Raw genomic sequence first — 226,941 nt, forward strand, 5'->3', positions numbered from 1 at the left:
CGGACGCCGGCGAGGGCCATCACGTACGAGGAGAAGACGCTGTAGTTCGCGGTGTGCGTCCCCCCGTACCAGGACATGTTGTACGCCGATCCCGGGTGGCGCGCGGTGAACCCGGACCAGGCGAACTGCGCGGCGAGGTCACCGCCGCCGGTGGCCAGGACAGCCGCCCACACGGCGTACAGCGGCAGCACGGCCGCTACGGAGACCAGCGGGACACGGTGGACCCGCCACCACGGCTCGCGCTCCGACTCGCCCGCCCCCGCCCGTACTTCTTCACTGAGCACCACCCGCCAAACCCTAGAGGCTGACAGGGCCCTCGGCGTCCCGAAACTTTCGAAATGACCGCCATTCGCTTCGAATGAAGCTCGCGCCGCAGCCCGCATTTCTCCCGTACTGCCGGCGCGATGAAGGGCATTGAGCTGCGCAGATCCTCAACTCGCTTGCTGGCGGGGGGAATCGAAGCTTTCGCAACTCGTGCCGAAAGTATTGACACCCCCAGGGGCCGGTCCAACACTGAGCGCCGTCGGCAGGCCCCCCGCCGACGCCCACCTGCTCACGGGACGAGGAGGACATCCCCCATGCACGCAACCCCCGCACATCCGACGAGCCGCCCCAGACCCGTCAACGGCCTACGGCTGTTCATCCGCAGCGCCTTCGCCCTGGTGATCGCCGTCGTCGCGGCGATCGCCCTGCCCGGCACGGCCACCGCCGACACGACCGTCACCTCCAATCAGACGGGCACCAACAACGGCTACTACTACTCGTTCTGGACGGACAGCCCCGGCACCGTCTCCATGAACCTCGGCTCCGGCGGCAGTTACGGCACGTCCTGGAGCAACACCGGCAACTTCGTCGCGGGCAAGGGCTGGAGCACGGGCGGCCGCCGCAGCGTGACGTACTCCGGCTCCTTCAACCCGTCGGGCAACGCCTACCTGGCCCTCTACGGCTGGTCGCAGAACCCCCTGGTGGAGTACTACATCGTGGACAACTGGGGCACGTACCGCCCCACCGGGACCTTCAAGGGCACGGTCACGAGCGACGGCGGCACGTACGACATCTACGAGACGACCCGGACCAACGCCCCCTCGATCGAGGGCAACAAGACGTTCAAGCAGTACTGGAGCGTCCGCCAGTCCAAGCGGACCGGGGGCACCATCACCACCGGAAACCACTTCGACGCCTGGGCCCAGCACGGAATGAACCTCGGCAGCTTCAACTACATGATCATGGCCACCGAGGGCTACCAGAGCAGCGGCAACTCCAGCATCACGCTCGGCAGCACGTCCGGCGGCGGTGACAACGGGGGCGGCAACACCGGCGGCGGAAGCAACGGCTGCACCGCCACCCTCTCCGCGGGCGAGAAGTGGGGCGACCGCTACAACCTCAACGTCGCGGTCTCGGGCTCCAGCAACTGGACCGTGACGATGAACGTCCCGTCCCCGGAGAAGATCCTCTCCACCTGGAACATCAGCGCCAGTTACCCCAGCGCCCAGGTGCTGACCGCCAAACCCAACGGCAGCGGCAACAACTTCGGCGTCACCATCCAGACCAACGGCAACTGGACCTGGCCCACGGTCTCCTGCAGCGCGGGCTGACGGCACGGTGTGCTCCGGGGCGGCGGCGGCCACCCCGGAGCACACCGCACGGTTCCGGTCACAGCACCGGCGGCCTGCCCAGGCGGGTCATCCGCCACACCGTCCGCCAGCTCATCGGCGCCCGCTCCCCGGCCGGTGTCCTGACCCCCTCGGCGAACCCGCCCCACCACGCCCTCAGCCCCGTCAGCGAACGCATCCGCAGCATGGCCAGCGTGATCCACACCCCGAGGTAGACCGGGATCAGCGGTGCCGGGAGCCGCCTGCGCGCGAGCCACACCCGGTTCCGCGCGGTGAAGCGGTAGTAGACGGCATGCCGGGCGGGCGACGTCCGGGGATGCTGGAGGACCAGCGTCGGCACGTAACGGATCTCCCAGCCTCCGTCCAGCGCCCGCCACGCGAGGTCCGACTCCTCGTGACCGAAGAAGAACTCCCCCGGCCACAGCCCGATCTGCCGGAGCATCGGCATCGAGAACGCGTGCCCGCCACCCAGGAACGCCGTCACCGGCCCCCCACGCATCGGATCGCCCGCCCGCAGCCTCGGAACCCATCGCCGCTCGGTCCGACCGTGCTCGTCGGCGACCCGGAACCCGATGATCCCCAGCCCCGGATCCTCCGCGAACCGCCGCCGCACCTCGCGGAACACGTCCGTCGCGATGAGCAGCCCGTCGTCGTCCAACTCGACCACGACATCGACCTCGTCGGCGTCACGCAGCAGCCCAAGCCCCACGTTCCGGCCTCCGGGGCACCCCAGGTTCTCCGCGAGCGGCACCTTGGTCACCTCGGTCGCGCCGGGCGTGCCCGCCACGCCGAGCACATCGGTCGAGACGTCGTCCAGCGAGGTCGCGTTGCCCACCAGCACCACGCGGGCGGCCGGCACGTCCTGCTTCGCCACGGACGCGAGCAGCGCCTCAAGCTCCGCGGGGCGGGTCCCCATGGTCACGATGACAACCCCGATACGCGGCAAGGGCACGGCGGCTCACCTCACTGATCGACAGGGCCCCGATGGTAGAGGCTCCGGGGACGTCACACATCCCTCACTTATGGAGGCCCCGCCTCCCCTTGCGTCGGAGCGCACGGATACCGTCATGCCTCCACTGATCGGACCTTGGGGGGACGAATGAACTGGAACAACAGCACCCGACAACCCTGGGGCCCGGCCCCGGACAAGCCGTCCGCAGCGGCCGCGGGCCTGCCGGCCTGGGCGCGCAAGCGCGTCCTCGTCCCGGCGGCGATCGGCCTCTTCCTCGCCGGAGCCGTCGCGGGGAGCGCCGGCGCCGACGGCAGCGGCGGCTCCACGGCCGACGTCGGCAGTGCCGCGCCCGCGCCCGTCGCGACGGTCACCGTGACGGCGTCGCCGAAGGCCGGAGCCCCGGAAGGCGCCGAGCCGCCCGCACCGAAGGGCACGACCCGGCCGGCGGACGACGGGACCGACGCGAAGGTCTCCGTACCCGACTTCGTCGGCATGGGCCTCCAGTCCGCGCAGGACGCGGCCCAGGCCAAGGGGTTCTCCACCCTGACCTCGCACGACAGCGCGGGCCGGGACCGCATGCAGCTGCTCGACCGGAACTGGAAGGTCTGCTCCCAGAACGTCCGGGCGGGCAAGTCGGTCGCCACGACCACCGAGTTGGACTTCGGTGCCGTGAAGACCGAGGAGAGCTGCCCGGCCAAGGACAAGGAACCCCCGAAGGCGGTGGGCGGCCGGATGCCCGACCTCGCGGGCAAGTCGGTCAACACCGCGCGCGCCGCGCTCGACTCAGGGACCTCCCTCACGGTGAAGGACGCCGCGCAGGACCGGATGGTGCTGCTGGAGAGCAACTGGAAGGTCTGCACCCAGGTGCCGGCGGCAGGCGCCGAGCTGAACGGGCAGCCGGTCGAGATCACGGTGGTGAAGTTCGAGGAGAGCTGCCCGTAGGGCCTGTCTTCAAGCCGCCGCGGCGCCCGCGGTTCGCGCGCCGGTCCGTCAGGCGGACGGCATCTTCGTGACCAGGTCGATCCACGTCCTGGCCTCGGCCGCGAAGTCGACCCGCCCGAGGTCGTGATGGGCCGCGACCCAGCTCCCGGCCGGGGGTTTGTCCTCCCAGTCGTCCTGGGCGGGCGCGGCCCGGCGCAGGTAGATCTCGCAGCCGACCCGGTTGGTGACGAAGCTCAGTTCCAGCCGGGGCGGCCGGCCCCCGGTCCCGACCCGGTCGGTGAGCAGGAAGGTCTGCGTCAGGTACAGCCCGTACTCCACCGTCGGAATGCGGTCGTCCGTGACCTCGCACGCGTCGCACAGGTACCCCTCGGCGGCGAACGCGTCGAAGACCGCCTCGTGCAGGGGAAGCGCGGCGACATGGACGAGGTCGTGGTCGCCGACGGCCTCGTCCTCCTCGACCCGCACCTTCGTGCTGAGCCCGAGGACCGCGCCGACGGCCTGGCCCGACACCTCGGTCACCGGGACGTCCCAGGGGAGCCGGTGCTGGAAGGGCACCCGCCGCTCCTCGCCCTTGGCGAGCGTGAAATAGGCGTCGGCGCTGGGCCAGCAGATGGTCTCCCGGGTCTCGCCTCCCTCGTAGGAGGGCCTCACCTCGGCGAACAGCTTCAGCTCGACGCCACGTAGGTCGGCATGGCGATCGAGGGCGCGCAGGAGGACTTCGCCTTCCAGCAGCCCACCGGGCCGTACGAAACCGGCCGCCACCTGTGTGTCGACCTCCAGCGGCACAGAGCCGCCCCCTCCTAGGCGCCGCAGGCGCTTGAAGACCATGACCGTAGGCTAAACGCGCCGGGTGATCATGACCAGATATGAATAAGGCTGTTCTGTACGAGACATGAGGGGGCGTCAGTCGCGCGCCTCCAGCGCGTCGGCCCGCTCCACCAGCCCGGCGGCCACGTCGTCCCAGTCCGGGCCGTGCAGCCACAGGTTCTGAGCCGCCTCCCGCAGCAGCGCCGGTTCGTCCGGCCGCTGCAACAGCACCAGCCGGTAGCCCAGGTTGCGTACCCATACGGGCAGACGGCCGTCCACGAGGTTGGGGGCCAGTTCACGCAGCATGGCGAGGATGGCGCCCGCGTCGGCGAACGTCAGCTCCTCGACGAAGTAGTGCTCGCGGTGCTCCAGCCCGCACACGGGGGTGGGCCCGTACTCGTCCCCGTACAGGCATCGCGCGTGTGCCGTCAGGCTGCTGTGCATGGACGCGAGACTACGGTCTGGCCCCGGCTTCAGTCTCCGCCGCCGTCGCCGCCGAAGAGCCCGCTCAGCGGATTCCGGCCCGAGCCCTCGGCCGGCGGCTCGCTGCCGGGCCGGCCTCGTCGTACGAACGACGCCAGGCCCCCCTGAGCCGCTACGGACAACCCCCTCCATGCCCGCACGCGCGTCACGGTGCGTGGCCGGGCTCGCGCGGCGAGCACGAGCACCGCGCGCCCCGTGGCGTCAGCCGGTCAGGCCGGTGAGGGCGTCCCCGATGTACTTCACGCCCAGCACGAGGAAGAGGACGATCATGATGGCGGCATTGTGGCGCGCCATCCACGCCTTCCAGCCGCCGAGGATGCGTGCCGCCTCGCCGCCCCCGGTCAGGTAGACGCCGAGCGGGAGCAGCGCGCAGAGCGAGGCGATGAGCACCATGAGGACCGCGGCGACGGCCTTGCCGCCCGCGCCGGCCGTCGACCCGGCGATGGAGACGGCGCCGCCGACGGCCAGGACGAGGTTCTTGGGGTTGGCGACGACGAGCGCGGCGGCGAGACCGGCGGCCTTGCCGGGGCCGAAGGTGTCGATGGCCTTCATCCACCCGGGCGCCGGTGCCTCCTGGCCCTCACGGGGCCGGTCCCGCCACTGCTTCGCGCCCAGGGCCAGGAACAGCAGCCCCAGGCCGAGCTTGAGCCACAGCGTCCAGGTGGCGGGCCCGTCGCCTCCCGAGGCATCGGCCCCGGACCCGGCGAGGACCACGACCGTGACGACGAGGCCGAGGGCGACGACCCACCCACCGGTGAACGCGATGCCGTTCACCCGCCCCTTGGGGGTGGCGAGCATGAGAATGACCGCGATCAGCGGTACCGGGCTGATCGCGATACCGACGGCGGACGTCAGCATCTGACCGACGGCGTCACCCACGGGCCGGCTCCATGCGCGTCTCCTCACCGAAGGGATCGAGTTCCGCACCGGACGCCCCCGCCGACGCACCCTCGGTCCGGTCCCGCCATCCTCAGCCGCCGCGGGCTCCCCGGTGCACCGGGAGTAGGCCGAACGGGTGCCCGGGTGCCCGTGTGGCTACGGCCGGCTGCGGCGATCCGCGGACGCGCACGCGCTCGGTGGCTCCTCCGGGACCGCCCGCGCAGTCGTGCGCGGCGGGCGGACACCACCTCAGTCCGAGGCGGGCGGTTCTGCCGATTCGGCGGCGCGCCGGTACTCGGCGTTGATGCGCTGCGCCTCTTCCAGCTGGTCCTCCAGCACGACGATGCGGCAGGCGGCCTCGATGGGCGTGCCCTGGTCGACCAGTTCGCGGGCGCGGGCGGCGATGCGCAATTGGTAACGGGAGTAGCGGCGGTGGCCGCCTTCCGAACGCAGCGGCGTGATCAGACGGGCCTCACCGATGGCGCGGAGGAAGCCCTGGCTCGTGCCGAGCATCTCGGCGGCCCGGCCCATCGTGTAGGCGGGGTAGTCGTCGTCGTCAAGACGGCCGTACGAGTCGTCTGCTGTCACTTGCACCTCTCTTGTGGAACGCGTGAAGGGGCCTTGGTGCCAGACAGCACCAAGGCCCCGAAGGAACTACTACACCACCTGCCGGTCCCGATACGGCACCGGCCTTCTGTATCCGCACCGGCCTGGCTGCTGCCGGGAGTGCGGGGATCGCGGTTGCTTGACCGGAGACCACCTCACTATCGATGTCCTGCGGTACCCGGGTGAGCAAGGCTCTCCGCCCGGGCGATCCTGATGGCGCGGGCTCCTCCGTTCTTCTCGCGGTGATTACCTGCTTCCTCACGGATACCGCCCCTGTCGTGCTGACGGTCCCGCTCCGGCGGCCCCTCGCTGCGGGCCACCCGGTGCGGCCGTCAGTCCCGTCGCCGTCCTGCAGCAAACCTGGCTTCGAAACTCCACAGCCGCACCGTCCTGCGACTCAATCCATCACCGGCAGTCCGTCTCTGCCGGGTATCACTGTCTCTCGGGTACAGGAGAAACACTACCCGGACCGCTGCGAAATTTCTACTCTTGCCGACATAGATTTTCGGGTGTCCCGTGGAGAGGTAATCGGGCGCACCGGCAGTGGCAGCCGTCCGGAGGCAGCCGGAGACCGGCTGGTACGGCCGCGGTCGTCCACCGGAGCCCCGGGGAAGAGGCGTTCCGGTCCCACGTGAGGGGGACCGCCCGGAGCCACCGCGCGCGATCCGTGCATAAGATCGGCTCTCATGTCGAAGCCTGACGAGCTGCTCGTTGACATCGCCACGCTGGTGGAGTCCGGGCACAGCAACCAGATGTCCCTGACCGTGGTTGCCGGTGGTGCCGTCATCACCGGTCGGCTGGCACCCGAAGCCATGTGGAGGCAACGGGTGTCGGAAGTCCTGACGGATTCGGCCCGGCTGGCCGAGTTCTCCGCCACGTTCACGTCGGCCCCGCGGAAGGACGGGCCGCCCGAGCACCTGCACTTCCACATGGCGCGGATCCTCCAGGGCACGGTGGGCATCCCGGAGACGGGCGGGATGTACCGCGTCTCGATCGCCGATGTCACCGCCTGGACCGTGGGCGACTTCACCTACTCGGAGCACTGACGCCGGGAGGGACCCACGGGTACGCGTGAGGGCCCGGCCGGCACATGCCGGTCGGGCCCTCACGCTGTTCGTTCGGATGCCGGCTCACTCCCCGTCCGCCGGGGCGGGGTGAAGCCGGGTTCGGCCCCGAGGTGGGTTGTTGTTCCGCGGGGCGACGGTTCAGAGGGCCGGGGCGAGGGCGTCCGGGACGCCGTCCCTCTCGTTCGCGGTGAATCGGGTGACGGGCCGGTGGTCCGTGGTCCCCTCCGCCGCGGCGGAGGACCAACGCGGCCCGCGGTCGCCGAGGACGTCACGCAGTCGGAGCCGGTCCGAGTAGCCGGGGCTGTCGCGGACGAGGATGAGCTGGGCCCGGGTGACGAGTCCGGTGCGCAGGTCGTCGGTGTCGCAGAGTCCCAGGTGCACGGTCCTGGCACTGGCCATGACGGACAGGGCCACCTCCACGGTCATGTCGTCGCAGACCTGCGGCCCGGCCGTGTCCACGGCGTCGGACGCCGCCGGGGCGACGGGGCCGGCGTTCGCCGGATCGTGCTCGTTCTGGACCGGTGTCACCACATGCCTCCTGGGGGAATGGGCCGGAATCGGGAAAGCGCGTGGTGCTCAGGCCGCCGCGTTGGACACGGAGTGCCGCCGGCGCCGGGCAACCGCACCCGGGGCGCGACCACGGCTGGCGGACGTGCCGCGCGTGGGCCGTCCGGGAGCCGGCGCGGCGATCGTCACGGGGACGCCGGACGGGGTCCGGGCGCCGGTGATCCGGCTGAGTGCCGCCTCGCCGGAGCGGACTTCGGTGGTACGGGGCACGATGCCGGCGGCCGCCATGAGGCGGGTCATGTCGCGGCGCTGACCGCTGGTGACCAGGGTGACGACACTGCCGGACTCGCCGGCCCGCGCGGTGCGGCCGCCCCGGTGGAGGTAGCCCTTGTGGTCGCTCGGCGGATCCACGTTGACGACGAGGTCGAGATGGTCGACGTGGATCCCGCGCGCCGCGACGTTCGTCGCCACCAGGACCGTGACCTGCCCCGTCTTGAACAGGGCGAGGGTGCGGGTGCGCTGCGGCTGCGACTTGCCGCCGTGCAGGGCGGCCGCACGGACCCCGCTGGCCAGCAGGTGCTGGGTGAGGCGGTCCACCGCGTGCTTGGTGTCCAGGAACATGATCACCCGGCCCTCGCGCGCCGCGATCTCCGTCGTCAGCCGGTGCTTGTCGGCCCCGTGCACGTGCAGGACGTGGTGCTCCATGGTGGTGACAGCGCCCTGCGCGGGGTCCACGGAGTGGACGACGGGGTCGGTGAGGTACCGCCGGACCAGGAGGTCGACGTTACGGTCCAGGGTCGCGGAGAACAGCAGCCGCTGGCCCCCGGGGCGGACCTGGTCCAGGAGCGCGGTGACCTGCGGCATGAACCCCATGTCGGCCATCTGGTCGGCCTCGTCCAGGACCGTGATCGCGACCCGGTCCAGCCGGCAGTCACCGCGCTCGATCAGGTCCTTGAGGCGGCCGGGGGTGGCCACGACGACCTCGGTGCCGCCTCGCAGTGCGTTCGCCTGACGGCCGATCGACATCCCGCCGACGACGGTGGCGAGCCGCAGCTTCGCGGCCCGGGCGTACGGGGTGAGGGCATCGGTGACCTGCTGAGCGAGCTCCCGGGTGGGTACGAGGACCAGGGCGAGCGGCTGACGGGGCTCGGCACGCTGACCGGCGGTGCGGGCCAGCAGGGCCAGGCCGAAGGCGAGCGTCTTGCCGGAGCCGGTCCGGCCGCGGCCCAGGACGTCACGGCCTGCCAGGGAGTTCGGCAGCGTCGCCCCCTGGATGGGGAACGGCGTGGTCACGCCGTGCGCGGTGAGCGCGGTCAGCAGGCTCCTCGGCAGGTCGAGGCCGCTGAACGCCTCGACCGCGGGCAGTCCCGGGGTGACCGTTTTGGGCAGGGCGAATTCTCCCCGCATCGGGACGGGCCGCCGGCCTGTTGAACGGCTCGGGGCGGATGAGCCGGAGCGACGGCCTCGAACCGGACCGGACCGGCTGTTCGTGCGTGTGGGGTTCATGCTGAACCTTCCTTGATACGGCACGCATCAAGGAATTCCGCAGCGTAAGAGCGGCGCGGGGAAATCACAGGCACGGACCGAAATGAAATGCGAACGCGGCCGACAGAAGTTCCGTGGCGGCGTGGGCGGAAAAGAAAGAAGCCGGGGCCCGCACCCCGAGGGATGCGGGCCCCAGCTACAGATGTGCTCAGGCGTCAGACGGTGACGATGTTCTCGGCCGTCGGGCCCTTCTGGCCCTGCGCGATGTCGAAGGAAACCTTCTGCCCCTCCTGGAGCTCGCGGAAGCCCTGGGCGGCGATGTTCGAGAAGTGGGCGAACACGTCAGCGCCGCCACCGTCCTGCTCGATGAAGCCGAAACCCTTTTCCGCGTTGAACCACTTCACGGTGCCAGTAGCCATGTCAATCTCCTTTGGGCAGTACACCGGAATCCGCACTTTGCGGACCCCGTGTCGCCGCGATGATGCCCTGCCCGGAAATGACCGGAAATACGAAGCGCCCCTCTTCGGCCAATGGCCGGCCTGAGGCGCCTGAAGTTTTTTGGGTACCAAAACTGCAACTGCCTACGAAGGTAGCACGCCAAGAGGGTTTTTGTGCGTCCATGATTTTCCCGCACACGCCGCAGTAAAAACCCTCCGAGCGTGGACCGCTAAATTCTGAGGCGGCCGGCGGAGATATTCGGTTCCCCCGGAGGGAGCGCGTCCGCTCGGAGGAACCGATACGTCCCGGACGCGTCGCTCGTGGGCGCCCGCCGCCGGCGTCGGACGCCCGGCCGGCCAAAGCCGTGGCGTGCGGGCCCGACAGGACCGGGTAACGTCTTCGGCATGTTCTTCCAGGCGCCGGTTCACGGCTGAGAGCCTGGCGGGCCCCGCTGACGACTTCGTCAGTGCCCCGGCCCACCGTGAATCCGTAGATCCCTTCACCACACCACCGGGAGAACCCGTGACCGACAGCAAGAACATCAACAACCCCGTGGGCCAGGGCGGCGGCCAGCGCAAGCGGCAGTCCCGCGCCGAACGGCAGAACAACGGTCCGCACCGCAACTTCGACCGCCGGAGCGCCGCCGACCGCAAGGCGGAGCTGGTGCGCAAGATGCGCGAGAAGACGCAGACGGCCGGGAGCGCCGGGCAGACGGACGACGACGCCCGAAGCTGACGCACGACGGCCCGGAGCCGACGCACCACGCCCGAAGCCGACGCACGACGCCCGGACGGGCACGGCCCCGCGGCCGCCCGTCCCCGGCGGTGCGCCGGCTCTCACGCTGCCTTCCCCGGCCGGGGACGGCAGCGGTTTCGTTTCAGGCGGATTCGAGGATCGGGCGGATCTCGACGGTCTCCGGGGTGGGGAGGCTCCTGGCCAGTTCGACGGCCTCCTCGCGGTCGGCCACGTCGACGACGAACCAGCCGCCGAGGGTCTCCCCACCGGTGTGCGCGGGGCCGTCGGTGACCGTCGTCGTCCCGTCGGCGGCCGTGCGGACTGTCGCGGGGAGAACGTGATCGGTCTCCAGGGCGTCGCCGCCCACGAGCTTCCCGGCCGCTGCCAGCGTGCCGATCCAGCCTTCGTACTCCTTGCGGTAAGCGACCCGGTCGGCCTGGATCCGGCGGCGTGACTCGTCCGTCTCGAAGATCACGAGTGCGTATTTCATGGTGGTTCCCTTCCGGCCTGCGGGCATGCGGCCAGTACTGATGCTGGTCGAGGGCTGTCTGACGGGCCTGGGGCACAGGCACCGGCCGAGGACCGCACCCCGCACGGGGGCGCGGTCCTCCGTACGGGCGGTTACGAGGTCCAGCCGCCGTACGGCACGGTGATGAGCTCCATGGCGTGACCCGCCGGGTCCATGAAGTACACGCCGCGGCCACCGTCGTTGTGATTGACCGTGCCCGGCTGCTTCCGCTGGGGGTCGGCGTAGTGCTCGATGCCGCGCTCTCTGATCTGCGCGTACGCCGCGTCGAACTCTTCCTCGGAGATCAGGAAGGCGTAGTGCTGCGGCGTGATGCTGTCCACCGGGACGGTGGCGAAGTCCAGTGTGACGCCGTTACCCAGACCGACCGCGATGAACGGGCCCCACTCGGCGGTGATCTCAAGGTTGAGCAGGTTCGTGAAGAACTCTGCGGATTCCCGGTTGTTCCGGGCGTGGACGATCGTGTGATTCAACTCGACTGACAAGGAATGCCTCCGAAGGCATGTCCCGACACCTCCATGCCTCACCCAGCCGGTGACCGACACGCGATGTTGCCGTAGATCATATCCCTATCTGCCCGGTGGATCAAGGAAGTTGGGGGAAGCCGCGGCAGGGCCGGCGAAGGCGGGGGCCCCGCGCGCCGAGGCAGATCACGGGACCGGTCAGGAATCGAGAAGCCCCCGCTGCGGCACGACTCCTAGCGTGAGGGGCATGGCAAACACCGCTTCCACCGCAGCCGTCACGTCGCTCACGTCCGTCACCCTTGAGGTGGCCGACCTCGATGCCGCCCGCCACTTCTACAGCGCCTTCGGCGTGGACACGTACATCGCCCTGAGGGCGTCCGAGGCCCACTCCACCGGATTCCGCGGCTTCACCCTGGCGCTCACGGTGCCCCGCCCGGCCGTCGTCGACGGCTTCGTCGGCGCCGCCGTCGCCGCCGGTGCCACCGTCCTGAAGCCCGCCGCGAAGTCGTTGTGGGGCTACGGCGGCGTCGTCCAGGCCCCCGACGGGACGATCTGGAAGATCGCGACCTCGGAGAAGAAGGACACCGGCCCTGACACCCGCGAGATCGACGAGGTCGTCCTGCTGATCGGCGTCGAGGACGTGAAGGCCACCAAGCAGTTCTACGTCGACCGGGGCCTGACCGTGGCCAGGAGCTTCGGCGGCAAGTACGCCGAGTTCGCCGCCGGTCCGGCCTGCCCGGTCAAGCTCGCGCTGTACAAGCGCCGCGCCCTGGCGAAGGACCTCGGCGTTCCCGTCGACGGCACCGGCTCGCACCGCGTCGCCCTCGGCAGCGCCACCGACGCCTTCACCGACCTGGACGGCTTCGCCTGGGAGCGCGCCGCGTAGCGCCGTCTCCTGCCCGGCCGCCGCCCGGGACGGCGTGGCGCGTGGCGGAAACGTCCAGGACAGGGCGATGGTCCCGGTGCGGGGAGAGCAAGCGGCCCACCAGACCACAGGAGGAGCACCATGAAGTTCCGTGCACACGTCGAGCCACCTGAGCCCATGCGCGGCCTGGAGGTCCCGCCCGAGGTGGTGGCGGCACTGGACGGGGGCGCGCGACCGCCGGTGACCATCACGGTCAACGGGCATTCCTGGAAGAGCCGGGTCGCCCTCCTGCGCGGCCGTCACCTGCTCGGCCTCAGCAACGCCAACCGCCGGGCCGCCGGTGTCGAGATCGGCGAGGAGGTGGAGGTCGAGCTGGACCTCGACACCGAGCCACGCGTCGTCGTGGAGCCCGCCGACTTCGCCCGAGCCCTGGACGCCGACCCCGCCGCCCGAGAGGCGTACGACCACCTCTCCCACAGCCGCAAGCGCGAACACGTGCGCGCCATCGAGAACGCGAAAAAACCCGAGACCCGCCAACGCCGCATCGAAAAGGCCATCACCACCCTGCGCGGCTGACCCGAGGCTTTTGTCCGGAGCGGTGACGAGAACCGAACTCGCCCTCTGCGCTTGGGAATCGATGGTTCTCGGGCAGCCAAAGTGGATCCGGCCCGCTTATTTGTACGGGCCGGCGAGGCCGGTGTGGTCTCTGGGTGCCTCACGTGACCACTGTTGTCCGCTCCGAAGCGCACGGATGGGGGTACGGACGCGGGGGTTGAGTAGTCGGGCAGGGAGCCGGACATCACGCGGCACTCCGACCACTACGACGCCCAAGCTCGGGCGTCGTTGCGCGTGCCGCGCGACCGGCGATTGCTAGGCGTCGCGGCGTAGCGTGAACCAGAAGGTCGGCACCGAGTTGGTGCCCGGTGTGACGTCGACCAGTTCCCAGCCGGGGAACCTGGCGCGGAGCTCGTCGGCAGTGACGCCCGCCGCCCACGACGTGATCTCGGTGGCCGAGCTGCCGAGCGGCTCGGGGCCGTACCCGAACATCAGTAGACGGGCTCCGGGAGCGGCGCGGTGGGTGAGCCCGGCGGCGTAGGCGTCGCGGCGGTGCAGCGGGACCCCGCAGTAGCAGCTCAGGTCGAAGAACAGGTCGAAGGGGCCCGGCACGTCCAGCTCGTCGAGGCGGGTGGCGTCTCCGTGCAGCAGCCGCACCGCTACCCCTGCCTCCGCAGCCTTCTTCCTGGCCCGGTCGACGGCGCGATCGATCAGGTCGACGGCTGCCACCTCCCAGCCGTGCCGTGCGAGGTAGATGGCGTTGGTCCCCGTGCCGCAGCCGAGTTCGAGAGCGCGGCCGGCAGCCGGCGCGCCGTGCTCCTCCACCAGGGCGACCAGCTCGGGCGGCGTCACGCCGGTGTCCCACGGCGCCTTGCCGGCGCGGTAGTAGCCGTCCAGTGCCCGGTGGACGGACTCCTCCTCCGCGTCCTGCTGAGTTGAGGTCAGGTCCGGTGTCGGCCCCTGAGTGGCGTTGGACAGGTCCATCGTCTCCTCCAAGAAATTAGAGTTGGACTCTAGTGACGTACTCTAGAGATAGACTCGCACCATGGATGATGTCAAGCGACCGGACAAGCGGGCCGAGCGCTCACGCCGCACGCGTGAAAAGGTCGTCGAGGCGGCTCGCGAGCTGTTCCTTGCACAGGGATACGGGGCGACGAGCCTGCAGGAGGTCGCGGACCGGGCGGGCGTGGCCGTTCAGACGGTCTACTTCGTCTTTCGCAACAAGCGCACGCTCTTCAAGGAGGTGGTCGACACGTCCATTGCTGGGGACGCCGAGCCGGTCGCGACCATGGATCGTGAGTGGTTTCGCGCCGCGTGCGCCGAGCCCACCGCAGCCGGCCAGTTGCGCGCGCACGTCCACGGCACCCGCGAGATCCTCGGCCGGGTCGCCCCGATCATGCCGCTGATCGAGACCGCCGCGGCCACCGACCCTGAGATCGCTGCGCAGTGGCCGGACGGCCCCGACCCGCGTTACACCGTGCAGTACGCGGCGGCCGAAGCCCTGGCCGGCAAGCCCGACGCCCGTCCTGGCCTCACCACCGAGACGGCGGCGGACCTGCTGTTCGGCCTGCTCAGCCCGCAGCTCTACCTGATCTTCGTCCGCGACCGAGAGTGGTCACCGGACAGGTGGGAAGAGTGGGCCCGTGCAGCCTTGACCTCACAACTCTGCGCCGACCCCGGCTGAGCGGAACGCTCTGCGGGTCGACCCGGCGGCACGCCTGTGAGGCCGTACACCGGTGACCACGACATTGACCGGGTGGTCGACCTGCCTCTTCCGGGGAGCGGGGTGCAGAAGGTGCCGTTCGAGGTGAGGAGTTCCTCTTAGGTATCGGCAAAGGATAAGGAGACATGCGCCTTCACCTGAGTGTTACCGAAACCGGGCTCAGCGAGCAGGTCCTGCCTCCGCCGACCACGCCGTGGATTTCTGGAGCGTGGGGCCGTCGACCCGGACCGCGCCGGCCACGTACGCGGCCCAGAGGAGTTCCTGACAGCCGAAGAAGGATTCTCCCCAACTGTCCACCCAGATGTGGATGCGGGACGGTCCGACCGGTGTGGCGTCCCACCACTCCCAGCCCCGGGAGTCCTCGTCGGGGTCGAAGCGGTACAGCCAGTCCTGCGTCTCCCACGGCCGGCCGCCCCTCGTGTGCGCCACGTATCCCTCGCGGCCGGCCCTGGCGAACTGCGGGACGCGCTCCTCGTGACCGGAACCAACAGCGGCGAACCAGGACGGAACGTCGTTGACCGGCAGGCTCTCCTGCTCGAAATCCGCAGTGGCCCCCAAGCGAACGGCAGGCGAAAGGATCGAACGCAGACGCTGCTCGTACTCCGTGGCGTCGCCGGTGACCTCGACGGCGAAGAGAGAGAGGACGGGCGGCGCGGATCCGGCATCCGGGCGAACCTGAAGTCGCTGGAATTCTGCCGCCAGGCTGTCGCTGTTGTGCATCATTTTGGGATGTTCACCCTTCTCGAACCACGCGCCCGGATCCGGGAATAATGGCATCCCTCAATCCGTCGAGCATTTTATCGGGAATACCGTAGAGGTGTGGACCCTTTGTTGGGTCCGAGATCTCGGGATACTCCTTGAGGAGCGCTTTCCATTCCTGACGGGTGAACGCGGAGCCGTCGGGGTGATCGGCCTTGTTTTGTGGAAGTGCATTCTCGTGAATGGAATCCCGATAGGACTTCGGGATGTCGTACGAAACGATCTGCCCGCTGTCGGAGCGAAACTCTACTGTGTGTTTCATGTCGCCGCTCATATTAAGGTATAGCTTGCCGTGACCGGTGATCGTCACCTCTCCGTTCTCGCCGATATGAACGCGCTGGCTCAGTGGATGGTCCGTTTGCTTGCGGTAGACCGTCACCGTTTCGTCCGGGCAATCGACAGGAGCGAGCCCGAGGGGGTCGGAGGCCGTGTGCGGGTTGTTGACGTAGGTCGCGGGATTCGGGGCGGGTGCGAGCCCTAGAGGGTCCGGCGTCAGATAACGGGCGGTCTCGGGGTCGTAATGGCGGAAATAGTTGTAGTGCAGACCGGTTTCCGGATCGAAGTACTGACCCGGGAAGCGCAACGGTGTGTAAGCGGTGGAGGTGCGTGACCAAGTGGTGGTGCCCCACAGTGTGGTGCGGGTGTGCCAAGCAATACTGCCGGACTCGTCGATGAGTTCGGTGGGCGTGCCGACGAGGTCGGTGACGATGGCGAAGAAGCGCTGGTCGACTTCCTCTTGAGAGGTGTCGGATGCGGTGATGCGTTCGGTCTGCGCCAACGGGCGTATCCCGGAGTGGTCCCAGGTGAGGATGACCGCGTTCGGGAGGTCGGTGGAGGTGGTGGTCTCTTCGCAGAGAGTGCTGCCGTCCCACGTGAAGCTCACCCGCTCGGCCAGAGTGACACCGTCTGGAGCGATCCGCTGCTTCGCGGTTCGGCGGCCGAGCGGATCGTAGAGGTAGCGCCACCGGGAGCCGTCCGGGGTGGTGACGGCGGTAAGGCGGTCCTCGGCGTCCCAGGTGAAGGTCCAGGTGTCGGGCTTGCGGGAGAGCCTGGTCTTCTGGCGCAGGGTGATGCGGCCGGCGGCGTCGTGCTCGTAACGGACGTTACCCGCGCGGGATATGCGGGTCCCCGCGTATGTGCGCGGACCGATTGCCTCCTGACCGGGCATGGACGCGGGCCACGAGGCCGCCGTCTGGTTGCCCGCCTCGTCGTAGGCATACGTCTCGGTCCAGTTGGTCGCGTGGACCCCGGTGACGCGACCGGCCGGGTCGAGATCGAATCGCCGGGACCCGGAGAGTTCGTCATCGATACCGGTCAGCATTCCGTCGGAGCGATATCTGTACGTGCGGTGATTGAGGCTGCGTCCGCCGGACGAGGTCTCCTGTCCGGCGACGCGTCCGGCAGTGTCCCACTCGGTCGTGAACGTGAGCATCTCGCCGAACCTGCGCGTCAGCTCACGGCCGTTGGCGTCGCGGTCGAAGGTCACATCCTGCCCGCCACTGGTCTGCCGTACGAGGTTCCCGGCTGCGTCGTAGGTGTAGTCGGTGACCTGCCCGGTGGGGGTCACCCGGCGGGTGCGGCGGCCCAAGGCGTCGTAGGCGTACGTGGTGGCCCGTCCGTCGACCAGCTCCGTCTTGATCCGCCCGACACGGTCGTACTGATAGCTGAGTTCCCCGTCTGGACCGGACGCGTGCAGGAGTTGGCCGCCAGAGGTGTACGCGTAGCTGGTGGTCCGACCCGACGCGGTCTTGCGGGTCACCCGTCCACCGATGTCGCGTTCGTAGTGGATGGTCTCGCCCGTCGGCGTGATGCGGCGGATCACTTGGCCGACGGGGTCGAGCCCGTAGCGGAGCGTGCGCCCGTCGAAGTCGGTCTCGGCGATCACCCGGCCCGCGGAATCGTACTCGTAACTCCAGTTCAGACCCTGGGGGTTGGTCACCCGTGTCAGGCGCAGCTCGGCGTCGTGGCCGAATGTGTAGCGACACCCGTCCGGCCCGGATCGCGCCGTGAGAAGGTCGAAGTGGCTGTACTCGTAGTGGCTGGTGCGGCCCGAGAGATCGCTGTGGGTGAGGCAGTTGCCCTCGCCGTCCCAGGTCCACGATTCGGTGGCGCCGTCGGGTGCGGTCCGTCGGGAGAGCAGACCGTCGGCGTTCCACTCGTAGCCGGTGACCGCTCCCAGGGCGTCCGTCACGCTCAAGAGGCGCCCGTAGAGGTCACGCTGGTAGCGGGTGGTGCCGCCGAGCGGGTCGGTCATTTCCACTGGCAGGCCGGCCGGGTCGCAGCGCACGGTCGTCACCTCGCCGACGGCGTCGATAACGGTGTTGGGGCGGCCGTGGGCATCGTAGGTGTAGCGCGTGGTCTGCCCCGCGGGGTCGGTGAGGGAGGTTCGGTTGCCGCGGTCGTCGAACGTCTGCTGCCATCGGGTACCGCCGGGTGCGATGATTTCCGTCGCCTGGCCCGAGGAGTCGCGCTCGGCGCGGATGGTGCTTCCGTCGGGGCGGGTGAGAGTGGAGAGCCGGCCGTCCTCGTCGTAGGAGAAGAGGGTCGTCCGCCCGAGCGCGTCCGTGCGGCTGAGCCGGTTTCCTCGGGTGTCGTAGGTGAAGCGGGTGGTGTGGCCGAGCGGGTCGGTGGTCGCGAGGACGCGGCTGCCCGGGCCGATGACGTGACGGGTGGTGCGGCCCTCGGCGGTGGTCAGGGTGGTGGTGCGGTGGCCCGTCGCCGGGTCGGGTTCGCCGTAGCCGAGGGTGACCTGGAAATGCCCGGCCTCACCGCCCTCCGCGGTTACCCGATGTTGTTCGTCGTACGTGTAGGCGTAGCCGCAACCGTTGGAGTCGACCCATCCGGTCACCCTGCGGTGGTTGTCATACGTGAAGGTGAGGGTGGCGCCGGAGGGCTTGGTGACCTCGGCGAGATTGCCATCCGTGTAGCCGTAGACCATGACGGGCCGGACCGGTCGTCCGTCCGCCCCATCGTCCGGCCCGGTGAGCGTCAGAGCGGTGACGCGGCGGTCGGCCGTCGTCAGGGACAGGTGGTAGCCGGCCGAGTGGACCAGTGCCAGGGGCGTGCCGTCGTCCGTGCGGTCCAGGGTGATGGTGTTGTTGTTGCTGTCGGCGATCTCGACGAGCCAGGCGTTTCCGTCGTCACCGGGTTCTGTTCCGGGAGGGCCGGCGAAGAGCTTGGTCTGCCGGTTCTCGGGGTCGGAGATCGTGTAGTCACCGTTCTCGTCACGGCTCAGGACGTCGCGTGAGGTGCCGGATTCCGGGCGGGTCGGGAGGCCGGGGACGGGGTGGGGGTAGGTGATCAGCAGGCCGTCGTCGGTGACGTGGATGACGCCGGTGGCGTCGATTTCCAGGTGCTCGTCGACGGTGGAGGACCAGGAAGGACCGAAGAAGCGGCCTGCGGTGTAGCCGGATTCGCAGCGGCGGGTGAAGGCGAGCGGAAGAACTCCGGGCAGGACCACATCGGTCTGAGGCAGGAACATGCGGCCGGAGGCGAGGTCGACCGGGTCGGTGCCCGTGGTGGTGCGCTCCTCGGGGGTGCGGTTGTGGGTGCCTTCGGGGGCGTCGTCGACCAGTCGGCGGGCCTTGTTCGCGTCCTGGGCGAGGTCCGCGAGTTCCTTCGCGGTCCGGGCCCCCTTGACCGCGGCTCCGCCGCCACCGGTCGCAGCGGTGAGGACCAGGTCGGGGACGAGGCGGCCGAGCCCTTCGGCGGGGTCCTTCATGAACTCGGTGACCATCTGCTTGCCGGTGCCCCAGGGGTCGTTGGCGACCTGGACGAGTCCGGCGGCGGTGTTGTTCAGCGCGAGTCCGTACTCGGCGGGGTGCGTGACGTTGTACGGGTCCATCGGGTTGACGGTGCGCACGAAGTTGAGGAGCCCGGCCGTGCCCTTGGCGATCCCGCCGACGAAGTGCGTGTGCATCAACTGGGTCTCGGCGAACCCGTCGGCGACCTGATCGGCGTACTTCGGCTTCTTCGGCGCGGCGTCACGGGCAGCGGCGACGGCGGTGCGGGCGTTCTCGGCCGCGGTGTTGCGCTGCGTACGCGCCTCGGCGAGGAGTTGCTGGGCCTCCTCCATGCGCGCCTTGCCGGGATCGGTGAACTCCCCGGGCCTGGGCGGAAGCGTGGACGGGTCGCGTTTGTCGGCGGGCAGGGCGTTGTACGTGTCGACGGCCTTGTTGAAGGTGTCGCACTTCTCCTTGTGGGCGTCCATCGCCTCTCCGGAGGCCCTGGTGCCCGCCTTCCACTTGTCTATCGCCAACTGGGCCTGCCCCTGGGCCCACTCGACCGTGCCGGCGAACGACTCCAGCGCGCCCGAGGCCTTCTCGAATGCGTCGGCGGCCTTGAACCACTGGGGCGGCTCCACGGAGACCGACTCCCGGAACGCGTCCGCCGTCTTCCCCTTGAGCTCGGAGGCGTCCAGTCCTTTGAGCCCGTCGCCGACCTTGTCGAGCGAGCTCTGCAGGTTCTTCAGGTGGGTGGCGGTCGAGCGGATCTCGGACGGGCTCCCATAGATCAGCTTCTTCTTGTCCTCGGTCTGACCGAGGTCCATCTCCTCGGCTTCGGCGCCCATCCGGTTCGCCACCGAACGCGACTGTTCGCGCACCCAGTCCGCGCCCGAGTCCCAGCCCACGTCCTCCAGCCGGTCAGCGGTCCAGTCCCCGGCGTCCTCGACCCGGTCACCGACCCACTTCTTACCGCCGTCGACGGCATCCTCGATGAAGTCCGGCGTCAGATCGCCGACAAGGTCCCCCAGCCCCATCGATTCAGCTCCCCCCGCTGCCCTGCTGCTGTTGCCGGGCCCGCTCCTCGGGCGAGGGTCCGAACGCTTCGTCCACGCCCCGGTCGAAGGTCTCCTGGTCGCGGCCGAGCAGGTTGTTCACCACGTCGTTGTTCAGGCCCCCGACGCCATCGGTCATCAGCGCCCGGCCGGTGTCCTTCCAGGTCTGCCCGGCTTCGTTCCCGGCCCGCTCGAACGACTCCACGCTGTAGTCCGGGCTCAGGTAGTCCGGGGTGAGGACCTCGCCCCACCCCTGGTTGACGATGTCGTCCTCGGACGCGTTCGGATTGCCCACGCCCGCGTTGACCACGATCTTCAGCGTGCCCTCGATGTACTGCTCCTCCTCCCACAGCACACCCGCGGACAGACCCAGCTTCGCCGCGATGGCGTTGGCGTCCTGGACCAGTGCCCGGACCCCCCACTCCCATCGCTCGCAGAAGTCCTCGAAGGTCACCGACAACCCGTAATGGCCGGCCTCCATCCCGGTCATCGACAGCCCCGACACACCCTTGCCCAGCGCCGCCCCGGTGCCAGAACCGATCTCCCCCAGCTCGTCCACCGCCGCGCGCAGCCCACTGGTGATCTTCTGGACACTCCCAGGATCAACGTGCAGATCCCCCGTACCGCCGCCGCTCACAGCCCACGCCCCCCGTCGCTTCCTCGTGGGGGCACCGCGTTCTCACCGTCTACCGCCACCGTGTCCGGCACGATTCCCGTCACCGGCGGGAAGAACATGGCCCCCTCGGGATCAGCGATGTCTACTGCGACCCCCGCCGGCACTCCCATCGCCGGTACGACCTCGTCCAGCAGCCGCGCTCCCCGCAGCCTCGCGAACTCCCAAGAGCGCCAAGCCGCCCCGGCGTCATGAACAGAACCCCGGCCCTGCGCGAACCGCGCCATTGCTGCCTCGTCCGTGAACCCGCACACCCAGCGCACCCCGCCGAACTCTGCGGTCCACAACCCTCCACCGGCCCACGGCACCAGTACCAAAGCCCGCCGGAACTCCCCCAGCAGCGCCCGGGGATCACCCACCCCGGCCCGCTGTTCGGCTATTCGATCCGCCAGCGTTGTCCCCTCAGCCATGGAACCCCCGTTCGCATTCGCTATCGGCCCCAAACACCGTAGGGCACCACACCCGGCACTATCAGCGGTTCCAGGACCGTGGCTGCTTCCGATCGGTGCGGTGTGCGGGGCGGCAGGGGCGCAGCGGCTCGGGGGAGGTTCGCCAGTGCCCTGGCGGTCGCCGAAGTGCTCTCCGGCTTCGGACCGAGCAAACAAGAAGAGGCCCCGGTCATTGACCAGGGCCTTGATTCAAAGAGCGGGTGACGAGAATCGAACTCGCGCTCTGAGCCTGGGAATCAACGGTTCTTGGGCCCGTTGAAGGGCTCTGACCTGCATTTTTTCGCCAGGCGGGGTGTATGGCTACGGCCCCTGGGAACCGCGCGCCTGACCGCCGTTGCCCGCTCTGCAGGGCACGGACCGGGTACGGGAGTCGCTACGGAGACCGTGCCCCAGCGTCTGAGCTGTTACGGCTGAGGCTTGTACAACCAACCGACCCTCCTGTCCGTCTTGTTCCAAGACGTCTGTCCGACATCGGCCGCCGAACAGGACTGAAGGACTTGATGAACCCAGCCAGACGCACGACCGCCACCGCCTTGGTTCTGGCCACGGCAGGCGGAGTGCTCTACGCCACCGCCGTACCTGCTTCTGCGGCGGTGAACTGCACTTCCCCCGTCTTCAAGCGGCAGTTCTTCGCGAACACGACGTTCTCGGGCACGCCGAAGAAGACGGACTGCGATTCCGTGATCGACCAGAACTGGGGCAAGGGGGCACCCGTCCCCGGCGTGCCGTCCAACAACTTCGGCGTGCGCTGGTCGGTGACGCGCGACTTCGGCTCCGGTGGTCCCTTCACGTTCACGGCCTCCGCCCAGGACGGAATGCGCGTCTACCTCGATGGCGTCCGGAAAATCGTCGTGTGGAAGAACGTCCCCACCACCGTCAAGAAGACGGTCAACGTGACGATCCCCGCAGGCAAGCACACGATCCGCTTCGACTTCGTCAACTGGACGGGTTCCGCGAACGTCAGGTTCGCCTATACGCCACGCACCTCCGCCGCCTACGACAAGGTCAAGCCGCTCATCCCGACTGGCACGGCCGTCTCGTACAACTCCGCCACCGGCGCCGCCAAGCTCACCTGGACCAGGAGCAAGGAGATGGACCTGGCGAACTACCGGGTCTACCGGCGGCTGAAGGGCGCGCCGTACGGCAAGCAACTCGCGACGACCACCGCCACGTCGTACACCGACAGCGCGCTGCCGAAGACCGGAGCGGCCTACTACTACGAGGTGCGGGCCGTCGACAAGGCGGGCAATGTCTCCGGCGGCAGCCCCGACAAGCTCGTCACCACCGTCGACAGGACGCCGCCCGCCGCGCCCTTCGTCGAATGGGATGCCTGCCCGGCCGACCAGCCCTTCGCGGCACCGGAGCTGGTCACCACCGCGAAGAACGCCGCTGACATCGCCCGGTACGAGATGCAGCGGCTCGACGCGACCACGAAGAGCTGGAGCACCGTCTACTCCGGCACCAAGGGTGCGATCTGCGACACCGGCTACCGGGCCGACGGCAGCAAGGTCACCTACCGAGGGCGGGCCCGGGACGCCGCCGGGAACTGGTCGGCGTACTCGGCCGCCACGACGTTCACCACCCCCGACCTGACTCCGCCCGCCGCTGTCACGGGGCTCCGAGCCGAGTACCGGTCGGGCGTTCCGCATTTGGTGTGGTTGCCCGTCACCGGGGCCGCCTCGTACCAGGTCCTCCAGTACGAACCGGCGACGGGTGGTTACGTCGACGTTCTTGCCGAGGGCAGCCCCAGCACCGGGACCGACGTGGTGCCGCACCAGTCGGCCGCCGTCGCCGACAGCTACCGGTACGCGGTGCGCTCGCTGGACGCCAAGGGCAACCCTGCCGCGCCGGTGGAGATCACTCTGGAGTTGGCCGATCGTCCGGAGGCAATCCCCGCGTTCAAGACCACTGCCAGCAAGTTCGACGAGGGTGTGATGGTCGAGTGGAGCAGCGTCGACCCATGGACCGTCGATGAGCAGCCTCTTCCCACGTACAAGATCATCCGGACCGACACCGCGACCGGCGAGACCGACATCGTGGACCAGTGCAAGCCGAACCGCTCGGTGGACCTGCCGCTTGATGACCCGGACACGTACTGGACCTGGGCGGACGACGATGCTCCTCTGTCCGCCCGCAAACAGGTCAACGGCAGCTGCTGGGACGTCCAGGGCAAGTCGGAGACGACGTACGAGTACCGAGTCGTGACGACCGACCGGTACGGACATGTGTCGCAGCCCGGCCCGCCCGCCACGGAGACCACCCCGGACACCCAGCGTCCCGCCGCGGTCCAGGACCTGACCGCGGAACGAGTCCCGCTCGGCGTCCGGCTGACCTGGACGCCGCCCACCGACACCGATGTCTCCGGCTACCGCGCGTGGCAGGGCGTCACCGACCCGGACAGCGGTGAGACGGTCTGGAAGGACAACTGCTGGACCGGAAGCTCCCTGACCAGGACCGAAATCCTCTGCCCGACAGTGCCGGACGGCGCCACCCACGTTTACAAGGTGGCCGCGATGGACGATTACCGCGACGATCCACTCGATGTCCTCCACCCCGCCGAGGTCTCGGTCACCCTGCCCGACACCCAGCCGCCGGGCTGGACGGAGACCGAGGTCCGTGAGGGCCAGTACCCGGATCTTTACGTCGGCTGCTCTGAAAGCTCCGGACTCGGGGACTGTTCCCGGTTCGCGAGCTACCGCGTGGAGCGCTGGGACCCCGTCACTGCCGCTTACGTCGTCCTGGCGGAGGGCGCGACGGGTGACGCCGCGTTCTACATGGACACCACGGTGCACGAGGACCGGCTCGGCCTGTACTACTACCGCGTCGTACGGCTCGACGCCTCGGGCGTCGAAGCCGTGACCCGATCGACGGCGTACGGCATCTGGGACTCCTGGCTCTGACCGGACGTGGGAGGGGACCGAAGGGTTCTTCGGTCCCCTCCCCATGCCGGGCGACGAGCGGTTCGACCGGCCGCAGGACTTCGCAGCGGGCGCGTGATCCGGGCGGGCCGACTGGTCAGAGGGGGATGATGCGGACTTGGTTGCCGCAGAGCTTGGTCATGTCATCGCTGTCGGACGTCAGCAGGGTGACGGGTTTCGGCTGACGGAGCGCGACCTCGGCGACCGTGGCGTCGATGGCGTACTTGTGCCCGTGCAGCCCGGCGGCTTTGAGGAGACCAGCCGCCGCTTTCGCCGCCTGCTCGGTGACGGGCTCCACCTTGATGCGGGACAGGGCCCAGTTCAGGCGGGGCATGTTGGTACGGGAGTGGGTGGCTTCCACGATGGTGTTGGCCCCGATCACGAGGTCGGCTCCCATGTCGTGGAAGACCTGAAACATCGCGAGGAGCTTGCGGTCCTGCGCGATCCAGGCGGAGAGCCCTTCCGAGTCCAGGACGACGGTTTCGATGCGCTCGCTCACGCGGCGTCCGCGCCCCTGGCGGAAACGTTGCCGCCGAAGATTTTCGCGTGCGCCTCGGCGAGCTCCTCGTCGCTGAATGCTCCGTGCTCCTCCTTATGGCGGCGGAGGTCCTCGCTCAGGAGTTGGTGCCGGATCTGGCGGGCTACGGCTTCCGCTACGTAGCCCGAGACGTTGTCCGTGAGTTTGCGGAGCTCCGCCACCTGATCGCTGGGGAGCGTGACGGTGATGCGAGTCGTTGAGGACATAATGCAAGCATACCGGAGTATGCAACGGGTGGCTCGCGGTGCCCCGGCTGCTTGCGGCGGAGTGGGATCATTGGCGCCTTGGTGAGCGACCAAAGGCTCTGCCGTCGGGCTTCTTCGACTTGTTCAGGTTAGGTGCCCCTAAAGGTCTTACCGTCGCTACAGGGAAGTTGTGGCCCGGTCGGACGACGGCGTCGTCGCCGTCAGGTACGGACGCTCACGCGAGGATCTGGATGTCAGTCCCTCCCTGCCGGTTCGGGGACGCGCCAGATTATTCGGACCTGTTCGTCGAGGGGGAGCGAGGGGCCGCCCACGTAGATACTCTGGATGAGATACAGGATGGCGAGCCGGTAGGCCTCCGGTTCGATGTCGTCCACCGATTCCACCGTTGCCCGGCTGAGCTTGTGCACCTGTCGGACGATGCCTGGCTCGGTTTCGAGGGAGCCGAGTTCGGCCAAGATGTTCGGTTCCAGCTCGATTTCCTCCCGCATCGCTCGGATCGAGCGCTGCACGAGGTCGGGCTCGGAATCGATGCGGTCGAGTATGAGCTCGAGTACGTACGTATGGATGACGTCCGCTGCAATACTGCCGTGTTCCGGGGGCTCCTCCCCGGTGCAACTCGGGCATCCCTCGCACTCGACGAGTTCGCCCTCCGGGCCTTCGTCGGCCTGCCGGGTGGAGGCGAAGCACGCGGCCACCCACATCAGTTCGGTTCGGTCCAGCCCCAGGTCTTCGGCGGTCAACAGATCGATGTCCGGGGTCCCGAGGTCCTCCGGGGGCTCGGGCAGCTGAAGCTCGGACCGCATCAGCGACTCCAGAGTGACCCAGGCCGGTTCCCATTCCTGGGTGCTGAGCAGCAGTGTCGCCACTGTGTCGCCCGGGCGCTTCCAGAAGATGAGGTCTTCGTCGTCACCGTTGACGAAGTGCAGAACGTGATCGGCAGGGTCGAATTCCGCTCCGGACATCTCCTCAAGGTGAGTAAGAACGGCCTGCCGGCCGCGATAGCGCCCGACGTAGCGGCGTGCCTGGGCGACGAAGGAGCCCATGGTGGTGTCGTTCAGCACCGCATTGGGGCTGATCCCGATGAAGCGCGGCTCATGGAAGGGACCGGAGCGGCGGAGCTGCTGGGTGGCGTTGGCCCAGTACAGCTCCTTGGTGTCCGGGTCGTACACCACGCAGTAGACCGGGATGTTGCCCTCCGACCAGGTATCGCGATGCCGGTCGACGGGCACGACATAGCCGTTGCCCCGACGCCAGCTGTCGCCTCCCTTGACCTGGACCTTGATCGTGTCGCTGGTGACATCGTCGTCGTCGGTGAAGGTGACGTAGAAATCTTCACCGAAGTCGTTCTGCCCGGATATCTCCTGCACGATGTGGTCGTGCTGCTCCAGCAGTGTGCGCAGCGCGTTCACCGCGGCCTGGCCCACCCGCCGCCCTTTGGGGATCTTCGGCATGTCACTTTCTCCACAGGTTTCTCGTCCACCCCGGGCGAACCGCGACAGCCCCGCCCCCGGCTACCTTGCCCCATGCGTCTGACATAGCGTCCGGGAGTGCTCCGATGGCCAGGGGCCGGCTCGATAACCTGGCCTTTGACGCGGAGCGGGTGACAACGGGCGGGCGCCCAGTAGGAGAGTTAGGCATCGGCTTCGGTACGGTCCCTCGCCTACGCGGAGCGCACCGCGAAACTGCCCAGCGAAGGGCTGTCCCGTACCTCCGGAGCCGCTTGCCGATGTCCGGTTCGACCTGCTTGGCCGGGATCGTATTGAGGCCGGTAGTCGGGGCGCAACCGGACAAGCCGGTCCGTCTGTGGCGACCCACGGGCCTCTGCCCCGAGTTACGGGACACCGCTTAGCGGGCCCGTTTCCAAGTCCGGTGCGGCAGCTGAAAGCCCGTGGCGGTGCAGCAGCGGGTCCGGCATCATCCCCATGTGATGGTGATGCAACCCGTTCTGCAAATCCTCGCCACCGACGACTTCGCGCTCTGGCCGGTTGACGAGCACGAGTTATACGGCTACCTCGTGCTGAACGGGGAGCGCTCTCCTGCGGAGGTGGGTACGGCGGTGATGCGTATCGCCGCCTGGAACGACGTCGAGCCGGACGAGAAGCACGGCTGTGCCCGACCGACCCGCTCAGCGCCTTCGTCGAGCCGGGCTCCTGCAACGGCCCGGTCATGCATGCCCTCTCCCAGCTCCGGTAAGGGAGGAACACTTGGACAAGTCCAGACAACAAACAAGGCCCGAGTCGATGACCTGGGCCTTAGTTATGGAGCGGGTGACGAGAATCGAACTCGCGCTCTGAGCTTGGGAAGCTCATGTTCTACCATTAAACTACACCCGCGAAAATGCGCGGCGCTGTATTCAGCGGCGCATCCTCGGACACTGTACCCCATCACGATCCCCTCGCGGCGACGTCCCGGACCGGCCGTGTGTGTGGCGGGAGTTGGGGGCGTAGCGTGGGTGTCGGAGTGCCGCGTGGAGGGGGGTCCCGTTCATCCCCTAATGTGGCGGTCTCGTCCACGGCTTGATGGGGAAGGGACTTGATGGACTCCATGGAGCGCACCGTCGTCCGCTGTGCCGAAGGGCACGTTTTCGCTACCAGCTCGTTTCCGATGCAGCAGCTCGGGGCAGGGCGGATCGGGCCCGGGCGGCTCATCCGGTGTCCTCGCTGCGCTCGGTTGCGGCATGCCGTGCCCGTGGTCTTCGAGCGGCGGTAGTGGCGGCGGGTGACGGATGACGGAACGCGCGGGCGGCCCGATGAGGGCGGGCCCGCGCGTTCTGCGTATCCTCGGTGGGTGCTTCTCTCAGACAAGGACATCCGCGCCGAGATCGACGCCGGACGCGTACGCATTGATCCATTCGACGCGTCGATGGTGCAGCCGTCGAGCATCGACGTGCGGCTCGACCGCTATTTCCGGGTGTTCGAGAACCACCGCTACCCGCACATCGACCCCGCCGTCGAGCAGGTGGACCTGACCCGCACCGTCGAACCGGAAGGGGATGACGCGTTCATCCTGCATCCCGGGGAGTTCGTGCTGGCGTCGACGTACGAGGTCATCTCGCTGCCCGACGATCTCGCGTCGCGGCTGGAGGGCAAGAGCTCGCTCGGGCGGCTCGGGCTGGTCACGCATTCCACGGCGGGCTTCATCGACCCGGGCTTCTCCGGGCACGTGACCCTGGAGCTGTCGAATCTCGCGACGCTGCCGATAAAGCTCTGGCCCGGTATGAAGATCGGCCAGCTGTGCATGTTCCGGCTGAGTTCTCCGTCCGAGTTCCCTTACGGCTCCGAGCGGTACGGGTCGCGATACCAGGGGCAGCGCGGTCCCACCGCGTCGCGTTCCTTCATGAATTTCCACCGGACGCAGGTGTGAGGGCCCGATGACCGACGAGGTACGCGAGAACCTGACGTACGACGGCTTCGGGCACGCCGTACGGGAGCTGGCGCAGGCCGTCGCCGACGACGGGTACGAGCCGGACGTGGTGCTGAGCATCGCGCGCGGCGGGGTGTTCGTCGCGGGCGGGCTGGCGTACGCGCTGGACTGCAAGAACATCCACCTGGTGAACGTGGAGTTCTACACGGGCGTGGGCACCACCCTGGAGATGCCGGTCATGCTGGCGCCGGTGCCCAACGTCATCGACTTCTCGGACAAGAAGGTCCTGATCGCCGACGACGTCGCCGACACCGGCAAGACGCTGAAGCTGGTGCGCGACTTCTGCATCGACCACGTCGCCGAGGTGCGGTCCGCGGTGATCTACGAGAAGTCCCACTCGCTCGTGAAATGCGAGTACGTGTGGAAGAAGACCGACCGCTGGATCAACTTCCCGTGGAGCGTGGAGAAGCCCGTCGTGCGGCGCAGCGGGCAGGTTCTCGACGCCTAGTGGCAGCCGCGCAGCGCGAAAAAGGGCCCCGGTCACCCGGGGCCCTTTCGCGTGAGCGCGGCGCGGTCGTCAGATCGTGCCCAGCTTCAGGATCGAGACCAGAGCCAGCAGCTGGATCGCCGACGCGCCCAGCGCCTTCGGCCACGGCAGGTCGTGCGACTTGCTCACCATCGAGGTGAGGAGCGCCGCGGCGGCCAGCCAGGTGACCCAGCCGAGGATGACGACCAGTGAGTTCTCGCCGCCCAGGAACATCGCGAAGACCAGGCGCGGCACGTCCGTGATCGACATGATCAGCATGGACAGGCCCACCGTCGGCTGCCAGGAGCCGTCGCCGCCGAGCTGGCGGGCCAGCGTGTGGGTGACCGCGCCCAGCACCAGGCCGCCGAGCACGAAGCAGACGCCCGTGAGGATGACGTAGGGCACGGCGTTGGAGACCGGGGCGTGGATCGCGTCGTCGCGGGCCTGGTCGAAGCCGAAGAGGGCCAGGAGGCCGTAGAGGAACGTCACGGTCAGGGCGGGGCCCCAGACCGCGTAGTCGCGCATCTGCCAGAACGTCGGGCCGGGGCGCGTCACGATGCCGCTCAGCAGCTGCTTCCAGTGCAGCCGCGGGCCTATGGGGGCCGCGGGAGCGTGGCCGGCGCGGTAGGCGCTGCCGTCGCTGTACGGCTCCTCGTCCACGCGGAACGCCTGCGTGTGCCCCGGATTGTTCGCGTACGGGTCGCCGTGGTTGGCGCCCTGGGGATGCGGGTACGGCGTGGGGTCGGTGAAGTACTCGGGCTCGTCCGGCCCGGCGCCGGTGTAGCCGCCGCCCGCGGGGTACGCGCCGCCGCCGTGGTAGCCCGGTGCGGCGTGGTGCGGGGCGCCGTGTCCTCCCGACGGCGGCCATTGCTGCTGCCCGTACGGCGGCGGTGCCTGATTGCCGTACCGCTGCTGCCGCGGTTGCTGTTGCCCTTGCTGCGGGGTGCGGTTGTCCCGGCCGCGTCCGATCCTGAATCCAGCCACGTCATCGAACGTACCCGGTCCGCCGGTTACGGGGGCCCGGGGCCGGGGAAGTACCGGCCTTTGACGCCCAGCTGTGACATCCCCTAAGGGAACCCCGGAGGGCTTTCCCCAGCCTCCCGGAAGGGAAACCCGGAGGCGGAACGCGGAAGCGGCCGGTCCTGCCCCCGAGGCAGGTCCGACCGCTTCGCCGCGCCGTGACGCCGGTCCGGCTACTTCGCCGGTTCCGGCTCCGGTTCGTCCGCCGACTCCTGGTCGCCCGCCGGGTCGGCCGGGGTCTTCACGGAGTCGAGCAGCAGCTGGGAGACGTCCACCACCTGGACGGACTCCTTCGCCTTGCCCTCGTTCTTCTTGCCGTTGACCGAGTCGGTCAGCATGACCAGGCAGAACGGGCAGGCCGTCGAGACGATGTCCGGGTTGAGGGAGAGGGCCTCGTCGACGCGCTCGTTGTTGATGCGCTTGCCGATCCGCTCCTCCATCCACATCCGGGCACCACCGGCGCCGCAGCAGAAGCCGCGCTCCTTGTGGCGGTGCATCTCCTCGTTCCGGAGACCCGGCACCTTCGCGATGATCTCGCGCGGGGGCGTGTAGATCTTGTTGTGGCGGCCCAGGTAGCAGGGGTCGTGGTACGTGATCAGGCCCTCGACCGGGGTCACCGGGATCAGCTTGCCCTCGTCGATGAGGTGCTGGAGCAGCTGCGTGTGGTGGATGACCTCGTACTCGCCGCCGAGCTGCGGGTACTCGTTCGCGATCGTGTTGAAGCAGTGCGGGCAGGTCGCGACGATCTTCTTCGCGGCCTTGGCCTTCTTGGTCGAGTCGTCCTCGTCGTCCTCGCCGAAGGCCATGTTCAGCATCGCCACGTTCTCCGCGCCGAGCTGCTGGAACAGCGGCTCGTTGCCGAGACGGCGGGCCGAGTCACCGGTGCACTTCTCGTCGCCGCCCATGATCGCGAACTTGACGCCCGCGATGTGCAGCAGCTCCGCGAAGGCCTTGGTGGTCTTCTTGGCGCGGTCCTCCAGGGCGCCGGCGCAGCCGACCCAGTAGAGGTAGTCGACCTCGGTGAGGTCCTCGACGTCCTTGCCGACGATCGGGACCTCGAAGTCGACCTCCTTGGTCCACTCGACGCGCTGCTTCTTGGCGAGCCCCCAGGGGTTGCCCTTCTTCTCCAGGTTCTTGAGCATGGTCCCCGCCTCGGACGGGAACGCGGACTCGATCATCACCTGGTAGCGGCGCATGTCGACGATGTGGTCGACGTGCTCGATGTCGACCGGGCACTGCTCGACACAGGCGCCGCAGGTGGTGCAGGACCAGAGGACGTCCGGGTCGATGACGCCGTTCTCCTCGACCGTGCCGACCAGCGGGCGCTCGGCCTCCGCGAGGGCGGCCGCGGGAACGTCCTTCAGCTGCTCCTCGGTCGCCTTCTCCTCGCCCTCCATGTCCTTGCCGCCGCCGGCCAGCAGGTACGGGGCCTTGGCGTGCGCGTGGTCGCGCAGGGACATGATCAGGAGCTTCGGCGAGAGCGGCTTGCCGGTGTTCCAGGCGGGGCACTGCGACTGGCAGCGGCCGCACTCGGTGCAGGTGGAGAAGTCGAGGATGCCCTTCCAGGAGAACTGCTCGACCTGGGAGACACCGAACACGGCGTCGTCGGCCGGGTCCTCCCAGTCGATCTCCTTGCCGCCGGTCGTCATCGGCTGCAGGGCCCCCAGCGCGACCGCGCCGTCGGCGTTCCGCTTGAACCAGATGTTCGGGAAGGCCAGGAAGCGGTGCCAGGCGACACCCATGTTGGTGTTGAGCCCGACGGTGATCGCCCAGGTCATGGTGACCCCGAGCTTGATCATGGCGGTGAGGTAGACGAGGTTCTGGAGCGTCCCGAGGCTGAGCCCTTTGAACGCCGCGACCAGCGGATACGAGGCGAAGTAGGCGGCCTCGTAGCCGTCGACGTGGTGCAGTGCGCCCTCAAGGCCGCGGAGCGTCATGATCGCGAGACCGATGACGAGGATGACGGCTTCGACGAAGTACGCCTGGCCCATCTTCGAACCCGCGAAACGCGACTTGCGGCCGGCCCGGGCGGGCAGGTTCAGCTGGCGGATGGCGATGAGGACGACGATGCCCACGGTGGTCGCGAGCGCGATGAACTCCGTGTACACCTCGTACGGCAGCCAGCCACCGAGGACGGGCAGGACCCAGTCGGCCTTGAACAGCTGACCGTACGCCGTGACGATGGTCAGGCCCAGGGTCAGGAAGCCGACGGCGACGAACCAGTGGGCGACGCCGATGACGCCCCATCGGTTCATCCTGGTGTGGCCGACGAACTCCTTGGCCAGGGTGATCGTGCGGTCTTTCACGGAGTCGGTACGGCTGCCGGCCGGGACCGGCTGTCCGAGCGTGACGAACCGGTAGATCTGCGCGACGGCTCGGGCGATGAGCGCAACGCCGACCACGGTCAGCACCAGCGACACGATGATCGCGGCGAGTTGCATTGGGGGCTCCTCGGGCCTGCGAGGTGGGATCGATCCAGCGTCTACTAGCGGGTACTGCGTCTTCCAGTGACCACCGGAACTACGAGTATCGCTACTACTAAGCAGTAACTTAATCAGTCTGTGCCGACACTACCCACTTATTCCGCCGTGCTGTAGCCGGGCAGGCGGTGATCTGTGTCGCTCAGGCGTGCCTTGCCGGGCCGCGGCAGGGTGTGGGCCGCCTCGCGCAGGGGTACGCGTACGGCCTCGGCGAGGATCGCGAGGTCCAGCCGCAGCCCCTGGTGCCCGGCGTAGTGCTGGTCCAGCAGGTCCGCCTCGTCCCACGGCATCGCCGACCGGTGCCGCACCTGGGCCAGGCCGGTCAGCCCGGGCTTCAGTTCCTGACGCCAGCGCCGGGCGCCCCCGGTGCCGTTCCGTACGTCGCCCGGGGCGAGCGGCGCGGGCCCGACGAGGGAGAGCTCGCCGCGCACCACGTGGTGCAGGCGCGAAACCACGTCCAGCTTCAGCCACCGGGTGTCCAGGGAGCGCAGGGCGAAGGGGGCGCCGTGCAGGCCGGTGCGCGGGGAGTGCCGCGTCACGCGGCGGCCCCGTACGGCCAGCGCCAGGGCGGCGGCGGCCAGTAAAGGGGAGGCGAGGAGCAGCAGGGCCGAGCCGAGGAGCAGGTCGAGGGTGCGTTTGGCGGTCGGGCGGGGGAGCCGGGGCGGGCGCCGGAGGGGCGGCCGGGGTCCTCTTCCCCACTGTTTCTGCGTACGCATCGTTCGCACCTGCCTGCAATCGGCGGACTGAATGCCGCTTTTGTGCTGCTCGCGGCATTTTGTGACAGAACGATCCCATGCGGCCATGATGGGGGAGGGCTGTGCGGCGCCTGAGGCGCCAGGTGTCGCCGATGGCGCGCATGGGGAGCACCTAAGTTGAGTCGTGTCGACTCAGGTCTGTTGACTCCGGCAGGGGAGTCGTGCATCCTTGAGTCAGATCCACTCAAGTAGTCAGTTGGAGGAATCGAAATGGCACGTGCGGTCGGCATCGACCTGGGCACGACTAACTCCGTCGTCAGCGTTCTCGAAGGCGGCGAGCCCACCGTCATCACCAACGCAGAGGGCGCCAGGACCACGCCGTCCGTCGTCGCCTTCGCGAAGAACGGCGAGGTGCTGGTCGGCGAGGTCGCCAAGCGCCAGGCAGTGACCAACGTCGACAGGACCATCCGCTCGGTCAAGCGCCACATGGGCACCGACTGGAAGGTCGACCTGGACGGCAAGAGCTTCAACCCGCAGCAGATGAGCGCCTTCATCCTGCAGAAGCTCAAGCGTGACGCCGAGTCGTACCTGGGCGAGAAGGTCACCGACGCGGTGATCACCGTCCCGGCGTACTTCAACGACTCCGAGCGCCAGGCGACGAAGGAGGCCGGCGAGATCGCGGGCCTGAACGTCCTGCGCATCGTCAACGAGCCGACCGCCGCCGCGCTGGCGTACGGGCTCGACAAGGACGACCAGACGATCCTCGTCTTCGACCTCGGTGGCGGCACCTTCGACGTGTCCCTCCTGGAGATCGGCGACGGCGTCGTCGAGGTGAAGGCCACCAACGGTGACAACCAGCTCGGTGGTGACGACTGGGACCAGCGCGTCGTCGACTACCTGGTGAAGCAGTTCGCCAACGGCCACGGCGTGGACCTGTCCAAGGACAAGATGGCTCTCCAGCGTCTCCGCGAGGCCGCGGAGAAGGCGAAGATCGAGCTGTCCTCCTCGACGGAGACCACGATCAACCTGCCGTACATCACGGCGTCCGCCGAGGGCCCGCTGCACCTGGACGAGAAGCTCACGCGCTCGCAGTTCCAGCAGCTCACCGCGGACCTCCTGGACCGCTGCAAGACGCCGTTCCACAACGTCATCAAGGACGCGGGCATCCAGCTCTCCGAGATCGACCACGTCGTTCTCGTCGGTGGCTCGACCCGTATGCCGGCCGTCACCGAGCTCGTCAAAGAGCTGACCGGTGGCCAGGAGGCCAACAAGAGCGTGAACCCGGACGAGGTCGTCGCCATCGGCGCCTCGCTCCAGGCCGGCGTCCTCAAGGGCGAGGTCAAGGACGTCCTGCTCCTCGACGTCACCCCGCTGTCCCTCGGTATCGAGACCAAGGGCGGCATCATGACCAAGCTCATCGAGCGCAACACCACGATCCCGACCAAGCGGTCCGAGATCTTCACGACGGCCGAGGACAACCAGCCGTCCGTGCAGATCCAGGTCTACCAGGGCGAGCGCGAGATCGCGGCGTACAACAAGAAGCTCGGGATGTTCGAGCTGACCGGTCTGCCGCCGGCCCCGCGCGGGGTCCCGCAGATCGAGGTCTCCTTCGACATCGACGCCAACGGCATCATGCACGTGACGGCCAAGGACCTCGGCACCGGCAAGGAGCAGAAGATGACCGTCACCGGCGGCTCCTCGCTGCCGAAGGACGAGGTCAACCGGATGCGTGAGGAGGCCGAGAAGTACGCGGAGGAGGACCACGCCCGCCGCGAGGCCGCCGAGTCGCGCAACCAGGGCGAGCAGCTCGTCTACCAGACCGAGAAGTTCCTCAAGGACAACGAGGACAAGGTCCCGGCCGACGTGAAGACGGAGGTGGAGACCGCGGTCACCGAGCTGAAGGAGAAGCTCAAGGGCGAGGACTCCGCCGAGATCCGCACGGCCACCGAGAAGGTCGCCGCCGTCTCCCAGAAGCTGGGCCAGGCGATGTACGCCAACGCCCAGGCCGAGGGCGGCCCGCAGGCCGACGCGCAGCCGGGTGCCGAGCAGGCCCAGGACGACGTCGTCGACGCCGAGATCGTGGACGACGAGAAGGACTCCAAGGGCGGTGCGGCGTGACCGAGGAGACTCCGGGCTTCGAGGAGGAGCCCGACGTCCCCTCCGGCGCCACCTCTGACGACGCCGAGCCGAAGGCCGCCACCCCCTCCGAGGAGGAGGCGGCGGCCCCGGCCGGGGACGCGAACGAGACCACGGCCCTGACCGCGCAGCTGGACCAGGCCCGCACGGCGCTCAACGAGCGCACCGGTGACCTCCAGCGGCTTCAGGCCGAATACCAGAACTACCGCCGCCGTGTGGAGCGGGACCGGGTCACGGTCAAGGAGATCGCCGTCGCGAACCTCCTGTCCGAGCTGCTGCCCGTCCTGGACGACGTCGGCCGGGCCCGGGAGCACGGCGAGCTCGTGGGCGGGTTCAAGTCGGTGGCTGAATCGCTGGAGACGGTCGTCGCGAAGCTGGGCCTCCAGCAGTTCGGCAAGGAGGGCGAGCCCTTCGACCCGACGGTCCACGAGGCCCTGATGCACAGCTACGCGCCGGACGTCGAGGAGACGACCTGCGTGGCGATCCTGCAGCCCGGTTACCGGATCGGCGAGCGCACCATCCGCCCCGCGCGGGTGGCCGTCGCCGAACCCCAGCCGGGGGCGGCCCCCGCGGCCGCGAAGGAAGAGAAGGCAGACGACGAGGAGAGCGGTGGCGGCGAGGAGGTCTGACATTCCGTCCGATCACCTGGCAGCACACCGCCCGGCCACCCGGGCCTCCCGTCCGGTCGGTGCCGGGGCCTGCGGGCCCGGCGCCGCCCGGACGGGGGGCTCCCGGCCGGTCGTCCGGAAGGAGGGACGTCGATGAGTACGAAGGACTTCGTCGAGAAGGACTACTACAAGGTTCTCGGCGTCCCCAAGGACGCCACCGACGCCGAGATCAAGAAGGCGTACCGGAAGCTCGCCCGCGAGTTCCACCCGGACGCCAACAAGGGCGACGACAAGGCGGAGGAGCGCTTCAAGGAGATCTCCGAGGCGAATGACGTCCTCGGCGACACCAAGAGGCGCAAGGAGTACGACGAGGCGCGCGCCCTCTTCGGCAACGGCGGCTTCCGCGCCGGGCCGGGCGGTGCCCAGGGCAACTTCAACTTCGACCTGGGGGACCTCTTCGGAGGCGCCCAGGGCGGGGGCCAGGGGGGCGCCGGCGGTTTCGGCGGCGGCGGCCTCGGCGACGTGTTCGGCGGCCTCTTCAACCGCGGCGGCGGCGCCGGTACGAGGGTGCAGCCGCGGCGCGGCCAGGACATCGAGTCCGAGGTGACCCTCAGCTTCACCGAGGCGGTCGACGGGGCCACGGTCCCGCTCCGGATGTCCAGCCAGGCCCCCTGCAAGGCGTGCTCCGGCACCGGCGACAAGAACGGCACCCCCAGGGTCTGCCCGACCTGTGTCGGCACCGGTCAGGTCTCGCGCGGCAGCGGTGGCGGCTTCTCGCTGACCGACCCGTGCGTGGACTGCAAGGGCCGCGGCCTCATCGCCCAGGACCCGTGCGACGTCTGCAAGGGCAGCGGCCGGGCCCGCTCCTCGAACACCATGCAGGTGCGGATCCCGCCGGGCGTCTCGGACGGCCAGCGCATCCGGCTGCGCGGCAAGGGCGCCCCGGGCGAGCGCGGCGGACCGGCGGGCGATCTGTACGTCGTGGTCCACGTCGACGCCCACCCGGTCTTCGGCCGCAAGGGCGACAACCTCACCGTCACGGTGCCCGTCACCTTCACGGAGGCGGCGCTCGGCGGCGAGGTGAAGGTGCCGACGCTCGGCGGCCCGTCCGTGACCCTCAAGCTACCGGCCGGTACGCCGAATGGGCGTACGATGCGGGCCCGTGGCAAGGGCGCGGTCCGCAAGGACGGCACCCGGGGAGACCTCCTGGTCACCGTCGAGGTGACCGTGCCCACCGACCTCGGTACCGAGGCCAGGGACGCGCTGGAGGCATACCGCAAGGCGACCGCGGGGCATGACCCCAGGGCGGAGCTGTTCCAGGCGGCGAAGGGAGCTTGAGGTGGACGGCCGACGGCGTAATCCTTACGAACTGACCGACGAGTCCCCGGTGTACGTGATCTCGATCGCGGCCCAGCTGTCGGGCCTGCATCCGCAGACACTGCGCCAGTACGACCGCCTCGGCCTGGTCTCGCCCGACCGTACGGCCGGACGTGGCCGGCGCTACTCGGCCCGCGACATCGAGCTGTTGCGCACGGTGCAGCAGCTGTCGCAGGACGAGGGCATCAACCTCGCCGGCATCAAGCGCATCATCGAACTGGAGAACCAGGTCGCGGCGCTCCAGCAGCGCGTCGCCGAACTCTCGGCGGCCGTGGACGGAGCCGCGGCGGCCATGCAGCAGCGCGAGGCCCAGGTCCACGCGTCGTACCGGCGCGACCTGGTCCCGTACCAGGACGTGCAGCAGACCAGCGCCCTGGTGGTCTGGCGCCCCAAGCGCCCCAAGGACTGACCCCGCGCCAGGCGGCCCGTCACCCCGGACTTCCGGGTGTGGCGGGCCGTTTCGCGTATACGGGGCCGGCCGGGGCCTCCACGAGGCCGGAGCGGACGAGGAGGGCGCCGAGGTGGGTGCGGCTGGTGGCGTTGAGGGTGTGCATGAGTTTGGCGATGTGGGCGCGGCAGGTGCGGACGCTGATGCCGAGCTCTTCCGCTGCGGCCTGGTCGGTGCAGCCGTCGGCCAGGAGGCGGGCGATGCTCTGCTGGACGGCGGTGACGGGGGCGCCGGGGAGGGCGGTGGGGAGGTGCTGGGTGAAGGGCGTGGCGAGGGCCCAGAGGGTTTCGTAGACGGCGGCCAGGTAGCGCACGAGGGCGGGGTGGCGGATCTCCAGGGCGGTGTTGCCGTCGGGGGATGCGGGGAGGTAGGCGACGGCCCGGTCGAAGATGATGAGGCGGTCGATGGCCCGTTCCAGGGTGCGGACCTTCAGGAGCCCGCTGGGCAGCTGGGCCAGGTACTCCTTGAGCGGGGGGCTGTAGCGCGCGGAGTGCTGGTAGATGTGCCGGACGCGGACGCCCCGCGCGACCGTGGGCAGCGTCCCTGACAGCGCGATCCGGAGCTGTTCCGGTGTACGGGTGCTGCCGGGCTGGATGGTCAGGATCTCGTCTCTGGCACCGTCCGCGGAGCCGTTGATGGACGCCTGGATGGCCGACCGACCGTGGAGCGTGACGAGCGGGACGGGTTCTCGGTTCGCCGACGCGAGGGGGACGAGGGACTTGGCCAGCCGGTCGATCGCGCGTACCTGGTCGAAGACCTGGCGGGCGAGCGGATGCAGCAGGTGCGCCAGCCCGGCGGTGGGCGGTACGGGGCGCAGCCGGAGGCTGTCGTGGGGGTCGGGAAGGAGCAGGGCGCCGTCGGCGACGCAGGGCACGTGCGCGGCGGCGGACCGGGCGATGCTGCCCTGGGTGAGCGCCTGCGTATAGAGGCTGATGGCCTCCTCGCAGAGTTCGCTTCCGCCGTGGCGGTGTTCGGGCGGCAGGGTCATCGGGTGGGCTCCGCGAGGCCGGACTGGACGAGGAGGGCGCCGAGGTGGGTGCGGCTGGTGGCGTTGAGGGTGTGCATGAGTTTGGCGATGTGGGCGCGGCAGGTGCGGACGCTGATGCCGAGCCTTTCCGCTGCGGCCTGGTCGGTGCAGCCGTCGGCCAGGAGGCGGGCGATGCTCTGCTGGACGGCGGTGACGGGGGCGCCGGGAAGCGCGGTGGGAAGGGGATCGCCGAAGGGGGTGGCGAGGGCCCAGAGCGTTTCGTAGACGGCGGTCAGATAGCGCACGAGGGCGGGGTGGCGGATCTCCAGGGCGGTGTTGCCGTCGGGGTCGGCGGGGAGGTAGGCGACGGCCCGGTCGAAGACGAGCATGCGGCCCACGCTCTGCTCCATGGTGCGGATCTGCAGGCGGTCGGCCGGGATCTCCGCCAGGTACTCCTTGAGCCGGGGGCTGTAGCGCGCCGAGTGCTGGTAGAGGTGTCTGAGCCGCCCGCCCGCCGCGAGGACGAACTCCGCGTTCGTCCGGCCCTGGCGCATGTTGTGGGCCAGGCGGTTGCCGCCGGGCTGGGCGGTCAGGACTTCCTCCCGGGCGGACCGCGAGGCGTTGTGCAGCGCCGCGCGTATCCGGTCGGCCCCTTCGATCACGGTGACCGGACGAGTGGGGTTCCCGTCGGTTTCCGTCTCCGCGAGCAGCGGCAGCAGGGACCGGGTCAGCTCGGTCGTCAGCCGGACCCGTGCGTCGATCTCGCGGCTGAGAGGGCTGAGCAGTTGCCCCAGCACCGCGGACGGCGGCACGGGGCGCAGCCACGCCCCGTCCCGCGGGTCGGGGAGGAGCAGTCCGAGTGCGGTGAGGCAGGGGGCGGGCTCCGCGGCGCTGCGGGCGATGCGGCCGGCGGCGAGGGCGTCCCCGTAGACGGCGAGGGCGGCTTCGCAGAGCTCCCGTTCGCTGTGGGGGTGCGTCGCCGGCACGGTCATTCCCCGGCGCCTTCCCCGGAGCCCTGTCCGGCACCCTCCACGAGGCCGGACTGGACGAGGAGGGCGCCGAGGTGGGTGCGGCTGGTGGCGTTGAGGGTGTGCATGAGTTTGGCGATGTGGGCGCGGCAGGTGCGGACGCTGATGGCCAGCTTGCGGGCCACGACCTGATCGGTGTTCCCCTCGACGAGGAGGCGGGCGACGCTCAGCTGGGCGGCGGTGATCGGGGTGTCGTGCGCGGGCGCCTGGAGGGGGGAGGTCAGCGGCTTGGCCTGGGCCCACAGCACCTCGTACACCTGGATCAGGTAGCGGACGAGTGCGGGGTGGCGGATCTCCAGTGCGACATCGCGTTCGGGGCTGGCCGGGATGAAGGCGACGGTGCCGTCGAAGACGAATAGACGCTCGACCGTCTGCTCGATGGTGCGCACCTGGATGGAGGCCGGCGGCATGTCGTCCAGATAGGCCTTGATGGCCGGGCTGTAGCGGGCGGGGTGCTGGTAGATGTGGCGCAGCGTCACGCCGCGCTCGGTCATGGCCAGCCCCCGGCCCAGTGCCTTCTTGAGCTGGTCCACCGGTCGGTTGCCGCTGGGCTGCAGGGTCAGGACCTCGTCCCGTGCGCCGTCCGTGGCGTTCTGGATGGCCGCCTCGATCAGCGGGATGCCCTCCAGGACGGTGATGGCGAGGTTGGGGTCGGTGCTGGCGATGGAGGCCAGCGGCGCCAGGGAGTCGGCCAGGGCGGCGGAGAGCCTGATGCGTTCGTGGATCTCCCGCGTGACGGGCTGCAGCAGGTGGGCGAGAGCCGAGGACGGTGGCACCGGCCGGATCCAGCCATCCTCCTGAGGGTCGGGGTGGACAAGGGCCAACTCGGTGAGGCAAGGAGCGGCTTCGAGCGCGGAGCGGGGGAGCCGGCCCGCTCTGAGCGCTTCGGTGTACGTCCCGACGCCGGCTTCGCACAGTTCCAGATCGCCGTGCGGCTGATGCGGTATGTCCTCGTCCCTGCCCATTCGGGACCCCCCACTTTTGGCAGTGCAGCAAGATGACGGTGGTGCCAGCCTAGTTCCCGGGCCAGTGTGGAGCTGTCGGGGGAGCCGGGAACTCCCCCGGCTGATCAAGGGCGCGGCCATGCTCTCCCCCATTGCGTGGCCCGCCCGCCCGGCCCGGGGGGTGGGGATCTTTGGGGCCGGCTGCCGGTCAGGAATCCTGGTCCAGGATTCCTGACCGGGCGATCAGGTAGCCGAGTTGGGCGCGGCTGGTGCTGCCGAGAACGGCGGACAGTTTTGCCACGTGGGCCCGGCAGGTACGCACGTTCATGCCGAGGCGGCGGGCTATGGCTTCGTCCACGTGCCCCTCCACGAGGAGTTGGGCGATGGAGCGTTGAACACCCGTGATGCCGTCGCGTGCCGGATTGTAGGGCGCGGCCTCGTTCAGCGGGACGGCCCTGCTCCAGAGCTGTTCGAATACCTTCGTCAGGTACGCGACCAGGCCGGGGTGCCGCAGCTCCAGCGCGATGGGCGGGTCGTCCCTGGCCGGAATGAACGCCACAGTGTCGTCGCAGATGATGAGGCGCTCGATGAGTTCCTCCAGCGTCCGGATCTCCATGCGGGCGCCGGCCATGAGGTCCACGTACGCGTAGGTGCGCTGGCTGTGCCTGACGGTGTGCTGGTAGAGCGTGCGGACGCTGATCCCGGAATCGATGAGAGGCTTGCTGCGCGCCAGGGCCTCGCTCAGCACCTCCTCGCTGCGCTTGCCTCCCGGCTGGACGGTCAGCACCTCTTGCCGGCTCTCGGAAATGGCCAGATCCAGCGCCCCGTTGATCCGGTCGATGCCCTCCAGCACTGTGATCGCGTGCGTGGCGGCGGGCCGCTGCGCACTGATCGCCATGAAAGGTTCGAACGCGTTGGTCAGTTCCACCGACGTGCGCCTGCGGTCCTGGATCTCGCGTTCCAGGGGATGGAGCCGCTGTGCGAGCGCGGCGGACGGCGGAACCGGGCGGAGCCAGGAATCGTCGTCGGGGTCGGGCAGCAGAAGGCCGAATTCGATCAGGCAGGGAGCCGGTTGCACCTCGGTTCGGGCGATGCGCCCGACGCCCAGCGCGGCCGAGTACAGCCTGACCCCGTCGGCACATAGATCCGCCACCGAATGAGTATGTGCCGGTTTGGCATCGATTGCGGGCAAAGCTCCACCCCCCAGGGTCCTGAACATTCAGGAACATGATGCATCGGTTCTGTGGCTTTGACGTGTCCGAATGAGCCATCGTCTTCTAGTGGAGCGGGGGAGACGATTCCATCAAGTGAGGACGAAGCCGGCTATGTTCAAGAGATTGCTTCGCTCAGTGCTTGGCACTGTAGTTGCGGCTGCTGCGCTGCTGCTCATGGCGCAGGTCTCTCCGCCAGACCTCGGATCGGGCAGCGACTCCGTAGCCATCGGTACTCTGCCGCAGGGCGACGTGGGGTGGGGTTACTCGATTCCTCAGGACCGGCCTTGACCACCCCTCCGGACGACCGGACCTTCCGGCGTGAGATGGCGACCGCCTACCGGTCAGGGTGGCATTTCATCGACCTCGTCACGGCGCTGCCCCACCGTGGTGACTCGTTGATGGTCACCCTGTTCGGCGACCCGGTCGTCGTCGCCCGCGAGGACGACGGCGAGGTCCGCGCCTACCGGTGCCTGCGCAAGCCGCGGGGCGCGCCGCAACCGGTGCGCTGTGCCATTCGGTACGACATGATCTTCGTGAATCTCGCGCAGCGTGACCATCAGCTGTTCGAGCCAGAAACCATTGCCGCCACCCCCCACAGTGCCTGAGCGATCCCCCGTCGTTCCACGTCGCTCAGTCACTTCCCCCACACAACGGCGCCACCGTGACCTGAACACGGTGGCGCCGTTGTGCTTTGCCCGCGGGCCGCACGCTCAGCCGCGGCCGAGCGCCCGGTCCAGGGTGATCTCGATGACGACCCGGTCCGGGTTGGGCGACGGCACCCGGTCGTAGCGCTCCGTGTGGCGACGTACGGCCTCCGCGACGCGCTCCGGGTCCGTGCTGATCCGGGCCACGCCCTCCAGGGTCGCCCAGCGGCGGCGGTGCACCTGGCACGCGGCGACCCGGGCGCCGTCCGGACCCGCGGCCAGGATGTTGGCCACCTTGCGGCTGTGCTTGTTGGTGATGACCCGGGCGAGGCCGGCCTCGGGGTCGTACGTCACGCACACCGGGACCACGTGCGGGGTGCCGTCGGGGCGGGGTGTGGTGAGGGTGCACACGTGGTTCTCGCGCCAGAACGCGAGGTACTCAGGGCTCGGCTGGTGTACGTCGACTGCCATGGACCCCAGCGTATGCGGGCGGGAACGGCCAGCGGTGGCGGGTGCCCGCAGGGGCCGCTTCACTCGGAGGAAGGGGCGCGGCGCGTTTTCGCCTTGAGTGGAATGCGCTCAACTCTCGGCGCGCGCAGCCTTGAGTGGAATAGACTCAACTTTGTACACGTTGACCGTGTCAGTAAGAGGAACGGACTCGTCATCGCAAGGAGGAGACAGCGCACGTGGACGCCGAGCTGACCAACAGGAGCAGGGACGCCATCAACGCGGCCACCAGCAGGGCCGTGAAGGACGGGCATCCCGATCTGACCCCGGGGCATCTGCTGCTCGCGCTGCTCGCGGGTGAGGACAACGAGAATCTGGTCGATCTGCTGGCCGCCGTCGAGGCCGACCAGATCGCCGTTCGCACCGAGACGGAACGGCTCCTGGCCGCGCAGCCCAGCGTGACCGGGTCGACCGTCGCGCCGCCCCAGCCCAACCGCGAACTGCTCGCCGTCATCGCGGACGCCGCGCAGCGCGCCAAGGAGCTGGGCGACGACTACGTCTCCACCGAGCACCTGCTGATCGGGACCGCCGCAAAGGGCGGCCGTGCCGGTGAGATCCTCGACGGGCAGGGGGCCAGTGCGAAGAAGCTGCTGGACGCGTTCGAGAAGAGCAGGGGAGGGCGCCGGGTGACCACTCCCGACCCGGAGGGCCAGTACAAGGCCCTGGAGAAATTCGGCACGGACTTCACCGCCGCCGCGCGCGAGGGCAAGCTCGACCCGGTCATCGGCCGGGACCAGGAGATCCGCCGCGTCGTCCAGGTGCTCTCGCGGCGCACCAAGAACAACCCGGTGCTCATCGGCGAGCCCGGCGTCGGCAAGACCGCCGTGGTCGAAGGGCTCGCCCAGCGCATCGTGAAGGGCGACGTTCCCGAATCCCTCAAGGACAAGCGGCTCGTCTCGCTCGACCTCGGTGCCATGGTCGCGGGCGCGAAGTACCGCGGCGAGTTCGAGGAGCGCCTGAAGACCGTCCTCTCCGAGATCAAGGAGAGCGACGGCCAGATCATCACGTTCATCGACGAGCTGCACACCGTCGTGGGCGCGGGCGCCGGCGGCGACTCCGCGATGGACGCGGGCAACATGCTCAAGCCGATGCTGGCCCGCGGCGAGCTGCGGATGGTCGGCGCGACCACGCTGGACGAATACCGCGAGCGGATCGAGAAGGACCCCGCCCTGGAGCGCCGCTTCCAGCAGGTGCTGGTCGCCGAGCCGTCCGTGGAGGACACCATCGCGATCCTCCGCGGCCTCAAGGGGCGTTACGAGGCCCACCACAAGGTCCAGATCGCCGACGCGTCCCTGGTCGCCGCCGCGACCCTGTCCGACCGCTACATCACCTCCCGCTTCCTGCCCGACAAGGCCATCGACCTGGTGGACGAGGCGGCCTCGCGGCTGCGCATGGAGATCGACTCCTCGCCCGTCGAGATCGACGAGCTGCAGCGCTCCGTCGACCGTCTGCACATGGAGGAGCTGGCCCTCAGGAACGAGACCGACGCCGCCTCCAAGCAGCGCCTGGAGAAGCTGCGCCGCGACCTCGCCGACAAGGAGGAGGAGCTGCGCGGCCTCAACGCCCGCTGGGAGAAGGAGAAGCAGGGCCTCAACCGGGTCGGTGAGCTGAAGGAACGCCTGGACGACCTGCGCGGCCAGGCCGAACGCGCCCAGCGCGACGGCGACTTCGACACCGCGTCGAAGCTGCTGTACGGGGAGATCCCCGGCCTGGAACGCGAGCTGGCCGAGGCCGACGAGGCCGAGCAGGAGGCCGCCCGCGAGCCCAAGGAGACCCTGGTCAAGGAAGAGGTCGGACCGGACGACATCGCGGACGTCGTGGGCGCCTGGACCGGCATCCCGGCCGGCCGCCTCCTGGAGGGCGAGACGCAGAAGCTGCTGCGCATGGAGTCGGAGCTGGGCAAGCGCCTGATCGGGCAGACCGAGGCCGTGCAGGCCGTCTCGGACGCGGTACGCCGCACCCGCGCCGGCATCGCCGACCCCGACCGCCCGACCGGCTCGTTCCTCTTCCTCGGCCCGACCGGGGTCGGCAAGACCGAGCTGGCGAAGGCCCTCGCGGACTTCCTCTTCGACGACGAGCGGGCCATGGTCCGCATCGACATGAGCGAGTACAGCGAGAAGCACAGCGTCGCCCGGCTGGTCGGCGCCCCGCCCGGTTACGTCGGTTACGAGGAGGGCGGCCAGCTCACGGAGGCGGTCCGCCGCCGCCCGTACAGCGTCGTCCTGCTGGACGAGGTCGAGAAGGCCCATCCCGAGGTCTTCGACATCCTGCTCCAGGTCCTGGACGACGGGCGGCTCACCGACGGACAGGGCCGGACGGTGGACTTCCGGAACACCATCCTGATCCTGACGTCCAACCTCGGCAGCCAGTACCTGACCGACCCCCTGACCAAACCGGAGGAGAAGAAGAGCCAGGTCCTGGAGGTCGTCCGGGCCTCCTTCAAGCCGGAGTTCCTGAACCGGCTGGACGACCTGGTGGTCTTCTCCGCGCTGTCTGGCGACGAGCTGGCGCACATCGCGGGCCTTCAGATCGACCGGCTCGCGAGGCGCCTGGCCGACCGGCGGCTCACGCTGGACGTCACCCCGGAGGCCCTGGCCTGGCTGGCCGAGGAGGGCAACGACCCGGCGTACGGTGCCCGGCCGCTGCGCCGCCTCATCCAGACGGCGATCGGCGACCGGCTCGCCAAGGAGATCCTGGCGGGCGAGATCAGGGACGGCGACACGGTCCGCGTGGACCGCTTCGAGGACGGCCTGATCGTCGGAGCGGCGAGCTGAGAGCCGCCGCGCCGACGCGGTAAGCGGAATCCGTACGGCGTCATCGGAAGGCCCCGGCCCCGTTCCCGCCCGCTGAATATCAGCTTGTGGCGGATCGGGGCCTTCCGGGCTTGCCATGCCCCGCCCGGCATAAGAGAGGATGGCAGCCAACCGCACGAAGGGAAGTAACGGTGAGCATCGATCCGTCCTCGATTCCTAACTTCGGGGCCCAGCCCGAACCGCAGGCGGCAGGACCGGAGGGCCCCGTCGTCCCTGACCAGGACCTCGTCAAGCAGCTGCTCGACCAGATGGAGCTGAAGTACGTCGTTGACGACGAGGGCGACCTCGCCGCTCCGTGGGAGGAATTCCGCACGTACTTCATGTTCCGCGGCGAAGGCGAGCAGCAGGTCTTCTCGGTCCGTACGTTCTACGACCGCCCGCACGCCACGGACCAGCGCCCGGTCCTCCTCGACGCGATCGACGACTGGAACCGCCGCACCCTGTGGCCCAAGGTCTACACGCACACCCACGAGCCCGAGGAGGGCGAGGAGGCCGGCCCGTCGGTCCGCCTGATCGGTGAGGCGCAGATGCTCATCGGCACCGGCGTCTCCCTGGAGCACTTCGTCTCCTCGACGGTCAGCTGGGTGCGCGCCTCCATCGAGTTCGACAAGTGGCTCCTGGAGCGCCTGGGCCTGGCCCCGGCCGAGCAGAAGTCCGAGGACGGCACGGAGCAGTCCGCTCCGGACGCCTGAGTCCTCTCCGCACGCGTGAAGAGGCCCGGCCGGGGGAACCCGCGCCGGGCCTCTTCACGCGTCAGAGCCGCTTCAGCCGGGACACGGCCTCCTGGAGCACGTCCGTCCGTTTGCAGAACGTGAAGCGGACGAAGGGGGCGCCCTGGTCGCGGTGGTCGTAGAAGACGGCGTTGGGGACGGCCACCACTCCGCAGCGCTCCGGCAGTGCCCGGCAGAACGCGATGCCGTCACCGGCCGCGTCGAGCGGGCGGATGTCGGTGGTGACGAAGTAGGTGCCGGCCGGGCGGTAGACCGCGAATCCGGCCTCCGCGAGGCCCGCGCAGAGCAGGTCCCGCTTGGCGCGCAGGTCCGCCCGCAGATCCTCGTAGAAGCTGTCGGGCAGCCGCAGCGCCTCGGCGACGGCGTACTGGAGCGGGCCGCCGGAGACGTACGTCAGGTACTGCTTCGCCGAGCGCACCGCCGTCACCAGCTCGGCACTGCCGGTGACCCAGCCGATCTTCCAGCCGGTGTAGGAGTACGTCTTGCCGGCCGACGAGATGGTGACCGTGCGGTCGCGCATGCCGGGGAAGCCGGCCAGCGGCAGGTGTTCCCCCTCGAAGACCAGGTGCTCGTAGACCTCGTCGGTGACGACGAGGAGGTCGTGCTCGCGGGCCAGCTCGGCGATGGCCTCCAGTTCCTCGCGGCTCAGCACCGTGCCGGTCGGGTTGTGCGGGGTGTTGATCAGCAGCAGCCGGGTACGGCGTGTGACCGCCGCGCGCAGTTCGTCCAGATCCAGCCGGTAGGTGCCGGCGGAGGTGTCGGGGCGCAGCGTGACGGGAACGCGCGTCGCGCCCGCCATCGCGATGCAGGCGGCGTACGAGTCGTAGTAGGGCTCCAGCGCGATGACCTCGTCGCCGGGCTCCAGGAGCGCCAGGAGCGAGGCGGCGATGGCCTCGGTGGCGCCCGCGGTGACCAGCACCTCCGTGTCGGGGTCGAAGGCCAGGCCGTAGCGCCGCTGCTGGTGCCCGCTGATCGCGGTGCGCAGCTCGGGGACGCCGGGGCCGGGCGGGTACTGGTTTCCCTTGCCCTCCCGCACAGCGCGGGCAGCGGCCTCGCGGACCTCCTCGGGGCCGTCGGTGTCGGGGAATCCCTGGCCGAGATTGATGGCTCCGGTGCGGACGGCCAGCGCGGACATCTCCGCGAAGATCGTCGTGCCGAACTCGGCGAGGCGGCGGTTGAGCAGCGGTCGTCCGTGTGTCATGGCCGCCATCCTGCGCGCAAGCTCTGGACTTGCTCAAGTCTGCTTTGGCCGTACGGCGGCGGGGGCATCTCCCCTGCACGCCGGACGGGCGCGGAGCGGGGGGCCTCGCTTCGGGGGAAGGAAGGACGTGAGGTCATGGGCGGTGTGCTGGTCGGTCTGATTCTGGTCGTGCTGGTCGTGGTCCTCGTCGCGATGCTGGCGGGGGCCGGCGGACGGGGGCGTACGCCGGCGCGCAGCAGGCGGCGCGGTACGGCGGGCGGCTCGGCCGCCGGGGGCAGCTGGTGGGCCGGGGACAGCGGCGGCGGCTCGTCCTGCGGCAGCGGAGGCGGGCACTCCGGTGGCGGTGGGCACTCGGGCGGCGGTGGGCACTCGGGCGGCCACTCCTGCGGCGGAGGGTCCTCGTGCGGCGGGGGCTCCTCCTGCGGCGGGGGCAGCTGACACGGGGCAGTTGGTCCGCGAGGGCGTGTCAGCGGACACGCCCCGGGGCCCGGTGGGAGGCGCGGCGCACGCGCCAAGTCCCGCCGGGCTCCTTTTTGTTGGGGTGTCCGGCGGGTCTGCGGTGAACAGGTGAGCGGAAGGCCCCCCGAGTGGGATGGAAACCCCGGCAAGTTGGGCAAAAACGCTGTGAGTGCGGCGTAGTTCGTGATTCCCTCGTTGGAGAGAACATTCAGCCCTCGGACCCCAGTTGGACCTGATCGGGCGCTTCCCACCTCCCACGCGCACGACGCGGGGGCGTCCCCTGTCCATGTGTCCATGCGTGTTTGCGGAGCCGACCCATGCTCACGACCCTCCATACGGCCTATTCCGATACCCGTGCCGCCGATCTGGCCTGGGCGCTGGGGCGCGAACCGCTCCCGGCGCTGGCCGTCCTCGACCTCGAACTCGCCGGTGCCACCCTGCAGTTGCGGCTGCTCGGCGCCTCCCACCAGGTGCTCCTGGAGGAGGAGCAGGGCAGCTGTTCCGAGACCGTCGCCTGTATGCCCGGCAGCAGCACCCCGCTGCCGCTGGGCGTCGCCAAGCGGATCGGTGGCTGGGAGTACGAGTTCGCGGCACGCGTCGAGACGCTGAACGCGGGCTCCTTCGCCGGGCGCGCGCAGGAGTTGCTGGCGCTCGTCGCCGACCACCCGCACGGCCTGGCCGGAACGTTTCCGGGCAGCCCACACGCCTTCACGGCGATGCTCGCCCAGCGGACCGAGGGCCAGGTGCGCTGGCGCACCTGGCACGCGTACCCGCAGGAGGGGCAGCTCGTGGTGACGCGGACCCGGGTGGGCGTGCGTATGCCCGCGGTGGCGCTGTGACGCACGCCCGCCGCGCCCCGGGTGCGCCAGATGCACCCTTGTGGGTGACAAGCGGCGAGCGATCGGTGACGTAGCGTTCGCGGCATGATCGACCAGCAGGTGTCGCTGCGAGGGGGCGCGGCGCGGCTTCCCGTGCGGCCGAGGACCGGTCGGTACCTCGTCCTGGCCGCCGTCTTCGTCTGTGCCGCCTGCGGACTGGTGTACGAGCTCGAACTGGTGGCGCTCGCTTCCTACTTGATCGGTGACTCGGTCACCCAGGCGTCCGTCGTGCTCTCCGTGATGGTGTTCGCGATGGGGATCGGCTCGCTGCTCGCGAAACGTTTACGCGGCCGGGCGGCGGTGGGCTTCGGTCTGATCGAGACGGCGCTCGCCCTCGTGGGCGGCTTCTCGGCGCTGGTGCTCTACGCGTCGTTCGCCTGGTTCGGCGAGTCGAGATACGCGCTGGTCGGGTTCTCGCTGACGATCGGCATCCTGATCGGTGCGGAGATCCCCCTGCTGATGACGCTGATCCAGCGGGTGGACCGGCAGGACGCGGGCGGGGCCGTCGCCGACCTGTTCGCGGCGGACTACGTGGGCGCGCTCGTCGGCGGCCTCGCCTTCCCGTTCCTGCTGCTGCCGATGCTCGGCCAGCTCACCGGCGCGCTGCTGACCGGTGCGGTGAACGCGGCGGCGGGCGGGGCGCTGGTGCTGTGGGTGTTCCGGCGGGACCTGACCCCCGGGGCACGGTGGCTGCTCATCGCCGCCAATGTCACGGTGATCGCGGTGCTGGCCACGGCCGCGCTGCTGGCCGACGACTTCGAGCGCGTGGCGCGGCGCGCGGTGTACGGGGACCAGGTGCGGGTCGCCGTGCAGACCGATGTGCAGGAGGTCGTGCTGACCGGGGCCGGGCGCAGCTCCCTGGACCTCTATCTGGACGGGCGGCTGCGGGTCAGCTCCCGCGACGAGTACCGCTACCACGAGGCACTGGTGCACCCGGCGATGAACGGGACGCGCGCCAGGGTCCTGATCCTGGGCGGCGGGGACGGGCTGGCGGCGCGGGAGGTGCTGCGCTACCCGGACGTGCGGAGCGTGACCCTGGTCGAGCTGGACCCGGCCGTCACCCGACTGGCCCGTACGGACCACGCGCTTTCCGCGCTAAACGCGCACGCGCTGGACGATCCCCGCGTGACGACGGTGACCGGTGACGCGTTCACCTGGCTGCGGACCGCCCGCGGCCGCTACGACGTCGTGATCTCCGACCTCCCCGACCCCGGGATCTCCGCGAGCACGAAGCTCTATTCGGCGGAGTTCTACGGTCTGGTCGCCGAAGCGCTCGCACCGGGCGGGCGGCTCGCGGTGCACGTGGGGCCGCCCGTCTCGCGGCCGCGCACCTACTGGACGGTCGACGCCTCCATGCGGGCGGCAGGGCTGCGTCCGCGCCCCTATCGGATCAGCGGGCGCGAGTCGGGCTCCGCGGCCGGCCCCGACCGGGCCGAGGGCGGCGCGGACGGGGCCGGCGGCTGGGGGTTCCTGCTGGCCGGGAGGGCGTCGACGCCCGCGCTCGGCCTGGACCCGGACGCGCCCGCCCTGCGCTCCCTGAGCGTGCCGGGGCTGCTTGACGCGGGGCGCAGGGCGGAGGCCGGGCGGCTTTCCGGCCTCGCGCCGTCGACGCTGGTGCACCCGCGCTACTGGGAGGAGCGGTGAGGTCGCGGGCATGCGCGGTGCCGGAGGTGCGGGGCGGTCGCGGATGCGGAAGCGCTGACGGGACGGCCGGGGCTGAGTAGGCTCGTTCACCATGGAGCATGAGGTGTTCGTTCCGGTTCCGGTCCCGGCCCTGCGGCGGACGCTGGGCGACCCTGCCCGGGTCGCCCGCTGTGTACCGGGGTTCCAGCAGGACGCCGACGCGGCGGCGGGCCCCCTGGCGGGGCGGCTCAGAATCCGGGCGGGCGGCCACACCATCACCTACCGGGGCACGCTGCGCCTGACACCGTTGCCGGGTGACCCGGACGTGGATTCCGTGCACGCCGTCCTGGTGGAGGGCGAGGGCGTGGAGGCCCGCGGCGGGGGTTCGGCGAAGCTCACGCTCACCCTCCGGCTGGCGGAGGGCGACGAGGGCACGTCGATCACCTTCGAGGGCGGTGCGAGCGGTGACGGCCGCCTGCGCGACCTGGAGCCGGCGGCGGCGCTGTCGACGGCCCACCGCCTGCTGGACCGGTTCGCCCAGCAGCTCGTGACGGAGTCGCTGGCCGCCCGGGGCGAGGGCGCGGCCGACGAGGCGTGGGGCGGCGGGGCGGAGGGCGGCGGAGCTTCCGCCGGTACGCCGGAGACGCCGGGCGCGGCCGAGGTCACCGCCGATGAGCTGGCCGTCGGGGAGGCCGTGGAGAAGGCGCTCGAAGAGGCCGCCGAGGACGCGGACGAGACCGGGCCCGAGCCCTCGGCCGGGTCCCCGCTCAGCGGCTCCGGACCCCTGAGCGGCGCCGACGAGACGCTGCCGACGCACGAGGCCGCCCCCGACGAGGCCCCGGGCGCGGAGCAGCCGGGCGAGCGGGGCGCGCAGCCGGGCGCACAGCAGGACGGGGAACGGGACGGGGAGCCGTCGCAGGGCGCGGAGTCGCTGTTCGACGCACCCGTCCCGCCGTCGTCGCTGGACCCCGTCGCCGGGATCGAGTTCACCGTGCCGGACGGGCCTCCGGCCGAGGCGGCACACGCCAGGCGCACCATGATCGGGCGCAGCGCGGAGGAGGTCGACCACGCGCCGCCGCGCGGCCGGTACGCCCCCGTGCCCTCGCCGGATTCGGGCGGTGCGGGTGCGACGCTGCGCTGGGTCGCCCCGGCGGCGGCCCTGGCCCTCGCCTCCGCGGTGGTCGTCAGCCGGGCGTTGCGGCGGCGGAGGTAGCGGCGCCAGTAGGGTCGTGCCGTGAGCAGTAGCGAGAAGGACGTCCGGCTCTCCGTCGGCGACACAGAGTTGACCGTGAACCCCGCCAACGGCTGCCGGATCAGCAGCCTGCGGATCGGCGGTACCGAACTGCTGCGGCAGGGGGAGCGGTACGGCTGCTTCCCGATGGTGCCGTGGTGCGGCCGGACCGAGAACGGACAGTTCCGCGACGGTGGCGTCCTCCACCAGTTGCCGCTGACCGCGCCGCCGCACGCCATCCATGGCACGGGCCGCGACACGGCGTGGCACACCGCCCTGGAGAGCGGCACCCAGGCGTCGTTCTACTACGACCTGGCCGACCCCTGGCCGTACCCGGGCCGGGTGACCCAGACCTTCGAACTGGCCGAGGACTCCCTCACGTTGGCCTTCGGCATTGAGACGTACGGGGACTCCTTCCCGGCCCAGGCGGGCTGGCACCCGTGGTTCCGGCGTCGCCTCGACACCGGCGAGGAGGCCCGTATCGACTTCGACGCGGCCTGGCAGGAGGAGCGCGGCGAGAACCACCTGCCGACCGGCCGCCGGATTCCGCCCCGGCCCGGCCCGTGGGACGACTGCTTCGGGATGCCGGACGGTGTCGACGTCACGCTCACCTGGCCGGAGCGGCTGGAGCTGACGGTCAAGAGCCGGTCCGAGTGGGTCGTGATCTACGACGAGCAGGACGAGGCGGTCTGCGTGGAGCCGCAGTCGGGCCCGCCCAACGGGCTGAACACCGACCCGCGCTATGTCACCCCGGTCGACCCGCTGGAGATCGCCACCACCTGGAGCTGGCGCCGGCTCTGAGCGCGGGAGGCCCGGCCGTCGGTGGACGGGCTCGTGCCCTCGGCGGGCCGCCGCGGAAAACGCGCGCCTTATCCTCGTAGCCATGACTGACGTACGCGCTGAGCTGCTCCAGCAGATCAAGGACAAGGCCGTGGTTCACGGCAAGGTGACGCTCTCCTCCGGCCTGGAGGCCGACTGGTACATCGATCTGCGCCGCATCACGCTGGACGGCAAGGCCGCCCCGATGGTCGGTCAGGTCATGCTCGACGCGACTGCCGAGCTGGACTACGACTGCGTGGGCGGGCTGACGCTCGGCGCCGACCCGGTCGCCACCTCGATGCTGCACGCCTCCGCGGCCCGTGGCCAGGAGCTGGATGCCTTCGTCGTCCGCAAGGCGCAGAAGGCCCACGGGATGCAGCGCCGGATCGAGGGCACGGACGTGAAGGGCCGTCGCTGCCTCGTCGTCGAGGACACCTCGACCACCGGCGGCTCGCCGCTGACCGCCGTCGAGGCCGTGCGCGAGGCCGGTGGCGAGGTCGTGGCCGTCGCCGTGATCGTGGAGCGCGGTGCCGCTCCGGCCATCGCCGAGGCGGGCCTTCCGTACGTCCACGTCTACTCGGTCCCGGACCTCGACCTGGCGTGACCTGCGGGTTTCTCCGGAGGCGGTCGGTTTCACGTGAAACCGACCGCCTTTGTCGTATCCCTGCGAACGGGTACCCCCGATCCTGGGGGACACCGCCGGGTGGAGCCGGAACCAGAGTCTGGGAAGATGGGGGCGACGATGACGTCGCCCCCAGGTCAGGGACCCAGCAACGCACACCCGCACATCCCAAGGAGCGGACAGATGCCCATCGCAACCCCCGAGGCATACGCCGAGATGCTCGACCGGGCGAAGGCAGGCAAGTTCGCCTACCCGGCCATCAACGTGACGTCGACCCAGACCCTGCACGCCGCCCTGCGCGGCTTCGCGGAGGCCGAGAGCGACGGCATCGTGCAGATCTCGACCGGCGGCGCGGAGTTCCTGGGCGGCCAGTACAACAAGGACATGGTCACGGGCGCCGTCGCCCTCGCCGAGTTCGCGCACATCGTCGCCGCCAAGTACGACGTCACCGTCGCGCTGCACACGGACCACTGCCCCAAGGACAAGCTGGACGGCTACGTCCGTCCGCTGCTCGACATCTCCGCCGAGCGCGTCGCCAAGGGCCTGAACCCGCTGTTCCAGTCGCACATGTGGGACGGCTCCGCCGAGACGCTGGCCGACAACCTGGCCATCGGCCAGGAGCTGCTGGCCAAGGCCGCCGCTGCCAAGATCATCCTTGAGGTCGAGATCACCCCGACCGGTGGCGAGGAGGACGGCGTCACCCACGAGATCAACGACGAGCTCTACACCACGGTGGACGACGCGCTGCGCACCGCCGAGGCGCTGGGTCTGGGCGAGAAGGGCCGCTACCTGCTGGCCGCCTCGTTCGGCAACGTGCACGGCGTCTACAAGCCGGGCAACGTCGTCCTGCGCCCGGAGCTCCTCAAGGACCTCCAGGAGGGTGTCGGCGCCAAGTACGGCAAGACGTCGCCGTTCGACTTCGTCTTCCACGGCGGCTCCGGCTCCACCGCCGAGGAGATCACCACCGCGCTGGAGAACGGCGTCGTGAAGATGAACCTCGACACCGACACCCAGTACGCCTTCACCCGCCCGATCGTGGACCACATGTTCAGCAACTACGACGGTGTGCTGAAGGTCGACGGCGAGGTCGGCAACAAGAAGGTCTACGACCCGCGCAGCTGGGGCAAGTCCGCCGAGGGCGGCATGGCCAAGCGCGTCACGGAGGCGTGCGCCAACCTGCGCTCCACCGGCACCAAGCTGAAGTAATCCGGTACGGATGTGTGGCGTGGGGCCGGCCCCCCCCCGGGGGGCGGGGCCCCCGCCGGGGCGGCCCCCGCCCCCCCCCCCCCGGGGGGCGGCCCGGGGGCCCCCCCCCCCCCCCCCCCCCCCCCGCCCCCCCCCCCGGCGCGGGGGGGGGGGGGGGGGGGGGCGCCCCCCCCCCGGGGGGGGGCCCGCCCCCACGGCATGTCCGGACCCGTCACGCACGACCCGAGGGAACAGCTGTGAGTACGTCCTACGACTTCGACACCGTGATCGACCGCCGCGGAACCTGGTGCGTCCAGTGGGACGGGGTCGCGGACCGCTTCGGGGTGGACGGGCTGCTGCCGTTCACCATCTCCGACATGGACTTCGAGACCGCACCCGAGGTGCTGGCCGCCCTGCGCACCCGGCTCGAACACGGCGTGCTCGGTTACACGGACTGGCGGCTGGGCGACTTCCGGCCGGCCATCGCCCACTGGTACGCGACGCGGTACGACACCGCGATCGACACCGGGAGCCTGGTGTACGGGCCGTCCGTGCTCAGCCAGCTCTCGCAGCTGCTCCAGATGTGGACGTCCGAGGGCGACGGCGTGGTCCTGCACACGCCCACGTACGACGGCTTCCGCAAGGCGGTCCACGGGCTCGGGCGGGAGCTGCGGGGCGTGCCGCTGGGGGACACGGACGCGCTGGAACGGGAGCTCGCGCGCCCGGACAGCAAGGTCCTCCTGGTCTGCTCCCCGCACAACCCGTCCGGTCGGGTGTGGACGGAGACGGAGCTCGCCGGGATGGCGGAGCTCGCCGCGCGCCACGGGGTGGCCGTGATCAGCGATGAGATCCACGCGGACTTCGTGCACGGCGGACGCCCGCACGTGCCGTGGAGCCGGGTGGGCGGCGATGCGCGCTGGGCGGTCATCACCTCGGCCTCGAAGTCGTTCAACTTCCCGGCGCTGACCGGGTCGTACGGCCTCATCGGGCGGCCGGAGGACCGGACCGAGTATCTGCGCCGGATGGAGACGGCGGAGGGCCTCGCCTCACCGGCGGTGCTCTCGCTGACCGCGCACATCGCCGCGTACCGCGAGGGCGGCCCGTGGCTCGACGCGGTACGCGCATACGTCGTGGAGAACCTGGCCCTGGTCGCCGACCGGCTGAACGCCGCGTTCCCCGCCCTGGAGTGGGAGCCGCCGCAGGCCGGATACCTGGCCTGGATCGATCTGCGGCGCGCGGGCGTCCGGGACGACGAGGCGTTGCAGCGCGTACTGATCGAGCGGGAGCGCGTCGCGGTGATGCCCGGCAGCACCTACGGGGCCGAGGGCTTCGTGCGGCTCAACGTGGGATGCGCGCGGAGCAAGGTCGAGACGGGGCTCGATGCGCTGATCCGGGGCATCGAAGCCGTACGGGTCGCCGGCTGAGGGCTCCGGGTGGCCCTTCGGCCTGGTGCCGACGATGCTGAGGCCATGGAGAAGAGCGAGGCGGACGGTCCCGCGATCCGGGTGGCCTCCGCCGCCGGGCGCTGGGTCGTCCTGACGACGGTGCTCGGGTCGAGCATGGCCATGCTCGACTCCACCGTCATCAACGTCGCCCTGCCCCGCATCGGCGACGACCTGGGCACCGACCTGGCCGCGCTCCAGTGGACCGTCAACGCCTACATGCTGACCCTGGCGGGACTGATCCTGCTGGGCGGGGCGCTCGGTGACCGCTACGGCCGGAGGCGGGTCTTCGTGGTCGGCGTCATCTGGTTCGCCGCCGCCTCGCTGGTCTGCGGCCTCGCGCCGAACGCCCCCGTGCTCATCGCCGCCCGCGCCCTCCAAGGGGTCGGCGGTGCGCTGCTGACGCCCGGCTCGCTGGCCCTGATCCAGGCGAGCTTCCATCCCGACGACCGGGCCCGCGCGGTCGGGCTGTGGTCCGGGTTCGGCGGGGTCGGCGCCGCCGTGGGGCCGTTCCTGGGCGGCTGGCTGGTCGACGGACCGGGCTGGCGCTGGGTGTTCCTGCTCAACCTGCCGCTCGCAGCCGTCTGCGTGCCCGTCGCGCTGCGCCACGTACCGGAATCGCGGGACCCGGACGCGCGGGGGCGTTTCGATGTCGCCGGGGCTGCTCTCGGCGCCCTCGCGCTCGCACTGGTGACGTACGCGCTGATCGCCGCGCCGGGGCAGGGCGCTTCCCCGGCCGTGATCGGGTCGGCGGTGGGCGGGGTGCTCCTCGGTGCCGCCTTCGTCCAGCTCGAACGACGGCGGGCACACCCGATGCTGCCGCCCTCGGTGTTCGCCTCCCGGCAGTTCACCGCCGTCAACATCGTCACCCTGTGCGTGTACGCGGCGCTCGGCGGCTACTTCTTCCTCTCCGCGATCCAGCTCCAGGTCGTCGCCGGCTACTCGGCGCTGGGCGCCGGCACCGCGCTGCTGCCGACCACCCTCCTGATGCTGCTGTTCTCGGCCGCCTCGGGCGAGCTGGGCCAGCGCATCGGCCCGCGCATCCCGCTCACCGCCGGGCCGCTGATCGCCGCTGCCGGGATGCTGCTGATGCTGCGCGTGGGGGAGGGCTCCAACTCCTTCACCGGCTACCTGACCGACGTACTGCCCGCCGTGGCCGTGCTGGGCGTCGGGCTCGTCACCGTCGTGGCGCCCCTCACCGCGACCGTCCTGGCCTCCGTGGACACCGGCCGGGCCGGGCTCGCCAGCGGCATCAACAACGCCGCCGCACGCGCCGCCGGCCTGATCGCGGTGGCCGCGCTGCCGCTGCTCGCCGGCATGGGGCCGGAGGCGTACCGGGACGCCGGGGAGTTCGCCGCGACGTTCCGGCGGGCCATGCCGATGTGCGCCGGACTGCTGGTGCTCGGCGCGCTGATCGCCTGGCTGACCGTACGCACGCCCGCCCCCGTGGACGACACCGCGCGGCCGGAGTGCGCGGTGCACTGCGGCGTCACGAGCCCGCCGCTGGAACCCGAACCGGCGGCCGCCCCGCCGGACACCACCGGTTGAGGCGCGCGGAGCACCCGCGGCCGCCGCACGGGCCGGGGCGGGATTCGGCCCCACCCGGTCCTCGGCGGGCCCCGTGCCAGGCACACTGGGAGCATGTCGATCCACGAGAACCTGCTCGGGGGCCCGCCCCCGACCCACCTGCCCGACGACCCGGAGCCGCGCGAACTGCTCGCCGCCGGCACCGCGCCCGCCGACGTCGCCGCGAAGTACCCGACCTCCTCGCTGGCCTGGGCGCAGCTCGCCGACGAGGCGTTCGAGGGCGGCCGGGTCATCGAGTCGTACGCCTACGCCCGCACCGGCTACCACCGCGGCCTCGACGCGCTGCGCCGGGCCGGCTGGAAGGGGCACGGCCCCGTACCGTTCGAGCACGAGCCGAACCGCGGCTTCCTCCGCGCCCTGCACGCCCTCGCGCGGGCCGCGCAGTCGATCGGCGAGCAGGAGGAGTACGAGCGCTGCTCGACGTTCCTGCGCGACTCCTCGCCGACCGCCGCCGAGACCCTCGGCTAGCCGACGCCGTACCGCAGGCCCCGCAATTCCGCATCCGCGACTGCGGGGCCTGCGCGTGTCCGGAGCAGGCGTTTAGTATGCGAACAGGGGACCGGGGCTCCACTTCCGAAGGGAAGGGGCGGACCGCTACCCGGAAGCTCGTGTCGAGGAGACAGCGATGTCGACGATTCACCCCGACCCCGAAGCCACCGGTGCGGCGACCCCGCACCTCGACTTCGCGGGCACGACTCCGTACGAGGACTATGTCCAGGCGGATGTCCTGACCCACCTCCAGCACCTCCGCTCGGACGATCCCGGCGAGATGGTCTTCCTGGTCACCACCCAGGTCATGGAGCTGTGGTTCACCGTCATCGTCCATGAGTGGGAGACCGCCGCGCACGCGATGCGCGAGGACCGCCTGGACGTCGCGCAGGACGCGCTGAAGCGGTCGCTGCGCGAACTGGAGGCCCTGAACGCCTCCTGGACGCCGCTCGCCCAGCTCACTCCCGCCCAGTTCAACTCCTACCGGTCCTCGCTCGGCGAGGGTTCCGGTTTCCAGTCGGCGATGTACCGGCGGATGGAATTCCTGCTCGGCGACAAGTCCGCGTCCATGCTGGTGCCGCACCGGGGCGCGCCCCGCGTCCACGCGGAGCTGGAGAAGGCCCTCGCGGAGCCCGGTCTGTACGACGAGGCCCTCGCCCTGCTCGCCCGGCGCGGGCACGCGATCCCGGAGTCCGTGCTCGGCCGCGACCTGACCCGGAAGTACGAGCCGTCGCCCGAGGTCGAGGCCGTCTGGACGGAGATCTACGCCAACCCGGACCAGAACGACGAGCTGGTCCGCCTCGGCGAGGTACTGACGGACGTCGGCGAGCTGGTGTGGCGATGGCGCAACGACCATCTCCTCGCGACCCGGCGGGCCATGGGCTCCAAGACCGGCACCGGCGGCTCGGCCGGCGTGGCCTGGCTGGAGAAGCGCGCCACGAAGAACGTGTTCCCCGAGCTCTGGACGGCCCGCAGCCATGTCTGACCTGCAGGAGCGCGCACAGGCGCTCGACACCGCGGACACCCTCGCGCCGCTGCGCGAGCTGTTCACCCTGGACGACACGGTCTACCTGGACGGCAACTCGCTCGGCGCGCTGCCGCGCCATGTGCCCGCCCGGGTGCAGGAGGTCCTCACCCGCGAGTGGGGTGAGCTGCGCATCCGGTCCTGGGGCGAGAGCGGCTGGTGGACGGCGCCGGAACGGGTCGGTGACCGCATTGCCCCGATCGTCGGCGCGGCGGCCGGCCAGATCGTCGTCGGGGACTCGACCAGCGTGAACGTCTTCAAGGCCCTCGTCGCCGCGACCCGGCTGGCGCCGGAGGGCCGCGACGAGATCCTGGTCGACGCGCAGACGTTCCCCACGGACGGCTACATCGCCGCTTCGGCGGCGCGGATGACCGGCCACCGGATCGTGCCGGTCGCACCCGCCGACGTGCCGGGCGCGGTCGGTCCGCGGACCGCCGCCGTGCTGCTCAACCACGTCGACTACCGGTCGGGCCGGCTGCACGACCTGCCGGGGCTGACCGCCGCGGTGCGGGCCGCGGGCGCGATCGCCGTCTGGGACCTGTGCCACAGCGCGGGCGCGCTCCCGGTCGGTCTGGACGAGCACGGCGTGGACCTGGCGGTCGGCTGCACGTACAAGTACCTCAACGGCGGCCCCGGTTCGCCCGCCTACCTGTACGTCGCCGAGCGCCACCAGGCGTCCTTCGACTCGCCCCTGCCGGGGTGGACGTCGCATGCCGACCCGTTCGCGATGACGCCCGGCTACACCCCGGCGGACGGTGCGGTCCGGGGCCGGGTCGGCACGCCGGACATCCTGTCCATGCTGGCCCTGGAGGCGTCCCTCGACGTCTGGGACGGGGTCGGGATCGACGCGGTCCGGGCCAAGTCCCTGGCGCTGACGGACTTCTTCCTGGAGTGCGTCGAGGCGTACGCCCCCGAGGGCCGGGTCACTTCCGTCACCCCGGCCGCCCACGCGGAGCGCGGCAGCCAGGTCGCGCTGCGGTGCGACGACGCCGAACCCGTGATGGCCGAGCTGATCGCGCGCGGAGTCGTCGGGGACCTGCGCCGCCCGGATGTGCTGCGCTTCGGTTTCACACCGCTGTACGTGGGGTTCGCGGACGCGGAACGCGCGGCGCGGGTGCTCGCGGAGGTTCTGGGCGCTCCGGCGGCGTAGGCTGCCGCATCCGTCCGGTGACCGGCTCGCCCCGGTCACCGGACGGCGCCGTGCGGGGGCTCGCGCGGGGCGGGGGCGGCGCGGTGCGCGAGGGTGCCGATTCCCGGCGGGCGGGGCGGCCCCCCGTACTGGTACCGTCCCCGCAGGTCAGGCCAGTTGGGCCGGACGACAGGGAGGGTGGGAGCAGGATGTCGGATTCCGCCGCGCGCGAGCGGGACGCCGCCGAGACCGAGTCGGCCTTCTCGCATCCGGCGGTCGCCCCCGACGCGTCCGCCGCCTACGGCAGCCACCCCGACCAGGTCATCGACTTCTACGCCCCGCGCGGGGGCCGCACCGGCGCGCCGGTCGTGGTCGTGCTGCACGGGGGCGCGTGGCGGGCTCCGTACGACCGGACGCATGTGTCGCCGTTCGCGGGCTTCCTGGCCCGGCACGGGTTCGCCGTGGCCAGTGTGGAGTACCGGCGGGGCAGCGAGCTTCCGCAGCAGCGCGGGACCGGCCCGGTCGCGGGGCGCTGGCCGGAGACCTTTGACGACGTCGCCGCGGCGATGGACGCGCTGCCGGAGCTGCTGGCGCGGGAACTGCCGGCGGCGGACGTCCGCCGGATCGTCGTCACGGGCCACTCGGCGGGCGGGCAGCTGGCCCTGTGGGCCGCCGCCCGGCACGTACTGCCGGAGGGGTCGCCGTGGCGGCTCCCGAGGCCGCCCGCGCTGCGGGGTGTGGTGGCGCTGGCGCCGATCGCGGACTTCGGCACGGCGGTCGCGCTCGACGTGTGCTCGGGGGCCATCGGGCAGTTCCTGGGGGCTGCGGAGGACTTCGCCGAGCGGAGCGCGCACGCCGATCCGTCCCGGCTGCTGCCCACGGGCATCGCGACCGCGGTCGTCCAGGGCACGACGGACCTCACGGTTCCGGCGGCCGTCTCCGAGGCGTTCGTGGACGCGGCGGCGAAGGAGGGCGAGACGGTGGGGCTGACGCTGCTGCCGGACGTCGGCCACTTCCCGCTGATCGACCCGGCCGCCGACGCGTGCGCGGTGGTCGCGGAGGAGATCGCCCAGCTCGCCTGGTAGGTGCGTGGGGGCGCGCGTAGTACTTGCGACGGACGGCCGGGAATCCGCAACACTGCTGACGACCCGGCCCGCCGCCCCGCCTACCGTGGATGCGTGACCGAGACCAAGACCAGAAGCCCGGAGCTACGGCTCGCCGCGCGTGTGATGGACGACCTCTGGGAAGACCTCTTCGAGGACGCCTTCGCCTACCGGCCGATGTCACCGATGCGCACGGACGGGGTTCTGACCGGGCGGCTGCCGCGTGGGCTCGCCGCACGGGCCGCGTGGTTCCCGCACGCGGTGGTGCTGGGCGTCGCGCTGATCACCTTCATGGCGGGGTTCACCGTCACTGGCGACGCCGGGGTCCTGCTGTCCGGGCTGCTGCCCGCCGTCTGCGTCGCGATGACGCTGATCAGGCCGGTCGGGGCGTTCTGGATGTCGATGGTCCTGATGCCGGTGAGCGTGGTGGTCGGCGGCTACGAACCGTGGTCGCCGGGCCTCTTCATCTCCCATCTGGTGGTGCTGTTCGTCGTCGCGGCCAGGACCAGGCCGCGCACCGCCGCCTGGATGTGGGTGCTCACGCTGCTGCTGGGCCTCGTCGTGGAGGGTGTCGTCACCGGCGGGGCCGGCGGGCCGAACACCGCGGGCATGGCGGTGGCTTCGGCCTTCGCCCTGCTCGTGGTGAGCATGGTCCAGGTCCGGCGGGAGGCGCAGCGCGAGGTCACCGTGCAGCGCACCGTCACCGCCGTCGAGCGCGACCGGCGCACGCTGCTGGAGGAGCGCACCACGATCGCCCGCGAACTCCACGACGTGGTCGCCCACCACATGTCCGTCGTCGCCATCCAGGCCGAGGCCGCCCCGTACCGGGTGGAGAACCCGCCGCCGGAGCTGGAGCAGGCGTTCGTCACGATCCGGGAGAACGCCGTGGCCGCGCTCACCGAACTGCGCCGGGTTCTCGGCGTCGTCCGGGCCGACGACTACGAGGCACCGGACGCGCCGCAGCCCACCCTCGCCGACCTCGACCGGCTGCTGACCAACGTCGGGGAGGCGGGCCTGGTGACGGAGAAGGCGGTGACCGGCGCGGTGCGCGAACTGCCCCAGGGCGTCGAGCTGTCGGCGTACCGGATCATCCAGGAGGCGCTCAGCAACAGCCTGCGGCACGCCCCGGGCGCCACGGCCAGGGTCGAGATCGGTTACGTACTCGGCGGGCTGGGCCTGCGCGTGGTCAACGGACCGCCGACCGCCCCGGTGAAGCCGTCGCCGGGCGCCGGGCACGGGATCACCGGGATGCGGGAGCGGGTCGCGATGCTGAACGGCGAGATGACCGCCGAGCCCACCGAGGAGGGCGGTTACGAGGTGACGGCCTTCATCCCGGCCCAGCAGACCGTGCCCGGCGTGTCCGGTGCCTTCAAGGAGCAGGCATGACGACGCAGCCGGCCGGTCCGCCGATCCGGGTCCTGATCGTGGACGACCAGATGATGGTCCGCGAGGGCTTCTCGGTCCTGCTCAACGCCATGCCGGGCATCGAGGTCGTCGGCGAGGCGGTGAACGGCCGCGAAGCCGTCTCCCAGGTCGCCGCGCTCCGCCCCGACGTGGTGCTGATGGACATCCGCATGCCGGAGCTCAACGGCATCGAGGCGACCCGCGAGATCGTCGCCGCGGACGCGGACGCGAAGGTCCTCGTGCTCACCACCTTTGACCTGGACGAATACGTCTACCAGGCCCTGCGCGCGGGGGCCTCCGGCTTCCTGCTCAAGGACGCCTCGGCCCGCCAGCTGGCCGACGGGGTGCGTGTGGTCGCCTCCGGAGAGGCGCTGCTGGCCCCCACAGTGACGCGGCGCCTGATCACCGAGTTCTCCCGACTCGCCTCCGCTCCCCGCCCTCCGGCCCTGGCCCGGGTCGGCGACCTCACCGAGCGCGAGACGGAGGTGCTCGTCCTCATCGCCCAGGGCCTGTCGAACGCGGAGATCGCCGGACACCTGGTCGTCGCCGAGTCGACCATCAAGACCCATGTGAGCCGCATCCTGGTCAAACTCGGCCTCCGTGACCGCACCCAGGCCGCCGTCTTCGCCTACGAGGCCCGCCTGGTCACCCCTTCCTGAGCACGGTGGTCTAGCGTCGGCCCATGGAACAGCCCAGCACCTCCCCCGCCCCGTTCGACCCCTGGTCGGCGGCGTTCGTAGCCGACCCGTACCCCGCCTACGCCGAGCTGCGGGCCACCGGCCGGGCGCATTACTTCGAGGCCACCGATCAATGGCTCGTCCCGCACTATGCCGACGTGTCGGCCCTGCTGCGAGACCGGCGGCTGGGGCGCACCTATCTGCACCGGTTCACGCACGAGGAGTTCGGCCGGACACCGCCGCCTCCGGAACACGAGCCGTTCGAGACGCTCAACGGGCAAGGGCTGCTGGACCTCGAACCGCCGGATCACACCCGCATCCGGCGCCTGGTGTCCAAGGCGTTCACCCCGCGCACCGTCGAACAGCTCGTCCCCACCGTCCAGCGGTTGGCCGCCGGACTCGTGGACGACTTCGTCGAGCAGGGCGGGGGCGACCTGCTGGCCGCCGTCGCCGAGCCGCTGCCCGTCGCCGTGATCGCCGAGATGCTCGGTATCCCGGAGTCCGACCGGGCCCCGCTCCGGCCCTGGTCCGCGGCGATCTGCGGGATGTTCGAGCTCAATCCGTCCGAGGACACCGCCCGCGCCGCTGTCCGCGCCTCCCTCGAATTCTCCGCGTACCTCCGCGAGCTGATCGCCGAGCGACGCGCGCACCCGGGCACGGACCTCATTTCCGCCCTGGTCGCCGCCCACGACGAGGGCGAGCGGCTGACCGAGCAGGAGATGGTCTCCACCTGCGTCCTCCTCCTCAATGCCGGGCACGAGGCGACCGTCAACACCACGGTCAACGGCTGGTGGACGCTGCTGCGCCACCCCGAACAGCTGGCCGCCCTCCGTGCCGACCATGGGCTCCTGCCCACGGCGCTGGAAGAACTGATGCGGTACGACACCCCCCTTCAGATGTTCGAGCGTTGGGTCCTGGACGACATCGAGATCGACGGCACCGTCATTCCGCGCGGCTCCGAGGTGGCCCTGCTCTTCGGCTCGGCCAACCGCGACCCCGCCCGCTTCGCGGCCCCGGACACCCTGGACCTCGCCCGGCGGGAGAACCCGCACATCACCTTCGGTGCCGGTATCCACTTCTGCCTGGGCGCCCCGCTCGCCCGGGTCGAACTGGCCGCCTCCTTCGGTGAGCTGCTGCGCAAGGCGCCCGGCCTGCGCCTGGCCGCCGCGCCCGAGTGGAACCCGGGATATGTCATCAGGGGCCTGAAGGAGCTGCGGGTCGAGGTGTGAGGCTGTGGGCGGGCGCCTCCAGCGCCCGCCCCGCCTCAGGTCACGAGATCCCGGCGGCGCAACGCCGCCAAGGCCGCGGCCACCAGAACCGCCGACAGCGCGGTGAGGAGCGTCACCGGCCCCCACTCCATCCCCGCTCCCGGCAGCTTCGGCAGGTGTGTGAACGGCGATGCGTCCAGCACCGGCTGCGGCAGGTCCAGGGCGGGCCCGATCCAGCCGAGCGCCAGGCAGAGCCCCACCACGCCCCAGCTCGCCGGGGCCGCCTTCGGTATCGCCCCGTGGAGCAGGGCCGTGATCCCGCCGAGCAGCCAGACGGCGGGCAGTTGTACCAGGCAGGCGCCGAGCACGGCCGGAAGTGCGTGGCCGTATCCCGCCGCCAGGCCGAGACCGCCGACCACCATGATCAGGGCCGCGCCGCCGAAGGCGATGAGCAGATGGCCGCCCGCCCAGCGGAGCCGGCCGACCCCGCCCGCGAGCACCGTCTCCGCGCGTCCGGCGGTCTCCTCACCGTGCAGCCGGAGCACCGACGCGGCGATGTAGAGAGCGGCGACCGTGCCGAGCACGGAGACCATCGAGGCGAGGAACGCGTCGGTGAGGCCGGACTGCCCGCCCATCCGCTCGAAGATCTCCCGGGCCTTCTCGTTGTCCCCGACCAGGTCCGCCGCCCCGCCGACCAGTCCGCCGAAGACGAAGCCGACCACGGCGAAGGACACCGTCCACCCCAGAAGCGCCCCCCGTTGCAGCCGTATCGCGAGGCCCCAGGCGGTGGACATCCGGCCCCGCGCCGGTCCCGGACGCGCCGCCAGGAAGCTCATGCCGACGTCCCGGCGTTCGGTCAGCACGTACGCCACGACGCACTGCACCGCCACCGCACCGGCGATCAGGAGGAGCACCCACCAGCGCTCGTCCGCGTACGGGCGGACGTTCTCCGCCCAGCCGAGCGGGGAGAGCCAGATGAGCAGCGACGAGCCGTCGTCCGCGGCCGAGTCGCCCGCCGCCTTCAGGACGAACGCGGCACCCACCACCGCCGCCGTGGCCCCCTTGGCGAGGCGGGCGCTCTCGGTGAACTGCGCGGTGATCGCAGCGGTGCAGGCGAACAGCATCCCGACCCCGGCGACCGCCGACGCGAGCGCCACCGCCCCCACGCCCCCCTCGCCCGAGCCGGCCATTCCGGCCATGATCACCAACGCCAGGCCGGCATTGGCGAGCAGGGCCGCGAGCAGTGCGGCGGTGAGCGGAGCGCGGCGCCCGACCACCGCCGAGGAAAGCATCTCCTGACGACCCGTCTCCTCTTCCTCCCGGGTATGGCGCACGACGACGACCAGGCTCATCACCGCTGCCAGCGCCGCGCCGAAGGCGAGCATGCGCCAGCTGACGAGCCCGCCGACGGAGTCACCGAACACGGGCCCGTACATCGCCCGCACGGAGCTGTTGGCGTTCATCGACGCGGCGAGCTCGGCGCGTTGGTCCGGCGTTTCGTAGAGCGACGAGATGGATGTACCGACGGAGGAGAAGGACCCGCCGAGGACGAGGACCCAGACAGGGATGACGATGCGGTCGCGTCGCAGGGCGAGTCGCAGCAGGGCACCGGTCCCGGTGAGCGAGCCGGTGGAGGCACGGCGTCGCACACCCGCCTTCGTGGCGAGGGGCACGACGGTCATCGCGCCACCACCGAAGACTGCCCGGCGTCCGCCGTGTAGTGGCGGAGGAAGAGCTCCTCCAGTGTGGGCGGGGTGCACGTCAGCGAGCGGACGCCGGAAGCGGACAGGGACCTGAGGACCGCGTCCAGCTCGTCCGTGTCCACCTGGAGTGAGACCCGCCGCCCCTCGATGTCGAGGTCATGGACCCCGGGAAGCCGTGTCAGGCCGTCCGGGTCGCGTATCAGCTCGGCGCTGACGTGTATCCGCGTCAGATGACGCATGTCCGCCAGCGAGCCGGTCTCCACCGTCCTGCCCTGGCGGATGATGCTGACCCGGTCGCAGAGCGATTCGACCTCGCTCAGGATGTGGCTGGAGAGCAGTACCGTCCGACCGCGCTCACGCTCCTCGGCCACGCAGCTCTGGAATACCTCCTCCATCAGAGGATCGAGCCCGCTGGTCGGTTCGTCCAGGATCAGCAGATCGACGTCCGACGCGAAGGCGGCCACCAGGGCCACCTTCTGCCGGTTGCCCTTGGAGTACGTCCGCCCCTTCTTGGTCGGGTCGAGCTCGAAGCGGTCGACGAGGTCGGCGCGCCGGGTCGCGTCGAGACCGCCGCGCAGCCGCCCGTACAGGTCGATCACCTCGCCGCCGGAGAGGTTGCGCCACAGCGTCACGTCTCCGGGGACGTACGCCACGCGTCGGTGCAGGTCGACCGCATCGTGCCAGGGGTCGCCGCCGAGCAGCTGGGCCGCACCGGAATCGGCTCTGAGCAGCCCCAGGAGGACCCGGATGGTGGTGGACTTCCCCGACCCGTTCGGACCGAGGAAGCCGTGGACCTCACCGGTCTCGACGGACAGGTCGAGACCGTCCAGCGCCTGCGTCCGGCCGAACGATTTGCACAGCCCGGCCACGGTGATTGCCTTCGTCATGATTTTGAACGTACGCTACTTTCACAAAATTGTGAAGTTAAGGAACCGTATAAACTCGAAGGAGTGACATGCAGTGGCGCACGGAGGAAGAGGAGCGGGATGAGCGGCGAATCCGCGGAGGAGAGCGCGGCCGGGGGCGCGGTCCGGGGCCCCGGGGACCGGGACGCCGAGGCCGTCGCGCGGTTTGTCGAGCGGTTCGCGTCCGAGATGACCGAGGCGGGGATGCAGCGCATGGCCTCGCGCGTCTTCGCCGCCCTGCTCGCGGACGACGACGCCTCGATGACCTCGGCGGAGCTCGCCCTGGCCCTGCAGATCAGCCCCGCCGCCGTATCGGGCGCGATCAACTACCTCACGCAGGTCAGCATGGTCGGCCGCGAGCGCGAACCGGGATCGCGCCGCGACCGGTACCGCCTGCACAACGAGATCTGGTATACCACCTTCGCCAGCCGCGACCACGTCCTCACCCGTTGGGAGCGCACCCTCAAGGAAGGTGCGCGCACGCTCGGCGAGCACACCCCGGCCGGCGCCCGGATCGCCGAGACGGCGGCGTTCTTCGAGTTCCTGCAGTCGGAGCTGGAGGGGCTGATGGGCCGCTGGAAGGAGCACCGCAAGACCCTCGACCTGCCGGTGGGCAGCCCCGGCGCGGGCGCCTGACCGCCGGCGCCCGCTACCCCGCCGGGAGCATCAGCCCCCAGGCCCCCGCCCGTACCGTCCACGTCCGGGTCCGCACCGGCCCCGCCACCTGTATGTCCGCCCGGTAGCGGAAGTCCGCCCCCGAGACCGTGACCGCCTTCGCCTCCGCGGTCACCGGGGCGGTGTCCGGCGCGTCGATCGTCACGGCGGCCAGGCCGTCGTCGCCGCAGCCCGACGTCACCGTCACGGAGGCGACCGGGCGGTCGAGGTCGTTCAGCACGATGCCGTCGGCCTCCACGCGCAGCCGGTGCGTCGGCGGCATGCCGGCCGGTTCCGGAGGCGCGGGCCGTACCAGGGTGCGGACCAGGGAGCGGCAGGCGTCCCAGACGGAGGACACGCCCGGGCGGTCGGCGCCCGCGCCCGGGGCCCCGTTCAGCGCGGGGATGCGCAGCGCGCCCAGGACCACGCCGTCGCTGTCGTCGACGAGCAGGTCGAGGCGGCGCACCGCCCCGTCCAGCGCCGTGCGCGCCGCAGCCACCGCGCCGTTCGGCACGCCGAGCGAGTGGGCGAGTTCCAGAGCGCCCGAGGCGCCGACGGGGACGAGCGACAGCGCGCTCATCGCGGGCTCCCGCTCCCGGTGCAGCAGGGACACGGCGCGCCGCAGCGCCCGGTCGTCGCCGATCACCACCGGCCGCCGGCCGCCCCGGCGGGACAGGGCCCGGGCGAATTCCCCGGGGCTGTCCGGGAGGCAGATCTTGGCGTGCGAGCCGGCGCTCAGCACGTCCTTCGCGATGCGGACGGACTCGCCGTCCGTCCGGCGGGCGACCGGATCGATCACCACCAGCAGGTGGGGCGCACCGTTACCGGGGGGCTGGGCAGCCGACACCTCGGTCCTTCCTCGGGTAGCATCTTGGTGCAAGAGCCCCTTGCGCTATTGCGCCAGGGGTTTCGTCTATTCCGGGGCACCCGGTTCGACGGTTCGGACTGTGCCGTACAACGACGTACGGCATGTACGGCGTTCTCGTACGCCCCCTGACCTTGGACATGCCCCGCCCGGAAGGGGTGTACGCCTGTGCCCGCACTTGTGCTGCTCGGTGCTCAGTGGGGTGACGAGGGCAAGGGAAAGGCCACCGACCTCCTCGGTGGATCCGTGGACTATGTGGTGCGCTACCAGGGCGGCAACAACGCCGGCCACACGGTGGTCGTCGGTGACCAGAAGTACGCACTGCATCTCCTCCCCTCCGGCATCCTGTCACCGGGATGTACCCCGGTCATCGGTAATGGTGTCGTTGTCGACCCGGCGGTCCTGCTCTCCGAGCTGAGTGGGCTGAACGACCGCGGCGTGGACACGTCGAAGCTGCTGATCAGCGGCAACGCTCATTTGATCACCCCGTACAACGTCACCGTCGACAAGGTGACGGAACGGTTCCTCGGGAAGCGCAAGATCGGCACCACCGGTCGCGGCATCGGCCCGACGTACGCCGACAAGATCAACCGGGTCGGCATCCGCGTCCAGGACCTCTACGACGAGTCGATCCTGGAGCAGAAGGTCGAGGCGGCCCTGGAGCAGAAGAACCAGCTCCTGGCCAAGGTCTTCAACCGGCGCGCCATCGAGGCCGGCAAGGTTGTCGAGGACATGCTCCAGTACGCGGAGCAGCTCAAGCCCTACGTGGCCGACACGACGCTCGTCCTGAACAACGCCATCGACGCGGGCAAGGTCGTCCTGTTCGAGGGCGGTCAGGGCACGCTGCTCGACGTCGACCACGGCACGTACCCGTTCGTGACCTCCTCGAACCCGACCGCGGGCGGTGCCTGCACCGGTGCCGGGGTCGGTCCGACCAAGATCAGCCGGGTCATCGGCATCCTCAAGGCGTACACGACCCGTGTCGGCGCCGGACCGTTCCCGACGGAGCTGCACGACGAGGACGGCGAGGCGCTGCGGCGGATCGGCGGCGAGCGCGGTGTCACCACCGGCCGCGACCGCCGGTGCGGCTGGTTCGACGCGGTCATCGCGCGGTACGCGACCCGGGTCAACGGTCTCACCGACTTCTTCCTCACCAAGCTGGACGTGCTGACCGGCTGGGAGCAGATCCCGGTGTGCGTCGCGTACGAGATCGACGGCAAGCGCGTTGAGGAGCTCCCGTACAGCCAGACCGACTTCCACCACGCGAAGCCGGTCTACGAGATGCTTCCGGGCTGGTCCGAGGACATCACCAAGGCGAAGACGTTCGCCGACCTGCCGAAGAACGCGCAGGCGTACGTGAAGGCGCTGGAGGAGATGTCCGGCGCCCCGATCTCCGCGATCGGCGTCGGCCCCGGCCGTACCGAGACGATCGAGATCAACTCGTTCCTGTAGTCGTACGGGAGCACAGGAGGGCCGGGGCGGCGGATGAGCCCCGGCCCTCCGGCGTGTGTGCGCTCGCCGAGACCGTCTGGTCTAGACCTTGACAGGTCCAGACCAGCGACGGTTGGGTGCAGGGATGCCCGCACGGCCCGCCCGCCGAGGGTGCGGCGCACCGTGCCCGTCCTCGTAGAAGGAGTGAGCAGCGCTGAACCGCATCAAGAGCATCCTGACCGTACTGAGCGCGGTCGTCGCAACGGCGGCCTTCCTGCCTGGCGCCGCCATTGCCGCACCGACCGCCCCGGGCACCACGGGCTCCGCTTCGTGCGCACCCCTGTGGAACTCCTCGACCGCCTACACGGCCGGCGGCGCGGTCTCGCACCACGGCCGCAATTGGACGGCGAAGTGGTGGACGCGGAACGAGAACCCGGGCGCCACCACCGTCTGGGCGGACGCGGGCCCCTGCACGGGAGGCGTTTCCGACTTCGTCATCAGTGAGGCGGAGTTCGACGCGATCTTCCCCGAGCGCGACCCGTTCTACACCTACCAGGGCCTGATCGACGCGCTGCACGCGTATCCCCGCTTCGCCAACACCGGGACCGAGGAGACCAGGAGCCGCGAGGCCGCGGCCTTCCTGACGCATGCCGACTTCGAGTCGGTCGGCCTGCGGTACGTGAAGGAGATCAACGAGGCCAACTACTGGATCAAGTGCGACTACAGCCAGCCGTTCGGCTGCCCGGCCGGCCAGTCCGCCTACTACGGCCGCGGTCCGATCATGTTCAGCTGGAACTTCAACTACAAGGCGGCTGGAGACGCGCTCGGTCTCGATCTGCTCAACGACCCGTGGCTGGTGGAGCGTGATCCGTCCGTCGCCTGGCAGACCGCGCTCTGGTACTGGAACACCCAGAACGGCCCCGGAACCATGACCTCCCACGACGCCATGGTCGGTGGGGCCGGCTTCGGTGAGACGATCCGCTCGCTCAACGGCTCGCTGGAGTGCAACGGCGGCAACCCCGAGTCGGTGCGGGCCCGGGCGGCCAAGTACGAGCACATCACCGACGTCATCGGCGTCGCCCCGGGTTCACACCTCACCTGCTGACGCGGACTCAAGCCCCGGGGCCGATGCGTTCCTCGCGTCGTGAGGGGGCCCCGGGGCCCTCGCGGCGCAAGAGGTTCCGTTTTTTGGTCTAGACCTTGACAGGTCCAGACCAACAGCGCTTGAGTGGCGGCAACCCCCCACAGCGGTGCGCCGCGACGATCGGTGCGCCGCGACGAAGGAGTGTGCAGATGTTCCGTCGCATCATGGGCCTGCTCGCCGCGCTGGGCGCGGTCGTCGCAGGGCTCGTCGTACTCCCCGCCACCACCGCGTCGGCAGCCGACTGCGCGGCCGCCTGGAACGCCTCGTCCGTCTACACGGGCGGCGGCACCGCCTCGTACAACGGGCACAACTGGACCGCCAAGTGGTGGACGCAGAACGAGAAGCCGGGCAGCTCGGACGTCTGGGCCGACCAGGGCGCCTGCGGAAGCGGAGGCGGCACGGACCCGGGCTCGTCCTCCGGGTTCGTGGTCAGCGAGGCGCAGTTCAACCAGATGTTCCCCGGCCGCAGTTCCTTCTACACGTACAGCGGGCTGGTCGCCGCGCTGGACGCCTACCCGGGCTTCGCCAACACCGGCAGCGACACCGTCAAGAAGCAGGAGGCCGCGGCCTTCCTCGCCAACGTCAGCCACGAGACCGGCGGGCTGGTGTACATCGTCGAGCAGAACACCGCCAACTACCCGCACTACTGCGACAGCAGCCAGCCCTACGGCTGCCCGGCGGGACAGGCCGCGTACTACGGGCGCGGTCCGATCCAGCTCAGCTGGAACTTCAACTACAAGGCAGCGGGCGACGCGCTCGGCATCGACCTGCTGGGCAACCCCTACCTGGTCGAGCAGAACGCCGCCGTGGCCTGGAAGACGGGCCTCTGGTACTGGAACACCCAGAACGGCCCCGGCACCATGACCGCCCACAACGCCATGGTGAACGGCGCCGGCTTCGGTGAGACGATCCGCTCCATCAACGGCTCGATCGAGTGCAACGGCGGCAACCCCGCCCAGGTGCAGAGCCGCATCGACAGGTACCAGGCGTTCGTGCAGATCCTCGGCACCACACCCGGTTCCAACTTGAGCTGCTGACCAGGGCTTTCGTCCGACAACTTCACTCGTGTGGGGGACGCCTCCGGCCTCGTGGCCGGAGGCGTCCCCCGCTTCGTTGTCAGTGGTCGCCTCTAACGTCGAAAGCGTCTGGACCGCAGGCGGTCGGCGTACGAGGAGAGGTCATCACGATGGAGTTCCGGATCGAACGAGGCGAGCTGACGGACGCCGTCTCCTGGGCCGCCCGAGTTCTCCCCACCAGGTCGCCCGTTCCCGTCCTGGGCGGGTTGCTGCTGGAGGCGGCGGACGACCGACTGAGCATCTCCGGCCTGGACTACGAGGCGTCCGCCCGCATCGAGGTCGGGGCGCGGACCGAAAGCCCGGGGAAGGTCCTGGTCATGGGCCGCCGCCTGCTCGACGTGTGCAAGGTGCTGCCCGAAGGTCCGGTGGCATGCGCGGTCGAGGGCTCACGGTTCACGGTGACGGGCGGCGGCGCCGGATTCGGTCTGTCCGTCCTGCCGCTGGACGACTACCCCGCGCTGCCGCCGCTGCCGGAGATACTCGGTGAGGTGGACGGGCAGGAGTTCGCGGCAGCCGTCGCCGATGTGGCGGTGGCAGCCGGCCGGGACGACACCCTTCCCACGCTCACCGGAATCCGCCTCGCGCTCGACGGCGTGCGGCTGACCTTCGCGGCCACCGACCGCTACCGCTTCGCCGTCCGTACGCTCGACTGGCGGCCGACGGGCCACGGTGTCACGGCCGATGTCGTCGTCTCGGCCCGTCGGCTCAGCGAGATCGCCCGCTCGGTCGGCTCCCGCCCCGGTGCGGTCCGCCTCGCCCTCGACAGCGGTTCGGCGGGCTTCGAACGGGAGGGCATGCGCACCACGGTCCGGCTGCTCGACGGCCGCCTCCCGCGCCACGACAAGCTGTTCGTGCTGAGCGGGCCGGTCAAGGCGGTGACCGAGCGCGAACCGCTGGTCGAGGCGGTGAAGCGGGTCGCGGTCGTGGCCGACGGCGACAGCCCGCTCCAGTTCGCGTTCACCGGGGACTCCGTCCTGCTCCAGGCCGGGTACGAGGACGACGTGGCCTCGCAGCGCCTGCCCGCCGGGCTCCTGGGCGCCGAGGACATCACCGTGGGATTCAACCCCTCCTACCTGATGGACGCGCTGGCCACGTTCGACACCCCGGTGGTCCGGTTCCAGCTCATGGGCCAGGGCCAGCGCGCCATGATCACCGGGCACCAGGACCACGAGGAGGCGGCGGCAGCGGCGGACGGAGCGGGGGACACGGTCCACCAGCACCTGCTCATGTCGCTCCGGCCGCTGGTGCAGTGAGGCCGACGGCGGGGCGGCCGGGCAGGGGGCGGCCGTGCACACGCGTGGGCGGCCCCGTCCGGCCCGGTGGGTCAGCCGGACTTCGTGTACGTGAGCTTCTCACCGCTCGACGTGTTCTCACGGCTCAGGCCGCCGTCGGGGAGCAGGGTGAGCGTCGTCGGGGCCCCTGGAGTGCAGGAGGCCGCCGGTTCGCCCTCCGTCACGGTGGAGGGGCCGATGCTGACGGATTCGCCCTCGGCGGCCTCGGCGGTCAGCGTCGCCTCGAAGACGCAGCGGTAGGTACCGCCGGTGGCGAGGGGGCCCTCGGCGGTCAGGGTGAGGACCGTGTCGCCCACCGCGCCCTGACGGATGACGAGTTCACGGGTGGAGTGTCCGGTGGCGTTGTCGATGCTGCCGGACCAGGAGCCCAGGTAACCCTCGGGGATACCGCCCTCCTCGCCGTTGTTCCCGTCGTCGGGCGAGGGATCCGGGGAGACGTCCGGGGTGGGGGAGTTGTCGATGGCCTGCGACGGGGACGGCCCGGCCGAGCGGGTGGGTTCGGCCGTGGGCGTCCCGCCCTTGTCGTTCATGAGGGCGTAGACGGACCCGCCCGCGCCTATGGCGACGAGGACGGCGACGAGGATCAGCGCGATGGTCGAGCCACTGCTCCTGCGGGCCGGGTCGGGAGCGGGGGCCGGATGCTGGGTGCCCGAGGGGTACCCGGGGCCGTACGGGGGAGTGGCGCCCTGGCCGGGCTGCTGCGGGTAGGCGTATGGGTAGCCGGGGCCCGGGGTCGGCTGCTGGGGGTAGCCGTAGGCATGGCCCTGGCCGGGATGCTGTGGATAGCCGTATCCCTGGCCGGGGTTGGGCTGCTGCGGGTGGTCGTAGCCCTGGACCTGCTGCGGCTGGGCGGCCTGGTGCGGGTAGCCGTAGCCGGGAGGCGGAGTGGCCGGGTCCGGCCCGCCCGGCGGCGTGGCGGCGGCGATGGGGGGCGCCTGGACGGGACCGGGCCCGGGCTGCGCGGGGGACGGGAGCGGGGCGGTCGGACCGGTGGGAGCGTCCAGGACCTCGGTCGCCGGTTCGGCGGGGGGCTCGGCATCCGGGCCGGACGGGGCGTGAGGGACAGCGTCGGACGGCGCGTCGCTCACCGCGTCGGTCGGGGCGCCCGGCTTGGTGAGGGGGACCGAGCCCAGCGGCTTCCCGCCGCCCGGGGCGGGGGAGGTGCTCGGGGTCCGGTCCGGGGCCGGCACCGCGTCCGTCGGTGCCGCGTCATGGGGCCCCGCATCGGCGGCCGCGCCGCCTCCCGGCACCACGGCGTCGGACGGCACCACGCCGCCTCCCGACACCACGGCATCGGACGGCGCCACCGCGTCGGACGGCACCGCGTCCTCGGGGTCCTCCGAGTCGAGCAGTTCCACGGCGTGGCGGCCGAGTTGGGCGAGGAGCGCCCCCGGGAGCCAGGGCTCCGGGCTGCTGTCGCCGTCGGCCAGGAGCGCCAGGATGTCGTCGGTGGACGGCCGGGCCTGCGGGTCCTTGTGGAGGCAGCCGCGGATCAGGTCGTCCAGCCCCGGCGTGACCCCGGTCAGATCCGGGTCCTCCTGCGCGATGCGGAACAGCAGGGCGTGCATCTCGTTGGCCGCGGCCCCGAAGGGGAGCCGGCCGGTCAGGGCGTACGTCAGCACCGACCCCAGGCAGAACACGTCGCTGGCCGCGCTCACCCGTTCGCCCCGCACCTGCTCCGGAGACATGAAGCCGGGCGTGCCGACCAGAGCGCCGGTGCGGGTGAGGCCGCCGTCGGTGACGGTGTCCAGGGCCCTGGCGATTCCGAAGTCGATGACGCGCGGGCCGTCGATCGTGAGCAGGATGTTGGAGGGCTTCAGGTCCCGGTGGATCAGGCCGGCCGTGTGGATGGCCTTCAGAGCGTGTGCCAGGCCGGAGCCGAGAACGCGGACGGACCGCTCCGGCAAAGGGCCGTAGGCGCCGGGGGCCGGGCCGGACGGGGTGCCCGGTCTCCCCGAGACGGTGGCCTGCAGGGAGGGGCCGGCCACATATCCGGTGGCGACCCATGGGACGTCGGCCTCGGTGTCGGCGTCCAGGACGGGCGCGGTCCACGTGGAGCCCACCCGGCGGGCGGCCCGCACCTCCTGGCGGAACCGGTCGCGGAATTCCTGCTGGGCGGCCAGCTCCTCGCGTACGAGCTTGAGCGCCACCGTACGGCCGCGGTCGGACCGGGCCAGATAGACCTGGCCCATACCGCCCACGCCGAGGCGTCCCAGCAGGCGGTAGGCGCCGATGCGCTGTGGATCGGTGGACCCGAGCTTCTCCATGGTGTGCGGCCTCCCCCGTACGACAACACGCCGGACGGGGACGAGAATAGCGGCGTGGATCGTCCGACCGGGCCCCTCCGGCGCTCAGGGCCGGTGCGACCCCGGTCTAAGGTGACCCGGAACCGAATGGGGGAGGGGCGCCATGTGCCCGAGCGGAGCCGTCACCCGCAGCACCCTGCGTCAGCAGATCACGGACGCGCTGCGTGACGAGGTGCTCGCCGGGCGTCTGCTGCCGGGGCGGGAGTTCACCGTCAAGCAGATCGCCGAGCAGTACGGGGTGTCCGCGACGCCTGTCCGCGAGGCGTTGTTCGACCTGTCCGCGCAGGGCCTGCTCGAATCCGACCAGCACCGCGGATTCCGGGTGCACCAGTTCACGGTCGCGGACTACCGGGCGATGGTGGAGGCCCGCGCCCTCGTCATGGACGGGGTCATCCGGGATGTCTTCCACGAGCCGGTTCCGGACCGGCGGGCCGACTACCGGGACGCACTTGTCTCCGTCCGCCGCCGGGCCGAGGAGGCCGCCCGCGCGGCGCGCGGCGGTGACCTGGACATCCTCATCGGCTACGACCTGCGCTTCTGGCGCGAGCTCGGCGGGCTCATCGGCAACGGTTACATCAGCGACTTCCTGCACCGGCTGCGCGTCCAGGCATGGGTGTTCGCCGTGCCGTATCTGCGGGGCGACGCCGATCTGCGGGACTGGCTGTGGAACGGCCACGCCGAACTGGTCGCGGCCATCACGCACCGGGACCGCGAGGCCCTGCGCGCGGTGATAGACGGGTACAACACCCATGCGCTGAGCTGGGCCGACCGCCTGGCCGGGCTGGGGCCCTCCGCGGCGCGGACCGAGGGGCCCGCCTGAGCTCGTGCACCGTGTTCGCCCGTCCGCGCCCTCGGGCCCGCCTGAGCTCGGGCACCGTGTTCGCCCCTCCGCGCCCCGGGCCCGTCGTGAGCGACCACTGTGCGCGCGGAGCCGGTCGCATTACGCTGTCCCGACCACCGCACGCCCCCGTTGGAGAGCGAGACTTCGTGGCCTGTGACCTGTGGCTGGTCCCCCTCGTCGATGTGCTGTGCCACAGCCCCGACAACCCCTTCGCCGAAGAGATCGCCCTCTACGACAAGGCCCTGGGCGAGGCCGGACTGCCGCCCGTCCCCGTCTACGCCTACATGCCGGGACTGACCGGAGACGTCGCCCCGGTCGCGGGCTTCGACTACGACGCCCTGCACTTCCTCCGCCGCGCCTACCTGCTCCAGCTCAGCGGCCTCGCCGTCACACCGGTCGGTGAGCTGGGCGGGGACTACGAGCAGTTGCTGGAGATGTTCGAGTCCACGGCCCGGCAGTCGCACCTGGTGTGGCATTTCGACCACGCGGGGGCGTACGTCCCCCTCGACTTCGCCGCGCCCGTCTCCACCGACGACCTGCTGGCAGCGGGCGGCCCGCTCGGTTCCGCGCACGGGCTGCTGCGGGAGCTGGAGTTCGTCGCCCCGGCCATCGGAATCGACCCGGCGAATCCGCCGGCCGCCCCCCTGCCGCCCGCCGCCCCCACCGACCTGGAGGAACCGGCGACCTCCGTTCCGTACGACGACAATCCCTTCGCCCGGGAGCGCCACGTCTGGCTCGGCCTGCATGCCGCGGCCACCCGCAGCCTCGCCCAGGGATCGATGATCGTCTTCAGCTGACCCGGCCCCGGCGTCCCGCGCCGGAGCCCCGTACCGGCCGGTGAACGGTCAGCGCGGGGACTCCGGCGGGCGCTGCCGGGGCATGTTCGGCCGCATCGACTGGAGCGGGAAGCGTCCGGGGGCCGCGCCCGGCTCCGGGCGCCCGTTCCCGGAGCCGCCGGAGACCAGGGCCTGCATCCCCAGCGGCGCGGGACCGGCCCGGAACTCCACCATCCAGTCGGCGGTCTCCGACCGTACGAGCTCCGTGATGTCCTCGGAGAAGCGCCGCAGGACGCCCAGGCACCGCTCGGTCGCCTCGCTCGCCGTGCCCTCGGTCGGGCCGAGCACCTCCCGTACGCACTCCGACGCCCAGTCGAACCGGAGCACCTGGAGCCGGCGCTGCACGGCCTGCGCGGTCGCGAGGTTCCTTATCCAGCCCGAGGTCAGGCCGAAGTACCGGTCGCACGCCATGCACGCGGCACCGAGCAGCAGCGACAGATAGCCCCACCCCGCCGCGCCGTGCAGCGCGCCCGTCAGGTCGAGCAGCGGCAGGGCGGCGCCCGCGACGGCCCCGGCGGCGGTGCCCATCCGCAGCGCCCTGGCACCGCGCCGCTTCCACAGCCGGTCGTTCAGATACCAGTCGGCGGTGCGCAGCGCGTCCGCCTCCAGCCACCGGTAGAGCTCGTCCAGCCGCTGGGACGGTTCTCCCCAGTCGCCCAGCGGGAACGGCTCCCCGGTCAGGTCACGGGCCCTTCCCGCACGGTCCTCGGAGTCCGTACCGGAGGGAGCGGCCGCACCCGCCGGGCCGGACGTGCCGGACTTGCGGGGCGGCACTTCGGGCTGCATCTCCGGCTGACTCACCGGGGTACTCCTCTGCATGCTGCATAGCGACGCGTGCTCTCGACCGCGTACTCGACGACGGGGCGGATCTCTGCTCTGCTCCCGGTCCCTGGACGCGACGGGCAGTCCCCCATGCGTAACCATGCGTGACGAGGGGTAGGCGCGTGCGTGCCGGGACGCATGCCCTTCCTACCGCCGAATGGTGGGCCGTGGGGTCGAAATCGCGGTATTCCCGGGTGTGCACGGCCTCTGGTCAGGTATAGGAGTCCCGGCATCGTTCCCTCGATCTCACTCGAAAGAGTTGCTCCTCGGCGGGTGGGGCGCGCCGCCCGGGGACAACGTAGGCTCGGCGTACCGAAACATTTGTCGTCGAAATGCCTGGAGTGACCGTGATTCCCGGTGGTGGTCAGCCCAATATGCAGCAGCTGCTGCAGCAGGCCCAGAAGATGCAGCAGGAGCTCGCCCAGGCCCAGGAAGAGCTTGCCAGGACCGAGGTGGACGGTCAGGCCGGCGGTGGCCTGGTCAAGGCGACGGTCAACGGCTCGGGCGAGCTGCGCTCCCTGGTGATCGACCCGAAGGCGGTGGACCCGGAGGACACCGAGACCCTCGCGGACCTCGTCGTCGCGGCGGTCCAGGCGGCCAATGAGAACGCCCAGCAGCTCCAGCAGCAGAAGCTGGGACCGCTGACCCAGGGCCTGGGCGGCGGGATGCCCGGCCTGCCGTTCTGACCGGCCGCATACCCAAGACCGTACGTACCCCCTACGGTACGTACCACGACTCAGCCGACTCAGTCAGGAAGGCGTTCCGTTGTACGAAGGCGTGGTTCAGGACCTCATCGACGAGCTGGGCAGGCTGCCCGGCGTCGGTCCCAAGAGCGCGCAGCGGATCGCCTTCCACGTGCTGCAGGCGGAGCCCACGGACGTGCGGCGCCTGGCCCACGCCCTCCTGGAGGTCAAGGACAAGGTCCGCTTCTGCGCGGTCTGCGGCAATGTGGCCCAGGAGGAGGAGTGCGGGATCTGCCGGGACCAGCGGCGCGACCGGTCGGTCATCTGCGTGGTCGAGGAGCCCAAGGACGTCGTCGCGATCGAGCGGACCCGTGAGTTCCGGGGGCGCTACCACGTGCTGGGCGGCGCCATCAGCCCCATCGAGGGGGTCGGGCCTGACGACCTGCGCATCCGCGAGCTCCTCGCCCGCCTCGCCGACGGCTCCATCACCGAGCTGATCCTGGCGACCGACCCCAACCTGGAGGGCGAGGCCACCGCGACGTATCTGGCGCGGATGGTGAAGCCGATGGGCCTGCGCGTCACGCGGCTCGCCAGCGGCCTTCCGGTGGGCGGCGACCTGGAGTACGCGGACGAGGTCACGCTCGGCCGCGCCTTCGAGGGGAGGCGGCTGCTCGATGTCTGACGGTCGCGTTTCCGCATCTCACGGCAGCTTTACGTGCAGCGCGGTTATCTTCTACTCACCGTCTCCGACCGGTCACACGGGAGGTCTCCTCGATGTCTGACGCCACGTTGAACACCGTCACGCAGGACCCAGGCGATTTCGCGGTCCAGATCGCCGACCAGATCAAGACGTTCATCGTCGCGGTCACCGAGGTGTCCAAGGTCGAGGAGCCGGAAGAGGCTGTTCCGGTCCTGCTTCTCCAGGTCTCCCAGCTCCTGCTGGCCGGCGGCCGGCTCGGCGCGTACGAGGACATCGTCCCCGACGAGCGCTACGAGCCCGACCTCGGCGCCGAACCGGACGCGGACGGCCTGCGCGAGCGCTTCGCGGCCCTCCTGGAGCCGATCGACGTCTACTCCGAGGTCTTCGACCCGTACGAGCCCCGCAAGGCCCCCGTCGCGGCCCGCATCTCCGACGACCTGGCCGACCTCGTCACCGACCTGCGCCACGGACTGGCCCACTACGAGGAGGAGCGCACCACCGAGGCCCTGTGGTGGTGGCAGTTCTCCTACTTCTCCAACTGGGGCTCCACCGCTTCCGCCGCCCTCCGCGCCCTTCAGTCCCTGATCGCCCACATCCGCCTCAACCAGCCCCTCCAGGAGCTGGACGGCCTGGACACCGACCAGGACGCCGGCGACGACAGCCTCGCCGAGGAGGCGGGCCGCGTCATGTTCGAGGAGATCGCGGGCCCGTTGGGCCTGCGCCCGGCGAAGTAGGGGACGCGTGCGACCGGTCCGCGTGTGGGCTGGGCCACAAAGGGGAATGCGTACGTGTTCGGTGGGCAGCAGGGCGGTACGAGCGGCTCGGAGCGACACGCCGATGATCACGTGGTGAGCGGGACATCTCACCATCTGGTATCAGCGGGGCGTTTCCAGGCTGCTCGTTAAACTGAGCCGACCGCAGTAATGGACTGAGCGAGGAGCGCACGTGGGCCTTGTCGTGCAGAAGTACGGAGGCTCCTCCGTAGCCGATGCCGAGGGCATCAAGCGCGTCGCCAAGCGAATCGTCGATGCCAAGAAGAACGGCAACCAGGTGGTTGTCGTGGTGTCCGCGATGGGCGACACGACGGACGAGTTGATCGATCTCGCCGAGCAGGTATCCCCGATACCGGCCGGGCGGGAGTTCGACATGCTGCTGACCGCGGGAGAGCGGATCTCCATGGCGCTGCTGGCCATGGCGATCAAAAACCTGGGCCACGAGGCCCAGTCGTTCACCGGCAGCCAGGCGGGCGTCATCACCGACTCGGTCCACAACAAGGCGCGCATCATCGATGTGACGCCGGGCCGTATCCGTACGGCGCTGGACGAGGGGAACATCGCGATCGTCGCGGGGTTCCAGGGTGTGTCCCAGGACAAGAAGGACATCACCACCCTCGGCCGCGGCGGGTCCGACACCACTGCCGTCGCGCTCGCGGCCGCGCTGGACGCCGAGGTCTGCGAGATCTACACCGACGTGGACGGCGTGTTCACCGCCGACCCGCGGGTCGTCAAGAAGGCCCGTAAGATCGACTGGATCTCTTTCGAGGACATGCTGGAGCTGGCCGCGTCCGGCTCCAAGGTGCTGCTGCACCGCTGCGTCGAGTACGCACGCCGATACAACATCCCGATCCACGTCCGCTCGTCCTTCTCCGGACTGCGCGGCACCTGGGTCAGCAACGAGCCGCAAGGGGACCAGAAGGTGGAGCACGCGATCATCTCCGGAGTCGCCCATGACGTCTCCGAGGCCAAGATCACCGTCGTCGGCGTGCCCGACAAGCCGGGCGAGGCCGCCGCGATCTTCCGTACGATCGCGAACGCCGAGGTCAACATCGACATGGTGGTGCAGAACGTCTCCGCCGCGTCGACCGGTCTGACGGACATCTCGTTCACGCTCCCCAAGGCCGAGGGCCGCAAGGCCATCGACGCCCTGGAGCGTAACCGCGGTGTGATCGGCTTCGACTCGCTGCGCTACGACGACCAGATCGCCAAGATCTCCCTGGTCGGCGCGGGCATGAAGACGAACCCCGGGGTCACCGCGGGCTTCTTCGAGGCGCTGTCCGACGCCGGCGTCAACATCGAGCTGATCTCGACGTCCGAGATCCGTATCTCGGTGGTCACCCGCGCCGACGACGTCAACGAGGCCGTGCGCGCCGTGCACACCGCCTTCGGTCTCGACAGCGACTCCGACGAGGCCGTCGTGTACGGGGGCACCGGCCGATGACCGTACGCCGCCCTTCGCTCGCGGTCGTCGGTGCGACCGGGGCGATCGGTGGCGTCATGCTCCAGATCCTCTCGCAGCACGCGGATGTCTGGGGCGAGGTCAGACTCGCCGCCTCACCGCGTTCGGCCGGCCGCAAGCTGGTCGTACGCGGCGAGGAGTGCGAGGTCCTCGAACTCACCGAGGACGTCTTCGAGGGCATCGACGTGGCGCTGTTCCTGGTGCCCGCCGACGTCTCCGCGCGCTGGGCCCCGCTCGCCGCGTCCAAGGGCTGCGTCGTCATCGACGACTCCGCCGCCTTCCGGGCCGACGACGACGTTCCGCTCGTCGTGCCCGAGATCAACCCGCATGCCGTACGGATGAGACCGCGTGGCATCGTCGCGAACCCGAACTGCACCACGCTGGCGCTGATCGTCGCCATCGGCGCCCTGCACGCCGAGTTCGGTCTGCGCGAGCTCGTCGTCTCCTCCTACCAGGCGGTCAGCGGCGCCGGCCGCGACGGCGTCGCCGCACTCCGCGAACAGCTGTCGATGGTGGCCGGCACCGAACTCGGTACGAAACCGGGTGACGTGCGCCGTGTGGTGGGCGATACGCACGGCGGCCCGTTCGCCGCTCCGGTCGCGCTCAACGTCGTCCCGTGGGCCGGGACGGACGCCGGTGACGGCTGGTCGTCGGAGGAGCTGGCCGTCCGCGAGGAGTGCCGCAAGATCCTCGGCCTGCCGAACCTGAAGGTGTCGGCGACCTGCGTGTACGTACCCGTCGTCGCCACGCACTCGATGTCCGTGCACGCCCGCTTCGAGAACGAGGTCGCGGTCGACCGGGCCCACGAGATCCTGGCGACCGCTCCCGGGGTGGTGCTGTACGACAGCCCTGGAGCCGGCGACTTCCCCACCCCGTCCGACGTGGTCGGCACGGACCCCACCTGGGTCGGCCGGGTCCGGCGCTCGCTGGACGATCCACAGGCGCTGGAGCTCTTCGTCTGCGGCGACAACCTCCGCAAGGGTGCCGCGCTCAACGTCGCGCAGATCGCCGAATCGGTGGCCGCCGAGTTTCCCCGGTCCTGAGCGTTCGTGATCATGAGGTCCGGATCGAACCCCTTTTGTACTTTCTGTGAACGGTCTGTGAGCAACTTGCCGGCCTGAACCTCTTGAGCTGGGCAGTCGCCGTGACCGACGATGACCTTTCGGTTCGTTGCAACCGGGGGTCGGGCGCCAGGCGTCTAAGCGGTCACTTCTTGCGCGGCGGGGCGCATGTGCGGGGCATCTGAAGAAGAGCGGGTACGTATGAAGGCATATCGCAGGGCCTCAAACGCTGTGCCGTATGCGTACAACCCTGACGGGGGGAAGCGTGTCCAACTGGCGTGGCAGAGGTTCTCGATATCACAGTGGTGGGCCCCTTGCGCGGCGCTTCGGTGCGACCGCTCCGACGGGCCCGTGCAGCCGGTGGCATGCCGGTGATCGCGCCCATGCCCGCCGCGCGTCAGACGAGGCTGCCGGCCCAGCGCGAGGGCGCTGAGGAGAGCGTGGCAGCCGGCACAACCGTCGACCATCTCACCGAAACCTACCGCGCCCACTACCGTTCGCTGCTGGGCCTCGCGGCCCTGCTGCTGGACGACACGGCGTCCTGCGAGGACGTGGTGCAGGAGGCGTTCATCCGCGTGCACTCCGCGCGCAGCCGGGTCCGCGAGCCCGAGAAGACCCTCGCGTACCTGCGCCAGACCGTCGTCAACCTCTCCCGCTCGGCGCTGCGCCGCCGCATCCTCGGGCTGAAGCTCCTCTCGAAGCCGATGCCTGACATGGCGAGCGCGGAGGAGGGGGCGTACGACCAGCTGGAGCGGGACGCGCTGATCAAGGCGATGCGAGGCCTGCAGAGGCGCCAGCGCGAGGTGCTGGTCCTGCGCTACTTCGCGGACATGACCGAGGCCCAGGTCGCCGAAACGCTCGGGATATCCCTGGGCTCGGTGAAGGCGTACGGCTCGCGCGGTATCGCGGCCCTGCGCGTGGTGATGGAGGCGCAGGTATGACCCGGCGCGGGGACCACCACGATCACGACCATGAACAGGACCCACGGCCGGGGGGCCGTAACGGGTACCGGCGCGGTGTCTCGCGCGGGTTCCCCCTGGACCGGACTGGGAACGGAACTGTGAACCACGGGCCGGAGAACGCTCCGCACGCGGACCGCGAAGGCGACGCCCCGGGCCTCGCGGCCACGGCCGGCCTGTTCGGCGGAGGCGGCCCGTCCGGCGGGGGCCTCCCCCTCGGCGACGGCGGTGACGACGGTGCCGAGGACGCGCTGCGCCGCATGATGCACGGTGTCGTGCAGGGCTTGGAGCCGAGCGAGGGCAGCCTCGACCGGTTGCAGCGAGCGGTGCCCGCCCGGCGGGCCCGTCGGCGGCAGGCACTGGTCGGCGCGGCGGCGGCGGCGCTGCTCATCGGCACCGCGATCCCCGCCTTCGTGCACGTCGCCAACTCCGACGGCTCCAGCACGGCCAGCCCCGCCATCGCCGGCCACGGCGAGCAGGCCCAGGGCGGCAGCGGCGACGACTCCGGCGCGGACTCCGGCAACGGCGGTGGCGGCGAGAGCGGTGGCGGCCACCCGAACGGCGGCCAGGGGCTTCCGCAGAGCACCACGACCCCGTCCGACAGCAGCGGCAAGGGCCAGGACGGCGACCCGGCCGGCGCGTCCGCCGACCCCGCCAAGACCGCGGTGGACGTCATGCGCCCGTGCGACCCGGGACAGCTCGGCGTGGAGTCGGCCAGGACCGGCGCGGCGGGTGCCGACGGCACGGTGTACGGGGCCTTCCGCATCGCCAACGTGTCCGGCGAGAACTGCGCGGTGCGGAGCAGCGGCACCGTGGGCTTCGAGGCCATGGGCGCGGCCGACCCGGCCCGGATCGAGGTCGTCCGGCACACCGAGGGCGACCCCGCCTCCGGTCTGCCCGATCCCGCCACGGAGGAGGCCGTCGTCGTGCTGAAGCCGGACGCGGTCTACGAGGTGCAGTTCGCCTGGGTCCCCAAGGACACCTGCCCGTCCACCGGTGGTTCGCCCTCCCCGACGCCGACCGAGGGTGCGGCGGGTGCCGGCAGCGGCGGTTCGGCCGGATCCGGGGCGGCCGGCGGCACCGGCGAGAGCGAGACGGGTACGGAGACGCAGTTCGGCGCCGACGGCAACGTCCCCGCCCAGGGCAGCATTTCCGTGCAGCACACCCCCGAACCGGGGGCTCCCGTCGCCGCTGCGAAGATCGACAACGCCTGCGCCGGAACGATCTACCGGACGGGCGTCCTGGAACCGTCGTCGTAGGAGTGGGAGCGGCCCGTACCGCCGGGCCACGCGCTCACGTCCCCGAGCGGACCTCCGCCTCGGGGCCGGGCGAGGAGGCGGGCGAGGAGGCGGCCTCCGCCTCGGGCACCAGGCCGAGCCGCACGTCCCGGGCGGCCTCGGCCTCGCGACGGAGCAGCCGGAACCACATGAAGACCACGAACCCGGCGAAGACGAACCACTCACCCGTGTAGCCGAGGTTCTGGAAGGCCTTGAGGTCGAGCCCGCCGCCCTCCGGCGCGGTGGCAGGCACCGGGCGCAGCGCGGTCGCCTCGGACCTGGCGGCACCGCTCGCCGCGTCCGCCGAGGCGCCCACGGCCTTCTCGGACCCGCCCGCACCGCTCGCCGGGAGCGTCACCCAGGCGTCGTACACCTCGTACGGCACCAGATTGACGAGCGACGCCGCGCTGATCATGCCGACCTGGCCGTCCGGCAGCCCGCCCGTCGCGCCGACCCCCGCGGTGCCCGCGTTCTCCGAAGCCTGCAGGTCGCCGGTCACCGTGACCCGGCCGGACGGCGCGGGCGGCACCCGGGTCTGTCCTGGCTTCCCGGGCAGCCAGCCGCGTACCACCGGCAGGGCCTTGCCGCTGTCGGTCCGCAGCATGTCCAGGACGTAGAAGCCCTTTCGGTCGTCCAGCTCACGGCCGGGCACGAGGAAACGGTCCGCATACCGCCCGGTCGCGGTGGCGGGCCGGCCGGAGGTCTCCGTGTCGACGGGCAGCAGTTCGTCGAGCGGTTCGGCGGCCCGGGTGCCCGGCGCGGGCTGCTTCTCGGCGGCCTCGTGCGTGTGCACGCGGTCCTCGAAGCGGCCGAGCTGCCAGGTGCCCATGAACACGCAGAACGGGATCGCCAGCACGACGAAGAGGTTGATCCCCCACCATCGCGGGGTCAGCAGGAACCGGTACACCCCTCCACGGTACGGTCCCCGCTCCGGCCGGCCGGAGCGGGGGCACCCGGAAAGCGGCCCTTTATCCGTTCCCTACGCGGAAACAGGGGCCCCTCCCGGGCACCAGCCTCAGCCCCCCGGGCGCCAGCCGCAGCCTCCTCCGCGCATCGGGCCCGCACCCGCTACGCGCCGCCGACCGGCACCTCCTCGCCCGGACCGACCGGGTCGCCGGGCCCTGCCGGCGACACCTCGGACAGGTGCCGGCGGGCGAAGTCGAGCTCCAGCCGGACCTGCTTGATCCGCTCCTCCACGACGAGCGAGCCGTGGCCCGCGTCGTACCGGTAGACCTCGTGCACGGCGTCCCGGTTCTTCAGCCGGTCGACGTAGTTCTCCACCTGGCGGATCGGGCAGCGCGGGTCGTTGACCCCGGCGGAAATGTAGACCGGGGCGCGTACGGCGTCGACGTACGTCAGGGGCGACGACGCCTCGAAACGTTCGGGCACTTCCTCCGGCGTCCCGCCCAGCAGCGTGCGGTCCATCGCCTTCAGAGCCTCCATCTCGTCGTGATACGCCGTGACGTAGTCCGCGACGGGGACCGCGGCCAGTCCGAGGGCCCAGTCGCCGGGCTGCGTACCGAGGCCGAGCAGCGTGAGATAGCCGCCCCAGGAGCCGCCGGCCAGGACGAGCTTCGCCGGGTCCGCGAGGCCGGACTTCACCGCCCACTCCCGTACCGCCGCGATGTCCTCCAGCTCGATCAGCCCGACCCGGTGCTTGAGCGCGTCCGTCCATGCCCGTCCATACCCGGTGGAGCCGCGGTAGTTGACCCGTACGACCGCGTAGCCGTGGTCGACCCAGGCCGCGGGACCGGCCGCGAAGGCGTCGCTGTCGTGCCAGGTGGGGCCGCCGTGGATCTCGAAGACCGTCGGGAACGGCCCCTCGGCGGGGGCCGCCGGACGCTGGACGAGCGCGTGGATCCGGCCGCCGGGCCCGTCCACCCACACGTCCTCGACGGGCACCGAGGCCGGGGCCTTGGCGCCCGGCGGATCGAGCACCACGGCGCCGGTCGTGGAGCGGACGACGGGCGGCTCGGCCGCCGACGACCACAGGTATTCCACCGTCCCGTCCGGGCGGGCCGTGGCGCCGGAGACCGTGCCGGTCGGCGTTTCCACCCGGACCAGCTTGCCGTCGGCCGCGGCGGGCTCGTACCGCCAGAGCTCGCTGCGGGCCTCGAAGCCGTGCTCGATGAGGAGCGCGGAGCCGTCCGGGTACCACTCGGCGCCCACATCGCCCGGCAGGTCGATGGCGAGGTCCGTCTCCGTGCCCGCCACCGGGTCCCAGATCATCGGCTCCCAGCGTCCACGCCTCTGGTGTCCGACCAGCAGCCGGGTGTCCCCGGCGACCGGCGCGAAACCGAGGACCGCGAGTCCCAGCTCCTTCGTACCCCCCTCGGTGTCGTCCAGCTCCGCGACCGTCGTCCCGTCCGGCCGGACCACGCGCAGCGCGGAGTGCATCGCGTCCCCGTGCTCGGTGTGCTCCAGCGCGATCAGCGTCCCGTCGTGGCTCAGGTCGCCGACCCCGGCCGACTCGCGGTGCCGGTAGATCTCCACCGGAGCCGCGCCGGGCCGTACGACGTGGACCGTGGTGCCGTCCTCGTCCGTCGAACGGCCGATCACCGCCGTGTTGTCCCGGCCGATCGCGAGCCCGGCCGGATAGGACGGCCCGAGACCGGGGGCGGCCGGGGTGGACTCGGTGTCCACGCCGCCGTGGAACGTGCGGCGCATCCACACCCCGAACTCGTCCCCGTCGGTGTCGTCGAACCACCACACGGCCTCGCCGTCCGGCGTCAGCACGCCGTCCGTCGTCCCGTTCGGCCGGTCGGTCACCTGGCGCTGCTCGCCGGACGCCCGGTCCCACGTGTACAGCTCATAGGTCCCCGTCGCGTTGGAGACGAACAACGCGCGGTCCGGCGCGTCCTCGGCCCAGTCGGGCAGCGACACCCGGGGAGCGCGGAAGCGCTGCTCCCACAGCGGTACGGATGCGGTCGTCGGCGAAGCAGTGGCCTCAGTCATGACCCCATTCTGCGCAGAACCCCCGACAATCCGTTCGCTTCGTCCGCAGCCTGTGGATAACCTCGCGCACATGTCCACCGCTCCGATACCGCCCGACTGGCGCGAGGCCAACCGCAGGATGTGGGATGAACGTGTGCCCATCCACGCAGGCAGTGACTTCTACGACCTGGGCTCCTTCCGCGCGGGGAAGGATGCCCTGCGGCCCTTCGAGCTGGCCGAGGTAGGTGATGTGACTGGCCGGTCGCTGCTGCACCTGCAGTGCCACATCGGACTCGACACGCTCTCCTGGGCGCGGCACGGCGCGGCGCAGGTCGTCGGCCTCGACTTCTCCGAACCTGCCGTCGAGACCGCCCGGGCCCTTGCCGAGGACCTGGGACTCGGCCCCGAGCGTGCGGCCTTCGTCGCGGCCGACGTGTACGACGCGGCCCAGGCGGTGCCGGACTCCTCGTACGACATCGTCTACACGGGCGTAGGCGCCCTGAACTGGCTGCCCGACATCGACCGCTGGGCCGAGACGGCCGCTTCGCTGGTGGCGCCCGGCGGCTTCCTGTACCTCGCGGAGTTCCATCCGCTCACGGACTGCCTGGACGACGAGACGGGTTCGCGGATCGTGCACGACTACTTCAGCCGCGAGGCATGGGTGGACGAGACGCCGGGTACGTACGCGGACTTCGACGCCCCGACCGTCCACAACCGGAGCGTCGAGTGGCAGCACCCGGTGGGCAGTGTGGTGTCGGCGCTGGCTGCCGCCGGCCTGCGGATCGAGTTCCTCCACGAGCACGACGTCTCGCTCTTCGAGCGTTTCCCGGTCCTGAAACGCGGCGGGGACGACTTCTACCGCTTTCCGTCGGACCGCCCGCGCATCCCGCTGATGTACTCCGTCAAGGCGACCCGCCCGGCTGCCTGACGGCGGAGCGGCGCCCCGGCTCTCCGCCGGGGCGCCGCTCCCGTGTCACGCCGCCGAGCGGAACGCCGGCAGGTAGCCGCCGGACTGGCCCTCGGGCTTGGGGTGGTACGAGTTGTAGACGGGGATCGAGACGCTGTGCAGCCACGGGTCTCCGGAGCACAGCTCGTGTCCGGTGAACTCGTCGGCGACCCCGGAGAAGGTGAATCCGGCGTTCGCCGCCTGCTTGGCGATGACCCCGTTCAGCACGTCGGACGCGTTGTTGATGGCCGTACGCGCCTTGTCGGACAGGCCGACGAGACAGCTTCCGCCGATCTTGTAGAAGCGCGGGTAGCCCAGCACCACGACATGGGCCTGTGGGGCCCTGGAGTGGATGGAGGCGTAGAGCGAACTCAGTCCCGAAGGAAGGGTGTTGTTCATCTTTCCGACGGCCGCGTTCACGGCCGAGATGCAGGCGGACTCGCCGGACAGCACGCAGTCCTGCATGACATCGGCGAACCCGACGTCATTGCCGCCCGCGGTGACGCTCACCAGCGAGGTGGACGAGCTGAGCGCCCCGAGCTGACCACTGGCCACGGTGCTCGTGGTGGCGCCCGAACAGGCGACGAAGGTGAACGAGGACGGCGAGTTCGCCGCCGCCCAGAGGTACGGGTAGGCCTTGGTGCTCCGACGGCAGTCACCGCTGTCGGACAGGTAGCTTCCCGCGCCGACACCGGACGAGTACGAATCGCCCAGGGCGACGTACCCGCCGGCGGCGGCCGAGGAGGACGCCGAAGCCGGCTGGGCGATCCCCAGAGCGGCAGCGGCGGCGAGGAGCAGAGTGGATGCGGACGCCCAGAATCTCCGTACTGACATACCTGTCAGCCCTCCGAAGTGTGGGGGGTGGGTGGGGGGTTGAGTGAGCGGTCCCTGTTGTAGCAGCTCCCGGTACCAGTCGGTAATAGCTCTGCGAGAACCCGCCTGAATTGCCCGAATGATCGGTCGGCAGTCGTAGCTCCGCGCGTAGATAAACCCCCAACTCCCCATGAAATAAAGGTTCTAGAGCGATTGCTCCGACGCTTCGCAGGGGAAGATCTTCTGTGCTGCGCCTGCCTGGCCGGGATCGTGGCGCCCACGTGGGGTGGCGTCCGGTTCGACGGAGTGGGATTCCGGCCCCTCGGCGACGACGAGTTGAGCGCACTACGCCGCGAGCGGTTCGGGCCGTCTTCCAATGTGGGGGACCGATTACGGAGTTGACCGTCGAGGAGTAGCGCTGTCCTGCCGCTGTCGCAGCGCAGCACTTCGCAGAATTCGGGAGGTCAGAACCAACGGGGCCCTGGCCAGGCAGGCGGTGGCGTGGAGGTGCGTCCCGAGATCAGCCTGCCGATCGGGCTCGGGATGGGGAGCGGGCTCGGGCTCTTGCGCGGCGCCTGGGCGCGCTTCGTCCTGATGTCCCTGAGGTGCGCGACGGGCGTAGCCGCGGAAGTCGGCCTCCACGAGGGTGCCGGGTGAGAGGACCGCCGCCTTCTGGGCGCCCGAGCCTGACCGTCCGCGCCGCTCAGTGCGCCCGGGTCCTGCTCCCGCTCGCCGTCGGCCTGGTGGCGGCCCTGGTGGTCGGCCGCCTGGCCGAGTCCAGCTACCTGATCACCGGAGGTGGGAGCGTCCACCGGGACGCCGGCGGACGCTCCCGCTCCTCGTGGCTGCACCGGCGGCATCCTGCTGACAGCAGTCCCGTCCTTCACCGCCCCGGAAACCACTCAGGGGCCTGATCCGATTTCTCGGATCAGGCCCCTGACCTGGTCTTACAGCTGTCGGGGTGGCGGGATTTGAACCCACGACCTCTTCGTCCCGAACGAAGCGCGCTGCCAAGCTGCGCTACACCCCGATCGCCGCCGGTCTCCCGGCGACATCGACAACTCTAGCCCACCGGCGCCCGGAGACGAAATCCGGTTTTTGTCGTGATCGGCGGGAGCGGCCCGGTCAGGCGTCCCGGGGTGTCAGGGTGAGCAGGGTCGCCTCCGGGGGGCAGGCCACGCGGACCGGGGCGTAGCGGCTCGTACCGCAGCCCGCCGAGACGTGGAGGTAGGCGCGGTTGCCGCCTGAGTAGTGGGTGGAGAGACCCTTCACGCGGTCCGTGTCCAGGTCGCAGTTGGTGACCAGTGCGCCGTAGAAGGGGATGCAGACCTGGCCGCCGTGGGTGTGACCGGCGAGGATCAGGGGGTAACCGTCCGTCGTGAACGCGTCCAGGGAGCGCAGGTACGGGGCGTGGACCACGCCGATCGAGAGGTCGGCGCCCGTCTCGGGGCCGCCGGCGACCTCGGCGTAGCGGTCTCGCTTGATGTGCGGGTCGTCCAGACCGGTGAAGGCGAGCTCCAGGCCGTCCAGCTTGAGGCGGCCGCGGGTGTTGGACAGGTTGAGCCAGCCCGCCTCGTCGAAGGCGTCGCGCATCGGCTCCCACGGGTTGTGGACGACGCCGGTCGCCGGGGCATTGCCGTTGAGGCCGTGCTTGCCCGACGCCTTCTCGAAGAGATAGCGGACCGGGTTGCGCAGCTTGGGGCCGTAGTAGTCGTTGGAGCCGAACACGTACACGCCCGGGAGCTCCATCAGCGGGCCGAGCGCGTCCAGCAGCTCCGGCACGGCCTCGGGGTCGGAGAGGTTGTCGCCGGTGTTCACCACGAAGTCGGGGCGCAAACCGGCCAGGGACTGGAGCCAGGCGCGCTTCTTGCGCTGGCCGCTGACCATGTGCACGTCGGAGACCTGGAGGACGCGCAGCGGGCGTGCCCCTCGCGGAAGCACCGGGACGGTGATCCTGCGCAGGCGGAACGAGCGGACCTCGAACCCTGCCGCGTAGGCGAGACCGGCGGCGCCGGCCGCGGCGGTGACCGCCGTGATTTTCAGGGGTACTCCGTAGCGTGGGCGCATGCGCCCATCGTCGCAGACGCCGTGCGCCCGCAGGAAAACAGGCGGGCGCCGGGCGCCCCGGACCTGCCACAATCACCTCATGACCACGCTCAAGTCCAAGCTCAAGGAAGACCTCACCACGGCCATCAAGGCGCGTGACGAGCTGACCTCGTCCACGCTCCGGCTGACCCTCACCGCGATCACGAAGGAAGAGGTCGGCGGCAAGACCGCCCGCGAACTCTCCGACGACGAGGTGCAGAAGGTGATCGCCAAGGAGGCCAAGAAGCGGCGTGAGGCGGCCGACGCCTTCGCCCAGGGCGGCCGGGCCGAGCAGGCCGAGCGGGAGAAGCAGGAGGGCGCGATCCTTGAGGCCTACCTCCCGCAGCAGCTGAGCGACGAGGAGCTGAACGCCATCGTGGCCTCCGCCGTCGACGAGGCGAAGGCCGCCGGGGCCGAGGGGCCGCGCGCGATGGGCGCCGTCATGAAGATCGTCAACCCGAAGGTCGCGGGGCGCGCCGAGGGCGGCCGGGTGGCCGCCGCGGTGAAGAAGCTCCTCGCGGGCTGAGCGAAGCGGATCCGGCGGGTCCGGGTCGTGTGCGTACGAGGGCGGGGCGCCCCGGATCATCCGGGACGCCCCGCCCTCGTACGCGTAACGGCCGATCAGGGGCCGTTCGTACCGCCGTCGTTCTGACCGCGGCCGTGACCGTTGTTCCCGCCGAGGACGTCCGGCGGGATGCTGATGCCGGGGAACGGGTTGTCGTCGCCGCCGGGCTTGTTGTCGCCCGGCTTCTTCTTGTCCCCGCCCTTGTCCTTGTCCTCCTTCTCCTTCGCCCGCGGTACGTCGACCGGGTTGAAGGAAGGGGTCTCGGACGGGCTGAGGGCGCCGGTCATCGCCGTCCTCCAGATCGGACCGGGCAGACAGCCACCGCAGACCTTGTCGTAGTACTGGCCGCCGATGACGATGTCGATCATCTTGTTCTGGTGGGCGCCGTCGCTGCCGACCCAGACCGCTGTGGACAGGTTCGGCGTGTAGCCGACGAACCAGGCGTTCTTGCGCTCGTCGGTGGTACCGGTCTTGCCCGCGTTGTCCCGGTCGCTGAGGCCGGCCTGCGTGCCGGTGCCGTCCTCGACGACGCCCTTGAGCATCTGGTTTATGGTGTCGGCCGTGTGCTCGCTCATCGCGCGGTTGCACCGCGACTTCGGCACGTCGATCGCCTTGCCGTCCGGCTTGGTGACCGAGAGGACGGCGACGGGCGTGCAGTACGTGCCGCGGTTGGCGAAGGTCGCGTACACCGACGCCATGGCCAGCGGGGTCGACTCCTGCCCGCCCAGCGTGGTGTTGGCGACCTCCAGCAGCGGCTTGTTGTCGCCGCGTTCGTAGCCGACCTTCTTCGCCATCGCGAGCGTCTCGCAGAGGCCGGTCTTCTGTTCCAGTTTCGCGAAGTAGGTGTTGATCGACTTGCCCAGCGCGCTGGTCATGTCGAACATGCCCTTCTCCGTCTCCGTTTCGTTCTGCACCTCCCACGGGTTGTCGTCCGTGGGTGCGCCGGCGCAGGTGCGGAAGGCGTCGGCCGGCAGGCTGATCTTGCGCGGCGTGTCGAAACTCTGCGCCGGGCTGATGCCCTTCTCCAGCGCCGCCGCCGCGGTGATCGGCTTGAACGTCGACCCGACCTGGAAGCCGGCGTAGCTGCCGCCCATCGCGTGGTCGACGGAGAGGTTCAGCATGGTCTGGTGCTTGGAGGGGTCGAGACCGTACGGCCGGGACTGGGCCATCGCCAGGATGCGTCCGGTGCCGGGCTGGACCTGGACGACCGCGTCGGCGACCTTGTCGTCCTTGTTGACCCGGGAGACGGCGGCGTCGTTGGACGCGGCCTGCGACCTCGGGTCCAGGGTCGTCTTGATGGTGAGACCGCCGGTCGCCCAGAGCTTCGCGCGGTCCTTCTCGGTCTTGCCGAAGGCGGGGTCGCTCTTGACGATCTTCGAGACGTAGTCGCAGAAGAACCCGGCGCCGCTCACGGCGGTGATGCAGCCGTTCTGTGGTCGCTTGACCTTCAGCTTGATCGGGGTGTTCTTGGCCTTGTCCGCCTGCTCCTGCGAGACCTTGCCGATGTCCGCCATCCGCTGCAGCACGGTGTTGCGGCGCTTGGTCGCTTCCTCCGTGTCGTTGATGGGGTCGTAGCGGCTGGGCGACTGCACGATCCCGGCCAGCAGCGCCGCCTCCTCCAGCTTCAGGTCCTTCGCCGACTTGGAGAAGTAGCGCTGGGAGGCCGCCTCGACGCCGTATGCCTGCTGCCCGAAGAAGGTGATGTTGAGGTAGTTCTCCAGGATCTTCCGCTTGCCGAGCTCTTCCTCGACCTGGATCGCGTACTTCAGCTCCTGGACCTTGCGGCCCAGTGTCTGCTGGGTGGCCTCGGCGACCTTGGCCGGGTCGTCGCCCGCCTCCTCCACGAAGACGTTCTTCACGTACTGCTGGGTGAGGGTCGACGCGCCCTCCGCCGTGCCGCCCGCCTGAACGTTGCGGTTCAGCGCGCGCAGGATGCCCTTGAGGTCGACCGCGCCGTGCTCGTAGAACCGGGCGTCCTCGATCGCGATGATCGCGTTCTGCATGTACGGGGAGATGCTCGTGAGCGGCACCACCGTGCGGTCGCGCGAGTAGACCGTGGCGATCAGGCCGCCCTTGCTGTCGAGGATCTTGGTGCGCTGGCTCAGCGGCGGGGTCTTCAGATTGGCCGGGATCTCGTCGAACCCGTCGACCGTCCCCTTGGCCGCGAGGCCCAGTGCTCCGGCCGCCGGCAGCGCGATGCCCGCCAGGACGACTCCGGAGAGTGCGGCGACACCGAGGAACTTGGCGGCCTGCTGGGTCGTGGTGAGACCCCCGCCCGAGCGCTTCTTTGGCATGGGGGCAGCCTAATCCGTAGATATGAGCGTTCCGTAGGACCGGGGGCCTCTCGGAGCGTTCGCGTACCGGACCGTGACATTCGGATCCGGCGTGGGTGCCGCGCCGCGGCTGCTGGACCTGGTGGCATGGGGACGCGAGGCGGCTACGTTTCCATTCGCCGGACACACGGATATGCCTTGGCCTAAGCTGCTCTCAACTGTCACAGCAGTCCGGTTCCATATCAACCCCCACGCACGATCCGGCCATGCGCCCGGCGCTCCCGAATTCGCCCCGCGTGTCACCGAATGTCCGATGTGGTTCTGGCAGACTGTCCCGATTCTGACGGGATAGTCCTGCATATCCTCACCTCACTCCCCTGGGTGATCTGCCGTATACGCATAGTCCGTTCGGGCCATTCAAGATTGGGCCCGAAGGGGGTGTTGTGCTGTCGCCACCTTCCGTAACGTCCTCAACTGGCAGCGGTGAATATGCCGCTGCCGCCGTGGGGGAGCCTCGATTCGGGAGAGGACGGCGCCGGGATGGGCTGGGTAACCGACTGGAGTGCGCAGGCAGCCTGCCGCACTACTGATCCGGATGAACTGTTCGTACAAGGGGCAGCGCAGAACAGGGCCAAGGCGGTGTGCACCGGATGCCCGGTGCGGACGGAGTGCCTGGCCGACGCGCTGGACAACCGCGTCGAATTCGGCGTGTGGGGCGGGATGACGGAGCGGGAGCGCCGCGCGCTGCTGCGCAGACGGCCGACGGTGACGTCCTGGCGCCGGCTGCTGGAGACCGCACGCAGCGAGTACGAGCGCTCCTCGGGCATCCTGCCCGTGGCGATCGGGCTGGAGGGCAGCGAGGAGCTGCACGAGACGTTCGCTGCCGTCGGCTAGCCCCGGCGGTCCGTACGTCGTACGGCTCACGTGGAACGAGGGGCTAGGCAGCTCCGGCCGGTGCGGAGCCGGTCGCGAGGCGCTCCCCGATGGCGCGCAGGCCCGAGAGGTCATGGACGTCTCCGGGCAGCGCGGCCACGGCGGTCACGGCCACCTCGGGGTGCAGCGCGGTGAAGCGGTCGCGTGTGTCCTGTTCGCGCGCGACCACCTGCATCCGCTCGGCATGCAGACGGAGCAGGCCCGCGGTCAGTTCTTCGGTTGTGACGGCCGCTGTGCTGCGGGGCCGGGGTTCGGAGTCCGTGGTGGGTGCGTGCCCGGCCGCGGGGGAGTGGGAGGGCTCACGAAGTCCAGCCTTCCCGGCCGTCTGATCCACAATGCCGTCGGTTTCAAGATTTTCTGCGTCAAGTTTCTCCGCGGCGGCGAGCGCCCGCTCGGCGGAGAGCCGCGCCGCGTCACTGCCGTGGACCCGGTTGAGCACCAGCCCCGCGAGCGGCATGTCCTCGGCGGCCAGGCGCTCCACGAAGTACGCCGCTTCGCGCAGGGCGTCCCGCTCCGGAGTCGCGACGACGAGAAACGCCGTACCGGGCGCCTGGAGGAGCTTGTACGTGGCATCCGCCCGCGTACGGAAGCCGCCGAACATGGTGTCCATCGCGGCGACGAACGTCTGTACGTCACGCAGGAACTGACCGCCCAGCAGCTTGCCCAGCGTCCCGGTCATCATCGACATGCCCACGTTGAGGAACTTCATCCCCGCACGGCCGCCCATCTTCGCGGGCGCCATCAGCAGCTTGATGAACTTCCCGTCCAGGAACGACCCCAGACGCTTCGGGGCGTCCAGGAAGTCCAGCGCGGACCGCGAAGGAGGCGTGTCCACGACGATCAGGTCCCACTCGTCCCGCGCCCGGAGCTGCCCCAGCTTCTCCATCGCCATGTACTCCTGTGTGCCCGCGAAGCCGGCCGACAGGGACTGGTAGAAGGGGTTCTCCAGGATCGCGCGGGCCCGCTCGCCGTCCGCGTGCGCCTCGACGATCTCGTCGAAGGTCCGCTTCATGTCGAGCATCATGGCGTGCAGCTCACCGGACCCCTCGATGCCCTTCACCCTGCGCGGGACGTTGTCCAGCGAGTCGATGCCCATGGACTGGGCGAGCCTGCGGGCCGGGTCGATGGTGAGGACGACGACCTTGCGGCCGCGCTCAGCCGCCCGCACCCCGAGCGCCGCCGCGGTGGTCGTCTTGCCGACGCCGCCGGAACCGCAGCAGACGATGATCCGGATGTCCGGGTCATCGATCAGGGCGTCGGTGTGCAGTGCCGGCACGGGAGCCGCCGCGTCGATCCCGGAGTCGCTCCCCGCCTTCGTACGCGCTGTCATGAACCCGCCCCTCGTCCGGCCCCCGGTTGCCCCGCACCCTGTTCGCGGAGCGCCGCGGCCAGCCGGTCGAGCCCGGCCCGGTCCACTCCCTCGCCGATCAGCGGCAGCTCGTACCCCGGCAGACCGAGCCCGGCCAGGACGCTGCGCTGCTCACGCTCCAGCGCGACCCGCTGGGTGTGCTCGGCCGCCTGCTCGACCAGTGGGCGTACGAGCCCCGCCGCGCCGGTCACGCCCGCCCGCGTCAACGTCTTGGCGATCTCCTTGCGCCGCCCGCCCACCGTGGCGCGCAGCGCGTCCCCGTCCAGCAGTTGCGGGCGCACCATGTTCACGATGACCCGGCCCACCGGCAGTTCGGCGGCGCGCAGCTCCGCGATGCCGTCCGCGGTCTCCTGGACCGGCATCTCCTCCAGCAGCGTCACCAGGTGCACCGCGGTCTCCGGGGACTTCAGCACCCGCATCACGGCCTGCGCCTGATTGTGTATCGGGCCGATCCGGGCGAGCCCGGCCACCTCGTCGTTGACGTTGAGGAAGCGGGTGATGCGGCCGGTCGGCGGGGCATCCATGATCACGTAGTCGTAGACGAACCGGTTCTGCCGGTCCTTGCGGCGGACCGCCTCGCACGCCTTGCCCGTCAGCAGGACGTCCCGCACGCCGGGCGCGATGGTGGTGGCGAAGTCGATCGCGCCGAGCTTCTTGAGTGCCCGGCCCGCGCTGCCGAGCTTGTAGAACATCTGGAGGTAGTCGAGGAGCGCCAGCTCCGCGTCGATCGCGAGCGCGTAGACCTCGCCGCCGCCCGGAGCGACGGCGATCCTGCGCTCCTCGTAGGGGAGGGAGTCCGCCTCGAAGAGCTGGGCGATGCCCTGCCTGCCCTCGACCTCCACGAGGAGGGTGCGCCTGCCCTCGGCCGCGAGGGCGAGCGCGAGGGCGGCGGCGACCGTGGTCTTACCGGTACCGCCCTTGCCGCTGACGACCTGGAACCTGCTCACGTATTCGAGCCTAACCAGTCGCGCCGCAGGCTACGCACGAGGCTGCGCGTGCCCCGGATTGTGCAGGCATTACAGTCGGGCCATGACCAAGTGGGAATACGCGACCGTGCCCCTTCTCGTGCACGCGACCAAGCAGATTCTGGACACCTGGGGCGAGGACGGCTGGGAGCTGGTCCAGGTCGTTCCCGGCCCGAACAACCCCGAGCAGCTCGTGGCCTACCTGAAGCGGGAGAAGCAGTAGTGGCGGGCGCCGTCGAGGCGAAGCTCGCCGGGCTCGGGCTGCCGCTGCCGGCCGTCGTACCGCCGCTGGCCTCGTACCAGCCGGCCGTGCAGTCCGGGGTGTACGTGTACACGTCCGGTCAGCTGCCCATGGTCGACGGCAAGCTGGCCGTGACCGGCAAGGTCGGCGCCGAGGTCACGCCCGACGAGGCCAAGGAGCTCGCGAAGACCTGCGCGCTGAACGCCCTCGCCGCCGTGAAGTCGGTCGTGGGCGACCTGGACCGCATCGCACGGGTCGTGAAGGTCGTCGGCTTCGTCGCCTCGGCCACCGACTTCACCGGCCAGCCCGCTGTGATCAACGGTGCGAGCGAGCTGCTGGGCGAAGTCCTCGGGGACAGGGGTGTGCACGCCCGCAGCGCCGTGGGCGTCGCCGTGCTGCCGCTGGACGCGCCGGTCGAGGTCGAGATCCAGGTCGAGCTGACCGGAGCCTGATCCTTACACTTCCGCCCCCTGATCCCGTCCGGCCGTGAGGGCCGGGCGGGACCTTGTGTGTACACGCCATGTACGAAACCGGGGACCCCTCGAACATCGACGCGGTTCCGGATAGCCTCCGGCCATGTCCAATGGTCAGTGGTACCCCCCGGAATGGCCCGGCCGGATCAGGGCCCTCGCCGCAGGCGAGCTGACGGCCGCCGAGCCCCGGCGGGCCGCCACCGTGATGCTGCTCCGGGACGACGCCACCGGCGCCGGGGGCGCACCCGCCGTCCACATGCTGCGCCGGCGCACCTCGATGGCCTTCGCCGGAGGGGCGTACGCCTATCCGGGTGGCGGCGTCGACCCGCGCGACGACGACCGGCTCGTCCGCTGGGCCGGGCCCACGCTGGAGACCTGGGCGCACCGGCTGGGCGTCGGCGCGCCGGCCGAGGCGCAGGCGATCGTCTGCGCGGCGGTCCGCGAGACGTATGAGGAGGCCGGGGTCCTGCTGGCCGGCCCGACGCCGGAGACCGTGGTCACCGACACCACGGGCGACGACTGGGAGGCCGATCGCGCCGCGCTGGTCGCCCGGGAACTGTCGTTCGCCGCGTTCCTGGAGCGGCGCGGGCTGGTGCTGCGCTCGGACCTGCTCGGCCCATGGGCGCGCTGGATCACGCCGGAGTTCGAGCCGCGCCGCTACGACACATGGTTCTTCGTCGCCGCGCTCCCCGCGGGCCAGCGCACCCGGAACGCCTCGACGGAGGCCGACCGCACGGTGTGGATCACCCCGGGGGACGCGGCCGACGGATACGACCGGGGCGAGCTGCTGATGATGCCGCCGACCGTGGCGACGCTGCGGACACTGCGGCCGTACGCCACTGCCGCGCAGGCGCTGGAGGCCGCGTCGGACCAGGACCTCGCCCCCGTACTCGCGCAGGCGCGTCTGGACGGTGACGAGCTGGTGCTGAGCTGGCCCGGGCACGAGGAATTCACCAAGCACGTGTCCACGGCCGGTGCGGGCGAAACGTACGGCGGGGAGAAAAAGGGCGACGCGGAAGGCGGTGCGGAATGAGTGACGCGGCGGCGCTGCCCGGACAGCCGCGCGGCAGTGTGCTGTCCGGTCCCGCCACGGCCCGTGCGGTCAACGTCCTGGCGCCCAATCCTTCGCCGATGACGCTGGACGGGACCAACACGTGGATCGTCGCCGAGCCCGACTCGGACCTGGCGGTGGTCATCGATCCGGGCCCGCTGGACGATGCCCATCTGCGGGCCGTCATCGACACCGCCGAGCGGGCGGGCCGCCGTATCGCGCTGACGCTCCTCACTCACGGCCACCCCGACCACGCGGAGGGCGCGGCGCGGTTCGCGGAGCTGACCCGTACCAAGGTGCGCGCGCTCGACCCGGAGCTGCGGCTCGGCGACGAGGGCCTGGGCACGGGCGACGTGATCACGACCGGCGGCCTGGAGATGTACGTGGTGCCGACGCCGGGCCACACCGCGGACTCGCTGTCGTTCCATCTGCCGGCCGATCAGGCGGTGCTGACCGGGGACACGATTCTCGGACGCGGGACGACGCTGGTGGCGCATCCGGACGGGCGGCTCGGGGACTACCTCGACTCGCTGCGGCGGCTGCGCTCGCTCACGGTGGACGACGGGGTCCACACGGTGCTGCCCGGCCACGGGCCGGTGCTGGACGACGCGCAGGGGGCGGTCGAGTTCTATCTGGCCCATCGCGCGCACCGGCTGGCCCAGGTGGAGACCGCGGTGGAATCGGGCTACCGGACCTCGTCCGAGGTGGTGGCCCATGTCTACGCGGACGTGGACCGTTCGCTGTGGCCGGCCGCGGAGCTGTCGGTGCGGGCGCAGCTGGACTATCTGATCGAGCACGGGTTGATCTGACATGCGTGAGGGGCCCCGCCGGCATCGGCGGGGCCCCTCACGACGACGGGTCAGCGCGACCGCTTGGCCAGGCGCTCCACGTCCAGCAGGATCACCGCGCGGGCCTCAAGCCGCAGCCAGCCGCGGCCGGCGAAGTCGGCGAGGGCCTTGTTGACCGTCTCGCGGGACGCGCCGACCAGCTGGGCCAGCTCCTCCTGCGTCAGGTCGTGCACCACGTGGATGCCTTCCTCGGACTGGACGCCGAAGCGGCGCGACAGGTCCAGGAGGGCGCGGGCGACGCGGCCGGGCACGTCGGAGAAGACCAGGTCGGACATCTGGTCATTGGTCTTGCGCAGGCGTCGGGCGACGGCACGCAGCAGGGCCGTGGCCACCTCGGGGCGCGCGTTGAGCCAGGGCTGGAGGTCGCCATGGCCGAGGCCGAGGAGCTTGACCTCGGTCAGCGCGGTGGCGGTGGCGGTACGCGGGCCCGGGTCGAAGAGCGAGAGCTCACCGATCAGCTCGCCGGGGCCGAGGACCGCCAGCATGTTCTCGCGGCCGTCGGGCGAGGTGCGGTGGAGCTTCACCTTGCCCTCGGTGACCACGTAGAGGCGGTCGCCCGGGTCACCCTCGTGGAACAGCGCGTCACCGCGCGCGAGGGTCACCTCACTCATCGAGGCGCGGAGCTCCGCGGCCTGCTCGTCATCGAGCGCCGCGAAAAGCGGGGCGCGCCGCAGAACGTCGTCCACGAGTTCTCTCCTTGTCGGCCTGTTCAGGGAACCGTGGTCCCCATCATGCCGGACGGTAAAACAGTGCGATCAATCACAAACCAGTTTGACGCACGCGCGTGCCGAGGGGTACGGCAGGGGGCCGATTGGGGGCGGATCGCCGGTGACCGGGGCGGATGTCAGTGCCGGGCCCTAGGCTGGCCGAGTGTCCGGATTGCCGGTGAGAGCGCAGGCCAAGGGGGCTGATGGGGTGTCGGAGGGCCGTGATTCCGCTGTGGGCGAACAGGATGCCGGCAAGGGGAAGAACCTGAAGAAATCGGCCGAAAGCAGCGCCGGGGCGGCGAAGAGCCGGTCCGGCGGAACCGCCGGCCCCGGCTCGGCCAGGCGGGCGAAGCCGGCGGAGGCCGGAGGTGCGTCCGGAGCCGCCGCGCCGAAGAAGAAGCAGGGGCGGCCCGAATCGCATCTGGCCATGGTCCGCCGTGCCCGCCGGATCAACCGCGAACTCGCCGAGGTCTACCCGTACGCGCATCCGGAGCTGGACTTCCGGAATCCGTTCGAACTGCTCGTCGCCACGGTTCTCTCCGCCCAGACCACCGACCTGAGGGTCAACCAGACCACGCCCGCCCTCTTCGCCGCCTATCCCACGCCCGAGGACATGGCCGCCGCCGTTCCGGAGAAGCTGGAAGAGCTCATCCGGCCCACCGGCTTCTTCCGGGCCAAGGCGAAGTCGCTCCTCGGTCTGTCGGCCGCGCTCCGCGACGACTTCGGCGGCGAGGTGCCGGGAAGGCTCAAGGATCTCGTCAAGCTGCCGGGAGTCGGCCGCAAGACGGCCAACGTCGTGCTGGGCAACGCCTTCGGGGTGCCCGGAATCACCGTGGATACCCATTTTGGGCGATTGGTCCGGCGGTGGAAGTGGACCGAGCAGGAGGACCCGGAGAAGGTCGAGGCCGAGGTCGCGGCGATCTTCCCCAAGAGCGAGTGGACCATGCTCTCGCACCGTGTCATTTTTCATGGCCGCCGCGTCTGCCACGCCCGTAAGCCTGCCTGCGGCGCCTGCCCGATCGCCCCGCTGTGCCCGTCGTACGGTGAGGGCGAGACGGACCCGGAGAAGGCCCGCAAGCTCCTGAAGTACGAGATGGGCGGCAAGCCCGGCCAGCGGCTGAGTCCTCCGCCGGACTACCCGGGAAGCCCGGCACCTCCCCTGGGCGCCGACTGACGTACCGCCGCTGCGGAACGAATCGCGGGACGACGGGCGTTGTGAGACGGAGGGGTGCCTATGAAGACGCATGAGACCGGCACGGAGCGCGGCGGGTCGGACGGCCCTGCGGTCATGGTTTCGGAGGAGGGGCTGCCCGACTGGCTCGACCCCGTCGCCCGGGCGGCGCGCACGGTGCGGCCGCAGCAGCTCAGCCGCTTCCTGCCGCCGGAGAACGGGGCGGGGCGCCAGTCGGCCGTGCTCGTCCTCTTCGGCGAGGGCGCGCGCGGCCCCGAGCTGCTTCTGATGGAGCGCGCCGGAAGCCTGCGCTCCCATCCCGGCCAGCCGTCGTTCCCCGGCGGCTCGCTCGACCCGGAGGACGGCGACCAGGCGACGACCGGACCGCTCAGGGCGGCTCTGCGCGAGGCCGAGGAGGAGACCGGTCTCGATCCGCGGGGTGTGCAGATCTTCGGTGTGCTGCCCCGTCTCTACATCCCCGTGAGCAGCTTCGTGGTGACGCCGGTCCTCGGCTGGTGGCGGACGCCCAGCCCGGTCGGTGTGGTCGACCCGGGCGAGACGGCGCGGGTGTTCACGGTCCCCGTGGCGGATCTCACGGACCCGGACAACCGGGCGACGGCCGTCCACCCCAGCGGCCACCGGGGCCCGGCATTTCTGGTCGAATCCGCACTCGTCTGGGGGTTCACGGCCGGCGTGATCGACCGGATTCTGCACTTCGCGGGCTGGGAACGCCCGTGGGACAGAGCCAGGCAGGTGCCGCTCGACTGGCGCGCATGACAGGCTGACTTCCGTGCTCCGCCGATCCGGGACCGCCCGGACCACGGAGACGTACGGGCCCGGTGACGAATCTGCGAGGCTATAGACGGTGAACGTGCTGGACATCCTGCTGCTGGCCGGAGCCGTGTGGTTCGCGGTCATCGGCTACCGCCAGGGGTTCGTCGTCGGCATTCTGTCGGTGATCGGCTTCCTGGGCGGCGGTCTCGTCGCCGTTTACCTCCTGCCGGTCCTGTGGGACCAGATGACTGACGGTTCGGAGGTCTCCTCCACCGCGGCCGTCATCGCGGTCGTCATCGTGATCGTGTGCGCGTCGATCGGCCAGGCCTTCACCACTCATCTGGGAAACAAGCTCCGCCGCCACATCACGTGGTCGCCGGCGCGCGCCCTGGACGCGACCGGCGGCGCCCTGGTCAACGTGGTGGCGATGCTGCTCGTCGCCTGGCTGATCGGCTCGGCCCTGGCGGGCACTTCGCTGCCGACGCTGGGCAAGGAGGTCCGCAGCTCCTCGGTCCTGCTGGGTGTCTCCCGGGTGATGCCGCCCCAGGCGTCCACCTGGTTCACGGACTTCTCCTCGGTCCTCGCGCAGAACGGCTTTCCACAGGTCTTCAGCCCGTTCGCCAACGAACCCATCACGGAGGTCAGGGCCCCCGATCCGGCGCTGGTCGGCAGCCCCGTCGCCGCGCGCGCCAAGCAGTCCATCGTGAAGGTCGTGGGGACGGCACCGAGCTGCGGCAAGGTCCTCGAAGGCACCGGGTTCGTGTTCTCCGACCGCCGGGTGATGACCAACGCCCACGTCGTCGGCGGTGTGGATGAGCCGACCGTGCAGATCGGCGGCCAGGGACGCCTGTACGACGCGAAGGTCGTCCTCTACGACTGGCAGCGTGACATCGCCGTCCTCGACGTCCCGGACCTCGACGTGAAGCCCCTGCGGTTCGCCGGTCCCGACAGCGACGCGGAGACGGGCGACAGCGCCATCGTCGCGGGCTTCCCGGAGAACGGCTCGTACGACGTACGCTCCGCGCGCGTCCGGGCCCGCATCGACGCCAACGGACCCGACATCTACCACCGGGGCACCGTCCGCCGCGATGTGTACTCGCTCTACACCACGGTCCGCCAGGGCAACTCCGGCGGCCCGCTGCTGACCCCTGAGGGCAAGGTGTACGGAGTCGTGTTCGCGAAGTCGCTCGACGACCCTGACACGGGCTACGCGCTGACGGCGGACGAGATCCGCGACGACATCACGCGGGGCCGAGCCGCCAACCAGCAGGTCGACAGCCAGGGATGCGCGCTCTGAAGGGCTCCGGGCGGCCCGTGCGGGGCCGCCGGTGCGTCAGTTGCGGGGATGGCGCAGCCGCGCCGAGACCCAGCGGGCCCTGCGGCGCAGGATGCGTGAGATGCCGAGCCGAGGATCATCCATGACGTGCAAAGCGTGCACCCGGCCCTGAAGGCCGTCCCCCTCGTGAATGCCCGGATCCGCCGTGGCGGTCGAGCGACGGTTGCGTGCTGCGTCACCGAAGTCGTGCGTCCAGCCCATACCCGGACGTCTGCCCGTGCCTCATGGTCCGTAACCGCCTATCCGTCAGCCAATTGGCTTATGCGCCAGGCACGTGGCCGTTCCTCGGACATGTGTGCCGCAACGGCTAGCGATCCGGCTCGGAATCCTTGAGCCAGTTGATGAGTTCGGCCGAGAACCCTGCCGGATCCTCCTCGTGGGGGAAGTGGCCCAGACCGTCGAAAAGTCGCCAACGGTAGGGCGCCTCGACGTACTCCCCGGACCCGGCCGAGCTGCGGGTGCGGACCGCCGGATCGAGTGAACCGTGAAGGTGCAGCGTCGGCACCCGGACGGGCCGCTTCATGCGCCGGTTGAACTGGATGCCGTCCGGGCGAGCCAGCGAGCGCACCATCCAGCGGTACGGCTCGATTGAGCAGTGTGCCGTCGACGGGATCGTCATGGCCCGCCGGTAGACGCCAAGCGTCGGCTCGTCGGGGAACTCCGCCTTGCCCGGCCCCGCCCAGTCACTGATCAGCCGGCCCACCAAGGCACCGTCGTCGGCGACGAGCTGACGCTCCGGCACCCAGGGGCGCTGGAAGCCCCAGATGTACGAGCCGGCCCGGGTCTGAGCGAAGTCGGAGAGCATCGAGGAGCGCCATCGCCGTGGGTGGGGCATCGAGGAGACAACCAGTCGGCGCACCAGCTTCGGGCGCATCACGGCGGCGGTCCAGGCCAGGTACCCGCCCATGTCGTGACCGACGAGGGCGGCGTCCGGCTCGCCCAGGGACCTGACCACGCCTGTGATGTCGAGCGCCAGGTTGGCGGGGTCGTAGCCCCGGGGCGTACGGTCGCTGCCGCCGACGCCGCGCAGGTCCATCGCCACGGCCCGGTAGCCGGCCTCGGCGAGCGCGGGCAGCTGATGGCGCCAGGTCCACCAGAACTGAGGGAAGCCGTGCAGGAGGAGGACCAGCGGCCCTTCACCCATTTCGGCGATGTGGAAGCGGGCGCCGTTCGCCGCGACGTCCCGGTGGGTCCAGGGGCCGTCGAGGCGGACGGGGCCGCCGGCCGGGGCGGACGGTGCGGGAACGGTCATGTGGACGAGCGTGCCACAGCCGACGCCTTGTCCTGGACCGGTGCGCTCTCGATGGCGCGGTCGGAGCGGGTGCTTCCGCCCACCGGGAGGATCGCGTCGGCGGCGGGCTCAGGGCGCGGGTGCGGCTTGACGCCCTGGAGGACGGCGGCGGTCTGCTTGGCGGAGGCGATGGACTTCTCCGGCGGCTTGACCTTCTTGATCTTCGCGTAGCCGAAGAGCGCGAGCAGAATGCCCAGCAGGATGAACGCGCCGCCCACGATCAGGAACGACCAGGCGAGGCCCAGCCCCAGGTTGTGGATGCTGTACGCGGCCGCGAAGCTCAGCACCGGGATCGCGAACAGGATCAGCACGCCCGTGACGATGAACGCCACACTGCCGATGACGCCGCGCTTGACGTCCTGCCGCACCTCGGCCTTGGCCAGGGCGATTTCGTCGTGCACCAGCGCCGACAGTTCGGCCGTCGCCGACGCGACCAGTTGGCCGAGACTGCGGTCGGCGCCGCCCGCGTAATTGCCGGGGTCGCTCATCCCTGACTCCCTCTCCTGTTCAATACGTCCGATGTCAGATCATGCCGGACTGCCCGGCCTGTTGCTCGCTGCCCCCGCCAGTCGGGCCAGGCGGCGGTGTTCGGCCGCCTTCTCCTCGTAGATCGCGGCCATCCTCAGGTGGTAGGCCGGATCGTCCTGTTCGTAGACGTCCGGCACCCCGGAACTGTCCGCGTCGAGTTCCTCGGCGTCGGTCAGTGCCTTGTATCTGCGTACCCGGAGTTTGAGCAGTACACCGGAGAGTACGGCGGCAATGAGGGAGCCGAGCAGAACCGACGCCTTGATCTCGTTGATCATGTCGTCGTCACCGGCGAACGCGAGCTCTCCGATCAGCAGCGACACGGTGAAGCCGATGCCGGCGAGCGTGGCGATCGCGAAGACGTCCGCCCAGGCCAGCTCCTTGTTCAGCTCGGCCTTGGTGAGCCGGGTGGTCAGCCACGTACCGCCGAAGACGCCGATGGTCTTGCCGGCGACGAGGCCCAGGACGACCCCGAGGGTTTCCGGCCGGTCGAACACGGAGGCCACCGCGCCTCCGGAGAGGGAGACCCCGGCGGAGAAGAGCGCGAACACCGGCACGGCGAAGCCCGCCGACAGCGGGTGCACCAGGTGCTCGATGCGCTCACCGGGTGAGTGCTCCTCACCCTCGCGGCGGGTGCAGCGCAGCATCAGGCCCATGGCGACACCGGCGATGGTGGCGTGGACGCCGCTGTTGTACATCAGCGCCCAGATGACCAGGGCGAGCGGCACGTAGACGTACCAGCCGCGCACACCGAGGCGGAGCAAGAGGTAGAAGAGGCCCAGGCCGAGGAAGGCGCCGCCGAGAGCCAGGAAGTTGATGTCCTCGGTGAAGAAGATGGCGATGATGATGATCGCGAAGAGGTCGTCCACGACGGCGAGCGTCAGCAGGAAGGCCCGGAGCGCGGCGGGCAGCGAGGCGCCGATGACAGCGAGAACGGCCAGAGCGAAGGCGATGTCCGTGGCGGTGGGGACTGCCCAGCCGTCCTTCGAGCCGTCGCCGAAGACGTTCACCAGGGTGTAGACGACCGCCGGGACCGCCATTCCGCAGAGCGCGGCGGCCACGGGGAGCGCCGCGGCCTTCGGATCGCGCAGTTCTCCCGCCACGAGCTCGCGTTTGAGTTCGACGCCCGCGACGAAGAAGAAGATCGCGAGCAGCCCGTCGGCGGCCCAGTGCTCCACGGAGAGGTGCAGACCGAGGGTTTCGGGTCCGATGTGGAAATGGCTGACGGCCGAGTAGCTCGACCCTGCGGTGTTCGCCCACACCAGCGCGGCCACGGCTGCGACCAGCAGGAGGACGCCCCCGACGGTCTCCGTACGCAGGGCGTCGGCGACATAGTTGCGCTCGGGGAGCGGCAGCCGCCCCAGGAAGGTGCGGCGCGGGCCGGTGGGCGTCGGGGTGGGTGTGGCCACGGGGGGAGACCTCCGGGTCGGTACGGCAGCGATGGCATGGCTGATGCACTTGCCGACCAGACTTCCCGGCACCCCTGTGAAGATTTTCCTATCGTGTTGTCGATCAGCTGCCACTGTACTCGCGGGGTGTGGCGGTAAGGATGCGTGGGAGCGGTGATCTCACCGTAAGTGCCCGAAGGGCACCCGGCGCGCTGCCGGGTGCCCTTCGGGTGTGCGTCGGCGTCAGTCCTCGGAGGGGGCCGACGGCAGCTGGCTCTGGATGAGGTCCATGACCGAGGAGTCGGTCAGGGTCGTGACGTCGCCCAGGGCCCTGTTCTCCGCCACGTCGCGCAGCAGGCGGCGCATGATCTTGCCGGAACGGGTCTTCGGCAGCTCGGCCACCGGCATGATGCGCTTCGGCTTGGCGATCGGGCCGAGGGTCGCCCCGACGTGGTTGCGCAGTTCCGCCACCAGCTCGTCGGAGGCGGTCGCCGTGCCCCTCAGGATGACGAAGGCGACGATGGCCTGACCGGTCGTCTCGTCGGCGGCGCCGACCACGGCGGCCTCGGCGACCGACGGGTGCGAGACGAGCGCCGACTCGACCTCGGTGGTCGAGATGTTGTGCCCGGACACCAGCATGACGTCGTCCACCCGGCCGAGCAGCCAGATGTCGCCGTCCTCGTCCTTCTTGGCACCGTCGCCGGCGAAGTACTTGCCCTCGAAGCGCGACCAGTAGGTGTCGAGGAACCGCTGGTCGTCGCGCCAGATGGTGCGGAGCATCGACGGCCACGGCTCGGTGAGGACCAGGTATCCGCCTCCGCCGTTCGGGACCTCGTTGGCCTCGTCGTCCACGACGGTCGCGGAGATGCCCGGCAGGGCGCGCTGGGCGCTTCCCGGCTTGGTCTCGGTGACACCGGGCAGCGGCGAGATCATCATCGTGCCGGTCTCGGTCTGCCACCAGGTGTCCACGATCGGGCACTTGTCGGCACCGATGTGCTTGCGGTACCAGATCCACGCCTCGGGGTTGATCGGCTCACCGACCGAACCGAGGACGCGCAGGGACGACAGGTCGAACTTGGAGGGGATGTCGTCCCCCCACTTCATGAACGTACGGATCGCGGTCGGCGCGGTGTAGAGGATCGTGACCCCGTACTTCTGGACGATCTCCCAGAAGCGCCCCTGGTGCGGGGTGTCGGGGGTGCCCTCGTACATCACCTGCGTGGCGCCGTTGGCCAGCGGCCCGTAGACGATGTAGGAGTGCCCGGTCACCCAGCCGATGTCGGCGGTGCACCAGTAGACGTCGGTCTCCGGCTTGAGGTCGAAGACCGCGTGGTGGGTGTACGCCGCCTGGGTGAGGTAGCCCCCGGAGGTGTGCAGGATGCCCTTGGGCTTCCCGGTGGTGCCCGACGTGTACAGGATGAACAGCGGCTGCTCCGCCTCGAACGCCTCGGGCGTGTGCTCGGCGGACTGGCGGCCGGTGATCTCGTGCCACCAGACGTCGCGGCCCTCGTTCCACGCGGTGTCCTGGCCCGTACGGCGGACCACCAGGACGTGCTCCACGCTGTCGATACGGGAGACGGCGTCGTCGACCGCGGGCTTGAGCGCGGAGGGCTTGCCTCGGCGGTAGCCGCCGTCGGCGGTGATGACGACCTTCGCGTCCGCGTCCTGGATACGGGCGGCGATGGCGTCGGCGGAGAAGCCGCCGAAGACCACGGAGTGCGCGGCGCCGATGCGGGCGCAGGCCAGCATCGCGAAGGCGGCCTCGGGGATCATCGGAAGGTAGACGGCGACCCGGTCGCCCTTGCCGACGCCGAGTTCGGTGAGGGCGTTGGCGGCGCGGGAGACCTCGTCCTTCAGCTCCGCGTAGGTGATGGCGCGGCTGTCGCCGGGCTCGCCCTCGAAGTGGATGGCGACCCGGTCGCCGTTGCCCGCCTCGACGTGACGGTCCACGCAGTTGTACGCGACGTTGAGCTCGCCGTCCGCGAACCACTTCGCGAAGGGCGGGTTGCTCCAGTCGAGGGTCTCGGTCGGCTCGGTGGCCCAGGTCAGGCGGCGGGCCTGCTCGGCCCAGAAGCCCAGCCGGTCCGCTTCGGCCTGCTCGTACGCCTCTGCGGTGACGTTGGCGTTGGCGGCCAGCTCGGCAGGCGGAGCGAATTTCCGCTCTTCCCGAAGCAGGTTGGCCAGGCTCTCGTTGCTCACGACTTCTCCCAGTCCCAGGGTGTCCGTTGTGTCCCGGGGCATAGCTCATCAGTCCTAAGGCCGGGTGACAAGTGTCTGCCGGGAATTGGTTTAGACCTGTGTCTCGTGTATAGAGGCATGATCCCGCCTCCGCGCCGTGGTGGCACGATGAGGCACACCGTCGGTGTGGGCGCCTCCGACACGGAAGCGGGTTCATCAGGTCTTACGGATCCGGGATGCCCGCGGTTCAGCCGCCCGTACGTGTCAGCTCGGAGGGATGATCCGGCGGGATCGGGTGCGTCGATGCGATCGGGTGTGCTGGTGAGATCGGGTCGAACACCCCGGCCGTGCCGCGCTCCGCGCTTGTGGCCTCGTCCAGCAAATACGACTGGGCCTCGGCCACGTGGAAGTACATCCCGTGGAGCTGAAGAGTGCCGTCCGCGATCCGGCGTGCCACCGATGGATGGGCTCTCAGGTGGTCGAGCTGCTGGACCACGTTGATCAGGCAGAGCTGCTCCACCCCGTCCGCGGGCAGCCGTCCGGAGAGCCGGACCGGGTGGTCGTCACCGGGCGAGGCCACCCGCGCCAGGCTCGGCAGTCCGTGCCGGAGCCAGCGCCAGAGCGACGTGTCCGGGGCTTCCGGGGCGGCTCCCAGCAGGGCGTTCATCGCGCCGCAGTCCGAGTGGCCGCAGACAGTGATGGATTCGACGCCGAGCACGTCCACCGCGTACTCGATCGCGGCCCCCACCGAGTGGTCACCCTTCTCGGCGTCAGGGGGTGGTACCAGGTTGCCGATGTTCCGCACGGTGAAGAGGTCACCTGGGCCACTGGCCGTGATCATGCTCGTCACGAGACGGGAGTCCGCGCAGGTGATGAAGAGCTGAGAGGGACGTTGGCCCTCCCTGGCGAGGCGCGCCAGCTCACCTCGGACCAGGGGCGCCGTATCCCGCTGAAAGGAGCTGAGGCCTCTGACCAGCCGGTGGTCAGGAGCCGGGCGAGGGGGGCGGCCGGCGGACGCGGGCTGCGGGGCGGAGGCGGTCCGGGCGGGGCGATCCGCGTGCGGGGCGGCGGGGGCCTCGGGGGAGGCGGTGGTGCCGACGGCTTGAGGTGGGGCAGAGGAGGGGGTGGGGGTGCCCGGGGCAGGGGTGATGGCGGTCGCGATCCCGGCGTGGGCGGCTGTTGCGGTGCCGACGGTGACTACGGGGCTCGGTTGGTGCACGGCGGCCGGGGCGCTCGCAGCGCGCGGCGGGGCCTCGGCCGCGGTGACATCCGTGTCACCGTCGCGCTCTGTGGGAGGGGCGTGCTCGGGCTGGTCGTGGCAGTGGTGGTTGCGCCAAGGGGTCCATGGCCGGCAGCAGGAGTGCGCCGCCGCGGCAGGTTCGGCGATCCTGCCGCCCGACCTCCCGGCGAATGCCACCCGGCCGCCGTGGGCCGCATGGGCGTTGCTCCAGTCCTGGATCGTCTCGTATGCGGCGTGGTCCATGAACGAGCCGTCCAGCTCCAGGACCACATCCGCGTCCTGGGGGAGCCGCCCCAGGACCCGGCTGAGGCGGGGGACGGCCAGGAAGGTCAACTGGCCCCGTACGACTACGAGATGCTGTCCGTTTCGTTCGGACACGGAGATCCGGGTCTGGCCCAGCCGGTGCAGGGCGACGGCCACTGCTACGGCGATGCCGATGACCACGCCCTTGAGCACGCCGACGACCAGCACCCCGGCGATGGTCGCGCCGTACACCAGGAACTCCCGGTGCTTATGGACGTTGCGGATGTGCGCCAGGCTCACCATCTTGAGGCCGACCATCATCACCAGCGCCCCCAGGGCGGCGAGCGGGATGCGCTCCAGCAACGTGACCAGCAGGCCGGATGCGACCAGGATCCATACACCGTGCAGCACGGTGGACGCGCGGCTGGTCGCCCCGGCTCTCACATTCGCCGAACTGCGCACGGCTCCACCGGAGACCGCGAGGCCCCCCAGCAACCCCGATACCGCGTTGGCGACTCCTTGTGCGCGTAGCTCCCGGTCGAGGTCGGAGCGTTTGAGCAGGGGCGGCGCGGGTCGCTCGATGCCGTCCGGGCCGTCGTGGGCGGTGGCCTCTTCGCCGGCAGGCGCCCCGGAAGTGTCGGTGCGGCCCCCGTTCTCGCGTGCCTCGTCCGTCTTGTGGCCCCGTACCTCACCTGACCGCGCAGGAGAGTCTGTCGAGTGGGCGCGGTTCCGGTCGGCGGCCAGCTTGTCCACGGCGACGGCGGCGAGTAGTGACTCAAGGCTGGCCACCAGCATCATCGTGAACACGGCTGTGGCCAGGCCGAGCACCGGTCCCTGCGGCATTTCGGGCAGGGCGTGCGAGCGCCAGGAGGGCAGGTCGACCCGGGCGATCGAGGGTGCCGCCCACGCGGCCACGGCTGTGGCCAGACCCACGGAGGCCAGGGCCGCCGGAACGCGGCGCAGGAACCGCCCGGTCCGCCCGGGCAGCAGCGGCCACAGTACGAGGACGGCTACGGTGAGCGCGCCGATCAACGGGGCAGCGGGACTGACACGTGCAAGTCGGTCGGGGAGATGCAGCACGTTGGAGATCGCCGAGCTCTGCGGTGAACCGCCCAGCACGATGTGCAGTTGTGCGAGCGCGATGGCCACGCCGATGCCGGCGAGCGTGCCGTGGACGATGGCGGGGCTGACGGCGAGTGCGCTGCGGGCCGCCCGCAGTGAGCCGAGCGCGAGCTGAAGCAGGCCCGCCCCGATCGTGATGGCGCAGGTGGTGCGCCAGCCGTAGATCTGGATCGTCTCGGCCGTGACCACGGTCAGTCCGGCGGACGGTCCGGAGACCTGCAGGGGGGTGCCGCCGAGGAGTCCGGCGACGATGCCGCCGACCGCGGCGGAGATGAGGCCCGCCTCCAGAGGGGCTCCCATGGCGACAGCCAGACCGAGCGACATGGGGATGGCGAGCAGAAAGACAGTGATGGACGCGGACACATCGGCGCCCGGGATGCGGAACCGTCCGCCGCGCGGCGGCGGGCTGTGTGGTCGCTTGACTCCCGAGGACCGGGAGGGACGAGAACTGCGGGACGAGTGGTCATGGCGAGTGGGTACGCAGGCAGACATATTTCCCGTCTCTTCCTGGGCAGCGCGGTCGTGGAACTCGATGACGCGGCCGTGGGTCACGGCATGCAGCGGCGGGATATCTCAACTCTCGGTAAATGAATCGTAATGGAGAGTAAAGAGCCGTGTCCAGGATTAGGGGCAAATGGGCCACTCAGTCACTCATTCCGGTGAATAGTCAGCTTTTCATTCGGCCTGTCGTGCTGGCTCTTGGGCAGTGCGTGCGACTTTGGCGGCGCCGTGTCGGCACCCGGCGCAAGCTACCTGCGAGAAAGAGGTGGGCGGATGATGGCCGCCGCGAAGAAGTCGATGGGCGCCACGAGAAGGATCGGCCTGGGCTTCGTGGCCGTCGTACTGGTCGTGGGGGCGGCCGGGTGCTCGGGCAGTGGCTCCGGCGGGGAGCGCTCCGGCCTCGGGGCCGTCAACGGCGCCGCGGGAGAGAAGAAGAAGGGTGCCGAAGCCGCACCCAAGCGCGTGTTCCGGGCCATCGGCGATGGTTCCACCGCGTTCACGGGCGTACAGCCCAAGCAGCCGGCAGTGAGTCGCCTGACGCCGAGCCAGAAGCCTCCGCAGTTCGTGGTGTTCTCGTGGGACGGTGCAGGCGAGGACAGTCAGCGACTTTTCTCGCACTTCCGCGAGGTGGGCAAGAAGTACAACGCCGCGATGACGTACTTCCTGAGCGGCGTCTATCTGCTGCCGGAGGGGAAGCGGGCCCAGTACGACCCGCCCAAGCACAATGCCGGCGCCTCGGACATCGGTTTCAACGACACCAACGGCATCCGCGACACCCTGACCCAGCTCCGCGGTGCCTGGCAGGACGGCAATGAGATCGGCACCCACTTCAACGGGCACTTCTGCGGCAAGGACGGTGGCGTCGGCACCTGGTCCGTCGAGGAGTGGAAGAGTGAGATCAGCCAGGCCAAGTCATTCGTGAAGGGCTGGAAGACGAACGATCCGGTCCTCAAGGACGAGAAGGCGCTGCCCTTCGACTACGACAAGGAGCTGGTCGGCGGCCGCACCCCCTGCCTGGAGGGGCAGAAGAACATGGTGGCGGCGGCGCGGACCATGGGGTTCCGCTACGACTCCAGCGGTGTCAACGACCAGGTGTGGCCCCAGAAGAAGAACGGTGTGTGGGACCTCTCCATGCAACTGGTGCCGGTCCCGGGGCGCGACTTCGAGACCCTGTCGATGGACTACAACTTCATGTTCAACCAGTCCGGAACGACGCAGGGCGACCCGGACAAGCACGAGTACTGGGGAAACCAGATGCGCGACGGCCTGCTACAGGCCTTCGGCCGCGCGTATGACGGCAACCGGGCGCCCCTGATCATCGGCAACCACTTCGAGTCCTGGAACGGTGGCACGTACATGCGCGCCATCGAGCAGACGATCGCGGCGGTCTGCACCAAGAAGGACGTGCGCTGCGTCTCGTTCAGGCAGCTGGCGGACTGGCTCGACGCCCAGGATCCGGCGACCCTGGCGAAGCTCCGGACGTTGAAGGTCGGTCAGGCCCCCGACGGCGGCTGGCCCGCGTTCCTCAAGGCAGGCGCGGGCCGGGAGCGGTCGGCCGCGGCTGCGGGGGTCCCGGCCGGTCGTTAGATCCGGACGCCCCGGGCGCCGGGCAGAAGCCGTGCCCGGCGCCGTTCGGTGCGGCCGACAGTGCCACGGCGACGCCGTGGACGGTCCGCCCGTGAGCTCAGTCACTCACGCGAACTGGGTGGCTTCGGCGCGGATGAAGCGCTCGTCCAGCACGAAGCCGGGGTCGACCTGCGCGGCGAGGTCGGCGCCGGTTTTCTCGTTCCCCCAGCTCTCCGCGTTCTTCAGGTGGAAGTGCACCATCTGGCGCGTGTAGCGGGCCCAGTCCCGGCGCTCGTACGAGTCCTCCGCAGCGTTCTGCAGGGCCTGCAGTGCCATCCGGTTGTCCGCCTCAAGCAGCTCGAAGCGGGCGGGTCGGCCCTTCTCCATGGCCCGTACCCAGTCGGAATGGCCGACGGTCACCAGCAGGTCGTCGCCCACCTCGGAGCGCAGGAAGTCCAGGTCGTCCTCGCCCTGCACCTTGTTCCCGACGACCTTCAGATCCACGCCGAAGTCCCGTGCGTACTCCTTGTACTGGCGATAGACGGAGACGCCCTTGCGGGTCGGTTCGGCGATGAGGAAGGTCATGTCGAAGCGGGTGAACATGCCTGAGGCGAAGGAGTCCGAACCGGCGGTCATGTCGACCACCACGTACTCGTCGGGCCCGTCCACGAGGTGGTTGAGGCAGAGCTCCACCGCGCCGACCTTCGAGTGGTAGCACGCCACGCCCAGGTCCGATTCGGTGAAAGGCCCCGTGGCCATCAGCCGGATGTCTCCGTCGTCGAGCCGGACCGTACGGGCACAGGCGTCGAAGATCGGGTTGTCCTCGCGTACGCGCAGGAGGCGGGAGCCTTCGCCCGGCGGCGTCGTCTTGATCATCGTCTCTGCCGAGGCGATGCGCGGATTGCTGCCGCGCAGGTACTCCTTGATGAGAGGCAGCTGGGCACCCATGGCGGGCAGCGCTGCGGATTCGTCCTCGTCAAGGCCGAGCGCGGCTCCGAGGTGCTGGTTGATGTCGGCGTCCACCGCGACGACGTGGGCTTCATTGGCTGCGAGGTGGCGGATGAAGAGCGAGGACAGCGTGGTCTTTCCGCTGCCGCCCTTCCCTACGAAAGCGATCTTCATGTTCACCTAGGGTAGTCGATCGATCGCAACGAGTTGTCTGAGTTCGTGAAGAAGGCCACTCCCGGCTGGTGGGTGGGCAGGAGGCGCGTAGCCTCGCTACTTATGAGTACGACTTCCTCGGACCCGCTCGTCTCTCTGGGCGCTCTGCCGGGCGTGACCGACGCGGTGGACTCCGTACGTAAGGCTGTGGACCGGGTCTACGGCCACCGCGTGATGCGGCGCCGCAGCAACGAAGTCACGGCGGAGGCCGCTCTGCGAGGCGCGCGTGGATCGGCTGCCCTGTCCGGTGCCGACTGGAACCTCGAAGAGGTGCGCCGGCGCACCGATTTCAGCGGTGACGACGAGGCGCGTGTCGTCGGAGCTGCGCTTCGCCTGACCGCGGAGGCGGGGCAGCTGCTTTCCATCTGGCGGCAGTCGCCGCTGCGGGTGCTGGCTCGGCTCCACCTGGTGGCGGCCGGCAGTGCCGCTCCGGAGGACGCGGTCGGCCGGCCCCGGATGGCGGGCGAACCGGTGGACGAGCCCCTGATCGAAGCGCCGCTGCCGGACGCGAACGAGGTCGCGGGCCGCCTGGAAGGCCTTAGCGGGATCATCCTTTCGGGGAGTGAGGCGCCCGCTCTGGTGACTGCCGCCGTCGTCCACGGAGAGCTGCTGGCACTGCGCCCCTTCGGTTCGCACAACGGCCTCGTGGCGCGGACCGCGGAGCGGATCGTACTGATCGGGAGTGGGCTCGACCCCAAATCGATCTGCCCGGCCGAGGTCGGACACGCCGAGCAGGGGCGGGCGGCCTACGTAGCCGCCTTCGACGGCTATCTGTCCGGCACTCCGGACGGCATGGCGGCCTGGATCGGTCATTGCGGGCGCTCGGCGGAACTCGGCGCCAGGGAGTCGACAGCGGTGTGCGAGGCGCTGCAGCGAGGCGCCGCATAACGAGGGCGGTCGCCCGTCGCAGGCTTCCGCCGGTCGCTTTCCTGCGGGACGGCACTGTCATACGGGCTGAGCATGGTTGCGGCGGTACCGGTCTCGGTACCGCCGCTGGCACGTCCGCCCGGTTACCAAGCGTCCTCGATATGTGCCCATCAGGGCAGAGACTTTGTCCGCTCCTGGTGTGGCTGGCCCGTAATCGACGGGTCGACGTCGCGTGGGTGCCGGGTTTTCATGCGCGGTCCGTGGGGCCTTTGCTGCGTAATTCAGGTCATCCTCGCGGATGTCCTTGGTCTCGCGGGCCGTTGAATCCTTTGTACTCCAGGGGCCGGTGGAGCGGTAGTGGTGGCCGCACTTCTTTACTTTTAGGTTCAATTACGGACGAGTTGGTTCAATCAGTCGGATCAGGCGGTAGCCGTGCCGGCCCGTCGGCGGGCGGCGTACCAGACGGCTCCCGCTGTGAGTGCGGCCGCACTCACAGCGGCCGCGGCCATGAGGGCCGGTCGCGGCGGCAGGGAAAACGCCGAGAGGCGCTGCTTGAGGCGGACCGGCCGGTCGAAGGCGAGAATCGGCCACTCGCGGAGCGTGGCCTCCCGTCGCAGCGCGCGGTCCGGGTTGACTGCGTGGGGGTGGCCGACGGATTCCAGCATCGGGACATCGGTGGCCGAGTCGCTGTACGCGTAGCAGCGAGCCAGGTCGTACCCCTCGGATTCCGCGAGCGCCTTGATGGCTTCGGCCTTGGTGGGGCCGTACGCGTAGTACTCGACCTCGCCCGTGTAGCAGCCGTCGTCACCGACGACCATGCGGGTGGCGACGACGCGGTCGGCGCCGAGCATTTCGCCGATCGGTTCGACCACCTCCGCGCCCGAAGTCGAGACGATCACGACGTCGCGGCCGGCGGTGTGATGCTCCTCGATGAGGGTCGCCGCCTCGTCGTAGATGATCGGGTCGATCAGTTCGTGCAGGGTCTCGGCTACAAGTTCCTTGACCTGCTGCACGTTCCAGCCTTTGCAGAGTGCCGAGAGATATTCGCGCATCCGCTCCATCTGGTCGTGATCCGCGCCCCCGGCAAGGAACACGAACTGTGTGTACGCGGTACGCAGCACCGCGCGGCGGTTGATCAGCCCGCCGTGGTAGAAGGACTTGCTGAAGGTCAGTGTCGAAGACTTCGCAATGACCGTCTTGTCCAGGTCGAAGAAGGCGGCTGTGCGCGGCAAGAAGCGGTTTTCCACACGGCAGAGCATAGGGGCCCGCCATTCGGCGTAAGCCCCGGCGCGTGGGTTTGCCTGAGAAGGGCCTCGGGTACACCATGGAAGTCACGGATCGTTCGCGACCGTGCTAACCCGGTCCGGCTCCTCCCCCCCCGAGTCGGCCGTGGGGACGACCCCCGCTCTCCCCCCCGGCGGGGGTCGTCGCATGTCCGGACGCGGTTTCTCGCGCGGATTCGACCATTTCTCCTCCCTTCTGCTCCCAGTCGGGCCGTTTCCGTGCCGACTCTCTTCAGCGTGCACTGTGACGCTGGGTAGCGAAAGGGTCGCACCGGGAAGTCACCGGTATGAGCGACGAAGTTATTCACAACCACTGAGTTGTCCACGGTTTTTGAGCAAGATCCACATGATTTCCGGAAGCGCTGCACCGTGATTCCACCCGTGAACTCCACGGGTACCGGAATCACCGCACTCGGACGTGCTCCGAGAGCGCCGCGAACCGCGGCGAAGGTGAGTGATGGAGGGGGAGAGCGTGGCCGAATCCAGTGCGCAGGACCGATGGGCGGCTGTCACCGCGAGGCGAGGTGGGCCGCTGATCGTGACCGAGGACGTGGACCTGCTCGACGACCTGCTGCGGCTGTGTGCCGCCGCTGGTGCGGAACCAGAGGTGCATCACACGCTGCCCGACCATCGGGACGGGTGGGAGCAGGCACCCATGGTCCTTGTCGGAGACGACGCGGCCGCACGGTGCCGCGGCGCGGCGCGCAGGCGCGGCGTCATGGTTGTGGGGCGGGGTCAGGATGTGCCGGACGTGTGGCGTCGAGCCGTTGAGATCGGCGCCGAGTGCGTGATCCGGTTGCCCGACTCCGAGACCTGGCTTGTCGACCAGATCGCCAACGCCTCGGAAGGCGTCGGCAGGCCCGCCGTCACGGTCGGGGTGATCGGGGGCCGGGGCGGTGCGGGTGCCTCCACTCTGGCCTGCGCCCTCGCCGTGACCGCGGCCAGGGCGGGGCAGCGGACCATGCTCGTCGACGGGGACCCGCTGGGCGGTGGCATCGACGTGCTGCTCGGCGGCGAACGGGCGGACGGCATGAGGTGGCCGGATTTCGCCCATTCCAAGGGTCGGGTCGGCGGGGGCGCGTTGGAGGAGTCGCTGCCCGCGCTCCACGGTCTTCGGGCACTCAGCTGGGGCCGTGACGACTGGGTGGTGATCCCGCCACCCGCCATGCGGGCGGTGCTGGCCGCCGCGCGCCGGCTCGGCGGGGTGGTGGTGGTCGATCTGCCGCGACGGGTGGACGAAGCGGTTGCCGAGGCCCTTGCTCAGCTGGACCTGGGGCTTGTGGTCGTTCCCGGCGAGCTGCGCGCGGTCGCGGCGGCCAAGCGGGTGGCATCGATGGCCGGGATGGTGCTCGACGATCTGCGGGTCGTGGCACGGGGGCCGTATGCGCCGGGGCTCGACGCGGAGTGGGTGGCCCGAGCCATGCGGCTGCCGCTGGTCGGTGAGGTCCCGCTGGAAAGAGGGCTGTCCGCCGAGCAGGACGCCGGCGAGCCGCCCGGTGGCAACGCGCGCGGACCGCTGGCCAGATTCTGCACCGCCTTCTGGGAACAGGCGCTGGTGGGGGAGAGCGTCAGCGCCCAGGTCGCCGGAGGCACTCCATGAGCGAGGCGCTGCTCGACGCGGTGAGGCAGCGGCTCGCTTCCAGCGGCACTGCTCCGACCCCGGCAGGGGTCGCCGCAGCTCTGCGGGCACAGGGGCGTCTGCTCGGCACGGCTGAAGTGCTCGGCCGTGCTGACGAACTGAGAGGGGAACTGATCGGGGCCGGGGTATTGGAGCCGCTCCTCGCCGACCCCGATGTCACGGACGTTCTTGTGTCCGCGCCCGACCGGGTCTGGGTGGACCGGGGCGGCGGACTCGAACTCACCCAGGTGGCGTTCCCGGATGCGGCTGCGGTCCGCAGGCTGGCCCAGCGGCTCGCGGCCGTGGCGGGACGCCGGCTGGACGATGCCAGGCCCTGGGTGGACGCGAGGCTGCCGGACGGCACCCGCATGCACGCCGTCCTTCCCCCGGTATCGGTCGGTTCGACGTGCCTGTCGCTGCGGGTGGTCAGACCCCGGGCCTTCTCACTGGCCGAGCTGGTCGAGGCAGGGACCGTGCCGCCCGGAGGCGACCAGATACTGAGGGCCCTGGTGGAGGCGAGGGTCTCCTACCTGATCAGCGGTGGGACGGGGGCGGGGAAGACGACTCTGCTTTCCAGCCTGCTGGGGGCGGTGGGGGAGCGCGAGCGGATCGTGCTCGCCGAGGACTCGGCAGAGCTGCGACCGGACCACCCGCACGTCGTACGGCTGGAGTCACGCCCCGCGAATCAGGAGGGTGCCGGACGGGTGACCCTTCGGGACCTGGTGCGCCAGGCCCTGCGTATGCGTCCCGACCGGCTGGTGGTCGGTGAGGTGAGGGGAAGCGAAGTGACTGAGCTCCTGGCCGCCCTCAACACGGGACATGAGGGAGGCTCAGGAACTGTTCATGCCAATGCCGCCGGGCACGTCCCGGCACGGTTGGAGGCGCTGGGAACCGCGGCGGGGCTGGACCGGCTGGCGCTGCACAGCCAGTTGGCGGCGGCTCTGTCGGTCGTCGTCCACCTCGTACGGGACAGGACGGGACGCAGGCGTATTGCGGACGTCCACGTGCTGGAGCGGGATGCGGCCGGGCTGGTGGTGACCGTTCCGGCACTGCGGTGGGGCACCACGGGCTTTGAGCGTGATCGCGGCTGGGAGCGGCTGCACGAGCTCATCGGGGGTGCGTTGTGACCGGAGAGACGGCGCCCGTCGGGGTGCCGGACGTGGTGCACGCCGCGGCGCTGTGTGCCGCCATGGCGGCGTGGCTGGTGGTGATCGGACGTAGTCGACCGCTGCGCCGGGCGCGAGCGCTGCTGGCCGACGGGAGCGACCGATCGCCGGCCGGGGAGAGGTGGCGGAGGGTCCGCAGCCGGATCGAGAACCGGCTGCGAGGGCGGTGGGAGTGGCTGTGCCTGCCGTTGGCTTCGGTGCCGGCGATTCTCGGGCAGTCCGCACTGCCGTTGATCGCGGGGGCCGCCGCCATTCCTCTGGCACGGAAATCGCTGCTGAAGAGGCGGTCGCGCCAAGAACAGGAGGCGCGGGCGAATGGGGTGGTGGACCTGTGCGGTGCGCTGGTCGGCGAACTCAGGGCCGGTCGCGAGCCGGGAGAGGCGCTGCTCGTCGCGGTGCGCGGCACGGACGTCATGGGCGAAGCCGGACTCGGGGTGTCGGCTGCCGCGCGGTTCGGGGGCGATGTGCCGCGAGCTCTCGTCCTGGCGGCGGGTGAACCGGGGCTGGACCGGCTGACCGGAGTGGCTGCCTGCTGGCGGGTGGCGGTGGGCAGCGGCGCCGGGCTGGCGGCGGGCCTGGGGCGGCTCGAAAGCGCTCTGCGCGCCGAACGGCGTCAGCGGGATGAACTGCGGGCGCAACTCGCGGGGGCATGGTCGACGGTCGCGGTGCTCGCTGTGCTTCCCGTGCTCGGCCTGGGACTCGGTTCCGCGCTGGGCGCGGACCCGCTGAAGGTGTTGCTGCACAGCACCGTCGGACTCATCTGCTTGGTGGCCGGCGTCCTGCTGGAGGGATGCGGTCTCTTCTGGGCTGCCCGGATCGTCCGTGCAGGGGAAGCGGGATGAGCGCTTCGGCCGGAGGGATGGTCCGGGCGGCGGAAGCCGTTGCGGTGGCGCTGTGCCTTCATGCACGAGTGGTCATGCCCTTGGCGCGGCGGCAGGCCGGCCGGCGGGTGCGGCGTCGGGGCGAGCGCCTTCTGGCGGTGGGGCCGGCGGCTCCCGGGGCGTGGACGGGGCCGGTCCGGGCGCCTGGGACTCGGGTGGGCCGGGCGGTCCCCGTCGGCCCGGCCGGACAGTGGGTGGTGCTGTTGGCGGTCGTGCTGACCGGGTGGTTCCTCGTGGGCGGCCTGGCCGGCTGGGCGGTCGGCCTGGCCTCGGCCTGCGGTGCGCGGAAGTGGCAGAGGTACAGGCTCGGGAACGCCTCGCGACTCGCCGCCGAGGCCAGGGCCCGAACGGCGACCGTCCGACAACTGCCCATGGCGGCGGACCTGCTGGCTGCCTGTCTTTCTGCCGGTGCCGGTCCGGTGGAAGCGGCCGAGGCGGTGGGGGAGTCCCTGGGCGGTCCGGTGGGCGATCAGCTCGCCCGGACGGCGGCGGAGATCCGGCTCGGTGGAGACCCGGCTGTCGCCTGGGGGAGGTTCGGCGGGATACCGGGGGCGGCCGCCCTGGCCGGTTGCCTGGACCGGGCGGGCTCGACCGGGGCCCCGGCGGCGGAGCCGGTGGCCCGGATCGCCGAGGCGTTGCGGGCCGAGCGGGCCAGGGCTGCCGTAGCGCGGGCGCAGAGGGCCGCAGTGATGGTCACCGCGCCGGTGGGGCTCTGCTTCCTTCCCGCGTTTCTGTCGGTGGGCGTGGCGCCCGTGGTGGTCGGGCTGGCCGGAGGCCTGCTGCAGCCGGCGTAGTCCGGAAAGCGAAGACGTAAGAGCAGTGCAGCCGTGTTGTACGCAACCAATGTGTCGGGGGTTTGAAGTGATGCGCAAGATCAAGAACTGGACGTGGTCCGTCGTTCGTCTCGCACGGTCCCGGACCGACAGCGGAATGACGACGTCCGAGTACGCGGTGGGCACGATCGCGGCCTGTGCGTTTGCCGCCGTGCTCTACAAGGTCGTCACCAGTGCGGCGGTGATGTCCCAACTGCAGTCGCTGCTGAAGGGTGCACTCGATGCGAAGTTCTGAGGCCGTTGCGGGGGTGGCACACGCCGGGCCTGCAGGCCGGCCGGTACGAGAAGAGAACGGGCGGCACGAGGGTGACGTGCCGGGGGCCAGGGGACTCGGCGATCGGGGGGCGGTGACGGCGGAGGCGGCCATGGTGATCCCGGTGCTGGCGGTGTTCGCTCTGGCCTTGCTGTGGGCGCTGATGGCCGCGTCGGCCCAGATTCGATGTGTGGACGCGGCCCGGGCCGGCGCCCGTGCGGCAGCCCGTTCGGAGCCGGCGCCCCAGGTGCGGGAGGCCGCTCTTTCTGCCGCGCCCAGTGGGGCTTCGGTCGAGGTGGAGCGGGCCGGAGCGCTGTGGCGGGTGACGGTGACCGCTCCGACACCCGGGCCCGGGCGCCTCGCCGTGACGCTGAGTGCGGAGGCGGCGGCCGCGGCTGAGGAAGCCCTGGTGCCTGCCCCCTTGACCGCCATGGGCACGCCGCACCCGGCAGGGGAAGGGCAGGGCCGGTGAAGGCGCGGGGCCGGGGCCGGTGGGACGGCGCGCTGGTTCGGTGGCGGGGGCGGCGTCGGTTGCCGCCGGGGGATCAGGGGCTGGCGACCATTTGGGCGGCGGTGGCCACGACGACGCTGTGCACCGTGTTCGCGGTGGTCCTGGCGCTGGGACAAGTGGTGGTCGCCCGGCACCGGGCCGGAGGCGCGGCCGATCTGGCGGCGCTGGCGGCGGCGGACCGGGCGCTGGAAGGCACGGAGCCGGCCTGCGCGAAGGCCGAGGAGGTGGCCAGGGCACAGGGGGCGGAGGTGGTGCGGTGCGCGCTGCTGGGGGAGGTCGCCGATGTGACGGCCCGGGTGCGGTTCGGGCCGTACATACCGGAGGTCAGGTCCCGGGCGGGGCCGGCGGAGGGTGCTCCCCCTGCGGGCGCGCCGCCGCCCCGGGCGGGCCGGGATCAGCGGCGCGGGCCGGCCCCTCCGCCGTAGCACCCCGGTCTCCCGGCGCAGCGCCCCGGCCCTCCGGCGTCGCTCCGGGTCCCTCCGCTGTGGCGGCCGGCTTCCCTGGAGTCGCGCCCCGGCCCTCCGGCGCAGCGTCCGGATCCCCCGCCACAGCCCCCCGGCCCACGGCCGCAGCGCCCGGCCCGTCGGCCGCGTCCGGCCCGTCGGCCCTGCCCGGTCCCTTTGGTGTGGCATCCGGGGCGGTGCGGAGGAGTTCCGTGAGGAGGCGGACGGCGCCTCGTTTGTGCAGGGGGTCGTTGCCGTTGCCGCACTTGGGGGACTGGATGCAGGACGGGCAGCCCGCGTCGCACTCGCAGGACGCGATGGCCAGCCGCGTGGCGGACAGCCACTCGCGGGCGGTGTGGAAGGCGCGCTCGGCGAATCCGGCGCCGCCCGGGTGGCCGTCGTACACGAAGACCGTGGGCAGCAGGGTGTCGGGATGCAGGGGGACGGACACCCCGCCGATGTCCCAGCGGTCGCAGGTGGCGAAGAGCGGCAGCATGCCGATGGAAGCGTGCTCGGCGGCGTGGAGCGCGCCGCCGAGGATCTCGGGGTTGATCCGGGCGGCGTCGAGCTGGTCCTCGGTCACCGTCCACCAGACGGCGCGGGTGCGCAGCGTGCGGGGCGGCAGGTCCAGCTTGGTCTCGCCGAGCACCTCGCCGGTGATCAGCTTGCGGCGGAGGAAGGAGACGACCTGGTTGGTGACCTCGACGGACCCGTAGCAGAGGCGGCCGTCCCCCCAGGGGATCTCGGTGTCGGTGTCCAGGACGGCGATGGAGGTGGTGTCGCGGGCGGTGGTCGAGTACGGCGGGTCGGCCTGTTCGACCAGGGCCACGGAGTCCTCCAGGTCCAGTTTGCGGACGAGGTAGGAGCGGCCCTGGTGGAGGTGGACGGCGCCCTCGTGCACGGCGCTGTGGGCGGCGGACTCGTCCACAGTGCCCAGCAGCCGCCCGGTGCCCTCCTCCACGATCTGGACGGGGCGGCCGCCCTCCCCCCGGATGTCGGTGAGGTCGGCGGCCCGCTCGCGCCGGGTCCAGTGCCAGCCCGACGGCCGTTTGCGGAGCAGCCTGGCGGCCTCCAGCTGGGGGAGGAGCCCGGGTGAGGCAGGGCCGAAGAGCTGGAGGTCGTTCTCGGTGAGCGGCAGTTCCGCGGCGGCGGCACAGAGATGGGGGGCGAGGACGTACGGGTTGTCCGGGTCCAGGACGGTGGACTCCACGGGCTGCTCGAACAGGGCCTCGGGGTGGTGGACCAGGAAGGTGTCCAGCGGATCGTCGCGGGCCACCAGGATGGCGAGGGCGCCCTGCCCCGCCCGTCCGGCCCGGCCCGCCTGCTGCCAGAGGGACGCCCTCGTCCCGGGGTAGCCGGATATGACGACGGCGTCGAGCCCGGAGACGTCGATGCCGAGTTCGAGGGCGGTGGTCGCGGCGAGGCCCAGGAGGCTGCCGGAGTGCAGAGCGCGTTCCAGGGCGCGGCGTTCCTCGGGGAGGTACCCCCCGCGGTAGGCGGCGACCCGGGACGGCAGGGTGCGGTCGACCTCGGCGAGACGCTCCTTGGCGATGACTGAGATCAGCTCGGCGCCGCGCCGGGAGCGTACGAAGGCGACCGAGCGGACGCCCTGGACGGTGAGGTCGGTGAGCAGGTCGGCGGTCTCGGCCGTGGCGGTTCGGCGTACGGGAGCGCCCTTCTCGCCGTGCAGCTCGGTCAGCGGGGGTTCCCAGAGGGCGAAGACCAGTTCGCCGCGCGGTGAGGCGTCGTCGGCCACCTCCGTGACGGGGAGGCCGGTGAGGCGCCCGGCCGCGAGGGCGGGCTCGGCCGAGGTGGCCGACGCGAGGAGGAAGACGGGATCGGAGCCGTAGCGGGCGCAGAGGCGGCGGAGCCGGCGGACCACTTGGGCGACGTGCGAGCCGAAGACGCCCCGGTAGGTGTGGCACTCGTCGATGACGACGTAGCGCAGTGAGCGCAGGAAGGAGGACCAGCGGGGGTGTGACGGGAGGATGCCCCGGTGCAGCATGTCGGGGTTGGTGAGGACGTAGTTGGCGTACTGGCGCACCCATTCGCGTTCCTCGACCGGCGTGTCGCCGTCGAAGACGGCGGGCCGGACGCCGTTGCCCAGAGGGGCCGCGAGTGCCTTGACCGATCGCCGCTGGTCAGCGGCCAGAGCCTTGGTGGGGGAAAGGTAGAGAGCGGTGGCGCCGCGCCCATTCGGGGCTTCGGAGCCGTCCAGGAGGGCGCTCAGGACCGGGGCGAGGTAGGCCAGGGACTTGCCGGAGGCCGTTCCGGTGGCGATCACCACGGACGTGCCGTCCAGTGCGTGCTCCGCGGCGGCCGCCTGATGGGCCCAGGGGTGGTCGATGCCGGCCTTCTGGATGGCGGCGATCACTTCCGGACGGATGCGGTCGGGCCAGACTGCATGGGTTCCCGCGCGCGGGGGCAAGTGCTCCGTATGAGTGATGCGCGCGGACCGGCCCGCCCCTGCGGCGAGCCGGTCGAGGACCATGTCGGGAGAGGGACGGGAGCCCCCACTCCCCGGGGGTCGACTGGGGCGTTGATTCTTGGCCATCGGCACCGAGTGTGTCACTGGCGAGGCGGACAATGGTCCGAAGGCGTCGTGCATGGCTGCCGGTAAGTGATTGAATGCCATCGCGGCTGGCGATCCGTCCCCCGGCTCCGTCGGGGAGACCGAGGGGCGACCGCTCGATAGCAAGGTGCTGGAGGATCCGTGGACCTGTCCTTGTCGACTCGCAATGTGTCCGGCCCTGGTGGCGACCGTACGGTCGTCGAGGTCGGTGGCGAGATTGATGTGTATACCGCGCCCAAGCTGCGCGAGCAGTTGGTCGAGTTGGTGAATGACGGCAGCTACCACCTGGTTGTCGACATGGAAGGCGTCGACTTCCTCGACTCCACCGGCCTCGGCGTGCTCATGGGCGGCCTGAAGCGGGTCCGGGCCCATGAGGGCTCGCTGCGTCTCGTGTGCAACCAGGAGCGCATTCTCAAGATTTTCCGGATCACCGGTCTGACCAAGGTGTTCCCGATCCACACCACGGTCGACGAGGCCGTTGCGGCCACCGACTGACGTCAGGTTCGGCGCCGGACCGGTTCGTGCCGGTTCGGCGCCCGACCGCCCGTGACGGCTCCGGAGTGCGTTCTTCCGGGGCGGTGGTCTCTGCTCCGCCGTGGCCGGTGGGGCGTGCCCGGGCTGCCGGGGTCACTCGGTCGGCGGCCCGCGGCCGGTTTATTTGTCAGCTGTTGTTCGTCAGCCGCCCGACGTCCGGGAGAGTCCGCTCGAAGCCGGGAGCCGGGGTCCGCAGAAGGGCCCGGGGCTTCGGGCCGCGCGGCCTGTCCCTGGCATGCACATACGTACGTTCGAGGGGGATCGCATGGCCACCGTTGAACTCCGCTTCAGTGCCCAGCCCGAACACGTCAGGACCGCCCGTCTCGTGGCGGCGGCCGTGGCGCGCAGGGCCGGAGTGGACGAGGCCGTGCTCGACGAGGTCCGCCTTGCGGTGGGTGAGGCGTGCAGCCGTGCCGTCGGCCTGCACCGCGGCCACGGCATCACGGCTCCTGTCACGGTCCGCCTGATCGAGGAGGAGAAGACCTTCGCCATCGAGGTCGGGGACGAGGTGCCGGGCCCCGGCGCCGACGGCTCCGTTCCCGGCGGTGTCTCCGGACGACGCGGTTCCGCCGGGGGACTCGATGAGCCCGAGGCCGACGACGAGGACGAGATGGGCCTCGCGGTCATCAGCGGCCTCGTTGACGACGTGGAGGTCAGGTCCGGTGCGGATGGCGGAGTCATCCGGATGAGCTGGCCGAAGACGCCGGTCGCCGTTCTTCCCTGAGCGGAGCCGGTCCGCGTCAACGACGGCCGATCAGTTCTCTTTGCTGTGTGCTGTCCTGAGGCGGTGTCGGCCCGGCAGCCCTCCCGTGAGAGGGAAGAATCGTTCGCTTGTTCCCCTCGCTGAGGGCTGTCCGGGTGAGTTGCGTATCCCTCATTTCCCTTGGTGCAAATGGCTGCAAAAGCCTGCCTATCGGACGCCCGGCACCCGGATGGAGGGCGTTCGGCGTGTAAGTTCCGGGGCCGAGAGCCTTGGAAGGGACCAAACCGGTGAACAAGAAGCTTGCAGCCGCGCTGTCCGGCGGTGCGGTACTCGTACTGGCACTGTCGGGCTGTAGCGACGACAGCGACGACAAGGTAAACGACTGGGCGAAGAAGGTCTGCGACCAGGTTCAGCCGCAGCTGCAGAAGATCGCGAACGCCAACGCGTCCATCCAGCAGCAGACCTCCGACAACAGCAAGCCCGCGGACGTCCAGAAGACCGACTCCGAAGCCTTCCAGCAGATCTCGCAGGCGTACAAGGCACTGGGCTCGGCCGTCGATTCGGCTGGACCGCCGCCGGTGGACGACGGTGAGACCACGCAGAAGGAGGCCGTGAAGGAACTCAACGCCTCCTCCGCGGCCTACGCGAAGCTCCAGGAGAAGGTCGACGACCTGGAGACGAAGGACCAGGGCAAGTTCGCCGACGGCCTCAAGGACATCGCGGAGGAGCTGAACAAGATCAGCACCAGCGGTGACCAGGCGCTGCAGAAGCTCCAGTCCGGCGATGTCGGCACCGCGATGGCCAAGCAGGAGGGTTGCCAGAAGCCGACCGCCTCGGCGTCTCCCTCGGGCGGTGCGTCGGACGACTCCGAGCCCTCCGCCAAGCCGTCGGCCGAGTCGTCGAAGGAAGCGTCTCCCTCCGCGTCCGCCAGTAAGAAGGCGTAACCGCGCGGTCGGCGTCGCGGCCCGCGGAGAGCGGACGGAAACCGGGTGAGCGGCCCGGCCACCCCGGGGACACCCGGTGCGGTGGCCGGGCCGCTGCCGTTGTCAGTGGGAGCCGTCACAATGGAGCACGTGAGTAAGACCAGCCTTTTCGCAGCAGACCTTCCCGTGGCGGACCATGCGCAGCGGCTCCGCGAGGCTCTGCTCGCGGCCGCGTTCACGGCCGACGGGCTCCTCGACCTGCTCGGCGCGCCCGCCTACGCCGCGCTGGCGCGCAGCGAGACGATTCCGGCGTTGCGGGCCACCCGCGGTGACACGCCGCTCGACACGCTGGTGCGCCTCTTCCTTCTCCAGCGGCCGGTGTCCGTCGAGCGGGTGGCGGCCGTGCTCCCGCTGAAGGAGTGCGCGGCGGACGGCTGGCTGACCGAGGCGGCCGGCGAGGTGCGGGCGACCGTCGATGTGCGGCCGTACGGAGGGCCGGACGGCGAGGACTGGTTCATCGTCTCCGACCTGGGCTGCGCGGTGGGTGGCGCCGGGGGGATCGGCTCCCGCGAGAAGGGCGTCGTCCTCGGTATCGGCGGGGCCTCCACCACCCTGGCCGGGATCACCGTCCGCAAGCCCGTCGGCTCCGCCCTCGACGTCGGTACGGGCTCCGGTATCCAGGCGCTGCACGCCGCGCAGCACGCCACCAGGGTCACGGCGACCGATCTCAATCCGCGCGCCCTCGCCTTCACCCGGCTCACCCTCGCCCTCTCCGGCGCCGCCCCTGCCGACCTGCGCGAGGGCTCGCTGTACGAGCCGGTCGGCGCCGAGACCTTCGACCTGATCGTCTCCAACCCGCCGTTCGTCATCTCCCCCGGCGCCCGGCTCACCTACCGCGACGGCGGCATGGCCGGGGACGACCTGTGCCGGACGCTGGTGAGCCAGACCGGCGACCGGCTCAACGAGGGCGGCTTCGCGCACTTCCTGGCCAACTGGGAGCACACCGAGGACGAGGAGTGGCAGGACCGGCTGCGCACCTGGGTTCCTGAGGGGTGCGACGCCTGGATCGTGCAGCGCGAGGTGCAGGACGTCACGCAGTACGCCGAGCTGTGGCTGCGCGACAGCGGCGACCACCGGACCGACCCGGCGGAGTACGAGGCGCGGTACGACGCCTGGCTGGACGAGTTCGAGGCGCGGCGGACGAAGGGCGTCGGCTTCGGCTGGATCGCGCTGCGCAAGTCCGCCGCGGCCGCCGCCGGGAAGCCATCCGTCGTGATCGAGGAGTGGCCGCACGCGGTGGAGCAGCCGCTCGGCCCCGCCGTCGAGGCGCACTTCGCCCGCCAGGACTATCTGCGCGAGCAGGACGACGCGGCGCTCCTCGCCGCCCACTTCACCCTGGCCGCCGAGGTGGTCCAGGAGCAGGTGGGGCTCCCGGGCGCGGAGGATCCGGAGCATGTGGTGCTCCGTCAGAACCGCGGCATGCGCCGGGCCACCAAGGTCGACGCGGTCGGCGCCGGGTTCGCCGGGGTGTGCGACGGCTCGCTGCCCGCCGGGCGCATTCTCGACGCCATCGCCCAGCTGATGAACGAGGACCCGGTGCTGCTCCGGGACCGGACCCCGCAGGCCATCCGGCTGCTGGTCGAGGAGGGCTTCCTGGAGCCGCTGCCCCCGGGCGGGCGGTGACCGGGTGATCCGGATCGAGCTGGACGAGGCGTCGCTCGGCGCGACCCGTATCGCGATCAGCCCGCTGTGGGACGCCTTCTGCAGCCTCCACCTCGCGATGCCGCACCGCCACCCCTCCCGCCCGTACGAGGAGTGGGTGGTGAGGGCCCGCGAGGTGCTGCGCGAGGACGACCGGACGCACGCGCTCCGGCTGCTGATCGACGGTCCCCACCAGTTTCCCGACTTCATGCTGCCCAGGCCGGTCGGGGCCACCTCCGTCGGGACGGAGCTCGACGCCGTACGGGCCACCCCGGCCGATGTCGTGCGCGCGGGGATCGCCGAGCACTACGCGGGGCTGGAGGAGCATCCGTACGTACGGCCCTATCTCGCCGATCCCGAGGGCGCGTGTGCGACGCTCGCCGATGCGTACGCGGCGTACTGGGAGGGTGCGATCGCCGCCCACTGGCCCGTCATGCGCCGCCTCGTCGAGGACGAAGTGCTCATCCGGGCAAGGACCTTCGCCACCGAAGGCATCGACGCGCTCTTCACCGGCCTGGAGAGCCGGGCCACGTGGCAGCCGCCGGTCCTGGAGCTGACGAAGCACATCGACGCGGATTACCGGGCGGGCGAGCGGCGGCTCCTGCTCGTGCCCCTCGTCTTCGCCGAGGGCTGCCGTCTCTACTCCACCGACGACCCCGAGGTCCTGACGGTGTCCTTCCAGGCGCGCGGCGCTGGCGTCCTGCGCGAGCGGCCGGTGGAGCGGGCCGACAGCGGCGACCGGCTCGGACTGCTGCTGGGCCGGGGCCGGGCATCCGTCCTGCGCCAGCTCGGCGGACCGCTCACCACGGCCGGGATAGCCGACCGGCTGGGGCTCGCGCCGAGCACGGTCTCCGAGCATCTGTCGGCTCTCGCCGAGGCCGGTGTCGTCACCCGGCACCGCATAGGCCGCAGCGTCTACTACCAGCTCACCGACACCGGCCGCGCCCTCCTCGCGCTGCTCTCGGGGGAGGACGTGCTGCGCGCGGTCTCGTAGCGGAGACGGCCGGAACAGCGGACGATTCGGGGGGTTCCGAATCGATGGCAGGGCGACAGCGGCGGACCTAGCGTCCGGGCCATGCTTGCGATCGAGGCGAAGAACCTGCGCCGCACCTACACCAGCCGGACCGGCTTTCTGCGCCCGCGCCGCACCGAGACCGAAGCCGTGCGGGGGATCACCTTCGAGGTGGCGCGCGGCGAGCTCTTCGGGCTCCTCGGGCCGAACGGCGCGGGCAAGACCACCACCATCAAGATGCTCAACACCCTGCTGCTGCCCACCTCCGGTACGGCCCGGGTGCTGGGGCACGACGTGGCGTCCGACCCGGTCGCCGTCCGCCGCCGGATCGGTTACGTCTTCGGCGGCGACCGGGGCCTGTACGACCGGCTCTCCGCCCTCGACAACCTGCGCTATTTCGCCGAGCTGTACGGGGTCGAGCCCCGGGACCAGAAGCGGCGGATCGCCGGACTCCTCGACCTGACCGGCCTCGCCGGACGTGAGAGGGAGCGCGTCGAGGGGTATTCGCGGGGCATGCGGCAGCGGCTGCACATCGCGCGCGGCCTGCTGCACAGCCCCGACGTGCTGTTCCTGGACGAACCGTCCATCGGCGTGGACCCGGTGGCGGCGCGCGACCTCCGCCGTACCGTCGCCGACCTGCGCGCCGACGGCACCACGGTGCTGCTGACCACGCACTACATGGCGGAGGCCGACGAGCTGTGCGACCGGATCGCCGTCATCGCGGGCGGCACCATCCGGGCGCTCGGTACACCGGACCGGCTCAAGTCCCGTGTCCAGGAACGCGGCATCCTGGAGATCGAGGCATACGGTGCGGGCGAGGACCACCTCGAACGCATCCGCGCCGTGGCCGGTGTGCAGGGCGTGGCCGCCGAGGAACGGGGCAGCCGACAGGCCGTCATCGTGCAGACGGAGCGCGGCGCAGACCTGCACGCACAGGTTCTGGCAGCGCTCGACGGGGTCCGTGTCGGACGGGTCGTCACCCGGGAACCCACGCTGGAGGACGCCTACATCGCTATCGTGGAGGAGGCGGACGAGCCATCCCGCGCGGAGCCCGCACCGCAGGCCTCCGGCGCCGAGACGGACCGCCGCGTCGATGGCGAGGTCGCCGTATGACACCCGCCCGGGCCCTGCGCCTGACCGCTGTCGGAGTGCGGACACACGTGTCGTACATGAGCCGTTCGCCGCTGGAGATCACCTTCGCCGTCCTCGTGCCGCTGGTCTACGCGACGCTCTCCGTCTACCTCTTCCGCGCCGCCGACGACCCCGACCGGCTGCTGACCGCGGCCGTCGGAGCCGGGCTGATGGGCATCTGGTCCTCGGTCCTCTTCGGATCCGGCGGTGCCGTGCAGAACCAGCGCTGGCTGGGCACGCTGGAAACACTCGTCGCCGCGCCCACCCCGCTCTCCCTCGTCCTGCTGCCCATCACCCTGGCCACCGCCGTCATCGGCACCTACGCCATGGGCACGACGGTCCTCTGGGGCGCGGTGCTCTTCGACGTGCCGCTGGACTTCGCGCATCCGCTGCTCTTCCTGGCCGCCGTCCCCGTCTGTGTGCTCTCGCTCGGGATGATGGGGCTGCTGCTCGCCGCCAGCTTCGTCCTGCTGCGCAACGCGAACGCGCTGGCCAACCCCCTGGACGCCCCCGTGTGGCTGCTCTCCGGAATGCTCGTGCCCCTCACCGTGCTGCCGGACTGGACGCGTCCGGTCTCCTGGGTGCTCCCCACCACCTGGGGCTCCCGCGCGGTGCACGCGGCGACCTCCGGCGATGCGGGCGTGGCCGGGGTGCTGGTCCCGATGGGCGCCGCCCTCGGACTGGGAGCGCTCTACGCGCTGCTCGCCGTCCTCGTGCTGGGACGCGTCGAACAGCGTGCGCGGGCCGCCGCCACCCTCGCCCTGGCCTGACCCGCCGCCCCGCCCGGCCCGGACTCGCGCCCCGCATTCCCTTCCGCCCCGCCCGGCCGCATTCCCTTCCGCCCCGCCCCAGGAGTCGCCCCATGCCCGCCCGTACGCCCCACGCGGATTCCGGTTCCGCACCCGGCCTCCACCGCCGGATCGTTTCCGCGGCCAGGCTCGTGGTGATCGGCGGCGCCCTCTCGTACCGGGCGCTCTTCAACTGGACGACACCGCCCATGTTCATGGGCACCCTGCTCGTCGGGCCGCTGCTGCAACTCCTCTTCTTCGTCTTCCTGGGACGGCAGCTGGGCGTGGCCGACGACCGCTGCTACCTGCTCGGCAACGCCGTCATCTCCTCATCCACAGCCTGTGTGTACGGCGGCACGATGGCCGTCGCCAACGAGCGGCGCTTCGGGACGCTCGGCGCAGTCCTGCTCAGCCCCCGCCACCGAGCTCCGCTCTGGTTCGGCAGGGCGCTCCCGTATGTGCTGAACGGTCTCGTCATCAGCGTCTTCACGCTCTCCGCCGCCTGTCTCCTGCTCGGTCTGCGCATTCCGCTTGAGGCTCTTCCGGGGCTCGGGGCGGTGCTGCTCGCCGCCGCTGCCGGATGCTCCGCATTCGGCCTGGCGCTGGGGGCCCTGGGGCTGCGCTTCCGGGACGTCTTCCTCGTATCGAACGTGGCCGCTTCCGTACTCCTGCTTCTGACCGGTGCGAACGTGCCTCGGGAGACCCTGCCGGGCTGGATGCGGGCCGTCGGGGACGTACTGCCGCTGACTCACGCCGCCGACGCGGCGCGTCAGTTGTCCGCCGGGTCCGGGCTCGACCGCCGGGGGATCGCCGCGGAACTGCTGACAGGCGCCGGGTACGCGCTGCTCGCCGTCGCGCTGCTGGCCCTGTTCGAACGGGGGAGCAGGCGGCGCGCCACGCTCGACGTCATGTGAGGGCCCTGCTGTTCACCCCGTGTTGGCGTCCGCGACGCTCCGCGGTGGGAGCCTCCCCGCGTATCGAGACGCGGCAGGGAAGAGGGAGGCGTACGGAATGGAGAGCGGGCCCGCTGTCCTCGCCGGAACGACGTTCGCACTGTTCGGCGCGGCGCTGCTGCTGTGGACGGGGGCGCGCGTGCTGAATCGCGCGCCGGTGGCGTACGGGGTGCGCCCCCTCGTCTCCACCGCACTCGCCACCGTGTTCGGCGTACTTTTCCTCGTCCTCGGGGTGTGGTGCTTCGGTCGCGTGTGAGTGCGCCCGCCCGCCGGGCGTACGGGGCCGGGCCGCTCCGGGACCCGGTCGTGGGGCCGGAAACACGCCCGGGCCGCGCGCCCCTCGCGGCCCGCACCCGCAGGGCGGTCCGGGCCGTGCCGAAACCCGCAGGCCGTGGCCGTGCGCACGGCGGACCGAGCGGGCCGGGCGGCAGGAATGCCGGAAGTCGGGTTACCGTTCGAGTGGCCGTTGCGGGCTTTTGCCGTTTGACACGGGGGCGGGTTGTACCGTCACACTCCGCAGCGACAGCACTGTCGGCAGCGCCCTCGCGCTGCCCCGGATGCCCACCGAGCGTCGACCGGAGAGAAGAGCGAAGTTGTCCCCGACCAGCGAGACCGCACAGGGCGGCCGCCGACTCGTCATTGTCGAGTCCCCTGCCAAGGCGAAGACGATCAAGGGCTATCTCGGCCCCGGATACGTTGTCGAGGCGAGCGTCGGGCACATCCGCGACCTCCCGAACGGCGCCGCCGAGGTGCCCGACGAGTACACCGGCGAGGTGCGCCGCCTCGGCGTCGACGTCGAGAACGACTTCGAGCCGATCTACGTCGTCAACGCCGACAAGAAGGCCCAGGTCAGGAAGCTGAAGCAGCTGCTGGCCGAGTCCGACGAACTCTTCCTCGCCACCGATGAGGACCGCGAGGGCGAAGCCATCGCGTGGCACCTCCAGGAAGTCCTGCGGCCCAAGGTCCCGGTCCACCGGATGGTCTTCCACGAGATCACCAAGGACGCGATCCGCGCCGCTGTCGCCAACCCGCGCGAGCTGAACCAGCGCATGGTCGACGCCCAGGAGACCCGCCGCATCCTCGACCGCCTCTACGGCTACGAGGTCTCGCCGGTCCTGTGGAAGAAGGTCATGCCGAAGCTCTCGGCGGGCCGCGTCCAGTCCGTCGCCACCCGGCTCGTCGTCGAGCGGGAGCGCGAGCGCATCGCCTTCCGCTCCGCCGAGTACTGGGACCTGACCGGAACCTTCGCCACCGGGCGGGGCGGCGACGCGTCCGACCCGTCGACGTTCACTGCCAGGCTCAGCGCGGTCGACGGGCGCCGCATCGCCCAGGGCCGCGACTTCGGTGCGGACGGGCAGCTGAAGTCCGCCTCCGGCCAGACGCTGCACCTGGACGAGGCGAACGCCCGGGCCCTGGCCGCCGCGCTCGCGGACTCCGCGTTCGCCGTGCGGTCCGTCGAGTCGAAGCCGTACCGCCGCTCCCCGTACGCGCCCTTCCGTACGACGACCCTCCAGCAGGAGGCGAGCCGGAAGCTGGGCTTCGGGGCGAAGGCCACGATGCAGGTGGCGCAGAAGCTGTACGAGAACGGCTTCATCACCTATATGCGTACCGACTCCACGACCCTCTCGGAAACCGCGGTCTCCGCGGCCCGGGCGCAGGTCACCCAGCTTTACGGTGCCGACTACCTGCCGGAGAAGCCGCGTACGTACGCCGGCAAGGTCAAGAACGCGCAGGAGGCGCACGAGGCGATCCGCCCCTCCGGCGACCGCTTCCGCACCCCTGCCGAGACCGGCCTCACCGGTGACCAGTTCCGGCTGTACGAGCTGATCTGGAAGCGGACCGTCGCCTCCCAGATGAAGGACGCGACCGGTAACTCGGTCACCGTCAAGATCGGCGGCCGGGCGAGCGACGGCCGGGACGCCGAGTTCTCCGCGTCCGGCAAGACGATCACCTTCCACGGCTTCATGAAGGCGTACGTCGAGGGCGCCGACGACCCGAACGCCGAGCTGGACGACCGCGAGCGGCGGCTGCCCCAGGTCACCGAGGGCGACGCGCTGTCCGCCGACGAGATCTCGGTCGACGGCCACGCGACGAAGCCGCCCGCCCGGTACACCGAGGCGTCGCTGGTCAAGGAGCTCGAAGAGCGGGAGATCGGCCGGCCGTCGACGTACGCGTCGATCATCGGGACGATCCTCGACCGCGGCTATGTGTTCAAGAAGGGCACGGCCCTGGTGCCGTCGTTCCTCTCGTTCGCCGTGGTCAACCTGCTGGAGAAGCACTTCGGCCGGCTCGTGGACTACGACTTCACGGCCCGCATGGAGGACGACCTCGACCGCATCGCACGCGGTGAGGCCCAGTCCGTGCCGTGGCTGAAGAGGTTCTACTTCGGTACGCAGGAGGGCGACGACGCGGCCGGTGCGGGGGCGGCCTCCGACGCGGGCAACGGCGACGGCGACCACCTCGGCGGGCTGAAGGAGCTCGTCACCGACCTCGGCGCCATCGACGCGCGGGAGATCTCGTCCTTCCCCGTCGGCAACGACATCAAGCTCCGCGTCGGCCGCTACGGCCCGTACATCGAGCGCGGCGAGAAGGACTCCGAGGGCCACCAGCGCGCGGACGTCCCCGAGGACCTGGCGCCCGACGAGCTGTCCGTCGAGTACGCGGAGGAGCTGCTGGCCAAGCCGAGCGGCGACTTCGAACTCGGCGCGGACCCGGTCAGCGGGAACCAGATCATCGCCAAGGACGGCCGCTACGGGCCGTACGTCACCGAGGTGCTGCCCGAGGGCACGCCGAAGACCGGCAAGAACGCGGTGAAGCCGCGGACCGCTTCGCTGTTCAAGTCGATGTCGATCGACACGGTGACGCTGGCCGACGCGCTCAAGCTGATGTCGCTGCCGCGGGTGGTCGGTGTGGACGCCGAAGGCGTCGAGATCACCGCGCAGAACGGGCGCTACGGGCCGTACCTGAAGAAGGGCACGGACTCGCGGTCGCTGACCTCCGAGGACCAGATCTTCGACATCACCCTCGAAGAGGCGCTCGCGATCTACGCGCAGCCGAAGCAGCGGGGGCGGGCCGCGGCCAAGCCGCCGCTGAAGGAGCTGGGCACGGATCCGGTGAGCGGGGCTCCGGTCGTCGTCAAGGACGGGCGGTTCGGTCCTTACGTCACCGATGGGGAGACGAACGCGACGCTGCGTACCGGGGACAGCGTCGAGGAGATCACGCCGGAGCGCGGGTTCGAGCTGCTTGCCGAGAAGCGGGCGAAGGGGCCGGCGAAGAAGAAGACGGCGAAGAAGGCCGCGGCGAAGAAGGCGCCGGCGAAGAAGGCTGCGGCTACGAAGAAGGCTGCGGCGAAGAAGACGACGGCCAAGAAGACGACGACGAAGAAGGCTGTCGCCAAGAAGGCTGCGGCGGAGGAGTAGGCGGGCCGGGGCGCCTGCGGCGGACCCTGTCCCCTACCCGCCCCTTCCCGGAACCGGGGCTCCGCCCCGGGCCCCGCGCCTCAAGCGCCGGCGGGGCTGGTTCTGCGCCGGGGTGGGTTCGGGGGCTCTGCCCCGACCCCGCGCCTCAAGCGCCGGCGGGGCTGGATGGTGCGCCGGGGCTTGGTTTCGTGGCGGGGCTCTGCGGGTGTTTGTTCGGGTGGGGGCACAGGGGATGTGGGTGTCCCGTTAGGCTGGGCGGATGACGCGAGCCGAGCAGCCTACGGTCGTGAGCCCCACCTCCGACGCACTTGCCGCAGACTCACGCGAGCGCGCCGTACGAGCCTTGTTGCGTGTTCCTCCGCTGAAGCGGTTGTGGAGCGCCCAGCTCGTCGGCAGTACCGGCGATGCACTCGCCCTTCTCGTGCTGGTGCTGCTGTCGCTGCAAGCGGCGGTTCTTGAGGGCTCATTCGGGACCGGATACCGGGGGGCGGCCTTCGCCGTCGCCGCCGTGTTCGGGGCCCGGACCATTTCCACCCTGCTCTTCGGAGCCGTACTTCTCGGGCCGTTGACGTCGCTCACGGCGCCGGGCGGGCCGGTCGACCGGCGATGGCTGATGATCGGCGCCGACGGGCTGCGGCTCCTGCTGCTCGTCGTCGCGCCCCTGTGGATCGACTGGACGCCCTCCAACGCGCTCACGATGATCCTCGTCACTGTCTTCGTGGCCGGGGCGGCCGAACGGCTCTGGACCGTCGCCAAGGAGAGCGCGGCGCCCGCACTGCTGCCCGCCCCGCCGATCGAGGGCGCCGCCGTGCGCCCGCTGCCGGACCACCTCGACGCACTGCGCCGGCTGTCCCTGCGAACGGACTTCGCGGCCGTTCCCCTCGCCGCGGCCGTTCTGCTGGTCGCCACGGTGATCGGCAGCCTGCTGGGCTCCGGCCTGGACTGGTTCTCCTTCCATCAGGCGGCCCTCGGCTCGTACGTCGCGGCCGGGCTGTTCTCCGCCTCCGTCTCCACCCTGTACTTCCTGGAACTGCCCGGTACACAGACGCCCCGCCCGCGCTCGCCCCTGGAGGGGTTGCGCCGGCCCGCCGCGGGGAACGGCCCCGACAAGGGCCGCACCGGCTCCATCCCGCTGATCGTCGCCACCTGCGCCGCGGTCGCCGGAGCTATCGCGGCCGCGGCCGCCGTCGCCGTGCTGCACGCCGGCGACCTCGGCGGCGGACCCGTCACCCTCGCCCTGCTGGTCCTCGCCCTCACCGGCGGTACGGGTGTGGGCATCCGTACGGCGGGGAAGGTGCTGCCCACCCTGTCGCGGCGGCGGATGCTCTCGTTCGCCACCGCCGTCACGGGCATCGCCCTCCTGGCGATGGGCCTCGTCCCGGACACCGCGACCGTCGTCCTGCTCGCCGTACTCGCCGGATACGCGGCGGGCGTCGCCGCGAACACCGGTCATGTGCTGGCCGACCAGGAGACCGAGGAGGCCCGCCGGACCAGGATCACCGAGCACCTCCAGGCCGTCGTCCGGGTCCTCATCGCCCTCGGCGCGGTCGGCGGCCCGCTGGTCGCCGCTGCCATCGGCACCCACCGGCTGACCATCGGCGACTTCGTCTTCGCGCACGGCGGCGCCGCGTTCACCCTGATGCTGGTCGGCGCCCTGCTGCTGCCCGTCGCGGTCATCGTCCTCGCGAAGACCGACGACCGCTCCGGCGTACCGCTGCGACGCGATCTGCGCGAGGCGCTGCGCGGCGGCGACCCGGCCGTCGCGCCCGCCGCGAACGGGTTCTTCATCGCCCTGGAGGGCGGCGACGGAGCCGGCAAGTCCACCCAGGTCGAGGCGCTCGCCGACTGGATCCGGGCCAAGGGCCACGAGGTCGTCGTCACCCGTGAGCCGGGCGCGACCCCGATCGGGAAGCGGCTGCGGTCCATCCTGCTCGACGTGTCGTCGGCCGGGCTCTCCAACCGGGCCGAGGCCCTGTTGTACGCCGCCGACCGCGCCGAGCACGTCGACTCGGTCGTCCGTCCGGCCCTGGAGCGCGGCGCCGTCGTCATCTCCGACCGCTACATCGACTCGTCCGTCGCCTACCAGGGGGCGGGCCGCGATCTGGCCCCCACCGAGATCGCCCGCATCTCGCGCTGGGCGACGAGTGGCCTCGTACCGCACCTGACCGTCCTCCTGGACGTCGCGCCCGAGACCGCGAGGGAACGGTTCACCGAGGCGCCCGACCGGCTGGAGTCCGAGCCGCCCGAGTTCCACGCCCGGGTGCGTTCCGGCTTCCTGACCCTGGCCGCCGCCGATCCGACGCGCTACCTGGTGGTGGACGCCGGGCAGGAACCGGAGGCCATCACCACCGTCGTACGCCACCGTCTCGACCAGGTCCTGCCGCTCTCCGAGGCCGAGATCAAGGCCCGCGAGGAGGCCCGCAAGGCCGCCGAGGAGGAGGCCAGGCGCCGCGCCGAGGAAGAGGCCGCCCGCAAGGCCGAGGAGGAGCGCCTGGAGCGCGAGCGGCAGGAACAGCTCGCCAAGCTCCGTGCCGAGGAGGAGGAGCGCAAGCGCCGCGAGGAGGAGGAAGCGCGCCGCCGCGAGGCCGAGCGCCAGGCGGAGGAGGCCCGGCTGCGCGCGGAGGAGGCCAGGCGCCGCGCCGAGGAGGAGGCCGCCCGCAAGGCCGAGGAGGAACGGCAGCGTGCCGAGGAGGCCCGCCGTGTCGCCGAGGCCGAGCGTGCGCGCCGCGAGGCCGAGGAGGCGGCCCACGAAGCGGAGCAGGCGCGGCTGCGCCGGCAGGCGGAAGAGGAGGCCCGGCTCCGCAAGGAGGCCGAGGCCGCGCGGCTGGAGAAGCAGCGCAAGGCCGAGGAGGCCCTGCTCCGGGCCGAGGCCGCCCGCCGCCAGGCGGAAGCGGAAGCCCAGGCGAAGGCCGAGGCCGAAGCGGCTGCCGCCGAGGAGCGTGCCCGTGAGCGGGCCGCCCGCGAGGAGGAGGCCCGCGCCCTGGCCGAGCGGCAGGAGGCCCGCGCCCGGGCCGCCCGCGAGGAGGAATCCCGGCTGCGGCAGGAGTCCGGGCCTTCGGAAGGCAAGGGTTCCGGCAGCGGCGACGAGCCCGCCGGGCCCGACAACGAGCTGACCGTGCCCACGCCGATCGTGGATCCGAACGAGATCACGCAGCCCGTGCCCGCGCCGGTGGATCCGGCGTCCGGTTCCGACCGGGGGCGCGGACCCTGGCCGTCCGACCAGGACGAGACGACCGTGATCCCGAAGTTCTCGGACGACTCCGAGGAGACGACCGTGCTGCCCGCCGTCCCGGACGCCGGGCGCGGTGGCGGTGCACGGGAGTCCGACCCGGCCGACCGCGTGCCGCGCGGCATCTTCCGGGACGAGCGGCCGGCGGAGGGCGACAACGAGCGCACCCGCGAGCTGCCGCAGATCACCGACCCGCACGCGGAGCAGCAGCGGCCCCGGCGCCCCCGGCCCGACTGGGCGGAGGAGACCCCGCTGGACGACCTGCCCAGCCTGGCCGACGAGCTGCTGGGCGGTTACGACGACGAGGGCCCGGAGTCCTCGGGCGGCCGGGGACGACGGCCGCGCCGCTGACCGTCCGGCGCTGACGGAAGTCCGCCGATGGCCCCGCGCCCTCCATGGGTGCGGGGCCATCGGCGTCCGCGTTGTCAGTCCCGTCCCTCACAATGGGAGACCGGATCGACGCGAGCCACGCGTCGAGCGAAGCGGAAAGGCGGTGCCCCATGTCCGTGTGGGACGACCTGGTCGGCCAGGACCGGGTGCAGGAGCAGCTGGGCGCCGCCGCCCGGGACGCCGACGTGCTGGTCACCGCCCACGCGGCGGGGGAGCCGGTGCCGCCCGGCTCCAAGATGACGCACGCCTGGCTGTTCACCGGCCCGCCGGGCTCCGGGCGCTCCACCGCCGCCCGGGCCTTCGCCGCCGCGCTCCAGTGCACCAGTCCGGACCGCGCGCTGGGCGGCGCGCCGGGCTGCGGCTTCTGCGACGGCTGCCACACCAGCCTCATCGGTACGCACGCGGACGTCGACGTGATCCGCACCGACCTGCTCTCCATCGGTGTGAAGGAGACCCGTGAGCTGGTGCGCCGCGCCCAGCTCTCGCCGGCCGTCGGGCGCTGGCAGGTCATCGTCATGGAGGACGCCGACCGCCTCACCGAGGGCGCGGGCAACGTCCTGCTGAAGGCGGTCGAGGAGCCCGCCCCGCGCACGGTGTGGCTGCTGTGCGCGCCCTCGCTGGAGGACGTGCTGCCGACGATCCGGTCGCGGTGCCGCCACCTCACGCTCCGGACGCCGCCGGTCGACGCCGTCGCCGACGTCCTGGTGCGCCGGGACGGCATCGACCCGGAGCGGGCCGCCGCCGCCGCCCGCGCGACGCAGGGGCACATCGGGCGGGCGCGTCGGCTCGCCACGGACGAGCGGGCCCGGGCGCGCCGGGCCGCGGTGCTGAAGCTGCCGCTCCGCGTCGAGGACATCGGGGGGTGCCTCAAGGCGGCGCAGGAGCTGATCGACACCGCGACCGAGGACGCGAAGCAGGCGTCCGAGGAGGTGGACGCGAAGGAGACGGAGGACATGAAGGCGGCGCTCGGGGCCGCCGCCGGAGGCCGCATGCCACGGGGGACGGCCGGGGTGATGAAGGAGCTGGAGGACAAGCAGAAGCGCCGCAAGACCCGCACCCAGCGCGACAGCCTCGATCTGGCGCTCACCGAGCTGACCGGCTTCTACCGCGATGTGCTCGCCCTGCAGTTCGGCTCGCGGATCGCGATAGCCAACGCCGACGCCGAGGACGCCCTGGACCGCGTCGCCCGTGCGTCCACGCCGGAGCGCACGCTGCGCCGGATCGAGGCGGTGTCGGCCTGCCGCCGTGCCCTGGACCGCAATGTGGCGCCGCTGCTCGCGGTGGAGGCGATGACGATGGCGCTGCGCGCGGGCTGAGGGGCAGGGCGCGGCGCATCACCCGAAAGAGGAGGGAATCGGGTGTGCGGTGAGGGGGCGGCTACGCTCCGGGCATGGACACCAGGCGCCCGTTCCGCACTCTTGCCCTCGTGCTCGGCACTGCCGGCCTGCTCGTCTCCGGGTGCAGCGGCGGAGACTCGTCGGGAGCCACGTCCTCCGCCGACGCGGGCTCCGCGTCGCCCTCGGCGGTTCCGGCCGCCCTGAAGTCGTACTACGCGCAGCACATCAGCTGGCGGGACTGCGGTGCCAGCGGCTTCCAGTGCGCGACGATGAAGGCGCCACTGGACTACGCGAAGCCGGACGGCGGCGAGATCGAGCTGGCCGTCTCGCGCAAGAAGGCGACCGGCCCCGGCAAGCGCATCGGCTCCCTGCTGGTCAACCCCGGCGGCCCCGGCGGATCGGCCATCGGCTACCTCCAGGGCTACGCCGGCATCGGTTACCCCGCCCAGGTGCGGGCCCGCTACGACATGGTGGCCATCGACCCGCGCGGGGTGGCCCGCAGCGAGCCCGTCACGTGCCTGACCGGGCCTCAGATGGACGCGTACACGCAGGTGGACCAGACCCCGGACGACGACGCCGAGGCCACGAAGCTGAGTGATGCCTTCGAGAAGTTCGCCTCGGGCTGCGAGAAGCGCTCGGGCGAGGTGCTGCCGCATGTCTCCACCGTGGAGACCGCGCGCGACATGGACATGCTGCGCGCCCTGCTCGGCGACGAGCGGCTGAACTACGTGGGGGCGTCGTACGGGACGTTCCTGGGGGCGACGTACGCCGGGCTGTTCCCCGGCCGCACCGGCCGCCTGGTCCTCGACGGGGCGATGGACCCCTCGCTCTCGTCGGTGGAGATGAACCGGGCGCAGACGGCGGGGTTCGAGACGGCGTTCCAGTCGTTCGCGAAGGACTGCGTGAAGCAGACGGACTGCCCGCTCGGGAGCACGTCCGCCTCCGACGCGGCGGACCGGATGAAGAAGCTCTTCGCCGATCTGGACGCGGACCCGGTCCCCACGGGCGAGTCCCGCGAGCTGGGCGAGTCGCTCGCCACGACGGGCGTCATCGCGGCGATGTACGACGAGTCGGCCTGGCCCCAGCTGCGCGAGGCGCTGGCCGGTGCGGAGTCGGGCGACGGCTCCGGGCTGCTGGCCCTGGCCGACAGCTACTACGAGCGGGAGCCGAGCGGTAAGTACGCCAATCTGATGTTCGCCAACGCCGCGGTGAACTGCCTCGACCTCCCGCCCGCCTTCACGGGCCCCGAGGCCGTCGAGAAGGCCCTCCCCTCCTTCGAGAAGGCGTCCCCGGTCTTCGGCAGGGGCTTCGCCTGGGCGGCCCTGAACTGCGCCCACTGGCCCGTCCCCGCCACCGGCACCGCCCACCGCATCGAGGCGAAGGGCGCCGCCCCCATCGTCGTCGTCGGCACCACCCGCGACCCGGCCACCCCGTACGCCTGGGCCGAGTCCCTGGCCGGCCAGCTCTCCTCGGGCACCCTGCTCACTTACGAGGGCGACGGCCACACCGCGTACGGACGCGGCAGCGACTGCATCGACACGGCGATCAACACGTACCTCTTGGAGGGCACCCCTCCGGCCGCGGGCAAGAAGTGCCGCTGACCTGCGCGAACGGTACCGGGGCGGGCTGGTTCGGAGCACCCCCGGAAACTGTGTAGACTTGGCGTCGCTGCTGATCGCATCATGGTGCGAACAGGGCGCGCCGCCTTAGCTCAGTTGGCCAGAGCAACGCACTCGTAATGCGTAGGTCTCGGGTTCGAATCCCGAAGGCGGCTCGGATCAGCCCCAGGACTCACTCGCCGTGACCTGGGGCTTTTTCCTTTTCTCTGCCTCGCGCCGCAGGGCGGCTCGGCACCGGGACCGGTGCCGGGGGCCTGCTCGGGCCGGGGCCATCGGCATCCACTGGCGGTCATGCAGCCTGCAGCCAGCCCGTCGCCGGGGCAGGGCTCGGAAGTGTGGGCCGGGCTGCACCGAATGGTCCCGAATGAACTGGGCAGGCGGGGCGAGTGGGAACGTAAGTGCATTCTGTGGGTCAAGTCCGGACGACCGGAATCCATTCCTCCGGGCCGCAGTGGCAGTGGGCGACTCTGTATTGCCTGCGGTGGGCGCATCATCGACGCGGTGCTGCGCTCCGGTACGCCCGGATCCAGCGCAATCGAAACGGCACGTCTCCTCCCGCCCGCATCGGCTACTCTGCTGATCTTCCACAGAAGGCTACTGAGTCAGGAGACTTCCGATGACCCGAGCGCGCCCGTGGTCAAGCACTTTTTCTGCTACTGACTCCGTATGGTCCGAAATATGGCCACAGCTTCTCGCTGCGGGCGAATTCGGTAGCGGCAGTGCGATATTCGAGGAACAGCTGAACCTTCTCAATAAGGCCGGTGTATTCACCGCACTCGTTCCCGAGGAGTACGGGGGTTTCGAGATGGAGGGGCCCGCTGCCCTCGCCGTGATCGAGGACCTCGCCTACATCAATGGCACTCTGGGCTGGACCGCATGCGTCGGGGTGGCCGGAGGACTGTTCAGTTTCGAACTGCCGCCCGCTGGTGCGCACGAGATATGGTCTGGCTCGCATCCGCTGATTTCCTACGCGGGCGCCAACAGCGGAACTCTCACACCCTCAGGGGATGGGTTCACCCTGTCCGGTTCATGGGACATGGCGAGCGGAGTGACTCATGCCACCTGGGTGGCACTGGGCTGCACGGTGGAAGGCGGTCACCCCGCCGCGACCGCTGTCGCGCTCGTGCACCGCTCGGAATGTCAGCTCGGCTCGCCATGGGTTCCCGTGGGTCTGGCCGGAGCCAGTACCGCCCCCGTATCGACAGACGCCGTCCCAGTACCGCGACAGCGGATAACATTCGACGTCACCGATGATCAAAGCAGTCACCCCCGGCGGCGTTACCGCTTCCTGATCCCGAGTGCGATGGGTGCGGTGAGCCTTGGCATCGGATTCGCCTGTCTGGACTCCTTGGCCTCCCGGCAAGTGCGGCCCGACGCTGAACAGATGAAGCACCAACTTCTGGGCCACTCCTACGCCCAGCTGCTCGCTGCGCGCAGTTTTCTGCATGAGGCCACCGCCGACGTATGGCGTCGCGCGAGTCGCGGGCAGGCCTCCGAACTGGAACCGAATGCCAGACAGCGGCTGGCCGCCACTCATGCGGCCCACGTCGCCAACCAGGTCGCCGACGCGGCATCGCGATTGGGCGGAATGGCCGCCATAACCCAGGGGACATCCACATCGGAGCGTTGGCTGGAGGCACGTACCATTACCGCCAATATCACCGTGGGAGATCTGTACTACCGGGTTTACGGTGGTGTCGCGGCCGATGGAAGAGCTCCTCTTTCGTGGCCCTGAGGGCGGCCCGCCGGGAATCGTGGGACAGCCCTTAGTGCTGCAACCGCATCTGGAGGTGGCCCGGCACGTGCTATTGACGCGTTTCCGGCCCATCAATTCCGAGGCCGTTCGCTCCCGTGGTCGCACCGGGGTCTGCAATGTGGTGCAACGGTTCGGTCCCGGATGTTTCGGGTTCTCTCCTATCTGCTCGTTCCCGGATGAGTAGGCCCTGTGCATTTCATAGTTCCTCCGGCCCGTCCGCTGGCTCGTGGATGCGGCTTCGATCGCGGACGGGGCGGGCGCCACCTGGCGGCGCCCGTGGCGGACGGCTGCCTCGTGGGCTGCTTCGGTCTGAGCGGCGCAAGCGCGGTGCCGGCTACGCCGTCCGTACTCCCGGCAGCTTGAGCATCTCGCGAACCCACAGCTCCAGCACCAGGGCCTTGTAGGAGACAGGCGTCGGTCGGGTCGCCTCGTACACGTCGTCGAGCAGATCGCGAGCGACGTCGGCGCGCAGGATGCCCAGGTCGACCAGAGCGCCGCCGTCGACCAGGGGGCCGTACGTGTGGAACAGCCGTCCGGACCATTGGCCGACGGGCGTTTCGAAGGGCATCTTCGGTCGTTCGGCCATCCAGGACGGAACCCAGTTCAACGCGGCCTTTCGCACGTACTCCTTCGGTGCGAGGGCCAGATCGGAGCGATGTGCCCGGAGGCCGAATACGGTGTCCACCACGCTCGAATCGGTGAACATCAGGCGCCGTTCGACCCCGTGGCACATGGTGAGCCGGTCTCCCTGCGTGAGGCTGTTTTCACGCATATAGGTTTCGACGACAGCCGTGGATATCCTGCCCTCCGCCGATTCCCCTGGTCGGCGATGGAGTTCCCGCAGCGGGCTCAGGTCGCCGATCGACTGCAGGGTTTGCGCGGGCATGATGAGCGGCATGCGTGCGTGCGCTTCGAGATATCCGTCGTGAGTGGCGTAGAACGGCACGGGGCCGTCATCCCCGGAGGTCGTGCGTGAGCCGAGCTCTGCCGCCTTCCGGGCCCACTTGACTCCCCACATCATCTCATCGGTCCCGTATCCCTGGAAAATACTGGGAACTCCTTGGCGGCGCGCCTCCCTGCTGATCGCCCAGTAACAGGGGGCCGCAGTGTCCGCAATGGGGTCGTCGCACGCAAGGACCACGACTGGGAAGGTTTCGATCACGTCGTCGGCAGAGATTTCGATCTCGTGAAAATCCAGCCCCAGATGCGAGGCGATCCTGCGTGCCGCAGGGCGTTCGTCGTTGCCGGGGTGGCCCGGGTAGCCGACGGTGAACGCATGGACCGGTGTGCGTTTGCGGGCCAGTAGGGCCGCCAGCAGGATCGAGTCGATGCCACTGCTCAGAGAGATTCCCACGGGCCCGTCAGATCCGGTCGTCAGGGATGCGGCTTCTTCGAGCGCTGTCGCCACGGCGTCCACCGGGTCGGAAACCACCGCGCGCACGTCGGAGAAGTCCCAGTAACGGTGGAGTTTTGTCCTGGAAGTGTCGAGGTCAATTTCCAGTACCTGTCCGGCAGGCACCTTCCGCACGCCGGCGACTGCGGTGCGTGGTTCCGGTATGTACTGGAAAAGGAAGTAGGAGTAGATCGACTCGGGATCGAGACGGAAATCGACAGCTCCTGACGCCAGGAGACCCTTCAGTTCGGAAGAGAAGGTGAAACCTTCCGGGCCGTCGCTGTAGTAGAGAGGTTTCTCGCCCATGCGGTCCCGTGCGAGTGTCAGCCGCCTTTCCGTCCGGTCCAGGACGGCCAGGGCGAACATTCCACGTAGTTCGCCTATGAGGTCGCTACCCATCTTGCCGTACAGCTGGGCGATGGTCTGTGAAGTGGTGGCGCGCTTGAGATGCTGCCCGTGCTCCGGGAACCGGGACCGAATGTCGTCGATGTTGTAAATCTGGCCGTCCAGAACCACCGCAAAGCGCTCGTCCGGGCTCTCCGGGTGTAGACGCGGCTCTGGTTGCTCGATTCCGAGGCCGTTCACTCCCATCACCACGCCGGGCGCCTGGAAGGTGGCGTAATGATCTGGGCCTCGGTGCTTCAGAGCCTGTCGCATCCTCTCGTTCCGGGATGAGTAGTCCCTGTGTTTCTTATGTGTGAATCCCCATATACCAGACATGCTTCCTCCGGCTCGTTCGCTTGCTCGTGGACGCGGCTCCGGCCGCGGATGGGCAGGGTGTCACCTGGCGGCCGACGGAGCGGCCGACTGCACGGCGTGCTGCTTCGGTCCGGCGCACTGCCGCCGGGTTGATGAGAAAAATTGCGTTTGCAATGACATCAAGAGGGGGCCCACATTTCCCTTTGGGGGGAGGCGTGTTGACTGCTCCGCACGTCCAAGAGTGTACGGACGGCGCGGGGTTCCCCCTTGTACGGGTAGTCAGGAGGCCTGTCTCATACGGAGGTTGCGTCAGCGACGGCTCAACGCGAGCTGAGACATACATCGTTGACACCCTTCGAGAGCCAGTGCGATAGTCCGGAGGCATAGGCGGTGACGCCGGGGGAGACGGACGGGTTCCAGCCCGGGACGGTCGACTCCCGCGTCACCTGTCGTCTGTTCAGCGTCTGTACTTAGGGGGATAGGTGCGGAGACGTATCGTCGTGGCCGGCGGAGCCGGCTTTCTTGGCTCTCATATATGCCGCCGGCTTCTGGCGGACGGATGTGAAGTCATCTGTCTGGACAATTTTTCCACAGGCAACGAAGAGAACGTCGCCGACCTTTCCGCCCTGCCGGAGTTCACCCTTCTCAGGCAGGACGTGAGCGAGCCCTTCGATATCGACGGTGACCTGCACGCGGTGCTGCACTTCGCCTCGCCGGCGAGTCCGGTCGATTATCTTCAGCTCCCTCTGGAAACACTGCGTTCCGGGTCGCTGGGCACGTTCAACACACTGGAACTGGCCCACCGGAAGGGAGCGCGTTACCTTCTGGCCTCGACCAGTGAGGTGTACGGGGACCCGCTGATCCATCCGCAGCACGAGGGCTACTGGGGCAACGTCAACCCCATCGGGCCGCGCTCGGTGTACGACGAGGCGAAGCGGTTCGCCGAGGCGTCGGTGATGGCCTATCACCGGACACGGGGTGTGGACACCGCGATCGCCCGCATCTTCAACACGTACGGCCCTCACATGCGCGCCCACGACGGCCGCGCCATCCCCACGTTCATCCGGCAGGCGCTCGCGAACGAGCCGATCACCGTGGCCGGAACGGGCGCCCAGTCGCGGTCCGTCTGCTATGTGTCCGACCTCGTGGAGGGGCTGGTCAGGCTGCTCGATTCGGGCAGTACCGGTCCCGTCAATCTGGGCAATCCACAGGAGATGACGGTTCTGGAACTCGCCGAACTGGTGCGCCAGATCTGCGGTTCCGACGTGGAGATCACCTTCGTGGCGCGGCCCGAGGACGATCCCGAGCAGCGCCGGCCCGACATCTCGCTCGCCGGCGAACTTCTCGACTGGGCACCTGAGATATCCGCGGAAGTGGGCCTGAAGGACACGGTTGCCTGGTTCGGTGAGCGGCTTGGGCAGGGCTCCGAGCGAATCGAGCGGTTCGGATGACAGTGCGCCCCGTAGCTCTCCCGCCCGTCAAGGTGCCGCTGGCGCGGCCGAACCTCAGCGCACTCGAGCGCTCCTACGTACAGCAAGCACTCGAGGACGGATGGATCTCGGGGACGGGTGGCATCGTCAGCCGCTTCGAGGACGGCCTGTCCAGCCGGGTCGGGCGCCGACACACGATCGCCGTCGCCAACGGGACCCTGGCTCTCGAACTGGCTCTGCGCGCCCTCGGCGTCGGACCGGGTGACGAGGTCATCGTGCCGGCCTTCACCTTCGCGGCCCCGGCGACCACCGTGCTCGCCGTGGGGGCCGTGCCGGTCCTGGTGGATATCGATCCCGAGACCTGGACCATCTCGCCGCAGGCGGTCCGGGCCGCCCTCACCCGGCGCACCAAGGCGGTCATCGCCGTGGACGTGCTGGGGCACCCGGCGGACTACGACGCCCTGTGTGGTCTCGGTGTGCCGGTGATCCAGGACGCCGCCGAGGCGCACGGGGCCCGTTACCGGGGCGCCCCCGTCGGCGGGCAGGGCGATGCCTCCGTCTTCAGCTTCCACGCGAACAAGGCGATCACGACCGGCGAGGGGGGCAGCGTCGGCACCGACTCAGACGAACTCGCTTCCATGATGCGCCTGGTGGCGAACCACGGCATGACGCCGAAGAACCCGTATGTCCATGAGGTCGTGGGCCGCAACTACCGGATGACCAGCCTCACCGCCTCGCTGGGGCTGGGGCAGCTCGACCGGTGGGACGAGCTCATCGAAGCCCGTAGGGACGTCGCGCGCCGCTATACGGAGCGCGTCGACGCGTCGGTGTACGCGCCGCGTCCGGCCGCGTCCTGGGCGGACTACTCCTGCTGGCTGCACACCGTCACGACCACGGTGGAGCGGCGGCCCGCCGTCCTGGACCACCTGCGCTCACGCGGCATCGACGCCCGCGCCGTCTGGCCCCCCCTGCACGAGCAACCGGTGCTCGCCCCGTACGCCACCGACTGCCCCGTCGCACGGGACATCGCTCTCCGCGCCTTCTGGCTGCCCACGTACGCCGGGATGCCTGACACCGACATCGACCTTGTGGCTGACGCTCTCGCCGAAGCGGCGGACAGGAAGTGAGCACCACCATGCAGAAGCTGAGCGTCATCGTCCGGTTCCGGAACGAGGCGACCCACCTCGGCGCCGTGCTGCGCGCGATCCGGGCCCAGCGGTGCTCGGTGCCCGTGGAGATCGTCGCCGTGGACAACAGCTCCACCGACGACTCCCGCGCCATCGCGGCGCCGTACGCCGACACCCTGGTCGACATCACGGACTACAAGCCCGGTGCGGCGCTCAACCGGTCGATCGAGGCGTGCACCGGGGATCACGTGGTGGTGGTGAGCGCCCACGCCATTCCGTCCGACGAGCGGTGGCTGGAGAACCTGATCCGGCCGCTGCGGAGCCCGGACGTCCTCGGGGTGTACGGCGGACAGATCTACCCGGTGAACGCCAAGTTCCTCGACAAGCGCGACCTGGACATCTTCTCGGACATCCAGCCGCGTTCCGAGACGAGGGACTCCGACTTCTGGAACGCGAACTCCGCCTTCAGCATCGCGTCGTGGGAGAAGCAGCCGTTCGACGAGAGCGTCATCGAGCTCGAGGACCATCACTGGACCAAGCAGATCCTGCCGGAGGGAAGCCGCTGGATCCGGTTCGAGCCGGGAGCGCGGGTCTACCACTACGGCCACGAGCTGCGCAACGACCGGCAGTTCCTCGCTCCGGACGGGCGGAGCACCGAGGACCGGGTGCGCGAGGCCGTGCGGGCCCTGGAAGGTGACTTCGTCGCATGGCCGGAGGCCATGTCGGCCGGCATGACGCTGGGCAGCCTGTGGCGTGAGCCGCAGGTGCGGGCGACGGTGCCCCTGCTCGGGCGCTACCTGCTGGAGTACTGGGACTTCGACGTGCGGTGGCGCATGGCCGGGGCCTTGGGCCGCCTGGACTACCCGGAGTCGGTCCCGTACCTGGTGCGGGGGCTCGCCGACCCGTCCTTCTACGCGCGGGACGAGTGCGCCTGGTCGCTCGCCAGGCTCGGGGGGACGGCCGTTCCGGAGCTGATCCGGACGCTCGCCCGGCCGGGCGCGATCCCGGACGAGTCGCTTCCCTTCGCCGCGCTGGCCCTCGGCCTGTCCGGCACCCGGGAAGGCCGGGAGAGGGCTCTCGACCTGCTGGAGCAGTGCGTGGCCGACGCGGACGAGGCGGTGGCACGCGACGCGGTGTACTTCCTCGGCGAGATCGGCAGCGCCGAAGGGCGCCCCGCGCTGCTGCGCGCCGTCACGGACCGGCTGGCCCACGAGGACTACCGAACGGCGCGTGCCGCCGTCTGGTGCTGGGGCATGCTCGCGGAGAACGGGGACGACAGCGAGCGGGTCGACGCGGCGACCGCGGACATCGTCGCCGTCTCACGCCAGCACCCGCAGGATGTCGTGCGCGCCGAGGCCGTGGCGGCCCTGGGTGCTCAGGCACGCAAGCGGCGCGGTACCTCCGCGCTGAGCGAGGTCGCCCGCTCCCTGCGCACCGACGGCGCGGGACGCGTGCGGTACGCGGCCATCCAGAGCCTGCGACTGGCGGCCGCGGAGGGCGGTGCCGAGACCTGCGTCGAGGCGGCGGCCCAGCACACCGATGACAACGACTTCGGCGTGCTCTTCGAGCGCGAGCTGATCCTCGCGACCCACCAGAAGAAGGGGAAGCAGTCATGAGGGCACTTGTCACGGGCGGCGCCGGCTTCATCGGCTGCAACCTGACGGCGGCGCTGGTCCGAGCGGGCCACGAGGTGACGGTGGTCGACAACCTCTCCCGTCGCGGCAGCCTCCGCAACCTCCAGGCGCTGCTGGAGGACCCCGTCGCGGCCGAACGGGTCGACTTCCGCCCGGTGGACGTCCGCGACGCGGAGGGGCTGGCCGCTGTGGTGGCCGACCGCCGCCCGCAGGCCGTGGCCCATCTGGCCGCGCAGGTGGCCGTCACCGACTCGGTGGCCCACCCGGCCGTCGACTTCGAGATCAATGCCCGGGGCACCCTCAACGTCCTGGAAGCCGTACGCAAGCACGCGGCCGACGCACGGGTCCTCTTCACCTCCACCAACAAGGTGTACGGGAGCCTTGAGCGGCTTCGTACGGAGCGGACCGAGACCCGCCACGTCCTCCCCGAGCACCCGGACGGCATCGCCGAGGACTTCCCGACCCTGGCCACGACCCCCTACGGCGTGTCCAAACTGGCGGCGGACCTGTACGTACAGGACTACGCGTACACCTACGGCCTGGCCACCACCGTGTTCCGCATGTCCTGCATCTACGGCAAGTGGCAGAACGGCACGGTGGACCAGGGCTGGGTCAGCTGGCTGGTCAAGTCCACGCTGCTGGGCAACCCGGTCACCATCTACGGCGACGGTCTCCAGGTGCGCGACCTGCTGCACATCGACGACCTGGTCGCCGCCATGCGCCGGGTGCTGGCGGACGGGCAGGGCCTCGGCGAGGTGTTCAACATCGGCGGGGGCCCCGAGTTCTCCGTTTCGGTGTGGGGGGAGTTCGGCCCGCTGCTCGCCGAACTGGCGGGCCGGGGCGTGCCGGCCACGTACGAACCGCGGCGCACCGGTGACCAGGACGTGTACATCAGCGACATTCGCAAGGCGCGGAAGCTGCTGGGGTGGCAGCCCGAGCGAGCGCCTCGTGACGGCATCGCGGAGATGACCGAGTGGCTGCGCGTCGAAAATCAGCTCGTCGATTAGATCCAACCCATCCAGGCCGAAGGGAACCTGCATGGACGAGGTCGATGTTGTCCTTCTCGCCCCGCCGTACTACCGCTTCTGCGGAAGCCACAACAATCGTGCGGCGCCGTCGCTGACCTACCTTTCGGCCTTTCTCGAAGAGGCCGGTGTCTCACACGTGGTCTACAACGCCGACCACACACCCGGCAAGCGGTACTGGTCCATGAAGTGGATGTTCCAGAACTACCAGCCGTTCGTGGACGCCGTGGACGGAAAGGGAAGCCTCTACGGCGAGGTCGCCGAAATCGTCATGTCCTTCAACCCGAAGGCGGTGGTCATTCTCGGAGGCGAGCCACTGATCGCCACCAAGGACTGGGGTAATCCCTTCATCGCAGCCCACTACTCCAAGCTTTTCAGGCAGCTGGGCGTCTACACGGTCGGGGTGGGCCACTTCTTCACCTTGGACAGGCAGCGGTTCCAGGACGACTTCGACTGCGTCCTCGGGGGCGAGCCCTCCGAGCAGATCGTCGACATCATCCGGAAGCACCCCACCGGCTACGTGCCGCCGCGGCCCATTCCGTTGAACGTCGTGCCGAACCTCAGCCGGCTCTACCCGGCCGAGCAGCAGACGGACTTCGTCATGACCTCGTTCGGCTGCCGGTTCCCGTGCTCCTTCTGCCTCGTGCAGCAGCTGTACAGCGAGCTCGACGAACGGGTGAGGTTCGTCGACCTCGACACCGTGGTCGCGGACATCGCGCGCCGCCCCGAGCAGGGCGTCTACCTGACGGACCTGACCTTCACCTACGCCCCCCGGAAGCGGCTCGCCGCGCTCTCGGACGCGTTGCGCGAGGCCGGCGTGCGCAAGTCCTACACCATCGACACACGGGTCGACATGATCACCCCGCAGATCGTCGACCAGCTCGTTGAACTGGGCGTCGAACGGGTGAAGATCGGTGTCGAGGGCATCACCCGGGATCTGCTCAAGTCCTTCAACAAGCGCACCGATCTGCAACGCATCGAAAAGGCGGTCCGCCTGCTCCGCGACCGCGGTATCAAGGTGGTCACCTACCTTCTCATCGGAGGTGTGACCGAGTTGGCGGACTACGAGGCCACGCGGGACTACATCGCACAGCTGCAACCGGAATTCGTACCTGTGGCCATCTGGGCCTACGACCTGTCCGGGGATTACCGGTACGACACCCAGTTCTCGCCGTTGCGTCTGAAGGAGTGGGGTATCGACGAAGAAGTCTTCTACCGATACCTGTCACTCCAGGAACAAGTGAACCCCACCGTCGGGGCGATGCTCGATATTCCGTGACCACTCAGGATTCACACGTAACCGAAATCATCAACCCATGGTTCCCGGAGGGCCGGTCAGCTGTGTCGGAAATCTGCATACCGTCCTTCAGTTACAGCTTCCACGAAGCTGACATCCAGTACATCACCGATGAGGTCGGCCGGCTGTTCCGTGATCAGCGGCACCTGACCATGTCGGCCCACGGCGAGGCTCTGGAGGCGGAGTTCGCCGCCTATACGGGGACCCGCCACGCGGTCTCGGTCGCCAGCGGTACCGCCGCTCTGGAGATCGCGCTGCGCGCTGTCGGGGTGGAGGACGGGGAAGTGGTGGTGCCGACCAATACGTTCGGAGCCACCGTCGTGTCCGTGCTGCGCGCGGGCGCCGTGCCCGTCTTCGCGGACACGTCGGACGACATGTCCGTGAGCGTGGAGGACGTGGAGGCGAAAATCGGGCCACGCACGCGTGCCGTCGTCACGGTGCACATCGGCGGCCTCGTCTCACCGCGGACCGTCGACCTGGCCCGCCTCTGCGAGGAGCGGGGCGTGCCCCTGATCGAGGACGCGGCGCATGCCGCCGGGGCCTCCTACCAGGGCCGCCGCGCCGGTTCCTTCGGGGCTGCCGCCGCCTTCTCGCTGTTCAGCACCAAGGTCATGACGAGCGGCGAGGGCGGCCTCATCGCCACCGACGACGAGCGGATACGCGACACGGCCCGGCTGCTCCGCGATCACGCCAAGAACCCCGACGGAACGATGTCCACGACGGGGTACAACTGGCGCCTGACCGAGATGCAGGCCATCGTCGGCCGCGTCCAGCTGCGCCGGCTGGACGAGATGATCGCCGGACGCAACGCGGTGGCCGCGGTGTACGACGAGCGGCTGGCCGGGATCGAAGGGGTCCGGCTGCTCACTCCGCCCGACAGCGCGGTCCACAACAGGTACAAGTACATCATCGAGCTGGAGCGGCACCGTCCGCAGGACGTGCAGCGCCGTCTCGACGAGAAGTTCGGCATCGCTCTCGGCGGCTACGTCTACCAGACGCCCTGCCATCTGCAGGACGCCTTCCGCTCGTACGCGGCCGGCCCCTTCCCCGGCGCCGACCGGATCTGCCCCGCTCACATCTGCCCGCCGATCTACCCCGACATGCCCGTGAACGACGCGGCCTACGTGGCCGACTGCCTGCGCGAGGTGCTCAATGGCTGACCTGGTGACCCCTCCCCCTCCCACGCCCGGTGACGGCCGGGCGTACCGGGAGCAGCTCTACGGGTGGGTGTACGAGAACAACCAGTGGGGGCGGTCGCCCGAGGGCGCGCGCTACTACTCGGACTCCCCGTCGGAACTCACCCTGCCGTACCGGGAGTTCCTGGCCTCCTTCGTCCGCAGTCACCCGGAGATCCGCCGGATCGTCGATCTGGCCTGCGGGGACCACAAGCTGGCCTCGGAGACCGATCTGGGGGACACGCATTACATCGGTGTGGACATCTACGACCGCCTGATCGAGCACAACCGTGCGCAGTACGCGGACGAGCGCCACGAGTTCATGGTCCGGGACCTCGTCGAGGACGAGCTGCCGGACGGCGACCTGTGCGTGATCTCGATGGCGCTCTACCTGATGTCCTTCGAGCACGTCGCGGCCGTCCTGGGCAAGCTCACCCGCTACCGCTACGTGCTGATCACGGATGGGCAGGCGGACATCCCCGCCGGGGAACGGCGCAACATCGACAAGCCCACGGGGAAGCACACCCCGCGCGATCTGTACGGCAACGGCTTCTACCTGGAACTGGAGCCCTTCAACGTGGACCTGGAAGTGGTGCACGAGTACGGGCTTCCCAGCGGGGAGCTCATCAGGACGGTGTTGCTGGAACACCCCGAAGCGCCGTTGTCGACCCAGTAGGGATTCATCCGAAGAGGAGATCATGCACATACTTGTCACGGGGGGAGCCGGGTACGTCGGGTCCGCACTGGTTCCGGTTCTGCTCGACCAGGGCCACCAGGTGCGCGTACTGGACGAACTGCACGTCGGCGGACAGGGTCTGCTGCCGTGCGTCCCGCGCCCCGGCTTCGAATTCGTCCACGGGGATGCCTGCGACGCGACCGTTCTCGCGTCTGCCCTGGAGGGTGTGGACGCCATCGTTCACCTGGCCGCCGTGGTCGGGTATCCGGCTTGCCTGCGCGAGCCGGAGCGCGCGGTGAACACCAACGTCAACGGCACGAAGCTGCTGCTCGATCTGCGCCGGCCCGACCAGCGGCTGGTCTTCGCGTCGACCGGCAGCGTCTACGGGGCGATCCCGTCCGAGATGTGCACGGAGACGACGCCCGCCGCCCCTCTGAGTCTGTACGGCAGCACCAAGCTGGAGGGTGAGGAGCTGGTGCTGGGCGCGGGGAACTGCGTGGTCTACCGGTATGCCACCGCGTTCGGTGTCAGCCCTCGGATGCGCTTCGACCTCCTGCCCAACGACTTCGTCCAGCAGGCCGTCCACGGCGGAGGCATCACGGTCTACGAGGGCGGGTTCCGGCGCACTTTCATCCATGTCCACGACATGGCCCTGTCCATCGCGTTCGCCCTGGACTCCTGGAAGGCGATGGCGGACGAGGTCTTCAACGTCGGGCACGAGAGCATGAACTGCACCAAGGCCGAACTGGCCCGGCGCATCCAGCGCATGGTGCCCTACGACCTCCGCTTCGAGGAGTTCGGCAAGGACGCGGACCAGCGGGACTACGGCGTGTCCTACGAGAAGATCCGCAGTCTTGGTTTCACCACCCGCCACACGCTCGACAGCGGTCTTGCCGAACTCGTCACGGCGGCGCGCCTGATGGCGCCGTCGCCCGAGGCGGGCTGACGTGGCCGGCCGACTGTGCTTCGTGGTCCTGGACCACGCTCCGGACGAGTACGTCGACGATCTGGTGCGCGGGATCAGGCGGTTCTGCCCCGCCGCCGACATCTACTGGTACGACTCGGGGCCCGCGGGTGCCGTCGGCCGGCGGGCCCCCGTGGACGTCGAGCGGATGGAGTGCAGCAGGCCCCTGCTGTACGCCAAGGTGACCCCGTTCTTCTTCGACATGCTCGAGTGGGCGGCCGACCGGGACTACGACTACGTCGTCAACGTCGAGTCCGACATGGCCTTCATCAACGAGGGCTTCGAGGACTTCCTGGCTTCGGCCATGGCGGACAACGACTACCTGGCCCCGCGTTTCGCCCGTAAGACCCCGAACACCTCGCGCTGGCGCCCCTACCGGAGCCTCCGGCCGGAGCTGCCCGACCTCCTCGACGTCCTCGGCATGGACTACACGAACGAGGCGTTCAGCCCCGGCCAGGTCTTCACGCCCCGGTACATCCACACCTTGCTCGACAGCCCCTGGTATCCGCGTCTGCGGGAGTTCGTCGCGCGGAACCAGGAGCCCGGCAGATCATTCACCCTGCAGGAGGTTCTGCTGCCCACCCTCGTGGACGCGCTGGGGCTGCGCGCCTCCGACTACCCGGCCCACATGACCGCGTTCAACCGCTACCGGCCCTACCACGCGGCTTCGTCCGTGGCGAGGGCCCATCAGCGCGGCGACGTCCCCTTTGTTCATCCGGTACGGCGCGACGCCGAGCACGCGGCCCGCCGGTTCGTCCGTGCGCTGTACGACAGCACCACGCAAGGAAAGCTCTGATACCTGTGACCACGCAGCCCCTCGTCACCGTTTTCACGATGACCTACAACCAGCGAGCGAAGATCCTCGCGCTGGCCGACGACCTGAGCGCCCAGGACTGGCCCATGGACCGTCTGGAGTTCACCGTCCTGGACGACGGCGGCACGGACGGCACCGCGGAGGCGCTGGAGGAAGCGGCCGGAAAGCTGCCGTACCGCGTACGCGTGCTGCGCCGTGAGCACGAGGCCGATTACCTGAGCGCCCGGCGCTGGAACGAGTGCATCGCGGGCTCCGACCCGGAGACCGCCGTGTTCATCCAGGTGGACGACGTCCGGGTGCGCCCCGACTTCGTACGGCGGCACGCCGCCTGGCACATCGGGCCCGGGTTGACCGTGGTGGCGGGTGCCAGGTTCGAAGGCGACGAGATGACCTGGGAGCTGAACACCTGCCCCCGTGCCCACCTGGCCGGTGCCGACGGCGAAGCCAGGGAGGGCGTGCTCTGGACCGCCTTCTGGGGCGCCAGCCTGAGCTACAGCCGTGAGCTCGTGAAGACGCTCAGCACGAACGAGTACGACCAGCCGTTCGACGCCCGGATGACCGGGTGGGGGTACCACGAGGTGGAGTTCGCGGGCCGCGCCGCGCAGGCCGGCGCGCGCATGGTCTACGACCCGGCGGTCGGGGTCTTCCACCAGAACCACACACCGGTCAACGACCGGGGGCGCGGTCTTGATCACGCTGAGCAGAAGGACGCCGGCGCGCGGAAGAACGAGCAGTACGTCCTGAACAAGCTGGGCCTCGACTCCCTCCCCCGGTGGTGACGACATGACTGTTGCGATCTTCGCCGACTCTCCCACGCTGACCAGCGGCTTCGGCCGCACCACGTCGCACATCGCGGCGGGCCTGGTACGCGGCGGTCACGACGTGGCCTGCTACGGGATCAAGGCACGCTCCACCGACATTCCGGCGGGTCTGCCCTACGCGGTCTGGCCCGCCGAACAGGGAGGGAGGTGGACCGACACACTTCCCGAGTTCTTCCGGACGGTCCGGCCGGACGTGCTGCTGCTCAACATGGACGCCTACAACGCGCTGGAATGCGTCGAGCTGTTCAAACAGGCCGGCTGGACCGGCCCCACCGTCAGCTATGTGTGCTTCGACGGTCTGCCGGTGAGCAGCACCTACCTGGACGCACAGCGCTCCTGCGCCGCGGTGTGGGCCACGTCCCGCACGGGCGCCGCCTACCTGGAGAGCGAAGGCATCGCCGTGGCCGGCTACGCCCCTCCGGGCGTGGATCCGGAAGAGTTCCGGCCCGCCACCGACCGCGAGGCGCTGCGCGCGCACGCGGGGCTGGCCGACGCCTCGGTGGTGGGCGTGTTCGCCACCAACACCGAACGCAAGCAGGTGGCGCGCGCGGTGGCCGGCTTCGCCGAGGCGGTCCGCCTGCTGCCCGGCCGGGACCTGCGGCTCTACCTGCACTGTCTGCCGCAGGGGCACTGGGACCTGCGCGCACTCGGCACGCAGTACCGCGTCGGGGACCGGCTGCTGTTCCCTTCGGCGGCCGGCTACGACGAACAACGCGGGGTGCGGACCAGCGGCACGGGCTCCCGAGGCGAAGGCCCGGGCGGACTCCCGGTCCTGCCCGCGGGCTTCTCGTACGTGGAACGGATCAACGTCTGCGACGTACTGCTCAACGTGCCGCACAGCGGCGACGTGGAGCAGGTGATCATCGAGGGCCAGGCGTGCGGCGTGCCGTTGCTGCACACCGACGACGAGGCGATCATGGGTGACGCGGTCGGTGCCGGAGGAATCCTCCTGCCCGCGGCCGATGTGGGGATCGGCCGCCTCGGTCAGCGGCTTCATCATGTGGACCCGCGGGTCGTCGGCAAGGCGCTGGCGGATGTTCTGGCCGATGAGGCACGGGCTTCGGCCCTGCGCGCGGCCGGAGCCGCCAACGCGGCCGCCTATCCGTGGAGCACGCTGGAAGACGCCGCACTGGCCATGGTCAGCCCCTTCGCCTCTCCTGGAGAAGGCACCCCTCGCGAATCCGGGAGCGTCTGATGCATCTGCACCATCTGGGAGAGATCGACTCCGTCGCCGACGCCGCCATCCTCACGGGCGACCCCGACCGGGTACCTCCGCTCGCCGCGCATCTGGGGAAGGTCACCGGGCAGTGGCAGCGGCGCGGCTACGTCGTGGCGGAGACGGAGTTCGAGGGGAAGCCCCTCCTCGTGTGCTCAACGGGCATCGGGGGGCCGAGCACCGCCATCGCGGTCGAGGAACTGGCACAGCTCGGCGTCAGCCGGTTCGTGCGTGTGGGGACGTGCGGTTCCATCCAGCGGCACATCAACGCCGGCCACGTGGTGATCTCCACCGGTTGCGTCCGGGACGAGGGTGCCAGTCACCAGTACCTCCCGGCGGAGTACCCCGCGGTGCCCGACTTCGGTCTGCTGAGGGCGATCGTGGGCGCCGCGGAGGAGGCGGGCTTCAAGCACTTCGTGGGCCGCACGCATTGCAAGGACGCCTATTACGCGGAGAAACCGGACGGCTTTCCCCTGGCCGAATACTGGCGCGGCCGGTGGGCGGGGCTGCGCTCGGCCGGAGTGCTCGCCACGGAAATGGAAGCGGCGGTGCTGTTCGCGCTCGCCTCCGTGCGCTCCCTGCGGGCGGCGGCGCTGTTCGTGGCGACCGACGACACCCTGTCGGCCGAGCAGACCTTCACCGCGCTCGGCGCCGCGGCGGTCGCGGCCGCTCGCGGTCTGTTCCCCGACGGCGGGGCCGCTGACCGTCCATGAGCACAGCCGACCCGGGAGACAGCGAGCTGCACGGTTCTCTCCCGGGTCGGGTAGTGTAACTGGGTGCGCTATTTCATTCAGTACCCGGCCGGTACCAGCGAACTGGTCGTCGACGCCCTGTCCAATTTTGTCGATGACTTCAGCGTGCATTATCAGGATGACAGCGCGGCCATTTTCGACTCCACGTCGAGCGCTGAGCAGGTGGCGAGAATTCCGTTCGCGAAGAACGCATTCATCGTCATTGCGGCGACGCCGCGAAAAGGCGTCGATCAGAGCGCCCGCCGACTTTCCCCCCTGCTGGGCAGAGAGGCTTTTCCCGCCCTGCCCGCAGGCACCCCCGGGTTCCGGCTCATGGCGCACATCGACGGCGAGCTCTCTTCCATCGCTCCCGGTGTCCGGGCGGAGATCGAGCGGGTGGTCTCGTCGCGCACAGGGCTTCGGGTCGAGCCCCGGGGAATGTGCCAGGAGTACTGGGTGGTAGGCCGGCTCGACATGAGTGATCTGCTGTTCTGCGCACGGCTCCCCAAAACGGCGCGGCCGAAGAAGAGCCCCGGGTCCGTTTCGCACGAATTGTCATCCATGCTCGTCCTCGCTTCGCAGCCGGAACCGCAGGACGTGTATCTCGACCCCTTCGCCGGCAGCGGGTCCTTCGTGTGGGCCCGCCTCGATATGCCGGCGCGCGAAATCATCTATTCCGATACCGATATCGAGGCGCATCGGGGCGGGTTTCCGGGCGAGGTGGAGCGGGACCGGCGTGTGCGGCTGCTCTCCGAGGACGCGCTGACTCTCCCGTCCATGGAGGACGGGGCGGTCGACGTCGTCGTGACCGACCCGCCCTGGGGTGAGCACGAAGAACTCCCCCTGCCGCCCGAGGAGTTCGCCCTCACCGTCGCGAAGTCGCTCGCGCGGGTCCTGACCCCGACGACCGGGCGACTGGTGCTGCTCTGCTCGCGTCGGGGAGCGGACGCGTACCGCGAAGGGCTCGGCGAGGCGGGCTTTGTCGTCGATGCCGCGCACGAGATCCTCGTGAACGGTCATCCCGCCACCGTCTTCGTGGCCAGGCGTACTTCCTCGGCCGCGGCCGAGGTGGCCGAGGGAACGTACCGTCCGTCCTCCCGGTCCAAGCCCCTGCTCGTGGGCATGGGCACGTACCGCCGCGCCATGGGGCGTTTCTCGCGGTAGCGCGCGGAGGGACGCCCGCCGAGGCCCCCTCAATCCTCCTCCTCCAAGGGCTGGGGCGCCCACGTGCCGTCCACGTCCCGTACCAGCAGCACCGTCGCCGGGCGGCGGTCGTCGCGTTCGCCCTCCGGGCTCGTACCGGCCCACACCAGGTGGATGAGGGCCGCGTCCGAACGGTTGTCGTAGCGCTCCCCGACGCCCGCGCGGATACGGCAGTCGCGCCAGCGGTCCGTGGCCGGCGCGCCCTTGAAGTAGTCCGGGAACGCCTTGCGGCCCTTGCCGGTGACGTCGGCGAGCAGGACCTTCCCGCCGAGGGCGACCAGGCGCTCCTCCAGCGTGGGCGGGATGTTCGCCTGGCGGCTCAGCCGCAGCGAGTTCAACAGGGCCGAGTCGCTGACCGCTCCCGCCAGGTCGTCCCCGTCCCGCGCGGCGGAGGCTGACGGGGACGGCGACGCCGAGGGTGCCCCGGTGGTGCGGGAACGGCTGGGCGTCGGCTTCGGCCCGACCGTGGGGGTGGCCGGGGCGGCCGTCGTGGGCGACGGGGCCGGTGAGGTGGCCGGGGGCCGGGCCACCGGGGCCCGCCCCCCGCTCATGTCGGGCCAGAGCAGGGCGACGCCGACCACGGAGAGAACCGCCGCCATGGCGAGCATCACGAGGCCGGAGCGCTCCGCGCCGCTGGTCACTTCAGATGTCCAATGCTGTCGAGCCCACCCATCCGGACGTCGGACTCCTTGACGACTTCGTTCGTCCTGGGTGCTTCGATCTGCCTGTTTCCGCCCAGATAGATGGAGACGTGGTAGATGCCCTTTCCGCTTCCTGGATTGTCCGAGAAGAAGAGCAGGTCGCCGGGTTGCGCGCCCTTCAGGTTCCTCTGGTGTGTGACCCTCACCTTGCCGCTGTCGTGCTGCGCCTGTGCGGTGCCACCGATCATGATGCCCGCCTTCCCGTACGCGTACTCGGTCAGGCCCGAGCAGTCGAACCCCTTGATGGATCGGCCGGAATACCCGCCCGGGGAACAGCAGATGCCGTAGGAGGGCCCCAGCGTGTCCCCTCCGCCCCAGGAATAGGGCACACCCTTCTGCGATTTGGCCGCTTCGATGATCTTCTTGGCCTTCCCGGTCGCGTTGACCGGCCCGGAGATGTCGCCCAGGGCGTCGTACTCCGCCTTGGCGTTGCGGACGTCGGTGACGTACTGCTCGGAGTGGTTGTAGCGGAAGATGGCGTCGTGTTCGGTCTGCGGGTCGGACATGTCGACGGCACCCTTGCCGCAGAGGAGCGCCGCGGTGCTCAACGCTGAGTCGAAGACGTTCTGCGGGTCGGTGTCGCCGTCGTCGTCGCCGTCCTGGGCGACGCTCTCCCAGGTCTGCGGGATGAACTGGGTGGGGCCGACGGCCCGGTCGTAGGTGGTGTCGTTGTCGTACTTTCCGTTATCGGTGTCCATGATGCGCTGGGTGTGGTTGGTGCCGTCCAGAACCGGGCCGATCACCGGCGGTTCCACGTTGCCGTACTTGGAACCGGGCTTGTCGTTGACCTTGCGGCCCATGAACGTGCCGTGGTGAGATTCGATCTTTCCGATGCCGGCCAGGAGAGTCCACTTCAAGTTCTTGCACTTGGGCCTGACCTTCTTGATCTTCTCCTCCGCCGACAGGTAGGCCTCGCAGGTGGGCGCGGGGATGCCGGCCACCTTGACGCAACTGACCTGCGTCGGCACCGGTTCCTCGGTGGCGGCGGAGCCCCCGGGCAGCAGCCCCGCCGCGATGAAGGTGGCGATGATGAAGAAGATCCAGGGGGCGATGAAGGCGGCGACGCCGAGGCGGAAGGCCCACTTCGCGCCGCTGCTCTTCTCCTCGGTCTTGTCGGCCGGGCTCAAGACCTTCTGCCCCTGAGGCCTTTACGCCCACCCCGGCGCGACGAACGGCGGCTGGCCTGCGCCGCCTCAGTCTTCTTGGCGACCGTACGCTTGTAGTGTTTCGGGTCGCCCCGCTTGTAACTCCTCGTCGGCCCCATCGGGTGCTGGCGCTTGGCATCCCGCCGAGATTCCTTGACCCGGCTGGGCTCCGCTTCCTTCGGCTCTGTTTCCTTCGGCTTCGTTTCCTTCGGCTCCGCTTGCGTTTCGAGGTTGTGCTTTGCGGCGGCCACGGCGTTCTTGAAGCGGCCTTTGGTAATCGGGGCCTGCGTGGCGATGTAGCGGCCCGTACGGGCAGTAGCCAGGGTCGCCCGGCCCGTGCGGCTCTTCCCCATGCGCTGCGTCACCGCCTTGCGGGCGTTCGCCGCACGCTTCTTCGCCGCGTTCTTGAGACGGGCCTTCAACGCGGCCTTGGCCGATGCCTGCACTGCGGCAGAAGTGCCACCGGTCCCGATCGCCGCTGCCACGGTGGTGCCGAGGTTGACCGCACCCTTGACCCGGTCCTGGAGGGACTTCTTCGGTTTGCCGCCCTTACCGCCAGCGCCAGCGCCACCGCCGCCACCGCCGCCGGACGACTTGCCACGCCACAGGTCACGTGCCTTGCCGCCCACCTTGCTGAGTGTGGCGCCGTCCTCCTTGAGCTGCTCGAGCCCGGATTTGGTGCCCTGGGTGGCGCCACTGAAGGTGCTCGCGCCACCGCCACCGCCACCGCCGGTCTTGGCGGCCATCTTCTGGCCGAAGTTGGACGAGACGTTCTTGGCCGCTGCGGTGATCTTCTTCCGGAAGACCAGGAACGCCACCGCGAGGAAATCGATGGTCAGGAACTTGACCGTCATGACCTCGCCGGTTCTCGCGTTCAACAGCGCTATGACCATGACGAGGAAGAAAGCCAGGAACATGATGGACAGGAAGATGGCCAGGATGACGCGTACGACCCCAGACACCCAGTTCCACATCGCCTGACGGCCCCCACCCGGCAGGATGCCGGCGATCAGCGCCGGCTGCGCCCGGATCACCTCCAGCGCCATCCAGACCTGTGAGATGAGGAAGGTGCCGGAGACCGCGACCACCAGCAGCACGACGATGACCGCGGCGAGCGCGATGAACCAGACGCTGACCAGGTTGTCCATCGACGCGGAGATCTGCTGCTTCTCCATGGGGATGTTCCCGCCACAAGCCTTATCCACCAGCGGGTCGGTTGCTGTTTTCTCGTGCCCGCCCTTGCCGCTGATGTACTTCTTCCAGGCCTCGGTTCCCTCGGTCTTCTTCCTGAACTCGTCGACTGCTTCCTGCTGCTCCCACTTGACTACGGTGTAGACGGCCCAGGGGTTGCCTGTGGAGAGCATGAGGGTGTTCCTGATGCCTTCAAGAGAGAACGCATCGCTGAAGGCCTCACCGAGCTTGTCCAGCCAGCCTTTCTCGTCCTCCTTCTTCTGCTCCTCCTTGATCATCTTCGGGATCATGATCCGGATGAAGTTGTACCGGGCCAACGTGGCCTTCGCGTAGGCCGCACTGCAGTTACCGCTGATGGGCTTCTTGGTGTAGAGCACCCAGACGGGACGCTGGATGAAGGCGTCCACCAGGCCGTCGGTGATGGGCTTGCTCACCGATTCCGACTCGGTGCGGTCCTTCCCCTGGCCCGCGCAGGTGGTGGTGGGGAGGTCCTGCTCGTCCTCGGCGCTCTTCTTCGGCCCCTTCTTCTTCGGCGCCTCCTTCTCGCAACGGTCTTCGAGGATCACGTCGGCGATGCTGAGAGAGAACTCCCTGGCCTTCCCCAGGACGCCGCTGTTGTCCAGCTCGCCGTTCTTGCTGTGGCCCATCAGGAAGGTGGCGGGGGCGGCGAGGGTGACGGTGGCGATGGAGGCGATGACCAGGGACGTGCAGAGTTCGATCCAGCCCTTGGACCGCTGTTTGAAGAGAATGACGTATCCGGCGTAGACCGCGACGAGGGTCAGAAAGAGGATCTTCAGACCCAGACTGTCGATCACCTGCGCCTTGATCGTGGCGGCCACATCGGCGACGGGATTGAGGATTTGTGCCGCCAGTCCGAAGTCCAGGGCCCAGTCGACCAGCCAGCAGGCAAATCCGATCACGGTCCTGAGGAGGCTGAAACCGATACCGATCAGAAAGGCGATGATCTTGCTGATGACGTCGAGGGTGCCGCCCTGGTCGACATTGAGACCGTAGGCGCTGATCGGGACGCCGTTCTTGTCGGTGACGTCGAAGATGCCCAGTACCTTGCCGTTTTCGTCCGGCTTCGGCGGCTCGCAGAAGAGGTTGGGTACCTTGTCCGTCTCGTGGCACTTGTTGTCTGCCCACGCATGATGCGAGAACAGCAGCATGAGCACGATGGGTACACCGACCAGCACCAGCAGTCGCAGCCAGTGGCGGCGCTGCTGGATCACCCCCGTGAGTGCGGTCATATGCTCTGCGCCTCCACCGCTTCCATGCCGTCGATCGACTCGATGCCCTCGGCCGGCTCGTCGAGGGTGGCGCGGCCCGGGGTCGTGTGGATGGCCTCCGCCGCGTACTCGTCCGCCGGGATCAGGACCTTCATGCCGCCGATGCGCTTCTTCAGGTCGTAGTACAGGCACTCGCCGGAACGCAGCAGCCGCTCGTCGTCGGAGACGTTGATCGGCGAGAGGTTCTCGGTGACCAGCTTCAGCAGCTCGGGGTCGGTGCCGTCCAGGCCGAGGAATTCGAGTCCTCGGGCCGCCAGTTGGCGGTTGCGGTGGCGGAAGAGGAAGCGGTGGGAGACCAGGCCGCGGATCTTCTCGCCGTACTCGGAATTCGCCGGGCCGACGTCGTACGGGTCGTGGGAGCCGGCGAAGGCACCGCAGCCGTGCTTACGGCCGTCGTTGATGATCTCCAGGAGCAGTTCCGTACCCTCGGCGGACGAGGTCAGCCACCAGCACTCGTCCAGGAAGACGCCGACGAACTCCTCCGGGTCGGCGAAGGCGATCTCGCGGCAGAGGGCGGCCACCAGATACATCAGGCGCCAGCCGAACTTCTTCTCGACCTCCAGGCTGGACAGCCGGTGGCCCTCCAGCTCGGTCTTCTTGGGGAGACCGATGTTGGCGGCGGAGAAGATGATCGTGTCGGCGTCCGTGATCTCCACGATCGGCAGGCTCGGGTCGAAGATCACCCGGCCCAGGTCCTTCTTGGCCAGCGACCGCAGCTTCCGGGCCAGTTCGCTCGCCGCCGCCCGGACGTTGTGGTCGTCCGGGTCCTGTGGATCGGGCGTCTGCGCGCGTTCGGTCAGGGTCTCCAGGAGCAGGCGCATGCTGGGCTCGGGCGCCTTGTGCGTGGCGTCGATGGCGTCCGCGAGCGTCACGCCCTCGGTGGACATCGAGGCGATGTCCAGCAGCGGGGTCAGGAAGGACTCCGTATAACGGGCGGCGCGCGGGCCCTTGAAGACGCGCAGCGGGTCCAGAGACACCGAGGCGTCCTCGTCGACGGTGATCACCTGGGTCTCACCGGGGCAGGCGCGGGCGAACCGGGCCCATTCCTGCTGCGGCGTACGGTCGATGGCCAGTGCCCGGCCGCGGCTGCGGGAACGGCCGACGCGGCGGCCGGTGGTGAGGATGGAGTACATCGCGGTCTTCATGGCGACCGACTTGCCGGAACCCAGCTCGCCGATGAACACGGCCGAGGCCGAGGCGTTCAGACGCGGGCCCAGGCTGAAGTCGACCAGGACCGGGCGGGCGCCGCCGCCGTTGAGCTGGAGGCCGAACAGCGAGCCGCCGTCGTCGCCGAGCGCCTGTCCGCAGAAGGGCAGGGCCATGGCGAAGTCCTTGGCCAGCAGGAACTGGGCGTAGTCGTTCATGACCCGAGGCGTGGGCGTGCCCGGCAGCATGCTGTGGAACAGGGGCGTCTGCTCACCGATCGGGCGGACCAAGGTGTAGTCGTTGCCTCCGAAGTGATTGATCAGCGCGGCGGCCTTCTCCTCGGTCTCCTCGGGGCTCTGCCCCCACACGCAGGTGACGACGCTGGCCCTGATCTCCACTTCGGTGGAGGACGAGGTGAGCCGGGAGCGGTACTCGTTGAGCGCGGTGCTCGCCTTGTCCAGGCTGGCCGGGACACCTGCCGTCTCGCCGTCGTACTCGCCGCGCTGGTGGGCGAGTTCGCGGGCCTGGCGGCGGGACTTCGGTTCGGCCTTCGAGCCCTGCTCGATGTGCAGCCGGACGGCCCAGTCGACGGGGAAGCCGAAGTCATCCAGGGCTGCCAGGTACTCGCTGCCCGGGAAGGCGAAGGCCTCCGGCATTTCCGCCAGGATGGAGAACGCCTGGTAGCTGTCGCCGAACTCGGTGCTCGACTTCACATACCGGTGACGGAAGGGGTTGAGTGGTACGCCTCGCCGCTCCTGGACGCCGTCGCTACGCCCGCCCTCGTCGAGGATCACCTCGGAGTACGCGGCGACGGCTCGCCCACGGCCCACCACCGAACGTGGCTCGTCGTACTCGGGCAGCAGCGGCTCGGCGAGGCCCCGGCGCGCGCAGTGGCCGTAGATCCAGAGGATCTCGCCCTCGGTGGCGGGCCGGAGCCGGATCGCGGAGGGCCAGGTCGCCGCGAGGTGCCGGGCCTGTTCGAGCCGGCGGTTCTCCTCGGTCTTGTTGACCGGGGTGGTGGGCAGCCCGAGGGTGTTCATGACCTCGTAGTGCGCGGAGGACAGGACCGCGAACGCGCCCTGCTTGAAGTCGGTGTGCTTCATCGGGACGGCCAGGAAGTCGACCCGTCCCGAGAGCTCCATCTCCTCCAGCTCGTCCAGGACGCGCAGGGACAGGTCCACGTACTCCGGGGACGCGTCCAGGTCGATACCCGCCGTCATGCGGGTGACCACGCTGGCCGCGTCCACCTGGGGGCAGAGGCTGAGGAGCAGGGCCTCGCCCTTGATCGCCTTGAACAGGGACTCCAGGGCGTTGAGCCGTTCGTGCTTGGCCGCCTTGGAGGCGTGGCTGTAGTTGTCGGAATCGACCCGCCACACGGCCCACACCGTCGCGTTGGTGGTCCAGATCAGATGGCCGCTGATGTGGCGCACGGGAAGACGCATGGCAGTTCATCCATCCTTCGGTTCAGTGCTGCCGCTCTGCTTCGTCGAGCAGTTCCTGGAGACGGGTACGGGCGCGGGCCGGAGCCGTGCCGGCCGCGGCCGGTGCGGCATCGCCGGAGGGCCCACCGGTGCGGCCTGTCGTGGTGACGAGCCGCACCGGACGGGTCTCGGGGGCGGGTGCCGGCGCGGGCTCCTCGGGGAGCCGCACGTGAACGGTCACCCGACCCGTCACCAGCTTGGTCTTGAAGGTTCTTTGCGGGCGGCCGGCCAGCTTGCCCCCCGGCGGCGAGGTGCCGTAGACCATCAGCCCGAGCAGCGCTCGCGCGGGGTCGCGGCCGTCCATCCGGGCGTACCGCATCAACCACGCGAGCCCCCACGGGACGACGGCCAGCACCAGGGCGTTTCCGAGTCCGAAGACCGCCCACAGATCCCGGAGAGCCAGCAGGAGCACGAAGACCACCACCATGGTGACGATCTGGGTGATCGTGTACGGCCCTCCGGGAATCCGCCCCCCGCCGGGAAGCTTGCCGATGACGAGAGGGTGTTTGCGTGCCCGGGTGTAGGAACGCCCGATCAGCTGCTTCTCGCCGGACGGCTGCCCGTCGCTCATAGCAGGTCGGTCCTGCTCACCACGGCGTCCAGTGGTGCGTAGGGCTGGACGACGGAGATGCTCTTCGGCTTGTCAGGAACCTCGCCGTCGATCATGTTGCTGAGATCGTCCATGCTCCCGACGGCGAAGACCACGATGGCGCCGAGGACTGCGGCGGTCAGGGTGCCCGCGAAGGACTTCGTCTTCACGTAGGCCATGACCGTGACGACGACCGCCATGGCTCCGGCCGCGGCGACGGCGATGGTCCGGACATCCGTGATCGCGTCCTTGACCCACTTGACGACCGGGCCGTCGGGGGCGGCCCCCGCCAGTTGTATGAGTTCGATGTGGTAACTCACTTCTGTTTCCCCTCGTGTGATCAGCTGGGTGGTGTGTCACTCCTCGACGGTGTCCGCCGAGGCGTCTGAGGACCCGTCCGACGAGGTGTCCGGTGTGGACGCGGTTTCGTCGGCGACCGGTCCGGTCTGGGTGGGGGAGAGGGCGGGCGCGGTGTCGACCGACGCCACCTCCCACCGCCCGTCCCGGGTGGTCAGGGTGAGCGCGTAGGTCAGCAAGTAGTCCTGTCCGCCGGTCGTCGCACTCACGGAGACCAGTACATGACGTCGTGTGCCGTCCTCCGGAACGTCCTCGTCCTCGTCCTCGGCGGAAGGGTTGGTGTCGTCCTGGATGCCGGTGATCAGCGTGGACTCGTACGGGGCGGGGACGATTGCCTCCACCTGCAGACCGGGGGAGACGTAACGGTTCAACTCACCCTGGCCCGTCAGATAGGCGGAGAGGAACCGGCTCACGGTGTCCGCGACCGGATCACCCTCGCTGATGCTCTGGTCCGTGTTGTAGGTGAGGCCGCCGTGGGTGGCGGAGGCCGGCGCGTTGACCTCGGCGGGGAGCGAGGTCGCGGCGTACAGCGCGGAGGGAGCCGCCGCGGCGGTGCCGGCCGGCGTGGGCGATGCCGCGGCGGAGGCGGGTGCCGAGCCCGAAGCCGAGACGGAGGGACGTGTCTTCGGGGGCGTCGAGGGCTCGATCGTGCCGCCCGCCTCCGGCGTACCCGAGACCTGTACACCCACTCGGTAGTAGTGCATGCCCCGGTCCGTCATCTTGCCCGACTTGTCCTTGGCCGACACCCGGGCCGCGACCGTCACCGCCCAGTAGCCCTTCTCCACCTGCTGGGCCGCCACGGTGGTGACGCGGGAGGCGGAGCGTGATCCGGGTTCGTTCGCGAGTGTCACGGATTCCGCGTAGTACGGCAGCAGGTCGTCCTCCGTGCCCTCGCCCGCGGACAGGTAGGCCGCGACATAGAGCTCGGCGAACCCTGAGGGCCCTGTGGCGGAAGGGGCGGAGTTGGTCCGGTTCTGCTTTCCCGTGGCCGTCGTCGCCTGTGTCGAAGACGCCACCGCCATCGCGAAGAACGCCAGCAACGGACCCGCCACGACCAGAATCCAGACACCGGCCGTGACCAGCTTGGTGAGGCCCGCCATCTTGACGGTGCTCTGCTGCCAACCGGAGGCCGCCTCGTCGAGCTCGTCGTGATCTTCGGGCTCGTCGTCGGAGGGTCCGGCCGGAACCACCTGCGGGGAGGGGGCGTAGCGCGAGGTGCGCGTGGCCTTCGGCTGCGGGGGCGGTGCGTGCTCGGTGTTGCTCTGCTTCTTGTTCGTGAGCCTGAGGCCGCGCTTCATCGCATGTCTCCCTGAGGGGTGCACAGCACCGGGTGCCGGGGATCGACGACGTCGCGTCCGTCCTCGTCCGAGGACGCGATGGTGCTGGGGGTCACGGGGGTCCTCCGGAGCCTTTCGGTGGGCTGGGGCGCTGGGCGGGATACGGGGCGCGTACGGGGGAGGTGGGGCCGGCCGTACGGGCGTGACGCCAACTGAGCAACATCCTTGGTGACTTGTGTCACTGGATCGTCACTTCGCTGTCGCGAACCTGTCAGAGGTGGCGGGGCTGCCGGTGGCGGCGTGCCCGTCGGAGGCCGCGAACCTGCCGGAGGCGGCGGCCGCCAGCCGGCGGACGGCCCTGCTGCGCCGCTGGCGCTGTCGGGCGCCGTCCCGCGCGGAGGGGCGCGGGGTGACCGGATGGCCGGCGGGCCGGTCCCGGTAGTAGCCGGTGATCAGGCGCGCGTCCTCCACGTCCAGCGCGCCCGACTCCAGGGCCCAGACAAGGAGTTCGACCAGTTCGGCGCGGGCGTCCCAGCCCGCCGCGCGCCCCGGTTCGTCCTCGGCGAGCAGCCGGTAGTCGGCGGCCCTCGCGAGGAGCAGGGTCAGTTCGGCCTGGGAGGCGGGACAGGGGTCCGCGGCGGAGATGCCGGCCGCGCTGTCCGGGTCGAGGGGCACGGCGGACGTGTCCGGCCCGATCAGGCGGCGCGTCAGGCGCAGGGTCTCCAGGGAGAGGTTGGCCGCGATGCGCCGGGGGCGGCGGTGGAGGGGATAGGTCCGGACGACCTCGAAGAGGGCGCCGACCGTGAGGGAGACCGTCTCCTCCCAGTCGTACTGCGGGCGCAGCTGGCTGCGGGCGATGCGTATGGCCTTCGGGAGCATCGTCTGCACTGCGGTCCGGGCGGCGAGCCGGCCACCGGGGCCGCCCGTGACGGCCGCCCGGAGCAGCGGGAGCAGGATGCGGTCCTGGTCGCCGGAGGTCCGGCAGGCGCGCAGGGCGTCGAGCACGGACTGCGGGCCGGTGAGCGACGGGTCGCCGTACCAGCGGCGCAGGTGCAGCCGGAACGTCTCGTCCTGGCTCAGGTCCGCCCACTCGGCGTTGAGGCGGCCGATGAGCCCCTCGGTCCTGTTCGGTGGTGGTGCGTCGGTGCGCATTGGATCGTCTCCCCCTGGACGTGCTGTGGAACACGGCTGATGGTGCGCCTCACCCCTTGACCGCACGGTCGGGCAGGCCCGGACAAGGGCGGCCGGCGGGACGCGGGCCGCACGGGCAAGGTCTTGACCGGCCAACCCGGAGCCCTGGCTGGATCGTTGACACGGAAGTGATCGGTGTTGCGGGTGAGGTGGTCAGATTCTGCGCACACCGGGGCCGCCAACCGGCCTTTCTGTCACCGCAGTCGGACATAGTTGTGACACAACGGCACCCGTTCCGACCGGCCCGTTGATGCAGAATGACGGCACATCACTTACCGGACACAGACGACGCTGCGCACCCGGGCGCAGGACCAGGGGGGTCCGATGGCACGCGGGAGGAAGACCGGCCTGATGGCCTGTTCGGGGATGGCGGTCTGCCTCCTCGTACTGGCCACGGGCTGCGGCGCGAAGGACGAGAAGAAGCCCTCCGGGCCGACGGCGAGCAGCACCCAGGACGACGGCGCGAAGAAGAAGCGCGCGGCGGCCGAGCGCGACGCCCTGGCCGCGTACCGCGGGATGTGGGACGCGCAGACCAAGGCGTACTCCACGGGCAGCATGAAGGACGTCAAGCTGAGCGACTACACGACCGGCGACGCCGCGGCGAAGATCATCGATGCCTTCACGTACTACCAGAAGACGGACATCACCTACACGGGGCCGCCGGTCATCGCGCCGAAGGTCACCGCCGTCGATGTGGAGTCCTCGGTGCACACCGCCACGATCACCGACTGCGTCGACGTGACGGGGATCGTGGTGCGCCGCGCGACGGGCAAACCGATTGCAGGTGTGAAGGACGACGACCGCCGGCCCTGGACCGCGAAGGCCACCACGGCCAAGGACGGCAAGGGCGGCTGGCGGATTGTCGACTACACGATCGACAAGGACCGGACATGCTGACCCGGGGCCGGTACGCGCGCGGCGTGCTCACCGCCTTGGCCGCGGCGGCGCTGACGCTGGCCGGAACGCAGGCCGCCGTGGCCGACGGCGGCGTGAAGTGCCCGCCCGGGGCGCAGGTCTGCGACATCACCGCCGAGGACCCGGGCGAGCCCGGCGACGGCGGCGGCTCCGGCGGGGGCACGGGCGGCGGTTCCGGGGGAGGCCGGAAGTGCCACCGGGAGAACGGCCAGGAGATCCCCTGCTACGTGCCGGGGCTCGGCTTCTGGAACGAGTCCTGCTACTGGATCCTGCTCGACCCGCAGCCGCCGGCCGACGACTACATCGTCTGGGGCAACCACAAGCCGGACGAGGGCGACATCTACCACCCCACCAACTGCCCGGACTTCCCGTACAAGGGCGCCGGGACCTTCGTCCCCCGCGACACGTTCTTCCCCAACGGCACGATCGGCAAGGACGCCGGGCCCACCCCGGCCGAGCTGGCCGAGCGCGCCGTCGCGCAGATGACCCTCAAGGGCGCCGACATCGGCATCGCGCCGGAGCCGGGCCGCACGGGCCTGGTCGGGCTGCCGGTCTGGATGTGGAACAAGCAGCACCCGAACACCACCGGACCGCAGACCAGGACCGTCTCCGCCGGGGCCGTCACGGTCACCGCCACCGCCAAGGTGTCGAAGGTCGTGTGGAACATGGGCGACGGCTCGTCCGTCACCTGCACCAAGCCCGGCGAGCCCTACCGGGAGTCGTACGGAAAGCGGGAGTCGCCCGACTGCGGGCACGTCTACCGCCACACGTCGCGCGGCGAGGCCGGGAACAAGTTCAAGGTCACCGCCACGTCCACGTGGACCATCCACTGGGAGGGCGGCGGTGAGAGCGGCGACCTGACCGAGACCCGGGAGTCCGCCACCACCGTGGCCATCGGCGAACTCCAGGTCGTCGGCTGACGACCGGGACGCGCCACCGCCCGATGACGAGCACGAGCAGCGAAAGCACTGCTGGAGGCACCCATTGAGCAGGACCAAGACCGCCGCCCCGCCCTACCAGGGCGGCGCGCCGGGCACCCCCGGCCCCACCCCGGTGGCGCCCCCGCGGGCACTGAAGCAGCGACGGCGCCGCCCGGCGCTCATCGCACTGTCCCTCGCGCTGACCGCGGTCGGCGGGCTCTCCGGCGCGCTGCTGTTCACGGCGACCGGCGAGCGCACCGACGTGCTCGCCGTCAGCCACGAGGTGGCGGCCGGCGAGGTCATCGAGGACGGCGACCTCACCGAGGTCTCCATATCCCTCGACCCGGCCCTCAAGCCCGTCAAGGCGGTGGACCGGGGCAGCGTCGTCGGCAAGCGCGCCGCGGTCGCGCTCACCCCGGGCGCCCTGCTCGCCCGCGACCAGTACACGAACACCAGCCTCCTCAAGCAGGGCGACACCCTCGTCGGCGTCGCCACCAAGCCCTCCCAGCGGCCCACCACCGGGCTGTTCCCGGGGCGCAAGGTCCTCATCGTCAGCACCCCGGGCGAGAACGACGAGACGGCCGACGCCCCGCCGCAGACCATCGCGGCCACCGTCGTCGCGGTCGGCGACCCCGCCGACGCCACCGGGGTCGCCACCATCGACGTGGCCGTCCCGGCGACCGACGGGCCGGCCCTCGCGGCGCGGGCCGCCACCGGCCGGGTGGCGATCGTCGTGAAGAGCGGGAGCGGTTCCTGATGTCCGTGATCGCGCTGGCCGGCGGGACCGGGGCCCCGGGGGTGACCAGCACGGCGCTCGCCCTGCTGCTCGCCTGGCCCCTGGACCCCGGGCGCCGGCTGATCCTCGCCGAGTGCGACCCCGACGGCGGGGCCGTGCTCGCGGGCGCACTCCAGGGCCGGATGGACGCCCGCTACGGGCTGCGCAACCTCGCCGTCGCCCAGCGGAAGGACGAACTGGTCGAGGCGTTCTGGCGCCAGCTGGTCGACATCTCCGAGGACAACAGCAGCAGCCGGCTCCTGCTGCCCGGGATCACCGACCCCGCGCAGGCCGCCGGCCTTGACCCCGCCTGGGGAGGCCTCGCCGAGCTCTTCGCCCGGATCGAGGACCACCAGCACGACGTCCTGGTCGACCTCGGCCGGCGCGGTGCGTTCGGCGCGTCGGCGGTGCTCGCCAAGCGCGCGGACGTCGTCGTGATGGTCGTCCGCAACACCCTGCGCGGAGTCCAGAGCGCCCAGGTCCGCGTCGAGGCGCTGCGCAAGTCGCTGGCCGGGCCCGGCGGCACGGGCGCCGACGCGCTCGCCGTCCTGCTGGTCGAGGGCGGGCCCTACAAGTCCGGCGAGGTCGAGAAGGCCCTCGGGGTGCCGGTGCTCGCCACGGTCCCCTGGCGGCCCAAGCAGGCCGAGGTGCTGTCCGACGGCGTGGACGGCGGCAGCCGCTTCGACCGCTCCGACCTGATGCGCGCCGCCCGCGCGGCCGCCGGACCGCTGCGCGAGCGGATCGCCCTGCGCCGCGACCGCCTCGCACCCCGCGCCCCGGGCCCGTACAACCAGGGCCCGTACAACCAGCAAGGACCATACGGGGAAGGGGACATGGCCGATGCGCGCTAACCCACTGCACCCCGACCCCGTGATGCACCCCAGTCGGGCCGCCGAGCACACCGTCGCGTTCAAGCGCGGCGAGTTCGGCCCGCCCGTGCCGCCCCGGACCGACCCGCGCGCCGCGCAGCGGCCCACCGCCGGGGTCTCCTCGATCCGGGCGGTCGGCGAGGACCGCCTCCCGCAGGCGACCGTGGACTACCGGGTCGCCGGCGAGATCAAGAAGCGGGTTGCGGACCGGCTCGCCCAGGAGATCAAGGCATCGCCCCGGATGAGCCCGGAGTCCCAGGCCCAGCGCGGCCGGGCGCTGATCAACGAGGCCGTCGCCGTCTGGTCCGACGCCATCGCCGTCGAGCGCGGCGCCAGCACCACCAAGGCCGAGGACGCCGCGCTCGCCTCCGCCGTGTACGACATGCTCTTCCGGGCCGGCCGCCTCCAGCCCTACCTGGACGACGAGCGCGTCGAGAACATCCTCATCAACGGCTACGACGAGGTGTGGCTGGACTACGGGGACAGCGGACGGGTCCGGGTCGCGCCCGTCGCCGACTCCGACGAGGAGCTCCAGGAGATGCTCCGCGACCTGGCGCGCCGCACCGGGCAGAGCGAACGGACCCTGTCCACCGCCGACCCGTTCCTCGCGCTGCGCCTCGCCGACGGCTCCCGGCTCCAGGCCGTCACCGGGGTCACCCCGAAGACCTTCGTCACCATCCGCAGGCACCGCGTCAAGGACGTCGACCTGGACGGCATGATCCAACTCGGCGCCATCGACGAGACCTTGGCCGCTTTCCTCGCCGCCGCCGTGCGCGCCGAGAAGAACATCATGATCACGGGCGAGCAGGCGGTCGGGAAGACCTCACTGCTGCGCGCCCTGCTCAAGGAGATCGACCCGGACGAGCGCTTCGCGACCATCGAGACCGAGTTCGAACTCTTCGCGCACACCAACGGCTTCCACCGCCAGGTCGTGCCGATGGAGTCCCGCGAGTCCAACGGCGAACGCGGTGCCGACGGCCGGGGCGCGGGCGAGATCACCCTGCTCGACCTCATCCACCGCGCGCTGCGCATGTCGCTCTCCCGGGTCGTCGTCGGCGAGGTCCGCGGCCAGGAGATCGTCGCCATGATGCAGGCGATGACCAACGGCAAGGGCGGCAACCTCTGCACGATCCACGCCCGCCGCCCCGAGATCGTCTTCGACCGTATCGCCGAGCTGTACCTGCTGGCCCAGGACAACATGACCGAGCAGCTCGCCTACCGTCAGGCCGCCAACGGGCTCGACTTCATCGTGTTCGTCTCCATGCGCGACGAGACCCGCATCGAGGGCAAACGGCACCGGTTCGTCTCGCACGTCCTGGAGGTCACCGGCATGGGCGAGAACGGCCGCCCCGCCACCAACCGGATCTTCGCGCCCCGCCCCGGCGAGCCGAGGGCCGTCCCGCACATGCACCCCTCCTGCCTGGAGGACCTGGTCCGGGTCGGCTTCCCCGCGCACCTGCTGGACCATCCGCACGGCTCCTGGCCGCGCCCGCTGGACCTCCAGGTGATGGCCGGATGAACCTGATGCTGATGTGGGTGCTCGCCGGACTCGCCGTCGCGGGCGGCCTGGTGGGCCTGGTCACGGGACTGGTCGGTACGACGGCCCCGCCCCCCGTCCGCCGCTCCCGCAAGGGCCTCGGCGGCAGCGTGGCGCGCGACGCGGCCATGCGGCGCCGGACCCGCTGGACCGCGGGCGGCGTCCTCGGCCTGGCCGTCTGGGTGATCACCGGCGTCTTCACCGGCGGGCTGCTCGTCGGCGCCGCCGTGGTCGGGGTGCCCTGGCTGCTCTCGCCCACGAAGAACGCAACCGTGCGCATCGACAAACTGGAGGCGCTCGGCGAGTGGACCCAGCGCCTGTCCGACGTACTGCGGCTCGGCATGGGCCTGGAACAGGCGATGATCGCCAGCCGGCGCGGCGCGCCCGCCGAGCTGGAGCACGAGATCGCCGACCTCGCCGACCGCCTCCAGGTCGGCTGGCGCCCCGCCGACGCGCTGGAGTCGTTCGCCGACGCACTGGACGACGTCACCGCCGACAAGGTGCTCGCCGCGCTGATGCTCTGTGCGTCGGACCGGGGGCCCGGGCTCGCGCAGGCGCTGGAGGACCTGTCCGAAGCGGTGCGCGAAGAGGTCGGCAAGCGCCGCCAGATCGAGGCCGACCGGGCCAAGCCGCGCACCACGGTGCGGTGGATGACCATCATCACGCTCTGCGTGGTCGGGGCCGGATTCCTCGTCCCCAGCTACACCGCGCCGTACGGCACGCTCCTCGGACAGCTCGTCCTGGCCCTGCTGACGGCGGCGTTCGCCGGGGTGCTGATCTGGATGCGCTCGCTGGCCGACCACCGCCCGGTGGCCCGGTTCCTGATCGCCGATCCGCGCAGCCGGGTCAAACTGCCGGAACCGCCCGAACCGCTTCAGGAGGCCCAGTCGTGATACCCCCGGCCGCGATCTTCGCGGGCCTCGCCGTGGGCGGCGGCCTCGCTCTGCTCATCCGCGAACTGGTCGGCCCGCAGCCCGACTTGGCCGCCAGCCTGCGCCGCCTGAACGCCACCGCGCCGGAACCGGACCAGGAGACGGGCCCGGCCAGCCGGGACGACGAGTGGGGTGCCTGGCTGCTGGAACACCTCCAGGGCCTGCCCGGGGTCACCATCCCGCGCAAGGACCTGGCGCTGGTCGGCCAGACCCCCGAGCGGTTCCTGCTGCTCAAGGCGGCGCTGGCGGGCGGAGGGCTGCTGATCCCGCCGTTCGTCGTCGGCGCCTGGACGCTGATGGGGCTCGGCGTGCCGTTCTACCTGCCGGTCGTGGTGGGGCTGGTGCTCGGCACGCTGCTCTGGTTCATCCCGGACCTGTCCGTCCGGGACCAGGCGGCGCGGGCACGCGAGGAGTTCTCGCACGCGATCGCCGCCTATCTGGACCTCGTCGCGCTCAAGCGGGCCGCCGACTCCGGGCCGACCGAGGCCCTGGAACGGGCCGCCGCCGTCGGCCGGGGCTGGGCCTTCACCCGGCTCCAGGAGGCGATGATGCGGGCCCGCGTGGACAAGGTGCCGCCGTGGGAGGCGCTGGTCCAGCTGACCCAGGAGCTGGACCTGCCGGTCCTGGAGGACGTCGCCGAGATCATGCGGATGTCGGCGCACGACGGCGCCGCCGTCTACACCACGCTGCGGGCCCGGTCCAAGTCCCTGCGGACCGAACTGCTCGCCAAGCAGGCCGCCGAGGCCAACGAGGACAGCGAGAAGATGACCGCCCCCGGGGCGCTCCTCGCCGTCCTCGTGATGCTGATGGTCGCCTTCCCCGCGGTGATCAACATCATGGCGACGTAACAGCGGTAACAACCGGCTACGGGCCGAACCGCCGTCACCCCCAACAGCGTCTTCCCGCAAGGGAGTCGACGCACACGAAGAGAAGGAACGAGGAGGCTCGCAGCATGAACGCGATCAACAAGCTCACGAACCGGGCCGCTGTATCCCTGACCATGGTCCTGGCGGTGCTGGCCGACCGCGTCGAGCAGGGCGCCAAGGACCCGGACCGCGGCGACGTCAGCATCACCACGGTGATCATCTGGGTCGCCGCCGTGACGGGCGCGCTGCTCATCGCCGGCACCATCGCGACGGTCATCTCCAGGTACAACGGCAAGCTGGCGGGCATCTGATGAAGCCCGCGGTCGTCGCGCGCCGCCCGCTGGACGACCGCGGCGACACCTCGGTCCAGATGGCGATCGTCTTCCCCTTCATCATCCTGCTGACGATCGCGGTGGTGCAGGTGTCGCTCTGGTACTACGCGCGCAACGTGGCCCTGACCGCCGCGCGCGAGGGCGTCGCGGCCGCACGGGTCTACGAGTCGGGCCCGGGCGCCGGGGCGGAGCGCGCGCAGGCCGTGCTCGGCCGGATCGCGGGCAACACGCTGCTCGGCCCGTCCGTCTCCACGGGCGGCAGCACGGCGGAGCGCATCCGCGTCCAGGTCACCGGACGCGCACCGTCGCTGCTCCCCGGGGTGCCGGGGCTGACGATCACACAGAGCGCGTCCGGGCCGGTGGAGCGCTGGACGACCGGGGGATGAAGTGAACTGGGACGACCGGGGGAGCGAGGCGATCCAGGCCGCGATCGTCACGCCGCTGATGATCATTTTCCTCTGCCTGGCACTCGCGGGCGGCCGGGTGGTGACCGCCGGGAACAAGGTGGACGCCGCCGCCGAGGACGCGGCCCGCGAGGCGTCCATCTCACGCACCGCCGGGGCCGCGCGGAGCAACGCGCTGGCCGCGGCGCAGGAGACCCTGGCCGACCAGGGCCTCACCTGCTCCGGCACGCGGGTCAGCGTGGACGCGTCGGGGCTCAACGCCCCCCTGGGCACCGTCGGAACGGTCCGCGTGACCGTCGCGTGCACCGTTCCGCTGTCCGACCTGATGCTGCCGGGCGCCCCCGGCAGCCACACCCTCACGTCGACGTTCACCTCGGCGGTCGACGCGTACCGGGAGCGCGACTGATGCGTACGTACGACGACCGGGGCGGCATCGCCGTCTACAGCGCCATCATCACCGTGGCGCTCCTCGCCGTCATCGGGATCACCGTGGACGGCGGCGGCAAGCTGCGCGCCACGGAGCGGGCCGACGCCATCGCCATGGAGGCCGCCCGGGCCGGTGGCCAGGCCATCGATCCTGCCCAGGCCATCCCGGGCAAGGCCGTCGTCGCCCAGCCCGCCGCCGCGCAGGCCGCCGCCGCGGCGTACCTCTCGGCGGCCGGGGCGCACGGCAGCGCGACGGTGTCGGCCGACGGGAAGCGGGTGACGGTCACCGTGACCGACACGTACGACACGCGCTTCCTCACGGTCGTCGGCATTTCCTCCATGTCCGTCCACGGGGAGGGGCACGCCACGCTCATCCACGGTGTCGTCGCCCCGGAAGGGTCGTGATCGCGGTGCGTACGGTTGGCAATCTGATACGGGCCCTGCTGAGCCTGGCCGTCCTGGCGGCGCTGCTCGTCGGGCTGCCGGTGCTGCTCTGGTGGGCGACCGGCCTCGTCCTCGGCAACGGCATCGAGGACCTGACCCACCTGTTCTCCCGGCAGGACACCGGGGGCGCCTTCCTGCTCCTGCTCGCCGCAGCCGGCTGGGTCGGCTGGGCGGGCTTCGCCTTCTCCGTCCTGCTGGAGATCCCCGCGCAGCTGCGTGGCCGTACGGCCCGTCGGCTGAGCGGCCTCGGGGCGAGCCAGCGGGCGGCCGCGACGCTGATCGGGGGCATCCTGGTGCTCCTGCCGACGGCGGGCTCGGCCCTCGCCGCACCGGCCGCCGCGCCGGTGTCCGTGACCCAGTCGTACGCCCACACCGGCGCCCAGGACACCGCGCACGCCTCGGACGCCCGCACCACGCGGCAGGCCGCGTCGGCCGACTCGTACACCGTGCGGGACGTCCGTCCGGCCGAGAGCCTGTGGAGCATCGCGGAGGACCGGCTGGGCGACGGCAACCGCTGGCACGAGATCGCCAGGCTCAACGAGGGCCGGGTGATGACGGACGGCACGGTCTTCCACGCCCAGGGCTTCCTCCAGCCCGGCTGGAAGCTGCGGATGCCGGCCGGCACGGGGGCCGCCCACGAGGCGGCGGAGTCCTCCGCCGGAACGGCGACCGTCCGCCCCGGCGACTCGCTGGGCGCCATCGCGGACCGCGAACTCGGCGACCCGGCGCGCTACGGGGAGATCTTCGACCTCAACCGGGGTGCGGAGCTGCCGGGCGGCGGCACGTTCACGAACCCGGACCTGATCATCCCGGGCCAGAAACTGAAGCTGCCGGCGTCGGGCCCGCAGGAAGCGGACCCGGCCGCCCCGGGACCGGCGAAGCCGAAGCCCACGGCCCCGGCGCCGGACGAGTCGTCCCGCCCCGCACCCACGAAGCCCAAGCCGGCGGACCCGGCCCCCGCGAAGCCGAAGCCGCAGGAGACGGCGAAGCCGAAGCCCGCGGAGTCGGCCAAGCCGCAGCCCGCGGAGTCCGCGAAGCCGCACCCGGCCGAGAGCGCCAGGCCCGCCCCGGCCAAGCCGGCGGAGACGGCGAAGCCGAAGCCCGCCGAGACGGCGAAGCCGAAGCCCGCCGAGACGGCGAAGCCGAAGCCCGCCGAGACGGCGAAGCCGAAGCCCGCCGAGACCGCGAAGCCGAAGCCTGCCGAGACCGCCAAGCCGAAGCCCGCCGAGTCGGCGAAGCCGACCCCCGCGCCCGAGCGGGACAAGCCCGAGGCGGCGGCCCCCGCCGACACCGCATCCGCCGACGAGGACACCGGCTTCTCCGCCCGTACCGGCGCCGGAATCGGCGCCCTGCTCGCCGCCGGGGTCCTCGGCGTCCTCGGCACGCGCCGCATCGTGCAGCAGCGTCGTCGGCGCCCCCGGCGCCGCATCGCGTTGCCCGAGGGCGACGCGGCCGTGCTGGAGAGGGACATGCGGGCGGCCTCGGCGGACGTGCCCGAGGGGCTCGATCTGCTGGACCGCGCCCTGCGCACCCTCTCCGCCGAGCTGGCGCGCGAGCGCACCGCGCTGCCCCAGCTCGACGCCGTTGTCGTCACGCCGGACGGGGCCGCGCTCCACCTCTGCGAACCGGCCGCCCCCGTAACGCCGTTCGTGCCCGTGGTGAGCGGGGAGGAGATCTGGTGGTGCCCGAAGGGCTCGGAGGCGCTGCTGCTGGCCGAGGGGGCCTCGGCGACCGCGCTCCCGTATCCGGCGCTGATCAGCCTGGGCACCAGCTTCGAGGGGTTCCCGGTCCTGGTCGACCTGGAGCGGATCGGGATGCTCCGGCTCGACGGCGAGGCGGACGACGTACGGTCCGTGCTGCTGGCGCTGGCCGTGGAGCTGGCGTCCGACTCGTTGCACGCCGAGCACACGGTCCGGCTGGTCGGCTTCGGCGAGGAGCTGAAGACGGCGTTCCCGGGCCGCGTCGTGTACCACGCGACGCTGGCCTCCGCCGTCACCGGCCTCCGCGACCACGACGAGGCGCAGCGGCGGGCGCTGGCGGAGAGCGGGGCGGAGAGCCTGCGGGAGGCGCGGCTGATGGGGGCCGGGGCGGACGCCTGGGCGCCGCAGATCGTGCTGTGCGCCCTGCCGCTGACCGGCACTGACCCGAGCGCCCTCGACCTGCTCGAACTGACGGCGGCGCAGCCCCGCACCTCGCTGGCGGCGGTGACGAGTGCCGACTCCGGCCTCGGACTGCCGGAGACCTGGAGCGTCGACGCGGCGCCCGGCGTCGTCGTCACCATTCCGGAGACGGACCTCGAAGTGATGCTGCAACGCCTCGAACCCGCCCAGTACGCGGCCCTGTTGGAGCTGATGGCGGTCGCCGGGCGGCCCATGGACGAGCCGACGCCCGACTGGGCGCGGCCGCAGGACCCACGACTCACGCTCGCCGTCATGGCCGCCCCGGAACCGGAGGCCGCCGGGAAGGACGGGAACCCGATGCACACCGCCCCCGTGGAGGAAACGATCACCGCTCCGGCCCCGGTGCCCGCCCACCCGTACATCCGGGTGCTCGGGCCGGTCGAGATGGAGTCCGCCGAGGGTCCGGTCGAGTCCAACCGCCGCGGCCGGCTGACCGAGATGGCCGCCTGGCTCGTCCTGCACCCGGGCCTGGAGCACCGCGCGCTGGACGAGGCGATCTGGCCGGGCCGGGAGGTCGGGCACTCGCTGCGCAACTCCAACGTGAGCAAGCTGCGCGCCTGGATGGGCGGCCAGTCCTATCTGCCGTTCGTGACGGACGGGCGGTACGCCTTCGCCCCGTACGTGCGGTGCGACTGGCTGGACTTCCAGGAGCTGTACCAGGAGGGCATGCACGCCCGGGGCACCGCCGCCGACACCGCGCTGGCGCGGGCGCTCTCGCTGGTCCGGGGCACCCCGTTCGCGGGGACCAATCCGCGCAACTACCTGTGGGCGGACACCATGTTCCACGACATCGTGTCGTCGGTCGTGGACGTCGCCCACGAGCTGGCGGAGCGGTGCCTGGCCGCCGGTGACCTCACCGGCGCGGTCGCGGCGGCCACGCGCGGCCTGGTCGCGTCCCCGGAGAGCGAACTGCTCACCCGGGACCTGTTCCGGGCCCACGCGGCGCGCGGCGACCGGTCCGCCGTCATCGAGGCGGCGGACCGGCTGAACCGGCTCAACGAAGAGCTGGGCACCGACGCGGAGGACGAGACCATCGACCTGCTCCGGGACATCCTGAAGGCCCTGCCGGAGACGCCCGTCGTGGGGGCCACCTCGGCGGCCTAGCCCTCCAGGGGCTCGTACGCGAACCAGTCGAAGTGCACCGCGCCGCTCTCCGCGTACAGGCCGATCACCCGGCCCGTGAAGCCGCCGGTCACCTCCGTGGAGAGGTAGCGCCCGTCGAGGGAGCCGAGCGCGGTGAACGTGCCGTCCGGCTCCTCGACGCCCAGGGAGACGGTGTCGGGGCCCGTGCACGGGTCGAGCGGGGCCCGGGTGGGGACGATGTCGATCCCGAGCACCACCGGTCCCGGGGGCGCGGGGCGGGAGGCGACCACGGTGCGGAGCGGGCCGATCCGGGCGACGAGCCTGATCTCGCCGCCGTCCGCCTCGACCGCGTAGTGGTGCGCCTCGTCGAGCCGGACCGCGAGCCCGCCGCAGCCGTCCGCCGCGTCCGCCAGCGTGCGCGCCCGGCACGCCAGATGCTGCTGGCGGCGGCCGGTGAACACCGCGTCCGGGTCGTCCAGCGTCGAGCCGCGCCCGTGCAGGGTCAGCCAGCCGGGGCGCTCCTTCGTCCCGGCCCGCCCGGCGGTGGAGCGGCGCGGCGAGATCCAGTACGGGCGCGGCTCGGCCAGGTCGAAGTCGTCCCGGGCCGGGGTGGCGGGGGCGGGCGCCAACGGCCACGGGGGTGCCGGGAGTTCGGTGCTCACCTCGCCGACGACGGGCCAGCCGTCCACCCAGGTCACCGGTGCGAGGAAGGTCTCCCGGCCGAGCACGTGCCAGCCCGGGGTGCCGCCGCCCGGCCGTACGCCGAGGAGCACCAGCCACCACGAGCCGTCCGGGCCCTGCACCAGGTCTCCGTGGCCGGTGTTCTGGATGGGGTGCTCGCGGCCCCGGTGGGTGAGCACGGGGTTGTCCGGGCACGGCTCGAACGGCCCGGAGGGCGAGGGGCCGCGCGCCACGGAGACGGCGTGCCCGCGCTCGGTGCCGCCCTCGGCGATGACCAGGTACCAGTGGTCGCCGATCCGGTAGAGGTGCGGGGCCTCCGGCGCCTTCGCCCCGGGCGCCCCGGACCAGATGCGGCGCGGTTCGCCGAAGGCCTCGCCGGTGAGCGGGTCGATGCGGACCTGGGAGACCCCGGCCACGGTGCACCAGCAGGTGCCGTCCTCGTCCCAGGCCAGGTCCGGGTCGATGCCGGGCACGCCGGGGAGCGGGACCGGGTCGGACCAGGGGCCGGCCGGGTCGGTCGTGGTGAACAGCAGGTTGCCCACCTCGACATTGGTGACGACGAGCCAGAACCGGCCGTCGTGGTGCCGGAGCGTCGGCGCGTAGATGCCGCCGGAGGTGCGGGTCTCTGGGGTCAGGCGCAGCTGCTCGGGCCGGTCGAGGACGTTGCCGATCTGCGTCCAGTTGACCAGGTCGCGGCTGTGGAAGAGCGGGATGCCCGGGAAGTACTCGAAGCTGGAGCACACCAGGTAGTAGTCGTCGCCCACACGGCAGACGCTGGGGTCGGGGTGGAACCCGGGGATCACCGGGTTTCTGACGGTCGTGCCCGTCTGGTCTCGGACTGGCATGGCATCCGTTCCTGTACGTCGCGCGTGCTGCCGGAAGAAGGCGTCGAGGCGTCTGTGTCGAAGCGCTTCGATACGGACGTGACCCTAGTAACCGGGTGCGCGCGCGACAAGAGGGCTTCGGGCGAAGAAAGTCCTGGGCGGATGCGCGGTGTCCGGACGGCGCGCGGAGGCCCGCCCGGGCGGGGTGCCGGACGGGCCTCCGGGGCCGACGGGGGAGGGTGATCCCGTCGTGGGCGGTCTCAGCCCGTCCGGCGGCGCCTCAGCGCGAACCAGGTGAGGGCGCAGGCGGCGAGCACCACGGCCCCGGCGCTCCCGGCGCCGACCGGCGTGGCGAGCAGGCTCAGCCGCGAGTCGTCCTCCTTCGAAGCGCTTGCGGCGGAGGCGACGGCGCCCGGCTTCGCGCTCTTCGCCCCTTCGGATGCCGTGGGCTCCCGGTCGGTCCCGGTCCCGCCGCCGAAGCGGAAGACCGGACTGTCATCGGCGCGCGGTGTGCCGGAGACGTCCACGTCCAGCGAGAGCGGGACCACGATCCCCTTGGCCCGGGCGCCCGGCTCGGCGATCTGCGCCTGGATGTAGTAGGTGCCCGGCACGTCGTAGGCGTCGGGGGCGCTGCTCGGCGTGGCGCGCGGCTCGGTGATCTCCCAGGGGCCGCAGACCCGCTCGATGTGTCCGGTCCGGCGTGCGAAGAGCTCCGTCAGCCTGTTGTCCTCGTTGCACAGCGTCGACGTGCGCGTCGCGTCGTAGACCGTGACGGCCAGTCCGGCGGTGGTGGCGGGCGGGAAGTCGTCGGGGATGTCCACACCGGCCTTGACCGTCAGCCGCTGCCCCGCCTTCAGCTCGACCCGCCAGAAGGGTGCCTCGCCGACGGTGATGGACTGGCGGTGGGTGCCCGGGCCGATCGGGGTGGCGCCGTTGAAGGAGAAGCCCCCTTCGGCATCGGCTCCGACGCGGGGCTCCGGAGGTGTGACCGCGGTCGCCCGGGCCGTCCGGTCGGCGATGCCGATGAGCAGTTCGACGGGCATGGCCGTATCCCCGGCCTTCGTCACGTGGTTCTCCACCCGGACGCAGCCCATGTCGTCCTCCGCGGGCTTGTCGGGCTTCCCCCCGGCCCCGCTGCGGCCTCCGGCGGAGATGACGTTGGCCCACCCCATGGACTGGTCGAACTCCCGCAGCCAGGAGCGGGGTTCGGTCTCGTCGGCGGGACCCGCGGCGACGGTGATGATGGACCCGCGTGCGTAGCCCTTCTCGGCGACGGCGGTGGCGCTCACCTGGAGCAGCTGGTCCTGCCGCTTCTTGACCCGGTAGTAGAGGTCCCGTCCCCCGGTGAACTCGTCCAGGTACTGGCCGGGCTCGACCAGCGGTGCGTTCCGGCAGCCGTCGAGCGAGCCGTCGACCGGCTTCCCGGTGGCCTGGTAGGTCCGCCACTCCTTGCGGAACAGGGTGTCCAGATCGGAGATCAGCGCGTCCGCGTCGTCGGAGTCCGTGTACGCGCCGCCCGTCACGTCGGCGATGCACTTCAACTGGGCGCGGGCCGAGGCGGGTGCGCGGAATCCGATCACGTCCACGGCCAGGTCGATCCCCTGGTCCTTGAGCTCGCGGGCCACGTCGCACGGGGGCGGCGGGGCACAGGTGTCCTCACCGTCCGAGACCAGGACGACCCGGCGCTTGCCGCTCGGGCCGAGGTCCTTGGCCGCCGCGCGCAGCGAGACCCCGATGGGGGTGAACCCGACGGCCTCGAAGCCGGCGATCCGGCTCTTGGCGTCGGCCCGCGCCGCCCGGTCCATCGTGGCCACGGGCAGCACCGGTTGCGTGTCGGCGCAGCCCTTCTTCCGGTTCTCCCCGGGGTACGTGGCGCCGTACACGCGCAGTCCCAGCTCGGCCCGGGCGGGCGCCTTGTCGATGATCCGGGTGACCGCCTGTTTGGCTGCGGAGAGCCGGGTCCGGCCCTTGCCTGCGTCCGCCTGGTTCATCGACCCCGAGAGGTCGAGGACCAAGTCGATCCTGGCGGGCTCCGGCGTCTCGGGCGCCGCGGCGGGAGTCGCGCCGGCCTGCGTCGCCGACGCCAGGAGAGCGGCGGCCAGTAGCACGGGAAGAGCGGCGCGTGCGCGGCGTCTCCAGGATGTCGGATTCACGAGGTGCTCCCAAGAGGTCGGTCCGTCGGTCGGCGGGACGGAGGGCGGATCATTCACCTCCACGGACGATAAGCAACTGCAAACGGTTCCGCACTCCTTGAACTCCCTCGTGTTGAGTGGGTTGTGGTGAATTTCGCGAGGTTCAAAATTCCGTCTGCAACGTGTCTGCCGGTCTCCTCGCGCTGCCCGTACGGCTACGGCGGGCGGGCACCTCGCCGGGGCACCCCGGCCGGGCAGCCCGAAGAGGGAGCTGCCGGGGCGGCGGCGGGGTCGGCAGGCTGAGGGCATCGCACCGCTCCCCTTCCCTTCTGCTCCGAGGAGTCCTCCCATGGCACTGACCGCCGACCGGCCCACCGCGACGAAGGACACGACGGGCCCGCTCGCCACCGGCCGGCCGGACCTCGCCGTCCGCTCCCGGCTCGCCGCGCTCAACGCGTTCCTGATGAGCGGGCTCACCCTGTGGCTGGGCCTCGTCACCCTCAACAACCTCAACGACTTCGGCACCAACAAGGCGCTCATCGGCCAGATGCTGACCATGCGCGACCTGGTGAAGGACCCGATACGGGGCAACGGCCTGGAGTGGCGCGCGATGCCCGAGTCCATGGCCACGCCCGCGCTGATCGGCGTCATCGTCTACGAGCTGCTGATCGTGGCCCTGCTCGCCCGGGCGGCCTACGGGCTGTGGCGCAGGGCGCGCGGCCTGGAGACCGGGATCGTCGTGACGCAGCGCGCCAACATCGCGCTGGGCGCCTTCGCCGGGCTGTTCCTGCTGTTCCTCTCGGGCGGCATGTTCTTCGGCTACTGGATCTACATCGGCGCCGCCCAGCAGGTCCACTTCACCGGGCTCATCATCGGCCTGCTCGCCGCCCTGCTGGTCAACCTGCCGTCGGTGACGGGCGCCCAGCAGGAACGCTGATGCTCAGTCAACTCGACTGACTGCACTGCCCCGTCGGCGGTCCTTCCGATACGGCCCCTTCCCCAAAAGGGGTATCGGAACGCCCGCCGATGGGGCATGTGTGTGTCCGGGGCCCGTCATTAGTGTCCCTGGTCATGGGGGCATACACCGCACAGATCAATTCCGGGACACCGACTTCCACCCTGCGGATCGCAGGTGCGGCACGCGCCGCGGTCCTCTTCCTCGAAGAGGCGCGCGTCAGTGTGCAGATCGTCTTTCTGATGCGTTTCCTGGCCGCCGCCGCGGTCACCGCCGGGGGCGGGCTCGCGGGGGTGGGGCCCGGGCTGGCCGCCCCGGCGGTCAGCTGGGTCCTGGCGACGCTCTTCACGTACGGCATCAACGGGGTGTCGGACGTCCAGGAGGACCGGCTGAACCGGACCGGGCGGCCGATCGCCCGGGGCGACCTCTCGCCGACGACGGCCGCCCGGCTGACCTGGCTCTCCGCGGCCGGATCGGTCATCACCGCGCTGGCCTGCAACAACGTCCTGCTGATCACGTTCGTGCTGGCCTTCCTCTTCCTGGGGTACGCCTACTCCGCCGCGCCCTTCCAGCTCAAGCGCAGCGCGGCCGGCACCTCGGGGTCCGTCCTGCTGATGGGCCTGCTGACGTACGCGGCGGGCTGGACGGCCGCGGGGGAGGGCCGGCCGCCGGGCGCGATGCTCGTCCTGGCCGCCGTGATGTCGCTGTGGATGTGCGTGGTGGGCGCCGTGACCAAGGACTTCTCGCACGTCCGGGGCGACGCCGCGGCCGGGCGCCGCACCTCGGTGACCGCCTGGGGCGACACCACCGCCCGGCTGGTCGGCGGGGCCGGTGCCCTCCTGACCGGCGGAGGCTTCCTGGCCGCCGCGCTGACGGGCTGGCCGGCGCTGCTGGGCCCGGCGGCCGCGGTCCTGGCGGGCGGGTCCCTGGTGGTGGCGGGGCTCTGCTGGTCGACGCGGGGCGACGCGGCCCGGGGCCGCACCCCGTACCGCGCCTTCATGGTGACGCAGCACCTGGTCCATCTCACCCTGTTCGCCGGGCTGTTCGTCACCGCCTGACCCGGCCGGCATCCGCCCCGCACACGCTCCCGTGTGCGGGGCCGAGCCGTTTCAGAAACGGCGGCGGGGCGGTTCCGGCTGGGGAAGCAGGCCGCGTTCGACCGCCTTGTTCACGGCGTCGATCCGGGAGACGGCGTCGAGCTTGGTGAAGATGTTCCGCATGTGCCGCTTGATGGTCCCCTCGGCGATCCCGAGCTTCACCGCGATCTGGCGGTTGCTCATGGCCTGGGCGACCAGCGCCAGTACCTCCGACTCGCGCTCGGAGAGGCAGCCCGCGCCGTCGGGTGCGGGCTGCGGGGCACGCAGGCTGTCGGGCGAGACGGAGACGGTCACGGTGCGCAGCTCGCCGCCCTCGCGGGAGCGGACGGCGGAGATCAGCGTCTCGCGGCCGGTGCTCTTGTGCAGATAGCCGCTGATGCCGAGCTGCAGCAGCTCCTGCACCAGCTGCTGCCCGTCGTACATGCTCAGCACGATGATCCGGAGGCCCGGATCGCCCTGGAGCAGTCTGCGGACGGTGGCCGGGGGATCGTTGCGCGGCATCTCGATGTCGAGCAGGACGACGTCCGGGCGGTGCGCGGCGGCCAGCCGGATCGCGTCCTCGCCGTTGCCGGCCTGGGCGACGATCTCGAAGCCGGGCTCGGAGCGCAGCAGGTCGCACAGCGCCTCGCGCAGCAGCGTGTGGTCGTCGGCGACGAGGATGCGTACGGATTCGGGGGAGGTCTCGTTCATCGGAGGGCCCGGTCCTCCTTGATCGGTATCCACATGGTGACGTGCGTGCCGCGGCCCGCCGAGGAGCCGATGTGCAGAGTGCCGCCGAGCAGGTCGGTGCGTTCCTGGAGGCCGGTGAGGCCGTTGGTGCGGCCCCCAGCGAAGACCTGTTCCACGTCGAAGCCGAGGCCGTCGTCGATGATCTCGCTCTGGATCTCGTGCGGGGCGATGTCGATGTGGACGACGATGTTTCCCGCCTCCGCGTGCCGGAAGGCGTTGCGCAGGCACTCGCGGACCATGACGAAGACCTCCTCCGCCACGGGCGCCGGAATCCACTCGTCCAGCCCCCGCACCCACAGCTGTACGGGGACGCCCTCGTCCCCCATGGAGGCGACGAAGTCGGCGAGCGCCGCCTCCAGGCAGCCCGTGATGGCGGGGCGGCGCAGTTCGGTGACGAGTTCCCGGGTGTGGGCGAGGGTCTCCAGGATGGCGTCCTGGGCGGCCCGCACCTCCTTGGGCACGTCGGCGTTCTGCCGGGCCACCTGGAGCTCGTACAGCTCCAGCTGGCGCATGGCGAGGCTGAGGGAGTTGCCGATCTGGTCGTGGATCTCGCGGGCCAGCTTGCGGTGGCCCTTGTCGTGCACCTCGCGGACCCGGGCGAGCATGAACGAGTCGTAGGCGATCGAGCCGACCTCCAGGCGCCTGCCGATGCCCTGCTGGAGGGCGCGGATGGCGGCCGAGTAGGCCCGGTCGGCGCCCTCGACGCCCGCGGTGCACTCCAGCAGGCGTTCCAGGACGGTGTCGAAGAGGATCACCCCGGCCCGCACGGAGTGCGTGAGGTGGACGCCCTGCTGGACCCGGGCGCTGCCGAGGTCCACGACCTCGGCGATGTGGCTGTCGGAGACCTCCGTCAGGCCGGCCTCCAGGCTGTCGGCGCAGTCCCGGAAGACACGGCGGCCCTGTAACTCGCACTGCGCCCAGACCTCGTCGTCGGCGGCGAGCGGACTGCTGATCCCGCGGAGCCGGGCGTGGTAGAGGGCGATGACCTCGTCCTCGTACGCCCTGAAGCGTTTCACTGGCGGGCCGCCCTGGCGGCTGCCGAGGCGGCTCTGCGCCGGTTCTCTCATCACGCTCTCCTCCCCCGGGGCTCAACTGCTTCTCTAGCGCTGAACCGGTGCAGGATAAGCCGATTTGCGGACTGCGTGGCGGTGATGGCTGGAATCAGCCATTGCTGCCACGCCTCAGCCGCGGCGGCGCAGCACGGCGGCGCGGACCTTCAGGAGGTTCGGCACCAGCGTGTAGACGACCGCCGGAACGACGATCCCGGTGATCACCAGAGTGCGCAGAAGCATCGGGAAGCCCTTCACGTACGGGCCGACCACCAGCTGGACCACGGTCAGGGCGGCGAACACCGCGATCCAGGTGAGCAGGGCGCGCATGTGGACGGAGGGCAGCGCGGCCGGCTGTGCGGGGGCGGCGGAGCGGGGCTGATTCCGGTCGGCGGCGGCGGAAGCGGCGGCGGGGCGGGCTGCGGTGGTCATGAGGAGTCCCATCCAGGTTGGTGTGCGAGGCATACGGAAGGCGTTGCGGCGGTGCTGTCGCTGGTCCTGTCCTGGGGCCTGGGCGGTGGTGCTGCCCTCGGCGACGTGTTCCACTCTGCCAACCAACTAGTTGGATGTCAACCATCCAGTTGGTTGGCATCCGGGGGGAGCCGTTCTACGCTGGTGGCATGACCTCGGACACGACCCCCACCAAGGAACGGCTCCTCGCTGCGGCGAAGGAGGAATTCGCTGCTCACGGCATCGCCGGGGCGCGCGTCGACCGCATCGCGGAGCTGGCCGGCGTGAACAAGGAACGGATCTACGGCTACTTCGGCAACAAGCAGAAGCTGTTCGACGCCGTCGTGGGGCGTGCGCTGGACGAGCTCGCCGCGGCCGTTCCGCTGAAGGGCGGCGACGACCCCGCCGAGTACGTGGGCCGGGTGTACGACTTCCACCGCGACAACCCGGTCCTCGTCCGGCTCTTCTTCTGGGAGGGCCTGCACTACCGCGACGGCGTCCTGCCCAACGAGGAGGGCCGCCGCGGCCACTACGAGGAGAAGATCGCCGCCCTCGCGGAGAGTTTCGGGACCGAGGCGTCGCCGCAGGTCGCGGCCTGCCTGCTGAGCCTGATCGGGCTCGCCGCCTGGCCCAACGCGGTGCCGCAGCTGGCCCGCCTGATCATCGGCCCCGACGCGGAGGCGGCCGGCGGCCTCGACCTGCGCGCCCATGTCGTGGCCTTCGCCCGCCAGGCCCTCTCCGACGTCCCGCTCGCTTCCCCGGCGGCCTGAGGAGCACTTCCCCCCAGCGGCCGGACACCCCCGGGGCATCCGGCTACCACTTTCGGTCCGCGGCCACCCGGACTAGGAGGCAGTGACGGCCTCCACGGCCCTTCGCGCGTCTAGCGTTCCTTGCATACGGGTGGCCCCCGCGGCCACCGACAAGGACCCCTGGGGGTAGGGCATGTCGCAGAACCGCGCGGCTCCGGGCCGTGTCCGTGAAGTCCCGTCTGGCCCGCGACGCCTGGCACGCACTCTCGCCGCACCGGCCGAAATCCCGAGTACGTCCAGTACGAGGGATGCCGGCCGGCACGCCGAGAGCACGCACCAGACGCCGCACGCCACGCCCTCCGGGCGTACGGCGGGACTTCACGGACGCGACCCGGCAGTCGCAGCCTCTTTGCCGGTAAGCGTCAACTCGCCGCAGCTGATCCCGCAGCAGGCGACCCACGTCATCCTCTCCGTCCGCGACGACCTCCAGCGCTACGGCCTGGAGCGCATGCTCGGTGCCGTGGACACGGTCGGCACCTGCCGGGCCTTCGCCCAGCTGTCGGCCGCCGTGGACGCGGTCGGCGACCCGGCGACCGACGTGCTGCTCATCGTGCCGGAGCCGGCCGACCTGGACGGCGACTCCGTGCTGCACCGCGTCGCCGCGTACGGGGTGCGCGTGCTCCTGCTCCTGCCGGACACCCGGTCCTTCGACCTCGACCGGGTCGCCTCCGTGGCGGGTGCCTCGCTGCTGTTCTCCGACGGCCTCGACGCGGCGGCCCTCGGTGACGTGCTCGGCGCGATGCGGGCCGGCGAGGCGCGCATACCGGCCGCCCTGACCCGGCCCCTCCTCGAACTCGCCGGACGCGGCGCCCGCGAGGTGCCGGCCGCGCCCCGGCTCACGCCGCGCGAGCGCGAGGCCCTGACGCTCGTCGTGGACGGGCTCAGCAACAAGCAGATCGGGCGCCGGCTGCGGATCTCCGAGCACGGCGCGAAGCGGCTGGTCGCCAACATCCTGGCCAAGCTCAACTGCCCCAACCGCACGCTCGCCGCCGCCCGCGCCCTGCGCGAGGGCCTGTGCGGCGCCGCCCCGCAGGCCGCCGCCCACGCGCCGGCCTCCCCCTACGGAACCGGCTGGTGAAGACATGACGAACCCCGCGCACGGTGCCACCCGCGCCGCCTTCTTCGACGTCGACGAGACGCTGATCAACACCAAGAGCATGTTCGACTTCCTGCGGTTCTGGATGGCTCGCCACGGCGACGACGGCTCCGGCCACGCCGCCGTGATGGCCGGCGTCCGCGAGGCCGCCGCGTCCGGCGTGCACCGCTCGGAGATCAACCGCCGCTACTACCGCAGGTTCGCCGGGGTCCCGGTGGACGAGCTGCGCACCGCCGGGCGCGAGTGGTACGAGGCGTACCGGCGCGGGCCCGCCGCCGTCACCGTCGCCACCTGGGCCGCCGCGAGCCGGCACCGGGAGGCGGGGGACCTGGTGGTGCTGGTCTCCGGCTCGTTCCGGGGCTGCCTGGACCCGCTCGCCGAGGACCTGGGCGCCGACCTCATCCTCTGCTCGGAGCCGGTCGTCGGCCCCGGCGGACGGCTCACCGGCGAGGTGGAGCGCCCGATGATCGGCTCGGTGAAGGCCGACGCGGTCCGCGAGACCGTCGCCCGACTCGGCCTGAACGCCCAGGAGTCGAGCTGTTACGGGGACCACGCGAGCGACCTGGACATGCTGCTCGCGGTCGGCCGCCCCGTGGTCGTCGGCGGCAACGACCGGGTCCTGATGGAGCACGCCCAGCGGCTGGACTGGCCGGTCCTCCCGTCGGCCCCGGGCCGGCTGCGTACGGCGGGTGCCTGGGCGGCGGCGGAGCTCACGGGGCTCGCGGACCGGCCCACGCCCGCCGCTTCCCCCCTCACCGCCCCCGTCGCAACGCGATAGCGGTGAGCACCAGCCCGTCGCGCACCGCCCAGTGCCCGGTGAACCAGCCCAGGCGGGCGCCGTCCAGCACCGGCCCCGGCACCATCAGCCGGGCCCGGAAGGTGCCCGCCTCCGGGTCGAACGCGAGGCGGGCGTCCCGGAAGCCGAGCCAGCGCCCGGTGAGCGGGAACCACGTCTTGTAGACGGTCTCCTTCGCGCTGAACATCACGGTCGGCCAGTGCACTTCGGGCCTGACCCGGGCCAGCTCGGCCAGGTGGTCGCGCTCGGCGGGCACGGAGATGTGCCGCACCATCCGCTCCTCCAGGGGCGCGTGGCACTCCGCGTCGATCCCGACGCTGTGGAAGCGGTCGCTCCGGGTCAGCGCCGCCGCCCGGTAGCCGTCGCAGTGGGTCATGCTGCCGGTCACCCCGGCGGGCCAGCGCGGCTCGCCCTTGGTGCCCGGGAGGACCGGTGCGGGGGCGACCCCCAGCGCCGACATCGCGCGGCGGGCGCAGTGCCGGGTGGTGGTGAACTCCCGGCGCCGCTGCTCCACGCACTTCGCGAGCAACGGCTCCTCCTCCGGGAGGACCCGGGCGCCCGGCAGGTCGGCGGTGGCGTCGGCGCAGGCGACGGCGGACGGCAGGATCTGCTGGATCACTTCTGCTCCTGGGGGCGAACGCGCCGGAGAGCCGGCGCACCGGGGCCGGCCGGATTCGGCGGCCCGCTGCCATCCCAGGACAGGTCACGGCAGTCGTGCGTTACGCCTTCGAGCATGCGCCGTCGATGCCTCTTCCGCTACATGCCCCTTCGGCCACCCCCTGCCCCTGCCCGCATGGGTACCCCGAATGGCCACCCCGTACGAGGGCTCATAAAAGCCATATTGAGCGACGAATTGGCGCGGACTAGCTTCGAGTCATCGAAATCCGAATCCGAAATCCGAAAGACTTCGAACCCGGGAGAAAACGATGCCCCATCCCTTTCTGGCCCGACTGGAATCCTTCCGCGATTCCGAGGCCGTCGCCTTCGAGGGCCGCAGTTACCGTTACGAGGACCTGCTGAGGCTCGTGGACGAGTGGCGCGGCTTCCTCGACCGCCACCGGGTCCGCCCCGGCGAGGTCGTCACGCTGGAGGGGGCGTACTCCCCGCAGGCGTGCGCCGGTCTGCTGGCGCTCATCGAGCGCGGGGTCGTCGTCGTCCCCCTCACCGTCCTGCCCGCCGCCAAGCGCGCCGAGTTCCTGGACGTCGCCGAGGTCGAGGTCGTCGTCCAGGTGGACGAGGGCGGCGTGCACCGCTGCGAGCGCACCGGCCGCCGCGCCGACCACGCCCTCTACGGCGAGCTGCGCGACGCCGGCCGGCCCGGCCTGGTGCTGTTCAGCTCGGGCACGACCGGCCGCAGCAAGGCGTCCGTGCTCGACTTCGACAAGGTCCTGGCCCGCTACGGCGAGCCGACCCGGCCCTCGCGCATCCTGTCCTTCCTCAGCCTGGACCACATCGGCGGCGTCAACACCCTGCTGCACACGCTCAGCCAGGGCGGCACCGTGGTCACCGTCGCGGAGCGCACCCCGGACGCCGTCTTCGCGGCGATCGCCGAGCACCGGGTGCAGATCCTGCCGACCACGCCCACCTTCCTGAACATGGTGCTGATCTCCGGCGCCCACGAGCGGTACGCCACCGACTCGCTGAAGCTCGTCACGTACGGCACCGAGCCCATGCCGCTCCAGACGCTGCGCCGGCTCGGCGAGGCACTGCCGGGCGTACGGCTCAAGCAGACGTACGGACTGTCCGAACTGGGCATCCTGCCGACCCGTTCACGCGGCGACGACACCCTGTGGGTGAAGCTCGGCTCGGCAGGATTCGAGCACCGGATCATCGACAACATCCTGTGGATCCGCTCCGAGATGGCCATGCTCGGCTACCTCAACGCGCCCGCGCCCTTCGACGAGGAGGGGTTCTTCAACACCCAGGACGTGGTCGAGGTCGACGGCGACTGGGTGCGCATCCTGGGCCGGAACTCCGAGATCATCAACGTCGGCGGCGAGAAGGTCTACCCCAGCGAGGTCGAGAGCGTCCTGCTGGAGGTCGAGAACATCGCGGAGGCCACCGTCAGCGGCCGCCCGAGCCCGGTCACCGGCATGGTCGTCAAGGCCACCGTGCAGCTGGTCGAGGACGAGGACCGGCGCTCCGTCACGCGCAGGGTGCGCGAGTACTGCGGCCGGCGCCTGGAGGCGTACAAGGTGCCGGTGCTCGTGGAGGTGTCCGCCGCCCCGCAGCACTCGGAGCGGTACAAGAAGATCCGGAGCGCGGCATGAGCGCCGAGGAGATCCCGGAGGCGCCCGCGCAGGACCGGGTCGCCCTCGTCAGCGGCGGCAGCCGCGGGCTCGGCCGGCTCCTGGTCGAGCGGCTGCTCGCCGAGGGGTGGCGGGTCGCGACCTTCAGCCGGTCAGCCAACGACTTCGTCAAGGACCTCCAGGCCGAGCGGGGTGACCGCTTCCTCTGGGAGGCCGCCGACCTCGGGGACCCGGACGCGCTGCGCGGGGTCGTCCGCACCGTGGTCCGCCGCTTCGGCCGGGTCGACCTGCTCGTCAACAACGCGGCCGTGCTGCACCAGGAACTCTTCCTCACCACGTCCCGCAAGCAGACCGAGACGCTGATCGCGAGCAATCTGCTCGCCCCGATCACCCTCGCCCAGGCGTGCGCCCGCGCGATGACGCGCCAGGGCGGCGGCCAGATCCTCAACATCTCGTCCATCAACGCCATCCGCGGCTACCGGGGCGTGGCGGTCTACGCCGCGACCAAGGCCGGGCTCGACGGATTCAGCCGCAGCCTGGCCCGGGAACTCGGTGCCTTCAATATCCGGGTGAATTCGCTGGTGCCGGGATTCTTCGACAGTGACATGACCGAGGAAGTCACCGAGAGGAACCGGGAACGCATTCAGCGCCGCACGCCGCTCGGCAGGCTCGGCACCATGAACGAAATCGCCGACGCCGTTCTGTATCTCATCTCGCCCGCCTCTTCATTCATCACCGGACAGTCGATCGTCGTAGACGGAGGAATCACATGCTGATCGCAGCCGACATCACCGCCCTGGTCCACCAGGAGATCAACGCCCTGCTCGCCGAGGCCGGCCGACCCACGCACCCCACCCTCACCGGCCCCGAGTTCCTGCACGAGCTGGGCCTCAACTCCCTGCTGCTGGCCCGGCTCGTCATCCAGCTGGAGATGGAGCTCGGCGTCGACCCCTTCGAGGAGGAGTACGTCATCTCCGACGTCCGTACGGTCGGCGCCCTGTCCGACGCGTACGTCCGCACCGTCGAGCAGCTGGCGGCCACCGCCGTCTGACGCACCGCACCCGCCCGCACCAGCCCCACATCCTGGAGGGATCGACATGTCGCACGAAGCACTCATCGCCGTCGGGGACCGTTTCGAGGACTTCCTCGCCAACCGGGGCACCGTCCCCGTCTCCGAGCTGATCGCCCGGCTGCGCGCCGGGGAGCTGACCGAGGGTCTGTCGGTGAGCATCGGCCAGGGCCTCAGCGCCGGCCAGCTCGCCGAGATACGCGCCCTGGCCGAGGCACACGGGCCGGCCGTCTCGCTGGGCAAGGGCGGCGTACCGGAACCGGCCGACCAGCGGCTGACCCACAAGCACGACGCGAAGAACGTCCTGATCGGCCCGGTCGGCCAGACGGGCGAGAAGCGCTTCGTCGCCGACCTCGTCATCGACGAGCGCGTCGAGGTCCTGGAGGACCACCTCACCGGGCAGCACATCCCGGCCATCACCCTGCTGGAGGCGGCCCGCCAGATGTGGACGGTGGTCACCGAGCAGTTCTTCGTCACCGGCCCCGAGAAGACCCGCTTCGTGATCGGCTCGGTCAACTCCGAGTTCCACAGCTTCGTCTTCCCGCTGCCCGCCACCGCCCAGTACGAGTTGCTCGAACACACCCGCGGTCCGGTGGGCTCGGTCTTCCGGTGCCGGATCGGCTTCCACCACGGCGAGAAGCTCGCCAGCGTGGTCGAGGCGGAGTACCGGGTCATCCCCGAGCGGTTCTCCGTCAAGCAGGAGAAGCTCGCCGCCCGCCAGGCCGTCGTCAGCGAACTGACCCGGCTCCGCGAGCAGTCCGCCCCCGCGGTCAGCGCCGACCGCGCCGCCTGAGCCCGTCGCGACGAACGGAAGGAGAACGGCATGCTGTGGGCGATCCACTGCCTGGACGCGCCGGGAACCGCGGAGCTGCGCGCCGCCCAGCGCCCGGCCCACTCGGCGCGGCTGCGCGAGTCGCGCGTACGCCCCGTGCTGTACGGGCCGTTGACGGCCGCCGACGGGACCACCGCGGTCGGCAGTCTGATCGTGGTCGAGGCCGCCACCCGGGAGGAGGCGGAGGAGTTCGCCACCGGTGACCCGTTCGCCGTCTCCGGGGTGTGGGGGCGCGTCGACGTCCAGGCATTCGTGCCCTCGGAACGGTCCCCGGTCCGGATCGGGACAGGCGCGCCGTGAAGGTCCGCCGGCTCCCGCCCGGGGTGGACGGCCGGGACTTCACCCGGGCCCTGGCCGCCTTTCGGGTGGCCCTGGGCCCGCGGTGGGTCCTGACCGAGGGCGCGGTCGGCCTCCCCGGCTACGCCGACCCCCAACCCGTCCTGGACGAGGGTCACTTCGCCGCCTCGGCCGCCCTGATGCCCGCCACCGTCGAGGACGTCCGGGCGGTGGTGCGCATCGCCGGGGCGTTCGGGGTGCCGCTCTCGCCGGTGCTGCCGGGCCGCGACCCCGGCTTCGGCGGCCCGGCACCCCGGCTCCCCGGGGCGATCGCCGTCGACCTCGCCCGGATGAACCGGGTGGTCGAGGTGGACCCGGCGGGCGGCTACGCGGTCGTGGAGCCCGGGGTCACCTTCCACGACCTGGCGGGGCGCATCGCCGAACTCGGCCTGGACCAGCGGGTGGACCTGGAGGGCCCGCGCTGGGGCAGCGTCCTCGGCGAGGTCCTGGACCGCTCCACCGGCGGCCCCGGCTACGAGGGCGCCGACGCGGCCCCGTACGGCATGGAGGTCGTGCTGGCCGACGGGGAGGTGGTGCGCACCGGGACGGCCGCCCTGACCGGCCCCGGGCCCTGGGCGCCGTACGGCTGCGGGCCCGCCCTCGGCGCGATGTTCGCCCGGTCCGCGTTCGGGATCGTCACCAAGCTCGGGGTGCGGCTGGCCCCGGAACCGGCGGCGCGGCGGTCCTACGCGGTCGCCGTCCCGGCGGAGGACGGCCTCGGACCCCTGGTCGACGCCCTGCGCCCGCTGCTGCGGGACCGCACCGTCACCGGGACGCCGACCGTCCGCAGCGTGCTCCTCGACGCGGCGGCGGCCGGCAGCCGCGCCACGTACCACCGGGGCACCGGGCCCGTCCCCGACAGCGTCGTCCGCACGCTCATGGCGGACCTCGGCATCGGCCGCTGGAACCTGTACGGGGAGCTGGCCGGGGCGCCCGCCGTGATCGACGCCCAGTGGTCCGTCATCCGGGACGCGCTCGCCGCCGTCCCCGGCGCCCGGTTCTCCCGCGCGGAGGCGGACGGGGGCGGCGCGGACGGGGGCGGCGCGGACGGGGGTGGCACGGACGGGGGTGGCACGGCGCACGCACGCCCGGCGGACGAGGCCGACGGCTGGCTGCCCCACGGGGGCCGGCTCGACCTCACCCCCGTCTCGCCGGTGACCGGCGCGGACGCCCTCGCGCAGTACGCGCTGGCCCGGGATCTCGCGCACGCCCACGGCAAGGACTACCTGGGCGCCTTCGCGGTCGGGGCGCGGGCCCTGCACCACCGGGTCGCCGCCGTCTTCGACACCCGGGACGCGGACGACCGGGTGCGCGCCCTGCGGCTGTGCGAGGCGCTGGCGCGGGCCGCGGCGGAGGCCGGTTACGGCGTGCAGCGCGCCCATCCCGCGTTGATGGACCGGGTCGCCGCGGCCTACGGCTTCAACGACCACGCCGTGCGCAGGCTCGGCGAACGCATCAAGGACGCACTCGACCCGGAGGGCGTTCTCGCCCCCGGCAAACACGGCATCTGGCCGCGCCGCTACCGCGGCCTCGGCCTCTGAACAGGCTGAGCGGACAAGGGAGTCGAACCGTGGAAACCGAGACACTGGCCGAGCTGGAGGAGGAGTTCGCGGCACCCGCCGCGGTGCTCTCGCTCCGCACCCGTACCGCCGAACTGAACGGCCTGCACGCCACCGTGGCCGCCGGGGACGCCGCCGCCACCGGCCGCCAGCACGCCAAGGGCAAACTCACCGCCCGCGAGCGCATCGATCTGCTGCTCGACCCGGGCACCTTCCAGGAGGTCGAGCAGCTGCGCCGGCACCGCGCGACCGGCTTCGGCCTGGAGGACCGGCGCCCGCACACCGACGGCGTCGTCGGCGGCTGGGGCACCGTCGACGGCCGCACGGTCTTCGTCTACGCCCACGACTTCCGGATCTTCGGCGGGGCGCTCGGCGAGGCGCACGCCGCGAAGATCCACAAGGTGATGGACCTGGCCCTCGCGGCCGGCGCCCCGCTCGTCTCGCTCAACGACGGCGCTGGCGCCCGCATCCAGGAGGGGGTCACCGCGCTCGCCGGCTACGGCGGCATCTTCCAGCGCAACACCCGCGCCTCCGGGGTGATCCCGCAGATCAGCGTCATGCTCGGCCCGTGCGCGGGCGGGGCCGCCTACTCACCGGCGCTCACCGACTTCGTGTTCATGGTCCGCGAGACCTCCCAGATGTTCATCACGGGCCCCGACGTCATCCAGGCCGTCACCGGCGAGCAGGTCACGCAGAACGGCCTCGGCGGCGCCGACGTCCACGCGGGAACCTCGGGCGTCGCGCACTTCGCGTACGACGACGAGGAGACCTGCCTGGAGGAGGTCCGCCACCTCATCACCCTGCTCCCGGCCAACAGCACCGAGGAACCGCCCGCCGCGCCCTGTGACGACCCGGCCGACCGCCCCGGCGACACCCTGCTCGACCTGGTTCCGGCCGACCCGCAACGCCCGTACGACATGCGCCGGGTGGTCCGTGAACTGCTGGACGACGAGGACCTGATGGAGGTCCACGAGCACTGGGCCGGCAATGTCATCTGCGCGCTCGGCCGGATCGACGGGCGCACGGTCGGCGTCGTCGCCAACCAGCCCATGGTGCTGGCCGGGGTGCTCGACATCCACGCCTCCGAGAAGGCCGCCCGCTTCGTGCAGCTCTGCGACGCCTTCAACATCCCGCTCGTCACCCTGGTCGACGTGCCCGGCTTCCTGCCCGGCGTCGACCAGGAGCACGGCGGCATCATCCGGCACGGCGCGAAACTGCTGTACGCGTACTGCAACGCGACCGTGCCCCGCGTCCAGGTCATCCTGCGCAAGGCGTACGGCGGGGCCTACATCGTCATGGACTCCCGGTCCATCGGCGCGGACCTCTCCTACGCCTGGCCCGCCAACGAGATCGCGGTCATGGGCGCGGAGGGCGCCGCCAACGTCGTCTTCCGCCGGCAGATCGCGGCCTCGGACGACCCGGAGGCGACCCGGCAGCAGCTGGTCAAGGAGTACAAGGCGGAGCTCATGCACCCGTACTACGCGGCCGAGCGCGGCCTCGTGGACGACGTCATCGACCCCGCGCAGACCCGGGCCGTCCTCGCGGCCGGTCTCGCCATGCTCCGGACCAAGACGGTGGCCCTGCCGCACCGCAAGCACGGGAACCAGCCCGCATGAACATCCGCCTCCTGTCCGGAGATCCCACACCCGAGGAACTGGCCGCCGTCCTCACCGTCCTGCACGCCCTCGCCTCCCACCGCGCGGCCGACCTCCCGGCCGACGTCGTCCGCCCGGCCCCGTGGGCCCGCGCGGGCCGCCGCGTGCGCCCCGGCGGGCGCGGCGAGGCCGGCTGGGCGCGCAGGTCCGGAGGGGCCGGCCCCTGAGGGGGCAGCCCTTGAGGTGCCCGCCCCTGGGGTGTCTGCCCTTGAGGTGCCCGCCCTTGAGGCGTCATCCGTTGAGGTGCCCGGCCCTAGGGTGTCAGCCCCTGAGATACGCGAGGACAGCGAGCACCCGGCGGTTGGTGGTGTCGTCCAGCGACAGGTCCAGCTTGCCGAGGATGGAGCCGAAGTGCTTGCTCACCGTGCCCTCGCTCAGCGAAAGGGCCTTTGCCACCGAGGCGTTGGACCGGCCCTCCGCCATCAGCGCCAGCACCTCCAGCTCGCGCGCGGTGAGCCGGGACAGGGGGTCCCGGCGGTGCCGGATCAGCTGCCGGACCACCTCCGGGTCGACCACGGTGTCCCCGGCGGCGACCCGGGCGAGGGCGTCCACGAACTCCTCGACGTGCCCGATGCGTTCCTTGAGGAGATAGCCGACGCCCCGCCCGTCCGCCGAGTCGAGCAGATCCTCCGCGTAGGTGCGCTGCACGTACTGGCTGAGCACCAGCACCGGCAACCCGGGGCGCTTCCGCCGGAGTTCGAGCGCGGCGCGCAGGCCCTCGTCGGAGAAGCCGGGCGGCATGCGGACATCGGTCACCACGATGTCCGGGCCGTGCTCGGCGACGGCCGTGATCAGCTCCTCCGCCGTGCCCGCGCCCGCCACCACCTGGTGGCCGAACCGTTCGAGGAGACCGATGAGCCCTTCACGCAGGAGCACGCTGTCCTCGGCCAGTACGATCCGCACGCTCAGCGCCTCTCGCTCGCGCCCGCTACGGGGACTTCCAGGCGGAACACCGTGGGCCCGCCGAGGGGACTGGACAGTATCAAACGGCCGTCCAGCACCGAGAGACGGTCGGCCACCCCCTGGAGCCCCGTCCCGTCCCCGGCCGACGCGCCGCCCCGCCCGTCGTCCGCCACCTCCACCACCAGCCGGCCGCGCGCCACCCGCCCGGTCACCTCGACCCGCGCCGCCCCACTGTGCTTGGCCACGTTGGCGAGGGCCTCGCACACCGCGAAGTACACCCCGCTCTCGACGGCCCCCGGCAGCCGCTCCGGCAGGTCCAGGTCCACAGCGGCCGGCACCACCGAACGGTCCGCCACGTCCTCCACGGCCGCCCCGAGCCCCCGGTCGGTGAGGACCTGGGGGTGGATGCCCCGGATCAGCTCCCGGATCTCCACCAGCGCGGTGTCCGCCTCGCCGTGCGCCTTCGCCAGCAGCCCGGCCAGCGGTTCCGGCGGGCCCTCCAGGCGGGCCAGGCCGAGCGTCATCGACAGGGCCACCAGACGCTGCTGCGCCCCGTCGTGCAGATCGCGCTCGATGCGGCGCCGCTCCGCCTCGAAGGCATCCACCAGTCGGCTGCGCGACCGGTCCAGCTCCCGCAGCCGCGCCCCGGCCCCGGAGTCCGTGAGCAGCGCCCGGGTCAGCGCCGCGCGCCAGGCCGCCAGCACCCCCAGCGGGTACGCGAATGCCGGAAGCAGCACCAGCCCGGCGAGCAGCGCCCCGAAGGCGGCCGGATAGGAGTGGACGAGCCACAGCTTCAGCACCCTGACCTCCTCGCCGCCGCTCACGGCCAGCACCGCGGGCGCCGCGACCAGCCCGCCGCACACCGCGAGCGCCGTCCCCACGGTCACCGCCTCCACCGGCCACAGGACGACTGCGGTGAGCAGCGCGTACGCCAGCTCCCGCCAGGTCGCCCGCTCCCGCAGCCGGGTCCGCAGCCAGGCGGTGAGCCCGGTGCCGTCCGGCTCGTCATGGACCGGGGCGAGCGGGCGGGGATCGACGAGCCGCAGTCTGCGGCGCTCCAGAGCAGCGAGCGGGATGCCGGAGAGGGCCAGGGTGAGCAGGAGCGGGAGGCCGACGAGGAGCACGGCGAGCGTGCCGCCCGCGACCGCGAGCAGCAGCAGGACGGCGAGCGTCAGAACGCCGGTGAGCGCGCCGGTCAGCAGGTAGAGCGCCGCCCGCCACGGCCAGGGGCCGCGCACGTAACGCTGCTGCCGCAGAGCCTGGTGGAGGCCGGGGGAGGAGAACATGCGGAAACGGTAGGCGGCGCGCGCCGGCCCGGACCACCCAGCGGTTTCCACTCCTGAGGTGGAGACAGCTCCACCTCAGGAGTGGAAACCGCTGCGATGTGCCGGACGGGCGGCGCCGGTTGGCTGAGGGGCATGAATCACACAGCCGTCCGACTCCGGTCCGTCACCCGGTCCTACGCCGGGAAGTCCGGTGCCGTCACCGCGCTCGACGCGGTCGGCCTGGACATCCCCCGGGGCTCCTTCACCGCCGTCATGGGCCCGTCCGGCTCCGGCAAGTCCACCCTGCTCCAGTGCGCCGCCGGCCTCGACCGGCCCACCTCGGGGCAGGTGTTCCTCGGCGACACGGAGCTGACCGGGCTGAGCGAGCGCCGCCTCACCCTGCTGCGCCGCAGCCGCATAGGCTTCGTCTTCCAGGCGTTCAACCTGCTCCCTTCCCTCACCGCCGAGCAGAACGTGGCCCTGCCGCTCAGACTCGCGGGCCGCCGCCCGAAGCGCGCCGACGTCCTCGGCGTCCTGGACCGGGTGGGCCTCGGCGGGCGCGCCGGGCACCGCCCCGGTGAGCTGTCGGGCGGCCAGCAGCAGCGGGTGGCACTGGCCCGCGCGCTGGTCACCCGGCCCGACGTGCTCTTCGGCGACGAGCCGACCGGCGCGCTGGACTCCGCGACCGGCCGCGAGGTGCTGGCGCTGCTCCGGACCATGGCGGACGACGGCCAGACCGTCATCATGGTGACCCACGACCCGGTCGCCGCGTCCTACGCGGACCGGGTGCTGTTCCTCGCGGACGGCAGGGTGCGCGACGAACTGCACGCCCCGGCGGCCGAGGAGATCGCGGCCCGGATGACGAGACTGGGGGCCGTCCCGTGCTGAAGCTCGTGCTCCAGGGCATATGGACCCGCTGGGTCACCCTCGTGGGCTCCTTCCTCGCGCTGGCCCTCGGCGTGGGCATCGTCGCCACGACGGGACTGGCCCTCGCGGCCACCTTCGACGGCCCGGAGCAGGCCCCCGAACGGTTCGCCGCCGCTCCGGTGGTGGTGCGGGGCGCGGACCAAGTGCGCGTACGCACCTCGATCGGCGTCCGTGCGCAGAAGCTCACCGATCCCCGGCCCGTTCCGCCGGAGGCCGCCGCGCGGCTCGCGGGGCTGGGGCGGACGGCGGTGGACCGGACGTTCCCGGTGGCGGCGGCGAACGGGCCCGGCGGGACGGTCGGACACCCTTGGGCCATCGCCGCCGCGACCCCGTACCGGCTGCTCTCCGGGCGGCCGCCCGCCGCGCCCGGCGAGGTCGTGGTCGCGGCGGGGGAGGGGGCCGTGGGGGACAGGATCACCCTCACTACACCTGCGGGCAACGGGCGTTGGAAGGTGACCGGGATCGTGCGCCCCGTTTCCTTCGAGCGCGCCGTGTTCTTCGGCGACGCGGAGGCCGCCCGGCTCTCGCCGGACATCGACGCCGTCGTGGTGCACGCCGACCCGGCCGCCGTGCGCGCCGCCGTCGGCCCAGGTCTCGACGTCCTCACGGGCACCGAGCGGCGCAGGGCCGACGCCGACCCGGACCGGGACGCCGAGGCCCTCGTCTCCGTCAATGCCCTGCTGGGCACCGCAGCGGGCATCACCGCCTTCGTCTCCGTGTTCGTCGTCGCCTCGACGTTCTCCTTCGCCGTCGCCCAGCGCCGCCGCGAATTCGGCCTGCTGCGCATGGCGGGAGCCACGCCCGGCCAGGTGCGGCGGCTGGTCTACGGAGAGGCCGCGCTCGTCGGCGTCCTCGCCTCCGCGGCGGGCTGCCGGCTGGGGATCTCCGGCGCGCCCCGGCTCGCCTCCTGGATGACCCAACAGCGCCTCGCCCCGGACTGGTTCACCATCGGGGACCAGAGCTGGCCGCTGCACACCGCCTTCTGGACCGGCCTCGCCGTCGCCCTCGCCGGAGCGGTCGCCGCCGCGCACCGCGCCGGACGCGTCCGCCCGGCCGAGGCGCTGCGCGACGCCGCCGTGGACAGCGGCACGATGCCCCCGGTACGCGTGGCGCTGGGCGCTGCCGTCCTGCTCACCGGGGCTGTGCTGACGGTGCTCGGGCTCGTCCAGGACCCGGCGGGGCTCCTCAAGCGCAAGACGTACACCACGCAGCCGATGCTCCTGATCACCGGATGCGCCCTGTTCGCGCCCGTTCTGGTGCGCCCCGCGATCCGCCTCCTGGCCTGGCTGCCCGCCCGGCTGAAAGGTGCCACCGGCCTCCTGATCCGGGAGAACGCGTCCGCGGGGCTGCGCCGGACGGCCGCCGTCGCCGCTCCCGTGCTCGTCACCGTCGCCCTGGGTGCGTCGCTGATGGGCACCAAGGCCACCATCGACGCGGCCAAGGCGGCCGAGGCGCGCGGCCAGGTCACGGCGGACTTCGTGGCCACGGGCGAACGGGCTGGAGCCCTGCCGGAGTTCGTGGACCGCGCCGGACGCGTCGAGGGCGCCCGGGTCAGCGCCTCGCGGTCCACCTCGGTCACCGTGCTCGAAGAGGGCACCGCCCTCATCCGCTCCGACGCCCGCGCCGTGGACCCGGCCGACTTCACCGCCGTGTCCGCGCTGCCCGTGGTCGCCGGGCGCCTCGCCGACCTGGACGACCGGTCGATCGTGGTCAACGAGGAGTGGGCCACCCACCGGGTCGGCGCCCGCGTCCGCGTCCGGCTCGGCGACGGCCGCGAGGCCACCCTGCGCGTCGCGGCCGTGCTCGCCGTCGGCACCGGCGACAACGGCGTCTACCTCACCTCGCACAACGCGGCCGGCGCCCCCGTCGACCGCGTCGCGATCGCCGTGCGCGCCGGGGCCGACCGGCAGGCCGTCGAACGCGGGCTGCGCGCTGCCGGGCGGGCCACCGGCACCGAGGTGCTGACCCGTGAGCAGTGGGCCGCGACCCTCGCGCCGGGCGGCGGCAACACCCGGACGGGGCTCCTGATGATCCTCGCGATCGCCCTGGTCTACACGGGGATCGCCCTCGCCAACACCCAGGTCATGGCCACCGCGGACCGGGTCCGGGACTTCGCCGTGCTGCGCCTCGCCGGGGCGACGAAGGCGCAGGTGCTGTGGCTGGCCGGGGCGGAGGCGCTGGCCGTGGTCGCGGTGGGCGCGGGGCTCGGCGGGGCGGTGGCCGCGCTGAACCTGCTCGGCGTACGGGCCGCGCTCGGCCGGCTCGACGTCCCGGCGGCGGTCGTCGTGCCGTGGGAGGCGGTCGGGCTGGTGGTGGTGGTGAGCGCGGCGCTCGCGGTGGCCTGCGCCGTGCTGCCCGCCCGGCTCGCCCTGCGCACCCGGCCGGTGGAGCTCGCCGGGGCGCGGGAGTAGGCGGCCCCGCTACCGCCCCGCCAGCGCGGTGACCAGGGCCGCCGCGTCCCCGATCAGGGCCGTCTCGGCCGGGCTCATCGTCGGGTTGAGGGTGCGCCGGGCGGCCGCGTCGGCGAGGTGGCGGGCGGGGATGCCGTCGTCGGCGGCCAGGCGCGGCACCAGCGCGGTCACCAGTTCCCGGGCCCCGTCCGCCGCCGGGTGGTCCGGGGCCACTGCCACCTGCGCCAGGATCAGCGCCGACATGGCGCGGTCCAGGGCGGGCGGGCCCTCCTCGGCGTTGCTCCAGTCGATGACCACGGGCCCGTCCGCCGTCAGCAGCACGTTGTCCGGGTGCAGGTCCAGGTGGAGCACGCGGTCCTCGGGGTCGGGCGACAGCCGCGCCGGGATGGTGTGCAGTTCGGCGAGGAGCCCGGTCAGCAGCTCCGCGCCCTCCTCGGCACCGACCGCCCCGGACATCAGGGACTCCAGCATCGTGGGGCCTTGCAGGCGCTGCAGGACCAGATCGCCGGGGCCGGCCGACGGTGGCCGCGGGCCCAGCCGGGGCACCGGGTAGCCGGACGCGGACAGGTAGGACATGACGGGCAGTTCCCGGGAGGCGTCCATCCCGTCGCGGTAGCGCCGCAGCACCCACGCCTCGTCCAGCTCGTACACGTCCGCGTCGCGTCCACTGCCCAGCAGTCGGCCTATTCGCATGAGGGGAACCTACTCGTGACCCGTATACAAAGGGAGTTCGGGACCGGCCTCGGCGCCCCATAACGCGGCGCGATGGGGCGGACGGGATCTCCTGGAGCTGACGTGTACGCAGCTACCTTGGCGGCGAATTCCCCCGCACCGCTTCCCCCGAAGCGATCCCCAGATCAAGGAGAGTTCCGTGGAGAGATCCATGCTCCGCAGGCGGGCCCTGGCCGCGTGTACCGCCACCGTGGCCGTCGGCGCGCTCGCACTCGCCGGGCTGACCGGCACCGCGTCCGCCGACCCCGCCCCCCACGCCCCCGCCGTCACGACGGACGCCGCGCAGCTCTCGCCCGGACTGCTGAAGGCCATGCAGCGCGACCTCGGGCTGACCGCCTCCGAGGCCCGCGGCCGCATAGCCAACGAGGCGCGGGCCACCGCCGTCACCGCCGGACTGCGGTACTCGCTCGGCGACAACTTCGCCGGGGCCCGCGTCTCGGGTGACGCGGGCAACCTGACGGTCTCCACCACCGACGCCTCGGACGCCGCCCGCATCGCGGAGGCCGGGGCCCGCGCCGAGGTCGTCGGCCACAGCCTGGCCGAGCTGGACACCGCCAAGGCCGCGCTGGACCGGGTCGCGCTGCGCACCGCGCCGAAGGGCGTCCCCGGCTGGTACGTGGACGTCAGCACCAACCGCGTCGTCGTCCAGGCCGGGAAGGCGTCCGCCGCCGAGGCGTTCCTCGCCCGGGCGGGCGTCTCCCGCGATCTGGTGAGGATCGCGCACGCCACCGAGCAGCCCCGTACCTTCGCGGACCTGCGCGGCGGCGACGCGTACTACATGAACGGCTCCGGCCGCTGCTCCATCGGCTTCCCCGTCAAGCGCGGCACCCAGGGCGGCTTCGTCAGCGCCGGGCACTGCGGGACCCCGGGCGTCTCCACCAGCGGCTACAACCAGCAGGCCCAGGGCTCGTTCCAGGGCTCCACCTTCCCCGGCCGCGACTACTCCTGGGTCGCCACCAACACCAACTGGACCCCGCGCCCGCTGGTCAACGGCTACGGCAACGGCGACGTGACGGTCACCGGCTCCACCGAGGCGATCGAGGGCCAGTCCGTCTGCCGCTCCGGCTCCACCACCGGCTGGCACTGCGGCACCATCCAGCAGCGCAACAGCAGCGTCACCTACCAGGAGGGCACCGTCTCCGGGGTGACCCGGACCAACGTCTGCGCCGAACCGGGCGACTCCGGCGGCTCGTTCATCTCCGGCAGCCAGGCCCAGGGCGTCACCTCCGGCGGTACCGGCAACTGCTCGCAGGGCGGTGTGACCTACTTCCAGCCGCTGAACCCGGCGCTCCAGGCGTACGGCCTGACCCTGGTCACCAACGGCTCCACCACCCCGCCGGACCCGACCGACCCGCCGACCAACCCGGGTGGCACCTGGGCGGCCGGCACCTCCTACGCGGCCGGTGACGTCGTGACGTACGGCTCGGCGAGCTACCGCTGCCTCCAGGCCCACCTGGCGCAGCCCGGCTGGACCCCGCCGAACGTCCCGGCCCTGTGGCAGGCCGTGTAACACCGGAACACCCCCCGCCCCTCAGGCGATCGAGGAACGGCCCGGGGCGACCGACACCGCCCCGGGCCCCGCACCGCGCACGTGCCCCTTCCCCACCATCCCGAGGAGTCCGTCAGCCATGCCCCCCGCATCCCCCGAGAGCAACGAGCCCACCGCCGAAGCCGCGGGCGGTCCCGCGATCAGCCGCAAGTCCCTCCTCAAGGCGGCGCTCGTGGCCACCGCCGTACCGCTGTTCGCGGGCGGCGGGGTGGCGCTGGCGCGCGACGCCGGCAACACCGGCGGGCCGCTCGCCCCGACCCCGGACTGCGACGACGGCGACGAGCCGACGCACGACCAGATCGAGGGCCCGTACTTCAAGCCCAACTCCCCGCTCCGCACCAGCCTGGTGACCTCGTCCACGCCCGGCGTCCCGCTCACCGTCAGCGGTTACGTCTTCGGGCGCGAGTGCCGCCCGATCCCCGGCGTGCTGCTCGACTTCTGGCAGGCCGACACCAACGGCGCGTACGACATGAGCGGTTACGCCTTCCGCGGCCACCAGTTCACCGACCAGAACGGCGCGTTCACGCTCACCACGATCGTGCCCGGCCTCTACCCCGGCCGCACCCGGCACATCCATGTGAAGGCCCAGGCCCCCGGCTCGGGCATCCTCACCACCCAGCTGTATTTCCCGGGCGAGCCCCGCAACAGCACCGACATGCTGTACGACGCGGCGCTCCTGATGAACGTCCGGGCGGTCGGCTCCGGCAAGGAGGGCAGCTTCGACTTCGTCCTCGACGTCGCCCAGGACCCCACCGATCCGCCCACCGACCCGACCGACCCGCCGACCGAACCGGGCGGCACCTGGGCGGCGGGGACGGCCTACACCGCGGGAGACCGCGTCACATACGGCGGGGTCGCCTACCGCTGTCTGCAGGCTCACACCGCCCTGACCGGCTGGGAGCCGCCGAATGTCCCCGCGTTGTGGGAACGCGGGTAGACAGGCAGACGGCGGAGCGGCCGTAACCGCCGCGCCCACGCGTCCCGGGCTCTCTCCCCGGGGCGCGTGGACGCACGGCCCGGGCCGGAGGGGGTTCGGTCCCGGGCCGTTTCACCTGTACATGTCGCGCGGGGCGTCGGAGCGGCGCTTCCCTGTCACTTCGCGTCCGAATAGCGCTCCACCACCGCCGTGGTGAACGGGAAGCGCACCGGTGTCTCCCCGAAAGCCGTCCGTCCGGCCACCCCGGAGGCCTCCCGGAGCGCCGCCACGACCGCCTCCGTCTCCGCGAGCGGACAGTGCACGATCACCTCGTCGTGCTGGAAGAAGACGAGCTCCGCCCGGAGCCCGGCGGCGGCGATCGCCCGGCGCAGGGCCGCCAGGAGCAGCAGCGCCCACTCCGCCGCGCTGCCCTGGACCACGAAGTTCCGCGTGAACCGGCCGCGCGCCCGCGCGTCCGACGAGGCGTAGCCGGGCGTGAACTCCGAGCGCGCCCCGTCCTCCTCCTGCGGGATGCCCGCCTCCCCGTCCTCACCGTGCCCGGCCGCCGGAGGACTGGTCCGGCCGAGCCAGGTGCGCACGAGACGGCCCTCCTCGCCCGCCTTCGCGGCATCGTCCACATACGCGACCGCGCGCGGGAACCTGCGCCGCAGGGCCGCCAGATTCTTCAGGCCGTCGCCGGAGGTCTGCCCGTAGACCGCACCGAGCAGCGCGATCTTGGCGTGGTCGCGGTCGCCGTGGAAGGCGCGGTCGGACAGTGCGGTGTAGAGGTCGCCCTCGTGGCCCGCGACCTCCATCAGGCCCGGGTCCCGGGAGATCGCGGCCAGCACCCTGGGCTCCATCTGGGCGGCGTCCGCGACGACGAGGCGCCACCCCTCGTCCGCGACGACGGCCCGCCGGATCACCTTGGGGATCTGGAGCGCCCCGCCGCCGTTGGTCGTCCAGCGCCCGGAGACCGTGCCGCCCGGCTGGTACTCGGGGCGGAAGCGGCCGTCGCGCACCCAGTCCTGGAGCCAGCTCCAGCCGTGCGCGGTCCAGATCCGGTACAGCTTCTTGTACTGGACGAGCGGCGCGACCGCCGGGTGGTCCAGGGACTCCAGCTCCCAGCGGCGCGTCGAGCGGACCTTGATCCCGGCCCGCGCGAACGCCCGCACCACATCGGCCGGCAGATCCGGGCGCACCCGGCGGCCGAAGGCGGCGGACACCTCGTCGGCCAGCTCGGCGAGGCGGCGGGGCTCGCCACCGCCCGCGTACCGCTCGCCGAGCAGCTCGTGCAGCACCTCGCGGTGGACATCGGCCCGCCAGGGCAGGCCCGCCCGGTTCATCTCGGCGGCGACCAGCATCCCCGCCGACTCGGCGGCCGTCAGCAGCCGCATCCGGTCCGGCCGGTCCGTCGCGTCGTGGCGCGCGAGCTGCGCCGCGTACACCTCGGTCAGCGCGTCGAAGGGCAGCTCCGGGCCCGAGGGCGGCTCGAACAGGGAGGACTGGGAGCCGGGCTCCGCCGACCGGGGCGGCGGATCGGGCGGCACCGGGCCGCCGCGCAGCCGGGCGAGTGCGGCGGCGGCCGACCGGGGCTCGCCGAGCCGGCCCTCGTGCCCGAGGAGCAGGGACTCGGCGGCCTCCACGTCGTAAGCCCGCTCGACCCGCACCCCGGCGGCCAGCAGCCGGGGGTAGACCCCGGCCGTCGAGCGCCACACCCAGCGGGTGACGTCCGGCCGGGAGCGGACCGCCTCCGCGAGGTCCGGCTCGGTCAGGACCGGGCCCGCCGGCCGGCCGGAGCGGTCCAGCGGAGCGAGGCGCGCGCCCCCGCCCTCCGTGACGGCCAGCGCCCAGCGTTCGGTCATACGGTCGAGTCTGGCACCCGCCACTGACAACGCCCCGGAGCCGGGATTTCGTGCGCGCGTTCGATATCCACAGCCTGTGGAGACCGCTGTGGACAGGGCTTGCTTACGCTGACCTCATGGAATCGGTGATCGACCAGGCGTTCGCGGCCGCCCTCTACACCGAGGGCGACGCCGGTCTCGACGCCGGCGCCTCGCTGCTCGCCGCCGCCCCGCAGGCCGACGCGGAGCTGGCGCGCCGGGGCGAGGAGTTCGTCCGGCGGGCCTGGCAGCGCGGCTGGCTCCCCGCCGACGTCGTCCGCCTCGTCCGCCGCGACCTGGACGAGCACGCGGCGGGCCTGGCCGCCGGGCTCATCGCCTCCGAGGTCCGCCGCTACGACGAGCTGCCGCCGCGCTGGCGGTCCCAGCTGGACGAGCTGCCCGCCGCACCGCCCCCGGGCCGCCCCGACCGCTTCTCGTACGCCTCGGCGCTCCTCGCCCTCTACCGGCTGCTGCTCGCCCTCCCGGCCATCGAGCCCGTCGGACCCCCGCCGGGTGCGGCGCGCGAGGCCCTGACCCGGCCGCCCGCCGCCGGGGAGCCCCGCATGCTCACCCGCATCCGCGCCCTGCTCGCGAAGGCGGAGGCGACGGGCTACCCGGAGGAGGCGGAGGCGCTGACCACCAAGGCGCAGGAGCTGATGGCCCGGCACAGCATCGACGAGGCCCTCCTCGCCGCCCGTACGCACGGCGACCGCACCCCCGGCGCCTGCCGGATCGGTGTGGACGCCCCCTACGAGACGGCCAAGGCGATCCTGCTCGACGCGGTGGCCTCCGCGAACCGCTGCCAGGCCGTCTGGAACAGCGACCTGGGCTTCGCCACGGTCATCGGCTTCGAGGCGGACCTGGAGGCCGTCGAACTGCTCCACACCTCGCTGCTCGTCCAGGGCACGGCCGCGATGACCCGCGCGGAGGCGGGCCAGCGCGCCGGCGGACGCAAGCGGACCAAGACGTTCCGGCAGTCCTTCCTGATGGCCTACGCCCAGCGCCTGGGCAGCCGCCTCGCCGACGGCACCGCCCGCGCCACGGCCGAGGCGGAGGACGACACGGTCGCCGACGCCGCGCTGCTCCCGGTCCTGGCCGCCCGCGACCTCGCGGTCACCGAGGCCGCCGAGCAGATGTTCCCCCGCACCACGACCACCCGGGTCAGGGGCGCGACGGACCTGGACGGCTGGACGCACGGCACGCGGGCGGCGGACCGGGCCCGGGTGGGCGGGGAGGCGAAGGGCATCAGGCGCTGAGCCCACTCAGCCCGGCCCCACAACTCGGGCGAAACGGTGATTCCGGTTAGGCTCGGCACATGAGCTGGCTCCGGGCGCTGAAGGAGACCGCCCGCACCGGCCTGAAGATCGAGCGGCGGCGCCTCGAACCGCTGGTCGCGGTGCGCGGCGCGGCCGGGCTCGCCCTGGTCATCGGGGTGAGCCTCGCGCTGTTCGGACCGGTGGTCGCCGCCAGCTCCGCGTTCGGCGCGTTCCAGGCCGCCATCGCCACCTTCCAGCGCAGCTGGCGCCCCCGCCCCTTCCTCGCCCTGGTCTCCGGATTCAGCCTCGGTCTGTCCACCTTCGTGGGCTATGTGACCGGCACCCATCTCCTGCTGTTCGTGGCCCTGCTGGTGATCTGGACCTTCCTCGCCGGGCTGGCCTGGGCGGCGGGCCCGACCGGCGGCATCATCGCCGCGTCCAACGTCGCGATCATGCTCGTCACCATCACCCTGCCGACCTCCGTCGCCCAGGCGGCCCTGCACGGCGCGATGATCATGTTCGGCGGGGTGGTCCAGGCGGCGCTGATCGTGCTCTTCCCGATCCGCAGATGGGGCGCCCAGCGCGACGCGCTCGCCGACGCACTGGCCGCCGAGGCCGACTACGCCCGGCGGCTGCGCCACGACCCGGTCGCCCACTTCGACCCGGAGCCGCTGATGGTCGCGCGCCGGGCCGCCGCCGTCACCGCCCGGGAGGCCCGCCGCCGCCCGGCCGAACTGCACGGCTCACGCGGGGTCGCCGAGCGCATCAGGCCCGTCCTGGCCTCGCTCGCCGACCCGGCCATGGGCGTCCCCGCCGAGGGACCCGAGCGCGACCGCGTACGCGAGCTGCTGGCCGCCGCCGGAGCGCTGCTCGACGCGGCCGCCCGGGCGATCCGCAACGGCGACCCGGTCAAGCTGCCCGCCCCGGCCGTCGCCGCGCTGAAGACACCCGACACCGGGGCCCTGCTCACCGGCCCGCCCCTGCGCGCCGCCGACCGGCTCGCCGCCCTGCTCTCCGACGTCATCGAGGCCGCCGAGGGCGACGGCACCAAGGAGGAGCGGGCCGGGGCCGAAGAGGCCGCCGACGCCATCAAGGAGACCCGGCTGCCCGCCGAGCACCACCGGCGTCCCGGGCTGCTGCGCCTCGCCCCGGTCGTCGTCGGGGCGATGCGCCGCGAGGCGCACCACGGCTCCCCGATCCTGCGGCACGCGATCCGGCTGGCCGCCGTCGCCGCGGTCGGCTACCTCCTGGGCCGCCTGCTGCCGCTCGGCCACGGCTACTGGGCGCCCCTGGCGGCGGTGATGGTGATGCGGCCGGAGTTCTCCCAGACCTACTCCCGCGCCGTCGCCCGGTTCGGCGGCACCCTCGTCGGCGTCTTCCTCGCCTCCGCGATCGTGGAGGCCGCGCACCCGCGCACCGGACCGCTCGCCGCCCTCGCCGTGGTCTGCGCCCTGCTGATGTACCTGCTGATGCGGACCGGCTACGCGGTCGCCCAGGCGTGCGTCGGCGCGTACGTCGTGTTCCTGCTCGGCATGGCCGGCGACGACCTGGGCCAGACGGTGTTCGAGCGGGTGCTCCTCACCCTGGCCGGCGGGCTCCTGGCGATGATCTCGTACGCCGTCTACCCGGCCTGGGAGACCCCGCGCCTGCGGACCCGGCTCGGCGACTGGCTGAAGGCGGACGGCCGGTACGCGGCGGCGGTCGTGGACCAGTACGCGGACCCGGCCGAACGCGGCCAGGGCGATGTGCGGCACGCCCTGCTCGCCACCCGCGAGGCCCGGGTCGCCTGGCAGGAGGCGGTCGCCACGGCCCGGCACGAACCGGTGCGCCACCGGGGCCTCTCGCACGCCGCCGCCGACGCCACCCAGCACTCCCTGGCCCAGCTCGGCCGGGTCGCGATGCTCCTGGAGGCCCACATCCCGCGCAGCGGGGCCACACCCGTGCCGGGGGCCGCCACGCTGGCCGACGCGCTGCGCCGGGCCACGGACCGGGGTGCCAAGGCGGTGCGGGAGCGGCGGGTGCCGGACTGGACGCCGGTGCGGGAGGCGCTGGAGCGCTGGGACGCGGAGTGCCGGGCGCGCGAGGAAGAGGCGGCGGAGGGCGGGCCGCCGCGCTCCGCCGGGGCCGGACTCGTACGCAACAACGTCGCCCTGGTCCTCGACGCCCTGGAGGACTTCTCGCGGGGCCTGACCTCGTAGCCCCGCGGCCTCATGGCGGCACGGCACCCGGCGTCACGGCGTCACGGCGTCGGCAGGTCCGACATGCCGGGGAGGTCGGGGATGTCGGGGATCCCCTCCAGCGCGTCCGAGTCGGTCTTCTTCAGCGTGTCCTTCGTCCCGCTGCCCCACGTGATCACGACGGTCTTGCCGTCGTTGGACTCGACCTCCCCCGTGATCCGGGTGGCGTCGCCGTCGGCGCACTTCAGCTCCAGGGCCGGCTTGCCCTCGCCCGAGACGGTGCCCGAGCAGACATGGGACTCGGCGACGACGACGGCCGCCCCGGCGGCCACGGACAGCACCACGGCCTGGCCGTCGGTCTGGCCCGCCCAGGCGCCCTCCAGCGCCTTCGCGTCACCCGCGGAGCCGCCGTCCGAGCCTCCGTCCGTACTGGAGGACGCGTCGCCGCTTCCGCCCGCCGTGGGGCTCGCGCTGGAGCCCGAGTCCTTGCCCGAGTCCCCCTTGTCGCCGTCGCTTCCGCAACCGGTGAGCGCGAGCGCGGTCAGCAGACCGGTCGCGAGGACTGCGCCGGTACGTGCGATTTTGTACATGTGGAATTCCCCCTGGAAGACGAATGGCCATCCAAGCTACCAGTGGGTCGCCAGGGGTGCCGCGAAGCCAACTCCCGGAATCGGGAGCCGGGGAGGCCGTTCATACGTCTCCTTCAGCGAAAGCTGTAATCGCGACAACACCCCGCGTGCACGTGCATCCGCTCGTGCATCCGCTCATGCAGCAAGAATTGAACACAGCTATGATCCGGGACAGTTGACACTTGCACCTTGCAACTCGGGGAGCGTCCTGTGCACCACGTGTACAACGGCATGGCGGCCACAGAGCTTCGCGGAGTCGTCTGGCAGAAGAGCAGACACAGCAACTCCCAGGGGTCCTGCGTGGAGTTCGCGAAACTGCCCGACGGAGATGTGGCGATGCGCAATTCGCGCCATCCGGACGGGCCGGCGCTGGTCTACACACCGGCCGAGATAGAGGCGCTGCTCCTCGGTGTGAAGGACGGGGAGTTCGACCACCTGGTGGGCTGACGGGCCCGCACACCACAGAGGGCCGAACCCCGCTGGAAACCAGCGGTGTTCAGCCCTCGGGCGGTGTGCCACGCGGTGCGCCGGCCGGTCGCACCGCCCCCGTCACACCGGGTCGGTCAGTCTGAACAGAGCCCAGACGACCTTGCCTCGGTGAGCCGCCGTGCCCGGCGCGCTCTCGGCGGTCAGTACGGGAGAGGGGTGCCAGCCCCAGCAGTCGCTGAAGGACTCCACCAGGAACAGCCCCCGGCCCGACTCGGCGGAGTCCGCCGCCTCGGAGGCGACCGGGCTCGCCTGGCTCGGGTCGCGCACCGCGCACACCAGCCGCGAGGTCCAGCGCATCAGGTGCAGCCGTACGGGCGGCTCCTGGGGCTCGCGCGGGGCGTCGGCCGGCAGGGCGTGCCGCAGGGCGTTGGTGACCAGTTCGGAGACGACGAGAGCGACGTCGTCGAAACGCTCGCTCAGGCCCCATCCCCCCAGCGTCGCCCGGGTGAACTGCCGGGCGCCGCCGACCGCTTCGTAGTGCGGTGGCAGGGTGCAGGTGGCCGACCCGGAGACGGCCGAGGGGTCGATGGGAGGAAGCCCCTGCCGTAACGGCTCGAGCATCGTCGATCCATTCGTCCCCATGCGAGGCACTCCCGGGAATCGCGGCTGGACCGGTACTCCGTACCGGCGACAGCGGCACAACACGAACGAGAACGCAGGTGCGCGGGCTCCATGGTTCCGAATGCGCACAGCAGATGCAAGGGCAGATGCACGTGCACGCGCCGGACCTGTCCGACGCCGTCCGGTTCTTGGTCATTTCTTCCTCGTCCCGGTTTCGCCGTCTTCCCAAGCTCTTCCCATTTCCGTAATCGAATGAGTACGGGGCGAAGCGTTTTGATGGCAGAATCCGGCTCTTGGGGTTCAGGGGGAGCCCCGATGCCAGGAAGCGATGGGGAGGGTTGGACCAGTGGCGGCAGGCGAGTCGAGTGGGTCCGTGGTGCGGCGCATCCTGCTGGGCTCTCAGCTCAGGAGACTGCGTGACTCGCGAGGCATCACGCGCGAGGCGGCCGGCTACTCGATCCGGGCCTCCGAATCGAAGATCAGCCGCATGGAGTTGGGACGGGTGAGCTTCAAGGCCAGGGACGTCGAGGATCTGCTCACGCTCTACGGCGTCACGGACGAGGCGGAGCGCGACTCCCTGCTCGCCCTGGCCCGGGAGGCCAACGTGGCGGGCTGGTGGCACAGTTTCGGGGACGTACTGCCCGGCTGGTTCCAGACGTACGTCGGTCTGGAGGGTGCGGCCTCGCTCATCAGGATCTACGAAGTCCAGTTCGTGCACGGACTGTTGCAGACGGAGGACTACGCCCACGCGGTCGTCTCCCGGGGCATGCGCGGCGCGTCGTCCGCCGAGATCGACCGCCGTGTCGCCCTGCGCCTCGAACGGCAGAAGGTCCTCGTCTCCGAGCGGGCGCCCCGCTTCCACGCCGTGCTGGACGAGGCGGCTCTGCGCCGCCCGTACGGCGGGCGCGAAGTGATGCGGGCGCAATTGCGGCATCTGATCGATATGTCGGAACAGCCGAACGTCACGCTCCAGGTGATGCCGTTCAGTTTCGGCGGGCACGCCGGTGAGAGCGGGTCCTTCACCATGCTGCGATTCCCCGAATCCGATCTGTCGGACATTGTGTATTTGGAGCAGCTGACAAGCGCGCTCTATCTGGACAAGGACGAGGAAGTCGCCCAGTACGAAAAGGCGATGACGCGGCTCCACGAGGAGAGCCCGGACCCGGAGGAGAGTCGTGACCTGCTCCGAGGACTTCTCCAACTCTCCTGAATTTTCAGTACGATGGCGCTCCTACAGGAGTCTGCACCTGAGTTAAGGGATCGCATGTCCTTCTTCCAAGAGCTGGCCGGCCAGTACATCGACGGTGAATGGCGTACGGGCACCGGCTCCTGGGACATCATCGATTTCAATCCGTACAACGGTGAGAAGCTCGCCGCGATCACCATCGCCACCGCCGCCGAGGTGGACAGTGCCTACCGCGCCGCCGAGCGCGCGCAGGGCGAATGGGCGGCGGCCAGTCCGTACCGCCGCCGGGACGTCCTGGAGCGCGCGCTGCGGGTCACCGAGGAGCTGGCCGACGAGATCACCGAAGCGATCATCGACGAGCTGGGCGGCACCCGCACCAAGGCCGCGTACGAGCTGAGCCTCACCCAGGAATTCCTGCGCGAGGCCGCCCGGCAGGCGCTCTCACCGGAAGGGCGCATCCTGCCCTCCGCCGCGGACGGCCGGGAGAATCTGCTCTACCGGCTGCCCGTCGGGGTCGTCGGTGTCATCAGCCCCTTCAACTTCCCGCTCCTGGTGACGATGAAGTCGGTCGCGCCGGCCCTCGCCCTCGGCAACGCGGTCGTCGTCAAGGCCAACCAGAACTCGCCCGTCGTCGGCGGCGGACTCGTCGCGAGGATCTTCGAGGAGGCCGGACTGCCGGCCGGGCTGCTCAACGTGGTCGTCACCGACATAGCCGAGATCGGCGACGCGTTCATCGAGCACCCCGTGCCCCAGGTGATCTCCTTCGCCGGATCGGACCGGGTCGGCCGCCATGTCGCCGCCACCGCGGGCGCCCTCTTCAAGCGGACCATCCTCGAACTCAGCGGCAACAGCGCCCTGGTGGTGCTGGACGACGCGGACATCGACTACGCGGTCGACGCCGCCGTCTTCAGCCGGTTCATCTACTCCGGTCAGGTCTGCATGGCCGCCAACCGCATCCTGGTGGACCGCCCGGTGGCCGCGGAGTTCACGGAGAAGTTCTGCGACCGCGTCGCCGCCCTGAAGACCGGCGACCCGCGCGAGCCCGACACCCGCATCGGCCCGGTCATCAACACCTTCCACGCCGACGCGCTGGCCGCCCTGGTCGACCAGGCGATCGCCGAGGGGGCCGAGGCCCGGGTGCACGGGCGGGTGCGCGGCAATCTGGTCGAGCCGACCGTGCTCACCGGGCTGCCCGAGGACTCCCCGCTGCTGCACCAGGAGATCTTCGGCCCGGTCGCGCTGCTGGTGCCGTTCGATGGCGAGGACGAGGCGGTGCGGATCGTCAACGACAGCCCGTACGGCCTCAGCGGCGCCGTGCACACCGCGCGCACCGGGCGGGGCGTCCGGTTCGCCCAGCGCATCCGCAGCGGGATGTTCCACGTCAACGACTCCACCGTGCACGACGACCCGGGCATCGCGTTCGGCGGCGAGAAGGACTCCGGTCTGGGCCGGATGAACGGGGACGCGGCGGTCGACGCGTTCACCACCCAGAAGTGGATCTCCGTCCAGCACGGCCGCAGCGTCTTCCCCTTCTGACCTCGCCGGACACGCGTCCCGCTACGCTGGTCGGGTTGACCAGAGAGGTGGAGGGCATGTCCGCGATCCGGCTGCTGGTCCTCGGTGCCGTACGCCAGCACGGCCGGGCCCACGGCTACCAGGTCCGCAACGACCTGGAGTACTGGGGCGCCCACGAGTGGTCCAACGCCAAGCCCGGCTCCGTCTACCACGCGCTGAAACAGCTCGCGAAGCAGGACATGCTCCTGGCCCACGAGGTGGCCCCGAGCACGGCGGGCGGACCGCCGCGCATCGAGTACGAGATCACGGAGCGCGGCACCGAGGAGTACTTCGCCCTGCTGCGGGCCTCGCTCACCTCGTACGACCAGAAGATGGACGTCCTCTCGGCGGGCATCGGCTTCATCGTGGACCTGGAACGGGCCGAGGCGGTGGCCCTCCTCCGGGAGCGCCTGAGGAACCTCGCGGCCTGGCGCGCCGCGGTCACCGAGCACTACCTCCCCGAGGGCGGCCCGGAGCAGCTGGGCCACATCGGCGAGGTCATGAACTTCTGGGTCCACTCGGCGGACGCGGGCGCGGAGTGGACGCGCGGCCTGATCGCCCGGATCGAGGCCGGTGCCTACGTCTTCGCGGGCGAGGGCGACCCCTTCGTCGGCGTACTGGCCGAGGGCGAGGAGAACCCGTACGCGACCGGGGTCCAGGACCCGGGCGACGCCCACTAATCAAGTTTGACGAATGCCCCGAGGTCGTTTACCTTCGACCTACTAGTCAAGTTTGATTACTGGACTGCCGGGGGTGTGCTGGATTGCGGGACGCGATCGTGGTCGAGGGAATGCGCAAGCGCTACGGAGGGACCTACGCCCTGGACGGACTGGATCTGGCGGTCGGCCGCTCGACCGTGCACGCGGTGCTCGGGCCGAACGGGGCCGGGAAGTCCACGGTGGTCCGCATCCTGTCGACGCTGCTGAGGTACGACGAGGGCCGTGCCGAGGTCGCGGGGTACGACGTACGGCGGCGGCCGGCCGAGGTGCGCCGGCGGATCGGGCTGCTGGGCCAGCACCCGGCCCTCGACGAGGAGCTGTCCGGGCGGCAGAACCTTGAGATGTTCGGCCGGTTGTACCACCTGGGCGCACGCCGGGCCGGGGCGCGGGCGGACGCCCTGCTCGACCGGTTCGGCCTCGCGGACACCGGCCGCAAACCGGTCCGCGACTACAGCGGGGGCATGCGGAGGCGGCTCGACCTGGCGGCCTCACTGATCATCGATCCCGAGGTGCTGTTCCTGGACGAGCCGACGACCGGGCTCGACCCGCGCGGCCGGGCCGAGGTGTGGGCGGCGGTGCGCTCGCTGGTCGGCGGCGGCACGACCGTCCTGCTGACCACGCAGTATCTGGAGGAGGCCGACCGCCTCGCGGACCGGATCTCGCTGGTCGACGGCGGCCGGGTCGCCGCCGAGGGCACGGCCGACGAGCTGAAGGCCCGGGTCGGCGGCGACCGCGTCGACGTCGTCGTACGCGACGCCGCCCAGCTGGCGCGCGCGGCGGCCCTGCTCGACGGCGGCAGGGTGACGGACCCGGACCGGCGCACCGTCGGAGCGCCGACGGCGGACCGGATGGCGGCGCTCACCGGGGCCGTGCGGGCTCTGGCGGACGCGGGCATCGAGGCGGAGGACATCGCGGTGCGCCGGCCGACGCTGGACGAGGTCTTCCTGGCCCTGACGGGCAGCGGTGACGAGAAGGAGGCCGCGGCATGAGCGCGGTGATGTGGGCGGTGTCCGACTCATGGACGATGACCCGGCGCGAACTGGCCCGCTGGGCCCGGCAGCCGGCGCAGGTGGTGGTGGGCCTGGTGTTCCCGGTGATGCTGCTGCTGATGTTCACGTATCTGGTCGGCGGCGGGCGCGGCGTCGAGGGCAGCACGGCCGAGTACCTGGTGCCGGGCATGCTGGCGCTGACCATGGCCTTCGGCCTGGAGTCGACCATGCTCGCGGTCACCCGCGACCTGGAGAAGGGGGTCGTGGACCGGTTCCGCTCGATGCCGATGGCGTCCGGAGCGGTGCTGGTCGGCCGGGCTCTCGCGGACATGCTCCAGTCGGCCGCCGGGCTGCTGGTGACGGGGGCGGCGGGCTACGCGGTCGGCTGGCGGTGGCACGAGGGGCTGGCCCCCGCACTGGGGGCGCTGGGGCTGCTTCTGCTGCTGCGGTTCGCGATGCTGTGGCTCGGCATCCTGCTGGCGCTGGTGGCCGGGCGGCCGGAGAAGGTGCAGGCGGTGCAGATCCTGGTCTGGCCCGTCGGCTTCCTCTCCACGGTGTTCGCGGTGCCGGAGACCATGCCCGGATGGCTGGGCTCCGCCGTCGAGTGGAATCCGCTCTCGGCCACCGCGGCGGCGGTGCGCGACCTGTGCGGCAACCCGGGCGCCGGCGGCGGCTCCTGGGCGGCTGATCACGCCGGACCGCTCGCGGCGGTGTGGCCGCTGGCGCTGCTCGTGGTGTTCTTCCCGCTGGCGGTACGCCGGTTCGCCGCCCTCGGTCGCTGAGGTCCGGCGCCGTCTCAGTGGTGGAAGGACGTCGCCGCGTTCTGGTCCCTGGTCAGCGGGTGCGGCTGGGCGCGGAGTTCGGGCATCAGGAGGCGGAGGTCCTCCAGGAGGAGTTCCGCCAGGTCCGAGGAGAAGCCGTTGCGGCACACGACGCGGAGCACCGCCAGGTCCTCGCGGTGAACGGGGAAGGTGTACGCGGGCACCAGCCAGCCGCGTTCGCGCAGCCGCCGTGACACGTCGAAGACGTCGTACGCCTTCACCTCCGGCCTGGTGGTGAGCGCGAAGACGGGCAGCTGGTCGCCCCGGGTGAGCAGCCGGAAGTCGCCCAGCTCCTCGATCTTCGCGGCCAGGCCGGTCGCCACGTCCCGGGCCGCCTGCTGCACGGCCCGGTAGCCGTCCCGGCCCAGCCGCAGGAAGGTGTAGTACTGCGCGACGACCTGGGCGCCGGGCCGGGAGAAGTTCAGCGCGAAGGTGGGCATGTCGCCGCCCAGGTAGTTCACCCGGAAGACCAGCTCCTCGGGGAGCTCGGCGGGCGAGCGCCACAGTGCCCAGCCGACTCCCGGGTAGACCAGGCCGTACTTGTGGCCGGAGGTGTTGATGGAGGAGACCCGGGGGAGCCGGAAGTCCCACACCAGGTCCGGGTCGAGGAACGGCGCGACCATGGCGCCGGAGGCCCCGTCCACGTGGACGGGGATGTCGAGGCCGGTGCGCTCCTGGAGGTCGTCCAGGGCCGCGCACAGCTCCGCGATCGGTTCGTAGCTGCCGTCGAAGGTGGAGCCGAGGATGCCCACGACGCCGATGGTGTTCTCGTCGCACAGCTCCACGGCGGCCTGTGGGTCGAGGTGGAAGCGGTCGCCCTCCATGGGGACGAGGCGCGGTTCGACCTCCCAGAACGTGCAGAACTTCTCCCAGCACACCTGCACGTTCACCCCCATCACGAGGTTGGGCTTGGCGCTCGCCGGGTAGCGGTCGGCGTTCTTGGCCGCCCAGCGGCGTTTGAGCGCCATCGCGGCGAGCATGCACGCCTCGCTGGACCCGGTCGTGGAACAGCCGACGGCCGCCGAGGGGTCGGGCGCGTGCCAGAGGTCGGCGAGCATCGCCACACAGCGCCGCTCCAGCTCGGCGGTGCGCGGGTACTCGTCCTTGTCGATCATGTTCTTGTCGCGGCACTCAGCCATCAGCACCCCGGCCTGGGGCTCCATCCAGGTGGTGACGAAGGTGGCGAGGTTGAGCCGCGAGTTGCCGTCCAGCATCAGCTCGTCGTGGACGAGCCCGTACGCGGTGTGGGGCGGCAGCGGACCGTCCGGCAGGCGGTGCCGGGGCGGGGCCGCCTCCATTCCGGCGACCGGGTCGGCGGCCCCGTAGAACGGGTTGAGCGCCAGCTTGCGCTGCGTGACCGACGGTTCGCCCTCGTGCGCGGAGCCCCGGTGGAGCGGCATCACGGACCTGCCCTTCTCGGCTCGCGCCCGCGAGACCGGACGAATCCGACGATACGGACGTCCTCCGCGCCCGCCACCCGGTGCTGGGCCGTCCGGCTCAGCGCATCGCCGTACCGTCCTCGCGCAGCTGCATCAGCGGCCGCCCGGTGACCAGCAGCCAGGCGGGCAGCGAAGCCACGCACAGCACCGGCAGCAGGGCCGTGTCGAAGCCCAGCACCGCCGCCGTGAACAGGCTGAGCCAGCCCTGCCGGGTGACGGCCAGCAGGACGCCCAGCACCGCGCACGTCACCGCGAGTGCGACCGGCACCGCGTCCACCAGCGCATGGGCGCACAGGCCGAGCGCCACGCCCACGAACACCGCCGGGAAGATCCGGCCGCCCCGGAAGCCGCAGGTCGCGGCGATCACCAGGGCCGCCGCCTTCACCACGGCCATCTTCCCGAACTCGCCGGCCGACCAGCCGTCCGGATCGGCGGCGAGAGTCTTCACCTCGTCCAGCCCCTTGAACAGGGTGAGGTGCCCGCCGAGCGCCCCGAGCAGGCCGAGCGCGAGGCCGCCCAGGGTCAGGGCGAGCACCGGGTGCGGCAGGGCCCGGAAGAAGTGGTGGACGAAGGGGAACGCGTACACCGCCGCCAGGCCGAGGACCGCTCCGGCCGACGCGATCACGAGGGCGGAGAGCAGATCGCCCCAGCCGGTGTGCGTGTACGGGGGCAGCGACAGGTCGAAGCTGGGGTGCTCGGCAAGCGACATGGTGAGCGACCCGGCGGCCCCGGCCGCGAGCGGCCCGAACAGCTTGTCCCAGAGCGCGCCGGTGCCGGGTGAGGAGGTCAGCGTCTCGGTGAGGATCAGGGCGGCGGCGACCGGGGTGCCGAAGAGGGCGCCGATGGTCCCGGCGGCGGCGAGCGCGAGCCACAGCTCACCGGGGGCGCCCGGCGCGATCCGGCGGCCGGCCCAGGCGGCCAGGGCGATGTTGGCCGCGGTGATCGGGTTCTCCGGTCCCAGGCTGACGCCGCCCGCCAGGGCCAGGACGGTGACCACGAGCAGACCGGGCACCACGTGGGGCGGCAGGGGAGGGTCGACCAGGCCCATCGTCGCCGGGTCCGGGCCGCCCCGGCCGGGGACGGCGCGCAGGACGAGGCCGGTCACCAGGCCCGTCGCCGTGAGCATCACGATCATCCACAGCGAGGAGAAGCCCCCCACGGACAGCGCGTCGGGCAGCGTCTCCCACAACACGTCCTGGAGCTGCTCCGCGAGCAGGCTGACCCCGAGCAGGACCAGGGCCGAGACCACGCCCACGGCCAGGGCGGGCACGATGAGCACGAGCAGCCGGCGGGCGGGGGCGGGCTCGGCGACGACGGCGGAATCGGTCGGCATCGGCTCACCATAGCGATGTGAAAGCCGTAAATGCGTTCAAAAGGGGCGGACTGTGGGCGGGACTTGCACCTCACGCGGCGTGAGGGCCCAGGCTCGTACGCGTACCCACACAGGAAGGAGCGGGGAGCCATGGAGCACTCCGTGGGACAGGTCGCCGGTTTCGCCGGGGTCACGGTGCGGACCCTGCACCACTACGACACCATCGGCCTGCTCTCACCGGGCGGGCGCAGCCACGCGGGCCACCGGCGCTACGACGACGCGGACCTGGACCGGCTGCAGCAGATCCTCTTCTACCGGGAGCTCGGCTTTCCGCTGGACGAGATCGCGGCCCTGCTCGACGACCCGGACGCGGACCCGCAGAAGCACCTGCGCCGCCAGCACGCGCTGCTGTCGCACCGGATCGGGGAGCTCCAGCGGATGGCCGCCGCCGTGGAGAAAGCTATGGAGGCACGCAGGATGGGCATCAACCTCACCCCCGAGGAGAAGTTCGAGGTCTTCGGCGACAAGGACCCCGAGGAGCACGCGGAGGAGGCCGAGCGCCGCTGGGGCGGTACCGAGGCGTACGCCGAGTCGCAGCGCCGGGCCGCCCGCTACACCAAGGAGGACTGGCAGCGGATGAAGGCCGAGGTCGACTCCTGGAGCGAGCGCTACGCGGCGCTGATGGAGGCCGGT

General features: G+C 71.0%; 204 protein-coding genes and 3 tRNA genes (2 of these 207 cut by a window edge). 132 read left to right on the forward strand and 75 right to left on the reverse strand.

Features of this window, described 5'->3' with window-relative positions:
• Window positions 1–191: the 5' end (the start) of a hypothetical protein gene (locus tag ACZ6C6_RS19170; RefSeq protein WP_469204690.1), read on the reverse strand. It extends 1,330 nt beyond the left edge of the window; only the first 191 of its 1,521 coding nucleotides appear in the window; its start codon is at window positions 189–191; the stop codon falls past the left edge of the window.
• A gap of 387 nt (window positions 192–578) precedes the next feature.
• On the opposite strand from ACZ6C6_RS19170, the gene ACZ6C6_RS19175 reads away from it, so the two are divergent.
• Window positions 579–1,595: a glycoside hydrolase family 11 protein gene (locus ACZ6C6_RS19175; protein ID WP_469204236.1), complete on the forward strand. Its 1,017-nt coding sequence runs from the start codon at window positions 579–581 to the stop codon at window positions 1,593–1,595.
• Window positions 1,596–1,653: 58 nt separating this feature from the next.
• Here ACZ6C6_RS19175 and ACZ6C6_RS19180 read toward each other — a convergent pair whose 3' ends face one another.
• A complete protein-coding gene (locus tag ACZ6C6_RS19180) occupies window positions 1,654–2,565 on the reverse strand; it encodes a glycosyltransferase family 2 protein (protein WP_469204238.1) in 912 nt (303 codons plus the stop codon).
• A 147-nt stretch (window positions 2,566–2,712) separates the two neighbouring features.
• On the opposite strand from ACZ6C6_RS19180, the gene ACZ6C6_RS19185 reads away from it, so the two are divergent.
• On the forward strand, window positions 2,713–3,507 hold the full coding sequence (locus ACZ6C6_RS19185) for a hypothetical protein (protein WP_469204240.1): 795 nt from the start codon (window positions 2,713–2,715) through the stop codon (window positions 3,505–3,507).
• Window positions 3,508–3,555: 48 nt separating this feature from the next.
• Here ACZ6C6_RS19185 and ACZ6C6_RS19190 read toward each other — a convergent pair whose 3' ends face one another.
• The 4 genes from ACZ6C6_RS19190 to ACZ6C6_RS19205 form a co-directional block, all read right to left on the reverse strand.
• Window positions 3,556–4,335, reverse strand: coding sequence for a sporulation protein (locus ACZ6C6_RS19190; protein WP_469204242.1), 780 nt, complete (start codon window positions 4,333–4,335; stop codon window positions 3,556–3,558).
• A gap of 75 nt (window positions 4,336–4,410) precedes the next feature.
• Window positions 4,411–4,758 carry a hypothetical protein gene (locus ACZ6C6_RS19195; protein ID WP_469204244.1) on the reverse strand — a complete coding sequence of 116 codons (348 nt, stop codon included), beginning with the start codon at window positions 4,756–4,758 and terminating at the stop codon, window positions 4,411–4,413.
• A gap of 240 nt (window positions 4,759–4,998) precedes the next feature.
• A complete protein-coding gene (locus ACZ6C6_RS19200) occupies window positions 4,999–5,676 on the reverse strand; it encodes a GAP family protein (RefSeq protein ID WP_469204246.1) in 678 nt (225 codons plus the stop codon).
• A gap of 249 nt (window positions 5,677–5,925) precedes the next feature.
• Entirely contained in the window at window positions 5,926–6,264 is a 339-nt protein-coding gene (locus ACZ6C6_RS19205; protein ID WP_469204248.1) for a MerR family transcriptional regulator, read from the reverse strand.
• Window positions 6,265–6,968: 704 nt separating this feature from the next.
• Between ACZ6C6_RS19205 and ACZ6C6_RS19210 the strand changes: the two genes are divergently transcribed.
• Window positions 6,969–7,328: a hypothetical protein gene (locus ACZ6C6_RS19210; protein WP_469204250.1), complete on the forward strand. Its 360-nt coding sequence runs from the start codon at window positions 6,969–6,971 to the stop codon at window positions 7,326–7,328.
• A 159-nt stretch (window positions 7,329–7,487) separates the two neighbouring features.
• Here ACZ6C6_RS19210 and ACZ6C6_RS19215 read toward each other — a convergent pair whose 3' ends face one another.
• The 3 genes from ACZ6C6_RS19215 to ACZ6C6_RS19225 all read right to left on the reverse strand — a co-directional run bounded on the left by ACZ6C6_RS19215 (window position 7,488) and on the right by ACZ6C6_RS19225 (window position 9,760).
• A complete protein-coding gene (locus ACZ6C6_RS19215) occupies window positions 7,488–7,877 on the reverse strand; it encodes a CBS domain-containing protein (protein ID WP_469204252.1) in 390 nt (129 codons plus the stop codon).
• Window positions 7,878–7,925: 48 nt separating this feature from the next.
• Window positions 7,926–9,362, reverse strand: a complete 1,437-nt coding sequence (locus tag ACZ6C6_RS19220) for a DEAD/DEAH box helicase (protein WP_469204254.1) — start codon at window positions 9,360–9,362, stop codon at window positions 7,926–7,928.
• A 194-nt stretch (window positions 9,363–9,556) separates the two neighbouring features.
• Window positions 9,557–9,760 carry a cold-shock protein gene (locus ACZ6C6_RS19225; RefSeq protein WP_389865589.1) on the reverse strand — a complete coding sequence of 68 codons (204 nt, stop codon included), beginning with the start codon at window positions 9,758–9,760 and terminating at the stop codon, window positions 9,557–9,559.
• A 541-nt stretch (window positions 9,761–10,301) separates the two neighbouring features.
• Between ACZ6C6_RS19225 and ACZ6C6_RS19230 the strand changes: the two genes are divergently transcribed.
• Window positions 10,302–10,514: a DUF6243 family protein gene (locus tag ACZ6C6_RS19230; RefSeq protein ID WP_469204256.1), complete on the forward strand. Its 213-nt coding sequence runs from the start codon at window positions 10,302–10,304 to the stop codon at window positions 10,512–10,514.
• Between the two features lie 142 nt (window positions 10,515–10,656).
• Here ACZ6C6_RS19230 and ACZ6C6_RS19235 read toward each other — a convergent pair whose 3' ends face one another.
• Both ACZ6C6_RS19235 and ACZ6C6_RS19240 read right to left on the reverse strand, forming a co-directional pair.
• Window positions 10,657–11,004, reverse strand: a complete 348-nt coding sequence (locus ACZ6C6_RS19235; RefSeq protein ID WP_469204258.1) for a YciI family protein — start codon at window positions 11,002–11,004, stop codon at window positions 10,657–10,659.
• A gap of 131 nt (window positions 11,005–11,135) precedes the next feature.
• The gene (locus ACZ6C6_RS19240; protein ID WP_469204260.1) at window positions 11,136–11,525 is read right to left on the reverse strand and encodes a VOC family protein; all 390 of its coding nucleotides are present in this window, start codon (window positions 11,523–11,525) and stop codon (window positions 11,136–11,138) included.
• A 226-nt stretch (window positions 11,526–11,751) separates the two neighbouring features.
• Here ACZ6C6_RS19240 and ACZ6C6_RS19245 point away from each other — a divergent pair, with 226 nt between their 5' ends.
• Complete coding sequence (locus ACZ6C6_RS19245) at window positions 11,752–12,390, forward strand: glyoxalase (RefSeq protein WP_469204262.1); 639 nt, start codon at window positions 11,752–11,754, stop codon at window positions 12,388–12,390.
• A gap of 120 nt (window positions 12,391–12,510) precedes the next feature.
• On the forward strand, window positions 12,511–12,945 hold the full coding sequence (locus ACZ6C6_RS19250) for a YdeI/OmpD-associated family protein (RefSeq protein ID WP_469204264.1): 435 nt from the start codon (window positions 12,511–12,513) through the stop codon (window positions 12,943–12,945).
• 294 nt (window positions 12,946–13,239) lie between these two features.
• Here the strand turns inward: ACZ6C6_RS19250 and ACZ6C6_RS19255 are convergent, their stop codons facing one another.
• Window positions 13,240–13,920: a class I SAM-dependent methyltransferase gene (locus ACZ6C6_RS19255; RefSeq protein WP_469204266.1), complete on the reverse strand. Its 681-nt coding sequence runs from the start codon at window positions 13,918–13,920 to the stop codon at window positions 13,240–13,242.
• Between the two features lie 49 nt (window positions 13,921–13,969).
• On the opposite strand from ACZ6C6_RS19255, the gene ACZ6C6_RS19260 reads away from it, so the two are divergent.
• Window positions 13,970–14,608: a TetR/AcrR family transcriptional regulator gene (locus tag ACZ6C6_RS19260; RefSeq protein ID WP_469204268.1), complete on the forward strand. Its 639-nt coding sequence runs from the start codon at window positions 13,970–13,972 to the stop codon at window positions 14,606–14,608.
• A gap of 198 nt (window positions 14,609–14,806) precedes the next feature.
• Here the strand turns inward: ACZ6C6_RS19260 and ACZ6C6_RS19265 are convergent, their stop codons facing one another.
• From ACZ6C6_RS19265 to ACZ6C6_RS19280, 4 genes are read right to left on the reverse strand one after another with little or no spacing between them, the layout of a single operon-like run.
• On the reverse strand, window positions 14,807–15,370 hold the full coding sequence (locus tag ACZ6C6_RS19265; protein WP_469204270.1) for a hypothetical protein: 564 nt from the start codon (window positions 15,368–15,370) through the stop codon (window positions 14,807–14,809).
• Between the two features lie 10 nt (window positions 15,371–15,380).
• The gene (locus tag ACZ6C6_RS19270) at window positions 15,381–20,165 is read right to left on the reverse strand and encodes a putative T7SS-secreted protein (RefSeq protein ID WP_469204272.1); all 4,785 of its coding nucleotides are present in this window, start codon (window positions 20,163–20,165) and stop codon (window positions 15,381–15,383) included.
• A gap of 4 nt (window positions 20,166–20,169) precedes the next feature.
• Window positions 20,170–20,820 (reverse strand): hypothetical protein, encoded by a 651-nt coding sequence (locus ACZ6C6_RS19275; RefSeq protein ID WP_469204274.1) that lies wholly within the window; start codon window positions 20,818–20,820, stop codon window positions 20,170–20,172.
• Window positions 20,817–21,266 (reverse strand): hypothetical protein, encoded by a 450-nt coding sequence (locus ACZ6C6_RS19280; protein WP_469204276.1) that lies wholly within the window; start codon window positions 21,264–21,266, stop codon window positions 20,817–20,819. The genes ACZ6C6_RS19275 and ACZ6C6_RS19280 overlap by 4 nt, the downstream gene beginning before the upstream one ends.
• Window positions 21,267–21,805: 539 nt before the next feature.
• Here ACZ6C6_RS19280 and ACZ6C6_RS19285 point away from each other — a divergent pair.
• Window positions 21,806–24,205 (forward strand): fibronectin type III domain-containing protein, encoded by a 2,400-nt coding sequence (locus ACZ6C6_RS19285; protein ID WP_469204277.1) that lies wholly within the window; start codon window positions 21,806–21,808, stop codon window positions 24,203–24,205.
• A 115-nt stretch (window positions 24,206–24,320) separates the two neighbouring features.
• Here ACZ6C6_RS19285 and ACZ6C6_RS19290 read toward each other — a convergent pair whose 3' ends face one another.
• The 4 genes from ACZ6C6_RS19290 to ACZ6C6_RS19305 form a co-directional block, all read right to left on the reverse strand.
• Entirely contained in the window at window positions 24,321–24,722 is a 402-nt protein-coding gene (locus ACZ6C6_RS19290; RefSeq protein ID WP_469204279.1) for a DNA-binding protein, read from the reverse strand.
• Window positions 24,719–24,967: a type II toxin-antitoxin system CcdA family antitoxin gene (locus ACZ6C6_RS19295; RefSeq protein ID WP_469204281.1), complete on the reverse strand. Its 249-nt coding sequence runs from the start codon at window positions 24,965–24,967 to the stop codon at window positions 24,719–24,721. The genes ACZ6C6_RS19290 and ACZ6C6_RS19295 overlap by 4 nt, the downstream gene beginning before the upstream one ends.
• Before the next feature lie 233 nt (window positions 24,968–25,200).
• Window positions 25,201–26,418 (reverse strand): DUF4365 domain-containing protein, encoded by a 1,218-nt coding sequence (locus ACZ6C6_RS19300; RefSeq protein ID WP_469204283.1) that lies wholly within the window; start codon window positions 26,416–26,418, stop codon window positions 25,201–25,203.
• 808 nt (window positions 26,419–27,226) lie between these two features.
• Window positions 27,227–27,300 (reverse strand) — tRNA-Gly (locus tag ACZ6C6_RS19305).
• A gap of 454 nt (window positions 27,301–27,754) precedes the next feature.
• Between ACZ6C6_RS19305 and dcd the strand changes: the two genes are divergently transcribed.
• The gene (dcd, locus tag ACZ6C6_RS19310) at window positions 27,755–28,330 is read left to right on the forward strand and encodes a dCTP deaminase (RefSeq protein WP_018102070.1); all 576 of its coding nucleotides are present in this window, start codon (window positions 27,755–27,757) and stop codon (window positions 28,328–28,330) included.
• A 7-nt stretch (window positions 28,331–28,337) separates the two neighbouring features.
• Window positions 28,338–28,838 (forward strand): phosphoribosyltransferase, encoded by a 501-nt coding sequence (locus ACZ6C6_RS19315; protein ID WP_469204293.1) that lies wholly within the window; start codon window positions 28,338–28,340, stop codon window positions 28,836–28,838.
• Window positions 28,839–28,907: 69 nt separating this feature from the next.
• Here the strand turns inward: ACZ6C6_RS19315 and ACZ6C6_RS19320 are convergent, their stop codons facing one another.
• From ACZ6C6_RS19320 to ACZ6C6_RS19330, 3 genes are all read right to left on the reverse strand, one after another.
• On the reverse strand, window positions 28,908–29,840 hold the full coding sequence (locus tag ACZ6C6_RS19320) for a Yip1 family protein (protein WP_469204295.1): 933 nt from the start codon (window positions 29,838–29,840) through the stop codon (window positions 28,908–28,910).
• Window positions 29,841–30,049: 209 nt separating this feature from the next.
• Window positions 30,050–32,317, reverse strand: a complete 2,268-nt coding sequence (locus ACZ6C6_RS19325; protein WP_469204297.1) for a (Fe-S)-binding protein — start codon at window positions 32,315–32,317, stop codon at window positions 30,050–30,052.
• A 137-nt stretch (window positions 32,318–32,454) separates the two neighbouring features.
• The gene (locus ACZ6C6_RS19330; protein ID WP_469204299.1) at window positions 32,455–33,072 is read right to left on the reverse strand and encodes a sugar transferase; all 618 of its coding nucleotides are present in this window, start codon (window positions 33,070–33,072) and stop codon (window positions 32,455–32,457) included.
• A 249-nt stretch (window positions 33,073–33,321) separates the two neighbouring features.
• On the opposite strand from ACZ6C6_RS19330, the gene dnaK reads away from it, so the two are divergent.
• The 4 genes from dnaK to ACZ6C6_RS19350 all read left to right on the forward strand — a co-directional run bounded on the left by dnaK (window position 33,322) and on the right by ACZ6C6_RS19350 (window position 37,581).
• Window positions 33,322–35,169 (forward strand): molecular chaperone DnaK, encoded by a 1,848-nt coding sequence (gene dnaK, locus ACZ6C6_RS19335; RefSeq protein WP_164402816.1) that lies wholly within the window; start codon window positions 33,322–33,324, stop codon window positions 35,167–35,169.
• Window positions 35,166–35,816 (forward strand): nucleotide exchange factor GrpE, encoded by a 651-nt coding sequence (grpE, locus tag ACZ6C6_RS19340; protein WP_469204301.1) that lies wholly within the window; start codon window positions 35,166–35,168, stop codon window positions 35,814–35,816. Before dnaK ends, grpE begins: the two co-directional genes overlap by 4 nt.
• A 132-nt stretch (window positions 35,817–35,948) precedes the next feature.
• On the forward strand, window positions 35,949–37,133 hold the full coding sequence (gene dnaJ, locus ACZ6C6_RS19345) for a molecular chaperone DnaJ (protein ID WP_469204303.1): 1,185 nt from the start codon (window positions 35,949–35,951) through the stop codon (window positions 37,131–37,133).
• A gap of 1 nt (window position 37,134) precedes the next feature.
• The gene (locus tag ACZ6C6_RS19350; RefSeq protein ID WP_018522258.1) at window positions 37,135–37,581 is read left to right on the forward strand and encodes a heat shock protein transcriptional repressor HspR; all 447 of its coding nucleotides are present in this window, start codon (window positions 37,135–37,137) and stop codon (window positions 37,579–37,581) included.
• A 19-nt stretch (window positions 37,582–37,600) separates the two neighbouring features.
• On the opposite strand, the gene ACZ6C6_RS19355 is transcribed toward ACZ6C6_RS19350, so the two are convergent.
• The 4 genes from ACZ6C6_RS19355 to ACZ6C6_RS19370 form a co-directional block, all read right to left on the reverse strand.
• Window positions 37,601–38,608, reverse strand: coding sequence for a helix-turn-helix transcriptional regulator (locus tag ACZ6C6_RS19355; RefSeq protein WP_469204305.1), 1,008 nt, complete (start codon window positions 38,606–38,608; stop codon window positions 37,601–37,603).
• Window positions 38,605–39,579 carry a helix-turn-helix transcriptional regulator gene (locus ACZ6C6_RS19360; protein WP_469204307.1) on the reverse strand — a complete coding sequence of 325 codons (975 nt, stop codon included), beginning with the start codon at window positions 39,577–39,579 and terminating at the stop codon, window positions 38,605–38,607. The genes ACZ6C6_RS19355 and ACZ6C6_RS19360 overlap by 4 nt, the downstream gene beginning before the upstream one ends.
• A complete protein-coding gene (locus ACZ6C6_RS19365; RefSeq protein WP_469204309.1) occupies window positions 39,576–40,580 on the reverse strand; it encodes a helix-turn-helix transcriptional regulator in 1,005 nt (334 codons plus the stop codon). The genes ACZ6C6_RS19360 and ACZ6C6_RS19365 overlap by 4 nt, the downstream gene beginning before the upstream one ends.
• Before the next feature lie 187 nt (window positions 40,581–40,767).
• Complete coding sequence (locus tag ACZ6C6_RS19370) at window positions 40,768–41,778, reverse strand: helix-turn-helix transcriptional regulator (protein WP_469204311.1); 1,011 nt, start codon at window positions 41,776–41,778, stop codon at window positions 40,768–40,770.
• 279 nt (window positions 41,779–42,057) lie between these two features.
• Here ACZ6C6_RS19370 and ACZ6C6_RS19375 point away from each other — a divergent pair, with 279 nt between their 5' ends.
• On the forward strand, window positions 42,058–42,378 hold the full coding sequence (locus ACZ6C6_RS19375) for a Rieske (2Fe-2S) protein (RefSeq protein ID WP_018102083.1): 321 nt from the start codon (window positions 42,058–42,060) through the stop codon (window positions 42,376–42,378).
• A 105-nt stretch (window positions 42,379–42,483) separates the two neighbouring features.
• On the opposite strand, the gene ACZ6C6_RS19380 is transcribed toward ACZ6C6_RS19375, so the two are convergent.
• Window positions 42,484–42,888 carry a pyridoxamine 5'-phosphate oxidase family protein gene (locus ACZ6C6_RS19380; RefSeq protein WP_361027622.1) on the reverse strand — a complete coding sequence of 135 codons (405 nt, stop codon included), beginning with the start codon at window positions 42,886–42,888 and terminating at the stop codon, window positions 42,484–42,486.
• Window positions 42,889–43,103: 215 nt separating this feature from the next.
• Here ACZ6C6_RS19380 and clpB point away from each other — a divergent pair, with 215 nt between their 5' ends.
• A complete protein-coding gene (clpB, locus tag ACZ6C6_RS19385) occupies window positions 43,104–45,698 on the forward strand; it encodes an ATP-dependent chaperone ClpB (protein ID WP_469204314.1) in 2,595 nt (864 codons plus the stop codon).
• A gap of 170 nt (window positions 45,699–45,868) precedes the next feature.
• A complete protein-coding gene (locus tag ACZ6C6_RS19390; RefSeq protein WP_469204316.1) occupies window positions 45,869–46,429 on the forward strand; it encodes a YbjN domain-containing protein in 561 nt (186 codons plus the stop codon).
• 61 nt (window positions 46,430–46,490) lie between these two features.
• Here ACZ6C6_RS19390 and ACZ6C6_RS19395 read toward each other — a convergent pair whose 3' ends face one another.
• Window positions 46,491–47,669, reverse strand: coding sequence for a pyridoxal phosphate-dependent aminotransferase (locus tag ACZ6C6_RS19395; RefSeq protein WP_469204318.1), 1,179 nt, complete (start codon window positions 47,667–47,669; stop codon window positions 46,491–46,493).
• A 135-nt stretch (window positions 47,670–47,804) separates the two neighbouring features.
• On the opposite strand from ACZ6C6_RS19395, the gene ACZ6C6_RS19400 reads away from it, so the two are divergent.
• The 16 genes from ACZ6C6_RS19400 to ACZ6C6_RS19475 all read left to right on the forward strand — a co-directional run bounded on the left by ACZ6C6_RS19400 (window position 47,805) and on the right by ACZ6C6_RS19475 (window position 64,570).
• Entirely contained in the window at window positions 47,805–48,107 is a 303-nt protein-coding gene (locus ACZ6C6_RS19400; RefSeq protein WP_469204320.1) for a hypothetical protein, read from the forward strand.
• Window positions 48,108–48,445: 338 nt separating this feature from the next.
• The gene (locus ACZ6C6_RS19405; protein ID WP_469204322.1) at window positions 48,446–48,967 is read left to right on the forward strand and encodes a DUF2617 family protein; all 522 of its coding nucleotides are present in this window, start codon (window positions 48,446–48,448) and stop codon (window positions 48,965–48,967) included.
• Between the two features lie 84 nt (window positions 48,968–49,051).
• Window positions 49,052–50,650: a polyamine aminopropyltransferase gene (locus tag ACZ6C6_RS19410; RefSeq protein ID WP_469204324.1), complete on the forward strand. Its 1,599-nt coding sequence runs from the start codon at window positions 49,052–49,054 to the stop codon at window positions 50,648–50,650.
• Between the two features lie 103 nt (window positions 50,651–50,753).
• The gene (locus tag ACZ6C6_RS19415; RefSeq protein ID WP_469204691.1) at window positions 50,754–51,842 is read left to right on the forward strand and encodes an SRPBCC domain-containing protein; all 1,089 of its coding nucleotides are present in this window, start codon (window positions 50,754–50,756) and stop codon (window positions 51,840–51,842) included.
• A gap of 21 nt (window positions 51,843–51,863) precedes the next feature.
• The gene (locus ACZ6C6_RS19420) at window positions 51,864–52,661 is read left to right on the forward strand and encodes an aldose epimerase family protein (protein WP_469204326.1); all 798 of its coding nucleotides are present in this window, start codon (window positions 51,864–51,866) and stop codon (window positions 52,659–52,661) included.
• Between the two features lie 82 nt (window positions 52,662–52,743).
• Window positions 52,744–53,283: an orotate phosphoribosyltransferase gene (pyrE, locus tag ACZ6C6_RS19425; RefSeq protein ID WP_326737181.1), complete on the forward strand. Its 540-nt coding sequence runs from the start codon at window positions 52,744–52,746 to the stop codon at window positions 53,281–53,283.
• Between the two features lie 201 nt (window positions 53,284–53,484).
• Complete coding sequence (gene fbaA / locus ACZ6C6_RS19430) at window positions 53,485–54,507, forward strand: class II fructose-bisphosphate aldolase (protein ID WP_469204328.1); 1,023 nt, start codon at window positions 53,485–53,487, stop codon at window positions 54,505–54,507.
• 236 nt (window positions 54,508–54,743) lie between these two features.
• Complete coding sequence (locus ACZ6C6_RS19435) at window positions 54,744–55,910, forward strand: MalY/PatB family protein (protein WP_469204330.1); 1,167 nt, start codon at window positions 54,744–54,746, stop codon at window positions 55,908–55,910.
• A 45-nt stretch (window positions 55,911–55,955) separates the two neighbouring features.
• The gene (locus ACZ6C6_RS19440) at window positions 55,956–57,476 is read left to right on the forward strand and encodes an MFS transporter (protein WP_469204332.1); all 1,521 of its coding nucleotides are present in this window, start codon (window positions 55,956–55,958) and stop codon (window positions 57,474–57,476) included.
• Window positions 57,477–57,569: 93 nt separating this feature from the next.
• A complete protein-coding gene (locus tag ACZ6C6_RS19445; protein WP_361027655.1) occupies window positions 57,570–57,983 on the forward strand; it encodes a DUF3151 domain-containing protein in 414 nt (137 codons plus the stop codon).
• A gap of 157 nt (window positions 57,984–58,140) precedes the next feature.
• Window positions 58,141–58,989 carry a tryptophan 2,3-dioxygenase family protein gene (locus ACZ6C6_RS19450; protein ID WP_469204334.1) on the forward strand — a complete coding sequence of 283 codons (849 nt, stop codon included), beginning with the start codon at window positions 58,141–58,143 and terminating at the stop codon, window positions 58,987–58,989.
• A complete protein-coding gene (kynU, locus tag ACZ6C6_RS19455; protein WP_469204336.1) occupies window positions 58,982–60,178 on the forward strand; it encodes a kynureninase in 1,197 nt (398 codons plus the stop codon). Before ACZ6C6_RS19450 ends, kynU begins: the two co-directional genes overlap by 8 nt.
• Window positions 60,179–60,366: 188 nt before the next feature.
• Window positions 60,367–61,242 carry an alpha/beta hydrolase family protein gene (locus ACZ6C6_RS19460; protein WP_469204338.1) on the forward strand — a complete coding sequence of 292 codons (876 nt, stop codon included), beginning with the start codon at window positions 60,367–60,369 and terminating at the stop codon, window positions 61,240–61,242.
• Between the two features lie 144 nt (window positions 61,243–61,386).
• Entirely contained in the window at window positions 61,387–62,646 is a 1,260-nt protein-coding gene (locus ACZ6C6_RS19465; RefSeq protein ID WP_469204692.1) for a sensor histidine kinase, read from the forward strand.
• Window positions 62,643–63,323 carry a response regulator transcription factor gene (locus ACZ6C6_RS19470; protein ID WP_365677154.1) on the forward strand — a complete coding sequence of 227 codons (681 nt, stop codon included), beginning with the start codon at window positions 62,643–62,645 and terminating at the stop codon, window positions 63,321–63,323. The genes ACZ6C6_RS19465 and ACZ6C6_RS19470 overlap by 4 nt, the downstream gene beginning before the upstream one ends.
• Before the next feature lie 23 nt (window positions 63,324–63,346).
• Window positions 63,347–64,570: a cytochrome P450 gene (locus ACZ6C6_RS19475; RefSeq protein ID WP_469204340.1), complete on the forward strand. Its 1,224-nt coding sequence runs from the start codon at window positions 63,347–63,349 to the stop codon at window positions 64,568–64,570.
• 35 nt (window positions 64,571–64,605) lie between these two features.
• On the opposite strand, the gene ACZ6C6_RS19480 is transcribed toward ACZ6C6_RS19475, so the two are convergent.
• Both ACZ6C6_RS19480 and ACZ6C6_RS19485 read right to left on the reverse strand, forming a co-directional pair.
• The gene (locus ACZ6C6_RS19480; protein ID WP_469204342.1) at window positions 64,606–66,231 is read right to left on the reverse strand and encodes an ABC transporter permease; all 1,626 of its coding nucleotides are present in this window, start codon (window positions 66,229–66,231) and stop codon (window positions 64,606–64,608) included.
• A complete protein-coding gene (locus ACZ6C6_RS19485) occupies window positions 66,228–67,139 on the reverse strand; it encodes an ABC transporter ATP-binding protein (RefSeq protein ID WP_469204344.1) in 912 nt (303 codons plus the stop codon). The genes ACZ6C6_RS19480 and ACZ6C6_RS19485 overlap by 4 nt, the downstream gene beginning before the upstream one ends.
• A 99-nt stretch (window positions 67,140–67,238) precedes the next feature.
• On the opposite strand from ACZ6C6_RS19485, the gene ACZ6C6_RS19490 reads away from it, so the two are divergent.
• Window positions 67,239–67,793, forward strand: coding sequence for a GbsR/MarR family transcriptional regulator (locus ACZ6C6_RS19490; protein ID WP_469204346.1), 555 nt, complete (start codon window positions 67,239–67,241; stop codon window positions 67,791–67,793).
• Between the two features lie 13 nt (window positions 67,794–67,806).
• On the opposite strand, the gene ACZ6C6_RS19495 is transcribed toward ACZ6C6_RS19490, so the two are convergent.
• A complete protein-coding gene (locus tag ACZ6C6_RS19495) occupies window positions 67,807–68,658 on the reverse strand; it encodes a diacylglycerol kinase family protein (RefSeq protein ID WP_469204348.1) in 852 nt (283 codons plus the stop codon).
• A 186-nt stretch (window positions 68,659–68,844) separates the two neighbouring features.
• Here ACZ6C6_RS19495 and ACZ6C6_RS19500 point away from each other — a divergent pair, with 186 nt between their 5' ends.
• The 4 genes from ACZ6C6_RS19500 to dnaN all read left to right on the forward strand — a co-directional run bounded on the left by ACZ6C6_RS19500 (window position 68,845) and on the right by dnaN (window position 73,580).
• The gene (locus ACZ6C6_RS19500; RefSeq protein WP_073966464.1) at window positions 68,845–70,128 is read left to right on the forward strand and encodes an adenylosuccinate synthase; all 1,284 of its coding nucleotides are present in this window, start codon (window positions 68,845–68,847) and stop codon (window positions 70,126–70,128) included.
• 193 nt (window positions 70,129–70,321) lie between these two features.
• Complete coding sequence (locus ACZ6C6_RS19505; protein WP_469204693.1) at window positions 70,322–71,212, forward strand: glycoside hydrolase family 19 protein; 891 nt, start codon at window positions 70,322–70,324, stop codon at window positions 71,210–71,212.
• Window positions 71,213–71,400: 188 nt separating this feature from the next.
• Complete coding sequence (locus tag ACZ6C6_RS19510) at window positions 71,401–72,288, forward strand: glycoside hydrolase family 19 protein (RefSeq protein ID WP_469204350.1); 888 nt, start codon at window positions 71,401–71,403, stop codon at window positions 72,286–72,288.
• A 149-nt stretch (window positions 72,289–72,437) separates the two neighbouring features.
• The gene (dnaN, locus tag ACZ6C6_RS19515; RefSeq protein WP_469204352.1) at window positions 72,438–73,580 is read left to right on the forward strand and encodes a DNA polymerase III subunit beta; all 1,143 of its coding nucleotides are present in this window, start codon (window positions 72,438–72,440) and stop codon (window positions 73,578–73,580) included.
• Window positions 73,581–73,651: 71 nt separating this feature from the next.
• Here the strand turns inward: dnaN and ACZ6C6_RS19520 are convergent, their stop codons facing one another.
• Complete coding sequence (locus tag ACZ6C6_RS19520) at window positions 73,652–75,886, reverse strand: serine/threonine-protein kinase (protein ID WP_469204354.1); 2,235 nt, start codon at window positions 75,884–75,886, stop codon at window positions 73,652–73,654.
• Window positions 75,887–76,028: 142 nt separating this feature from the next.
• On the opposite strand from ACZ6C6_RS19520, the gene ACZ6C6_RS19525 reads away from it, so the two are divergent.
• Window positions 76,029–76,745, forward strand: a complete 717-nt coding sequence (locus ACZ6C6_RS19525) for a GntR family transcriptional regulator (protein ID WP_469204356.1) — start codon at window positions 76,029–76,031, stop codon at window positions 76,743–76,745.
• A 167-nt stretch (window positions 76,746–76,912) separates the two neighbouring features.
• Entirely contained in the window at window positions 76,913–77,563 is a 651-nt protein-coding gene (locus ACZ6C6_RS19530) for a hypothetical protein (protein ID WP_469204358.1), read from the forward strand.
• Window positions 77,564–77,611: 48 nt separating this feature from the next.
• Here the strand turns inward: ACZ6C6_RS19530 and ACZ6C6_RS19535 are convergent, their stop codons facing one another.
• Complete coding sequence (locus ACZ6C6_RS19535; RefSeq protein ID WP_469204694.1) at window positions 77,612–78,388, reverse strand: SLATT domain-containing protein; 777 nt, start codon at window positions 78,386–78,388, stop codon at window positions 77,612–77,614.
• A 383-nt stretch (window positions 78,389–78,771) separates the two neighbouring features.
• On the opposite strand from ACZ6C6_RS19535, the gene ACZ6C6_RS19540 reads away from it, so the two are divergent.
• The 7 genes from ACZ6C6_RS19540 to ACZ6C6_RS19570 all read left to right on the forward strand — a co-directional run bounded on the left by ACZ6C6_RS19540 (window position 78,772) and on the right by ACZ6C6_RS19570 (window position 85,321).
• On the forward strand, window positions 78,772–79,110 hold the full coding sequence (locus tag ACZ6C6_RS19540) for a YbaB/EbfC family nucleoid-associated protein (RefSeq protein WP_328904383.1): 339 nt from the start codon (window positions 78,772–78,774) through the stop codon (window positions 79,108–79,110).
• A gap of 79 nt (window positions 79,111–79,189) precedes the next feature.
• On the forward strand, window positions 79,190–79,789 hold the full coding sequence (recR, locus tag ACZ6C6_RS19545; protein ID WP_018102117.1) for a recombination mediator RecR: 600 nt from the start codon (window positions 79,190–79,192) through the stop codon (window positions 79,787–79,789).
• Window positions 79,790–79,881: 92 nt separating this feature from the next.
• Window positions 79,882–80,541, forward strand: coding sequence for a DUF5063 domain-containing protein (locus tag ACZ6C6_RS19550; protein WP_469204360.1), 660 nt, complete (start codon window positions 79,882–79,884; stop codon window positions 80,539–80,541).
• Window positions 80,542–80,752: 211 nt separating this feature from the next.
• Window positions 80,753–82,024 (forward strand): aspartate kinase, encoded by a 1,272-nt coding sequence (locus tag ACZ6C6_RS19555; RefSeq protein WP_018102119.1) that lies wholly within the window; start codon window positions 80,753–80,755, stop codon window positions 82,022–82,024.
• The gene (locus ACZ6C6_RS19560; protein ID WP_469204362.1) at window positions 82,021–83,085 is read left to right on the forward strand and encodes an aspartate-semialdehyde dehydrogenase; all 1,065 of its coding nucleotides are present in this window, start codon (window positions 82,021–82,023) and stop codon (window positions 83,083–83,085) included. The genes ACZ6C6_RS19555 and ACZ6C6_RS19560 overlap by 4 nt, the downstream gene beginning before the upstream one ends.
• Before the next feature lie 383 nt (window positions 83,086–83,468).
• A complete protein-coding gene (locus ACZ6C6_RS19565; RefSeq protein ID WP_469204364.1) occupies window positions 83,469–84,044 on the forward strand; it encodes a SigE family RNA polymerase sigma factor in 576 nt (191 codons plus the stop codon).
• A gap of 119 nt (window positions 84,045–84,163) precedes the next feature.
• On the forward strand, window positions 84,164–85,321 hold the full coding sequence (locus tag ACZ6C6_RS19570) for a hypothetical protein (RefSeq protein ID WP_469204367.1): 1,158 nt from the start codon (window positions 84,164–84,166) through the stop codon (window positions 85,319–85,321).
• Between the two features lie 34 nt (window positions 85,322–85,355).
• On the opposite strand, the gene ACZ6C6_RS19575 is transcribed toward ACZ6C6_RS19570, so the two are convergent.
• Both ACZ6C6_RS19575 and ACZ6C6_RS19580 read right to left on the reverse strand, forming a co-directional pair.
• On the reverse strand, window positions 85,356–86,246 hold the full coding sequence (locus ACZ6C6_RS19575) for an SURF1 family protein (RefSeq protein WP_469204369.1): 891 nt from the start codon (window positions 86,244–86,246) through the stop codon (window positions 85,356–85,358).
• Between the two features lie 161 nt (window positions 86,247–86,407).
• Entirely contained in the window at window positions 86,408–88,294 is a 1,887-nt protein-coding gene (locus tag ACZ6C6_RS19580; protein ID WP_469204371.1) for a S9 family peptidase, read from the reverse strand.
• Between the two features lie 70 nt (window positions 88,295–88,364).
• Between ACZ6C6_RS19580 and ACZ6C6_RS19585 the strand changes: the two genes are divergently transcribed.
• A complete protein-coding gene (locus ACZ6C6_RS19585) occupies window positions 88,365–89,201 on the forward strand; it encodes a class I SAM-dependent methyltransferase (RefSeq protein WP_469204373.1) in 837 nt (278 codons plus the stop codon).
• A 45-nt stretch (window positions 89,202–89,246) separates the two neighbouring features.
• Here the strand turns inward: ACZ6C6_RS19585 and ACZ6C6_RS19590 are convergent, their stop codons facing one another.
• The 3 genes from ACZ6C6_RS19590 to ACZ6C6_RS19600 form a co-directional block, all read right to left on the reverse strand.
• On the reverse strand, window positions 89,247–90,053 hold the full coding sequence (locus ACZ6C6_RS19590) for an SGNH/GDSL hydrolase family protein (protein ID WP_469204374.1): 807 nt from the start codon (window positions 90,051–90,053) through the stop codon (window positions 89,247–89,249).
• A gap of 935 nt (window positions 90,054–90,988) precedes the next feature.
• Window positions 90,989–91,062 (reverse strand) — tRNA-Pro (locus tag ACZ6C6_RS19595).
• Window positions 91,063–91,157: 95 nt separating this feature from the next.
• On the reverse strand, window positions 91,158–92,099 hold the full coding sequence (locus ACZ6C6_RS19600) for a metallophosphoesterase (protein WP_469204376.1): 942 nt from the start codon (window positions 92,097–92,099) through the stop codon (window positions 91,158–91,160).
• 79 nt (window positions 92,100–92,178) lie between these two features.
• Here ACZ6C6_RS19600 and ACZ6C6_RS19605 point away from each other — a divergent pair, with 79 nt between their 5' ends.
• Window positions 92,179–92,643: a GatB/YqeY domain-containing protein gene (locus tag ACZ6C6_RS19605; RefSeq protein ID WP_469204378.1), complete on the forward strand. Its 465-nt coding sequence runs from the start codon at window positions 92,179–92,181 to the stop codon at window positions 92,641–92,643.
• Window positions 92,644–92,738: 95 nt separating this feature from the next.
• Here ACZ6C6_RS19605 and ACZ6C6_RS19610 read toward each other — a convergent pair whose 3' ends face one another.
• Entirely contained in the window at window positions 92,739–94,976 is a 2,238-nt protein-coding gene (locus ACZ6C6_RS19610) for a transglycosylase domain-containing protein (protein ID WP_469204380.1), read from the reverse strand.
• 519 nt (window positions 94,977–95,495) lie between these two features.
• On the opposite strand from ACZ6C6_RS19610, the gene ACZ6C6_RS19615 reads away from it, so the two are divergent.
• Complete coding sequence (locus ACZ6C6_RS19615; RefSeq protein WP_365677201.1) at window positions 95,496–95,849, forward strand: WhiB family transcriptional regulator; 354 nt, start codon at window positions 95,496–95,498, stop codon at window positions 95,847–95,849.
• A gap of 43 nt (window positions 95,850–95,892) precedes the next feature.
• On the opposite strand, the gene bagB is transcribed toward ACZ6C6_RS19615, so the two are convergent.
• Complete coding sequence (gene bagB, locus ACZ6C6_RS19620; protein ID WP_469204382.1) at window positions 95,893–97,218, reverse strand: ATPase BagB; 1,326 nt, start codon at window positions 97,216–97,218, stop codon at window positions 95,893–95,895.
• Window positions 97,215–98,204: an ATPase BagA gene (bagA, locus tag ACZ6C6_RS19625; RefSeq protein WP_469204384.1), complete on the reverse strand. Its 990-nt coding sequence runs from the start codon at window positions 98,202–98,204 to the stop codon at window positions 97,215–97,217. Before bagA ends, bagB begins: the two co-directional genes overlap by 4 nt.
• An 82-nt stretch (window positions 98,205–98,286) precedes the next feature.
• On the opposite strand from bagA, the gene ACZ6C6_RS19630 reads away from it, so the two are divergent.
• From ACZ6C6_RS19630 to ACZ6C6_RS19645, 4 genes are all read left to right on the forward strand, one after another.
• A complete protein-coding gene (locus ACZ6C6_RS19630) occupies window positions 98,287–98,445 on the forward strand; it encodes a DUF4177 domain-containing protein (protein WP_003991873.1) in 159 nt (52 codons plus the stop codon).
• A complete protein-coding gene (locus tag ACZ6C6_RS19635; RefSeq protein ID WP_469204386.1) occupies window positions 98,445–98,915 on the forward strand; it encodes a RidA family protein in 471 nt (156 codons plus the stop codon). The genes ACZ6C6_RS19630 and ACZ6C6_RS19635 overlap by 1 nt, the downstream gene beginning before the upstream one ends.
• Window positions 98,916–99,039: 124 nt before the next feature.
• Window positions 99,040–99,969 (forward strand): NUDIX hydrolase, encoded by a 930-nt coding sequence (locus tag ACZ6C6_RS19640; RefSeq protein WP_469204388.1) that lies wholly within the window; start codon window positions 99,040–99,042, stop codon window positions 99,967–99,969.
• Window positions 99,966–100,796: an MBL fold metallo-hydrolase gene (locus tag ACZ6C6_RS19645; protein WP_469204390.1), complete on the forward strand. Its 831-nt coding sequence runs from the start codon at window positions 99,966–99,968 to the stop codon at window positions 100,794–100,796. Before ACZ6C6_RS19640 ends, ACZ6C6_RS19645 begins: the two co-directional genes overlap by 4 nt.
• Window positions 100,797–100,846: 50 nt before the next feature.
• On the opposite strand, the gene ACZ6C6_RS19650 is transcribed toward ACZ6C6_RS19645, so the two are convergent.
• Window positions 100,847–101,521 carry a Crp/Fnr family transcriptional regulator gene (locus ACZ6C6_RS19650; RefSeq protein ID WP_014046869.1) on the reverse strand — a complete coding sequence of 225 codons (675 nt, stop codon included), beginning with the start codon at window positions 101,519–101,521 and terminating at the stop codon, window positions 100,847–100,849.
• A gap of 253 nt (window positions 101,522–101,774) precedes the next feature.
• On the opposite strand from ACZ6C6_RS19650, the gene nth reads away from it, so the two are divergent.
• The 3 genes from nth to ACZ6C6_RS19665 all read left to right on the forward strand — a co-directional run bounded on the left by nth (window position 101,775) and on the right by ACZ6C6_RS19665 (window position 104,784).
• Window positions 101,775–102,716 carry an endonuclease III gene (gene nth, locus ACZ6C6_RS19655; RefSeq protein WP_469204393.1) on the forward strand — a complete coding sequence of 314 codons (942 nt, stop codon included), beginning with the start codon at window positions 101,775–101,777 and terminating at the stop codon, window positions 102,714–102,716.
• A 60-nt stretch (window positions 102,717–102,776) separates the two neighbouring features.
• A complete protein-coding gene (locus ACZ6C6_RS19660; protein WP_469204394.1) occupies window positions 102,777–103,490 on the forward strand; it encodes an NUDIX hydrolase in 714 nt (237 codons plus the stop codon).
• An 88-nt stretch (window positions 103,491–103,578) separates the two neighbouring features.
• Window positions 103,579–104,784, forward strand: coding sequence for a MarP family serine protease (locus tag ACZ6C6_RS19665; protein ID WP_469204396.1), 1,206 nt, complete (start codon window positions 103,579–103,581; stop codon window positions 104,782–104,784).
• Between the two features lie 36 nt (window positions 104,785–104,820).
• Here the strand turns inward: ACZ6C6_RS19665 and ACZ6C6_RS19670 are convergent, their stop codons facing one another.
• The 6 genes from ACZ6C6_RS19670 to ACZ6C6_RS19695 all read right to left on the reverse strand — a co-directional run bounded on the left by ACZ6C6_RS19670 (window position 104,821) and on the right by ACZ6C6_RS19695 (window position 113,302).
• On the reverse strand, window positions 104,821–105,024 hold the full coding sequence (locus ACZ6C6_RS19670; RefSeq protein ID WP_469204398.1) for a hypothetical protein: 204 nt from the start codon (window positions 105,022–105,024) through the stop codon (window positions 104,821–104,823).
• A 106-nt stretch (window positions 105,025–105,130) separates the two neighbouring features.
• Window positions 105,131–106,075, reverse strand: a complete 945-nt coding sequence (locus ACZ6C6_RS19675; protein WP_469204400.1) for an alpha/beta fold hydrolase — start codon at window positions 106,073–106,075, stop codon at window positions 105,131–105,133.
• Window positions 106,072–106,602 (reverse strand): phage holin family protein, encoded by a 531-nt coding sequence (locus ACZ6C6_RS19680; RefSeq protein WP_469204402.1) that lies wholly within the window; start codon window positions 106,600–106,602, stop codon window positions 106,072–106,074. The genes ACZ6C6_RS19675 and ACZ6C6_RS19680 overlap by 4 nt, the downstream gene beginning before the upstream one ends.
• 39 nt (window positions 106,603–106,641) lie before the next feature.
• Window positions 106,642–108,048, reverse strand: coding sequence for a Na+/H+ antiporter NhaA (gene nhaA / locus ACZ6C6_RS19685; protein ID WP_469204404.1), 1,407 nt, complete (start codon window positions 108,046–108,048; stop codon window positions 106,642–106,644).
• Window positions 108,049–108,270: 222 nt separating this feature from the next.
• Complete coding sequence (acs, locus tag ACZ6C6_RS19690; RefSeq protein ID WP_469204406.1) at window positions 108,271–110,268, reverse strand: acetate--CoA ligase; 1,998 nt, start codon at window positions 110,266–110,268, stop codon at window positions 108,271–108,273.
• Window positions 110,269–110,452: 184 nt separating this feature from the next.
• Window positions 110,453–113,302 carry a bifunctional SulP family inorganic anion transporter/carbonic anhydrase gene (locus ACZ6C6_RS19695; RefSeq protein WP_469204408.1) on the reverse strand — a complete coding sequence of 950 codons (2,850 nt, stop codon included), beginning with the start codon at window positions 113,300–113,302 and terminating at the stop codon, window positions 110,453–110,455.
• 282 nt (window positions 113,303–113,584) lie between these two features.
• On the opposite strand from ACZ6C6_RS19695, the gene ACZ6C6_RS19700 reads away from it, so the two are divergent.
• Complete coding sequence (locus ACZ6C6_RS19700) at window positions 113,585–114,898, forward strand: polysaccharide deacetylase family protein (RefSeq protein ID WP_469204410.1); 1,314 nt, start codon at window positions 113,585–113,587, stop codon at window positions 114,896–114,898.
• A 105-nt stretch (window positions 114,899–115,003) separates the two neighbouring features.
• On the opposite strand, the gene ACZ6C6_RS19705 is transcribed toward ACZ6C6_RS19700, so the two are convergent.
• Window positions 115,004–115,999, reverse strand: coding sequence for an ATP-binding protein (locus tag ACZ6C6_RS19705; protein WP_469204413.1), 996 nt, complete (start codon window positions 115,997–115,999; stop codon window positions 115,004–115,006).
• Between the two features lie 102 nt (window positions 116,000–116,101).
• Between ACZ6C6_RS19705 and ACZ6C6_RS19710 the strand changes: the two genes are divergently transcribed.
• Window positions 116,102–116,926, forward strand: coding sequence for a Fic family protein (locus ACZ6C6_RS19710; protein ID WP_469204415.1), 825 nt, complete (start codon window positions 116,102–116,104; stop codon window positions 116,924–116,926).
• Window positions 116,927–117,324: 398 nt separating this feature from the next.
• Here ACZ6C6_RS19710 and ACZ6C6_RS19715 read toward each other — a convergent pair whose 3' ends face one another.
• Window positions 117,325–118,164 carry an HAD family hydrolase gene (locus ACZ6C6_RS19715; RefSeq protein ID WP_469204417.1) on the reverse strand — a complete coding sequence of 280 codons (840 nt, stop codon included), beginning with the start codon at window positions 118,162–118,164 and terminating at the stop codon, window positions 117,325–117,327.
• A gap of 562 nt (window positions 118,165–118,726) precedes the next feature.
• On the opposite strand from ACZ6C6_RS19715, the gene ssd reads away from it, so the two are divergent.
• The 7 genes from ssd (at window position 118,727) to ACZ6C6_RS19750 (ending at window position 123,875) form a co-directional block, all read left to right on the forward strand.
• Window positions 118,727–119,788, forward strand: coding sequence for a septum site-determining protein Ssd (gene ssd / locus ACZ6C6_RS19720; RefSeq protein ID WP_469204419.1), 1,062 nt, complete (start codon window positions 118,727–118,729; stop codon window positions 119,786–119,788).
• On the forward strand, window positions 119,785–120,933 hold the full coding sequence (locus tag ACZ6C6_RS19725) for a TadA family conjugal transfer-associated ATPase (protein ID WP_469204421.1): 1,149 nt from the start codon (window positions 119,785–119,787) through the stop codon (window positions 120,931–120,933). The genes ssd and ACZ6C6_RS19725 overlap by 4 nt, the downstream gene beginning before the upstream one ends.
• Window positions 120,930–121,814, forward strand: a complete 885-nt coding sequence (locus ACZ6C6_RS19730; RefSeq protein WP_469204423.1) for a type II secretion system F family protein — start codon at window positions 120,930–120,932, stop codon at window positions 121,812–121,814. Before ACZ6C6_RS19725 ends, ACZ6C6_RS19730 begins: the two co-directional genes overlap by 4 nt.
• Window positions 121,811–122,647: a type II secretion system F family protein gene (locus tag ACZ6C6_RS19735; RefSeq protein ID WP_469204425.1), complete on the forward strand. Its 837-nt coding sequence runs from the start codon at window positions 121,811–121,813 to the stop codon at window positions 122,645–122,647. Before ACZ6C6_RS19730 ends, ACZ6C6_RS19735 begins: the two co-directional genes overlap by 4 nt.
• 70 nt (window positions 122,648–122,717) lie before the next feature.
• Complete coding sequence (locus ACZ6C6_RS19740; protein WP_469204428.1) at window positions 122,718–122,921, forward strand: DUF4244 domain-containing protein; 204 nt, start codon at window positions 122,718–122,720, stop codon at window positions 122,919–122,921.
• Between the two features lie 112 nt (window positions 122,922–123,033).
• Entirely contained in the window at window positions 123,034–123,411 is a 378-nt protein-coding gene (locus tag ACZ6C6_RS19745) for a TadE family type IV pilus minor pilin (protein WP_469204695.1), read from the forward strand.
• A 101-nt stretch (window positions 123,412–123,512) separates the two neighbouring features.
• Window positions 123,513–123,875 (forward strand): Rv3654c family TadE-like protein, encoded by a 363-nt coding sequence (locus tag ACZ6C6_RS19750; RefSeq protein ID WP_469204430.1) that lies wholly within the window; start codon window positions 123,513–123,515, stop codon window positions 123,873–123,875.
• Here the strand turns inward: ACZ6C6_RS19750 and ACZ6C6_RS19755 are convergent.
• On the reverse strand, window positions 123,775–126,528 hold the full coding sequence (locus ACZ6C6_RS19755) for a DEAD/DEAH box helicase (protein WP_469204432.1): 2,754 nt from the start codon (window positions 126,526–126,528) through the stop codon (window positions 123,775–123,777). The genes ACZ6C6_RS19750 and ACZ6C6_RS19755 overlap by 101 nt on opposite strands.
• A 78-nt stretch (window positions 126,529–126,606) precedes the next feature.
• On the opposite strand from ACZ6C6_RS19755, the gene ACZ6C6_RS19760 reads away from it, so the two are divergent.
• The 15 genes from ACZ6C6_RS19760 to ACZ6C6_RS19830 all read left to right on the forward strand — a co-directional run bounded on the left by ACZ6C6_RS19760 (window position 126,607) and on the right by ACZ6C6_RS19830 (window position 145,939).
• Window positions 126,607–126,960 carry an anti-sigma factor antagonist gene (locus ACZ6C6_RS19760; protein ID WP_164201261.1) on the forward strand — a complete coding sequence of 118 codons (354 nt, stop codon included), beginning with the start codon at window positions 126,607–126,609 and terminating at the stop codon, window positions 126,958–126,960.
• Window positions 126,961–127,264: 304 nt separating this feature from the next.
• The gene (locus ACZ6C6_RS19765; RefSeq protein WP_469204435.1) at window positions 127,265–127,723 is read left to right on the forward strand and encodes an ATP-binding protein; all 459 of its coding nucleotides are present in this window, start codon (window positions 127,265–127,267) and stop codon (window positions 127,721–127,723) included.
• 266 nt (window positions 127,724–127,989) lie between these two features.
• Window positions 127,990–128,646, forward strand: coding sequence for a small secreted protein (locus ACZ6C6_RS19770; RefSeq protein ID WP_469204437.1), 657 nt, complete (start codon window positions 127,990–127,992; stop codon window positions 128,644–128,646).
• 120 nt (window positions 128,647–128,766) lie between these two features.
• Window positions 128,767–130,308, forward strand: a complete 1,542-nt coding sequence (locus ACZ6C6_RS19775; protein ID WP_469204439.1) for a DUF7059 domain-containing protein — start codon at window positions 128,767–128,769, stop codon at window positions 130,306–130,308.
• Between the two features lie 4 nt (window positions 130,309–130,312).
• Window positions 130,313–131,320: a helix-turn-helix domain-containing protein gene (locus tag ACZ6C6_RS19780; RefSeq protein ID WP_469204441.1), complete on the forward strand. Its 1,008-nt coding sequence runs from the start codon at window positions 130,313–130,315 to the stop codon at window positions 131,318–131,320.
• 81 nt (window positions 131,321–131,401) lie between these two features.
• Complete coding sequence (locus ACZ6C6_RS19785; RefSeq protein ID WP_469204443.1) at window positions 131,402–132,451, forward strand: ABC transporter ATP-binding protein; 1,050 nt, start codon at window positions 131,402–131,404, stop codon at window positions 132,449–132,451.
• Entirely contained in the window at window positions 132,448–133,239 is a 792-nt protein-coding gene (locus tag ACZ6C6_RS19790; RefSeq protein WP_469204445.1) for an ABC transporter permease, read from the forward strand. The genes ACZ6C6_RS19785 and ACZ6C6_RS19790 overlap by 4 nt, the downstream gene beginning before the upstream one ends.
• 92 nt (window positions 133,240–133,331) lie before the next feature.
• On the forward strand, window positions 133,332–134,171 hold the full coding sequence (locus ACZ6C6_RS19795) for an ABC transporter permease (RefSeq protein ID WP_469204447.1): 840 nt from the start codon (window positions 133,332–133,334) through the stop codon (window positions 134,169–134,171).
• Between the two features lie 97 nt (window positions 134,172–134,268).
• On the forward strand, window positions 134,269–134,466 hold the full coding sequence (locus ACZ6C6_RS19800) for a hypothetical protein (RefSeq protein ID WP_328900911.1): 198 nt from the start codon (window positions 134,269–134,271) through the stop codon (window positions 134,464–134,466).
• Between the two features lie 337 nt (window positions 134,467–134,803).
• The gene (topA, locus tag ACZ6C6_RS19805; RefSeq protein ID WP_469204449.1) at window positions 134,804–137,629 is read left to right on the forward strand and encodes a type I DNA topoisomerase; all 2,826 of its coding nucleotides are present in this window, start codon (window positions 134,804–134,806) and stop codon (window positions 137,627–137,629) included.
• A gap of 259 nt (window positions 137,630–137,888) precedes the next feature.
• Complete coding sequence (tmk, locus tag ACZ6C6_RS19810) at window positions 137,889–141,209, forward strand: dTMP kinase (RefSeq protein WP_469204451.1); 3,321 nt, start codon at window positions 137,889–137,891, stop codon at window positions 141,207–141,209.
• A 149-nt stretch (window positions 141,210–141,358) separates the two neighbouring features.
• The gene (locus ACZ6C6_RS19815; protein ID WP_469204453.1) at window positions 141,359–142,564 is read left to right on the forward strand and encodes a DNA polymerase III subunit delta'; all 1,206 of its coding nucleotides are present in this window, start codon (window positions 141,359–141,361) and stop codon (window positions 142,562–142,564) included.
• Between the two features lie 74 nt (window positions 142,565–142,638).
• Window positions 142,639–144,186: an alpha/beta hydrolase gene (locus ACZ6C6_RS19820; RefSeq protein WP_469204455.1), complete on the forward strand. Its 1,548-nt coding sequence runs from the start codon at window positions 142,639–142,641 to the stop codon at window positions 144,184–144,186.
• Window positions 144,187–144,285: 99 nt separating this feature from the next.
• A tRNA-Thr gene (locus ACZ6C6_RS19825) sits at window positions 144,286–144,359 on the forward strand.
• 461 nt (window positions 144,360–144,820) lie between these two features.
• Window positions 144,821–145,939, forward strand: coding sequence for an acyl-CoA dehydrogenase family protein (locus ACZ6C6_RS19830; protein ID WP_469204457.1), 1,119 nt, complete (start codon window positions 144,821–144,823; stop codon window positions 145,937–145,939).
• 355 nt (window positions 145,940–146,294) lie between these two features.
• Here ACZ6C6_RS19830 and asnB read toward each other — a convergent pair whose 3' ends face one another.
• Window positions 146,295–148,073 (reverse strand): asparagine synthase (glutamine-hydrolyzing), encoded by a 1,779-nt coding sequence (asnB, locus tag ACZ6C6_RS19835; protein ID WP_469204459.1) that lies wholly within the window; start codon window positions 148,071–148,073, stop codon window positions 146,295–146,297.
• Window positions 148,074–148,552: 479 nt separating this feature from the next.
• Here asnB and ACZ6C6_RS19840 point away from each other — a divergent pair, with 479 nt between their 5' ends.
• The 13 genes from ACZ6C6_RS19840 to ACZ6C6_RS19900 all read left to right on the forward strand — a co-directional run bounded on the left by ACZ6C6_RS19840 (window position 148,553) and on the right by ACZ6C6_RS19900 (window position 162,126).
• Window positions 148,553–149,503: a UDP-glucuronic acid decarboxylase family protein gene (locus ACZ6C6_RS19840; protein WP_469204460.1), complete on the forward strand. Its 951-nt coding sequence runs from the start codon at window positions 148,553–148,555 to the stop codon at window positions 149,501–149,503.
• Complete coding sequence (locus tag ACZ6C6_RS19845; RefSeq protein WP_469204462.1) at window positions 149,500–150,609, forward strand: DegT/DnrJ/EryC1/StrS family aminotransferase; 1,110 nt, start codon at window positions 149,500–149,502, stop codon at window positions 150,607–150,609. Before ACZ6C6_RS19840 ends, ACZ6C6_RS19845 begins: the two co-directional genes overlap by 4 nt.
• The gene (locus ACZ6C6_RS19850) at window positions 150,606–152,225 is read left to right on the forward strand and encodes a HEAT repeat domain-containing protein (RefSeq protein ID WP_469204464.1); all 1,620 of its coding nucleotides are present in this window, start codon (window positions 150,606–150,608) and stop codon (window positions 152,223–152,225) included. The genes ACZ6C6_RS19845 and ACZ6C6_RS19850 overlap by 4 nt, the downstream gene beginning before the upstream one ends.
• Window positions 152,222–153,250 carry a GDP-mannose 4,6-dehydratase gene (locus tag ACZ6C6_RS19855; protein ID WP_469204466.1) on the forward strand — a complete coding sequence of 343 codons (1,029 nt, stop codon included), beginning with the start codon at window positions 152,222–152,224 and terminating at the stop codon, window positions 153,248–153,250. The genes ACZ6C6_RS19850 and ACZ6C6_RS19855 overlap by 4 nt, the downstream gene beginning before the upstream one ends.
• Before the next feature lie 31 nt (window positions 153,251–153,281).
• The gene (locus ACZ6C6_RS19860; RefSeq protein ID WP_469204468.1) at window positions 153,282–154,547 is read left to right on the forward strand and encodes a B12-binding domain-containing radical SAM protein; all 1,266 of its coding nucleotides are present in this window, start codon (window positions 153,282–153,284) and stop codon (window positions 154,545–154,547) included.
• Window positions 154,548–154,609: 62 nt separating this feature from the next.
• Window positions 154,610–155,725, forward strand: a complete 1,116-nt coding sequence (locus ACZ6C6_RS19865; protein ID WP_469204470.1) for a DegT/DnrJ/EryC1/StrS family aminotransferase — start codon at window positions 154,610–154,612, stop codon at window positions 155,723–155,725.
• The gene (locus ACZ6C6_RS19870) at window positions 155,718–156,416 is read left to right on the forward strand and encodes a hypothetical protein (protein WP_469204472.1); all 699 of its coding nucleotides are present in this window, start codon (window positions 155,718–155,720) and stop codon (window positions 156,414–156,416) included. The genes ACZ6C6_RS19865 and ACZ6C6_RS19870 overlap by 8 nt, the downstream gene beginning before the upstream one ends.
• A gap of 22 nt (window positions 156,417–156,438) precedes the next feature.
• Entirely contained in the window at window positions 156,439–157,362 is a 924-nt protein-coding gene (locus tag ACZ6C6_RS19875) for an NAD-dependent epimerase/dehydratase family protein (RefSeq protein ID WP_469204474.1), read from the forward strand.
• Window position 157,363: 1 nt separating this feature from the next.
• On the forward strand, window positions 157,364–158,176 hold the full coding sequence (locus ACZ6C6_RS19880) for a hypothetical protein (RefSeq protein WP_469204476.1): 813 nt from the start codon (window positions 157,364–157,366) through the stop codon (window positions 158,174–158,176).
• A gap of 5 nt (window positions 158,177–158,181) precedes the next feature.
• Entirely contained in the window at window positions 158,182–158,973 is a 792-nt protein-coding gene (locus tag ACZ6C6_RS19885) for a glycosyltransferase family 2 protein (protein ID WP_469204478.1), read from the forward strand.
• 4 nt (window positions 158,974–158,977) lie between these two features.
• Entirely contained in the window at window positions 158,978–160,210 is a 1,233-nt protein-coding gene (locus tag ACZ6C6_RS19890; RefSeq protein WP_469204480.1) for a glycosyltransferase family protein, read from the forward strand.
• Window positions 160,210–160,944, forward strand: a complete 735-nt coding sequence (locus ACZ6C6_RS19895) for a nucleoside phosphorylase (protein WP_469204482.1) — start codon at window positions 160,210–160,212, stop codon at window positions 160,942–160,944. The genes ACZ6C6_RS19890 and ACZ6C6_RS19895 overlap by 1 nt, the downstream gene beginning before the upstream one ends.
• A gap of 63 nt (window positions 160,945–161,007) precedes the next feature.
• Window positions 161,008–162,126: a TRM11 family SAM-dependent methyltransferase gene (locus ACZ6C6_RS19900; protein ID WP_469204485.1), complete on the forward strand. Its 1,119-nt coding sequence runs from the start codon at window positions 161,008–161,010 to the stop codon at window positions 162,124–162,126.
• Window positions 162,127–162,155: 29 nt separating this feature from the next.
• Here the strand turns inward: ACZ6C6_RS19900 and ACZ6C6_RS19905 are convergent, their stop codons facing one another.
• The 8 genes from ACZ6C6_RS19905 to ACZ6C6_RS19940 all read right to left on the reverse strand — a co-directional run bounded on the left by ACZ6C6_RS19905 (window position 162,156) and on the right by ACZ6C6_RS19940 (window position 172,493).
• A complete protein-coding gene (locus ACZ6C6_RS19905; protein ID WP_469204487.1) occupies window positions 162,156–162,806 on the reverse strand; it encodes a hypothetical protein in 651 nt (216 codons plus the stop codon).
• Entirely contained in the window at window positions 162,803–163,993 is a 1,191-nt protein-coding gene (locus ACZ6C6_RS19910; RefSeq protein WP_469204489.1) for a C40 family peptidase, read from the reverse strand. The genes ACZ6C6_RS19905 and ACZ6C6_RS19910 overlap by 4 nt, the downstream gene beginning before the upstream one ends.
• A complete protein-coding gene (locus ACZ6C6_RS19915) occupies window positions 163,990–166,452 on the reverse strand; it encodes a hypothetical protein (protein WP_469204491.1) in 2,463 nt (820 codons plus the stop codon). The genes ACZ6C6_RS19910 and ACZ6C6_RS19915 overlap by 4 nt, the downstream gene beginning before the upstream one ends.
• On the reverse strand, window positions 166,449–169,079 hold the full coding sequence (locus tag ACZ6C6_RS19920; RefSeq protein ID WP_469204493.1) for an ATP-binding protein: 2,631 nt from the start codon (window positions 169,077–169,079) through the stop codon (window positions 166,449–166,451). The genes ACZ6C6_RS19915 and ACZ6C6_RS19920 overlap by 4 nt, the downstream gene beginning before the upstream one ends.
• A gap of 22 nt (window positions 169,080–169,101) precedes the next feature.
• The gene (locus ACZ6C6_RS19925) at window positions 169,102–169,689 is read right to left on the reverse strand and encodes a hypothetical protein (protein WP_469204495.1); all 588 of its coding nucleotides are present in this window, start codon (window positions 169,687–169,689) and stop codon (window positions 169,102–169,104) included.
• Window positions 169,686–170,027: a hypothetical protein gene (locus tag ACZ6C6_RS19930; protein WP_469204497.1), complete on the reverse strand. Its 342-nt coding sequence runs from the start codon at window positions 170,025–170,027 to the stop codon at window positions 169,686–169,688. Before ACZ6C6_RS19930 ends, ACZ6C6_RS19925 begins: the two co-directional genes overlap by 4 nt.
• Window positions 170,028–170,063: 36 nt before the next feature.
• Window positions 170,064–171,362 carry a conjugal transfer protein gene (locus ACZ6C6_RS19935; RefSeq protein WP_469204499.1) on the reverse strand — a complete coding sequence of 433 codons (1,299 nt, stop codon included), beginning with the start codon at window positions 171,360–171,362 and terminating at the stop codon, window positions 170,064–170,066.
• A gap of 228 nt (window positions 171,363–171,590) precedes the next feature.
• Window positions 171,591–172,493 carry a hypothetical protein gene (locus tag ACZ6C6_RS19940; RefSeq protein WP_469204501.1) on the reverse strand — a complete coding sequence of 301 codons (903 nt, stop codon included), beginning with the start codon at window positions 172,491–172,493 and terminating at the stop codon, window positions 171,591–171,593.
• Window positions 172,494–172,856: 363 nt separating this feature from the next.
• Here ACZ6C6_RS19940 and ACZ6C6_RS19945 point away from each other — a divergent pair, with 363 nt between their 5' ends.
• From ACZ6C6_RS19945 to ACZ6C6_RS20000, 12 genes are all read left to right on the forward strand, one after another.
• The gene (locus ACZ6C6_RS19945; protein WP_469204503.1) at window positions 172,857–173,429 is read left to right on the forward strand and encodes a hypothetical protein; all 573 of its coding nucleotides are present in this window, start codon (window positions 172,857–172,859) and stop codon (window positions 173,427–173,429) included.
• Window positions 173,423–174,367 carry a hypothetical protein gene (locus ACZ6C6_RS19950; protein WP_469204505.1) on the forward strand — a complete coding sequence of 315 codons (945 nt, stop codon included), beginning with the start codon at window positions 173,423–173,425 and terminating at the stop codon, window positions 174,365–174,367. The genes ACZ6C6_RS19945 and ACZ6C6_RS19950 overlap by 7 nt, the downstream gene beginning before the upstream one ends.
• 64 nt (window positions 174,368–174,431) lie before the next feature.
• Window positions 174,432–175,124 carry an SAF domain-containing protein gene (locus ACZ6C6_RS19955; protein ID WP_469204509.1) on the forward strand — a complete coding sequence of 231 codons (693 nt, stop codon included), beginning with the start codon at window positions 174,432–174,434 and terminating at the stop codon, window positions 175,122–175,124.
• Window positions 175,124–175,993, forward strand: a complete 870-nt coding sequence (locus tag ACZ6C6_RS19960) for a hypothetical protein (protein WP_469204511.1) — start codon at window positions 175,124–175,126, stop codon at window positions 175,991–175,993. The genes ACZ6C6_RS19955 and ACZ6C6_RS19960 overlap by 1 nt, the downstream gene beginning before the upstream one ends.
• A complete protein-coding gene (locus ACZ6C6_RS19965; protein ID WP_469204513.1) occupies window positions 175,983–177,530 on the forward strand; it encodes a CpaF family protein in 1,548 nt (515 codons plus the stop codon). The genes ACZ6C6_RS19960 and ACZ6C6_RS19965 overlap by 11 nt, the downstream gene beginning before the upstream one ends.
• A complete protein-coding gene (locus tag ACZ6C6_RS19970; RefSeq protein ID WP_469204515.1) occupies window positions 177,527–178,441 on the forward strand; it encodes a type II secretion system F family protein in 915 nt (304 codons plus the stop codon). The genes ACZ6C6_RS19965 and ACZ6C6_RS19970 overlap by 4 nt, the downstream gene beginning before the upstream one ends.
• Window positions 178,438–179,328, forward strand: a complete 891-nt coding sequence (locus tag ACZ6C6_RS19975; protein WP_469204518.1) for a hypothetical protein — start codon at window positions 178,438–178,440, stop codon at window positions 179,326–179,328. The genes ACZ6C6_RS19970 and ACZ6C6_RS19975 overlap by 4 nt, the downstream gene beginning before the upstream one ends.
• A gap of 104 nt (window positions 179,329–179,432) precedes the next feature.
• The gene (locus ACZ6C6_RS19980; RefSeq protein WP_161209902.1) at window positions 179,433–179,657 is read left to right on the forward strand and encodes a hypothetical protein; all 225 of its coding nucleotides are present in this window, start codon (window positions 179,433–179,435) and stop codon (window positions 179,655–179,657) included.
• The gene (locus tag ACZ6C6_RS19985) at window positions 179,657–180,064 is read left to right on the forward strand and encodes a TadE family protein (RefSeq protein WP_018102193.1); all 408 of its coding nucleotides are present in this window, start codon (window positions 179,657–179,659) and stop codon (window positions 180,062–180,064) included. Before ACZ6C6_RS19980 ends, ACZ6C6_RS19985 begins: the two co-directional genes overlap by 1 nt.
• 1 nt (window position 180,065) lies before the next feature.
• Window positions 180,066–180,488, forward strand: coding sequence for a TadE/TadG family type IV pilus assembly protein (locus ACZ6C6_RS19990; protein WP_073966377.1), 423 nt, complete (start codon window positions 180,066–180,068; stop codon window positions 180,486–180,488).
• A complete protein-coding gene (locus ACZ6C6_RS19995; protein ID WP_365677271.1) occupies window positions 180,488–180,913 on the forward strand; it encodes a hypothetical protein in 426 nt (141 codons plus the stop codon). The genes ACZ6C6_RS19990 and ACZ6C6_RS19995 overlap by 1 nt, the downstream gene beginning before the upstream one ends.
• A gap of 5 nt (window positions 180,914–180,918) precedes the next feature.
• Window positions 180,919–184,236, forward strand: coding sequence for a BTAD domain-containing putative transcriptional regulator (locus ACZ6C6_RS20000; protein WP_469204521.1), 3,318 nt, complete (start codon window positions 180,919–180,921; stop codon window positions 184,234–184,236).
• Here the strand turns inward: ACZ6C6_RS20000 and ACZ6C6_RS20005 are convergent.
• Window positions 184,233–185,741: a glycoside hydrolase family 43 protein gene (locus ACZ6C6_RS20005; protein WP_469204523.1), complete on the reverse strand. Its 1,509-nt coding sequence runs from the start codon at window positions 185,739–185,741 to the stop codon at window positions 184,233–184,235. The genes ACZ6C6_RS20000 and ACZ6C6_RS20005 overlap by 4 nt on opposite strands.
• Before the next feature lie 239 nt (window positions 185,742–185,980).
• A complete protein-coding gene (locus ACZ6C6_RS20010; RefSeq protein ID WP_469204525.1) occupies window positions 185,981–187,828 on the reverse strand; it encodes a VWA domain-containing protein in 1,848 nt (615 codons plus the stop codon).
• Window positions 187,829–188,201: 373 nt separating this feature from the next.
• On the opposite strand from ACZ6C6_RS20010, the gene ACZ6C6_RS20015 reads away from it, so the two are divergent.
• Together ACZ6C6_RS20015 and ACZ6C6_RS20020 are read left to right on the forward strand one after the other, a co-directional pair.
• On the forward strand, window positions 188,202–188,789 hold the full coding sequence (locus ACZ6C6_RS20015; protein ID WP_469204527.1) for a DUF2165 family protein: 588 nt from the start codon (window positions 188,202–188,204) through the stop codon (window positions 188,787–188,789).
• 134 nt (window positions 188,790–188,923) lie between these two features.
• Window positions 188,924–189,865 (forward strand): UbiA family prenyltransferase, encoded by a 942-nt coding sequence (locus ACZ6C6_RS20020; RefSeq protein ID WP_469204529.1) that lies wholly within the window; start codon window positions 188,924–188,926, stop codon window positions 189,863–189,865.
• A 51-nt stretch (window positions 189,866–189,916) separates the two neighbouring features.
• Here ACZ6C6_RS20020 and ACZ6C6_RS20025 read toward each other — a convergent pair whose 3' ends face one another.
• The 3 genes from ACZ6C6_RS20025 to ACZ6C6_RS20035 all read right to left on the reverse strand — a co-directional run bounded on the left by ACZ6C6_RS20025 (window position 189,917) and on the right by ACZ6C6_RS20035 (window position 192,114).
• Entirely contained in the window at window positions 189,917–190,594 is a 678-nt protein-coding gene (locus tag ACZ6C6_RS20025) for a response regulator (protein WP_469204531.1), read from the reverse strand.
• A complete protein-coding gene (locus ACZ6C6_RS20030) occupies window positions 190,591–191,700 on the reverse strand; it encodes a sensor histidine kinase (protein ID WP_469204533.1) in 1,110 nt (369 codons plus the stop codon). Before ACZ6C6_RS20030 ends, ACZ6C6_RS20025 begins: the two co-directional genes overlap by 4 nt.
• Before the next feature lie 114 nt (window positions 191,701–191,814).
• On the reverse strand, window positions 191,815–192,114 hold the full coding sequence (locus ACZ6C6_RS20035; RefSeq protein WP_469204535.1) for a hypothetical protein: 300 nt from the start codon (window positions 192,112–192,114) through the stop codon (window positions 191,815–191,817).
• A 188-nt stretch (window positions 192,115–192,302) separates the two neighbouring features.
• On the opposite strand from ACZ6C6_RS20035, the gene ACZ6C6_RS20040 reads away from it, so the two are divergent.
• The 3 genes from ACZ6C6_RS20040 to ACZ6C6_RS20050 all read left to right on the forward strand — a co-directional run bounded on the left by ACZ6C6_RS20040 (window position 192,303) and on the right by ACZ6C6_RS20050 (window position 194,815).
• A complete protein-coding gene (locus ACZ6C6_RS20040; RefSeq protein WP_469204537.1) occupies window positions 192,303–192,902 on the forward strand; it encodes a TetR/AcrR family transcriptional regulator in 600 nt (199 codons plus the stop codon).
• Between the two features lie 388 nt (window positions 192,903–193,290).
• Window positions 193,291–194,019 carry a helix-turn-helix transcriptional regulator gene (locus ACZ6C6_RS20045; RefSeq protein WP_469204538.1) on the forward strand — a complete coding sequence of 243 codons (729 nt, stop codon included), beginning with the start codon at window positions 193,291–193,293 and terminating at the stop codon, window positions 194,017–194,019.
• Window positions 194,020–194,023: 4 nt separating this feature from the next.
• Window positions 194,024–194,815 carry an HAD family hydrolase gene (locus tag ACZ6C6_RS20050; protein ID WP_469204540.1) on the forward strand — a complete coding sequence of 264 codons (792 nt, stop codon included), beginning with the start codon at window positions 194,024–194,026 and terminating at the stop codon, window positions 194,813–194,815.
• On the opposite strand, the gene ACZ6C6_RS20055 is transcribed toward ACZ6C6_RS20050, so the two are convergent.
• On the reverse strand, window positions 194,790–195,452 hold the full coding sequence (locus ACZ6C6_RS20055) for a 4'-phosphopantetheinyl transferase family protein (protein ID WP_469204542.1): 663 nt from the start codon (window positions 195,450–195,452) through the stop codon (window positions 194,790–194,792). The genes ACZ6C6_RS20050 and ACZ6C6_RS20055 overlap by 26 nt on opposite strands.
• A gap of 307 nt (window positions 195,453–195,759) precedes the next feature.
• Here ACZ6C6_RS20055 and ACZ6C6_RS20060 point away from each other — a divergent pair, with 307 nt between their 5' ends.
• Genes ACZ6C6_RS20060 through ACZ6C6_RS20095 form a run of 8 tightly spaced genes read left to right on the forward strand, consistent with a single transcriptional unit; the run spans window position 195,760 to window position 202,700 of the window.
• The gene (locus ACZ6C6_RS20060; protein ID WP_469204544.1) at window positions 195,760–197,103 is read left to right on the forward strand and encodes an ANL family adenylate-forming protein; all 1,344 of its coding nucleotides are present in this window, start codon (window positions 195,760–195,762) and stop codon (window positions 197,101–197,103) included.
• Window positions 197,100–197,858, forward strand: coding sequence for an SDR family NAD(P)-dependent oxidoreductase (locus ACZ6C6_RS20065; RefSeq protein ID WP_469204545.1), 759 nt, complete (start codon window positions 197,100–197,102; stop codon window positions 197,856–197,858). Before ACZ6C6_RS20060 ends, ACZ6C6_RS20065 begins: the two co-directional genes overlap by 4 nt.
• Entirely contained in the window at window positions 197,852–198,133 is a 282-nt protein-coding gene (locus tag ACZ6C6_RS20070) for a phosphopantetheine-binding protein (RefSeq protein WP_469204547.1), read from the forward strand. The genes ACZ6C6_RS20065 and ACZ6C6_RS20070 overlap by 7 nt, the downstream gene beginning before the upstream one ends.
• Before the next feature lie 46 nt (window positions 198,134–198,179).
• On the forward strand, window positions 198,180–198,944 hold the full coding sequence (locus tag ACZ6C6_RS20075) for an AfsA-related hotdog domain-containing protein (RefSeq protein ID WP_469204549.1): 765 nt from the start codon (window positions 198,180–198,182) through the stop codon (window positions 198,942–198,944).
• Window positions 198,945–198,974: 30 nt separating this feature from the next.
• Window positions 198,975–199,283 (forward strand): YciI family protein, encoded by a 309-nt coding sequence (locus ACZ6C6_RS20080; RefSeq protein WP_469204551.1) that lies wholly within the window; start codon window positions 198,975–198,977, stop codon window positions 199,281–199,283.
• Window positions 199,280–200,860: an FAD-binding oxidoreductase gene (locus ACZ6C6_RS20085; protein ID WP_469204553.1), complete on the forward strand. Its 1,581-nt coding sequence runs from the start codon at window positions 199,280–199,282 to the stop codon at window positions 200,858–200,860. Before ACZ6C6_RS20080 ends, ACZ6C6_RS20085 begins: the two co-directional genes overlap by 4 nt.
• A gap of 53 nt (window positions 200,861–200,913) precedes the next feature.
• Window positions 200,914–202,494, forward strand: a complete 1,581-nt coding sequence (locus tag ACZ6C6_RS20090; protein ID WP_469204696.1) for an acyl-CoA carboxylase subunit beta — start codon at window positions 200,914–200,916, stop codon at window positions 202,492–202,494.
• Window positions 202,491–202,700: an acyl-CoA carboxylase epsilon subunit gene (locus tag ACZ6C6_RS20095; protein WP_469204555.1), complete on the forward strand. Its 210-nt coding sequence runs from the start codon at window positions 202,491–202,493 to the stop codon at window positions 202,698–202,700. Before ACZ6C6_RS20090 ends, ACZ6C6_RS20095 begins: the two co-directional genes overlap by 4 nt.
• Before the next feature lie 94 nt (window positions 202,701–202,794).
• Here ACZ6C6_RS20095 and ACZ6C6_RS20100 read toward each other — a convergent pair whose 3' ends face one another.
• Entirely contained in the window at window positions 202,795–203,436 is a 642-nt protein-coding gene (locus ACZ6C6_RS20100; protein ID WP_469204558.1) for a response regulator transcription factor, read from the reverse strand.
• Window positions 203,437–203,438: 2 nt separating this feature from the next.
• Window positions 203,439–204,722 carry a sensor histidine kinase gene (locus tag ACZ6C6_RS20105; protein WP_469204561.1) on the reverse strand — a complete coding sequence of 428 codons (1,284 nt, stop codon included), beginning with the start codon at window positions 204,720–204,722 and terminating at the stop codon, window positions 203,439–203,441.
• 132 nt (window positions 204,723–204,854) lie between these two features.
• Between ACZ6C6_RS20105 and ACZ6C6_RS20110 the strand changes: the two genes are divergently transcribed.
• A complete protein-coding gene (locus ACZ6C6_RS20110; RefSeq protein ID WP_469204563.1) occupies window positions 204,855–205,589 on the forward strand; it encodes an ABC transporter ATP-binding protein in 735 nt (244 codons plus the stop codon).
• Window positions 205,583–208,039: an FtsX-like permease family protein gene (locus tag ACZ6C6_RS20115; protein WP_469204566.1), complete on the forward strand. Its 2,457-nt coding sequence runs from the start codon at window positions 205,583–205,585 to the stop codon at window positions 208,037–208,039. Before ACZ6C6_RS20110 ends, ACZ6C6_RS20115 begins: the two co-directional genes overlap by 7 nt.
• 9 nt (window positions 208,040–208,048) lie before the next feature.
• Here ACZ6C6_RS20115 and ACZ6C6_RS20120 read toward each other — a convergent pair whose 3' ends face one another.
• Window positions 208,049–208,732, reverse strand: coding sequence for a phosphotransferase (locus ACZ6C6_RS20120; protein WP_469204568.1), 684 nt, complete (start codon window positions 208,730–208,732; stop codon window positions 208,049–208,051).
• Between the two features lie 190 nt (window positions 208,733–208,922).
• Here ACZ6C6_RS20120 and ACZ6C6_RS20125 point away from each other — a divergent pair, with 190 nt between their 5' ends.
• Both ACZ6C6_RS20125 and ACZ6C6_RS20130 read left to right on the forward strand, forming a co-directional pair.
• Window positions 208,923–210,281 (forward strand): alpha-lytic protease prodomain-containing protein, encoded by a 1,359-nt coding sequence (locus tag ACZ6C6_RS20125; protein ID WP_469204697.1) that lies wholly within the window; start codon window positions 208,923–208,925, stop codon window positions 210,279–210,281.
• A gap of 118 nt (window positions 210,282–210,399) precedes the next feature.
• Entirely contained in the window at window positions 210,400–211,257 is an 858-nt protein-coding gene (locus tag ACZ6C6_RS20130) for a dioxygenase family protein (protein ID WP_469204571.1), read from the forward strand.
• 155 nt (window positions 211,258–211,412) lie between these two features.
• On the opposite strand, the gene ACZ6C6_RS20135 is transcribed toward ACZ6C6_RS20130, so the two are convergent.
• Window positions 211,413–213,098: a bifunctional 3'-5' exonuclease/DNA polymerase gene (locus ACZ6C6_RS20135; protein ID WP_469204573.1), complete on the reverse strand. Its 1,686-nt coding sequence runs from the start codon at window positions 213,096–213,098 to the stop codon at window positions 211,413–211,415.
• 116 nt (window positions 213,099–213,214) lie between these two features.
• Here ACZ6C6_RS20135 and ACZ6C6_RS20140 point away from each other — a divergent pair, with 116 nt between their 5' ends.
• Both ACZ6C6_RS20140 and ACZ6C6_RS20145 read left to right on the forward strand, forming a co-directional pair.
• Complete coding sequence (locus ACZ6C6_RS20140; RefSeq protein WP_469204575.1) at window positions 213,215–214,372, forward strand: DUF2786 domain-containing protein; 1,158 nt, start codon at window positions 213,215–213,217, stop codon at window positions 214,370–214,372.
• A 59-nt stretch (window positions 214,373–214,431) separates the two neighbouring features.
• Window positions 214,432–216,570, forward strand: coding sequence for an FUSC family protein (locus ACZ6C6_RS20145; RefSeq protein ID WP_469204578.1), 2,139 nt, complete (start codon window positions 214,432–214,434; stop codon window positions 216,568–216,570).
• A gap of 41 nt (window positions 216,571–216,611) precedes the next feature.
• On the opposite strand, the gene ACZ6C6_RS20150 is transcribed toward ACZ6C6_RS20145, so the two are convergent.
• Window positions 216,612–217,139 carry a hypothetical protein gene (locus ACZ6C6_RS20150; RefSeq protein WP_469204580.1) on the reverse strand — a complete coding sequence of 176 codons (528 nt, stop codon included), beginning with the start codon at window positions 217,137–217,139 and terminating at the stop codon, window positions 216,612–216,614.
• Window positions 217,140–217,388: 249 nt separating this feature from the next.
• Between ACZ6C6_RS20150 and ACZ6C6_RS20155 the strand changes: the two genes are divergently transcribed.
• Window positions 217,389–217,625, forward strand: coding sequence for a DUF397 domain-containing protein (locus ACZ6C6_RS20155; RefSeq protein WP_018102227.1), 237 nt, complete (start codon window positions 217,389–217,391; stop codon window positions 217,623–217,625).
• A gap of 102 nt (window positions 217,626–217,727) precedes the next feature.
• On the opposite strand, the gene ACZ6C6_RS20160 is transcribed toward ACZ6C6_RS20155, so the two are convergent.
• Window positions 217,728–218,228 (reverse strand): ATP-binding protein, encoded by a 501-nt coding sequence (locus ACZ6C6_RS20160; protein ID WP_469204583.1) that lies wholly within the window; start codon window positions 218,226–218,228, stop codon window positions 217,728–217,730.
• 328 nt (window positions 218,229–218,556) lie between these two features.
• Here ACZ6C6_RS20160 and ACZ6C6_RS20165 point away from each other — a divergent pair, with 328 nt between their 5' ends.
• From ACZ6C6_RS20165 to ACZ6C6_RS20185, 5 genes are all read left to right on the forward strand, one after another.
• The gene (locus tag ACZ6C6_RS20165) at window positions 218,557–219,438 is read left to right on the forward strand and encodes a helix-turn-helix domain-containing protein (RefSeq protein WP_469204586.1); all 882 of its coding nucleotides are present in this window, start codon (window positions 218,557–218,559) and stop codon (window positions 219,436–219,438) included.
• Window positions 219,439–219,492: 54 nt separating this feature from the next.
• Entirely contained in the window at window positions 219,493–220,950 is a 1,458-nt protein-coding gene (locus ACZ6C6_RS20170; RefSeq protein WP_469204588.1) for an aldehyde dehydrogenase family protein, read from the forward strand.
• 56 nt (window positions 220,951–221,006) lie between these two features.
• Window positions 221,007–221,648, forward strand: coding sequence for a PadR family transcriptional regulator (locus ACZ6C6_RS20175; protein WP_469204698.1), 642 nt, complete (start codon window positions 221,007–221,009; stop codon window positions 221,646–221,648).
• An 83-nt stretch (window positions 221,649–221,731) separates the two neighbouring features.
• A complete protein-coding gene (locus ACZ6C6_RS20180; RefSeq protein WP_469204590.1) occupies window positions 221,732–222,676 on the forward strand; it encodes an ATP-binding cassette domain-containing protein in 945 nt (314 codons plus the stop codon).
• Window positions 222,673–223,458, forward strand: coding sequence for an ABC transporter permease (locus ACZ6C6_RS20185; RefSeq protein ID WP_469204592.1), 786 nt, complete (start codon window positions 222,673–222,675; stop codon window positions 223,456–223,458). The genes ACZ6C6_RS20180 and ACZ6C6_RS20185 overlap by 4 nt, the downstream gene beginning before the upstream one ends.
• 14 nt (window positions 223,459–223,472) lie before the next feature.
• Here ACZ6C6_RS20185 and ACZ6C6_RS20190 read toward each other — a convergent pair whose 3' ends face one another.
• Both ACZ6C6_RS20190 and ACZ6C6_RS20195 read right to left on the reverse strand, forming a co-directional pair.
• Window positions 223,473–224,897 carry a glutamate decarboxylase gene (locus tag ACZ6C6_RS20190; protein ID WP_469204699.1) on the reverse strand — a complete coding sequence of 475 codons (1,425 nt, stop codon included), beginning with the start codon at window positions 224,895–224,897 and terminating at the stop codon, window positions 223,473–223,475.
• A 97-nt stretch (window positions 224,898–224,994) separates the two neighbouring features.
• Window positions 224,995–226,269, reverse strand: coding sequence for an ion channel protein (locus ACZ6C6_RS20195; protein WP_469204594.1), 1,275 nt, complete (start codon window positions 226,267–226,269; stop codon window positions 224,995–224,997).
• A 129-nt stretch (window positions 226,270–226,398) separates the two neighbouring features.
• Between ACZ6C6_RS20195 and ACZ6C6_RS20200 the strand changes: the two genes are divergently transcribed.
• Window positions 226,399–226,941, forward strand: partial view of a MerR family transcriptional regulator gene (locus ACZ6C6_RS20200; protein ID WP_469204596.1) — the 5' portion only. 216 nt of this gene lie beyond the right edge of the window; 543 of the gene's 759 nt are visible here — the first part of the coding sequence; its start codon is at window positions 226,399–226,401; its stop codon lies beyond the right edge, outside the window.

This window comes from Streptomyces sp. NPDC041814 (assembly GCF_055590565.1).

Bases quoted from the DNA above. Each gene is read 5' to 3' on its own strand.
- ACZ6C6_RS19175 (WP_469204236.1), top strand. From the start codon at position 579: ATGCACGCAACCCCCGCACATCCGACGAGCCGCCCCAGACCCGTCAAC.
- ACZ6C6_RS19185 (WP_469204240.1), top strand. From the start codon at position 2,713: ATGAACTGGAACAACAGCACCCGACAACCCTGGGGCCCGGCCCCGGAC.
- ACZ6C6_RS19190 (WP_469204242.1), bottom strand. From the start codon at position 4,335: ATGGTCTTCAAGCGCCTGCGGCGCCTAGGAGGGGGCGGCTCTGTGCCG.
- ACZ6C6_RS19195 (WP_469204244.1), bottom strand. From the start codon at position 4,758: ATGCACAGCAGCCTGACGGCACACGCGCGATGCCTGTACGGGGACGAG.
- ACZ6C6_RS19210 (WP_469204250.1), top strand. From the start codon at position 6,969: ATGTCGAAGCCTGACGAGCTGCTCGTTGACATCGCCACGCTGGTGGAG.
- ACZ6C6_RS19220 (WP_469204254.1), bottom strand. From the start codon at position 9,362: ATGAACCCCACACGCACGAACAGCCGGTCCGGTCCGGTTCGAGGCCGT.
- ACZ6C6_RS19225 (WP_389865589.1), bottom strand. From the start codon at position 9,760: ATGGCTACTGGCACCGTGAAGTGGTTCAACGCGGAAAAGGGTTTCGGC.
- ACZ6C6_RS19235 (WP_469204258.1), bottom strand. From the start codon at position 11,004: ATGAAATACGCACTCGTGATCTTCGAGACGGACGAGTCACGCCGCCGG.
- ACZ6C6_RS19245 (WP_469204262.1), top strand. From the start codon at position 11,752: ATGGCAAACACCGCTTCCACCGCAGCCGTCACGTCGCTCACGTCCGTC.
- ACZ6C6_RS19250 (WP_469204264.1), top strand. From the start codon at position 12,511: ATGAAGTTCCGTGCACACGTCGAGCCACCTGAGCCCATGCGCGGCCTG.
- ACZ6C6_RS19260 (WP_469204268.1), top strand. From the start codon at position 13,970: ATGGATGATGTCAAGCGACCGGACAAGCGGGCCGAGCGCTCACGCCGC.
- ACZ6C6_RS19265 (WP_469204270.1), bottom strand. From the start codon at position 15,370: ATGATGCACAACAGCGACAGCCTGGCGGCAGAATTCCAGCGACTTCAG.
- ACZ6C6_RS19270 (WP_469204272.1), bottom strand. From the start codon at position 20,165: ATGGGGCTGGGGGACCTTGTCGGCGATCTGACGCCGGACTTCATCGAG.
- ACZ6C6_RS19280 (WP_469204276.1), bottom strand. From the start codon at position 21,266: ATGGCTGAGGGGACAACGCTGGCGGATCGAATAGCCGAACAGCGGGCC.
- ACZ6C6_RS19285 (WP_469204277.1), top strand. From the start codon at position 21,806: ATGAACCCAGCCAGACGCACGACCGCCACCGCCTTGGTTCTGGCCACG.
- ACZ6C6_RS19295 (WP_469204281.1), bottom strand. From the start codon at position 24,967: ATGTCCTCAACGACTCGCATCACCGTCACGCTCCCCAGCGATCAGGTG.
- ACZ6C6_RS19300 (WP_469204283.1), bottom strand. From the start codon at position 26,418: ATGCCGAAGATCCCCAAAGGGCGGCGGGTGGGCCAGGCCGCGGTGAAC.
- ACZ6C6_RS19315 (WP_469204293.1), top strand. From the start codon at position 28,338: ATGACCGACGAGGTACGCGAGAACCTGACGTACGACGGCTTCGGGCAC.
- ACZ6C6_RS19325 (WP_469204297.1), bottom strand. From the start codon at position 32,317: ATGCAACTCGCCGCGATCATCGTGTCGCTGGTGCTGACCGTGGTCGGC.
- ACZ6C6_RS19330 (WP_469204299.1), bottom strand. From the start codon at position 33,072: ATGCGTACGCAGAAACAGTGGGGAAGAGGACCCCGGCCGCCCCTCCGG.
- dnaK (WP_164402816.1), top strand. From the start codon at position 33,322: ATGGCACGTGCGGTCGGCATCGACCTGGGCACGACTAACTCCGTCGTC.
- dnaJ (WP_469204303.1), top strand. From the start codon at position 35,949: ATGAGTACGAAGGACTTCGTCGAGAAGGACTACTACAAGGTTCTCGGC.
- ACZ6C6_RS19355 (WP_469204305.1), bottom strand. From the start codon at position 38,608: ATGACCCTGCCGCCCGAACACCGCCACGGCGGAAGCGAACTCTGCGAG.
- ACZ6C6_RS19360 (WP_469204307.1), bottom strand. From the start codon at position 39,579: ATGACCGTGCCGGCGACGCACCCCCACAGCGAACGGGAGCTCTGCGAA.
- ACZ6C6_RS19365 (WP_469204309.1), bottom strand. From the start codon at position 40,580: ATGGGCAGGGACGAGGACATACCGCATCAGCCGCACGGCGATCTGGAA.
- ACZ6C6_RS19370 (WP_469204311.1), bottom strand. From the start codon at position 41,778: ATGTTCAGGACCCTGGGGGGTGGAGCTTTGCCCGCAATCGATGCCAAA.
- ACZ6C6_RS19380 (WP_361027622.1), bottom strand. From the start codon at position 42,888: ATGGCAGTCGACGTACACCAGCCGAGCCCTGAGTACCTCGCGTTCTGG.
- ACZ6C6_RS19395 (WP_469204318.1), bottom strand. From the start codon at position 47,669: ATGACACACGGACGACCGCTGCTCAACCGCCGCCTCGCCGAGTTCGGC.
- ACZ6C6_RS19400 (WP_469204320.1), top strand. From the start codon at position 47,805: ATGGGCGGTGTGCTGGTCGGTCTGATTCTGGTCGTGCTGGTCGTGGTC.
- ACZ6C6_RS19405 (WP_469204322.1), top strand. From the start codon at position 48,446: ATGCTCACGACCCTCCATACGGCCTATTCCGATACCCGTGCCGCCGAT.
- ACZ6C6_RS19410 (WP_469204324.1), top strand. From the start codon at position 49,052: ATGATCGACCAGCAGGTGTCGCTGCGAGGGGGCGCGGCGCGGCTTCCC.
- pyrE (WP_326737181.1), top strand. From the start codon at position 52,744: ATGACTGACGTACGCGCTGAGCTGCTCCAGCAGATCAAGGACAAGGCC.
- fbaA (WP_469204328.1), top strand. From the start codon at position 53,485: ATGCCCATCGCAACCCCCGAGGCATACGCCGAGATGCTCGACCGGGCG.
- ACZ6C6_RS19440 (WP_469204332.1), top strand. From the start codon at position 55,956: ATGGAGAAGAGCGAGGCGGACGGTCCCGCGATCCGGGTGGCCTCCGCC.
- ACZ6C6_RS19445 (WP_361027655.1), top strand. From the start codon at position 57,570: ATGTCGATCCACGAGAACCTGCTCGGGGGCCCGCCCCCGACCCACCTG.
- ACZ6C6_RS19450 (WP_469204334.1), top strand. From the start codon at position 58,141: ATGTCGACGATTCACCCCGACCCCGAAGCCACCGGTGCGGCGACCCCG.
- kynU (WP_469204336.1), top strand. From the start codon at position 58,982: ATGTCTGACCTGCAGGAGCGCGCACAGGCGCTCGACACCGCGGACACC.
- ACZ6C6_RS19460 (WP_469204338.1), top strand. From the start codon at position 60,367: ATGTCGGATTCCGCCGCGCGCGAGCGGGACGCCGCCGAGACCGAGTCG.
- ACZ6C6_RS19465 (WP_469204692.1), top strand. From the start codon at position 61,387: ATGGACGACCTCTGGGAAGACCTCTTCGAGGACGCCTTCGCCTACCGG.
- ACZ6C6_RS19470 (WP_365677154.1), top strand. From the start codon at position 62,643: ATGACGACGCAGCCGGCCGGTCCGCCGATCCGGGTCCTGATCGTGGAC.
- ACZ6C6_RS19475 (WP_469204340.1), top strand. From the start codon at position 63,347: ATGGAACAGCCCAGCACCTCCCCCGCCCCGTTCGACCCCTGGTCGGCG.
- ACZ6C6_RS19480 (WP_469204342.1), bottom strand. From the start codon at position 66,231: ATGACCGTCGTGCCCCTCGCCACGAAGGCGGGTGTGCGACGCCGTGCC.
- ACZ6C6_RS19485 (WP_469204344.1), bottom strand. From the start codon at position 67,139: ATGACGAAGGCAATCACCGTGGCCGGGCTGTGCAAATCGTTCGGCCGG.
- ACZ6C6_RS19490 (WP_469204346.1), top strand. From the start codon at position 67,239: ATGAGCGGCGAATCCGCGGAGGAGAGCGCGGCCGGGGGCGCGGTCCGG.
- ACZ6C6_RS19510 (WP_469204350.1), top strand. From the start codon at position 71,401: ATGTTCCGTCGCATCATGGGCCTGCTCGCCGCGCTGGGCGCGGTCGTC.
- dnaN (WP_469204352.1), top strand. From the start codon at position 72,438: ATGGAGTTCCGGATCGAACGAGGCGAGCTGACGGACGCCGTCTCCTGG.
- ACZ6C6_RS19520 (WP_469204354.1), bottom strand. From the start codon at position 75,886: ATGGAGAAGCTCGGGTCCACCGATCCACAGCGCATCGGCGCCTACCGC.
- ACZ6C6_RS19525 (WP_469204356.1), top strand. From the start codon at position 76,029: ATGTGCCCGAGCGGAGCCGTCACCCGCAGCACCCTGCGTCAGCAGATC.
- ACZ6C6_RS19535 (WP_469204694.1), bottom strand. From the start codon at position 78,388: ATGCAGCCCGAAGTGCCGCCCCGCAAGTCCGGCACGTCCGGCCCGGCG.
- ACZ6C6_RS19550 (WP_469204360.1), top strand. From the start codon at position 79,882: ATGTCTGACGCCACGTTGAACACCGTCACGCAGGACCCAGGCGATTTC.
- ACZ6C6_RS19560 (WP_469204362.1), top strand. From the start codon at position 82,021: ATGACCGTACGCCGCCCTTCGCTCGCGGTCGTCGGTGCGACCGGGGCG.
- ACZ6C6_RS19565 (WP_469204364.1), top strand. From the start codon at position 83,469: ATGCCGGTGATCGCGCCCATGCCCGCCGCGCGTCAGACGAGGCTGCCG.
- ACZ6C6_RS19580 (WP_469204371.1), bottom strand. From the start codon at position 88,294: ATGACTGAGGCCACTGCTTCGCCGACGACCGCATCCGTACCGCTGTGG.
- ACZ6C6_RS19585 (WP_469204373.1), top strand. From the start codon at position 88,365: ATGTCCACCGCTCCGATACCGCCCGACTGGCGCGAGGCCAACCGCAGG.
- ACZ6C6_RS19590 (WP_469204374.1), bottom strand. From the start codon at position 90,053: ATGTCAGTACGGAGATTCTGGGCGTCCGCATCCACTCTGCTCCTCGCC.
- ACZ6C6_RS19600 (WP_469204376.1), bottom strand. From the start codon at position 92,099: ATGCGCCCACGCTACGGAGTACCCCTGAAAATCACGGCGGTCACCGCC.
- ACZ6C6_RS19605 (WP_469204378.1), top strand. From the start codon at position 92,179: ATGACCACGCTCAAGTCCAAGCTCAAGGAAGACCTCACCACGGCCATC.
- ACZ6C6_RS19610 (WP_469204380.1), bottom strand. From the start codon at position 94,976: ATGCCAAAGAAGCGCTCGGGCGGGGGTCTCACCACGACCCAGCAGGCC.
- ACZ6C6_RS19615 (WP_365677201.1), top strand. From the start codon at position 95,496: ATGGGCTGGGTAACCGACTGGAGTGCGCAGGCAGCCTGCCGCACTACT.
- bagB (WP_469204382.1), bottom strand. From the start codon at position 97,218: ATGACAGCGCGTACGAAGGCGGGGAGCGACTCCGGGATCGACGCGGCG.
- ACZ6C6_RS19630 (WP_003991873.1), top strand. From the start codon at position 98,287: ATGACCAAGTGGGAATACGCGACCGTGCCCCTTCTCGTGCACGCGACC.
- ACZ6C6_RS19640 (WP_469204388.1), top strand. From the start codon at position 99,040: ATGTCCAATGGTCAGTGGTACCCCCCGGAATGGCCCGGCCGGATCAGG.
- ACZ6C6_RS19645 (WP_469204390.1), top strand. From the start codon at position 99,966: ATGAGTGACGCGGCGGCGCTGCCCGGACAGCCGCGCGGCAGTGTGCTG.
- ACZ6C6_RS19660 (WP_469204394.1), top strand. From the start codon at position 102,777: ATGAAGACGCATGAGACCGGCACGGAGCGCGGCGGGTCGGACGGCCCT.
- ACZ6C6_RS19670 (WP_469204398.1), bottom strand. From the start codon at position 105,024: ATGGGCTGGACGCACGACTTCGGTGACGCAGCACGCAACCGTCGCTCG.
- ACZ6C6_RS19675 (WP_469204400.1), bottom strand. From the start codon at position 106,075: ATGACCGTTCCCGCACCGTCCGCCCCGGCCGGCGGCCCCGTCCGCCTC.
- ACZ6C6_RS19680 (WP_469204402.1), bottom strand. From the start codon at position 106,602: ATGAGCGACCCCGGCAATTACGCGGGCGGCGCCGACCGCAGTCTCGGC.
- acs (WP_469204406.1), bottom strand. From the start codon at position 110,268: ATGCCCCGGGACACAACGGACACCCTGGGACTGGGAGAAGTCGTGAGC.
- ACZ6C6_RS19695 (WP_469204408.1), bottom strand. From the start codon at position 113,302: ATGTCTGCCTGCGTACCCACTCGCCATGACCACTCGTCCCGCAGTTCT.
- ACZ6C6_RS19700 (WP_469204410.1), top strand. From the start codon at position 113,585: ATGATGGCCGCCGCGAAGAAGTCGATGGGCGCCACGAGAAGGATCGGC.
- ACZ6C6_RS19705 (WP_469204413.1), bottom strand. From the start codon at position 115,999: ATGAAGATCGCTTTCGTAGGGAAGGGCGGCAGCGGAAAGACCACGCTG.
- ACZ6C6_RS19710 (WP_469204415.1), top strand. From the start codon at position 116,102: ATGAGTACGACTTCCTCGGACCCGCTCGTCTCTCTGGGCGCTCTGCCG.
- ACZ6C6_RS19715 (WP_469204417.1), bottom strand. From the start codon at position 118,164: ATGCTCTGCCGTGTGGAAAACCGCTTCTTGCCGCGCACAGCCGCCTTC.
- ACZ6C6_RS19725 (WP_469204421.1), top strand. From the start codon at position 119,785: ATGAGCGAGGCGCTGCTCGACGCGGTGAGGCAGCGGCTCGCTTCCAGC.
- ACZ6C6_RS19735 (WP_469204425.1), top strand. From the start codon at position 121,811: ATGAGCGCTTCGGCCGGAGGGATGGTCCGGGCGGCGGAAGCCGTTGCG.
- ACZ6C6_RS19740 (WP_469204428.1), top strand. From the start codon at position 122,718: ATGCGCAAGATCAAGAACTGGACGTGGTCCGTCGTTCGTCTCGCACGG.
- ACZ6C6_RS19755 (WP_469204432.1), bottom strand. From the start codon at position 126,528: ATGGCATTCAATCACTTACCGGCAGCCATGCACGACGCCTTCGGACCA.
- ACZ6C6_RS19765 (WP_469204435.1), top strand. From the start codon at position 127,265: ATGGCCACCGTTGAACTCCGCTTCAGTGCCCAGCCCGAACACGTCAGG.
- ACZ6C6_RS19775 (WP_469204439.1), top strand. From the start codon at position 128,767: ATGGAGCACGTGAGTAAGACCAGCCTTTTCGCAGCAGACCTTCCCGTG.
- ACZ6C6_RS19785 (WP_469204443.1), top strand. From the start codon at position 131,402: ATGCTTGCGATCGAGGCGAAGAACCTGCGCCGCACCTACACCAGCCGG.
- ACZ6C6_RS19790 (WP_469204445.1), top strand. From the start codon at position 132,448: ATGACACCCGCCCGGGCCCTGCGCCTGACCGCTGTCGGAGTGCGGACA.
- ACZ6C6_RS19795 (WP_469204447.1), top strand. From the start codon at position 133,332: ATGCCCGCCCGTACGCCCCACGCGGATTCCGGTTCCGCACCCGGCCTC.
- ACZ6C6_RS19800 (WP_328900911.1), top strand. From the start codon at position 134,269: ATGGAGAGCGGGCCCGCTGTCCTCGCCGGAACGACGTTCGCACTGTTC.
- tmk (WP_469204451.1), top strand. From the start codon at position 137,889: ATGACGCGAGCCGAGCAGCCTACGGTCGTGAGCCCCACCTCCGACGCA.
- ACZ6C6_RS19815 (WP_469204453.1), top strand. From the start codon at position 141,359: ATGTCCGTGTGGGACGACCTGGTCGGCCAGGACCGGGTGCAGGAGCAG.
- ACZ6C6_RS19820 (WP_469204455.1), top strand. From the start codon at position 142,639: ATGGACACCAGGCGCCCGTTCCGCACTCTTGCCCTCGTGCTCGGCACT.
- ACZ6C6_RS19830 (WP_469204457.1), top strand. From the start codon at position 144,821: ATGACCCGAGCGCGCCCGTGGTCAAGCACTTTTTCTGCTACTGACTCC.
- asnB (WP_469204459.1), bottom strand. From the start codon at position 148,073: ATGTCTGGTATATGGGGATTCACACATAAGAAACACAGGGACTACTCA.
- ACZ6C6_RS19845 (WP_469204462.1), top strand. From the start codon at position 149,500: ATGACAGTGCGCCCCGTAGCTCTCCCGCCCGTCAAGGTGCCGCTGGCG.
- ACZ6C6_RS19855 (WP_469204466.1), top strand. From the start codon at position 152,222: ATGAGGGCACTTGTCACGGGCGGCGCCGGCTTCATCGGCTGCAACCTG.
- ACZ6C6_RS19860 (WP_469204468.1), top strand. From the start codon at position 153,282: ATGGACGAGGTCGATGTTGTCCTTCTCGCCCCGCCGTACTACCGCTTC.
- ACZ6C6_RS19870 (WP_469204472.1), top strand. From the start codon at position 155,718: ATGGCTGACCTGGTGACCCCTCCCCCTCCCACGCCCGGTGACGGCCGG.
- ACZ6C6_RS19875 (WP_469204474.1), top strand. From the start codon at position 156,439: ATGCACATACTTGTCACGGGGGGAGCCGGGTACGTCGGGTCCGCACTG.
- ACZ6C6_RS19890 (WP_469204480.1), top strand. From the start codon at position 158,978: ATGACTGTTGCGATCTTCGCCGACTCTCCCACGCTGACCAGCGGCTTC.
- ACZ6C6_RS19895 (WP_469204482.1), top strand. From the start codon at position 160,210: ATGCATCTGCACCATCTGGGAGAGATCGACTCCGTCGCCGACGCCGCC.
- ACZ6C6_RS19915 (WP_469204491.1), bottom strand. From the start codon at position 166,452: ATGACCGCACTCACGGGGGTGATCCAGCAGCGCCGCCACTGGCTGCGA.
- ACZ6C6_RS19920 (WP_469204493.1), bottom strand. From the start codon at position 169,079: ATGCGTCTTCCCGTGCGCCACATCAGCGGCCATCTGATCTGGACCACC.
- ACZ6C6_RS19925 (WP_469204495.1), bottom strand. From the start codon at position 169,689: ATGAGCGACGGGCAGCCGTCCGGCGAGAAGCAGCTGATCGGGCGTTCC.
- ACZ6C6_RS19935 (WP_469204499.1), bottom strand. From the start codon at position 171,362: ATGAAGCGCGGCCTCAGGCTCACGAACAAGAAGCAGAGCAACACCGAG.
- ACZ6C6_RS19940 (WP_469204501.1), bottom strand. From the start codon at position 172,493: ATGCGCACCGACGCACCACCACCGAACAGGACCGAGGGGCTCATCGGC.
- ACZ6C6_RS19945 (WP_469204503.1), top strand. From the start codon at position 172,857: ATGGCACGCGGGAGGAAGACCGGCCTGATGGCCTGTTCGGGGATGGCG.
- ACZ6C6_RS19950 (WP_469204505.1), top strand. From the start codon at position 173,423: ATGCTGACCCGGGGCCGGTACGCGCGCGGCGTGCTCACCGCCTTGGCC.
- ACZ6C6_RS19960 (WP_469204511.1), top strand. From the start codon at position 175,124: ATGTCCGTGATCGCGCTGGCCGGCGGGACCGGGGCCCCGGGGGTGACC.
- ACZ6C6_RS19965 (WP_469204513.1), top strand. From the start codon at position 175,983: ATGCGCGCTAACCCACTGCACCCCGACCCCGTGATGCACCCCAGTCGG.
- ACZ6C6_RS19970 (WP_469204515.1), top strand. From the start codon at position 177,527: ATGAACCTGATGCTGATGTGGGTGCTCGCCGGACTCGCCGTCGCGGGC.
- ACZ6C6_RS19980 (WP_161209902.1), top strand. From the start codon at position 179,433: ATGAACGCGATCAACAAGCTCACGAACCGGGCCGCTGTATCCCTGACC.
- ACZ6C6_RS19985 (WP_018102193.1), top strand. From the start codon at position 179,657: ATGAAGCCCGCGGTCGTCGCGCGCCGCCCGCTGGACGACCGCGGCGAC.
- ACZ6C6_RS19995 (WP_365677271.1), top strand. From the start codon at position 180,488: ATGCGTACGTACGACGACCGGGGCGGCATCGCCGTCTACAGCGCCATC.
- ACZ6C6_RS20005 (WP_469204523.1), bottom strand. From the start codon at position 185,741: ATGCCAGTCCGAGACCAGACGGGCACGACCGTCAGAAACCCGGTGATC.
- ACZ6C6_RS20015 (WP_469204527.1), top strand. From the start codon at position 188,202: ATGGCACTGACCGCCGACCGGCCCACCGCGACGAAGGACACGACGGGC.
- ACZ6C6_RS20020 (WP_469204529.1), top strand. From the start codon at position 188,924: ATGGGGGCATACACCGCACAGATCAATTCCGGGACACCGACTTCCACC.
- ACZ6C6_RS20025 (WP_469204531.1), bottom strand. From the start codon at position 190,594: ATGAACGAGACCTCCCCCGAATCCGTACGCATCCTCGTCGCCGACGAC.
- ACZ6C6_RS20030 (WP_469204533.1), bottom strand. From the start codon at position 191,700: ATGAGAGAACCGGCGCAGAGCCGCCTCGGCAGCCGCCAGGGCGGCCCG.
- ACZ6C6_RS20035 (WP_469204535.1), bottom strand. From the start codon at position 192,114: ATGACCACCGCAGCCCGCCCCGCCGCCGCTTCCGCCGCCGCCGACCGG.
- ACZ6C6_RS20040 (WP_469204537.1), top strand. From the start codon at position 192,303: ATGACCTCGGACACGACCCCCACCAAGGAACGGCTCCTCGCTGCGGCG.
- ACZ6C6_RS20050 (WP_469204540.1), top strand. From the start codon at position 194,024: ATGACGAACCCCGCGCACGGTGCCACCCGCGCCGCCTTCTTCGACGTC.
- ACZ6C6_RS20060 (WP_469204544.1), top strand. From the start codon at position 195,760: ATGCCCCATCCCTTTCTGGCCCGACTGGAATCCTTCCGCGATTCCGAG.
- ACZ6C6_RS20065 (WP_469204545.1), top strand. From the start codon at position 197,100: ATGAGCGCCGAGGAGATCCCGGAGGCGCCCGCGCAGGACCGGGTCGCC.
- ACZ6C6_RS20070 (WP_469204547.1), top strand. From the start codon at position 197,852: ATGCTGATCGCAGCCGACATCACCGCCCTGGTCCACCAGGAGATCAAC.
- ACZ6C6_RS20075 (WP_469204549.1), top strand. From the start codon at position 198,180: ATGTCGCACGAAGCACTCATCGCCGTCGGGGACCGTTTCGAGGACTTC.
- ACZ6C6_RS20080 (WP_469204551.1), top strand. From the start codon at position 198,975: ATGCTGTGGGCGATCCACTGCCTGGACGCGCCGGGAACCGCGGAGCTG.
- ACZ6C6_RS20095 (WP_469204555.1), top strand. From the start codon at position 202,491: ATGAACATCCGCCTCCTGTCCGGAGATCCCACACCCGAGGAACTGGCC.
- ACZ6C6_RS20105 (WP_469204561.1), bottom strand. From the start codon at position 204,722: ATGTTCTCCTCCCCCGGCCTCCACCAGGCTCTGCGGCAGCAGCGTTAC.
- ACZ6C6_RS20110 (WP_469204563.1), top strand. From the start codon at position 204,855: ATGAATCACACAGCCGTCCGACTCCGGTCCGTCACCCGGTCCTACGCC.
- ACZ6C6_RS20120 (WP_469204568.1), bottom strand. From the start codon at position 208,732: ATGCGAATAGGCCGACTGCTGGGCAGTGGACGCGACGCGGACGTGTAC.
- ACZ6C6_RS20125 (WP_469204697.1), top strand. From the start codon at position 208,923: ATGCTCCGCAGGCGGGCCCTGGCCGCGTGTACCGCCACCGTGGCCGTC.
- ACZ6C6_RS20130 (WP_469204571.1), top strand. From the start codon at position 210,400: ATGCCCCCCGCATCCCCCGAGAGCAACGAGCCCACCGCCGAAGCCGCG.
- ACZ6C6_RS20135 (WP_469204573.1), bottom strand. From the start codon at position 213,098: ATGACCGAACGCTGGGCGCTGGCCGTCACGGAGGGCGGGGGCGCGCGC.
- ACZ6C6_RS20140 (WP_469204575.1), top strand. From the start codon at position 213,215: ATGGAATCGGTGATCGACCAGGCGTTCGCGGCCGCCCTCTACACCGAG.
- ACZ6C6_RS20145 (WP_469204578.1), top strand. From the start codon at position 214,432: ATGAGCTGGCTCCGGGCGCTGAAGGAGACCGCCCGCACCGGCCTGAAG.
- ACZ6C6_RS20150 (WP_469204580.1), bottom strand. From the start codon at position 217,139: ATGTACAAAATCGCACGTACCGGCGCAGTCCTCGCGACCGGTCTGCTG.
- ACZ6C6_RS20160 (WP_469204583.1), bottom strand. From the start codon at position 218,228: ATGCTCGAGCCGTTACGGCAGGGGCTTCCTCCCATCGACCCCTCGGCC.
- ACZ6C6_RS20165 (WP_469204586.1), top strand. From the start codon at position 218,557: ATGGGGAGGGTTGGACCAGTGGCGGCAGGCGAGTCGAGTGGGTCCGTG.
- ACZ6C6_RS20170 (WP_469204588.1), top strand. From the start codon at position 219,493: ATGTCCTTCTTCCAAGAGCTGGCCGGCCAGTACATCGACGGTGAATGG.
- ACZ6C6_RS20175 (WP_469204698.1), top strand. From the start codon at position 221,007: ATGTCCGCGATCCGGCTGCTGGTCCTCGGTGCCGTACGCCAGCACGGC.
- ACZ6C6_RS20185 (WP_469204592.1), top strand. From the start codon at position 222,673: ATGAGCGCGGTGATGTGGGCGGTGTCCGACTCATGGACGATGACCCGG.
- ACZ6C6_RS20190 (WP_469204699.1), bottom strand. From the start codon at position 224,897: ATGCCGCTCCACCGGGGCTCCGCGCACGAGGGCGAACCGTCGGTCACG.
- ACZ6C6_RS20195 (WP_469204594.1), bottom strand. From the start codon at position 226,269: ATGCCGACCGATTCCGCCGTCGTCGCCGAGCCCGCCCCCGCCCGCCGG.